The sequence below is a fragment of the Citrobacter sp. Cpo147 genome, assembly GCF_030332405.1.
GTDB classification, from domain to species: Bacteria; Pseudomonadota; Gammaproteobacteria; order Enterobacterales; family Enterobacteriaceae; genus Citrobacter; species Citrobacter portucalensis.
In genome coordinates, this window is the sequence record NZ_JAOWHX010000030.1 from 1 (window position 1) to 230,686 (window position 230,686).

The 230,686-nt window shown below is 51.3% G+C and carries 213 protein-coding genes and 4 pseudogenes (1 of these 217 cut by a window edge); 111 read left to right on the plus strand and 106 right to left on the minus strand.

Annotation, left to right across the window (positions count from 1 at the left end):
- Positions 1 to 73 precede the first annotated feature (73 nt).
- The 5 genes from tnpA to acnA all read left to right on the plus strand — a co-directional run bounded on the left by tnpA (position 74) and on the right by acnA (position 5,394).
- Positions 74 to 532, plus strand: a complete 459-nt coding sequence (tnpA, locus tag OGY06_RS02630; protein WP_057069660.1) for an IS200/IS605 family transposase — start codon at positions 74 to 76, stop codon at positions 530 to 532.
- Between the two features lie 263 nt (positions 533 to 795).
- Positions 796 to 1,770, plus strand: coding sequence for an HTH-type transcriptional regulator CysB (gene cysB, locus OGY06_RS02635; RefSeq protein ID WP_286604622.1), 975 nt, complete (start codon positions 796 to 798; stop codon positions 1,768 to 1,770).
- A gap of 314 nt (positions 1,771 to 2,084) precedes the next feature.
- Positions 2,085 to 2,225 (plus strand): YmiA family putative membrane protein, encoded by a 141-nt coding sequence (locus OGY06_RS02640; RefSeq protein ID WP_213732144.1) that lies wholly within the window; start codon positions 2,085 to 2,087, stop codon positions 2,223 to 2,225.
- 2 nt (positions 2,226 to 2,227) lie between these two features.
- The gene (locus OGY06_RS02645; protein ID WP_200921536.1) at positions 2,228 to 2,410 is read left to right on the plus strand and encodes a YciX family protein; all 183 of its coding nucleotides are present in this window, start codon (positions 2,228 to 2,230) and stop codon (positions 2,408 to 2,410) included.
- A gap of 308 nt (positions 2,411 to 2,718) precedes the next feature.
- Positions 2,719 to 5,394 carry an aconitate hydratase AcnA gene (acnA, locus tag OGY06_RS02650; RefSeq protein ID WP_286604625.1) on the plus strand — a complete coding sequence of 892 codons (2,676 nt, stop codon included), beginning with the start codon at positions 2,719 to 2,721 and terminating at the stop codon, positions 5,392 to 5,394.
- A 49-nt stretch (positions 5,395 to 5,443) separates the two neighbouring features.
- Here acnA and ribA read toward each other — a convergent pair whose 3' ends face one another.
- Positions 5,444 to 6,034, minus strand: coding sequence for a GTP cyclohydrolase II (gene ribA, locus OGY06_RS02655; RefSeq protein ID WP_003020601.1), 591 nt, complete (start codon positions 6,032 to 6,034; stop codon positions 5,444 to 5,446).
- Between the two features lie 201 nt (positions 6,035 to 6,235).
- Between ribA and pgpB the strand changes: the two genes are divergently transcribed.
- The 5 genes from pgpB to yciH all read left to right on the plus strand — a co-directional run bounded on the left by pgpB (position 6,236) and on the right by yciH (position 9,888).
- Positions 6,236 to 7,000: a phosphatidylglycerophosphatase B gene (gene pgpB, locus OGY06_RS02660; protein ID WP_003833318.1), complete on the plus strand. Its 765-nt coding sequence runs from the start codon at positions 6,236 to 6,238 to the stop codon at positions 6,998 to 7,000.
- Positions 7,001 to 7,149: 149 nt separating this feature from the next.
- Positions 7,150 to 7,458, plus strand: a complete 309-nt coding sequence (locus OGY06_RS02665) for a LapA family protein (RefSeq protein WP_003020595.1) — start codon at positions 7,150 to 7,152, stop codon at positions 7,456 to 7,458.
- Between the two features lie 6 nt (positions 7,459 to 7,464).
- Entirely contained in the window at positions 7,465 to 8,634 is a 1,170-nt protein-coding gene (gene lapB, locus OGY06_RS02670; protein WP_003833317.1) for a lipopolysaccharide assembly protein LapB, read from the plus strand.
- A gap of 189 nt (positions 8,635 to 8,823) precedes the next feature.
- A complete protein-coding gene (gene pyrF / locus OGY06_RS02675) occupies positions 8,824 to 9,561 on the plus strand; it encodes an orotidine-5'-phosphate decarboxylase (protein WP_003833316.1) in 738 nt (245 codons plus the stop codon).
- On the plus strand, positions 9,562 to 9,888 hold the full coding sequence (gene yciH, locus OGY06_RS02680; protein WP_003833315.1) for a stress response translation initiation inhibitor YciH: 327 nt from the start codon (positions 9,562 to 9,564) through the stop codon (positions 9,886 to 9,888).
- Between the two features lie 91 nt (positions 9,889 to 9,979).
- Here yciH and osmB read toward each other — a convergent pair whose 3' ends face one another.
- The 7 genes from osmB to fabI form a co-directional block, all read right to left on the minus strand.
- The gene (gene osmB, locus OGY06_RS02685) at positions 9,980 to 10,198 is read right to left on the minus strand and encodes an osmotically-inducible lipoprotein OsmB (protein ID WP_003020583.1); all 219 of its coding nucleotides are present in this window, start codon (positions 10,196 to 10,198) and stop codon (positions 9,980 to 9,982) included.
- Between the two features lie 268 nt (positions 10,199 to 10,466).
- Entirely contained in the window at positions 10,467 to 11,219 is a 753-nt protein-coding gene (yciT, locus tag OGY06_RS02690; protein WP_003020580.1) for a DNA-binding transcriptional regulator YciT, read from the minus strand.
- Between the two features lie 95 nt (positions 11,220 to 11,314).
- Complete coding sequence (locus OGY06_RS02695) at positions 11,315 to 11,497, minus strand: YciZ family protein (RefSeq protein WP_003833313.1); 183 nt, start codon at positions 11,495 to 11,497, stop codon at positions 11,315 to 11,317.
- 182 nt (positions 11,498 to 11,679) lie between these two features.
- Positions 11,680 to 13,671, minus strand: coding sequence for a cyclic di-GMP phosphodiesterase (gene pdeR / locus OGY06_RS02700; RefSeq protein WP_063940813.1), 1,992 nt, complete (start codon positions 13,669 to 13,671; stop codon positions 11,680 to 11,682).
- A 265-nt stretch (positions 13,672 to 13,936) separates the two neighbouring features.
- Entirely contained in the window at positions 13,937 to 15,871 is a 1,935-nt protein-coding gene (locus OGY06_RS02705) for an exoribonuclease II (protein ID WP_126957501.1), read from the minus strand.
- Positions 15,872 to 15,960: 89 nt separating this feature from the next.
- On the minus strand, positions 15,961 to 17,106 hold the full coding sequence (locus tag OGY06_RS02710; RefSeq protein WP_286604627.1) for a carboxymuconolactone decarboxylase family protein: 1,146 nt from the start codon (positions 17,104 to 17,106) through the stop codon (positions 15,961 to 15,963).
- A gap of 213 nt (positions 17,107 to 17,319) precedes the next feature.
- Entirely contained in the window at positions 17,320 to 18,108 is a 789-nt protein-coding gene (gene fabI, locus OGY06_RS02715) for an enoyl-ACP reductase FabI (protein WP_020996373.1), read from the minus strand.
- A gap of 442 nt (positions 18,109 to 18,550) precedes the next feature.
- Between fabI and OGY06_RS02720 the strand changes: the two genes are divergently transcribed.
- On the plus strand, positions 18,551 to 19,243 hold the full coding sequence (locus tag OGY06_RS02720; protein WP_003833297.1) for an EAL domain-containing protein: 693 nt from the start codon (positions 18,551 to 18,553) through the stop codon (positions 19,241 to 19,243).
- A 38-nt stretch (positions 19,244 to 19,281) separates the two neighbouring features.
- Here the strand turns inward: OGY06_RS02720 and sapF are convergent, their stop codons facing one another.
- From sapF to sapA, 5 genes are read right to left on the minus strand one after another with little or no spacing between them, the layout of a single operon-like run.
- A complete protein-coding gene (gene sapF, locus OGY06_RS02725; RefSeq protein ID WP_003020558.1) occupies positions 19,282 to 20,088 on the minus strand; it encodes a peptide ABC transporter ATP-binding protein SapF in 807 nt (268 codons plus the stop codon).
- 1 nt (position 20,089) lies between these two features.
- Entirely contained in the window at positions 20,090 to 21,082 is a 993-nt protein-coding gene (sapD, locus tag OGY06_RS02730; RefSeq protein WP_003020556.1) for a peptide ABC transporter ATP-binding protein SapD, read from the minus strand.
- Positions 21,082 to 21,972, minus strand: coding sequence for a peptide ABC transporter permease SapC (gene sapC, locus OGY06_RS02735; RefSeq protein WP_003833291.1), 891 nt, complete (start codon positions 21,970 to 21,972; stop codon positions 21,082 to 21,084). Before sapC ends, sapD begins: the two co-directional genes overlap by 1 nt.
- A complete protein-coding gene (sapB, locus tag OGY06_RS02740) occupies positions 21,959 to 22,924 on the minus strand; it encodes a peptide ABC transporter permease SapB (protein WP_003020545.1) in 966 nt (321 codons plus the stop codon). Before sapB ends, sapC begins: the two co-directional genes overlap by 14 nt.
- On the minus strand, positions 22,921 to 24,564 hold the full coding sequence (gene sapA, locus OGY06_RS02745; RefSeq protein ID WP_286604630.1) for an ABC transporter substrate-binding protein SapA: 1,644 nt from the start codon (positions 24,562 to 24,564) through the stop codon (positions 22,921 to 22,923). Before sapA ends, sapB begins: the two co-directional genes overlap by 4 nt.
- A gap of 533 nt (positions 24,565 to 25,097) precedes the next feature.
- On the opposite strand from sapA, the gene OGY06_RS02750 reads away from it, so the two are divergent.
- The gene (locus tag OGY06_RS02750) at positions 25,098 to 25,550 is read left to right on the plus strand and encodes an SgcJ/EcaC family oxidoreductase (RefSeq protein ID WP_063940811.1); all 453 of its coding nucleotides are present in this window, start codon (positions 25,098 to 25,100) and stop codon (positions 25,548 to 25,550) included.
- Between the two features lie 41 nt (positions 25,551 to 25,591).
- Here OGY06_RS02750 and OGY06_RS02755 read toward each other — a convergent pair whose 3' ends face one another.
- Both OGY06_RS02755 and pspF read right to left on the minus strand, forming a co-directional pair.
- Positions 25,592 to 26,236 carry a quinolone resistance pentapeptide repeat protein QnrB9 gene (locus tag OGY06_RS02755; RefSeq protein WP_004201260.1) on the minus strand — a complete coding sequence of 215 codons (645 nt, stop codon included), beginning with the start codon at positions 26,234 to 26,236 and terminating at the stop codon, positions 25,592 to 25,594.
- Positions 26,237 to 26,330: 94 nt separating this feature from the next.
- Positions 26,331 to 27,320: a phage shock protein operon transcriptional activator gene (gene pspF / locus OGY06_RS02760; protein ID WP_161495982.1), complete on the minus strand. Its 990-nt coding sequence runs from the start codon at positions 27,318 to 27,320 to the stop codon at positions 26,331 to 26,333.
- A gap of 155 nt (positions 27,321 to 27,475) precedes the next feature.
- Between pspF and pspA the strand changes: the two genes are divergently transcribed.
- The 8 genes from pspA to tyrR all read left to right on the plus strand — a co-directional run bounded on the left by pspA (position 27,476) and on the right by tyrR (position 34,075).
- Positions 27,476 to 28,144 (plus strand): phage shock protein PspA, encoded by a 669-nt coding sequence (gene pspA, locus OGY06_RS02765; protein WP_063940810.1) that lies wholly within the window; start codon positions 27,476 to 27,478, stop codon positions 28,142 to 28,144.
- 54 nt (positions 28,145 to 28,198) lie between these two features.
- Entirely contained in the window at positions 28,199 to 28,423 is a 225-nt protein-coding gene (gene pspB / locus OGY06_RS02770) for an envelope stress response membrane protein PspB (protein WP_003020509.1), read from the plus strand.
- A complete protein-coding gene (gene pspC / locus OGY06_RS02775; RefSeq protein WP_003020497.1) occupies positions 28,423 to 28,782 on the plus strand; it encodes an envelope stress response membrane protein PspC in 360 nt (119 codons plus the stop codon). The genes pspB and pspC overlap by 1 nt, the downstream gene beginning before the upstream one ends.
- A gap of 8 nt (positions 28,783 to 28,790) precedes the next feature.
- Complete coding sequence (gene pspD / locus OGY06_RS02780) at positions 28,791 to 29,021, plus strand: phage shock protein PspD (protein ID WP_003833267.1); 231 nt, start codon at positions 28,791 to 28,793, stop codon at positions 29,019 to 29,021.
- 446 nt (positions 29,022 to 29,467) lie between these two features.
- The gene (gene pspE / locus OGY06_RS02785) at positions 29,468 to 29,785 is read left to right on the plus strand and encodes a thiosulfate sulfurtransferase PspE (protein ID WP_004201265.1); all 318 of its coding nucleotides are present in this window, start codon (positions 29,468 to 29,470) and stop codon (positions 29,783 to 29,785) included.
- Positions 29,786 to 29,927: 142 nt separating this feature from the next.
- Positions 29,928 to 31,325 (plus strand): YcjX family GTP-binding protein, encoded by a 1,398-nt coding sequence (locus OGY06_RS02790; protein WP_003833262.1) that lies wholly within the window; start codon positions 29,928 to 29,930, stop codon positions 31,323 to 31,325.
- Entirely contained in the window at positions 31,322 to 32,383 is a 1,062-nt protein-coding gene (locus OGY06_RS02795; RefSeq protein ID WP_286604633.1) for a YcjF family protein, read from the plus strand. Before OGY06_RS02790 ends, OGY06_RS02795 begins: the two co-directional genes overlap by 4 nt.
- 147 nt (positions 32,384 to 32,530) lie before the next feature.
- The gene (tyrR, locus tag OGY06_RS02800; RefSeq protein ID WP_003833259.1) at positions 32,531 to 34,075 is read left to right on the plus strand and encodes a transcriptional regulator TyrR; all 1,545 of its coding nucleotides are present in this window, start codon (positions 32,531 to 32,533) and stop codon (positions 34,073 to 34,075) included.
- A 53-nt stretch (positions 34,076 to 34,128) separates the two neighbouring features.
- On the opposite strand, the gene tpx is transcribed toward tyrR, so the two are convergent.
- Entirely contained in the window at positions 34,129 to 34,635 is a 507-nt protein-coding gene (gene tpx, locus OGY06_RS02805) for a thiol peroxidase (RefSeq protein ID WP_003020437.1), read from the minus strand.
- A gap of 115 nt (positions 34,636 to 34,750) precedes the next feature.
- Between tpx and ycjG the strand changes: the two genes are divergently transcribed.
- Complete coding sequence (gene ycjG, locus OGY06_RS02810; RefSeq protein WP_003833257.1) at positions 34,751 to 35,716, plus strand: L-Ala-D/L-Glu epimerase; 966 nt, start codon at positions 34,751 to 34,753, stop codon at positions 35,714 to 35,716.
- On the opposite strand, the gene mpaA is transcribed toward ycjG, so the two are convergent.
- Positions 35,691 to 36,419, minus strand: coding sequence for a murein tripeptide amidase MpaA (mpaA, locus tag OGY06_RS02815; RefSeq protein WP_003833255.1), 729 nt, complete (start codon positions 36,417 to 36,419; stop codon positions 35,691 to 35,693). The genes ycjG and mpaA overlap by 26 nt on opposite strands.
- A 184-nt stretch (positions 36,420 to 36,603) precedes the next feature.
- Here mpaA and mppA point away from each other — a divergent pair, with 184 nt between their 5' ends.
- Positions 36,604 to 38,217 (plus strand): murein tripeptide ABC transporter substrate-binding protein MppA, encoded by a 1,614-nt coding sequence (gene mppA, locus OGY06_RS02820; protein WP_003833254.1) that lies wholly within the window; start codon positions 36,604 to 36,606, stop codon positions 38,215 to 38,217.
- A 37-nt stretch (positions 38,218 to 38,254) separates the two neighbouring features.
- Here mppA and OGY06_RS02825 read toward each other — a convergent pair whose 3' ends face one another.
- Positions 38,255 to 38,818, minus strand: a complete 564-nt coding sequence (locus tag OGY06_RS02825) for a MarR family winged helix-turn-helix transcriptional regulator (RefSeq protein ID WP_003833252.1) — start codon at positions 38,816 to 38,818, stop codon at positions 38,255 to 38,257.
- Between the two features lie 114 nt (positions 38,819 to 38,932).
- Between OGY06_RS02825 and OGY06_RS02830 the strand changes: the two genes are divergently transcribed.
- Both OGY06_RS02830 and OGY06_RS02835 read left to right on the plus strand, forming a co-directional pair.
- Positions 38,933 to 39,163 (plus strand): glutaredoxin family protein, encoded by a 231-nt coding sequence (locus OGY06_RS02830; protein ID WP_008784905.1) that lies wholly within the window; start codon positions 38,933 to 38,935, stop codon positions 39,161 to 39,163.
- A gap of 66 nt (positions 39,164 to 39,229) precedes the next feature.
- Positions 39,230 to 39,514: a Rho-binding antiterminator gene (locus OGY06_RS02835; RefSeq protein WP_003833248.1), complete on the plus strand. Its 285-nt coding sequence runs from the start codon at positions 39,230 to 39,232 to the stop codon at positions 39,512 to 39,514.
- On the opposite strand, the gene OGY06_RS02840 is transcribed toward OGY06_RS02835, so the two are convergent.
- On the minus strand, positions 39,511 to 40,281 hold the full coding sequence (locus OGY06_RS02840) for a DeoR/GlpR family DNA-binding transcription regulator (protein ID WP_008784903.1): 771 nt from the start codon (positions 40,279 to 40,281) through the stop codon (positions 39,511 to 39,513). The genes OGY06_RS02835 and OGY06_RS02840 overlap by 4 nt on opposite strands.
- Positions 40,282 to 40,402: 121 nt before the next feature.
- Here OGY06_RS02840 and OGY06_RS02845 point away from each other — a divergent pair, with 121 nt between their 5' ends.
- The 4 genes and pseudogenes from OGY06_RS02845 to OGY06_RS02860 all read left to right on the plus strand — a co-directional run bounded on the left by OGY06_RS02845 (position 40,403) and on the right by OGY06_RS02860 (position 43,123).
- Complete coding sequence (locus OGY06_RS02845) at positions 40,403 to 40,786, plus strand: VOC family protein (RefSeq protein ID WP_008784902.1); 384 nt, start codon at positions 40,403 to 40,405, stop codon at positions 40,784 to 40,786.
- 172 nt (positions 40,787 to 40,958) lie between these two features.
- Positions 40,959 to 41,588: a carboxymuconolactone decarboxylase family protein gene (locus OGY06_RS02850; RefSeq protein WP_149335275.1), complete on the plus strand. Its 630-nt coding sequence runs from the start codon at positions 40,959 to 40,961 to the stop codon at positions 41,586 to 41,588.
- Between the two features lie 32 nt (positions 41,589 to 41,620).
- Positions 41,621 to 42,027, plus strand: a pseudogene (locus OGY06_RS02855) (cupin domain-containing protein).
- A gap of 43 nt (positions 42,028 to 42,070) precedes the next feature.
- Positions 42,071 to 43,123, plus strand: a complete 1,053-nt coding sequence (locus tag OGY06_RS02860) for an NAD(P)-dependent alcohol dehydrogenase (protein WP_149335277.1) — start codon at positions 42,071 to 42,073, stop codon at positions 43,121 to 43,123.
- A 38-nt stretch (positions 43,124 to 43,161) separates the two neighbouring features.
- Here the strand turns inward: OGY06_RS02860 and OGY06_RS02865 are convergent, their stop codons facing one another.
- On the minus strand, positions 43,162 to 44,193 hold the full coding sequence (locus OGY06_RS02865; RefSeq protein ID WP_063940805.1) for a mechanosensitive ion channel family protein: 1,032 nt from the start codon (positions 44,191 to 44,193) through the stop codon (positions 43,162 to 43,164).
- Between the two features lie 244 nt (positions 44,194 to 44,437).
- On the opposite strand from OGY06_RS02865, the gene OGY06_RS02870 reads away from it, so the two are divergent.
- Positions 44,438 to 44,698: a DUF2534 family protein gene (locus OGY06_RS02870; protein WP_003020403.1), complete on the plus strand. Its 261-nt coding sequence runs from the start codon at positions 44,438 to 44,440 to the stop codon at positions 44,696 to 44,698.
- Between the two features lie 48 nt (positions 44,699 to 44,746).
- Here the strand turns inward: OGY06_RS02870 and uspE are convergent, their stop codons facing one another.
- The 3 genes from uspE to ogt form a co-directional block, all read right to left on the minus strand.
- Entirely contained in the window at positions 44,747 to 45,697 is a 951-nt protein-coding gene (gene uspE / locus OGY06_RS02875) for a universal stress protein UspE (protein ID WP_003833229.1), read from the minus strand.
- Positions 45,698 to 45,848: 151 nt separating this feature from the next.
- A complete protein-coding gene (gene fnr, locus OGY06_RS02880) occupies positions 45,849 to 46,601 on the minus strand; it encodes a fumarate/nitrate reduction transcriptional regulator Fnr (protein ID WP_003020397.1) in 753 nt (250 codons plus the stop codon).
- A gap of 194 nt (positions 46,602 to 46,795) precedes the next feature.
- Positions 46,796 to 47,311 (minus strand): methylated-DNA--[protein]-cysteine S-methyltransferase, encoded by a 516-nt coding sequence (ogt, locus tag OGY06_RS02885; protein ID WP_057067381.1) that lies wholly within the window; start codon positions 47,309 to 47,311, stop codon positions 46,796 to 46,798.
- 225 nt (positions 47,312 to 47,536) lie between these two features.
- Here ogt and smrA point away from each other — a divergent pair, with 225 nt between their 5' ends.
- Entirely contained in the window at positions 47,537 to 48,100 is a 564-nt protein-coding gene (gene smrA, locus OGY06_RS02890) for a DNA endonuclease SmrA (RefSeq protein ID WP_003833225.1), read from the plus strand.
- Between the two features lie 12 nt (positions 48,101 to 48,112).
- Here smrA and OGY06_RS02895 read toward each other — a convergent pair whose 3' ends face one another.
- The gene (locus OGY06_RS02895; RefSeq protein WP_003833223.1) at positions 48,113 to 49,345 is read right to left on the minus strand and encodes a GGDEF domain-containing protein; all 1,233 of its coding nucleotides are present in this window, start codon (positions 49,343 to 49,345) and stop codon (positions 48,113 to 48,115) included.
- 67 nt (positions 49,346 to 49,412) lie between these two features.
- The gene (locus tag OGY06_RS02900; RefSeq protein ID WP_155848062.1) at positions 49,413 to 51,527 is read right to left on the minus strand and encodes a putative bifunctional diguanylate cyclase/phosphodiesterase; all 2,115 of its coding nucleotides are present in this window, start codon (positions 51,525 to 51,527) and stop codon (positions 49,413 to 49,415) included.
- Between the two features lie 411 nt (positions 51,528 to 51,938).
- Between OGY06_RS02900 and OGY06_RS02905 the strand changes: the two genes are divergently transcribed.
- From OGY06_RS02905 to dbpA, 4 genes are all read left to right on the plus strand, one after another.
- On the plus strand, positions 51,939 to 53,048 hold the full coding sequence (locus OGY06_RS02905) for a methyl-accepting chemotaxis protein (RefSeq protein WP_003833217.1): 1,110 nt from the start codon (positions 51,939 to 51,941) through the stop codon (positions 53,046 to 53,048).
- Between the two features lie 154 nt (positions 53,049 to 53,202).
- Complete coding sequence (gene zntB / locus OGY06_RS02910; RefSeq protein ID WP_003833215.1) at positions 53,203 to 54,186, plus strand: zinc transporter ZntB; 984 nt, start codon at positions 53,203 to 53,205, stop codon at positions 54,184 to 54,186.
- Positions 54,187 to 54,461: 275 nt separating this feature from the next.
- The gene (gene ynaL, locus OGY06_RS02915) at positions 54,462 to 54,629 is read left to right on the plus strand and encodes a proline-rich small protein YnaL (protein WP_003833213.1); all 168 of its coding nucleotides are present in this window, start codon (positions 54,462 to 54,464) and stop codon (positions 54,627 to 54,629) included.
- Between the two features lie 28 nt (positions 54,630 to 54,657).
- Complete coding sequence (gene dbpA, locus OGY06_RS02920; protein WP_003833211.1) at positions 54,658 to 56,031, plus strand: ATP-dependent RNA helicase DbpA; 1,374 nt, start codon at positions 54,658 to 54,660, stop codon at positions 56,029 to 56,031.
- A 78-nt stretch (positions 56,032 to 56,109) separates the two neighbouring features.
- Here the strand turns inward: dbpA and ttcA are convergent, their stop codons facing one another.
- The 5 genes from ttcA to nifJ all read right to left on the minus strand — a co-directional run bounded on the left by ttcA (position 56,110) and on the right by nifJ (position 63,136).
- Positions 56,110 to 57,045: a tRNA 2-thiocytidine(32) synthetase TtcA gene (gene ttcA, locus OGY06_RS02925; protein WP_003833209.1), complete on the minus strand. Its 936-nt coding sequence runs from the start codon at positions 57,043 to 57,045 to the stop codon at positions 56,110 to 56,112.
- A 197-nt stretch (positions 57,046 to 57,242) separates the two neighbouring features.
- On the minus strand, positions 57,243 to 57,677 hold the full coding sequence (gene uspF / locus OGY06_RS02930) for a universal stress protein UspF (protein ID WP_003833207.1): 435 nt from the start codon (positions 57,675 to 57,677) through the stop codon (positions 57,243 to 57,245).
- 81 nt (positions 57,678 to 57,758) lie between these two features.
- On the minus strand, positions 57,759 to 57,971 hold the full coding sequence (locus tag OGY06_RS02935; RefSeq protein WP_003833205.1) for a KTSC domain-containing protein: 213 nt from the start codon (positions 57,969 to 57,971) through the stop codon (positions 57,759 to 57,761).
- Positions 57,972 to 58,116: 145 nt separating this feature from the next.
- Positions 58,117 to 59,244, minus strand: a complete 1,128-nt coding sequence (gene ompC / locus OGY06_RS02940; RefSeq protein ID WP_003833203.1) for a porin OmpC — start codon at positions 59,242 to 59,244, stop codon at positions 58,117 to 58,119.
- A gap of 367 nt (positions 59,245 to 59,611) precedes the next feature.
- Positions 59,612 to 63,136 (minus strand): pyruvate:ferredoxin (flavodoxin) oxidoreductase, encoded by a 3,525-nt coding sequence (gene nifJ, locus OGY06_RS02945; RefSeq protein WP_003833201.1) that lies wholly within the window; start codon positions 63,134 to 63,136, stop codon positions 59,612 to 59,614.
- A gap of 274 nt (positions 63,137 to 63,410) precedes the next feature.
- Between nifJ and OGY06_RS02950 the strand changes: the two genes are divergently transcribed.
- A complete protein-coding gene (locus OGY06_RS02950) occupies positions 63,411 to 63,677 on the plus strand; it encodes a putative hemolysin (protein ID WP_003833199.1) in 267 nt (88 codons plus the stop codon).
- Between the two features lie 13 nt (positions 63,678 to 63,690).
- Here the strand turns inward: OGY06_RS02950 and hslJ are convergent, their stop codons facing one another.
- Both hslJ and OGY06_RS02960 read right to left on the minus strand, forming a co-directional pair.
- The gene (gene hslJ / locus OGY06_RS02955) at positions 63,691 to 64,110 is read right to left on the minus strand and encodes a heat shock protein HslJ (protein WP_003833197.1); all 420 of its coding nucleotides are present in this window, start codon (positions 64,108 to 64,110) and stop codon (positions 63,691 to 63,693) included.
- A 112-nt stretch (positions 64,111 to 64,222) separates the two neighbouring features.
- Positions 64,223 to 65,212: a 2-hydroxyacid dehydrogenase gene (locus OGY06_RS02960; protein ID WP_003833196.1), complete on the minus strand. Its 990-nt coding sequence runs from the start codon at positions 65,210 to 65,212 to the stop codon at positions 64,223 to 64,225.
- Positions 65,213 to 65,828: 616 nt separating this feature from the next.
- Between OGY06_RS02960 and OGY06_RS02965 the strand changes: the two genes are divergently transcribed.
- The 4 genes from OGY06_RS02965 to OGY06_RS02980 all read left to right on the plus strand — a co-directional run bounded on the left by OGY06_RS02965 (position 65,829) and on the right by OGY06_RS02980 (position 69,306).
- A complete protein-coding gene (locus OGY06_RS02965) occupies positions 65,829 to 68,468 on the plus strand; it encodes a YdbH family protein (RefSeq protein WP_286604639.1) in 2,640 nt (879 codons plus the stop codon).
- The gene (locus OGY06_RS02970) at positions 68,465 to 68,656 is read left to right on the plus strand and encodes a YnbE family lipoprotein (protein WP_003020350.1); all 192 of its coding nucleotides are present in this window, start codon (positions 68,465 to 68,467) and stop codon (positions 68,654 to 68,656) included. The genes OGY06_RS02965 and OGY06_RS02970 overlap by 4 nt, the downstream gene beginning before the upstream one ends.
- A 7-nt stretch (positions 68,657 to 68,663) precedes the next feature.
- Complete coding sequence (locus OGY06_RS02975; protein WP_148362672.1) at positions 68,664 to 68,987, plus strand: YdbL family probable chaperone protein; 324 nt, start codon at positions 68,664 to 68,666, stop codon at positions 68,985 to 68,987.
- A 127-nt stretch (positions 68,988 to 69,114) separates the two neighbouring features.
- Positions 69,115 to 69,306, plus strand: coding sequence for a hypothetical protein (locus OGY06_RS02980; protein WP_008784880.1), 192 nt, complete (start codon positions 69,115 to 69,117; stop codon positions 69,304 to 69,306).
- A gap of 43 nt (positions 69,307 to 69,349) precedes the next feature.
- Here OGY06_RS02980 and azoR read toward each other — a convergent pair whose 3' ends face one another.
- The gene (azoR, locus tag OGY06_RS02985; RefSeq protein ID WP_003020341.1) at positions 69,350 to 69,955 is read right to left on the minus strand and encodes an FMN-dependent NADH-azoreductase; all 606 of its coding nucleotides are present in this window, start codon (positions 69,953 to 69,955) and stop codon (positions 69,350 to 69,352) included.
- 202 nt (positions 69,956 to 70,157) lie between these two features.
- On the opposite strand from azoR, the gene hrpA reads away from it, so the two are divergent.
- The 3 genes from hrpA to aldA all read left to right on the plus strand — a co-directional run bounded on the left by hrpA (position 70,158) and on the right by aldA (position 76,576).
- On the plus strand, positions 70,158 to 74,060 hold the full coding sequence (gene hrpA, locus OGY06_RS02990) for an ATP-dependent RNA helicase HrpA (protein WP_286604641.1): 3,903 nt from the start codon (positions 70,158 to 70,160) through the stop codon (positions 74,058 to 74,060).
- Positions 74,061 to 74,145: 85 nt separating this feature from the next.
- Positions 74,146 to 74,937 (plus strand): YdcF family protein, encoded by a 792-nt coding sequence (locus OGY06_RS02995; protein WP_149335285.1) that lies wholly within the window; start codon positions 74,146 to 74,148, stop codon positions 74,935 to 74,937.
- A gap of 199 nt (positions 74,938 to 75,136) precedes the next feature.
- On the plus strand, positions 75,137 to 76,576 hold the full coding sequence (gene aldA, locus OGY06_RS03000) for an aldehyde dehydrogenase (RefSeq protein WP_149335286.1): 1,440 nt from the start codon (positions 75,137 to 75,139) through the stop codon (positions 76,574 to 76,576).
- 41 nt (positions 76,577 to 76,617) lie between these two features.
- On the opposite strand, the gene OGY06_RS03005 is transcribed toward aldA, so the two are convergent.
- Positions 76,618 to 77,544 carry an alpha/beta hydrolase gene (locus tag OGY06_RS03005; RefSeq protein ID WP_286604645.1) on the minus strand — a complete coding sequence of 309 codons (927 nt, stop codon included), beginning with the start codon at positions 77,542 to 77,544 and terminating at the stop codon, positions 76,618 to 76,620.
- Between the two features lie 126 nt (positions 77,545 to 77,670).
- The gene (gene gap / locus OGY06_RS03010) at positions 77,671 to 78,672 is read right to left on the minus strand and encodes a type I glyceraldehyde-3-phosphate dehydrogenase (protein WP_286604648.1); all 1,002 of its coding nucleotides are present in this window, start codon (positions 78,670 to 78,672) and stop codon (positions 77,671 to 77,673) included.
- A 189-nt stretch (positions 78,673 to 78,861) separates the two neighbouring features.
- Here gap and cybB point away from each other — a divergent pair, with 189 nt between their 5' ends.
- Positions 78,862 to 79,392 carry a cytochrome b561 gene (gene cybB, locus OGY06_RS03015; protein WP_003833183.1) on the plus strand — a complete coding sequence of 177 codons (531 nt, stop codon included), beginning with the start codon at positions 78,862 to 78,864 and terminating at the stop codon, positions 79,390 to 79,392.
- Between the two features lie 38 nt (positions 79,393 to 79,430).
- Here cybB and OGY06_RS03020 read toward each other — a convergent pair whose 3' ends face one another.
- A complete protein-coding gene (locus tag OGY06_RS03020; RefSeq protein ID WP_286604651.1) occupies positions 79,431 to 80,357 on the minus strand; it encodes a DMT family transporter in 927 nt (308 codons plus the stop codon).
- Between the two features lie 260 nt (positions 80,358 to 80,617).
- Here OGY06_RS03020 and OGY06_RS03025 point away from each other — a divergent pair, with 260 nt between their 5' ends.
- From OGY06_RS03025 to OGY06_RS03055, 7 genes are all read left to right on the plus strand, one after another.
- Positions 80,618 to 81,037 (plus strand): translesion error-prone DNA polymerase V autoproteolytic subunit, encoded by a 420-nt coding sequence (locus tag OGY06_RS03025; RefSeq protein WP_267391038.1) that lies wholly within the window; start codon positions 80,618 to 80,620, stop codon positions 81,035 to 81,037.
- A gap of 2 nt (positions 81,038 to 81,039) precedes the next feature.
- Complete coding sequence (locus OGY06_RS03030) at positions 81,040 to 82,308, plus strand: Y-family DNA polymerase (protein WP_003833181.1); 1,269 nt, start codon at positions 81,040 to 81,042, stop codon at positions 82,306 to 82,308.
- A 150-nt stretch (positions 82,309 to 82,458) separates the two neighbouring features.
- Positions 82,459 to 83,505 (plus strand): porin OmpA, encoded by a 1,047-nt coding sequence (gene ompA / locus OGY06_RS03035; RefSeq protein ID WP_286604656.1) that lies wholly within the window; start codon positions 82,459 to 82,461, stop codon positions 83,503 to 83,505.
- Between the two features lie 186 nt (positions 83,506 to 83,691).
- Positions 83,692 to 84,480, plus strand: coding sequence for a hypothetical protein (locus tag OGY06_RS03040; RefSeq protein WP_050542087.1), 789 nt, complete (start codon positions 83,692 to 83,694; stop codon positions 84,478 to 84,480).
- 94 nt (positions 84,481 to 84,574) lie between these two features.
- The gene (locus tag OGY06_RS03045) at positions 84,575 to 84,850 is read left to right on the plus strand and encodes a metal/formaldehyde-sensitive transcriptional repressor (protein WP_003833178.1); all 276 of its coding nucleotides are present in this window, start codon (positions 84,575 to 84,577) and stop codon (positions 84,848 to 84,850) included.
- A gap of 32 nt (positions 84,851 to 84,882) precedes the next feature.
- Positions 84,883 to 86,001, plus strand: a complete 1,119-nt coding sequence (locus tag OGY06_RS03050; protein WP_008784862.1) for an S-(hydroxymethyl)glutathione dehydrogenase/class III alcohol dehydrogenase — start codon at positions 84,883 to 84,885, stop codon at positions 85,999 to 86,001.
- 169 nt (positions 86,002 to 86,170) lie between these two features.
- Entirely contained in the window at positions 86,171 to 87,859 is a 1,689-nt protein-coding gene (locus OGY06_RS03055; protein ID WP_286604659.1) for a methyl-accepting chemotaxis protein, read from the plus strand.
- 40 nt (positions 87,860 to 87,899) lie between these two features.
- On the opposite strand, the gene pcaQ is transcribed toward OGY06_RS03055, so the two are convergent.
- A complete protein-coding gene (gene pcaQ / locus OGY06_RS03060) occupies positions 87,900 to 88,823 on the minus strand; it encodes a pca operon transcription factor PcaQ (RefSeq protein ID WP_149335293.1) in 924 nt (307 codons plus the stop codon).
- 231 nt (positions 88,824 to 89,054) lie between these two features.
- Between pcaQ and OGY06_RS03065 the strand changes: the two genes are divergently transcribed.
- From OGY06_RS03065 to OGY06_RS03080, 4 genes are all read left to right on the plus strand, one after another.
- On the plus strand, positions 89,055 to 89,957 hold the full coding sequence (locus OGY06_RS03065; RefSeq protein WP_003833173.1) for a manganese-dependent inorganic pyrophosphatase: 903 nt from the start codon (positions 89,055 to 89,057) through the stop codon (positions 89,955 to 89,957).
- Between the two features lie 120 nt (positions 89,958 to 90,077).
- Entirely contained in the window at positions 90,078 to 91,421 is a 1,344-nt protein-coding gene (hglS, locus tag OGY06_RS03070; protein ID WP_003833171.1) for a 2-oxoadipate dioxygenase/decarboxylase HglS, read from the plus strand.
- Between the two features lie 193 nt (positions 91,422 to 91,614).
- Entirely contained in the window at positions 91,615 to 93,270 is a 1,656-nt protein-coding gene (locus tag OGY06_RS03075) for a glucan biosynthesis protein D (protein WP_047411098.1), read from the plus strand.
- A 167-nt stretch (positions 93,271 to 93,437) separates the two neighbouring features.
- Entirely contained in the window at positions 93,438 to 93,662 is a 225-nt protein-coding gene (locus OGY06_RS03080) for an HP1242/YdcH family protein (protein WP_003833168.1), read from the plus strand.
- A 66-nt stretch (positions 93,663 to 93,728) separates the two neighbouring features.
- On the opposite strand, the gene alr is transcribed toward OGY06_RS03080, so the two are convergent.
- Positions 93,729 to 94,955, minus strand: a complete 1,227-nt coding sequence (gene alr, locus OGY06_RS03085; protein WP_003833167.1) for an alanine racemase — start codon at positions 94,953 to 94,955, stop codon at positions 93,729 to 93,731.
- A 218-nt stretch (positions 94,956 to 95,173) separates the two neighbouring features.
- Here alr and rimL point away from each other — a divergent pair, with 218 nt between their 5' ends.
- Complete coding sequence (rimL, locus tag OGY06_RS03090; RefSeq protein ID WP_148361937.1) at positions 95,174 to 95,719, plus strand: 50S ribosomal protein L7/L12-serine acetyltransferase; 546 nt, start codon at positions 95,174 to 95,176, stop codon at positions 95,717 to 95,719.
- Here the strand turns inward: rimL and ydcK are convergent.
- A complete protein-coding gene (ydcK, locus tag OGY06_RS03095) occupies positions 95,711 to 96,691 on the minus strand; it encodes a YdcK family protein (protein ID WP_048235315.1) in 981 nt (326 codons plus the stop codon). The two genes, rimL and ydcK, sit on opposite strands and share 9 nt — an antisense overlap.
- Before the next feature lie 113 nt (positions 96,692 to 96,804).
- Here ydcK and tehA point away from each other — a divergent pair, with 113 nt between their 5' ends.
- The 3 genes from tehA to OGY06_RS03110 all read left to right on the plus strand — a co-directional run bounded on the left by tehA (position 96,805) and on the right by OGY06_RS03110 (position 99,232).
- Positions 96,805 to 97,806, plus strand: a complete 1,002-nt coding sequence (gene tehA / locus OGY06_RS03100) for a dicarboxylate transporter/tellurite-resistance protein TehA (RefSeq protein WP_003833162.1) — start codon at positions 96,805 to 96,807, stop codon at positions 97,804 to 97,806.
- The gene (tehB, locus tag OGY06_RS03105) at positions 97,806 to 98,402 is read left to right on the plus strand and encodes a tellurite resistance methyltransferase TehB (protein ID WP_003833160.1); all 597 of its coding nucleotides are present in this window, start codon (positions 97,806 to 97,808) and stop codon (positions 98,400 to 98,402) included. The genes tehA and tehB overlap by 1 nt, the downstream gene beginning before the upstream one ends.
- A 155-nt stretch (positions 98,403 to 98,557) precedes the next feature.
- Positions 98,558 to 99,232, plus strand: a complete 675-nt coding sequence (locus OGY06_RS03110) for a DUF3313 domain-containing protein (RefSeq protein ID WP_003833157.1) — start codon at positions 98,558 to 98,560, stop codon at positions 99,230 to 99,232.
- Between the two features lie 37 nt (positions 99,233 to 99,269).
- On the opposite strand, the gene OGY06_RS03115 is transcribed toward OGY06_RS03110, so the two are convergent.
- Positions 99,270 to 100,178 carry a DMT family transporter gene (locus OGY06_RS03115; protein WP_003833155.1) on the minus strand — a complete coding sequence of 303 codons (909 nt, stop codon included), beginning with the start codon at positions 100,176 to 100,178 and terminating at the stop codon, positions 99,270 to 99,272.
- 184 nt (positions 100,179 to 100,362) lie between these two features.
- On the opposite strand from OGY06_RS03115, the gene OGY06_RS03120 reads away from it, so the two are divergent.
- On the plus strand, positions 100,363 to 101,232 hold the full coding sequence (locus OGY06_RS03120; RefSeq protein WP_003833154.1) for an AraC family transcriptional regulator: 870 nt from the start codon (positions 100,363 to 100,365) through the stop codon (positions 101,230 to 101,232).
- Here OGY06_RS03120 and OGY06_RS03125 read toward each other — a convergent pair.
- Entirely contained in the window at positions 101,215 to 102,381 is a 1,167-nt protein-coding gene (locus OGY06_RS03125; protein ID WP_193134029.1) for a benzoate/H(+) symporter BenE family transporter, read from the minus strand. The two genes, OGY06_RS03120 and OGY06_RS03125, sit on opposite strands and share 18 nt — an antisense overlap.
- A 105-nt stretch (positions 102,382 to 102,486) precedes the next feature.
- Between OGY06_RS03125 and OGY06_RS03130 the strand changes: the two genes are divergently transcribed.
- Both OGY06_RS03130 and rlhA read left to right on the plus strand, forming a co-directional pair.
- Entirely contained in the window at positions 102,487 to 103,023 is a 537-nt protein-coding gene (locus tag OGY06_RS03130) for a helix-turn-helix domain-containing protein (RefSeq protein WP_003833150.1), read from the plus strand.
- Positions 103,024 to 103,102: 79 nt separating this feature from the next.
- Positions 103,103 to 105,064, plus strand: a complete 1,962-nt coding sequence (gene rlhA / locus OGY06_RS03135; RefSeq protein ID WP_206159552.1) for a 23S rRNA 5-hydroxycytidine C2501 synthase — start codon at positions 103,103 to 103,105, stop codon at positions 105,062 to 105,064.
- Between the two features lie 3 nt (positions 105,065 to 105,067).
- On the opposite strand, the gene OGY06_RS03140 is transcribed toward rlhA, so the two are convergent.
- The 4 genes from OGY06_RS03140 to OGY06_RS03155 all read right to left on the minus strand — a co-directional run bounded on the left by OGY06_RS03140 (position 105,068) and on the right by OGY06_RS03155 (position 108,026).
- Positions 105,068 to 105,298 carry a DUF2554 family protein gene (locus OGY06_RS03140; RefSeq protein ID WP_003020233.1) on the minus strand — a complete coding sequence of 77 codons (231 nt, stop codon included), beginning with the start codon at positions 105,296 to 105,298 and terminating at the stop codon, positions 105,068 to 105,070.
- A gap of 189 nt (positions 105,299 to 105,487) precedes the next feature.
- On the minus strand, positions 105,488 to 105,613 hold the full coding sequence (locus tag OGY06_RS03145; RefSeq protein WP_003020230.1) for a DUF2474 domain-containing protein: 126 nt from the start codon (positions 105,611 to 105,613) through the stop codon (positions 105,488 to 105,490).
- A complete protein-coding gene (gene cydB / locus OGY06_RS03150; protein WP_149280980.1) occupies positions 105,613 to 106,623 on the minus strand; it encodes a cytochrome d ubiquinol oxidase subunit II in 1,011 nt (336 codons plus the stop codon). Before cydB ends, OGY06_RS03145 begins: the two co-directional genes overlap by 1 nt.
- On the minus strand, positions 106,623 to 108,026 hold the full coding sequence (locus OGY06_RS03155; RefSeq protein ID WP_003833142.1) for a cytochrome ubiquinol oxidase subunit I: 1,404 nt from the start codon (positions 108,024 to 108,026) through the stop codon (positions 106,623 to 106,625). Before OGY06_RS03155 ends, cydB begins: the two co-directional genes overlap by 1 nt.
- A gap of 310 nt (positions 108,027 to 108,336) precedes the next feature.
- Between OGY06_RS03155 and OGY06_RS03160 the strand changes: the two genes are divergently transcribed.
- The 6 genes from OGY06_RS03160 (at position 108,337) to patD (ending at position 115,442) form a co-directional block, all read left to right on the plus strand.
- Positions 108,337 to 109,746 carry an aminotransferase-like domain-containing protein gene (locus OGY06_RS03160; protein ID WP_126957591.1) on the plus strand — a complete coding sequence of 470 codons (1,410 nt, stop codon included), beginning with the start codon at positions 108,337 to 108,339 and terminating at the stop codon, positions 109,744 to 109,746.
- Positions 109,747 to 110,073: 327 nt separating this feature from the next.
- Positions 110,074 to 111,219, plus strand: a complete 1,146-nt coding sequence (ydcS, locus tag OGY06_RS03165; RefSeq protein ID WP_008784842.1) for a putative ABC transporter substrate-binding protein YdcS — start codon at positions 110,074 to 110,076, stop codon at positions 111,217 to 111,219.
- A 16-nt stretch (positions 111,220 to 111,235) separates the two neighbouring features.
- Positions 111,236 to 112,252: an ABC transporter ATP-binding protein gene (locus OGY06_RS03170; protein WP_063940776.1), complete on the plus strand. Its 1,017-nt coding sequence runs from the start codon at positions 111,236 to 111,238 to the stop codon at positions 112,250 to 112,252.
- Positions 112,253 to 113,197, plus strand: a complete 945-nt coding sequence (locus OGY06_RS03175) for an ABC transporter permease (protein ID WP_003833133.1) — start codon at positions 112,253 to 112,255, stop codon at positions 113,195 to 113,197. It begins immediately after the preceding gene.
- Positions 113,187 to 113,993, plus strand: coding sequence for an ABC transporter permease (locus OGY06_RS03180; RefSeq protein WP_003020204.1), 807 nt, complete (start codon positions 113,187 to 113,189; stop codon positions 113,991 to 113,993). The genes OGY06_RS03175 and OGY06_RS03180 overlap by 11 nt, the downstream gene beginning before the upstream one ends.
- 21 nt (positions 113,994 to 114,014) lie before the next feature.
- Positions 114,015 to 115,442, plus strand: coding sequence for an aminobutyraldehyde dehydrogenase (gene patD, locus OGY06_RS03185; RefSeq protein ID WP_191222568.1), 1,428 nt, complete (start codon positions 114,015 to 114,017; stop codon positions 115,440 to 115,442).
- Positions 115,443 to 115,635: 193 nt separating this feature from the next.
- Here the strand turns inward: patD and OGY06_RS03190 are convergent, their stop codons facing one another.
- Positions 115,636 to 116,763 (minus strand): multidrug effflux MFS transporter, encoded by a 1,128-nt coding sequence (locus tag OGY06_RS03190; RefSeq protein WP_191222569.1) that lies wholly within the window; start codon positions 116,761 to 116,763, stop codon positions 115,636 to 115,638.
- 101 nt (positions 116,764 to 116,864) lie between these two features.
- On the opposite strand from OGY06_RS03190, the gene OGY06_RS03195 reads away from it, so the two are divergent.
- The gene (locus OGY06_RS03195; protein ID WP_286604671.1) at positions 116,865 to 117,644 is read left to right on the plus strand and encodes an AraC family transcriptional regulator; all 780 of its coding nucleotides are present in this window, start codon (positions 116,865 to 116,867) and stop codon (positions 117,642 to 117,644) included.
- Between the two features lie 119 nt (positions 117,645 to 117,763).
- Here the strand turns inward: OGY06_RS03195 and yncL are convergent, their stop codons facing one another.
- Positions 117,764 to 117,859 (minus strand): stress response membrane protein YncL, encoded by a 96-nt coding sequence (yncL, locus tag OGY06_RS03200; protein ID WP_071524268.1) that lies wholly within the window; start codon positions 117,857 to 117,859, stop codon positions 117,764 to 117,766.
- Positions 117,860 to 118,051: 192 nt separating this feature from the next.
- Here yncL and OGY06_RS03205 point away from each other — a divergent pair, with 192 nt between their 5' ends.
- Positions 118,052 to 118,225, plus strand: a complete 174-nt coding sequence (locus OGY06_RS03205; protein ID WP_003020198.1) for a GhoT/OrtT family toxin — start codon at positions 118,052 to 118,054, stop codon at positions 118,223 to 118,225.
- Between the two features lie 19 nt (positions 118,226 to 118,244).
- Here the strand turns inward: OGY06_RS03205 and OGY06_RS03210 are convergent, their stop codons facing one another.
- The 3 genes from OGY06_RS03210 to OGY06_RS03220 are packed head-to-tail and all read right to left on the minus strand — an operon-like array spanning position 118,245 to position 124,697.
- Entirely contained in the window at positions 118,245 to 120,407 is a 2,163-nt protein-coding gene (locus OGY06_RS03210; RefSeq protein WP_286604673.1) for a virulence factor SrfC family protein, read from the minus strand.
- Positions 120,404 to 123,385: a virulence factor SrfB gene (locus tag OGY06_RS03215; protein WP_240389332.1), complete on the minus strand. Its 2,982-nt coding sequence runs from the start codon at positions 123,383 to 123,385 to the stop codon at positions 120,404 to 120,406. Before OGY06_RS03215 ends, OGY06_RS03210 begins: the two co-directional genes overlap by 4 nt.
- A 4-nt stretch (positions 123,386 to 123,389) precedes the next feature.
- Positions 123,390 to 124,697: an SrfA family protein gene (locus OGY06_RS03220; RefSeq protein WP_286604675.1), complete on the minus strand. Its 1,308-nt coding sequence runs from the start codon at positions 124,695 to 124,697 to the stop codon at positions 123,390 to 123,392.
- 282 nt (positions 124,698 to 124,979) lie between these two features.
- Here OGY06_RS03220 and OGY06_RS03225 point away from each other — a divergent pair, with 282 nt between their 5' ends.
- Positions 124,980 to 126,578, plus strand: coding sequence for an ABC transporter substrate-binding protein (locus tag OGY06_RS03225; protein WP_286604678.1), 1,599 nt, complete (start codon positions 124,980 to 124,982; stop codon positions 126,576 to 126,578).
- Positions 126,579 to 126,595: 17 nt separating this feature from the next.
- Entirely contained in the window at positions 126,596 to 126,829 is a 234-nt protein-coding gene (locus OGY06_RS03230) for a YdcY family protein (protein ID WP_286604680.1), read from the plus strand.
- Between the two features lie 64 nt (positions 126,830 to 126,893).
- Here the strand turns inward: OGY06_RS03230 and OGY06_RS03235 are convergent, their stop codons facing one another.
- Together OGY06_RS03235 and OGY06_RS03240 are read right to left on the minus strand one after the other, a co-directional pair.
- Positions 126,894 to 127,343: a DMT family transporter gene (locus tag OGY06_RS03235; protein WP_149335308.1), complete on the minus strand. Its 450-nt coding sequence runs from the start codon at positions 127,341 to 127,343 to the stop codon at positions 126,894 to 126,896.
- Positions 127,340 to 127,858 carry a GNAT family N-acetyltransferase gene (locus OGY06_RS03240; RefSeq protein ID WP_003833100.1) on the minus strand — a complete coding sequence of 173 codons (519 nt, stop codon included), beginning with the start codon at positions 127,856 to 127,858 and terminating at the stop codon, positions 127,340 to 127,342. The genes OGY06_RS03235 and OGY06_RS03240 overlap by 4 nt, the downstream gene beginning before the upstream one ends.
- Positions 127,859 to 127,895: 37 nt before the next feature.
- On the opposite strand from OGY06_RS03240, the gene OGY06_RS03245 reads away from it, so the two are divergent.
- From OGY06_RS03245 to OGY06_RS03260, 4 genes are all read left to right on the plus strand, one after another.
- Positions 127,896 to 128,471 (plus strand): helix-turn-helix domain-containing protein, encoded by a 576-nt coding sequence (locus tag OGY06_RS03245; RefSeq protein ID WP_003833097.1) that lies wholly within the window; start codon positions 127,896 to 127,898, stop codon positions 128,469 to 128,471.
- Between the two features lie 58 nt (positions 128,472 to 128,529).
- Positions 128,530 to 129,564 (plus strand): NADPH-dependent curcumin/dihydrocurcumin reductase, encoded by a 1,035-nt coding sequence (curA, locus tag OGY06_RS03250; protein ID WP_286604682.1) that lies wholly within the window; start codon positions 128,530 to 128,532, stop codon positions 129,562 to 129,564.
- A 252-nt stretch (positions 129,565 to 129,816) separates the two neighbouring features.
- A complete protein-coding gene (yncE, locus tag OGY06_RS03255; RefSeq protein ID WP_003833093.1) occupies positions 129,817 to 130,878 on the plus strand; it encodes a 7-bladed beta-propeller protein YncE in 1,062 nt (353 codons plus the stop codon).
- A gap of 137 nt (positions 130,879 to 131,015) precedes the next feature.
- Complete coding sequence (locus OGY06_RS03260; RefSeq protein ID WP_003833091.1) at positions 131,016 to 131,237, plus strand: YgdI/YgdR family lipoprotein; 222 nt, start codon at positions 131,016 to 131,018, stop codon at positions 131,235 to 131,237.
- Between the two features lie 41 nt (positions 131,238 to 131,278).
- Here OGY06_RS03260 and ansP read toward each other — a convergent pair whose 3' ends face one another.
- Positions 131,279 to 132,721, minus strand: a complete 1,443-nt coding sequence (gene ansP, locus OGY06_RS03265; RefSeq protein ID WP_003833088.1) for an L-asparagine permease — start codon at positions 132,719 to 132,721, stop codon at positions 131,279 to 131,281.
- 279 nt (positions 132,722 to 133,000) lie between these two features.
- Complete coding sequence (locus OGY06_RS03270) at positions 133,001 to 134,542, minus strand: methyl-accepting chemotaxis protein (RefSeq protein ID WP_003833086.1); 1,542 nt, start codon at positions 134,540 to 134,542, stop codon at positions 133,001 to 133,003.
- A gap of 515 nt (positions 134,543 to 135,057) precedes the next feature.
- Here OGY06_RS03270 and OGY06_RS03275 point away from each other — a divergent pair.
- From OGY06_RS03275 to OGY06_RS03300, 7 genes are read left to right on the plus strand one after another with little or no spacing between them, the layout of a single operon-like run.
- On the plus strand, positions 135,058 to 136,056 hold the full coding sequence (locus tag OGY06_RS03275) for an MsnO8 family LLM class oxidoreductase (RefSeq protein ID WP_286604685.1): 999 nt from the start codon (positions 135,058 to 135,060) through the stop codon (positions 136,054 to 136,056).
- A complete protein-coding gene (locus OGY06_RS03280; RefSeq protein WP_003833082.1) occupies positions 136,056 to 137,177 on the plus strand; it encodes an amidohydrolase in 1,122 nt (373 codons plus the stop codon). The genes OGY06_RS03275 and OGY06_RS03280 overlap by 1 nt, the downstream gene beginning before the upstream one ends.
- Before the next feature lie 25 nt (positions 137,178 to 137,202).
- Complete coding sequence (locus OGY06_RS23260; protein WP_003833079.1) at positions 137,203 to 138,516, plus strand: LLM class flavin-dependent oxidoreductase; 1,314 nt, start codon at positions 137,203 to 137,205, stop codon at positions 138,514 to 138,516.
- A 12-nt stretch (positions 138,517 to 138,528) separates the two neighbouring features.
- A complete protein-coding gene (locus OGY06_RS23265; RefSeq protein ID WP_003833078.1) occupies positions 138,529 to 139,461 on the plus strand; it encodes an ABC transporter substrate-binding protein in 933 nt (310 codons plus the stop codon).
- Positions 139,462 to 139,471: 10 nt separating this feature from the next.
- Positions 139,472 to 139,981: a GNAT family N-acetyltransferase gene (locus tag OGY06_RS03290; RefSeq protein ID WP_063940765.1), complete on the plus strand. Its 510-nt coding sequence runs from the start codon at positions 139,472 to 139,474 to the stop codon at positions 139,979 to 139,981.
- A 9-nt stretch (positions 139,982 to 139,990) separates the two neighbouring features.
- The gene (locus OGY06_RS03295) at positions 139,991 to 140,917 is read left to right on the plus strand and encodes an amino acid ABC transporter permease (RefSeq protein WP_003833074.1); all 927 of its coding nucleotides are present in this window, start codon (positions 139,991 to 139,993) and stop codon (positions 140,915 to 140,917) included.
- Positions 140,901 to 141,674, plus strand: a complete 774-nt coding sequence (locus tag OGY06_RS03300) for an amino acid ABC transporter ATP-binding protein (protein WP_003833073.1) — start codon at positions 140,901 to 140,903, stop codon at positions 141,672 to 141,674. Before OGY06_RS03295 ends, OGY06_RS03300 begins: the two co-directional genes overlap by 17 nt.
- A gap of 127 nt (positions 141,675 to 141,801) precedes the next feature.
- Here OGY06_RS03300 and OGY06_RS03305 read toward each other — a convergent pair whose 3' ends face one another.
- The 3 genes and pseudogenes from OGY06_RS03305 to OGY06_RS03315 all read right to left on the minus strand — a co-directional run bounded on the left by OGY06_RS03305 (position 141,802) and on the right by OGY06_RS03315 (position 143,088).
- Positions 141,802 to 142,233 carry a hypothetical protein gene (locus tag OGY06_RS03305; protein WP_286604689.1) on the minus strand — a complete coding sequence of 144 codons (432 nt, stop codon included), beginning with the start codon at positions 142,231 to 142,233 and terminating at the stop codon, positions 141,802 to 141,804.
- On the minus strand, positions 142,230 to 142,586 hold the full coding sequence (locus OGY06_RS03310; RefSeq protein ID WP_003833068.1) for a tlde1 domain-containing protein: 357 nt from the start codon (positions 142,584 to 142,586) through the stop codon (positions 142,230 to 142,232). Before OGY06_RS03310 ends, OGY06_RS03305 begins: the two co-directional genes overlap by 4 nt.
- An 11-nt stretch (positions 142,587 to 142,597) precedes the next feature.
- Positions 142,598 to 143,088: pseudogene (locus OGY06_RS03315) on the minus strand (Hcp family type VI secretion system effector).
- 253 nt (positions 143,089 to 143,341) lie between these two features.
- Between OGY06_RS03315 and OGY06_RS03320 the strand changes: the two are divergent.
- Complete coding sequence (locus tag OGY06_RS03320) at positions 143,342 to 143,959, plus strand: glutathione S-transferase family protein (protein ID WP_286586179.1); 618 nt, start codon at positions 143,342 to 143,344, stop codon at positions 143,957 to 143,959.
- Between the two features lie 69 nt (positions 143,960 to 144,028).
- Here the strand turns inward: OGY06_RS03320 and OGY06_RS03325 are convergent, their stop codons facing one another.
- Positions 144,029 to 145,339 (minus strand): MFS transporter, encoded by a 1,311-nt coding sequence (locus tag OGY06_RS03325; RefSeq protein WP_003833063.1) that lies wholly within the window; start codon positions 145,337 to 145,339, stop codon positions 144,029 to 144,031.
- 74 nt (positions 145,340 to 145,413) lie between these two features.
- Positions 145,414 to 146,610, minus strand: coding sequence for an L-talarate/galactarate dehydratase (locus tag OGY06_RS03330; protein ID WP_032943493.1), 1,197 nt, complete (start codon positions 146,608 to 146,610; stop codon positions 145,414 to 145,416).
- Positions 146,611 to 146,929: 319 nt separating this feature from the next.
- Here OGY06_RS03330 and OGY06_RS03335 point away from each other — a divergent pair, with 319 nt between their 5' ends.
- Both OGY06_RS03335 and pptA read left to right on the plus strand, forming a co-directional pair.
- Positions 146,930 to 147,934, plus strand: coding sequence for a LacI family DNA-binding transcriptional regulator (locus tag OGY06_RS03335; protein WP_286586181.1), 1,005 nt, complete (start codon positions 146,930 to 146,932; stop codon positions 147,932 to 147,934).
- A gap of 34 nt (positions 147,935 to 147,968) precedes the next feature.
- Positions 147,969 to 148,196 carry a tautomerase PptA gene (pptA, locus tag OGY06_RS03340; RefSeq protein ID WP_003833058.1) on the plus strand — a complete coding sequence of 76 codons (228 nt, stop codon included), beginning with the start codon at positions 147,969 to 147,971 and terminating at the stop codon, positions 148,194 to 148,196.
- 37 nt (positions 148,197 to 148,233) lie between these two features.
- Here the strand turns inward: pptA and OGY06_RS03345 are convergent, their stop codons facing one another.
- Positions 148,234 to 150,210, minus strand: coding sequence for an alkyl/aryl-sulfatase (locus tag OGY06_RS03345; RefSeq protein WP_003833056.1), 1,977 nt, complete (start codon positions 150,208 to 150,210; stop codon positions 148,234 to 148,236).
- A gap of 213 nt (positions 150,211 to 150,423) precedes the next feature.
- Complete coding sequence (locus tag OGY06_RS03350) at positions 150,424 to 150,996, minus strand: flavin reductase family protein (RefSeq protein ID WP_003833054.1); 573 nt, start codon at positions 150,994 to 150,996, stop codon at positions 150,424 to 150,426.
- Positions 150,997 to 151,153: 157 nt separating this feature from the next.
- Here OGY06_RS03350 and nhoA point away from each other — a divergent pair, with 157 nt between their 5' ends.
- Complete coding sequence (nhoA, locus tag OGY06_RS03355) at positions 151,154 to 151,999, plus strand: N-hydroxyarylamine O-acetyltransferase (RefSeq protein ID WP_003833052.1); 846 nt, start codon at positions 151,154 to 151,156, stop codon at positions 151,997 to 151,999.
- A gap of 59 nt (positions 152,000 to 152,058) precedes the next feature.
- On the opposite strand, the gene OGY06_RS03360 is transcribed toward nhoA, so the two are convergent.
- The 7 genes from OGY06_RS03360 to OGY06_RS03390 all read right to left on the minus strand — a co-directional run bounded on the left by OGY06_RS03360 (position 152,059) and on the right by OGY06_RS03390 (position 161,978).
- The gene (locus OGY06_RS03360) at positions 152,059 to 152,952 is read right to left on the minus strand and encodes a PhzF family isomerase (RefSeq protein ID WP_149280955.1); all 894 of its coding nucleotides are present in this window, start codon (positions 152,950 to 152,952) and stop codon (positions 152,059 to 152,061) included.
- A gap of 99 nt (positions 152,953 to 153,051) precedes the next feature.
- The gene (narI, locus tag OGY06_RS03365; protein WP_003833047.1) at positions 153,052 to 153,732 is read right to left on the minus strand and encodes a respiratory nitrate reductase subunit gamma; all 681 of its coding nucleotides are present in this window, start codon (positions 153,730 to 153,732) and stop codon (positions 153,052 to 153,054) included.
- The gene (gene narW, locus OGY06_RS03370; RefSeq protein ID WP_003833045.1) at positions 153,729 to 154,424 is read right to left on the minus strand and encodes a nitrate reductase molybdenum cofactor assembly chaperone; all 696 of its coding nucleotides are present in this window, start codon (positions 154,422 to 154,424) and stop codon (positions 153,729 to 153,731) included. The genes narI and narW overlap by 4 nt, the downstream gene beginning before the upstream one ends.
- Positions 154,424 to 155,968, minus strand: coding sequence for a nitrate reductase subunit beta (gene narH, locus OGY06_RS03375; protein ID WP_003833042.1), 1,545 nt, complete (start codon positions 155,966 to 155,968; stop codon positions 154,424 to 154,426). Before narH ends, narW begins: the two co-directional genes overlap by 1 nt.
- Positions 155,965 to 159,705: a nitrate reductase subunit alpha gene (locus OGY06_RS03380; RefSeq protein ID WP_003833040.1), complete on the minus strand. Its 3,741-nt coding sequence runs from the start codon at positions 159,703 to 159,705 to the stop codon at positions 155,965 to 155,967. Before OGY06_RS03380 ends, narH begins: the two co-directional genes overlap by 4 nt.
- 96 nt (positions 159,706 to 159,801) lie before the next feature.
- The gene (locus tag OGY06_RS03385; protein ID WP_286604692.1) at positions 159,802 to 161,187 is read right to left on the minus strand and encodes a NarK family nitrate/nitrite MFS transporter; all 1,386 of its coding nucleotides are present in this window, start codon (positions 161,185 to 161,187) and stop codon (positions 159,802 to 159,804) included.
- Positions 161,188 to 161,399: 212 nt separating this feature from the next.
- On the minus strand, positions 161,400 to 161,978 hold the full coding sequence (locus OGY06_RS03390) for a TetR family transcriptional regulator (RefSeq protein WP_003833036.1): 579 nt from the start codon (positions 161,976 to 161,978) through the stop codon (positions 161,400 to 161,402).
- A 117-nt stretch (positions 161,979 to 162,095) separates the two neighbouring features.
- Here OGY06_RS03390 and OGY06_RS03395 point away from each other — a divergent pair, with 117 nt between their 5' ends.
- Complete coding sequence (locus tag OGY06_RS03395) at positions 162,096 to 163,580, plus strand: MFS transporter (protein WP_003833034.1); 1,485 nt, start codon at positions 162,096 to 162,098, stop codon at positions 163,578 to 163,580.
- 3 nt (positions 163,581 to 163,583) lie between these two features.
- Here the strand turns inward: OGY06_RS03395 and OGY06_RS03400 are convergent, their stop codons facing one another.
- The 3 genes from OGY06_RS03400 to yddG form a co-directional block, all read right to left on the minus strand.
- Complete coding sequence (locus OGY06_RS03400; RefSeq protein ID WP_003833032.1) at positions 163,584 to 164,024, minus strand: GFA family protein; 441 nt, start codon at positions 164,022 to 164,024, stop codon at positions 163,584 to 163,586.
- 83 nt (positions 164,025 to 164,107) lie between these two features.
- Positions 164,108 to 165,202 carry a porin OmpD gene (gene ompD, locus OGY06_RS03405; protein ID WP_063941987.1) on the minus strand — a complete coding sequence of 365 codons (1,095 nt, stop codon included), beginning with the start codon at positions 165,200 to 165,202 and terminating at the stop codon, positions 164,108 to 164,110.
- Positions 165,203 to 165,662: 460 nt separating this feature from the next.
- Positions 165,663 to 166,544, minus strand: a complete 882-nt coding sequence (yddG, locus tag OGY06_RS03410; protein WP_063941986.1) for an aromatic amino acid efflux DMT transporter YddG — start codon at positions 166,542 to 166,544, stop codon at positions 165,663 to 165,665.
- 288 nt (positions 166,545 to 166,832) lie between these two features.
- Between yddG and fdnG the strand changes: the two genes are divergently transcribed.
- From fdnG to OGY06_RS03430, 4 genes and pseudogenes are all read left to right on the plus strand, one after another.
- On the plus strand, positions 166,833 to 169,880 hold the full coding sequence (gene fdnG / locus OGY06_RS03415) for a formate dehydrogenase-N subunit alpha (protein WP_154816735.1): 3,048 nt from the start codon (positions 166,833 to 166,835) through the stop codon (positions 169,878 to 169,880).
- A gap of 13 nt (positions 169,881 to 169,893) precedes the next feature.
- The gene (fdnH, locus tag OGY06_RS03420) at positions 169,894 to 170,778 is read left to right on the plus strand and encodes a formate dehydrogenase N subunit beta (protein ID WP_003833024.1); all 885 of its coding nucleotides are present in this window, start codon (positions 169,894 to 169,896) and stop codon (positions 170,776 to 170,778) included.
- Positions 170,771 to 171,427 (plus strand): formate dehydrogenase-N subunit gamma, encoded by a 657-nt coding sequence (gene fdnI, locus OGY06_RS03425; RefSeq protein WP_003020054.1) that lies wholly within the window; start codon positions 170,771 to 170,773, stop codon positions 171,425 to 171,427. Before fdnH ends, fdnI begins: the two co-directional genes overlap by 8 nt.
- A 129-nt stretch (positions 171,428 to 171,556) precedes the next feature.
- Positions 171,557 to 172,217 (plus strand): annotated as a pseudogene (locus tag OGY06_RS03430) (inorganic diphosphatase); the annotation flags it as partial.
- Positions 172,218 to 172,239: 22 nt separating this feature from the next.
- On the opposite strand, the gene OGY06_RS03435 reads toward OGY06_RS03430, so the two are convergent.
- The 3 genes from OGY06_RS03435 to sra form a co-directional block, all read right to left on the minus strand.
- Entirely contained in the window at positions 172,240 to 173,952 is a 1,713-nt protein-coding gene (locus tag OGY06_RS03435) for an ABC-F family ATP-binding cassette domain-containing protein (RefSeq protein WP_063941983.1), read from the minus strand.
- Positions 173,953 to 174,261: 309 nt separating this feature from the next.
- Positions 174,262 to 175,959: a malate dehydrogenase gene (gene maeA, locus OGY06_RS03440; protein ID WP_003833011.1), complete on the minus strand. Its 1,698-nt coding sequence runs from the start codon at positions 175,957 to 175,959 to the stop codon at positions 174,262 to 174,264.
- 179 nt (positions 175,960 to 176,138) lie between these two features.
- Positions 176,139 to 176,279 carry a stationary-phase-induced ribosome-associated protein gene (gene sra, locus OGY06_RS03445; protein ID WP_286604695.1) on the minus strand — a complete coding sequence of 47 codons (141 nt, stop codon included), beginning with the start codon at positions 176,277 to 176,279 and terminating at the stop codon, positions 176,139 to 176,141.
- A gap of 227 nt (positions 176,280 to 176,506) precedes the next feature.
- Here sra and osmC point away from each other — a divergent pair, with 227 nt between their 5' ends.
- Positions 176,507 to 176,938, plus strand: coding sequence for a peroxiredoxin OsmC (osmC, locus tag OGY06_RS03450; protein WP_003833007.1), 432 nt, complete (start codon positions 176,507 to 176,509; stop codon positions 176,936 to 176,938).
- Positions 176,939 to 177,022: 84 nt separating this feature from the next.
- On the opposite strand, the gene OGY06_RS03455 is transcribed toward osmC, so the two are convergent.
- From OGY06_RS03455 to OGY06_RS03480, 6 genes are read right to left on the minus strand one after another with little or no spacing between them, the layout of a single operon-like run.
- Positions 177,023 to 177,793 (minus strand): 3-hydroxybutyrate dehydrogenase, encoded by a 771-nt coding sequence (locus OGY06_RS03455; RefSeq protein ID WP_191221483.1) that lies wholly within the window; start codon positions 177,791 to 177,793, stop codon positions 177,023 to 177,025.
- 11 nt (positions 177,794 to 177,804) lie between these two features.
- Entirely contained in the window at positions 177,805 to 179,199 is a 1,395-nt protein-coding gene (locus OGY06_RS03460) for a GntP family permease (protein WP_197970154.1), read from the minus strand.
- A 37-nt stretch (positions 179,200 to 179,236) separates the two neighbouring features.
- The gene (locus OGY06_RS03465; protein WP_164562780.1) at positions 179,237 to 180,160 is read right to left on the minus strand and encodes a 3-hydroxyacyl-CoA dehydrogenase family protein; all 924 of its coding nucleotides are present in this window, start codon (positions 180,158 to 180,160) and stop codon (positions 179,237 to 179,239) included.
- Entirely contained in the window at positions 180,150 to 181,355 is a 1,206-nt protein-coding gene (locus tag OGY06_RS03470) for an acetyl-CoA C-acetyltransferase (RefSeq protein ID WP_286604700.1), read from the minus strand. The genes OGY06_RS03465 and OGY06_RS03470 overlap by 11 nt, the downstream gene beginning before the upstream one ends.
- Positions 181,356 to 181,365: 10 nt before the next feature.
- A complete protein-coding gene (locus OGY06_RS03475; protein ID WP_003832997.1) occupies positions 181,366 to 182,022 on the minus strand; it encodes a CoA transferase subunit B in 657 nt (218 codons plus the stop codon).
- Between the two features lie 2 nt (positions 182,023 to 182,024).
- Entirely contained in the window at positions 182,025 to 182,732 is a 708-nt protein-coding gene (locus OGY06_RS03480; protein WP_003020020.1) for a CoA transferase subunit A, read from the minus strand.
- Positions 182,733 to 182,874: 142 nt separating this feature from the next.
- On the opposite strand from OGY06_RS03480, the gene OGY06_RS03485 reads away from it, so the two are divergent.
- On the plus strand, positions 182,875 to 183,765 hold the full coding sequence (locus OGY06_RS03485; RefSeq protein WP_003020016.1) for a LysR family transcriptional regulator: 891 nt from the start codon (positions 182,875 to 182,877) through the stop codon (positions 183,763 to 183,765).
- 19 nt (positions 183,766 to 183,784) lie between these two features.
- On the opposite strand, the gene OGY06_RS03490 is transcribed toward OGY06_RS03485, so the two are convergent.
- Genes OGY06_RS03490 through OGY06_RS03520 form a run of 7 tightly spaced genes read right to left on the minus strand, consistent with a single transcriptional unit; the run spans position 183,785 to position 190,702 of the window.
- Positions 183,785 to 184,720, minus strand: coding sequence for an ABC transporter ATP-binding protein (locus OGY06_RS03490; RefSeq protein WP_286604703.1), 936 nt, complete (start codon positions 184,718 to 184,720; stop codon positions 183,785 to 183,787).
- The gene (locus OGY06_RS03495; RefSeq protein WP_003832994.1) at positions 184,713 to 185,699 is read right to left on the minus strand and encodes an ABC transporter ATP-binding protein; all 987 of its coding nucleotides are present in this window, start codon (positions 185,697 to 185,699) and stop codon (positions 184,713 to 184,715) included. The genes OGY06_RS03490 and OGY06_RS03495 overlap by 8 nt, the downstream gene beginning before the upstream one ends.
- Positions 185,696 to 186,592, minus strand: coding sequence for a D,D-dipeptide ABC transporter permease (gene ddpC / locus OGY06_RS03500; RefSeq protein WP_003832993.1), 897 nt, complete (start codon positions 186,590 to 186,592; stop codon positions 185,696 to 185,698). The genes OGY06_RS03495 and ddpC overlap by 4 nt, the downstream gene beginning before the upstream one ends.
- A complete protein-coding gene (locus tag OGY06_RS03505; protein WP_003020008.1) occupies positions 186,589 to 187,611 on the minus strand; it encodes an ABC transporter permease in 1,023 nt (340 codons plus the stop codon). The genes ddpC and OGY06_RS03505 overlap by 4 nt, the downstream gene beginning before the upstream one ends.
- Positions 187,612 to 187,655: 44 nt before the next feature.
- Positions 187,656 to 189,218, minus strand: a complete 1,563-nt coding sequence (locus tag OGY06_RS03510; RefSeq protein ID WP_164562783.1) for an ABC transporter substrate-binding protein — start codon at positions 189,216 to 189,218, stop codon at positions 187,656 to 187,658.
- A 15-nt stretch (positions 189,219 to 189,233) separates the two neighbouring features.
- The gene (ddpX, locus tag OGY06_RS03515; RefSeq protein WP_197384983.1) at positions 189,234 to 189,821 is read right to left on the minus strand and encodes a D-alanyl-D-alanine dipeptidase; all 588 of its coding nucleotides are present in this window, start codon (positions 189,819 to 189,821) and stop codon (positions 189,234 to 189,236) included.
- Between the two features lie 14 nt (positions 189,822 to 189,835).
- Positions 189,836 to 190,702, minus strand: coding sequence for a MurR/RpiR family transcriptional regulator (locus OGY06_RS03520; protein WP_286604707.1), 867 nt, complete (start codon positions 190,700 to 190,702; stop codon positions 189,836 to 189,838).
- Between the two features lie 401 nt (positions 190,703 to 191,103).
- Here OGY06_RS03520 and hdeB point away from each other — a divergent pair, with 401 nt between their 5' ends.
- From hdeB to OGY06_RS03540, 4 genes are all read left to right on the plus strand, one after another.
- Positions 191,104 to 191,433 carry an acid-activated periplasmic chaperone HdeB gene (hdeB, locus tag OGY06_RS03525; RefSeq protein ID WP_003019999.1) on the plus strand — a complete coding sequence of 110 codons (330 nt, stop codon included), beginning with the start codon at positions 191,104 to 191,106 and terminating at the stop codon, positions 191,431 to 191,433.
- 155 nt (positions 191,434 to 191,588) lie between these two features.
- On the plus strand, positions 191,589 to 193,532 hold the full coding sequence (locus OGY06_RS03530) for a methyl-accepting chemotaxis protein (RefSeq protein WP_286604709.1): 1,944 nt from the start codon (positions 191,589 to 191,591) through the stop codon (positions 193,530 to 193,532).
- A gap of 179 nt (positions 193,533 to 193,711) precedes the next feature.
- A complete protein-coding gene (locus OGY06_RS03535; protein WP_003832988.1) occupies positions 193,712 to 194,026 on the plus strand; it encodes a helix-turn-helix domain-containing protein in 315 nt (104 codons plus the stop codon).
- On the plus strand, positions 194,019 to 195,290 hold the full coding sequence (locus OGY06_RS03540; protein ID WP_286604711.1) for a type II toxin-antitoxin system HipA family toxin: 1,272 nt from the start codon (positions 194,019 to 194,021) through the stop codon (positions 195,288 to 195,290). Before OGY06_RS03535 ends, OGY06_RS03540 begins: the two co-directional genes overlap by 8 nt.
- 96 nt (positions 195,291 to 195,386) lie before the next feature.
- Here the strand turns inward: OGY06_RS03540 and OGY06_RS03545 are convergent, their stop codons facing one another.
- The 5 genes from OGY06_RS03545 to OGY06_RS03565 form a co-directional block, all read right to left on the minus strand.
- Positions 195,387 to 196,754 carry a glycoside hydrolase family 10-like protein gene (locus OGY06_RS03545; protein ID WP_003832985.1) on the minus strand — a complete coding sequence of 456 codons (1,368 nt, stop codon included), beginning with the start codon at positions 196,752 to 196,754 and terminating at the stop codon, positions 195,387 to 195,389.
- 12 nt (positions 196,755 to 196,766) lie between these two features.
- Positions 196,767 to 197,054 carry a VF530 family protein gene (locus OGY06_RS03550; protein WP_032943454.1) on the minus strand — a complete coding sequence of 96 codons (288 nt, stop codon included), beginning with the start codon at positions 197,052 to 197,054 and terminating at the stop codon, positions 196,767 to 196,769.
- 134 nt (positions 197,055 to 197,188) lie between these two features.
- On the minus strand, positions 197,189 to 198,517 hold the full coding sequence (locus OGY06_RS03555; RefSeq protein WP_185879291.1) for an HlyD family type I secretion periplasmic adaptor subunit: 1,329 nt from the start codon (positions 198,515 to 198,517) through the stop codon (positions 197,189 to 197,191).
- Complete coding sequence (locus OGY06_RS03560; protein WP_057067763.1) at positions 198,517 to 200,256, minus strand: type I secretion system permease/ATPase; 1,740 nt, start codon at positions 200,254 to 200,256, stop codon at positions 198,517 to 198,519. Before OGY06_RS03560 ends, OGY06_RS03555 begins: the two co-directional genes overlap by 1 nt.
- Positions 200,257 to 200,266: 10 nt before the next feature.
- Positions 200,267 to 205,600, minus strand: coding sequence for a peroxidase family protein (locus OGY06_RS03565; RefSeq protein WP_286604713.1), 5,334 nt, complete (start codon positions 205,598 to 205,600; stop codon positions 200,267 to 200,269).
- Between the two features lie 632 nt (positions 205,601 to 206,232).
- Between OGY06_RS03565 and OGY06_RS03570 the strand changes: the two genes are divergently transcribed.
- The gene (locus OGY06_RS03570; RefSeq protein WP_063941973.1) at positions 206,233 to 207,420 is read left to right on the plus strand and encodes an OmpP1/FadL family transporter; all 1,188 of its coding nucleotides are present in this window, start codon (positions 206,233 to 206,235) and stop codon (positions 207,418 to 207,420) included.
- Between the two features lie 237 nt (positions 207,421 to 207,657).
- Entirely contained in the window at positions 207,658 to 208,287 is a 630-nt protein-coding gene (locus tag OGY06_RS03575; RefSeq protein ID WP_003832974.1) for a winged helix-turn-helix transcriptional regulator, read from the plus strand.
- 116 nt (positions 208,288 to 208,403) lie between these two features.
- Here OGY06_RS03575 and OGY06_RS03580 read toward each other — a convergent pair whose 3' ends face one another.
- Positions 208,404 to 208,790, minus strand: coding sequence for a KPN_03583 family lipoprotein (locus tag OGY06_RS03580; protein WP_286604715.1), 387 nt, complete (start codon positions 208,788 to 208,790; stop codon positions 208,404 to 208,406).
- Between the two features lie 254 nt (positions 208,791 to 209,044).
- On the opposite strand from OGY06_RS03580, the gene OGY06_RS03585 reads away from it, so the two are divergent.
- Positions 209,045 to 211,027, plus strand: coding sequence for an alkyl/aryl-sulfatase (locus OGY06_RS03585; protein ID WP_149335332.1), 1,983 nt, complete (start codon positions 209,045 to 209,047; stop codon positions 211,025 to 211,027).
- Positions 211,028 to 211,113: 86 nt separating this feature from the next.
- Positions 211,114 to 211,338: pseudogene (locus OGY06_RS03590) on the plus strand (GNAT family N-acetyltransferase); the annotation flags it as partial.
- Between the two features lie 250 nt (positions 211,339 to 211,588).
- Here the strand turns inward: OGY06_RS03590 and OGY06_RS23270 are convergent.
- Positions 211,589 to 211,816, minus strand: coding sequence for a hypothetical protein (locus OGY06_RS23270; RefSeq protein WP_502545573.1), 228 nt, complete (start codon positions 211,814 to 211,816; stop codon positions 211,589 to 211,591).
- A gap of 435 nt (positions 211,817 to 212,251) precedes the next feature.
- Here OGY06_RS23270 and OGY06_RS03600 point away from each other — a divergent pair, with 435 nt between their 5' ends.
- Together OGY06_RS03600 and OGY06_RS03605 are read left to right on the plus strand one after the other, a co-directional pair.
- Positions 212,252 to 212,629 (plus strand): hypothetical protein, encoded by a 378-nt coding sequence (locus tag OGY06_RS03600; RefSeq protein WP_003832962.1) that lies wholly within the window; start codon positions 212,252 to 212,254, stop codon positions 212,627 to 212,629.
- Between the two features lie 52 nt (positions 212,630 to 212,681).
- Positions 212,682 to 213,518, plus strand: coding sequence for a DMT family transporter (locus tag OGY06_RS03605; protein ID WP_003832960.1), 837 nt, complete (start codon positions 212,682 to 212,684; stop codon positions 213,516 to 213,518).
- 9 nt (positions 213,519 to 213,527) lie between these two features.
- On the opposite strand, the gene OGY06_RS03610 is transcribed toward OGY06_RS03605, so the two are convergent.
- Positions 213,528 to 214,049, minus strand: coding sequence for a GNAT family N-acetyltransferase (locus OGY06_RS03610; protein WP_191222609.1), 522 nt, complete (start codon positions 214,047 to 214,049; stop codon positions 213,528 to 213,530).
- A gap of 110 nt (positions 214,050 to 214,159) precedes the next feature.
- Here OGY06_RS03610 and tam point away from each other — a divergent pair, with 110 nt between their 5' ends.
- Together tam and OGY06_RS03620 are read left to right on the plus strand one after the other, a co-directional pair.
- Positions 214,160 to 214,918 (plus strand): trans-aconitate 2-methyltransferase, encoded by a 759-nt coding sequence (gene tam, locus OGY06_RS03615; protein ID WP_003832955.1) that lies wholly within the window; start codon positions 214,160 to 214,162, stop codon positions 214,916 to 214,918.
- A gap of 131 nt (positions 214,919 to 215,049) precedes the next feature.
- On the plus strand, positions 215,050 to 215,427 hold the full coding sequence (locus OGY06_RS03620; protein WP_003832953.1) for a GFA family protein: 378 nt from the start codon (positions 215,050 to 215,052) through the stop codon (positions 215,425 to 215,427).
- On the opposite strand, the gene OGY06_RS03625 is transcribed toward OGY06_RS03620, so the two are convergent.
- The 7 genes from OGY06_RS03625 to sad all read right to left on the minus strand — a co-directional run bounded on the left by OGY06_RS03625 (position 215,424) and on the right by sad (position 223,137).
- A complete protein-coding gene (locus OGY06_RS03625; RefSeq protein WP_286604717.1) occupies positions 215,424 to 216,338 on the minus strand; it encodes a bestrophin family protein in 915 nt (304 codons plus the stop codon). The two genes, OGY06_RS03620 and OGY06_RS03625, sit on opposite strands and share 4 nt — an antisense overlap.
- A 215-nt stretch (positions 216,339 to 216,553) precedes the next feature.
- Positions 216,554 to 218,005 (minus strand): tagaturonate reductase, encoded by a 1,452-nt coding sequence (locus OGY06_RS03630; RefSeq protein WP_286604718.1) that lies wholly within the window; start codon positions 218,003 to 218,005, stop codon positions 216,554 to 216,556.
- A gap of 106 nt (positions 218,006 to 218,111) precedes the next feature.
- The gene (locus tag OGY06_RS03635) at positions 218,112 to 218,639 is read right to left on the minus strand and encodes a GNAT family N-acetyltransferase (RefSeq protein ID WP_003832948.1); all 528 of its coding nucleotides are present in this window, start codon (positions 218,637 to 218,639) and stop codon (positions 218,112 to 218,114) included.
- An 80-nt stretch (positions 218,640 to 218,719) separates the two neighbouring features.
- Positions 218,720 to 219,079 (minus strand): DUF4186 domain-containing protein, encoded by a 360-nt coding sequence (locus OGY06_RS03640; protein WP_063941589.1) that lies wholly within the window; start codon positions 219,077 to 219,079, stop codon positions 218,720 to 218,722.
- Complete coding sequence (gene glsB / locus OGY06_RS03645) at positions 219,079 to 220,005, minus strand: glutaminase B (protein ID WP_003832944.1); 927 nt, start codon at positions 220,003 to 220,005, stop codon at positions 219,079 to 219,081. Before glsB ends, OGY06_RS03640 begins: the two co-directional genes overlap by 1 nt.
- Before the next feature lie 62 nt (positions 220,006 to 220,067).
- Positions 220,068 to 221,645, minus strand: coding sequence for a methyl-accepting chemotaxis protein (locus tag OGY06_RS03650; protein WP_164562790.1), 1,578 nt, complete (start codon positions 221,643 to 221,645; stop codon positions 220,068 to 220,070).
- 103 nt (positions 221,646 to 221,748) lie between these two features.
- A complete protein-coding gene (gene sad, locus OGY06_RS03655) occupies positions 221,749 to 223,137 on the minus strand; it encodes a succinate-semialdehyde dehydrogenase (RefSeq protein WP_286604719.1) in 1,389 nt (462 codons plus the stop codon).
- Positions 223,138 to 223,239: 102 nt separating this feature from the next.
- Here sad and ptrR point away from each other — a divergent pair, with 102 nt between their 5' ends.
- Positions 223,240 to 224,115, plus strand: coding sequence for a putrescine utilization regulator PtrR (ptrR, locus tag OGY06_RS03660; RefSeq protein WP_003032431.1), 876 nt, complete (start codon positions 223,240 to 223,242; stop codon positions 224,113 to 224,115).
- Positions 224,116 to 224,337: 222 nt separating this feature from the next.
- On the plus strand, positions 224,338 to 225,534 hold the full coding sequence (locus OGY06_RS03665) for a sugar transporter (protein WP_126957167.1): 1,197 nt from the start codon (positions 224,338 to 224,340) through the stop codon (positions 225,532 to 225,534).
- Positions 225,535 to 225,577: 43 nt separating this feature from the next.
- Here OGY06_RS03665 and OGY06_RS03670 read toward each other — a convergent pair whose 3' ends face one another.
- Positions 225,578 to 226,243 (minus strand): MarC family NAAT transporter, encoded by a 666-nt coding sequence (locus OGY06_RS03670; protein ID WP_063941584.1) that lies wholly within the window; start codon positions 226,241 to 226,243, stop codon positions 225,578 to 225,580.
- A gap of 257 nt (positions 226,244 to 226,500) precedes the next feature.
- On the opposite strand from OGY06_RS03670, the gene marR reads away from it, so the two are divergent.
- From marR to marB, 3 genes are read left to right on the plus strand one after another with little or no spacing between them, the layout of a single operon-like run.
- Entirely contained in the window at positions 226,501 to 226,935 is a 435-nt protein-coding gene (gene marR / locus OGY06_RS03675) for a multiple antibiotic resistance transcriptional regulator MarR (protein ID WP_003832935.1), read from the plus strand.
- Positions 226,936 to 226,953: 18 nt separating this feature from the next.
- The gene (marA, locus tag OGY06_RS03680) at positions 226,954 to 227,337 is read left to right on the plus strand and encodes an MDR efflux pump AcrAB transcriptional activator MarA (RefSeq protein WP_003032424.1); all 384 of its coding nucleotides are present in this window, start codon (positions 226,954 to 226,956) and stop codon (positions 227,335 to 227,337) included.
- A 30-nt stretch (positions 227,338 to 227,367) separates the two neighbouring features.
- Positions 227,368 to 227,586, plus strand: a complete 219-nt coding sequence (marB, locus tag OGY06_RS03685) for a multiple antibiotic resistance protein MarB (RefSeq protein ID WP_003832934.1) — start codon at positions 227,368 to 227,370, stop codon at positions 227,584 to 227,586.
- 30 nt (positions 227,587 to 227,616) lie between these two features.
- On the opposite strand, the gene eamA is transcribed toward marB, so the two are convergent.
- Positions 227,617 to 228,516, minus strand: coding sequence for an O-acetylserine/cysteine exporter (gene eamA / locus OGY06_RS03690; RefSeq protein WP_126957165.1), 900 nt, complete (start codon positions 228,514 to 228,516; stop codon positions 227,617 to 227,619).
- Positions 228,517 to 228,714: 198 nt separating this feature from the next.
- Here eamA and ydeE point away from each other — a divergent pair, with 198 nt between their 5' ends.
- Entirely contained in the window at positions 228,715 to 229,902 is a 1,188-nt protein-coding gene (gene ydeE, locus OGY06_RS03695) for an efflux MFS transporter YdeE (protein WP_003832932.1), read from the plus strand.
- 40 nt (positions 229,903 to 229,942) lie between these two features.
- Here the strand turns inward: ydeE and urtE are convergent, their stop codons facing one another.
- Both urtE and urtD read right to left on the minus strand, forming a co-directional pair.
- On the minus strand, positions 229,943 to 230,641 hold the full coding sequence (gene urtE / locus OGY06_RS03700; protein ID WP_003832931.1) for an urea ABC transporter ATP-binding subunit UrtE: 699 nt from the start codon (positions 230,639 to 230,641) through the stop codon (positions 229,943 to 229,945).
- A 9-nt stretch (positions 230,642 to 230,650) separates the two neighbouring features.
- Positions 230,651 to 230,686 carry the 3' portion of an urea ABC transporter ATP-binding protein UrtD gene (gene urtD, locus OGY06_RS03705; RefSeq protein WP_200920435.1) on the minus strand. The gene runs 762 nt beyond the window's last position, so the window shows 36 of its 798 coding nt (coding positions 763-798); its start codon lies beyond the right edge, outside the window — the gene reads right to left on this strand; it ends in the stop codon at positions 230,651 to 230,653.

Genomic DNA, 230,686 nt, shown 5'->3' on the forward strand with positions numbered 1-230,686 from the left:
CCTTTTGATTTGTTAAAACACCTTGCGGTCTGGCAACTGCAAGGGTTAAACAAGAAATCAAAAGGGGGTCCCAATGGGGGACGAAAAGAGCTTAGCGCACACCCGATGGAACTGTAAATATCACATAGTTTTTGCGCCCAAATACCGAAGACAAGCATTCTACGGGGAGAAACGTAGGGCGATAGGCAGCATATTAAGAAAGCTGTGTGAGTGGAAAAACGTGCGGATCCTGGAAGCGGAATGCTGTGCAGATCATATCCATATGCTTGTGGAAATCCCGCCCAAAATGAGCGTATCCGGTTTTATGGGTTATCTGAAAGGTAAAAGCAGTCTGATGTTGTATGAGCAGTTTGGTGATATGAAGTTTAAATACAGGAACAGGGAGTTCTGGTGTCGTGGGTATTACGTAGATACGGTGGGTAAGAACACAGCAAGGATACAGGAATACATAAAGCACCAGCTTGCAGAGGATAAAATGGGCGAGCAGTTATCGATCCCTTATCCGGGTAGCCCGTTTACGGGCCGTAAGTAACGAAGTCTGATGCAAATGTCAGATCGTATGCGCCTGTTAGGGCGCGGCTGGTAACAGAGCCTTATAGGCGCATCAGAAAAACCTCCGGCTATGCCGGAGGATATTTATTTATGGCATATTATTTTTTGTCATACCTATACAGCGTACATATAAATGATATAGTGGTTATAGTTAACAAGCTTTTTATTATTAAATCGTATTAGCAGCGCCCACGAGCCTGCACAGAAACGATGATTTGATGGCGCAAATCGGGATGGCATAACATGAAATTACAGCAGCTTCGCTACATCGTTGAGGTGGTGAACCACAACCTTAATGTCTCCTCAACGGCAGAAGGGCTCTATACCTCCCAGCCCGGTATCAGTAAGCAAGTTCGTATGCTGGAAGATGAACTTGGCATCCAGATTTTCGCCCGTAGCGGTAAGCATCTGACCCAGGTTACGCCAGCGGGGCAGGAAGTTATCCGTATTGCGCGCGAAGTACTGTCTAAGGTAGATGCTATTAAGTCCGTTGCTGGCGAACATACCTGGCCGGACAAAGGCTCGCTGTATATTGCCACCACGCACACCCAGGCACGTTACGCATTGCCGAACGTGATTAAAGGTTTTATTGAGCGATATCCTCGAGTTTCATTGCATATGCACCAGGGATCGCCAACGCAAATTGCCGAAGCCGTCTCGAAAGGGAATGCGGATTTTGCTATTGCGACGGAAGCCTTGCACCTGTATGACGACCTGGTGATGCTACCTTGCTATCACTGGAACCGTTCGATTGTCGTCACGCCGGACCATCCGTTGGCGGGCAAATCCTCGGTTTCTATTGAGGAACTGGCGCAGTATCCGCTTGTCACCTACACCTTTGGATTTACCGGACGTTCGGAGCTGGACACCGCGTTTAACCGTGCGGGTCTGGAGCCGCGTATTGTCTTTACCGCGACCGATGCTGATGTCATTAAAACCTATGTTCGTCTGGGGCTCGGCGTGGGTGTGATTGCCAGTATGGCGGTTGATCCTGTTTCCGATCCTGACCTGGTACGTGTGGATGAGCATGATATTTTCAGCCATAGCACCACCAAAATTGGTTTTCGTCGTAGCACCTTCTTACGCAGTTACATGTATGATTTCATTCAACGTTTCGCGCCGCATCTGACGCGTGATGTGGTGGACACGGCGGTGGCGCTGCGTTCCAACGATGATATTGAAGCCATGTTTAAAGATATTAAATTGCCTGAGAAATAATAACGGCTGTAACCTCGTCGGTATCCATAAGCATAAAGCGATACCGACGCAGCGTTTGTATTTAATCATTATTTCTCCCCACATATATTAACCATATATTATTTATGGAAAAAGTTCTCTAAAGTAGTTTCAAATTAGTCAGCTTGCCAAAAATCACTCTCAAATATTCATAATTGATCAAACAATTGATTTATTTATCAGAGCGAGTCCGAAAATTAACTGGCTTTTTATCGCCTTTTTTATTAGGATTCCTCCTATCTGATGATTAATTGTACCAATTGTTTGGTGCCTAAATGATAAGTGATTTCGATAGTATGAGGTTAGCGATGCCTTCAGGAAACCAGCCTGCACGCCGGGATCCCGCGATGAAACGTAAAGCCTGGTTCGCCGTGTTTCTTGGCTCTGCGATATTCTGGATTATTGTCGCACTCGTGGCCTGGAACGTGTGGGGGTAAGTATGTCCGCGCCGAAGCAGCACTCTACTATGACGCCAGCGTCTCATGAACATGAACATGAACATGAACACGAGAGCAAAACCGTCGCCGAGAAGGGGCCGAAGATACCCGAATCCTGGAAACTTTCTCCTGAACAACGGGCGTTTATTGATCTGTTAACGGGTGATGATGAACAGAAACAATAGTTCGTACGTATTTTATAATAATAACGATTACCTCGTGACCTTAAATATCGAATCGTTTATCCCATGTATTCACCATCAGCCACCTAATCAACGTATTATCGATTGCGCTATTGCCTGCTGAATATCCATCCTATTAATCTACACGGCTAGACCTTCCTCCCTACCATTGACCTCACTTCGCGCTTTTGTATCGCGCGCTACTTTTATCAATTTGAGTTGTTATCAAAGCGTTACATTTTGTTTGTGTTATCTTTAATACTAACCCTGAGGAAATCAGGGGATCCAACCCTGTCATTTAAGGAGGAGCTATGTCGTCGACCCTACGAGAAGCCAGTAAGGACACATTGCAGGTTAAAGATAAAACCTACCGCTACTACAGTTTACCTCTGGCCGCTAAATCACTGGGTGATATCACCCGACTACCCAAATCGCTGAAAGTGTTGCTGGAAAACCTGCTTCGTTGGCAGGATGGTAATTCCGTAACCGAAGATGATATTCATGCGCTCGCGCATTGGCTGAAGACTGCCCATGCCGATCGTGAAATTGCCTATCGACCCGCTCGTGTTCTGATGCAGGATTTTACCGGCGTGCCGGCGGTGGTCGATCTGGCCGCCATGCGCGAAGCGGTGAAACGTCTGGGCGGAGATACAGCAAAAGTGAATCCGCTTTCGCCAGTGGACCTTGTCATTGACCACTCGGTAACGGTGGACCGTTTTGGTGATGATGATGCTTTCGAAGAAAACGTTCGCCTGGAAATGGAACGTAACCATGAGCGTTATGTGTTCCTGAAATGGGGACAGCAGGCATTTAGTCGCTTCAGCGTTGTGCCACCGGGAACGGGGATTTGCCACCAGGTTAACCTTGAATACTTGGGCAAAGCCGTCTGGAGCGAGTTACAGGACGGTGAGTGGGTGGCTTACCCTGACACGTTGGTCGGAACCGATTCCCATACGACAATGATTAATGGTCTCGGTGTGCTGGGATGGGGCGTTGGAGGCATTGAAGCTGAAGCAGCAATGCTGGGTCAACCGGTCTCTATGCTTATCCCGGATGTTGTGGGCTTCAAACTGGTGGGCAAACTGCGGGAAGGCATCACCGCTACTGACCTGGTTTTAACCGTCACCCAGATGCTGCGTAAGCACGGCGTGGTCGGTAAATTCGTTGAATTCTACGGTGATGGGCTGGACACCTTACCGCTGGCCGATCGGGCAACCATTGCGAACATGTCACCGGAATACGGCGCAACCTGCGGTTTCTTCCCGATCGATAGCATCACTCTTGAATATATGCGTCTAAGTGGGCGCAGTGAGGAGCAGGTTGAGCTGGTCAGCGCCTATGCCAAAGCGCAGGGAATGTGGCGTAATCCTGGGGATGAACCCGTATTTACCAGTTCACTGGAGCTGGATATGGGCAGTGTAGAAGCTAGTCTTGCCGGACCGAAGCGTCCGCAGGATCGGGTAGCACTGGCTGATGTCCCGAAAGCGTTTTCGGCGAGTAATGAACTCGAAGTGAATAGTTCGCTGAAAGATCGCCAGCCAGTGGACTATGCAATGAACGGACACCAGTACCAGCTGCCGGACGGTGCTGTGGTTATTGCGGCGATAACTTCCTGTACCAACACCTCTAACCCAAGCGTATTGATGGCGGCGGGGCTGCTGGCGAAAAAAGCAGTGACGCTTGGTCTGAAACGTCAGCCATGGGTGAAAGCCTCGCTGGCGCCAGGATCGAAGGTGGTGTCTGATTATCTGGCGCAGGCAGGGTTCACGCCGTACCTTGATGAGCTGGGATTTAACCTTGTGGGTTATGGCTGTACGACCTGTATTGGTAACTCGGGCCCGTTACCCGATCCTATCGAGACAGCTATCAAAAAAGGCGACCTCACCGTTGGCGCTGTGCTTTCCGGCAACCGAAACTTTGAGGGGCGTATCCATCCGCTCGTGAAGACCAACTGGTTGGCGTCTCCGCCGCTGGTGGTGGCCTATGCGCTGGCGGGGAATATGAATATCAATCTGACGAAAGATCCGTTAGGGCATGACAGAAAGGGCGATCCCGTATATCTGAAAGATATCTGGCCGACGGCTCAGGAAATTGCACGTGCCGTGGAGCAGGTTTCTACCGCCATGTTCCATAAAGAATACGCTGAAGTCTTTGAAGGCACGCCGGAATGGAAAGCTATCCAGGTAGATCGGGCTGATACCTATGGCTGGCAGTCTGACTCAACCTATATCCGCTTGTCGCCGTTCTTCGATGGTATGCAGGCGACGCCGGATCCGGTCCAGGACATTCATGGTGCGCGTATCCTTGCAATGCTTGGAGATTCCGTCACCACCGACCATATTTCTCCTGCCGGCAGTATCAAGCCGGATAGCCCGGCAGGTCGTTATCTGCAAAGCCACGGCGTGGAGCGTACAGATTTTAACTCCTACGGTTCACGGCGCGGGAATCATGAAGTAATGATGCGCGGTACCTTTGCCAATATTCGTATTCGCAATGAGATGGTGCCCGGCGTTGAAGGTGGGATGACGCGTCATTTGCCGGGAACTGAGGTAGTGGCTATCTATGATGCGGCTATGCAATATCAACAGGAGAATATCCCCCTGGCGGTTATTGCCGGGAAAGAGTATGGCTCTGGCTCCAGTCGCGACTGGGCGGCAAAAGGCCCGCGCTTACTGGGGGTTCGCGTGGTTATCGCAGAGTCCTTTGAGCGAATTCACCGTTCTAACCTGATTGGTATGGGGATTTTGCCGCTGGAATTCCCACAGGGCGTCACGCGTAAAACGCTGGGACTAACCGGTGAGGAAGCGATCGATATTACGGATCTGCAAAACATCAAACCGGGTGCAACAGTGCCGGTGAGTATGGTTCGCTCGGATGGACGTAAAGAGGTGGTTTTATGCCGCTGCCGTATCGATACCGCGACGGAGCTAACGTACTACCAAAACGATGGCATTCTGCACTACGTGATTCGTAATATGTTGAGCTAGAATGTAAAAAGCCTGCGAGAGCAGGCTTTTTTATCGGCGGTAACAACTATTACTTGCCCAGCAAATGTCCCATCTTGGCGGCTTTGGTGTCCAGGTAATGTTCATTGTTCGGGTTACGACCCACAATCAACGGCACGCGTTCAACAATATTGATTCCCGCTTCGGTCAGAATTTCCACTTTTTTCGGGTTATTGGTCAGCAAACGAACTTCGTCCACACCAAGCAGCTTGAACATATCCGCACACAGCGTGAAATCACGCTCATCTGCCGCAAAGCCCAACTGATGATTAGCTTCAACGGTATCATAACCCTGGTCCTGCAACGCGTAGGCGCGGATTTTATTGAGCAGACCGATATTGCGTCCTTCCTGACGATGATAAAGCAGGATACCGCGCCCTTCTTCAGCAATATGGGTGAGAGCCGCTTCGAGCTGGAAGCCGCAATCGCAACGCAGGCTAAACAATGCATCGCCAGTCAGACATTCGGAGTGGACACGCGCCAGGACAGGCGTTTGGCCTGTGATATCGCCAAAAACCAGTGCGACGTGATCGTGTCCGGTTGCCAGTTCTTCAAATCCCACCATCAGGAAATCACCCCAGGGGGTTGGCAGTTTGGCTTCTGCCACACGTTTAAGCTGCATGTAATTCTCCAGATTATGCTGGCACTGTCGTGCCGTCGCCTGTTGGCTTCTGTTCTATATTGCACTATTTTGCCATAAGGCAACGATGTTCACCTAATCGCGACAACGGATTCGCTTTTGGAATGGCACAAAATTGTCAATTTCCCCGGCATGCGCTTTTTTCAGTTATGATTGTGAGACTTATCGACGAAAGGAGAGGCAATGCTGTCAATTGCAAAGCGCACTGCGGTCGGGGCCGGACTGCTACTTATTATGCCGGTTGCCGTATGGGTATCGGGCTGGAGCTGGCAGCCGGGACATAACGTTTGGTGGCTAAAATCTCTGTACTGGATAACGGAAACGGTGACGCAGCCGTGGGGTATTATCACTCACGTTGTTCTCTGTGCATGGTTTCTGTGGTGTCTGCGTTTTCGTCTGAAAGCTGCGGTAATGCTGTTTGCGATCCTGGCTGCGGCAATTTTAGTCGGTCAGGGCGTAAAGTCCTGGGTTAAAGACAGGGTGCAGGAACCTCGGCCCTTTGTCGTGTGGCTGGAAAAAACGCACCATATCCCTGTTGATGAGTTCTACACTTTAAAACGTAAAGATCGTGGTCACTTAGTTAAAGAGCAATTGGCCGAACAACAGGATATTCCGACGTTTCTACGTAAGCACTGGCAAAAAGAAACAGGGTTTGCCTTTCCGTCAGGGCATACGATGTTTGCCGCCAGTTGGGCTTTACTGGCCGTAGGGCTGTTATGGCCACGCCGACGTACGCTGACGATTGTGTTTTTACTTATCTGGGCTACGGGTGTTATGGGCAGTCGCTTGCTATTAGGCATGCACTGGCCCCGTGATTTGGTCGTTGCAACGCTGATTTCATGGTTGCTGGTAACACTGGCGACATGGCTTGCGCAGCGGGTATGCGGACCATTAACGCCGCCTGTGCAGGAGGAAAAAGAAATCGCTCAGCGTGAACAAGAAAGTTAGCCATGATTGATTTTTCGAATTTTGCCCTTAAATCAGAAAGGGGAAAGCGCTTTTCCGTTTCGCACTCGTTGTGAAAATGGTAATTTAAAGGGCTCAACGCGGTAAGTTGTACACGATTTATTCGCTCAAACCACATAACGGGAAGTAATGTGAAATATTTACTCATTTTCTTACTGGTGTTGGCGATTTTTGTTATTTCGGTGACATTAGGTGCGCAAAACGATCAACAGGTTACGTTTAATTACCTGCTGGCTCAGGGTGAGTATCGTATCTCTACGCTGCTTGCTGTATTGTTTGCCGCAGGTTTTGCGATTGGTTGGTTAATTTGCGGCCTTTTCTGGCTGAAGGTTCGTGTGTCTCTTGCGCGCGCCGAACGTAAAATCAAACGACTGGAAAACCAGCTTACGCCTGCGACCGACGTTGCGGTTTCTGCCGATTCGTCGGTTGTGAAGGAATAATTATTTATGTTGGAGTTGTTGTTTCTGCTTTTGCCTGTAGCCGCTGCCTATGGGTGGTATATGGGTCGCAGAAGTGCGCAACAAACCAAGCAGGATGAAGCTAACCGTCTTTCCCGTGACTATGTCGCCGGGGTTAACTTCCTCCTGAGCAACCAACAAGACAAAGCGGTGGATCTGTTCCTCGATATGCTAAAAGAGGATACGGGCACCGTTGAGGCTCATCTCACCCTCGGAAACCTGTTTCGCTCGCGCGGTGAAGTCGACCGCGCAATCCGCATCCATCAAACGTTAATGGAAAGTGCTTCGCTGACCTACGAGCAGCGTTTGTTGGCCGTGCAACAGCTGGGGCGCGACTACATGGCCGCAGGTCTGTACGACCGCGCGGAAGACATGTTTAATCAGCTTACCGATGAAACAGATTTTCGCGTCGGTGCATTACAGCAACTGCTGCAAATTTATCAGGCGACCAGCGAATGGCAGAAAGCGATTGATGTCGCAGAACGCCTGGTGAAGCTCGGTAAAGATAAACAGCGTATTGAGATAGCTCACTTCTACTGCGAACTGGCCTTACAGCAGATGGGGAGCGACGATATGGATCGCGCCATGACGCTGTTGAAAAAAGGGGCTGCGGCAGACAAAAACAGTGCCCGTGTTTCCATCATGATGGGCCGTGTGTACATGGTGAAAGGCGATTACGCGAAGGCCGTCGAATGTCTACAACGCGTGATTTCTCAGGATAAAGAACTGGTCAGCGAAACGCTGGAAATGCTGCAAAGCTGCTACCAGCATCTGGGGAAAAACGATGAGTGGGCCGAGTTTTTACGTCGGGCTGTTGAGGAGAATACTGGCGCCGCCGCCGAGCTGATGCTGGCCGATATTCTTGAAGCGCGTGAGGGGACTGATACCGCTCAGGTTTATATTACCCGCCAGCTACAACGCCATCCTACGATGCGCGTGTTCCACAAGTTGATGGATTACCATCTTAACGAAGCAGAAGAAGGGCGCGCGAAAGAGAGCCTGATGGTTCTGCGCGATATGGTCGGGGAGCAGGTGCGCAGCAAGCCTCGGTATCGTTGCCAGAAGTGCGGATTTACCGCATATACACTGTACTGGCACTGCCCATCCTGTCGCTCATGGTCAACCATTAAGCCTATTCGCGGACTTGATGGGCTGTAATTTTTAAAAAACCTCACTTTAGTTACAACATACTAATGATCTATAACAGATCCTTCCTCAACCTCCGTTGCCAAATTTGCCCGGCAGAAATGTAATCGCGCCTGTTAATTTTCTATTGCCGCAGGTAGAATGCACGCCGTTTACCCATTTTGCGCCGCCGATGGCGCCCATCCTCAGGAAGGTCTGGTCATGACGTTTACTGCTTCATCTTCTTCTCGTGCTGTTACTGATTCTCCTGTCGTTGTCGCTCTCGATTATTCCAATCGTGATAAAGCATTAGCTTTTGTCGACAGAATTGATCCTCGTGATTGCCGTTTGAAAGTGGGCAAAGAGATGTTCACGCTTTTTGGACCTCAGTTGGTTCGCGATTTACAACAGCGTGGCTTTGACGTTTTTCTTGATTTGAAATTTCATGATATTCCCAATACTACCGCGCATGCCGTTGCGGCGGCGGCTGAGCTTGGCGTGTGGATGGTTAACGTTCATGCTTCAGGTGGGGCGCGTATGATGACCGCCGCACGTGAAGCCCTGGTGCCTTTTGGCAAGGATGCGCCGCTGCTGATTGCAGTAACAGTTCTGACCAGTATGGAAGCCAGCGATCTTGCCGACCTTGGCGTGACGTTGTCACCTGCGGAGCATGCGGAAAGGCTGGCGCGCTTAACCCAACATTGTGGTTTGGATGGCGTCGTATGCTCCGCGCAGGAAGCAGTGCGATTCAAGCAGGCATTTGGCCAGGCATTTAAACTGGTAACGCCCGGTATTCGTCCTGAAGGCAGCGAGGCAGGCGACCAGCGTCGTATTATGACGCCGGAACAGGCACAGTCAGCTGGCGTCGATTATATGGTTATTGGTCGTCCGGTCACACAGTCGGCAGATCCGGCTCAGACGCTGAAGATGATCAATGCCTCCCTGAAACGAGGTGCGTAAATGAACGACTCAAATTCTCGTCTGGTCTACTCAACTGACACCGGGCGTATTGATGAACCAAAAGCCGTCCCAGAGCGTCCCAAAGGCGATGGCATTGTTCGCATCCAACGACAGACCAGTGGCCGCAAAGGTAAGGGTGTGTGCCTGATTACTGGAATAGATCAGGACGATGCTGAACTGACCAAATTAGCTGCGGAACTGAAGAAAAAATGTGGTTGCGGCGGGGCAGTGAAGGATGGCGTGATTGAGATACAGGGTGATAAACGCGACCTGATTAAATCGCTGCTGGAAGCCAAAGGAATGAAAGTTAAATTGGCTGGCGGTTAATAAAAAAAGCCACGGAATTTTTCCGTGGCTTTTTAATAATACAGACCTGAAAAAGTAAACGTATTATTATATCGAGCCGTTTAACCGTAAATTATTTACCCACCTGGTGGCCAATAATACCACCTACTGCAGCACCACCCAGCGTTCCCAGCGTGCTGCCGTCAGTCAGGACCGCACCACCGATTGCACCAGCACCAGCACCAATTGCGGTGTTACGGTCACGTTTGGACCAGTTAGAGCAGGCACTCAGCGACATTGCCAGAGTAATCGCCAAAATGGCAGCGGTCATTTTTTTGCTCGTTACTAACATAATACTTTCTCCTGAATTATTGATTCACGGAATCCAGTGTTCTTTAAGAATAGCGCTAAATTTAGGCTAACGAAGATATTTCCGTGAAACCGTTTAGCGAAGGCATGACAAACACTATCCTGAGATTGGAGGTTCGTTCCTGTTATATCGCTAACATTAATTTTACGACTTAATCCTGTTAACGACAGGTAAAAAGTCTTAATTGGACTGTCAGATAACTCTCAGAGAGGAGATGATTTGCCGACTAACAAATCATCTGCTGAAGATTTTATGCGTGCGCATCAATGATATTGACGGTTAAACCCGAGTGCTCAAGCTGCATTTGTACGCTGGCGCTGAGTCTGGAATCCGTGACTACGCGGCTGAATCGCTCTAATGGACCCAGCGTGTAAGGGTGAATGGCTTCGAATTTTGAGCTGTCAGTAAGCACAATAACTTCTGCACCTTTTTCCAGCACCGCGTTAACCACATCAGAACGCATCATGTCGCGTCCGGTGAAGCCGGTGTCAGCCTGCCAGCCATCAATGCCGATAAAGGCCTTGCTGAAGTGTACCTGCTGGATAAACTGGCGAGTTAAGGGCCCCACCATGCTTTCGCTTTTTTTCTGATAGATGCCGCCAAGGAGAATCACTTCGCAGGGGGTTTCTTTCAGCAGATGGGCTATATAGCTGCTGACGGTAATGATGGTGACATCTTTTTGCTCCGCCAGCGTTCTGGCCAAGAGCGCATTGCTGCTGCCGTTTTCAATGAATACGGACTCGCCTGGGCTTACCAGCGATGCGGCGAATTCGGCCAGCTCACGCTTCAGCGTAAAATTAGTCATCATGCGCGTTTCCACATCATCGCTGTTCAATGAAACAGCAAAACCGTGCGCACGGCGTAAATAACTCTGTTTTTCCAGTGTGTTCAGATCCTGTCGAATCGTCACTTCTGAGACACCGGTGATTTTTGCCAGTTCGGCAACGCTCATCTGACCTTTATCAGTCACCATCTGCAAAATAGATTGTTGTCGGGAATTCATAATATTAATTTTATTGCGATATCGTATCGGAAATTAAACGGAAACTGCCTCATATGCAGTTTGCTGATAGCAGCGACATTAAAGGGTTAATGTCATCAGATCTCCCAGGGAGCCTTGTGCTTTTTGGGCAAAGACTCGGCATCTTCTTTGGCCGTGTCTAGCAGCTCAGCCTTCAGAATTTCGAGATTGTGGATGGCTGAGTGGTAATCACCTGCAACGAGGATATCCAGCACGGTATCAATGCGTTCGGCCAGACGCTGAGCGTCGATATCAGACATGGTTATCATCCTAATGGCAATAGAGTTTGAATTTCATGATGCAGAATTTCATGGCAAAAGAGAAGGGAAAAATAGTATTAACTTCAATGATAGAAGAATATTATATATTCTGTGATTACATGCAGATAGGATCGTTAGGTAATGTCCATTTATGGCTATTTTCAACGTTTGATCCCACTGCATTAGCGTGTTTTTTTATTCAGGTGCCGTCGATACCAACGTTCAAATGCAACTGCTGGCATTGGTTTGGCAAACAAAAAACCCTGACGCTCGTTGACACCATTTTTGGTTAAAAACGCATCCTCTTTCGCGCTTTCAACACCTTCGGCGATGACCTGCAGATTGAGTGCCTGTGCGACCGCAACAATGGCACGTACCAGCGACTGCGAAATAGGTTGTTTGTGTACATCCCTGACAAAGGTTTGATCCAGTTTAATTGCATCAAGCGGGAAGCGTGCCAGTTGAGACAGTGACGAATATCCGGTACCAAAATCATCCAAATGGATTTGTGCCCCCAACTGGCTAAACTGCTGAATGACGGACAGTGCCAACTGCTCATTTTCAATCAAACTGCTTTCCGTTAACTCGACATCAATGGGGCAATATTCAAAGTCGAGTTCATGAAGCACCTGTTTGAGATCGGTAAATAGCGTCTGATCGGCGAGTTGGCGGGCAGAAACGTTTACCGCCACGCGCAGATTGATTCCCTTGGCGCGCCATTTTGCAACCTGACGCACAACGTCCAGAATAACCCAGCGCCCCAGCGGAACAATAAGCCCTGATTCTTCGGCGTAGGAGATAAATTCCAGTGGTGGAATGAGGCCGCGTTCCGGAGACTGCCAGCGTACCAGCGCCTCCAGGCTGCGCACTTCGCCTCGCCAGGTTATCTTTGGCTGATAATGGATAACCAGTTGATCGTTTTCCAGCGCCTTGCGCAGGTTAGTATCCAGCCACAGGTATTCAAAAACCCGCTGATTCATTTCCGGAGAGAAAACACAAAACTGTCCGCGGCCGCCTTCTTTCGCGGTGTACATGGCCGTATCGGCGTTACGAATGACGCTTTCGCAGTCCTGACCATGCTGTGGAGCGAGGGAAATACCAATAGAGCAGCCTGTATAGACTTCAATCAGGCCAATGCGAAAGGGTTGACGCAGGCGTGTCAGAATGCGCGATGCGGTAGCCTCCAGTGTGCTCTGGGATGTTTCGGTGGCAAGGACGATAAATTCATCACCGCCAAACCGAGCCAATAGCTGGTTGTCGTCAAGGCAACTGAGGATTGCAAGCGACACACTCTGTAATAGCTGATCGCCAAACATATGCCCGTAGGCATCGTTCACCTTTTTGAAGTTATCAAGATCGAGATATACAATCCCAACCTGAGTATCACCTGCGTTCTCAATCGCGTCGCTTATCAGCTCATGAATGGCGTTACGGTTCGGTAATCCGGTGATGGAGTCGGTATTAGCCAACATCCGCAGGCGTTCCTGCGCGCGGCGTTCTTCAGTGATATCGGTGCCGGAACAGATCAGAAATATTTCGTTCTTGCCGCTACCGTTATGTACAAACTTATTGCGAAAAAGAAACAGGCGCTGACCTTTGCAGGTCTTCACCCAACGTTCGACCTCATATGAGTTGCCTTCGCGAAAAAAGACCTCGATGTTACGTCTGGAGGCTGCGGCTTCACGTCGACTCATAAACAGTGTGAATACGCTTTGGCCAATGACTTCACGTTCTCTGAGTCCGGTGTACTCTTCGCACAAACGGTTAAAACGCTGAATGTTGCCCATGCGGTCAAGAATGACAATAACGGAATTGGCTTCTGAAACCACCTGTTCGGCAAAAGAGAGACCTTGAGCCAGGTCGCGTGCGACGGAAGGGGTGTCATCCCAGGCTGATGCGCTACCGGCCCATTCGCGCTTATTGATTTTCCGCCCGACCAAATGTACCGGAATATCGTCATCTTCAATGGGTAACGTCATCAACAGGCTTGACGTAATTACGGTCATCTCGCGAATGCGGTCGGCCTGTTCGGGTGATAATTCGATGGTCTGCTCAGCTTCTGCTGTTTCATCAATAGAGAAATGCAGGATGTTGCAATCCTCTGACAAACGCCAGTAGGGGTTATGAGTGCCCACATAGCTATACAACGTAACCAGCTCCCGGACGTCTTTCATGATGTGTACTATCCCGTTTAAAGCGCATAAAGCCTCAAAAGTAAGGGTAGCCATGATTCATTCAGGGTGATTATGGCTGAACGTATTGTTTTATTTATATATTTATATGTAATCCAGAATCCATAAAAAGCAAAGCCAGCGGAACTGAAAAATAGTAAAAAAAAATTTTGACTGGATGAGAGAAGTGTAGTGTGTGGTTGAAATTTGGTCGGTAAAAAAAGAAAACGACCTTTCAAAAAAGAGAAAGGTCGTTGGATTTGTCAGTTTACGCTGCTGGACGCACGATAACGCTACGGGTTTCCATGCGAACTTCGGCGATAGTTACGTCAATCACATCAGTGACTTTGTAAACCACTTCACCTTTGATTTGTACGGTACCACTTTCCTGGCTGCAGACCAGTTCGTCACGCACGGCGTGCAGGAAGGGGGCAGGAATAAAGGCAACAGCGCCATTATCAACCAAACGTACGCGCATGCCGCCGCGGCTGACGTCGATGATCTCGGCCGCAAAGCGGGTGTCGGTTCCGGCTTTATCACTCAGGAAACGGGCGTATAGCCAGTCACCCACATCACGCTCAGCCATCCGGTTCAGGCGACGACGTTCTGCCATCTGCACGGTGGTATCATCCTGAGGTCGGGCGACGGTTTCGCCTTTGATGACGGCCTTAAGCAGACGGTGGTTGATCATATCGCCATACTTACGGATTGGGGAAGTCCAGGTGGCATATGCCTCCAGACCCAACCCAAAGTGTGGACCTGGCTCAATACTAATTTCAGCGTAAGACTGGAAGCGACGAATTCGGCTGTCGAGGAAACCGGATGGCTGTGCATCCAGTTCGCGGCGCAGTTTGCAGAAACCTTCCAGTGTCAGTACTTCTTCGGCATCGACGTGCATACCGTGGGTTTTCAGCAGCGCGGCCAGAGCGTCGGCGTTGGCCGGGTCGAATCCCATATGGACGTTATAAATACCGAAGCCCAGCTTGTCGCGAAGCACACGGGCGGCGCAAATATTTGCCGCAATCATGGATTCTTCCACGATACGGTTTGCGATGCGGCGTGGCTCAGCGACGATGTCCAGTACTTCACCTTTTTCACCGAGAACGAAACGGTAATCCGGGCGATCTTTAAAGACCAGCGCGTGGTTATGACGCCACTCTCCTCGGCTCAGGCAAATACGATGCAGCAGACGGATTTGTTCCGCAATCGCGTCGTTTTCTGGTTGCCACTCGCCTGTACCTTCCAGCCAGTCGGAAACATTGTCATAGGCCAGCTTCGCTTTAGACTCGATGGTTGCGGCGAAGAAGGTGATGTTGTCTTCAATCGTGCCATCGGCAGTAATGCTCATACGACAAGCTAAAACCGGGCGCACTTCGTTCGCGCGCAGAGAGCAGAGATCGTCAGACAATTCACGTGGTAACATCGGGATATTGAACCCCGGTAAATAATTGGTGAACGCGCGAATTTTTGCCGTTTTATCCAGCTTGCTGCCTTCTGCAATCCAGGCTGTTGGGTCGGCAATGGCGACGGTTAATTGTAGTGTGCCGTCAGCTTGTTCTTCAGCATACAACGCATCGTCCATATCTTCGGTGCTGGCGCTGTCGATGGTGACGAAATTGAGGGCGGTTAAATCTTCACGAACCAGGCCTTCGTCCAGCATTTCGGTTGCTACACCGTCTGGGGCTTCTTTTTCCAGATTATGGCGTGCCAGTGTGACCCACCACGGGACAAAGTGGTCATCAGCAAAAGTGATAAATTGGGTTAACTCGGCGTAGAAGGTGCGATCGCCTTTCAGCGGATGGCGGCGCATTTCTGCAACAGCCCAGTCGCCTTCTTTAAATTCATGTTCAACGCCGCGGGCTGCACGACAAGGAATAGCATCTTTCAGTAACGGATGATCCGGCACAATGGACAGACGGTCATTTTTGCCCTGAACTTTACCCACGAAGCGCGTCAGGAAGGGTTCGATCAGTTCTTCCGGCTCAGCAGACTCACGATCTTTTTCTGTATGGATAACCGCAACAATACGGTCGCCATGCATCACTTTTTTCATCTGCGGCGGTGGAATGAAATAGCTTTTTTGTGCATCGACTTCCAGGAAGCCAAAGCCTTTTTCCGTGGCTTTTACCACCCCTTCAGCACGTGGCGTCTGGGAATGTAGTTGCTGTTTAAGCTGCGCTAGCAGCGGGTTGTCCTGAAGCATAATTGTCTATTTTCGTGGCTAAAAGAGCGGCTGACAGTTTTACGCGATTCTGCCAGTGGCAGCAAGCGCTCTTTCAGTAAGTGGATCGGTTAATCAGTGTCGCCCAGCGCGATTTTCAAGCGATTCAACCATCCGCACAATCCACTCCAGGCTAGCAGGTTAATGGCCTGCTCTGAAGAGATTCCCTGATCGAACAAAGGCGTTAACAGTGCGGTGCTAAAGCGGTCGGGCGCCCGGGTCAGCCATTGTACCGCCTGTAGGGTAACGCGCTCAACCGGATGTCGTTGTTCCCAACGTTGTAATTCACGTTCATCCTGGCGAAGAACGGTAATGGCCTCGGTTAATTCATGAGCTGAATACGCATGTTCATTAAAACAGGCCACGCTGCCATTAATCCGTGAAGTCATCAGCGTCGCCAATGAAAATGCCTGTACCGGTATCCCGCTACGTTGCGTGCTGGAAATGAGCGACCCGAGTAAATCCAAAATGACGGGGGAATGTATCAGTAATGGCAGTAACGCTTGCAGTTCCTCGGGATAACGTCTGTCTACCGACTCATCATGATTAAGATGTTTTTCTATCGGGAATGGCGCAGCGTGCCAGGTTGTGTTTGTTGCATTAAATGGCGCAGCGTGAGCGAATTGTTGTATATCGAGACCCGGAATTCGGCGCACCGGATGTCCACACCAGGCCTGAAACAGGGCCACGATACGGGCCTGAAAACCGACGAATCCGATAATTTGATTCATCAGAATGCTATCGCTGGTGGTTAGCCCGACAGCATCCAGATGCTGGCGATCGCGCGCGCCTATCACGGCAGGAGAGCTGGCAAGTTGACGAGCATATTGGGTGATTTGCGCCAGTCGATGGTTACTTTCCCGCGAGGAGTCCGGCCCAGGAAGCGGTGTTAGACGCGCGGCATAGTGATTACATAATCGCTGGACGCCATATACCTGAGCGACGGTTAACGCCGTACTCATCCGTTCATAGGCGCTGAATGTGTGCATCTGACTCAGGTTTACGTGGGTCGGGAAGAGAATCTGTGCAAGTTTACGGGCAGGGATTAACCAGGATTGAAAAGGTAAAAGGGCGTCATCAGATATCGCCAGATCCAGTAAAAAGCAGTCGTCGACATGAGCTGCTTCCGGCACCAGCGGCAGAACATATTGTGGATACATGCTGGATTGCGTCTCATGATACCAGTGGCTTTTGCCTTCAATTCGGCGTTGTTCCATGGGCGGTCCTTGGTCTAAAAAGTGGCGACCCGGACACGTCGTCATACCACTCGCCGGATCGTTTGCGCTGCAATATCCTGACGTAAGCAGAAGGGGGGATGAAAGATTGTTACGTGATAATAAATATCAGAAAAGCATATATGGGACAGGGTAGAGGGGAATTAAAAACGAGCATCATGGGCGACAGCGGGCCGCCCAGAGAACAGTGGAAGATTATTTCAGTTCTAGTTCATTCATTGCAGCGATGCTGAAACCACCGTCAACGTGTACGACTTCACCAGAGATACCGGCAGAAAGATCGGAACACAGGAATGCCGCAGAGTTGCCCACATCTTCAATGGTAACAGTGCGGCGAATCGGCGTAACAGCTTCGCAATGGGCCAGCATTTTACGGAAATCTTTGATACCGGAAGCGGCGAGGGTGCGGATTGGACCTGCGGAAATTGCATTTACGCGTACGCCTTCAGGCCCCATTGCGTTAGCCATATAACGGACGTTTGCTTCCAATGAGGCTTTCGCCAGGCCCATCACGTTATAGTTAGGGATTGCACGCTCTGCGCCCAGATAGGACAACGTCAGTAGCGCAGAGCCAGGGTTTAGCATGGAACGACATGCTTTTGCCATCGCAACAAAGCTATAAGCGCTAATGTCATGCGCAATTTTAAATCCTTCGCGGGTAACTGCGTTCACATAATCGCCATCCAGTTGGTCAGCAGGTGCGAAGCCGATGGAGTGTACGAAACCGTCGAATTTCGGCCAGGCTTTGCTCAGTTCAGCAAACATGGCGTCAATGCTGGCATCTTCAGCCACATCACACTGCAAAACAATGTTGGAGCCTAATTGCGCTGCAAATTCTTCCACACGACCTTTCAGCTTGTCGTTCTGGTAGGTGAACGCCAGTTCGGCACCTTCGCGATGCATCGCCTGAGCGATTCCCCATGCGATAGACAATTTACTGGCAAGGCCTGTCACCAGAATGCGCTTACCTGATAAAAAACCCATGGCTTTAATCCTTTTGGCTAACACTTATATTATATCAATCAATGAGTTATGATTGACGTATTAAACACACTCGAAATTGGCCTGAAATTATATCCCACGCTTTTTCCCTGGAGAATGGTTATCCGCCTCACGTGACCTGTCACGTCATTACATGTGAGGAGTATATCATCCCCCTCCGCTTGTGCTTCGTTCAGGCATCTAACGTCGGTGAATCAGAGAAAATACGAGGTTTCAAAGGCATTGAAATGGTATTATTTCATTGCTAGCTGATGTTAATAAACATAGCAAGGTAGGAACTTTCTTAAAACAATAAATGTGACAATATTCAGCTTGTTATGATATATTGTTTTTATCGATCAATATCGAATCATTGATCGATATTATTGATTGATTGTGATTAGAAGTGCATTATCAGGATGTTATGATCAATTGGAGTGGTCTTATGCACTATCATTTCATCGCGGAACCGATGAGAGACACAACAGATAAATTACTGGGTGTGGAGATTAACGCCCGGTTTACTTCAGATACGGTTCACCCGTTGCATCCAGATTTCATCATTTCAGCGTGGGATAGCGAACAAAAGCGTAATTTCATGCTCGAGCAAATTCGATTAATTGCCGAAAAGCGTGACTGGTTTGAGCACAACAGCCTTATTTGCACCCTGAACCTCATTGACGAAATGGCACTGCTGGCGATTGGTGATCCAGCCATCAAGTCGGCCTTACATGCTCTACCATTTATTGCACTGGAACTTTCAGAACGTTTTCTGTCGAATACCATGTGCCTGAATAATCTGCTGATTAATTCACTTCGCGACGGCCCAAACGCATTGTGGTTGGGCGATCTTGGCTCCGGCAGCGTAGGGGCCAGTCCGCTGGTTTGCGGTCATTTTGACGTTGTGAAACTGGATCGCGGTTTCTTCCTGGAACAGGTAGAAAAACCGATGTTCCCGGTGCTAATCAAAAATATCAGGGAATATTGCGACCGTGTTGTGGTGAAGGGAGTAGAAACAGTACGACTTATCGACGAGGCCAGTACCGCAGGTGTCTGGGCAATGCAAGGTGGTGCCCTTTACCCGTCAGTCGCGTTTACCGAAGTTGATACGCTGCTCTTACCCACATTGTGTCACTGATGGCAGAATGCCCCCCGGTTGAGGAGGGCAGCCGTTTGTTAACGATCTTTTCGCCAGGCATCAGCGGTAAGCGCTTCGCCGAAATGACCTGCAATCAGGCGGCGGGTAAGCTCATGAAGAGGGGACGCCAGAACATCCGCTGTACTGCCGCGTTCTACCACTTCGCCCTGATGCATGACTAATACCTGATCGCTGATGTGCTTCATCATGCCAATATGTTGGGTCACATAGATATACGAAATCCCCTGTTTTTCCTGCAATTCCAGCATCAGATTGATGAGCTGCGAACGCATCGACATGTCCAGAGAGGCCAGGGCTTCGTCGGCGATAATGACTTTGGGGCGTAAAATGAGCGCGCGGGCAAGGCCCAGACGCTGTTTTTGCCCTGGGGCCAACATATGTGGGTAATAACTTACGTGATCGGGCAGCAATCCGACCATGCGCATGGTCTCCACGATCTGTTTACGACGCTGCTCAGGCTCGAGGTCGGTATTCAGACGTAGCGGAAAATCGAGGATCTGCGAGATACGTTGCCGAGGATTAAGCGATGTTGACGGATCCTGGAAAATCATACGGATCCGCTGACTACGAAATGAATAATCGCCATATTTTAACGGATGATCGTCAATCAGCAGCTCACCGCTGGTGGGTTCAATCATACCCGCCAACATTTTTGCCAGCGTAGATTTCCCCGAGCCGTTTTCACCAATGACGGCGAGCGTCTGACGTTCGCGCAGGGTGAAACTCAGGGGCTTAACGGCCTCAACGGTCTGGCGGCGAAATAAACCTGTCCGGTAGCGAAAGGTTTTGCTTAGATTACGAACTTCGAGCAGGGTTTCTACCATCTCACTCTCTCTCCATGTTCAGCGGGAAATGACAGGCGTAGAGATGATTCTTTGCTCCGGTCAGTCTTGGGGTTTCAATACATTCGCGTTGTGCATAAGGGCAGCGTGGCCCCAGACGACAGCCGATGGGTAATTGTTCCAGCAATGGAATAGCTCCTGGCATGGTATTCAGGCGGCTTTTGTGCGGCATTGCGCTACCAAAATCAGGAATAGCGCGAATCAACGCTTGAGTATAAGGATGATGTGGAATGGTGACCAAATCTTTACTTGGCGCGGTTTCGACCGTTTGTCCGCAGTACATCACGTTGATTTTGTCAGCCCACTGGCTGAGCATTTGCAGGTCATGGCTTATCAACAAAATGGTGGTATTGCTGTTTTGATTCAGACGGGTTAGCAGACGGAAAATTTGCGCCTGGGTGGTTGGCTCCATCGCGTTCGTTGGTTCATCGGCAATCAGCAAACGCGGCTGATTCGCTAATGCAATAGCGATCATGACCTTCTGGCATTCGCCATCGGTCAGCTCATATGGGAAGCTGCGCATGGCATCTTTATGGTCTTTTATCCCGACGCGGTGCAAGAGTTCAATCGCACGGCGTTTGCGCCAACCGATGCGCTGCCACCAGCGACCTTTGTAGGTCCATGCCGGAATATTTTGCATCAGTTGACGTCCGATACGCTCGGACGGATCGAGACATGACTGCGGCTCCTGAAAGATCATGGAGACGTTATGACCGACCAGTTTGCGTCGTTCACGCGCGGAAAGGCGTAGCAGATCGATATCATCAAAACGCATACGGTCTGCGGTTACGCGCCAGTTATCTTTAGCGACACCGCAAATGGCCTTAGCGATCAGACTCTTGCCGGATCCAGATTCGCCGACGAGCCCGCGGATTTCACCCTCATTCAATGTCATGCTGACACGATCAACAGCCTTTACCCAGTCGTCACCGGTCCTGAATTCAATGGTTAGGTTGCGGATATCCAGTAATGGCATTACTCCACCCCCGCAATAATTGCGCGGCGCACGCCGTCACCCAGTAGGTTAACCAGCAACACGCTTATCATAATTGCCGCGCCTGGCAGCATCACCGTCCAAGGTGCGACATAAATCAGCTCCAGCGCGTCGCCGAGCATGGCTCCCCATTCCGGGGACGGCAGCTGTGCGCCAAGGTCGAGAAAACCCAGCGCGGCGATATCCAGAATCGCCATCGACAGTGCGCGGGTGATTTCAGTAATAAGGCCAGCGGTGATATTGGGCAGAACGGCGAACCACAGAATATTCAGTGTAGTTGCACCGTCCAGGCGAGCGGCAATGACGTACTCTTTCTCCAGCTCGTCATGCACCATGCTGTAAACGGAGCGCACCATGCGCGGCAGCAGCGCCAGCCAGACGGCAAACATGGCGTGTGTCAGATGCGGCCCGGCAAAGGCCACCACAATAATCGCCAGCAGCAGAGAAGGGATCGACAGTAGGGTGTCCAGAATGTGGTTCAGCACCGCAGAGCGCAATCCGTGCGTCGCACCGGCAACTACGCCCAATACCAGGCCACACAGCGTGGCGGCAAGAGTAACGACAAACGCGCCGCCAACGGTCGGGGCCGCGCCGCTGAGCAGACGACTTAAAACGTCACGTCCCAGATCGTCAGTCCCGAGGAAGAATGAGACTTCGCCATAGCGCGACCATGACGGCGGTAAAAGCTGATAGCCGAGAAATTGCTGATCGATACCGTAAGGGGCAAACCAACCACCAAAAATACACAGAATAGCCAGTCCCGCACAGCCGTACAGGCCGATCATCGCAGTCGCATCACCATAGAAATTGCGCCATGCGGTGCGCAACGTACCCGGCGGGCGTTTTTCGCTATAGACGCTATCGTAAGGCATACCATTCCTTATGTTTCAGAGGGTTAGCCATAGCACCCAAAATATCAGAGATGACGTTAACGATGATAACCAGGGAACCAATCACCATCACGCCCGCTGAAATCGCCGCGTAATCCTGCTGGCGAATCGCGTTAATCAGCCAACGGCCAAGACCTGGCCAGCTAAAGACCATCTCGGTGATCATCGCCAGCGTCAGCATGGTGGAAAACTGTAAGCCCAGACGCGGGATCACCGGCGGAAGAGCGTTGTGCAGGACGTGACGACGCAGAATCGTTAATCGTGACAAACCGCGTGTGGCCGCCGCTTTGACGTAGTTCTGGTCAAAGACCTCAATGGTGCTGATACGCATCAGGCGGATGACTTCGGTGGTGGGCGCAACGGAGAGCGTCAGCACCGGGAGCACCATATGACGGATAGCGCTGACCAGCATTTCATCGCGCCAGGGCGAGTCGGAGATCCACGCATCAATAATGGCAAAACCGGTAACAGGTTTCACCTCGTAGAGAAGATCAAAACGCCCGGAAACGGGTAACCAGCCGAGGGTCAGTGAGAAGAGCAATGTTAGCAGCAGCGCCAGCCAAAAAACGGGGATAGAAAACCCCATCAGAGCCAATGCGCTGATGCAGCGGTCCTGCCATTTGTTCCGCGTGATACCGGCCAGCATACCAACGGGGATCCCAACCATTAGTGCAAAACCAAAGGCAAGAATGCACAGTTCCATTGTGGCCGGGAACACCTCTTTCAGCTGCTCTGAGATCAACTGACCGTTAATACTGGATACGCCGAAATCCCAGTGAATGAGACCATTGAACCAGAATACCCAGGCGTTCCACAGCGATGCACCCTGTAACGGCGCATGAGGCGTAAAGTAGCTCAGACTGAAGCCAATAAAGGTCAGGAAGAACAGGGTTACCAGTAGCAATAAAAATCGACGCAAGGTGAAGATAATCATGGTTTTTTCACCTCATCTTTCTTTTCCCTGGACACGCCGGCAAAAGAGGCATTACCGAATGGACTGAGCACCAATCCTCTGATGTCGTAGCGATAAGCCTGTAGACGCAGTGAAGAGGCCAACGGCAGAATAGGTAACTCTTGTGCAAGAATATTTTGCGCTTCGTCATAGGCATCTATTCGCGATGAAAGCTGCTGCGAAGAGAGGGCCTTGCGCAGAATGCTGTCAAACTGCGGATTACACCAGTGGGCAAAGTTGGTCTGCGAATTGATGGCGGCACAGCTGAGCAACGGCCGGAAAAAACTGTCAGGATCGTTACTGTCCGTCGCCCAGCCGGATAACGTCAGATCATGGTTCATATCCATTAATCTCGCCTCCTGAAAACGACCTTCTACCGGGATGATCTTCACTTTCACACCCACCTGAGCCATATCTGCCTGAATCAACTCGGCGGTTTTCAGCGGACTGGGGTTCCAGGCCTGAGAGCTGGTAGGGACCCAAAGTTGTAATGTCAGATTCTCCAGCCCCAGCGCTTTTAGCTGCTCGCGCGATTTTGCCGGGTTGTATTCTGTAATTTTAGCTTCGTTATCATAAGCCCACGAGGCGCGAGGCAAAATAGATGCCGCGGTTTCTGCCGTCCCGTAGTAGATAGACTGCATTAAGCGCTGGTTGTTAATGGCCAGCGCCAGCGCATGCCGCACGGCAGGGTTATTCAACGGCGGTTTATTGGTGTTGAACGCCAGATAGGCAATGTTCATCCCCGGGCGCAGCGTCAGGCGCAGGCGAGGGTCATCACGCAATATGCTGAGCTGGCTGGCGGCAGGCCAGGCCAGGACGTCGCACTCGCCAGTGAGTAATTTCGATAAGCGTCCGGTTCCACCAGAGCCGAGATCCACTACGACCTGCGGCATCAGGGGGGTACCACGCCAGAATTTTTCATGTCGCTGCAACCGAATATATTGGCCGGCACGATTCTCCGAAAGCTGGTACGGGCCTGTGCCGACGGGTTGTCTGTCGAGCAACTCCTGGCGATCCTGTTTTGCCAGATTAGCGGCATATTCGGCCGACATTACGGAGGCATAGTGTGTGGCAAGGTGCCACATAAAGGAGGCATCCGGTTGCGTTAAGCGGAATTCAACGGTGTTGTTGTCCAGTTTGCGCACGCTTTGGACGTTATCGGCAAACTGCAGGCTGTCGAAGTAGGGGAAACTGCTACCGTTCACATTGTGCCACGGATGGTGGCGATCAAAGATGCGCTCGAAGGTAAACACCACATCGTCCGCATTTAGTTTGCGGGTGGGGGTGAACCAGGCAGTCTTCTGAAACTGAACGTCACGACGCAGATGGAAACGGTAGGTTGCGCCGTTATCCAGCACTTCCCAGCTTTCAGCCAGCTCAGGCACCAGCCGATAGGTGTAGGGATCTACATCAAGCAGTCGGTCATACAATTGGGCCGCTAACGTGTCGACGATGAGACCGCTGCTCGTTTTTTGTGGGTTGAACGTATTGACCTGCCCGCTGACGCAATAGACAAACCCGCTGTCACGGATATCAGCGTGCGGAGCTTGCTCAGGCGCAGCAGCAGCCTGACCACTCAGAAATCCAGCCATCACGATCAGAGATGATAAAACCAGGCGCATAATTTTAATGGATTATATAAAGAGGCTATCTTACTAATACTTAATGACATTTGCCATTACCGTTTGTTTTTGGGAGTAACAGGCTCGATAAGCGCGAGTTCAACACCGCGACATGGTCAAAATTCATACCTGCTATCTACTTTGAATCTACTCTGTTAACTATCTTAGCATTTTCATGGCCCATCTGACTTGCTATAAACGTGGGGGCGTCCTGTCGTTGTTTACTGATTGATATCAGTGTGTACTCGGAAGATGGAGTATGGCATCGATAACGAAGTGTGGAGCGAGCATTTAGAGTGTCACTATCAATGCTGAACTATAATCATTCAGGAAGTAGTACACGTTATGTGAGTTGTAATAGCTAAAGTATCTATAATTATTTCAATATGTTAATTCCATTTTTTCTTCATGGCATCTTAATCTTCTCACCCATTTATGGTGATGATTTCCATTGGTTATTAAATGCATTTTGGCTTTGATCCTGGTTATGAACAGTTTTCTGTTGCCATATAACCTCTAATGGAATGAATTGTATGAATAAATTACTGAGCCTTGTTGTTTCACTTGCCCTATTGCCTGGAGCCGTTTTTGCTGCGTCGACTCCAGACTGTGTGAAGGTGAATAAAGCGCAAATCGAAGCGCTATTTGATAAGTGGAACGAGTCATTGAAAACAGGTAACGCGCAGACGGTATCTGAAAATTATCTTAGCGATGCGGTATTGCTGCCTACTGTATCCAATAAAGCGCGTTTAACGGACGCTGAGCGTGTTGATTATTTCGAGCATTTTCTTGCGAAAAAGCCGACCGGGAAAATTGACATGCGTACCATTCGCCTGGGGTGTAATAAGGCGATAGACACCGGTACCTACACATTTACCTTCGCGGACAAATCAACGGTTTCAGCCCGCTACACATTCACTTATACATGGGACGGTAAAGAGTGGAAAATTTCCACACACCACTCTTCAGCGATGCCTGAGGGGTAAAAAGCAGTGCAGGGGGCGGAATATTCACCGCTCCCTGAAGACTAGCCAATAATCGCGATGCCAAGACGTTCCATGAGCAACGATGCCTGGTAGTTGTCCAACTTAACGCCTTGTAAATCAACGCCCCGAATATCTAAGTCACCCAACTCCGAATTGGTCAGATCGCAATGTGTGAAGTTTGCTGCTCGCCAGTCGAAAGTCGAAAACTCGCCGCCGGAGAGATCTGAACCACTGAACGTCGCGCCCAGTACCTGGGCACCCATCCAACGGTTTTCCCACAGCTCACACTTTTCCAGCACGACTTTCGAAAAATTGGCGTAGCTTAGATTTGTGTTAGTGATATATGCGCTGCAAAACCAGGTGCGTGTAGTGATCATATTCATAAAGCTTGCGCCGCGGAAATCTGCGCCTTGTGCGCGGCAGTGGCGAATTTCAATGCCCAGCGCACTGGCATTGCGAAAATCCGCCATGGATAAATCACAGCTTTTAAAAATGGCATCTTTCAGCATTGCACGACTAAAATTGCACCCTTTCTGGCTTTCACGATCATAGAACTGACAGCCGATAAATTCAGTACCACTTAGGTCGGCACCTGAAAAATCACAGTTAAAAAATGTACTATTTTCAATTTTCTCACCGGTGAAACGGTTTCTGTCAATTTTTTCGCCAACGAGTGCCAGAGCCATATTTGTACCTGTTTTTTTATACAGTAATGGCGTCATGGTAAACCCTGATGAGGTTATGCGTCAAATCCGCCAATATGACATCTGCAAATGTGCTTTAAATCTGGTGTTTTTTCAGCAAAGCGCGAAGCTGATGGTAAGTCAGACCCAGTAATTCAGCGGCTTTTTTCTGGTTAAATTTTGCCTGCTGTAAGCTGGTTTGTAGAAAGTCTTTCTCTTGCTGCTGCTGGAATTCACGCAGATCCAGCGGTAACCCTACAGACATCGGTTTAGTTTCCGGCGCCTGCGGCTGCGTAGTGTGGCGGCGGAAGGGGTCAATGATTATCTCATCCAGCGGGTAATCACTGGTTCCATGCCGGTAAACGGATCGCTCCACGACGTTTTTCAGTTCACGAATATTGCCCGGCCAACGGTAGTGGAGAAGCGTTTCTCTGGCCTCGGCACTAAAACCCGGAAACAGAGGTAACCCGATCTCGCGGCACATCTGAATGGCAAAATGTTCGGCCATTAACATAATGTCACTTTGACGCTCGCGTAACGGTGGGAGTTGCACCACGTCAAAGGCCAGGCGATCCAGCAGGTCCGCGCGGAAAGTGCCTTCGCTAACCATGCGAGGTAAGTCGGCATTGGTTGCACAAACAAGTCGTACGTTAACCTGTAATGGTTGGCTACCACCTACGCGCTCAAGCTCGCCATATTCGATAACGCGCAGCAATTTTTCCTGTACCAACATCGGGGCAGTTGCCAGTTCATCGAGAAACAGCGTACCGCCGTCGGCGCGTTCGAAACGTCCCGGATGGCGTTTTTGCGCGCCGGTAAAGGCACCCGCTTCGTGACCAAACAGTTCGGAATCAAGCAAATTTTCGTTTAGCGCCGCGCAGTTAAGCGAAATAAACGGGCCTTGCCAGCGGGTGGAGAGGTAGTGCAGGCGGTTGGCAATAAGTTCTTTCCCGGTCCCGCGCTCACCTATAACCAGTACAGGTTTATCCAGCGGTGCCAGATGAGAAACCTGCTCCAGCACTTCAATAAAGCTGTTCGCTTCACCCAGAAGATTATCTTTGTATCCAGCCATGATGAAATTCACCATTTGTTAGTGTTATTCACCAATTTACGCTAATTAGCCTGGCAGGTAAAATTATATAATTACAATAAAATCAATTATATAAAAAGTTGGCACGCCAAGTGCATTACGAAAACAGCAGGGCATAGCCCGATATCAGAACAGTAAGTGAGGATTACATTATGGGTATTTTTTCTCGTTTTGCCGACATCGTGAACGCCAACATTAATGCGTTGCTGGAAAAGGCCGAAGATCCGCAGAAACTGGTGCGGTTAATGATCCAGGAAATGGAAGACACGCTGGTTGAGGTACGTTCTAACTCAGCGCGTGCGCTGGCAGAAAAGAAACAATTATCTCGCCGTATCGAACAGGCCAGTGCCCAACAGGCAGAGTGGCAGGAAAAAGCAGAACTTGCGCTGCGTAAAGAGAAAGAAGATTTGGCGCGTTCTGCGTTAATTGAAAAGCAGAAACTGACCGATTTAATTGACTCTCTGGAGCATGAGGTGACGCTGGTTGACGATACGCTGGCGCGTATGAAAAAAGAGATCGGTGAACTGGAAAATAAACTCAGTGAAACCCGTGCTCGTCAGCAGGCGTTGATGCTGCGTCATCAGGCAGCGAGTTCTTCGCGTGATGTTCGTCGTCAACTGGACAGCGGTAAACTCGATGAAGCGATGGCGCGCTTTGAATCTTTCGAGCGTCGTATCGATCAGATGGAAGCCGAGGCTGAAAGCCATAACTTCGGTAAACAGAAGTCTCTGGATCAGCAATTTGCTGACCTGAAAGCAGATGATGAAATCAGCGAGCAGCTGGCGCAACTTAAAGCCAAAATGCAGCAAGACAAGCAATAATAACATCTGGCGGCGCCCGAACGCGTCGCCGCTCATCACCTGTAAGGAGTACTTATGAGCGCGCTATTTCTGGCCATCCCGTTAACCATCTTTGTGTTGTTCGTTTTACCGATTTGGCTCTGGCTGCACTACAGCAACCGTTCCAGTCGTGGCGAACTGTCGCAAAGTGAACAGCAACGTCTGGTCGAACTCAACGATGACGCACAGCGGATGCGCGAGCGCATTCAGGCGCTGGAAGACATCCTTGATGCTGAACACCCAAACTGGAGGGACCGCTAATGGGAGGCGTTAACCTGAACAAAAAACTGTGGCGTATTCCGCAGCAGGGCATGGTGAAGGGGGTTTGCGCTGGGATTGCGCATTATCTCGATGTGCCTGTGAAACTGGTACGGATCCTGGTGGTGTTGTCAGTCTTTTTTGGCCTGGCCTTTTTCACCTTCGTCGCTTACATCGTGCTGACCTTTGTGTTGGATCCGATGCCGGACAATGTGGTTTCCGGCGAGCAGCAGCCATCAAGCGGTGAGCTGTTGGATGCCGTCGATCGCGAGCTGGCGGCTAGTGAAAAGCGTTTACGTGAAATGGAGCGTTATGTGACGTCCGATACTTTTTCCTTACGTAGTCGCTTCCGTCAATTGTGAGGACAGAAATGAACAATCGCTGGCAACGTGCCGGGCAAAGGGTTAAGCCGGGCTTTAAAATAGCAGGTAAGCTGGTGCTTCTGACCGCGCTGCGCTACGGCCCGGCGGGTGTAGCAGGGTGGGCGGTGAAGTCCGTCGCCCGACGCCCGCTAAAAATGCTGCTGGCGTTGGTTCTGGAACCGGTGTTGAGTCGGGCTGCGGCAAAATTGTCGAAACGTTATTCAGGTAATCAACCCTGATATTTGAATCAGCAAAAGCAAGCAACAATTAATCAACATTCCCTCAGTTAATTTGCGGCAGCTCACAAATATAATTTTGGGGCTGTCAAAATTCTTTTGGGTCGTTACCACGGGTATTGAAGGTGAACTAAAAAATCTATTTCGCAGGGCATTAATACCCAGGTTTTATATCAGGAAGTCGGTCAGCAATATTTGTGTTTCTATAGTGATATTCTGTAATCCTTTCTCACCTGCAATCAGATTAAATAATAAATTACAGATTTGCTCACCTAATTGTTGGGAAGGAACGTCAAATGCGGGTAGAAAAATCAACAGGCTAACTGCAGCATGGGTAACCTGAGTGACAATCGTCCGCGCCTGCAGACGGTGATAATGCGGTCGCAATATTTTCTTAAGAACTGGCGTATAGTGTAGAGGTAAATCCAACTATCAGTCAGGAAGATATTATGTTGAAAAAAGGTGTATTAGCGTTGGCTCTGGTCATCGGCATGCCGGTTTATGCTGCGGAACATTGGATCGATGTTCGCATTCCTGAACAGTATCAACAGCAGCATATTCAGGGGGCCGTCAATATTCCGTTAAAAGAGATGAAGGCACGTATTGCAGCTGAAGTTCCTGATAAGAACGACACTGTGAAGCTGTACTGCAACTCCGGGCGTCAATCGGGACAAGCGAAGGATATGTTGACTGAAATGGGCTATACGCAGGTGACGAATGAAGGTGGCATCAACCAGATCTCGCTTCCTAAAGTAGAGAATAAATAAGCCGTACGCAGTTCTTCTGCTCTTGGCGGTAAGAATAATGCCGCCAGGAACCGCCCAGGTAGTTGATAAGTAAGAATTGACCCCTATCTTTACTTCCTGTTTGTTATAATTTCTTCGGTTCCTTCAGCAAAACGGGATGGCGATGAAGCGACTTAAAAATGAACTCAATTCGCTGGTTAATCGCGGCGTAGACCGGCATTTACGCCTGGCTGTCACCGGACTTAGCCGCAGCGGTAAGACGGCGTTTATCACCGCGATGGTAAATCAGTTACTCAATATTCATGCCGGTGCGCGTCTGCCGTTGCTCAGCTGCGTGCGCGAAGAGCGTTTGCTCGGCGTGAAACGGGTTCCTCAACGCGATTTTGGCATTCCGCGCTTTACCTATGATGAGGGACTGGCTCAGCTGTACGGCTCTCCGCCGACCTGGCCGACCCCTACGCGCGGCGTGAGTGAAATACGTCTGGCGCTACGCTATAAATCCAATGACTCTTTACTGCGCCACTTTAAAGACACCTCCACGCTGTACCTGGAGATCGTCGATTATCCGGGGGAGTGGCTGCTCGATTTACCGATGCTTGCCCAGGATTATCTGAGCTGGTCGCGGCAAATGACCGGATTATTGCAGGGGCAGCGGGGCGAATGGTCGGCAAAATGGCGGCAGTTATGCCAGGGGCTGGATCCGTTGGCGCCTGCTGATGAAAACCGTCTGGCGGAAATTGCTGCCGCCTGGACGGAGTATCTGCATCAGTGTAAACAGCAGGGCCTACATTTTATTCAACCGGGCCGTTTTGTCCTGCCCGGGGATATGGCGGGCGCGCCTGCGCTGCAATTCTTCCCGTGGCCGGATGTCGATGCCTGGGGGGAATCAAAGCTGGCGCAGGCTGACAAACACACCAACGCGGGCATGTTGCGCGAAAGATTCAATTATTACTGCGAAAAGGTCGTCAAAGGGTTTTATAAGAATCACTTCCTGCGCTTTGACCGCCAGATTGTGCTGGTCGATTGCCTGCAGCCGCTCAACAGCGGGCCACAGGCGTTCAACGACATGCGCCTGGCGCTTACTCAGTTGATGCAAAGCTTCCATTACGGGCAGCGTACGCTGTTTCGTCGGCTATTTTCTCCAGTGATCGACAAGCTGCTGTTTGCCGCCACCAAAGCCGACCACGTCACGGTGGATCAGCACGCCAATATGGTGTCGTTATTGCAGCAGCTGATCCAGGACGCATGGCAAAACGCTGCTTTCGAAGGTATCAGCATGGATTGTCTGGGGCTGGCATCGGTGCAGGCAACCACCAGCGGCTTGATCGATGTGAAAGGTGAAAAGATCCCGGCGTTGCGTGGTAATCGTCTGAGCGATGGCGAACCGCTGACAGTCTATCCGGGGGAAGTGCCCGCGCGTTTACCTGGGCAGGCATTTTGGGACAGCCAGGGCTTTCAGTTTGAGGCGTTTCGCCCGCAGGTTATGGATGTCGATAAACCCTTACCACATATCCGCCTCGATGCCGCGCTGGAGTTTTTAATAGGAGATAAATTGCGATGAGCGAGCCGTTAAAACCGCGTATCGATTTCTCAGGTCCGCTGGACGTGGAACAAAACACGGCGTTTAAAGCACAACAAATGTTCAACGAAACGGAGGCGCAGACTTTTTCTCCGGCGAAAGTGGATGAACCCCTGGAAGACGAAGGTCAGGCGGAGGCCGTCATTGATGCGGCCTTACGCCCCAAACGCAGTCTGTGGCGCAAGATGGTGATGGGCGGGCTGGCGCTGTTTGGCGTGAGCGTTGTTGCTCAGGGTGTGCAGTGGACCATGAACGCCTGGCAGACTCAGGACTGGGTCGCGCTGGGAGGATGTGCCGCAGGCGCATTGATTATCGGCGCAGGTGTCGGATCGGTGGCGACCGAGTGGCGCAGATTGTGGCGATTGCGTCAGCGCGCGCACGAACGTGATGAAGCGCGAGACTTGCTCCACAGCCATGGAACCGGAAAAGGTCGTGCATTTTGTGAAAAACTGGCGCAGCAGGCGGGTATCGATCAGTCGCATCCAGCATTGCAGCGTTGGTATGCCTCAATTCATGAAACGCAGAACGATCGCGAGGTGGTCAGTCTGTATGCCCATCTTGTGCAGCCGGTACTGGATGAGCAAGCCCGGCGTGAGATTAGCCGTTCTGCGGCAGAGTCCACGCTGATGATTGCCGTCAGCCCATTGGCGCTGGTGGATATGGCGTTTATCGCCTGGCGAAATCTACGGCTGATTAATCGCATTGCATCGCTGTATGGCATTGAACTTGGTTATTACAGCCGTCTGCGTCTGTTCCGCCTGGTGCTGCTGAATATCGCTTTTGCCGGGGCCAGTGAGCTGGTGCGGGAAGTAGGGATGGACTGGATGTCGCAGGATTTAGCCGCCCGCTTATCAACGCGTGCCGCACAGGGCATTGGCGCGGGGTTGTTAACGGCGCGTCTGGGCATTAAAGCTATGGAACTTTGCCGACCGCTGCCGTGGATCGATGATGATAAGCCACGACTGGGCGATTTTCGCCGTCAACTGATTGGTCAGGTGAAAGAGACCTTACAAAAAAACAAATCTCCGCGCGAAAGTTAGCTAAAAAACAGGCGCCGATCGTATAACTTTACGCCCCGGCGCCCAATTTTCCAGCGCGCTGTCAATATTTGTTGACAGAGTTCTTCCTGCGAACCAAATACTGTCTTATCATTTACTACATAATCCCTTGTCCTGATGAAGGTTCCTATGCGTTTGGAAGTCTTTTGTGAAGACCGTCTTGGTCTGACCCGCGAATTGCTCGATTTACTGGTGCTGAGAAGCATTGATTTACGCGGCATCGAAATTGACCCCATCGGGCGGATTTACCTTAATTTTGCGGAGCTGGAGTTCACCAACTTCAGCAGCCTGATGGCTGAAATTCGCCGTATTTCAGGGGTTACGGATGTGCGTACCGTGCCATGGATGCCTTCCGAACGTGAACATCTGGCACTAAGTGCGCTGCTTGAAGCGTTGCCAGAGCCGGTCCTTTCTCTTGATATGAAAAGCAAAGTCGAGATGGCGAACCCTGCGAGCTGTCAACTTTTTGCGCACACCCAGGAGCGGATGCGCAACCATACCGCAGCCCAGTTAATCAATGGGTTTAACTTCCAGCGCTGGCTGGAAAGCAATCCGCAGGATTCCCATAGCGAACATGTCGTGATTAACGGGCAGAATTTCCTGATGGAAATTACGCCCGTCCATTTGCAGGGCGAAAATCAGGAGCAGATGTTGACCGGCGCGGTGGTGATGTTGCGCTCCACCATCCGAATGGGACGTCAGCTGCAAAATATGACAACGCAGGATCTCAGTGCGTTTAGCCAGATTATTGCCGTCAGCACCAAAATGAAACACGTCGTAGAACAAGCGCGCAAGCTGGCGACGCTGAGCGCGCCGCTACTGATTACTGGTAATACCGGCACCGGCAAAGATCTCTTTGCTCATGCCTGCCATCTGGCAAGCCCGCGTGCGTCGAAACCGTATCTGGCGCTGAACTGTGCGTCAATCCCTGAAGATGCGGTTGAAAGCGAGCTGTTTGGCCATGCGCCGGAAGGTAAAAAAGGGTTCTTTGAGCAGGCGAATGGCGGTTCGGTTCTGTTAGATGAAATTGGCGAAATGTCGCCGCGTATGCAGACCAAATTGCTGCGTTTTCTCAATGACGGTACGTTCCGTCGCGTGGGAGAAGATCACGAAGTTCATGTTGATGTCCGTGTGATTTGCGCCACGCAAAAGAACCTTGTGGAGCTGGTGCAGAAAGGACTTTTCCGTGAAGACCTCTATTATCGTCTGAATGTACTGACGTTAAACCTGCCGCCGCTGCGCGATTGCCCACAGGATATTATGCCGCTCACCGAACTGTTCGTGGCGCGTTTTGCCGATGAGCAGGGCGTGCCGCGTCCGAAGCTGTCCGCCGATCTCAGCACGGTGTTAACCCGTTACGGTTGGCCGGGCAACGTGCGTCAGCTTAAAAACGCTATCTACCGGGCGCTGACCCAGCTTGAAGGCTATGAACTGCGGCCACAGGATATTTTGCTGCCGGATTATGATGCGGCAACGGTTGCGGTCGGAGAAGAGGTAATGGAAGGGTCGCTGGATGAAATTACCAGCCGCTTTGAACGCTCCGTGCTGACGCAGCTGTATATGAATTATCCCAGCACGCGCAAGCTGGCCAAGCGCCTCGGCGTTTCGCATACCGCGATTGCCAATAAATTGCGCGAGTACGGCCTGAGCCAACAGAAAAAAAGCGAAGAGTAATGCCGTAAATGAAAATGCCTCCATGTGGAGGCATTTTTGTATGCAAACGCAGCTTACGCTTTCAGTACGTCCAGCGCCGCTGTGTAGTCTGGTTCGTTGGTGATTTCATTGACCAGTTGACTGAAGACGACGTTGTCATTTTCATCGATAACAACTACGGCACGTGCGGCCAGACCTTTCAGCGGGCCTTCAGCGATTTCAACACCGTAGTTTTTCAGGAATTCTGCGTTGCGCAGGGTGGACAGCGTGATAACGTTGCTCAGACCTTCCGCGCCGCAAAAACGAGAGTGGGCGAATGGCAGGTCGGCCGAAATACACAGTACGACGGTATTGTCGATTTCTGTCGCCAGTTGGTTAAACTTACGTACCGATGCCGCGCAAACGCCAGTATCGATGCTTGGGAAAATATTCAGCACTTTGCGCTTGCCTGCAAACTGGCCCAGCGTAACGTCAGACAGGTCTTTAGCCACAAGGGTAAAAGCCTGAGCTTTGCTTCCAGCCTGAGGAATGGAGCCGGCAACTGCAACCGGGTTGCCCTGGAAATGAACGGTTTGTGACATGGTTATCTTCCTGTTTACATATAGTTAACGTCGAGGCTAGTTTATGCCATCAACAGTTAACACGGCAAACGCTATTTGCGGATATCCGCTTCAGGGACTGCATTAAGGAAAACAAATGAGAACAGTTAAGGTATATGAGGAAGCCTGGCCGCTGCACACTCCCTTTGTCATCGCCCGTGGGAGCAGGACCGAAGCGCATGTGGTTGTCGTCGAATTGACAGAAAATGGCGTCACAGGTATTGGCGAGTGCACACCGTACCCGCGCTACGGTGAAAGCGATGCCTCTGTCCTGGCGCAAATTATGAGCATTGCGCCACAACTGGAAAACGGACTGACGCGTGAAGAGCTGCAAAAGCTGCTGCCAGCAGGGGCTGCGCGAAATGCCGTAGATTGTGCGTTGTGGGATCTGAGTGCGCGTCAACAGCAGACGTCGCTGGCGGAATTGGTGGGAAGTGAACTGGCGGAAGTGGTGACGACGGCGCAAACCGTGGTGATTGGCTCGCCGGAACAAATGGCCGCGAGCGCGGCTGCGCTGTGGGGAAATGGTGCGAGACTGCTGAAAGTTAAACTGGATGCTCGCTTGATTAGTGAGCGGATGGTTGCCATTCGTGCGGCTGTTCCTGACGCCACGATTATTGTCGACGCCAACGAATCCTGGCGGGCAGAAGGCCTTGCGGCACGCTGTCAGCTGTTGGCTGATCTAGGGGTGGAGATGCTGGAGCAGCCGCTGCCGGCTCAGGATGATGCCGCGCTGGAGAATTTTGTGCATCCGCTGCCCATCTGCGCAGATGAAAGTTGCCACACTCGCAGTAGCCTGAAAGCGCTGCACGGACGCTATGAAATGGTCAATATCAAACTGGACAAAACAGGCGGTCTGACGGAAGCACTGGCGCTGGCAACGGAAGCCCGCGAGCAGGGATTTGCGCTGATGCTGGGCTGCATGCTGTGTACCTCCCGGGCGATCGGTGCGGCGTTGCCGCTTACGCCGCAGGTTAACTTTGCCGATCTTGATGGCCCGACCTGGCTGGCCAGCGATGCGGAGCCAGCCCTGCATTTTACGACCGGGCAGCTCCATCTCTAGGGTGCCAGCGCAGCAGATTGGACATGGCCAGCAGGTATTTTTCGCTCGCTTCATCCGATGAAATGGGCGGAAATTCGGCGGTTATGCAGTGTAAATTCAGGTCTGCGCACCAGCTCCCAAAAGAGCCGGGCGTTTCATAACCTACGCTGGTGACCAGAGGCAATTCAAACGACTGTGCCAGCCACGAACCCAGCTCGCTGCTTCTGGGATCTTCAATACAGGCCAGTGGATCGTGGAAAGAGACTACCCAGGCGGGATGAATTCGGTGAATAAGCTGACACAACGCCTGGGTTTCTGGTTCCGAACCCGGACTTTCGCCGGTCAACAACACCACATCACGCTCTTCTGCACTACTGTTCCAGCGATACACCGTTTCGCCCGCTCTCCAGTTTGCGGCGGGAAAATTACGGTTCAGATCGACGCCGTTCGCATTTGCGCGCAGCCCAAGCTGGCAACCGTCAGGGTTTACGGCCAGCACCACATGGTGGCGACGCAGGGAAGGGTTAAGCGTACGCAATGCGCAGGAAAGGGTAACGACCGAGGAGTTTTCGTCGCCGTGCGTTCCCGCCAGTATCAGGCCGCTTTCACGATCGGCTGCCAGTGCAGGAAACCAGATTAGCGGTGCGCCTAACAAGGAGCGTCCGTAATGTTCGGTTCCAGGTGGGAATGCGCCGCGCTCGGCACGGGGACGGGTAACGGTCATAGTCATCTCTGAATGCTTGGATTGTTACTCGCAGTGTTGTGCAAAATGTATGGATAATCAAATCGTTTTCACACACTTATCTTTTCAGGTGTAATATCACTTTCTTGTCGGAAGTTAATTGCATTTCCTGCTGGCGATACAAATAATTACACATTCACTTAGTAGCCGGAATTGAGGGTACCTTATGCAGCATTCTGTTTCAGTAACCTGTTGTGCGTTGTTGGTTAGCAGCATTTCTTTATCCTGGGCTGCTGATGTTCCCAGCGGAACGGTACTGGCAGAGAAACAAGAACTGGTGCGTCATATAAAAGACGAACCGGCGTCGCTTGATCCGGCAAAAGCCGTTGGGCTGCCTGAAATACAGGTGATTCGTGATCTATTTGAAGGGCTGGTCAACCAGAATGAGAAGGGTGAGATCGTGCCTGGCGTCGCTACCCAGTGGAAGAGTAACGATAACCGCATCTGGACGTTTACGCTGCGCGACAATGCGCGATGGGCGGATGGTACGCCAGTAACGGCGCAGGATTTTGTCTATAGCTGGCAGCGTCTGGTTGATCCAAAAACGCTGTCGCCGTTTGCCTGGTTTGCTGCGCTGGCGGGTATTAATAATGCTCAGGCTATTATCGATGGCAAAGCCACACCTGATAAACTTGGCGTTAGTGCTGTCGATGCACGGACATTGAAAGTTCAACTGGATAAACCGCTGCCCTGGTTTGCCAATCTGACGGCGAGTTTTGCATTCTATCCGGTACAAAAAGCCAACGTTGAGAGCGGCAAAGAGTGGACCAAACCAGGCAATCTGATTGGTAACGGCGCCTATGTGCTCAAAGATCGCGTCGTAAACGAAAAACTGGAAGTGGTGCCGAACACGCATTATTGGGACAACGCCAAAACAGTGCTGCAAAAAGTCACCTTCCTGCCGATCAACCAGGAATCAGCTGCGACCAAGCGCTATCTTGCTGGTGATATTGATATTACCGAGTCCTTCCCGAAAAATATGTACCAGAAACTGTTGAAGGATATCCCGGGTCAGGTTTACACCCCGCCGCAGCTTGGTACTTATTATTATGCCTTCAATACCCAGAAGGGACCGACTGCCGACTCACGCGTGCGCCTGGCACTCAGCATGACTATCGATCGTCGTCTGATGGCGGAGAAAGTTTTGGGTACCGGTGAGAAACCAGCGTGGCATTTTACGCCGGATGTAACGGCAGGATTTGTGCCGGAACCTTCACCGTTTGAGCAAATGAGTCAGGAAGAGCTGAACGCGCAGGCGAAAACGCTGCTGCGCGCGGCGGGCTATGGCCCGCAGAAACCGCTTAAACTGACGCTGCTGTACAACACCTCAGAAAATCATCAGAAGATTGCTATCGCAGTGGCTTCTATGTGGAAGAAGAACCTCGGTGTTGACGTAAAACTGCAGAACCAGGAATGGAAAACGTATATCGACAGCCGTAATACCGGTAATTTTGATGTGATCCGCGCCTCGTGGGTGGGTGACTACAATGAGCCTTCTACGTTCTTGTCGCTATTAACATCGACCCATACGGGCAATATCTCCCGCTTTAATGATCCGGCGTACGACAAAGTGTTGACCCAGGCAACTCTGGAGAATACAGAGAAAGCGCGCAATGCCGATTATAACGCCGCGGAGAAAATTCTGATGGAACAGGCACCTATTGCGCCGATTTATCAGTATACCAACGGGCGTTTAATTAAACCGTGGTTGAAAGGATATCCGATTACTAACCCTGAAGATGTGGCCTATAGCCGCACAATGTATATCGTTAAGCACTAACAGAGATAATGGCTGGTGTGATTTTGCATCAGCCATTTTATGTTTCCGGCGGCTGATGCTCCCGGCAAATCAGCAATGAATCTTCTTCACTCAATCTCTCTTTCGTCAGATTACAAAATCCCTGACCATCAATTTTTTGGTGGAACCGACAGCTATGGCAAAGACCAAAGCCAGGCACATTGTTGGTCCTCTGGATCCCACGTAACAGTTCTAACAGCAGCTCTCTGAGCACGATCGCCCGTTCACCCATTGCCGATTCACCCTCCACTAAAAACGTGGGGGGCAGCAGGGCTTCAAGTAAGGTATTGGCCGACTCACTTAAGTGTAGATGGACGCTACGTTTATCACGGTCATCCGGCTTGCGAACAATCAACCCTTTGTTTTCCAAAAGCTTCAGCGATTGCGACACGGTACCTTTGGTGAGACCAAGGTAGTCTGTCACGCCAAGCGGCGTATTGGAATAACGGTTGCAACGGGCCAGATACATTAACGCGCTAAGTTGTACTGGCTGGAGATCCGCCAGTAAAGGGTGCTGGCGAAACCACATCCTTGTCAGGCTGGACAGCCGGTCAAGTACGTCGAAAAGTGACATGTCGGGCATAACAAATCCTCCTCGGCATATAGTATCGATTAAAAACTATATTGACAAAGGATAAAAGCAGCGTAGCATGAATTATAGTGTCGAATCGATACTATAATTCAAAGGAGATGTATCATGACTAAAGCTCGTTTCTATCATGCAGGTTGCCCGGTTTGTGTTTCCGCAGAACAGACACTTCTGCAGCATTTGTCTGCGGATGTTGAAATCGATGTGGTTCATCTGGGAGAGCAACCTGATCGGGTTGCTGAGGCTGAAGTGGCTGGCGTGAAATCTGTTCCGGCGCTGGTGATTGACGGCAATGTGCTGCATATTAATTTCGGCGCTCCCATTGAAGCGTTGAAATAGCTGGAAAGTTCGGGAAGTTGCGTTGGCGATTTCCCGAATATACAAGACGTTGGGGAAGATAGCGTGATGAAAACGACCGAAGAGTATCACCCGATAGATTGCGATCTTCATGATTATCTGGAAATCGCCTGCATGTACCACTATTGGTTGCACATTGAACTAACAGATGGCACATGTTTTGATGCTAAAGCGCTGACGACGTGTACCACAGTGGAAAAAGAAGAATTTCTGGTAGTGGAGCAATCTGAAAATCAGCAAAAAATCCGTCTGGATTATCTGTCAGCGATCACCGCGCTGACGCCAGGAGCGACGTTTAGCACAGTAAATTTTCAGCGAGCCTACCGCGGTTAGACGGTATAAATTCGAATGTCATGTGCCTGGAACGCTGTGGCGTACTCTTTGCTGATGTTGTCCTCTACAACAATCACATCGATATTGCTGCTTTCGGTCACGACATATCGGGCGACGGCTGGGATTTTTTCAGCCGTTAGCGCGACGATGGTTTCATTACATTGTTTTATCACCGCTTTTTTGAACTCACAATCCGCATAATCAAATCCCGTTAAGCCGGATTCAGGCGACATCGCGCAGCCGCCAATAAATCCCTGATCGAATAAAATGTCCTGCACTTGTGCGATGGCGGAAGCTCCCACGCACCCACCTGAAGATCTCTGCACCACGCCACCCAGCATAATGACTTCAAACAGCGGTTTTTTTAGCAAAACGGCGGCAATCTCCGGCGAATTTGTCACCACGGTTAACGCCAGTTCGGCGGGCAGAGCTTCTGCCATTGCGAGATTGGTGCTACCCGTGTCGATAAAAATACAGCTTCCAGATTTGACCAGCCTGGCACATCTCTGCGCGATGTTGCTCTTTTTGGCTACATTAATACTCTTGCGCACGTCGATGTCTTCGGATTCAGGGAGTGTAATGACCGCGCCACCATAAACTTTTTTACACACGCCATCTTTGCTCAATTCATGCAAATCACGACGAATTGTGTGTTCAGAAACGCCTAATCGGTTAGCGAGTTCAGAACAAATGACCCTGCCGTTTTCTTGCAGGATCTGAAAGATAAGCGCCTGACGCTGTTCCGGGAATGCGGCGTAATCGAGCATAGATACTCCAGGTGAAATAAACATCGAGCAATAGAGTGCATGATCGTGCATTATGATTAACGATGTCAACATCCCTTACAGGGGGCCGTACTATTCTGGATACAATGGGAAGAGGTTCGCTATGAAGATTGCGCATATGGCGTTATGGACACAGGATCTCGAGCAGCAAGCTCGCTTCTGGGTATCGTTTTTTGACGGCAAGATCAACGAGAAATACCGCAGTAAAACCAATCCTGGGTTTGAATCTTATTTTGTCAAAATTGGCGAGGAAATTGCGATTGAGTTAATGACCAAACCGGGTCTTATCGGGCAGCAACCTGACAATAATCGTTGCGGATGGGTACACCTCGCCATTTCTGTTGGCGGCAATGAAAATGTTGATGCCATTGCAATGCAAGCGCAGGAACAGGGGATATTAGTCTCAGGTCCGCGTACTACTGGCGATGGTTATTACGAAGCGGTGATAAAAGATCCTGACGGCAATTTAATCGAGATTGTGGCGTAAGTCTTCAATCAGCTACCTGCAAATAAAGAGTACCTGCTACTGATTATTGATGAGCACAGCTCATAAGTTTGTCCTTCTTTTCCTCTCTAATCACCGACACGTCGAGTCTCTATAATTTTACTGTTTTCAGCCCCCGGTGGTGCAATGTTGCCACCGTTTTGGAGAGTCGAATATGCAATACCAACTGGATGCCAGACAACAGGCAGTCATCCCCATTGCGGCATTCACTGCCACAGGACAGATGGAAAAGTTGGACGTCGCGCTCAACGCCGGACTGGATGCGGGACTCACGCTCAGTGAAGTAAAAGAGATCCTGCTACAGCTCCACGCATACTGCGGTTTCCCTCGCAGCCTGAACGGTCTGTCCTGCTTTATGTCGGTGGTGAAAAGTCGAAGCGAGAAAGGGCTTTCAGACGACGAAGGTAGAACGGCCACGCCGCCACCTGCAGACTGGAACAGTGTTCAGGCTGGGAGCCTAACTCAGACACAACTGGTTGGACAGCCTGTAAGCGGTCCGCTGTTTGACTTTGCTCCCGCTATTGATGTCTGGCTTAAAACGCATCTGTTTGGCGATATTTTTCAGCGAGATGTACTCGACTGGCAGGACCGTGAATGGGCGACCGTTTCGGCGCTGGCCGTTCTGGGCGGCGTTAACAGCCAGCTGAAAAGCCATTTTGCGATATGCCTTAACATCGGGATCCTCCCTGAGCAACTCAGTGAGTTTATTACGATACTCGAACAGCACTGTGGAGCCGGGATTGGGGAAAATGCCCGTACGGTTCTTGATGAATGTCTGGCATGAACACCGCGGACATTATCCATACTGGAGTGACTATGAACGAACAATTTGATGGTAACAGCGTCTTTCCGCGTGGAGAGAAAATGAAGCGTATGCGAAGTATTTCACTGGCGACAGCTATCTGACCATGCTCTCCATGGAAGGCGTGGTAATTGGCAATGTCGCATTTGAACCGGGTTGTCGTAACTTCTGGCATGTTCATCATGAGGGCGGACAGATATTGCTGGTGACCGGTGGCAGAGGTTGGTATCAGGAGTGGAATAAACCGGCACGTGAGCTGAAAACCGGTGATGTCGTGCACATTCCGGCGGGAATGAAACACTGGCACGGTGCTGCGCGTGATAGTTGGTTTACTCATATCGCTGTGGAAATCCCGGCCCCTGGCGCGTCGAACGAATGGCTGGAACCGGTTAGCGATGCTGAGTACAACCTGCTGCCCTGAACTATGCTGGTTCTGGTAACACCTAATCCCTGAGGAGATCTCAATGGTCATGAATGTGAAGGGTTATGCTGCTCTGGCGGTGAAAGAAGATTTAGTCCCCCATAATTTTGTTCGTCGCGATCCGCGTGAAGATGATGTGGTTATCGATATTTTATACAGCGGTGTATGCCACTCGGATATTCACAACGCCTACAACGATTGGGGCGGTGCTAAATATCCGATGGTACCAGGGCATGAGATCATTGGCCGCGTGGTGCATGTTGGTAAGTCGGTAACAAAATTCAAAGTGGGCGATCTCGCAGGGGTCGGCTGCATGGTTGATTCGTGCCAACACTGTAGCGCCTGCGAGCAGGGGCTAGAGCAGTATTGCGAAGAAGGTAACACGCTAACGTATAACGATATCGACCGTCATGACGGTCTGCCTACTTTCGGCGGCTATTCTGACAAAATTGTCGTTACCGAAAAGTTTGTGGTGAAGGTCCCTGAAGGGATCGATTTACTCGGTGCGGCGCCGCTGCTTTGCGCCGGGATCACAACATGGTCGCCTCTGCGCCACTGGCAGGTAGGCGAGGGCAGTAAAGTCGCGGTTGTCGGTCTGGGGGGACTCGGGCATATGGCAATAAAACTTGCAAATGCGCTGGGCGCGGAAGTTACGCTGTTTACGCGTTCACCGGGCAAAGAAGCTGATGCCAGACGTTTGGGGGCCAGTCACGTTGTGCTTTCCACTGACAGTGAACAGATGAAAGCGACAGCGAATCAGTTTGATCTGATTATCGATACTGTGCCCTACGTTCATGACCTGAACCCTTATATCCCAACCCTGGCGCTAAGCGGTACGCTGGTGTTGGTTGGTTATCTTGGTGCGTTGGATCCATTTCTGAATACGGTTCCCCTGATCCTTGGGCGTAGATCCGTGGCGGGTTCAGTTATCGGCGGTATTGCCGAAACGCAGGAGATGATGGATTTTTGCGGTCAGCATGGTATTACCGCCGATGTCGAGGTGATCGATATTCAGGATATTAATCGTGCCTGGCAGCGGATGTTGAAAAGCGATGTGAAATACCGCTTTGTAATTGATATTGCCTCATTGAAATAAGTACAAAAAAGACGCGAATTTCCGCGTCTTTTCTTTTGTTAGTGTGTCGATGGCGATGTTTCAGGATTATCCATATACAGCGTCTGGCTGGGGAACGCAAAGTCGGCGCCGTTTGCCTGGACTATCGTGATAATCTTTAAATAAACGTCTTGCTGTACCGCGAGCCATTCCTTCCAGACGGTGGTTTTCGTGAAGCAATACACCATGATATTCAACGATGAATCGGCAAATTCATTAAAATAGACCAACAGAGTTTGTTTCTGGTCTATTCCTGGATGGCTTTGCAGCATTTCTCTAACCGACTCAACAACGGCACCGACTTTATCGGCATCCTCATATCGTAACCCGATCACCGTTTTAATTCGCCGGTTGGTCATGCGCCCTGGGTTTTCTACGCTGATGGAGGAGAAAATCGAGTTTGGCACATACAGTGGACGATGGTCGAAGGTGTTTATTTTAGTCATTCGCCAGCCAATTTCTGCCACCGTGCCTTCAATATTGCGGTCCGGGGAGCGGATCCAATCGCCTATGCTAAACGGTCTGTCGAAATAGAGCATAATGCCTGAGAAAAAGTTGCTCAGAATATCTTTCCCCGCCATACCCACTGCGATACCACCAATACCGCCAAAGGTTAACAGGCCGGATAAGCTCATACCGAAGTGTTCGCCATACAGTAAAATGATGGCAACCACGATGGTAATCTTGATGATACGCGACAGGATCCTCGCGCTGGTGATATCTCTGCCTTTATTAATCTGCGTCTTTTCAAACTGATTAATCACCAGAAAAAGTTTGATGGTCAGGATCAACGCAATCAACGAGGTGCAGATAAAGTCGACCACGCTGGGGGAGATAAATTTCAGGCTGTAACTTTCGATAACGTTATTAGCAATGCTGCCAAACGTCCCAATGATAATGGCATAGACAAAAAATTGTGCGGCATGAAATATGAATCCTTTGCAGCGACGCTCTCCACGATGATACCAGACGCTCATCAGGACCAGCGCGGCACAGCAGCTAAGAATTACCGTCAAATTAAACGCATTATTCATAAACAGTTCAGCGATCATGATTCTTCCTGGCAACTCCGTGTTAGCTAAATATCATCTGACATCCTAATCCCCAGATATTTTACCCAGTTAAGGAGGTCAGATCATTAATCAAAAGGAGAGATAAATAATGCAATCAGCGCTATTTTCAGCGAAATAACGCTGACGTCAACTCTGTATGCGGTTTATGTAGCAGACAGTCAGTTGATGTCATGGTATTGTTAGCGCAAAGTAACAAGGTTTTCATCTGCAAAAGGACAGTACTATGATCATGGCTAAGCTGAAAACAGCGAAGGGACGGAAGTTTCTGTTGTGCCTGCTTGGAGTGTTTATTATCGCAGCGTCGGTCGTGACGCGAGCGACGATCGGTGGCGTTATTGAACAGTATGACATTCCGCTATCCGACTGGACCGCTTCAATGTACGCCATTCAATCTGCAATGATTTGTGTCTACAGCATGGTGTTTACGATTCTGTTGGCTATCCCGCTTGGTATCTATTTCCTCGGCGGTGAGGAGCAACACTAGGCGTTTAAAATGCCGGATGATATCGCCATCCGGCATTTCATTGTGTGGTTAATCGTCTTCTTCGTCGTCCAGTTCAACTGGTGTCTGATATTCATCCGGCTTGATGACCAGCAGGTCACAGCGTAGATGATCGATAACCTGTTCCGCGGTATTACCAAGAAACGCAGCAGAAATACCGGTACGTCCGACGGTCCCCAATACCACAATACCCGCCTGCAAGTGCTCGGCTAAATCAGGAATGACCTCTTCAGGTAAGCCTTTTTCAACGTGCGTCACTTTCTCATCAATACTGAATTTCTGGCGTAGCGCCTTCATGGCCAGCAGGTGCTGTCCACGAATTGCGTCGTTATAAACGCTGGGATCAAATTCAGGCAGTTCAATCGCGATGTTGATTGGTGTTACAGGGTAGGCGCCAACCAGATGCACTTCGGTATGGTTAACCTGTTCTGCAAGCTGTAGCGTCTCCTTGACCAGTTTTTCATTGAGCGCGTTGTGATAAGCCTCTTCACTGGCGAGGTTTACGGCAACCAGTGCTTTACCCCCTTCAGGCCATGGCTGGTCTTTCACCATCCATACCGGACTTGGACATTTACGCAATAAATGCCAGTCGGTTGGCGTAAATATTACGGCTTCGAGGCGGTCGTGTTGGTGCGCCATCTTGAGGACCAGATCATGCCTGGCACTGATGACTTCCTGGATGATGGCTTCAAAGGGTCGGTTATGCCAGACCACTTTAATCTCCAAAGGGATCCCTGCTTCGATGTAGTATTTCGCTTGTTCACGTATCCATGCAGTTCGCTGGCTGATGACCCCCTGACGCATTGCCGTACGCTCATCAGGCGACAGCAGGGTAGTCATCTCATAGGAAAAGTCATAGATCGGCAAAAAGGCTTTAATTTTGCCACCAATCCGTTGATGCAAATAAACAGCTCGCCGTAATGCTGGTTGATCGTCCTGGTTAGGGTCGATGACGACCAGCATATTTTTATACATAGCCATACAGGGTCTCCTTACAACTGTCATCGCAGTTTGTAACTAAAAGAGTAACCCAATAATGTAGATTGAAACAGGGAATAACCTCCTGCCAGATCAATAAATCGGGAAAATTTAGCGATTTGACAGAAGGATAACTGAGAGGCTTGCGGAAAGATTACGCAACGTTACGCGTGTGGCCGGCAAGAACTGCCAGCGCGTCGCTGTTCTCAATAGTGATATATTTGCCTTTCACCGCCAGCATGCCGCTTTTCTGGAAACGACCCAGCAGGCGGCTGATGGTTTCAACCGTCAGACCGAGGTAGTTACCGATGTCGCCACGGGTCATGGTCAGGCGAAATTCACGAGGCGAGAACCCACGCTGGGCGAAGCGACGAGACAGATTGTAGATAAAGGCCGCCAGGCGCTCTTCAGCGTTTTTCTTCGACAGCAACAGGATCATATCCTGATCGCCTTTGATTTCGCCACTCATCAGACGCATCATCTGCTGACGCAGGTTCGGCATCTTACCGGACAGGTCATCAAGGGTTTCGAAAGGAATTTCGCATACCATTGAGGTTTCCAACGCCTGAGCAAAGCTCGGGTGATGACCGCTGCCAATGGCGTCAAAACCTACCAGGTCACCCGCCAGATGGAAACCGGTAATTTGCTCATCGCCTTGTTCGGTAATGGTGTAGCTTTTTATCGTTCCGGAGCGGATAGCATAGAGTGATTTAAGCTCATCACCTGCTTTAAAGAGCGTCTGCCCTTTTTGGATAGGCTTTTTGCGCTCGATGATGTTATCGAGCTGGTCAAGCTCATGCTCGTTAAGTGTGAACGGGATGCAAAGCTGGCTGATGCTGCAATCCTGGCAATGGATAGCACAACCGCCAGACTGAATGCGCCGTATAATTCGCTTTTCCGGGATCATAGGTCTGCTCAAGCCGTAATTGATATTTGTCAATTTTAACATCTTTTTGGTGAGCACGTAAGCCTGAGCTACTCCCAATAGAGAATAATTCAGGCATAACTGGAGCGAATGTTTGTATCTGCTTGATTAACCACACTTAATTTGGGGTCGCATTATGCGGAAGTGTGATGAATAAGGCATTAATTGCCTGGAATCTAGAGTAGCAAATAACCTTCGTGGCGCAATAACCACTCTTTTCGTTGTACGCCGCCGGCATATCCGGTCATGGTGCCGTTACGTCCAATGACGCGATGACAGGGAACCACAATGCTTACTGGATTGGAGCCATTAGCTGCGCCGACGGCTCTTGCAGCGCCGGGGCGTCCCAACTGTTCGGCCAACTGACCATAATGCATGACCTGCCCGCAGGGGATAGTGCGTAATGCTTGCCAGACTTCACGCTGGAAAGGCGTCCCAGCGGTTGCCGTTTCCAGCGTGTCAATGATGCTGAGGTTTCCGGCAAAATACTCAGAGAGTTTGTCGCTTAATCCACCAGGATTTTTGGCGGCAATGCGCTGATAACCTTCTGTACGGTAATGAATATCAAGCAATTGTTCCATGCGATCGCTGTGCTGATCCCATTCCACTGCGCGCAGGCGAAATTGCTCATCACAAATAACCCACAGCGGGCCCAGCGGCGTGTCTATGGTGTCTTCCAGTAAGTTAAGCATCCGTTTCTCTCATTACAGCATTCAAGCGAGGCTACACATTATCACGCCTGTGACCGTCGCAGCTATACCCCTAAAAACGGATATCAACTTGCCGTGAGTAGATCGGTTCAGCGCGGTGGATCCGGCTAATTATTGGAAATAACCGTAAACCGTTACCGGTATAGTTGTCGGTATAATAGTGCGCGGTTATGATAATGCTCGTCGCAATATGCTGGAGGATGAAACATGAACCTTGATGATGCATCGCTGTTTCTTGACGCAATGGGGGATGTTCAACCGCTGAAAAACCATGCCGATGTGCACTGGCAGCCCATGCGCAATCTTCGCACTCCGGCGCGTGTCGATACGCTTCAACTGGATAATTTTCTCTCGACGGGATTTCTCGATATTGTCCCGTTGAATGTGCCGCTCGAGTTTCGTCGCGAAGGTTTACAGAACGGCGTGACCGACAAGCTGCGAAACGGAAAATACCCGCAGCAGGCGAGTCTCAATCTTATTCGCCAACCTGTTGAAACATGTCGCCAGATGCTCTTTAGCTTTATTCTGCAGGCGCAGCAGGAAGGGTTGCGTAACGTGTTGGTGATACACGGCAAGGGACGTGACGATAACTCCCATGCCAATATTGTTCGCAGCTACGTGGCGCGCTGGTTGACGGAATTTGACGATGTGCAAGCATACTGCGCCGCACTGCCGCATCACGGCGGCAGCGGGGCATGTTATGTGGCATTGCGTAAAACCGCACAGGCAAAACAAGACAACTGGGAGCGTCACGCTAAACGTAGTCGCTGAACGACGTAAACATCAGGCGGCCAGCACTCTGTTCCTGCCTTCGTTCTTGGCTTTGTACAACGCGTCGTCAACGCGTTTGAATAACTCATCGATGCTTTCATTTGTTTCGTGCCGAGCTACGCCAATGCTGACGGTAAAGCGGGGAAGGCCAGGGAGAGTCACTTTGGCCACCGTCGCCCGTATCACTTCTGCGAGATTGAGGGCAGTGTCCAACGAGGTTCGCGGCAGCAGCAGCACAAATTCTTCACCTCCCCAGCGAAAAATCAGATCGTCCTTTCTCGCACAGGATTCCAGTGTGCGTGCCAGAGCGCAAAGTACCTCATCACCTTTTAAATGACCAAAAAGATCGTTAATGCTTTTAAAGCGATCGGTGTCGATCAACAGCAGGCTGTAATCCTGTGTCAGTGACATCGCGTGGGTCTGTTCCGGCTCGGTTACCTGATAAAAATGTCGGCGGTTAAGCAATCCCGTTAAGGCGTCACGCAGGGCCGCACGCTCAAGCTCCTGTTCCAGCCGCTTTTGCTCGGTAATATCATGAATAATGCACAACATGAGCTTATTACCGTAGATTTCGATTGGACCGGCGTAGGTTTGTACGTGACGGGAGGTGCCGTCTGCCAGTTTATGTACAAAATGCAAAGGCTTATGGCCACCGGGAAGATGGGCGATTTCATGCATCACCGGGAGTATATGACGGCCCAGCGTATTGATTTCCCATGTATGTTTCTGGCACATCGTATCATGGCTATAGCCATAAAAATTTAGCGCGCTGAGATTTGCATCGACGATCAGCCCATCACGGGACGGATCGATAAGCAACATTGGTGCCGAGTTGGTCTGGAAAAAACGCGCGTAAAATCCCTGTTTTTTTCGCTGATAATTCGCTGAACGGCTCGCTTTCAGACCTTGCGAAGTCGGTGTTTCAATGCCTTCGAAAAGAATGACGTCACCTGATTCCGGCAGAGAGCGGATGGACAGGCGACATGCCATTGCGACGGCCTCACCTTCGCGGCAAACCGTAAGGATTTCCACAATGTCGTGATGATTTCTCAAATCGCTGAGATACATGGTTAAATCATTCTGGGCATGAGTTGAAAATATACCCTTGCGGAGTAGAGAAAAGCAGGGGGCCTGCATCAGTTCCCGCGCAACGGTATTTGCGAACACCAGTTCTTCGGTATGCGGCGAAACAATCCACACCGGCAGGGTTAATAAATCCAGTGAATGCAGCTCGGTTGTGCTCATCGATAATCCCGTTATCTTTATCTGCTGTGTTGCCCGTTTAATGGCATCTGTTTTTTATATTACAGTCTCATAATGTTATCGATTGTTGAGGAGATAAAGACTGTACGATTCGCTGCTGCTTAATGTTGCTTTCCGTTGGAATCAATTCATGGATCTGATGCGCAGGCAACGGTTTTGCAAACAAGAAACCTTGCAGCACGCCACATCCCATCTGGGTCAGGAGTATTTCCTGCTCCTGGGTCTCTATTCCTTCAGCCACCACTTGCATATTCATGGAGTGGGCTATGTCAATAATAGTAGACACAATCTTTGTATTTTTGCTGTTCTCGTTGATATCTTTAACAAATACTCTGTCAATTTTTAATTCCCGTGCCGGAAGAGACTTTAACATCAATATATTTGAATAACCGGTACCGAAATCATCAATAGAAACGGTGATCCCTAAAGCTGAAAATGCATTCAAGACTTCAGCGCTACGTTTTAAATTTTTAAGCGCTGTACTTTCAGTCAGTTCCAGCGTGAGATATGCAGGTGATAGTTGATATTGTGCAAGGGCGCTGCAAACCACATCAACGATATCATGTTGTTCAAACTGGGAAGGGGAAAGATTAACGGCGAGGGTCCATTCCGCATAGCCCTGTAACTTCCATTGATGTAACTGCTGGCATGCCTGCTGGATAACCCATTTCCCGACCGGAATGATAAGACCTGTTTCTTCCAGCGCAGGCAGAAACTCTGCGGGTAACAGCATGCCGCGTTCCGGGTGATGCCAGCGTAATAACGCTTCAAAACCGGTCAGGGAATGATCTCCGGCGGTGTATTTGGGTTGGTACCAAAGCTCAAATTGATCGTGTTCCAGTGCTTGTGACAGTTCCTGTAAAAATGTCGGCGGTGTATCGGCGATAGCTTCCATTTCCGGGCTATAAATAGCCCAACCGTTTCTGCCAGCCTGTTTGACATGATACATCGCCATATCAGCCTTTACTTTTAACTCATGCAATGTGGAACCATGTTCAGGATAAATACTGCTTCCCGCACTTAACGAAACCCGAATGGTGTACCCAAACAGCGTGAAAGGATCGCCAATCGCAGCCGCAATCCGGGTCAGCAGAGCGGTGATAGCCTCTTTATTACAGTCAGGAACCAGAAGAATAAACTCATCTCCCCCCAGCCTCGCCAGCGTCATGGTGTCATCAAGGCAGCTGTAGATTCGCTGCGTACTGGCGATCAGCAACTGATCGCCGATGTGATGTCCCCAGGTATCGTTAACGACTTTGAAGCGATCGAGGTCGATGAATACCAGAGCAAATTGATGCTGATGCAGTTTGGAATGTTGTAGACAGGCCTGTAAGCAGGCATCTATCTGTGTGCGATTGGCAAGTCCGGTCAGTGCGTCGAAGTGGACCTGATGCTCAAGCTGGCAGTTAAGTTGATGTAAGTTGTCTGCCAGCCGGGAGGTACGCAGTTGCGAATCCACCATCGACACCACCAGCATGATACCCAAAATAACCAGCGTGACGGCGCAGACCCAGACAGAGAGTTCCAGTGTGCTGAGCCCATTGTGTACAGTGTGTCCAAAATGGGTGAATGTTGCCGCTCCCATCCCGGTGTAATGCATAGAGGCAATCGCCAGCGCCATAATAAGGGCGGCGACAAGCCGATTGAACAGGGCTCGACGGGTATTTTGGCGCAAATGAAACGCCAGCCATAAACCCACACCAGATGCAACGATGGCAATCATCACTGAGAGCAGTATCAGCGAATGACTCCATAGGATGGCAACATGCTCAATGATGGCATACATGCCAACGTAGTGCATGGTGACGACACCTGCGCTTAATATTCCTGTGGCTACGACTAATCGTTTTGTTGAAAGCGTATTACCGGAAATGGCGATATTAATGGCGAGAGTTGCAGAAATGAGCGCAATAAAGAAAGAAAATGCCGTGAGCGAAAAATGGTAATTGATCGGCATACTCATTTTCATGGCCAGCATACCGATAAAATGCATTGACCAAATACCCATCCCTAGCGTAGCCCCGCCAGACAGGCGCCAGAAGGTTGATTCACGTCGATTGGAGATTGCCACTTTGCCCGCACTATCGAGAGCAATAAAAGAGGCAATAAACGCGACAACAAAGGAAATCCCAATCAATACAGGGTCCCACGACACGTTCAACATCATACTACCTATCGAAAAAAAGCCGTGGTAATAAATCTAGCAGGTTTTGTCCAGTTAACATGATAAAACCGGGAATGTTCTTATGTTTTTATACTGGTATTAGAGGAAACAGGAAGATAGTGAAAATAACGAGCCATTACTTATATAAACATTCACCAAATTTATAGTTCTGTGTGTTTTATGCTCTCCATGTGCTTGTCATCACAATAACCTGATGACTGGCGCCATCACAGCCATTTGATGGAATAAAACACTGAACTAACAGGAATACAAGGTGTGATTTCTTGCCTTAAGTAAAAGGATTGCAGGCTCTCATTGAAAGTTCAGCTTTCGTCGCAGAGCAATGGCATTCTGCATTGCAGGTGCTATAAAAAATAATATCTACATAATTTCTTAGTGCACAGGACTAAAATGTTAAATGATATTAGCGTCAGAACCTTTATTATTTTATTTCTGCTTATTTCGGCAGTCGCTCTAAATATTGTTGAGATAATTTTCTCGGCCACGCCGGAAATTATAATTGGTACAAATGTGGTAAGCCTTATTTCTGTATTTTGCTTATGGTGGTATATGACGAAATACCTGGTCATGCCGATCAATACGGTAAAAAGGAGCATTGAGGAAGTGACGTCTGGGAATCTGGCGATCAGTATTCCAGAGTTTGGTAATAATTGTGCGGGTAGACTAATACCGGGCATCAATAGCTTATCGAGTAATATTTCAACACTCGTTAATGAGATCAGAACATCCTCACAAACGGCGATGGCGCTCTCTGAACAGCTTGCGGAACGCAGCGCCGAGCTTTCAGTGAAAACGGAACAACAATCTGGAGCATTGATGCAGACGGCTGCTAATATGGATGAAATAGCCGTTAATACGCGAAATAATGCTGACAACACGCAAATCGCCAGCGTCCAGGCAACAGTTGCCACGCAATGCGCCATTCAGGGTGGCGAATTAATGGTGCAGGTTGCGACAAATATGCGTTCAATCACCGAATGTGCACAGCAGATGACGGAAATTATTACGCTAATTGATGGTATCGCATTCCAGACAAATATTCTGGCATTGAATGCTGCCGTGGAAGCGGCGAGGGCCGGTGAACATGGCAAAGGTTTTTCCGTGGTGGCCGGTGAGGTCAGAATGCTTGCACACCGTAGCGCGGATGCTGCTAAGAATATTAAGCAGCTGATTGCGCAAACCCATCAAAATGTTCAGCAAGGTGCAGCTATTGTGCGTGAAGCAGAAAAAAATATGCATGATATTGTCGGTGGTGCCGGTCAATTAAACCAACTGATGGGCGAGATATTAACCACTACACAGGAGCAGGAGAAAGGAATTATCAGAATTTCTCATGCACTGGCCGAACTGGAGAATGTAACCCAAAGTAATGCCATTATGGTTGATGAGCTTTCTGATTCTTCGGGTATCCTGAAAAACCAGGTGATTGATCTCCAGTCGCGAACACATAAATTTCGCTTAAGCAACTCTCTTGAGTCAGCGAGATGGCAGCGGGCTTAACCGGGTATTTCGAAGCAAGCGTCGCATTCGTCGGCGCTTTTTGTATTATCAGATATTTTTATGAATCATTTCAGCACAATGGGACAATGAGATATTGCTTAACATATTCTGACAGCTAGACTAACGAAAAAGGCTGAATGTTTGTGGAGGCGCTGTGGAAGCCATTAAGGGAACGGATGTTAATGTGCCGGATGCCGTGTTTGCCTGGCTGCTGGATGGTCGAGGTGGAGTAAAACCGCTGAGCGATAATGATGTAATTGATAGTCAGCATCCCTGCTGGCTACACCTTAATTACACTCATCCTGAAAGTGCCCAATGGTTGGCGACAACACCTCTTCTTCCCAACAATGTGCGTGATGCGCTGGCAGGCGAAAGTACACGCCCACGCGTCAGTAGAGTCGGGGAAGGTACGCTGATTACACTGCGCTGCATTAACGGCAGCACCGACGAGCGTCCTGACCAACTTGTGGCGATGCGCTTATATATGGATGAACGTCTGATTGTCTCAACCCGCCAGCGCAAAGTGCTGGCACTGGATGATGTGGTCAGCGATCTCCAGGAAGGGACAGGACCGGCTGATTGTGGCAGTTGGCTGGTGGATGTTTGTGATGCGCTCACCGACCATGCCAGCGAATTTATCGAACAACTGCACGACAAAATTATCGATCTGGAAGATAACTTGCTCGATCAACAAATTCCCCCACGCGGCTTCCTGGCATTGCTGCGCAAACAGTTGATTGTAATGCGACGTTATATGGCTCCTCAGAGAGATGTTTATGCGCGTCTGGCGAGTGAACGTTTACCCTGGATGACCGACGACCATCGGAGACGGATGCAGGATATCGCTGACAGGCTGGGGAGAGGGCTGGATGAAATAGACGCCTGTATTGCCCGGACCGGTATTATGGCGGATGAAATTGCGCAGGTGATGCAGGAGTCTCTGGCTCGCCGAACGTATACAATGTCATTGATGGCAATGGTTTTTCTTCCCAGCACATTTTTAACTGGGCTTTTCGGCGTCAACCTCGGCGGTATCCCCGGCGGTGGTTGGCAGTTTGGTTTCTCACTCTTTTGTATTCTGTTAGTGGTCCTGATTGGTGGTGTTACTTTATGGTTGCATCGTAGTAAATGGTTGTAACAACAACGTTTTTTAGTGGCTTTTGCGCATGAAAACGTCCTGATTTTTGAGCGAAGTCAATAAACCATCTACCTATTCGGGGCAATATCTCTCTCGCAGGTGAATGCAACGTCAAGCGATGGGCGTTGCGCTCCATATTGTCTTACTTCCTTTTTTGAATTACTGCATAGCACAATTGATTCGTACGACGCCGACTTAGATTAGTCGGCTTTTTTTTGCCTGCAGGAAATCAGCGTCTACCCTAAAAGAGTCAACCTGAATGACTGGAGGGGTATATGACCTGTCTGATTGCAACGTCGCACACTGATTCGCTACCGACCGATCCGGTTCCCATTCCCGATCCCATACCTCGTCCGCAGCCGATGCCGGATCCGCCGCCGGATGAAGAACCGATTAAATTGTCGCATCACGGGCACAGATCTGCGAGGATACGCGCCTGCTGAATGTGAGTTTTTACCGCGAGATTAAATTGTGACCGCTTTTTCAACCCTGAATGTTTTACCTGCTGCTCAACTCGAGAATCTTAACGAGCTGGGCTATCTTGAAATGACGCCTGTTCAGGCTGCTGCGTTACCGGCAATCCTGGCGGGTAAAGATGTTCGCGTGCAGGCTAAAACCGGCAGTGGCAAAACGGCTGCTTTTGGTCTTGGGCTATTACAGCATATTGATGCCGCGCTGTTTCAGACGCAGTCTCTGGTGCTGTGCCCAACGCGCGAGCTTGCCGACCAGGTGGCGGGTGAACTGCGTCGTTTAGCGCGCTTCCTGCCAAACACCAAGATCTTAACGCTGTGCGGTGGGCAACCTTTTGGCGCACAGCGTGACTCCCTGCAACATGCACCACATATTATTGTTGCCACACCGGGTCGTTTACTTGACCACCTGCAAAAAAGCACCGTTTCTCTGGATGCCCTGAATACGCTGGTTATGGATGAAGCCGACCGCATGCTGGATATGGGCTTTAGCGATGCGATTAATGATGTCATTCGCTTTGCGCCTGCGTCACGTCAGACTTTGCTGTTTTCCGCAACCTGGCCGGAAGCCATTGCCGCTATCAGTGGCCGGGTACAGCAAAATCCATTAACGATTGAAATTGATACGGTCGATGCGTTACCGGCGATTGAACAGCAGTTTTTCGAAACCTCCAGCCACGGAAAAATTCCACTGCTGCAAAAGCTACTCAGCCAGCATCAACCCGCATCGTGCGTGGTTTTTTGTAACACCAAAAAAGATTGTCAGGCCGTTTGCGATGCACTGAATGCGGCAGGGCAAAGCGCACTGTCATTACATGGCGACCTGGAACAGCGCGATCGCGATCAGACGCTGGTTCGTTTTGCCAACGGTAGCGCGCGCGTGCTGGTCGCAACCGATGTGGCCGCACGTGGCCTGGATATCAAATCACTTGAGCTGGTAGTTAACTTCGAACTGGCGTGGGATCCGGAAGTACATGTCCATCGTATCGGACGTACCGCGCGTGCCGGCAACAGCGGTCTGGCGATTAGCTTCTGTGCGCCGGAAGAAGCGCAGCGTGCCAATATTCTTTCTGAAATGCTGCAACTGAAGCTGAACTGGCTAACTGCGCCAGCTAATGGCTCAGTCCTGCCGCTGGAAGCAGAGATGGCGACGTTATGCATTGATGGCGGTAAAAAAGCGAAAATGCGTCCTGGCGATGTTCTGGGGGCTCTGACCGGCGACATTGGCCTGGATGGCGCCGATATCGGCAAAATTGCCGTTCACCCGGCACACGTTTATGTCGCCGTTCGCCAGACTGTAGCGCACAAGGCGTGGAAACAATTACAAAACGGTAAGATTAAAGGCAAGACTTGCCGGGTTAGGTTATTGAAATAACTGCCCGTTGGGGCGCCTGATGGCGCTCCGCTTATCAGGCCTACAGGCGCTTATGCACGTTGTAGGCCTGACAGACGCTTACTTCACTTCCACCACGTTCAGGCGTAATTCATCCAGTTGAGCATCATCTTCTTCTGGCTGCCAGCCCGCAGGTTGCAGCGGGATCTCTTCACGATCGAACGCTAAATCACCGCCGTCCACAACCTCTGAACCGTGCTTAATGCCTTTAAAATCGAACAGATTGATATCGCTCAGATGTGAAGGTACAACGTTCTGCATTGCGCTGAACATGGTTTCAATGCGGCCTGGATAGCGTTTGTCCCAGTCACGCAGCATGTCAGCAATGACCTGGCGCTGTAGGTTAGGCTGTGAGCCGCACAGGTTGCACGGAATAATTGGGAAACCTTTCGCTTCGGAGAAACGCTCGATATCTTTCTCACGGCAGTAAGCCAGTGGGCGGATCACGATATGCTTACCGTCATCACTCATCAGCTTCGGTGGCATGCCTTTCATTTTCCCGCCGTAGAACATGTTTAAAAACAGCGTTTGCAGGATGTCGTCGCGATGGTGGCCGAGCGCAATCTTGGTGGCTCCTAATTCGGTTGCCGTACGGTACAGAATGCCGCGACGCAGGCGAGAACAGAGTGAGCATGTCGTTTTGCCTTCAGGGATTTTATCTTTGACGATCCCGTAAGTGTTTTCTTCGACAATCTTGTACTCAACGCCCAGCTGTTCCAGATACTCCGGCAGAATGTGCTCCGGGAAGCCGGGTTGTTTCTGATCGAGGTTAACCGCAACTAAGGAAAAACTGATCGGGGCGCTTTGCTGCAAATTACGCAGGATCTCCAGCATGGTATAGCTGTCTTTCCCGCCGGAAAGGCACACCATAATGCGATCGCCGTCTTCGATCATATTGAAGTCGGCAATGGCTTCGCCGACGTTACGACGCAGACGTTTTTGCAATTTGTTCAGGTTGTATTGTTCTTTCTTACTAATATCTTGATTTTGCGACATTTAATAGAGGCTCAATTCATAGTGTGGCATCAGAAGAGTATGCATCACGCCGGATCGTCCGGCAAAAGAAGTCTGATATAAAAACTGTGGCGTGTATGGTACGGATAAGCGGGAAAAATGTCAGCACATTTAGGACAGGAATCAAGGGTAAAAGAGGTAGAAACAAAAAGCCCGCAACGATGTGCGGGCCAGACAGCTTAGCGGACTACCAGTACCGAACACTCCGCATGACGCACCACGGCTGCAGCGTTAGAGCCCAGCAGGTAGGTGGTGATGTCAGGTCGGTGTGAGGCAATAATGACCATATCGGCCGGTAATTTTTTTGCGATCTCAAGAATCTTGTCTTTCGGCGCACCTTCTGCGACATGAACGTGCACTCGGTCCGTTGGGATATTGAACTTCTTGATAATCTCTTCCAGTTGAGATTTCGCTTCGGCTTTCAGATCGTCCATGGCCGGTAACTCTGCCGAGTAGGCCAGTCCCAGGGAAGCGTAATAGGGCAATGACGGAATGACGGTCAAAAAATGAACCTGCGCATCGTCAATCTTTGCTTCTGCTTCAACATGGGCAATAACGCGTTGAGTTAATTCTGAGTCTGAAATATCGATGGGTACAAGAATCGTTCTGTTCATAAAACCTCCTGTTTAAGTATCCAAGTAAAGCTTACCGCGTAATGGCACTTTATGTACAATGACAACGATCACATTTTGGCATCACTTTATTTTGATTTCAGGAAATTTGCCTTTTATTACCCCATCGTAAAATCGGCCTTTAGAGACCACGATCAGGAAATCACGAAAGATACGGGCAGGGACCTGCTGATATTGCAGCGTAGCCAACTGGTGAAAGCGAATTTCTAGCGTGCAAGAGGATTCGTCATAGCCGACGGATGCAATACGGGATGATTTTACAGGATGATGATTCATTGCAGGTATCCTCTACTACAGGTCTTAATGCAAGATATCATCTATCAGAGAAGTGTTTTAACGCAATAGATATAATGTTTTGATCTGGATAAAACAGAATTATTAGAACGTAAAGAGAGCCCGCCGTTGCCAGCGGGCTGACGGATTAGAACTGGTAAACCATACCCAGTGCTACAGTGTCATCGGTAGATATGTCGTTCTGGGTGTAGAAGTTTTTATCTTCATCCAGCAGGTTGATTTTGTAATCAACATAGGTAGAGAAGTTTTTGTTGAAGTAGTACGTAGCGCCTACGGACGCATATTTCACCAGATCCTGGTCGCCGTCAGATCCATTTACGCCCAGATCTTTACCTTTAGACATCAGGAAAGAAACTTCCGGACGCAGGCCGAAATCGAACTGGTATTGCGCAGTAACTTCAAAGTTCTGAGTTTTGTTGGCAACCGTATCCTTATAACCGTCTGAACCGCCATACGGGGTCATATTACGGGTTTCGGAGTACATGGTTGCGAGGTAGATGTTGTTGGCGTCGTATTTCACACCAGCAGTCCACGCGTCAGCTTTATCGCCACCAGCGGTAGAATGGTTCACCTGCTCGTTGGTACGGTCAGAAGAAGTATATGCCGCACCGAAGCTCACGCCCATACCCAGATCGTAGGTAGAGGAGATACCGAAGCCGTCACCGTTGGAGTTCTTCACATTACGGTCACCGCTATTATTGGTGCCTTCCTGCCCGTTTTGGCTTTCGTTCGCGCCCTGGTACTGCAGCGCAACGTTCAGACCGTCAACCAGACCAAAGAAGTCGGTGTTACGGTATGTTGCAACACCGTTTGCACGACCGGTCATGAAGTTGTCTGCTTTGGTGTAAGAGTCGCCACCGAATTCTGGCAGCATATCGGTCCAGCCTTCAACGTCGTACATTACGCCGTAGTTACGGCCGTAGTCGAATGAACCGTAGTCGCCGACTTTAATACCTGCGAATGCCAGACGAGTCCAGGAGTCGCCTTTATCACCTTCGGTGCCGTTGGCCTGAACCTGATATTCCCACTGGCCATAACCGGTGATCATATCGTTAACCTGTGTTTCGCCTTTGAAGCCCATACGCATATAAGTCTGATCGCCATCGCTGTTAGCGTCGTCAGAGAAATAATGCAAACCGTCTACTTTACCGTAGAGATCTAATTTGTTGCCGTCTTTATTATAAACTTCAGCAGCGTGAGCAGCGCCTGCAGCCAGCAGGGCAGGAATTACGAGCGCCAGTACTTTTCTGTTCATTGAAATAATCCTTTAGTTTTTTTATTAACCTGTGACTACCCATGTAGGGAGTAAAAGCATGCTAAAGGAGAAGTTCCGTAAAGAGATAAATATGAATTGTTACGCCTTAAGTAAAACCTTAAACAAATAATTCTACGGAAATAGTGATAGTCGACATGAATGAGTTGATGAAAATATATATAAAATAAAAATTATACAATTGAATTTTGTTGGGCTATTCTGCGCGTGTTATATGCCTTTATTGTCACGTTTTATTTTTCGTTGGTATATTGATGGCAATTATTAATTAGCCAGCGAATAAATTGACAAGCCCGAACAACTGTTCGGGCTTTTTTTTTGGTTCCGGGCTAATACTGAGAAAAACGTATTATTCGGTACCGCTCTTTTCCGCTTTGCCTGCCAGTTGGGCCAGGAAGTCGTAGCGTTTTTGTAGATCAGCTGCGGCGTCTTTCCACAGCTGTTCTGCAACTTCTGGCTGTTGGGCATTCAGGCGGCGGAAGCGCTGCTCGTTAAGCAATGTTTCGGCCAGCGCGTCTGACGGTGGGCGAGAGTCCAGTGCCAGCGGCAGTTTACCTTCGTCTGCGCGACGTGGGTCAAAGCGGTATAGCGGCCAGAATCCGGTCGCCGTCAGCTGACGCATCTGATCGTGGCTTAATGCGAGGTCATAACCATGTTCTTCGCAAGGACTATAGGCGATAATCAGCGACGGACCCGGATAGGCTTCCGCTTCCTGGATAGCTTTCACCGTCTGGTTCAACTGGGCGCCCAGGGAAATCTGTGCCACATAAACATGCCCGTACATCATCATGCTAACGCCAAGATCTTTGCGAGCCTTGCGCTTGCCATGCTCACCAAACTTGGTAACCGCCCCGAGCGGCGTGGCTTTCGATGCTTGTCCGCCCGTGTTGGAGTAACACTGAGTATCCAGCACCAGAATATTGACGTTCTCGGTGAGACTCAGGACGTGATCCAACCCGCCAAAACCAATATCGTAAGCCCAGCCGTCGCCGCCAATCAGCCAGATGGATTTCTCAACCAGCGCATCAGCATCGGTTAACAGTTGCTGTGCACCTTCGACATCTTTCAGATGCTGGCGCAGCGCTGCAACTTGTTCACGGCGTACTTCTGGCGTCGCTTCAGCATGCAGGGCGTCATTCAGTTCAGCCGGAATATTATCCGCAAACTGCTCCAGCAAACGCATGACGCGCACACGGTGTTGATCCACCGTCAGACGGAAGCCCAGACCAAACTCGGCGTTATCTTCGAACAGAGAGTTTGCCCATGCAGGTCCACGACCATTGGCATCGGTCGTATACGGTGTTGAGGGGAGGTTACCACCATAAATCGATGAACAGCCAGTCGCGTTGGCGATCAGCATGCGGTCACCGTACAGCTGCGTAAGCAGTTTGATATACGGCGTTTCACCACAACCAGAACAGGCGCCGGAATATTCAAACAGCGGAGTGATTAACTGCGAGGTACGGATATCAATGCGTTCAAGCTTGCTGCGGTCGATCTCCGGCAGATTGAGGAAGAAGTCATAGTTAACTTTTTCCTCTTCAACATGCTCAAGGCGCGACATCATATTGATGGCCTTGATTTCCGGGTTTTGGCGATCTTTCGCCGGGCAAACTTCGACGCATAGATTACACCCGGTGCAATCCTCTGGTGCAACCTGCAGGACATACTTCTGACCGCGCATATCGCGAGATTTCACATCCAAAGAATGCAGGCTGGCAGGAGCGTTTTCCATCGCTTCAGGTGAAACCACTTTGGCGCGGATTGCCGAGTGCGGGCAAGCGGCAACGCAGTGGTTACACTGAGTACACAGCTCTTCCTTCCAGATGGGGATCTCTTCGGCGATATTACGCTTTTCCCAACGCGTGGTGCCCATTGGCCAGGTGCCGTCTGGCGGCAGCGCGGATACGGGAAGGGCATCACCCAGACCGGCGAGCATTGCCGCGGTGACTGTTTTCACGAAATCAGGTGCGGCATCAGAAACCACCGGAGGGCGGTTTGCGCTGTGCGGATCAACTGGCTGGAGTGCTACTTCGGCGACGGATTCGCGCGCCAGGGCCAGAGCTTGCCAGTTACGTTCAACCAGGTCCTGTCCTTTACTGCTGTAACTTTTCGCAATCGCCCCCTGCAATTCAGCCAACGCGCTGTCGCCGGGTAAGATTTGCGTCAAATGGAAGAATGCCATTTGCATCACGGTGTTAATACGCGCTGCCAGACCGCATTCGCGGGCGATTTTGGCCGCATTAATCACGTAGAAACGGGCTTTCTTCTGATTTAGTACCGCCTGAACTTCCTGCGGCAAACGCGCCCAGACTTCATCCTCACTGTACGGGGTATTGAGCAGGAAGATACCGCCTGGTTTCAGGCGCTCGACCATCTGATACTTATCGATAAATTGCAGCTGGTGACAGCCAACGAAATCGGCTTGCGATACCAGATACGCTGATCGAATAGGCTGCTCGCTGACGCGCAGGTGAGAAACCGTCAGACCGCCTGCTTTTTTCGAGTCGTAGACGAAATAACCCTGCGCATACCATGGCGTAGAGTTACCAATAATCTTGATATTGTTTTTGGTGGCGGACACGCTACCGTCGCTGCCTAACCCATAAAACAGCGCTTCGAGCTTAGCCGTACCGGGCAGGGTGTTTTCTGGTAACGGTAGCGACAAGTTGGTGACATCATCATAGATACCGACAGTAAAGCGAGGTTTCGGCTTCGCGCTGCTCAGCTCATTAAAGACCGCCATCACGCAGTCTGGACCAAACTCTTTGGAAGAAAGGCCATAACGTCCGCCAATCACGCGCGGTAGCGTTTCTCGCTCGCCGCAGTTAAAGGCTTCCGCCAGCGCGGTCATCACATCCAGATACAACGGTTCTGCCTGTGCGCCGGGCTCTTTGGTGCGATCCAGGACGGCGATGCTGCGTACGGTTTCCGGCAGCGCGCGCAGTAAATGCTTGGCAGAGAATGGACGGAACAGGCGTACTTTCAGAACACCGACTTTCTCGCCACGCGCCAGCAGATCTTCAACGACTTCTTCACAGGTTCCAATTGCCGAACCCATTAAGATAATGACGCGCTCAGCCTGAGGATGGCCGTAATATTCAAATGGCTGGTACTGGCGACCTGTCGCTGCGGCGAAATCGTTCATCGCCTGTTCTACATGATCGTAAACCGCGTTGTACCACGGGTTTGTTGCCTCGCGTGACTGGAAATAGGTGTCTGGGTTCGCAGACGTACCGCGAATAACCGGATGCTCTGGATTAAGCGCCCGAGCGCGATGAGCATCGATTTCCGCCTGCGGCATCAGTCCAAGGATCGTGTCGTCGGCCAGTGGCACAATTTTATTGATTTCATGGGATGTACGGAAACCATCAAAGAAATGAATAAACGGAACCCGGCTTTTCAGGGTAGCTATTTGCGAAATCAGCGCAAAGTCCTGTGCCTCCTGAACGCTGCTGGCACACAGCATCGCACATCCTGTCTGGCGCACCGCCATCACGTCGGAATGATCGCCAAAAATCGATAATGCGTGAGTAGCAATTGTACGAGCCGCAACGTGCAGTACAAACGGGGTCAACTGACCGGCCAGTTTGTACAGCGTTGGGATCATCAGCAACAGGCCCTGCGATGAGGTAAACGACGTAGAGAGCGCACCGGTCTGCAACGCGCCATGAACGGTTGCGATCGCACCGCCTTCTGACTGCATTTCTACGACGCGAGGGGTATCCCCCCACACGTTCTTAAGCCCGTTCCCGGCCCAGGCATCCGCCTGTTCAGCCATCGTCGAACTGGGCGTAATCGGGTAGATGGCGATAACCTCGCTGGTACGAAATGCGACTGAAGCAACCGCACCATTACCGTCAATTGTGATCATACTGACACCCTTACATTGCGCAAAAAGAGGGACTCGCGTAACAGCGGCGAATCCTGTAGTTATCCTTCTATTTTAGCAAAAGCGCTAAAGACAGATTTTCGCTTTTGTGTCCCTGGAATAAACAGAATGAATGGTTTGATCAAAGGAGCAGGCAAAAAATTGCCAGAAAATGTAAACAGTGCGCATAAATGCGTATTTTGCCTCTCGACGGCGGTGTTTCCGCTGCCTATTATTTATGGCTGTGTCGTTTGGTTAATATTCAGAGGGGAGTAAGATGCGCGCAGCGTTTTGGGTAGGATGTGCCGCGTTATTATTATCGGCTTGTAGCAGCGAACCTGTTCAGCAGGCAACCGCCGCGCATGTCGCACCGGGCATGAAGGCAGCAATGTCCAGTTCTGGAGAAGCTAATTGCGCCATGATTGGCGGTTCGCTCTCTGTTGCTCGTCAACTGGATGGTTCAGCCATCGGGATGTGTGCGCTACCCAACGGCAAACGCTGTAGTGAGCAGTCGCTTGCCGCCGGAAGTTGTGGGAGCTACTAAGTCTCCGCGTTTCCTACATTAAATCCGCGAGTTTATACGTCAGCGTTTGTTCTGCTGTCGCCAGTGTTAACTGGTCAGCAGTTAGATCGACCTGTGCGCCTTGCTTAAACATTTCGCTGACGATCCCGTCGAGCGCGTTAAGCTGTGGATCGGCGCACATCATACGCGTCATCGCCATATCTTTTACCTTCAACTCACCGTCGGACAGCTTGCCCTGGCCGTGGAATTGATTACACATCTTGCCTGATACCGTCATGTTTTCGCCAAAACTTAACTCAGGTGGGTTGTTGGCGGTGGTGACGGCTTTACCATTCACGCTTTGCAAAACGAAGCGGTGATGCTGCAACTGTTCGCGATTGACGGAAACTTTTCCATTGCTCACACAGCCAGCCATCAGCATGCTGAGCGCAATCAACGTGACAACTTTCTTCATTAAATTTCTCTACGTTTGTGACGGGAATACATTCAATATAATAATGATACTGAATGTTTTATCATCGGTGATTGTCTGAAAATGCCCCCCTGACGTCAGGGGAGCTCAGAGATTAGAAGAGGGCGTTTGGACAGGTCTCGCCTTTGGATATTTGGGCCAGATTCTGTAGCGTAGTCTCAGAAATACTGGTCAACGCTTCAGCTGTCAGGAATGCCTGATGACCGGTAAACAGCACGTTATGGCAGGCTGACAGACGACGGAACACATCATCCTGAATGACGTCATTAGATTTATCTTCAAAGAACAGATCGCGTTCGTTCTCATACACGTCCATACCCAGAGAACCAATTTTCTGGTTTTTCAGCGCGTCGATAGCGGCTTGTGAGTCGATCAATGCACCACGACTGGTGTTAATGACCATCACGCCATTTTTCATTTGCTCAAAGGCTTCGTGATTGAGCAGATGATAATTCTCCGGTGTTAACGGGCAGTGCAGAGAGATGACATCGGACTCGGCAAACAGCGTTTTAAGATCGACATATTCAACGCCTAACTCCAGCGCAGCAGCGCTCGGGTAAGGATCGAACGCCAGCAGACGCATACCAAAACCTTTCAGGATCCGCAGTGCAGCGATACCGATTTTACCGGTACCGATCACCCCAGCGGTTTTGCCATACATAGTAAAACCGGTCAGCCCCTCAAGAGAGAAGTTGGCATCACGGGTACGCTGATAGGCGCGGTGAATACGGCGATTCAGCGTCATCATCATGCCAATCGCATGCTCAGCGACGGCCTCTGGTGAATAAGCTGGAACACGAACCACCTGCAGACCCAGCTCTTTTGCTGCGTCGAGATCGACGTTATTGAACCCGGCGCAGCGCAGCGCGATATATTTCACGCCATGCTTTTTCAGTTCTTCCAGAACGGGGCGGCTGCCATCGTCGTTGACGAAAATGCACACGGCTTCGCAGCCATGGGCGGTTTTGGCTGTTTTTTCCGTCAACAGAAAGTCAAAGAATTCAAGTTCAAAACCAAAAGCCTCGTTAACCTGCTGCAGATACTTCTTGTCGTACTGTTTTGTACTATAGATGGCGAGTTTCATAAGACTTTCTCCAGTGATTTTGACGTCACATTAATTCAATTCAAATTATTTTACAAAATCTAAAAAGTTATTGATAGTCATAGGCGTAATGAATAATTTCACCGTATCTGTTGTTAGTGTGGGCAGGTTACACAATTTCAACAACTGGATATTTTTCTATCCAACTCAACACCCGAATATCGCGGCAGGTAAAAAGCCAGCCGAATCACATCCGGACAGCTACGCTTATACAGGTAGCAATTATCGGGAGGGGTTATGCTGACTCACTCTGAAGCAAAACGATGGGCCACCCTAATGCTCAAGGCGGCATTATGCGATGGTATGAAACCTGATGAGATTTCCCGGCAGGTACATCTGGTCTGCGATCATCATGGTAGGGAGTGCCTCGAAGAACTCATTGAGGAAATTCTGATAGAAGCAGGTCGTATCGGACCTAAACATAGCGATGGACAACTGAGGCCTCATTGAGTCTGAATCTTAATATCCCCGACGGCACGTGTAACAGCGTGCCTGTAAATCGGTTATCTATCCTTAATGTGGGCATATCCAGTTAAACATGCCACAATACAGGCCTAAACCGGCTTAAATTTTTGCTAAATCAGGATATTAACTACCCATGAAGGGTAAATATAAAGCCGTTCTGGCACTCCTCTTATTATTGATTCTCGTGCCGCTGACGCTAGTGATGACGCTTGGCCTGTGGGTGCCTACGTTGGTGGGTATCTGGTTACCCGTTGGAACACGCATCGCGCTGGATGAAAGCCCGCGGCTGACACGGCATGGGTTGCATATACCTGAACTCCGCTATCTGGTTGAAGATTGCCCGCTAGCACGCATCACTCAGGCGGATCTGTCTCACCCCAGCCGCTGGGCGCTGAATGTCGGGACCATTGAGTTGGATTCAGCTTGCCTGGCCAAATTGCCGCAGGCAGAGCCATCGCCGGTAGCGCCTAAAACGCTGGCTGAATGGCAGTCAATGCTGCCCAATACCTGGATTAACATCGACAAACTTATCCTTTCTCCATGGCAGGAATGGCAGGGAAAACTGTCACTCTCGCTCACTCCCTCTACTCAACAGCTGCGTTACCAGGGTGAAAAAGTTAAATTTCAGGGGCGTTTGCACGGGCAAAACCTCACGGTAACGGAGCTGGATGTTGCGGCATTTGAAGGCCAGCCGCCAGTAAAACTGGTCGGTGAATTTACGATGCCACTGGTGCCCGATGGACTACCGGTAAGCGGTCATGCGGTTGCGACGTTAAGTTTGCCGCAAGAGCCTACGCTTGTGGACGCCGAACTGGAGTGGCAACAAAACAGCGGACAACTGATCGTGATGGCGCGGGATAATGCCGATCCGCTGCTTGACCTTCCGTGGGAAATAACACGCCAGCAACTGACCATCAGCGACGGACGCTGGAACTGGCCTTATCAGGGATTCCCGTTAAGTGGCCGGCTGGGCATGAAGGTTGAAAACTGGCAGGCCGGACTGGAAAACGCGGTGGTGAGTGGACGTCTGAACATTCTGACGCATGGCGATGCCGGTAAAGGAAACGCCGTATTAACGCTGGGGCCAGGTAAGCTTGGTATGGATAGTAGCGATATGCCGCTACAGTTGACCGGTGAAGCGAAACAGGGTGATCTGATCTTCTACGCGAAATTACCCGCCAGACTCACCGGAAGTCTGAACGATCCGCAATTGGCTTTCGAGCCAGGGGCGTTGCTGCGCTCACGTGGACGGGTGATTGATTCGCTGGATATTGACGAGATTCGCTGGCCGCTGGCAGGGGTTAAAGTTACGCAACGCGGTGTGGATGGGCGTCTGCAGGCTATTTTACGTGCGCATGAAAACCAGATGGGCGGTTTTGAATTGCATCTGGATGGTCTGGCAAATGATTTTCTTCCTGATGCCGGTCGTTGGCAGTGGCGATATTGGGGTGAAGGCAGCTTTACGCCGATGCATGCCCGTTGGGACGTGGCGGGTAAGGGAGAATGGCATGACAACACCCTGAAGTTATTTGATCTTTCCACCGGATTTGATCATCTGCAATACGGCACGATGAAGGTGGAAAACCCACGTCTGGTGATGGACGAACCGATAGTCTGGGTACGGGATGCAACCAAACCGACATTTAGCGGCGCACTGTCGCTGGACGCAGGGAGCACCACCTTCACCGGGGGAAGCGTGTTACCACCATCGACGCTGAAGTTCAGCGTCGATGGTAGCGATCCGACAATTTTCCAGTTCAAAGGCCAGCTTCACGCGGGGGCGATTGGGCCCGTACAGCTGAATGGTCGTTGGGACGGTATCCGCCTGCGCGGACAGGCCTGGTGGCCAAAACAATCGCTCACCGTATTCCAGCCTCTGGTCCCACCTGACTGGAAAATGAAGCTACGAGAAGGTGAGCTGTATGCGCAGGTCGCGTTTTCGGCAGCCCCGGAGCAGGGCTTTGAAGCGGGCGGTCATGGAGTGTTAAAAGGCGGTAGCGCCTGGATGCCCGACAACCAAATCAACGGTGTCGATTTTGTATTGCCTTTCCGGTTTAGTGAAGGTGCATGGCAGCTGGGTACGCGTGGACCTATTTCACTGCGTATTGCGGAAGTGGTCAATCAGGTGACGGTGAAGAATATCGCCGCCGATCTGCAGGGGGCGTACCCCTGGAGTGAAAACAACCCGTTACTGTTGAGCGATGTCAGCGCCGACCTGCTGGGGGGCAAAATCATCATGCAGCAACTGCGAATGCCGCAGCATGATCCGGCCTTATTGCGAGTGCAGAATATCTCTTCCAGCGAGCTTATCAGCGCGGTTAACCCCAAACAATTCGCCATGTCTGGCCCGGTCAGTGGCGCGTTGCCATTATGGCTGGATAACGAAAAATGGATCATTAAAGACGGCTGGTTGACTAATCCAGGGCCGATGACGTTGCGTATTGATAAGGACACTGCGGATGCGGTTGTCAAAGATAACATGGCTGCGGGGGCGGCCATTAACTGGCTGCGTTATATGGAAATAAGCCATTCGTGGACGAAAATAAATCTGGATAACCTCGGTGTCTTAACCATGCAGTCAACCGTGACTGGCAATAGTCGGGTGGATGGCAAAGTAGGTACGGTTAATTTGAATTATACCCACGAAGAAAACGTCTTTACGCTATGGCGCAGTTTGCGTTTTGGCGACAATTTACAGGCATGGCTTGAACAAAATGCAGCGCTGCCGGAAACCCATTGCCCGGAAGGCAAGGAATGTGAGGAAAAACAATGAAAACGATAGCTGCCATGCTGGGTCTGCTGGCTTCATCTCTGCTGGTAGGGTGCACTCCCAGAATCGAAGTGGCTGCGCCAAAAGAGCCCATCACCATTAATATGAACGTCAAAATCGAGCATGAGATCCATATCAAAGTTGATAAAGACGTCGAAAGTTTATTGAAATCGCGCAGCGATTTGTTCTGAGGTCATGATGAGAAAACAGTTTGCAGTGGCGCTGGTTGTCCTGAGTTTACTCAGTAGCAATGCGTGGGCATTGACCCTGAATGAAGCCAGAACTCAGGGACGAGTAGGGGAAACGCTCAATGGCTATCTGGTTGCATTGCAAACCGATGCCGAAACGCAGGCACTGGTGAGTGAGATTAATAAAGCGCGCCACGCCAGCTATCAGCAACTGGCAGAGAGCAATAATATTCCGCCAGATGAAGTGGCAAAAATGGCCGGGCAAAAGCTGGTTGCTCGCGCTAAACCGGGAGAGTATGTGCAGGGTATTAATGGTAAGTGGTTGAAAAAATAGTAAATCGCTTTTTCACACAGCCAGAGGGACACGACGCTGAATTATTCATCGACATCGCAATAGTTGCCACACGGCATAAAATGGATGCTGGTATAGTCCAACACCGGTCGCGTCGTGGGGTGAAATCATGTGGCTTCTCAAGTGGTACGTCTGGAATCGTTGGGTATTCAAGCTGTTAAGCCGGGATGTCGCGGAGCCTGAACAATTTTTGCTTCATTGCTGGGAAGAGAATCTGGCGAAATGCAGGGATTATGCAACCATCTGGCGTGATATTAATCGCATTCACGGCAAACAGATACAGATGCAGGGAAAGAAGTAAGTGTCGGAGAAACCCTCCCACCGGATGGTGAGAGGGGGAATTATCAGGCAGCGACTACGCTGTCGATAGCGGCTTTCGCGTCGGATTGTGCTTTAGATGCCACTTCCGGACCGTAAGCAATACCTTCAGCAAAGACGACATTCACGTCGGTGATGCCGATAAAGCCCAGGAATACGTTCAGGTACGGCGTGATCAGGTCGGTTGGCGTATCTTTATGAATACCGCCACGGCTGGTCAGCACCACAGCGCGTTTACCCGTCACCAGACCTTCCGGGCCTTTCTCGGTATAACGGAAAGTCACACCAGCGCGGGCAATCAGGTCAAAGTAGTTTTTCAACTGCGTTGGGATGTTGAAGTTGTACATCGGCGCGGCGATAACAATCACATCATGCGCTTTCAGCTCAGCAATCAGCTCATCGGACAGCGCCAGCGCTTCCTGCTGACGCGGCGTCAGCGGTGTATCGCTCGGGCGCATCGCTCCCACCAGTTCGCCATCCAGTACTGGTACAGGATTTGCAGCCAGGTCACGGACAGTGATTTCATCAGCAGAGTGCTTTTCACGCCACTGTTCAACAAAATAATCAGACAACTGACCAGACTGAGAGTACCCTGCCAGAATACTGGATTTAAGAACTAATACCTTGCTCATGGGTGTTTCCTTTTATGTGTTTGAAGGGGGGAGTGCCCCGTTGCTTGTTGACACTTTATTCACAATCCTGTCGCAGTGATAGCGCAATATATCGAATCCTATGTTCGAAATTATTGAACAACACATGAAAAGCGCCGATGTGGTACTCTATACCCATCATCTAAAAGAGATTTAACCCGGCAGAGCACTGCCTTTTAACGCTATGACAGAACAACAAAAATTAACCTTCAACATGTTGCAGCAACAGCTGGATTCACTGATGCTGCGTGACAGACAGCGTTTTGCCCGCCGCCTGCACGGTGTGAAGAAGGTTAAAAATCCTGATGCACAACAGGCCATTTACCAGGAGATGGCGAAAGAGATTGAACAGGCAGCCGGTAAAGTTGTGCTGCGTGAAGCGGCGCGTCCGGAAATCAGCTATCCGGAAAACCTGCCCGTCAGCCAGAAAAAACAGGATATTCTGGAAGCAATTCGCGACCATCAGGTGGTGATTGTTGCCGGTGAGACCGGTTCGGGGAAAACCACCCAGTTACCCAAAATCTGTATGGAGCTGGGGCGCGGGGTAAAAGGGCTGATAGGCCATACCCAGCCGCGTCGTCTGGCGGCGCGTACTGTGGCGAACCGTATTGCGGAAGAACTGCAAACCGAGCCGGGCGGCTGTATCGGTTATAAGGTTCGTTTCAGCGATCATGTCAGTGATAACACCATGGTCAAGCTGATGACGGACGGTATCCTGCTGGCGGAAATCCAACAGGATCGGCTGCTAATGCAGTACGACACCATCATCATCGATGAAGCGCATGAACGCAGTCTGAATATCGACTTTCTGCTCGGCTATCTGAAAGAACTTCTACCGCGTCGCCCGGATCTAAAAATTATCATCACGTCGGCGACCATCGATCCTGAACGTTTTTCAAAGCATTTCAATAACGCGCCGATTATCGAAGTCTCCGGCCGAACGTATCCGGTGGAAGTGCGCTATCGCCCGATTGTTGAAGATGCAGATGACACTGAGCGTGACCAACTGCAGGCAATTTTTGATGCCGTAGATGAACTGGGACGTGAAGGGCCAGGCGACATTCTGATATTCATGAGCGGAGAGCGCGAAATCCGCGACACCGCCGATGCCCTGAATAAGCTGGATTTACGCCACACCGAAGTGCTGCCGTTGTATGCGCGTCTCTCCAATAGCGAGCAGAACCGCGTGTTCCAGTCGCACAGCGGTCGCCGTATCGTGCTGGCGACCAACGTGGCGGAAACGTCGCTGACCGTACCGGGCATCAAGTATGTGATTGACCCGGGCACTGCGCGTATTAGTCGTTACAGTTACCGCACCAAAGTCCAGCGCTTACCAATAGAACCGGTGTCACAGGCTTCCGCTAACCAGCGTAAAGGCCGCTGCGGTCGTGTTTCGGAAGGGATCTGTATTCGTCTGTATTCCGAAGACGATTTCCTGTCGCGTCCGGAGTTTACCGACCCGGAGATCCTGCGTACCAACCTGGCATCCGTTATTTTGCAGATGACCGCGTTGGGGCTGGGCGATATCGCCGCGTTCCCGTTTGTTGAAGCGCCGGATAAGCGCAATATTCAGGACGGTGTACGTCTGCTCGAAGAGCTGGGGGCGATAACCACCGACGAACAGGCAACCGCTTACAAGTTAACGCCGTTGGGCCGTCAACTGTCGCAACTGCCAGTGGACCCACGGCTGGCGCGCATGGTGCTGGAAGCGCAAAAACATGGCTGTGTGCGTGAGGCGATGATCATTACCTCGGCGCTGTCCATTCAGGATCCGCGCGAGCGTCCGATGGACAAGCAGCAGGCTTCCGACGAGAAACATCGCCGCTTCCACGACAAAGAGTCTGATTTTCTTGCATTTGTGAATCTGTGGAACTATCTCGGCGAGCAGCAAAAAGCACTGTCGTCAAACCAGTTTCGTCGCCAGTGCAAAGTCGATTTCCTGAACTACCTGCGCGTGCGCGAGTGGCAGGATATCTACACGCAACTGCGCCAGGTGGTGAAAGAGTTGGGTATTCCGGTTAACAGTGAACCTGCTGAATATCGGGAGATCCACGTCGCGTTGCTGACCGGTTTACTGTCGCACATCGGGATGAAAGATACCGATAAACAGGAGTTTACCGGGGCGCGTAACGCTCGCTTCTCGATCTTTCCGGGGTCGGGTTTATTCAAAAAACCGCCGAAGTGGACGATGGTGGCAGAGCTGGTAGAAACCAGCCGCCTGTGGGGACGTATTGCCGCGCGTATCGATCCTGAATGGGTGGAACCGGTAGCCCAGCATCTGATCAAACGTTCATACAGTGAACCTCACTGGGAGCGCGCGCAGGGTGCTGTGATGGCGACAGAAAAAGTCACTGTCTACGGCTTACCGATTGTTGCAGCCCGTAAGGTGAATTACAGCCAGATCGATCCCACGTTGTCGCGTGAACTGTTCATTCGTCATGCGCTGGTGGAAGGCGACTGGCAAACGCGCCATGCGTTTTTCCGTGACAATCTGAAGTTACGGGCTGAAGTGGAAGAGTTAGAACACAAATCACGCCGTCGCGACATTCTGGTCGATGATGAGACGCTGTTTGAGTTTTACGACCAGCGCATCAGCCATGACGTAGTTTCTGCTCGTCACTTTGATAGCTGGTGGAAAAAGGTCAGCCGTGAAACACCGGATCTGCTCAACTTTGAAAAGAGCATGCTTATCAAAGAGGGCGCGGAAAAAATCAGTAAGCTGGATTATCCGAACTTCTGGCATCAGGGTAACCTTAAGCTGCGCCTGAGCTACCAGTTCGAACCTGGAGCCGATGCGGACGGTGTGACCGTACATATTCCACTCCCGCTGCTTAATCAGATCGACGAGAGCGGTTTTGAATGGCAAATTCCGGGGCTACGCCGCGAACTGGTGATTGCCCTGATTAAGTCGTTGCCAAAACCGGTACGACGCAACTTTGTGCCCGCGCCGAACTATGCGGAAGCGTTTTTAGGCCGCGTCACACCGCTGGAACTGCCGCTGCTGGACGCGCTGGAGCGTGAACTGCGCCGCATGACCGGCGTTACCGTTGACCGTGAAGACTGGCACTGGGATCAGGTGCCAGATCACTTAAAAATCACCTTCCGGGTGGTAGATGATAAAAATAAGAAACTGCAGGAAGGACGTTCGCTACAGGGCCTGAAAGATGCGCTGAAGGGCAAAGTTCAGGAAACATTGTCCGCGGTGGCCGATGACGGCATCGAACAGAGTGGGTTGCACATCTGGAGCTTCGGTCAGCTTCCGGAAAGTTACGAACAAAAACGCGGTAACTATAAGGTGAAAGCGTGGCCGGCGCTGGTCGATGAGCGTGACAGCGTTGCCATCAAACTGTTTGATAATCCGCTGGAACAACAGCAGGCGATGTGGTGCGGTTTACGCCGCCTGTTGCTGCTGAATATTCCTTCGCCAATCAAATATTTGCACGAGAAGCTGCCCAATAAAGCCAAGCTGGGGCTGTACTTTAACCCATACGGTAAAGTTCTGGATTTGATTGACGACTGTATCTCCTGCGGTGTGGATCAGTTAATTGACGCCAACGGTGGTCCGGTGTGGACCGAAGAAGGCTTCGCGGCGTTGCATGAAAAAGTGCGGGCTGAACTGAACGATACGGTGGTGGAGATTGCGAAGCAGGTCGAACAGATCCTGACCGCAGTGTTTAATATCAACAAACGTCTGAAAGGGCGCGTGGATATGACCATGGCGCTGGGTCTTGCGGATATCAAATCGCAAATGGGCGGCCTGGTGTATCGCGGGTTTGTTACCGGCAATGGTTTCAAACGTCTGGGCGATACGTTGCGTTATTTGCAGGCTATTGAAAAACGTCTGGAAAAACTGGCTATCGACCCGCACCGTGACCGTGCACAGATGCTGAAAGTGGACAGTGTGCAGCAGGCCTGGCAGCAGTGGTTCAATAAACTGCCTCCCGCGCGCCGTCAAGATGCCGATGTCAAAGAGATCCGCTGGATGATAGAAGAGCTGCGCGTCAGCTATTTTGCCCAGCAGCTTGGTACACCGTATCCGATCTCCGATAAACGTATTCTGCAGGCGATGGAGCAGATTTCGGGATAAATCGGTGCAGGGCCGTAGGCCGGATAAGGCGTAGTCGCCATCCGGCATCTGTACCCGGTAAAGATAAACACCAGGAGTCATCAATATGAGTCAGTTTCCGACACTTTCCGCAACCACTCTTGCGGCTATCAATACCGTAGGGCGATGGCTGGCGCAGAATGATTTTACGGGGAATATCTCCGTTCAGTCAGATTGCGTGATTCTGGCAGGGAACGCGGTTATTCCGACCATCGACGCTGCTTGTCGGATCGCGAAAGAGCAACAGGTTCCCTTGCTGATTAGCGGTGGTATCGGTCATTCCACGCGCTTTCTGTATGATGCGATTGCCCAGCATCCGCGTTATAACATCATTCGTACTGCCGGACGCGCGGAAGCGGCAATCCTTGCCGATATTGCTCACCAGTTCTGGCAAATTCCAGGTGAGAAAATTTGGGTGGAAGATCAGTCGACAAACTGCGGTGAAAATGCCCGATTTAGCTGTGCGTTACTGAATCAGGCGGCAGAAAGCATTCATACCGTCATTGTGGTGCAGGATCCCACTATGCAACGCCGCACAATGGCCACGTTTCAGCGCGTAACCCGCGATGAGCAACATGCGCCGCGCTGGTTGAGTTTCCCTGGTTTCATTCCTGAACTGGCCCAACAGCACAACGGCGTGGATTTTGTGCCCGCGGCAGAAGGTCTGTGGTCGGTAGACCGCTATCTTTCTCTCATTACCGGTGAACTTCCGCGACTGCGGGATGATGCTGCCGGGTATGGGCCCTGTGGACACGATTTTATCGTACATGTTGATATTCCCCAGGACGTTGAGCAAGCCTGGCAGCAGCTAAAAAATGATACCGCGCTGACCGACTTACTGGAGAGCCGTTCTCTGTAATTTTTGCTGCCCGTTTGTCGGCGTTTTATGGCAAACGGGCAGAAAGCCCATCCGTTTTTTCTCTTCATCATCACTTTTCCAGATGCTTTTATGAAGCAGTTCACAGAACCGCCACTCCAGCGATAATGCGTCATGCATGATTGATATTAATTAACAATAGTTTTACTTGTTAAAAACAAATCAATCACAGGAGAGCCGCATGTCAGTACCCGTACAACATCCTATGTATATCGATGGGCAGTTTGTGACCTGGCACGATGACGCCTGGATTGATGTCGTCAATCCGGCCACGGAAGAGATTATCTCGCGTATTCCCGATGGGCGTGCCGAAGATGCGCGTAAAGCGATCGATGCTGCGGATCGCGCTCAGCCGCAATGGGAAGCGTTGCCTGCCATTGAACGGGCAAACTGGTTACGCAAAATTTCTGCAGGTATCCGCCAGCGAGCCGATGAAATCAGCGCGTTGATTGTGGCGGAAGGTGGAAAAATTCAACAACTGGCTGACGTTGAAGTCGCGTTTACCGCCGACTATATCGATTACATGGCGGAGTGGGCGCGTCGTTATGAAGGCGAGATCCTGCAAAGCGATCGCCCGGGTGAGAATATCCTGCTGTTTAAGCGTGCACTGGGCGTGACGACGGGCATTCTACCGTGGAACTTCCCGTTTTTCCTGATTGCCCGCAAACTGGCTCCCGCCTTGCTGACGGGGAATACCATCGTCATTAAGCCGAGTGAATTCACACCGAATAACGCCATCGCCTTTGCCAAAATTGTTGATGACATTGGTTTACCGCGCGGAGTCTTTAACCTGGTGCTGGGACGCGGTGAAACGGTCGGTCAGGAGCTGGCCGGAAACCCGAAGGTCGCCATGGTGAGCATGACCGGTAGCGTCGGCGCAGGTGAGAAAATTATGGCCGCAGCGGCCAAAAACATCACCAAAGTTTGTCTGGAGTTGGGTGGTAAAGCTCCAGCTATCGTGATGGACGATGCTGACCTTGAGCTGGCAGTGAAGGCCATTGTTGACTCACGGGTGATTAATACCGGACAGGTATGCAACTGTGCCGAGCGCGTATACGTTCAGAAAGGTATCTATGACCAGTTCGTTAATCGTCTGGGTGAGGCGATGAAAGCCGTGCTGTTTGGCAATCCGGCCGAGCGCAATGACATTGCGATGGGGCCACTGATTAATGCCGCTGCGCTGGAGCGTGTAGAGCAAAAAGTCGAGCGAGCGGTGCAGGAAGGCGCCCGTGTGGTGCTGGGCGGTAAAGCCGTTGCCGGCAAAGGTTATTACTATCCGCCGACGTTACTGTTAGACGTGCGCCAGGATATGGCGATTATGCACGAGGAGACGTTTGGTCCGGTGCTGCCGGTGGTTGCATTTGATACGCTGGAACAGGCGCTGACAATGGCCAATGACAGCGACTACGGACTGACCTCATCGATCTATACGCAGAATCTGAATACGGCAATGAAGGCGATTAAGGGGCTGAAGTTTGGCGAAACCTATATTAATCGCGAAAACTTCGAGGCGATGCAGGGCTTCCACGCTGGCTGGCGCAAGTCCGGGATTGGCGGGGCAGATGGTAAACACGGTCTGAATGAATACCTGCAAACACAGGTAGTGTATTTGCAGTCTTAAGTTTTTCGCCGGGTGAGCCTGTGCGCCACCCGGCGCAATTCTCACACTTTGGTGGCGATCCAGTTCATCATCATTTCCGGCCAGATGGCCAGCGGTAACCCTTGCGCATCGCGAATACCAAATCCGTGCTTACCGCGTTCAAACAGATGCATTTCGACCGGAACTCCCTGCTCACGTAGCGCATTAAAGAAGACCAGGCTGTTTTCCACTTTCACCGCCGGATCGTCAATGGCGTGTAGCAGAAACGTCGCCGGCGTTGTGCTATCCACGCGTTCTTCCAGAGAATAGTGGCGCAGATCTTCCTTTTCGGGCGTAGCGCCAACCAGCTCAAGACGAGAGCCCGGGTGACCGATGTCTTCGCGCAGGGTGACAACCGGGTACACCAGTGCCATGAACGCAGGACGCGTTGGTTGCTCGTCTATGCTATCAATCGGTGTATAAACCGGTTCGGCAAACCGGGTTCCCAGACTGGCGGCCACGTGACCACCGGAAGAGAAGCCCAACACACCGATACGATCAGGGTTAATTTTCCATTCATGGGCGTTGGCGCGAATGTAGCGCATGGCGCGCTGGGCATCGGCCAGCGGCGCGTTTGCACCTTCCTCATGGCCATCACCCGGCATGCGGTAGGTCATCACAAACAGGGTATAACCGCGAGCGTTAAAGAATGGTGCCAGTACGCTGCCTTCTTTATCCATCACCACGCGACGGTAAGAACCTCCCGGTGTAACAAGGATCCCTACGCCGTTAGGTTTTTCGGGGGCATAAACGGTAATTTCCGGGGCGCGAATACCGGTGACAGCACGATCATACTGAGATGTTCCTGTATGTCGGGGTTCAGGCGTAAACACCGCATCGCTGTTTTTTGCTCCGGGGGCTTCACTCTGCGGCCAGAATGAGACGGTGGTTGCGTGGGCAACGGCTTGCTCCATCATGTTTTCTAACGTTTCACGACTCAGTGCTTCCATTACTATGCTCCCTCAGTGGCAAAGGTTAGCTATAGCACAGTCAGTGAATCGAAAACGGGGAGAGACTCACAACGTATTGAATTCGCGGGAAATGAAAGAGGGCGGAGGCAGGCCTCCGCCAGAACATTAGAGCTTGATAAATTTATCCAGCGTACGAATAAGCTGGGTGACAAAACCGTATTCGTTATCGTACCAGGCGACGGTTTTTACCAGTTGCAGATCGCCCACTTCGGTAATCTCGGTTTGTGTTGCATCAAATACCGAACCGAAATGCGAGCCAATGACATCTGATGAGACAATCTCCTCATCGGTATAACCAAATGACTCATTATTTTGCGTGGCTTTTTTCAGCGCGTTGTTGACCTCTTCAGCAGTGACTTTTTTCCCCAATATCGATACCAGTTCCGTGACAGATCCTGTTTTCACCGGAACACGCTGGGCATGGCCTTTTAATTTTCCGCTCAACGCCGGAATAACCAGACCAATGGCCTTGGCGGCACCTGTGGTATGGGGAATGATATTTTCTGCCGCAGCCCGTGAGGCGCGCAGATCTTTCCCGCGTGGACCATCAACCAGCGACTGCGTTCCTGTGTAGGCGTGGATGGTGGTCATAGTGCCAAGCTGAATACTGAAGCTGTCGTGCAGCGCTTTCGCCATCGGTGCCAGGCAGTTGGTGGTGCACGACGCGACCGAGATAATCCGATCGTTCGCATCCATTGTGTCGTCGTTGACGTTAAAGACGATGGTTTTCATATCGCCAGCCGGGGCGGATATTAGTACTTTTTTGGCCCCTGCATCCAGGTGCGCGTTGGCTTTTTCTGTCGAGGTATAAAAACCGGTGCATTCGATGATTATCTCAGCGCCAGTGGTTTTCCATGGGATATTTTTGGCCTCTTTTTCTGCGTAAACCGCGATTTTTTTACCGTCGACAACCAGCGCGTCTTCGGTAAAGTCGATGCTCCAGGGAAACGGGCCGTAGTTTGAATCGTGCTTTAACAGATAGGCGAGGATTTTGGGCGAGGTGAGGTCATTAATGGCCACAACCTCCACGTTGCTTTTGACTTCCAGTAGCCGACGCAATACCAGACGACCGATACGACCAAAACCGTTAATGCCAATTTTACTCATGGTTTTCTCCTGTCAGGATGAGGCGGTACGACATATTTTCCCTACCAGGCTTAGTCCAGACAGGCATCCTCGGCAATAGCGGTTCTTGCGGTTAAGCGTAAGCGACTGAAAATGGGTGAACAAAAGTTAATGAATTTTTAACAAAAGCCCGTTATGTTGACGCATTATTGTTTTTATTCAGGAAGTGTTATGGGGAATAAGTATTCTGGCCTGCAAATCGGTATTCACTGGCTGGTCTTTTTGTTAGTTATTGTGGCCTATAGCGCCATGGAGTTTCGCGGATTTTTCCCGCGCAGCTATCGCCCCTTGTTCAACATGGTGCACGTCTCCTGCGGTATCACTATTTTAACGCTGATGGTGGCGCGTTTGCTGGTCAGGCTGAAATACCCGGCTCCGCCGATTGTGCCGAAACCGAAGCCAATGATGACCGGCATGGCGCATCTGGGGCATCTGGTTATCTATCTGTTGTTTATTGTCCTGCCGATTATTGGGCTGGTGATGATGTACAACCGGGGTAACCCGTGGATTGCATTCGGCATCGTTATGCCGCATGCGGCAGAGGCCAACTTTGATTTAGTGGATATGCTGAAGTCCTGGCACGTGACGCTGGCAAACCTGGGCTATTTTGTTATTGCCCTGCATGCCGTTGCGGCCCTGATGCATCACTATTTCTGGAAGGATAATACGCTGCTGCGCATGATGCCGCGCAAACGCTCCTGAGGTAACGCCCCGCAAATGCGGGGCATTTTTTTAGCCGATTAATTTTCGCAGGGTGGTGCTTTTCGTACGCTTTGAACCTGGGAGACGCGTTTTTTCAGGCTGACGATAGCTAGCGCAACAACAATCAGCACAATACCGCAGCCTTCAACAACACCAGGCTCTTCACCCAGCAACCACCAGGAAAACAGAACGCCACAGACAGGTACCGCCAGCGTACTTAAGCTGGCAATACTGGCTGGTAAGTTACGCAACACAAACAGCCATAAACTCCATGCCAGCGCCGTCGCCAGCACGGCGCTATAAGCTAATGCCCAGAAAACGACAGGTTGCCAGTCTGGAGCTTGCTGTGGAACCAGCCAGGCCACTAGGCTCATCACCAGCGCGGCATACAGCATCTGCCATGCGGTCAACCCTAACAGATCGATATTCGGATGGCGGGTATACATTCGCTTGGCGACAATCGCGCTGGCCCCCCAACTGATCCCAGAAAGGATCGCCAGTAGCGCGCTTTGCATTGAGGCAAAGTTCAGTTGCCATGGCTGTAAAACCAGCAATAATCCCGCAGCTGCCACGGCAATGGCGAAATACTGTAAACGCCGCATGCGTTCACCGAGGAAAATGGCGGCCATAATCACCACCCAGAATGGCATGGTATAACTCAGTATGGCTACTTTACCTGCGCCGCCGCTGACTAGCGCCCATTGTGATAACCCAACCATGCCGCATGTTTGTAGTAAGGCGATCGCTAACGTATAGCCGAAAGGTGTCGGGCGCATTCCTCGGCCACGCAGTAACAGAACGATGAATAACAATAATGCGCCAAAAGAACAGCGTAGTGCGGTGAAGTCGAACGCGCCGATGTAGTGCGTGACCTGTTTCATCGCGATCCAGCTGTAGCTCCAGATGAGCGTTAAGGTGATGAGGCCGCCAATGGCCAGCGGATGACTTTTCCCTGCGGTGGTCATAATGTGTCCGTTTTAATGATTTTAGTACGCCACTATACGCGCTTTAAGGGCGCCGTAGTCGTTATCATTCCGGCTGAGTACATGTTGCGAAAATTTGTACTTTCTTCTGTGGAATAAAACCGAAAATTATTTTTCCAGATAGCATAAACGCTTACCGGCAAGATGATTAAACAACGCTCAGTTCGCCACGTCTGTCACTTGATCACTGTCCTCATTAAAACTACTGTATATAAATACAGTTATATGAGAGGCAGATTATTATGTTGTTTTTCCAGCCAGTTGAACACCCCGAAATCAAACACTTCCCGCTATTTAGCGATCTCGTGCCCTGCGGTTTTCCTTCTCCGGCGCAGGATTACGTTGAGAAACGTATCGATCTTAACGACCTGTTGGTGCAGCATCCCAGCGCAACCTATTTTGTTAAATCGTCTGGCGACTCCATGATGGAGGCAGGGATCGGTGCAGGCGACTTGCTGGTAGTCGACAGTGCCAGAAAAGCGGCCCACGGAGACATTGTGATTGCTGCTATTGAAGGCGAATTCACCGTTAAGCGCCTGCAATTGCATCCGGTGGTGATGTTGAAGCCAGAGAACAGCGCCTACGCACCGATCATGATCGGCAGCGAGGACACGCTGGATATATTTGGCGTGGTGACATTTATCATTAAATCCGCGGGCTGATTATGTTTGCGCTGGTGGATGTTAATTCGTTTTATGCCAGTTGTGAATCGGCATTCCGACCGGACCTGAAAGGTAAACCCGTTGTTGTTCTTTCAAATAACGATGGTTGTGTCATTGCCAGTAGCGCGGAAGCGAAGGCGCTTGGCGTCAATATGGGAGCACCATACTTCAAACAGAAAGATCTGTTCAGGCGCTGCGGCGTGTTCTGCTTTAGTTCGAACTACGAGCTGTATGCGGATATGAGCAGCAGGGTAATGTCGATTCTGGAGGAGCTGTCTCCGCGCGTGGAAATGTACAGTATCGATGAAGCCTTTTGTGATTTAACCGGCGTGCGAAACTGCAGGGATCTTACAGATTTTGGTCGTGAAATCAGAGAAACCATTTTACAGAAAACACGCCTCACGGTTGGGGTCGGTATCGCCCAGACCAAAACCCTGGCCAAGCTGGCGAACCATGCTGCCAAAAAGTGGCAGGAACAGACTGGCGGGGTGGTGGATCTCTCGAATATTGAGCGTCAGCGTAAGCTGATGGCTGCGCTCCCGGTTGATGAAGTCTGGGGTGTCGGACGCCGTATCAGTAAAAAACTGGACGCCATGGGTATTAAAACAGTATGCGACCTGGCGGATACCGATATTCGCTTTATCCGCAAACATTTCAACGTCGTGCTTGAGCGCACTGTGCGGGAATTGCGCGGTGAACCTTGCCTGGCGTTGGAAGAGTTTGCGCCAGTTAAGCAGGAGATCATTTGTTCAAGATCGTTTGGTGAAAAACTCACGGATTACAATGCGATGAGAGAGGCTATTTGTACCTATGCTGCACGTGCTGCGGAAAAATTACGCAGAGAGCACCAGTTCTGCCGGTTTATCTCTACGTTTATCAAAACCAGCCCATTTTCCCTGAATGAACCGTATTACGGTAACAGCGCATCGATAAAACTGCTGACACCAACCCAGGATAGTCGGGAAATTATAAGGGCGGCCACACGTAGCCTGGACGCAATATGGCGAGAGGGACAACGTTATCAAAAAGCAGGGGTCATGCTGGGCGATTTTTTTAGCTCAGGCGTTGCACAGTTGAATCTTTTTGATGACAACGTTCCACGGCATAACAGCGATAAGCTGATGGCCGTTCTGGATACACTCAATGCTGAAAAGGGTAAAGGAACACTCTATTTTGCCGGACAAGGTATACAACAACCGTGGGCAATGAAGCGAGATATGCTTTCACCGCGTTATACAACGAGATATAGCGATTTACTGCGGGTGGGATAGCCATTGTTATCGTAAATAAGCGTCCAGAGCGATTCTAAAACTGTCCAGAAATAAATAAAAAAACGATTATCAGCCTTCATTAAAAATCTTATTGTAGCGCCGACTAACAGATAACTAACTGACAAACGGCAAGTCTATAATAGGAAATTTATGAAAAAGACGCTTATTACACTCATTATTGCAAATGCGCTGACCGCGACTACGGCATTTGCCGCCGCGGATGCGGGAACCTGGTATGCTGGTGGGAAATTTGGTTGGTCACATTACTTTGATACCAGCGCAAGCCAGCAAACGGGGGCCAATGGTAATAAATATGGTGATGTTGGTTTTGATAGCGATAACGTCGGTGGCGGGGTATTTACAGGCTACCAGATTACTCCATGGCTGGCAGTTGAAGGCGGCTATGATTATTTAGGTAATATGCAATTCAACGGTAAAAATGGTTCTTCTGGTTCTCAAATGAAAAGCCAGGGTCTGCAATTGTCGCTGAAAGCAAGTTATGGTTTGACTGATGATTGGGATCTCTACGGTCGTGCAGGGGCAATGGGATATCGCGCGGAGTCAGATATTAAAGGCAATAACCGCTTTGATACCGGTGTGCGTCCGGTTGTGGCTGTCGGTACGGAATATGCCTTTAACAAGAACTGGGCTGGTCGCGTGGAATACCAATGGGTGAGCAACGTGGGTAATGAAAACCAGATTGGCGTATCGAGTGATGTTAGTTCCGTTACCGCTGGGTTGTCATATCGCTTTGGCCAGCATGACGACGCGGAGGTTACGCCTGCTCCGGCAGTTGCCGCCACTCCTGCGCCTGAACCTCAGCGTTTTAACTTAAAATCTGATGTGATGTTTGGTTATGATTCAGCAGCACTAACCTCAGAAGGGAAAGCGGCGATTGCGCAGCTATACCGAAACCCCGGTCTGCAACCGGCCAAAGACAAAGCGACCGTTGTTATTGGCTATAGCGATCGCACCGGAGCCGCAGATTATAACCAGCAACTGTCAGCCCAGCGCGCTCAGGCTGTTGCCGATGAATTAGTCGCGTTAGGCATGCCGGCTGCAAATATTACTGCACAAGGATATGGTTCGAGTGATTCTGTCACGGGATCCAGTTGTGATGGGCAGACCGGACAGCAGCTGATTAATTGTCTTGCTCCAGATCGCCATGTCGTTGTTGAGATCACTGATAAGCACTAAATCGGTGTACAAAAAGCCCTCCTCATTATCGAATGGGGAGGGCTTTTTTATTCGCACAGTGAACTATCATTAACTGTGACAATTTAAAGATGTTAGAGCGTAATCATGTTCATAGAATCGTTAGTTTCGAGAGCTAAAGGTAAATTATGGCGTTATTTTCTGCCACGGTTTACTCTGAAAAATCATGTGGATGATCAAGTATATAATTACTATGGTGTTTATTTTTCGGATGTAAAACAAGAAAAATATCAGCTTGTGAGTCTAAGAGGCAAAAATGTTGTGCTTGAAAAATGGCATGCTGAGCAGCACGCCTATATGGAGAAAATAAACCTTCCACTCAATGATATTGAAAAAATGAATGTTGAGATTATTCATTGGAGAAAGCAAGGTCCGTTAAGGTTTAATTCGATTTTTCTTTTTGCAATAAATTATTTTACGCGTATTGCTTATGTAAAAAATGCTCTGACGAGAGCAAAAAGCAATCTCTTTTCTTCATTCGCCAGTAACAAGGCGTTGAGTGGACTTGATCGTATAATGTTGCTACAGATGCTGGTGAACGAATATGTACATCAATCGCCAGAGAAAACTCACACTGGAGTAACATGTGATGAGGTTATTGATCTATTGTACGGGACGCTTTGGTATAAACATATCAAGAATGAAGATTTCAGGAGGAAGGTCTTTCTGCTGCTCCAGTCACTTGTAATTACAGAGGATGTCAGATTTAGTGATGAAAAATATTATATTCAGGGCAAGGCTATTTCAACAATTGTTTCATGGGAATCTGAAGATAAACGGGAAAAGCAGCAGATCAGGATCCAGAAAAATATTAGTCGTTTGATGCTTGTGATTACCGCGTCCACATTGATGATCACCCTGGCGATACTGGCTCAGGCAGGCCTTATTAATCTACATAATCTTTGGGTGCATCTGACACAGTTAAAACCAATCAGGGTGTTGTTCAAACTAATATAATAAAAATCAATGCGTTAACATAATCAGTAATCATATATTTTACAGCCAAATAACAAATCTGATAGTATACCCCCCTATAGTATTTGGAGGGCGTATGCCGCATTCACCTGAAGACAAGAAACGCATTCTCACCCGTGTACGCCGTATTCGCGGTCAGGTTGATGCGCTTGAGCGCGCACTGGAGTCCGGCGAACCGTGTCTGGCTATCCTGCAGCAAATTGCCGCCGTGCGCGGTGCATCCAATGGCCTGATGGGCGAAATGGTTGAGATCCATCTGAAAGACGAGCTGGTCAGCGGGGAAACTACGCCAGATCAGCGTGCCGTGCGCATGGCTGAAATCGGCCATCTTCTGCGTGCTTATCTAAAATAACACCATCACCTCGCAATAATGGGAAGAGACAAATGAAATCACGTGCAGCAGTTGCATTCGGCCCCGGCCAACCGTTAAAAATTGTCGAAATCGACGTCGCACCGCCAAAGAAAGGTGAAGTGCTGGTTAAAATTACCCATACCGGCGTGTGCCACACCGACGCCTTTACGCTCTCTGGCGACGATCCGGAAGGCGTATTCCCGGCGGTACTTGGCCATGAAGGTGGTGGCATTGTGGTTGAAGTAGGCGAAGGCGTTACCAGTCTGAAACCGGGCGATCATGTGATCCCGCTGTACACCGCAGAGTGCGGCGAGTGTAAGTTCTGTAAATCGGGTAAAACCAACTTGTGCCAGGCCGTACGTGCGACCCAGGGCAAAGGTCTGATGCCGGATGGCACAACGCGCTTCTCGTATAACGGTGAGCCGATTTATCACTATATGGGCACCAGCACCTTCAGCGAATACACTGTTTGCGCGGAGATCTCTCTGGCGAAGGTTAACCCGCAGGCCCCGCTGGACAAAGTGTGTCTGCTGGGTTGTGGCGTGACCACCGGTATCGGAGCAGTCCATAACACCGCAAAAGTGAAAGAAGGCGACACCGTAGCCGTATTTGGTCTGGGCGGTATTGGTCTGGCGGTCATTCAGGGCGCGGTGCAGGCGAAAGCCGGGCGTATTCTGGCCGTTGATACCAATCCGGAAAAATTTAAGTTGGCAGGTGAGATGGGCGCGACCGACTTCATCAACCCGAAGGATTACGACAAACCGATTCAGGATGTGATCGTCGAACTGACTGACGGCGGTGTGGATTTTAGCTTTGAATGTATCGGTAATGTTAACGTGATGCGCGCAGCGCTGGAATGTTGCCATAAAGGATGGGGCGAAAGCATCATCATTGGCGTGGCGGGAGCAGGACAAGAGATCAAAACGCGTCCGTTCCAGCTGGTTACCGGGCGTGTCTGGCGCGGTTCCGCGTTTGGCGGCGTGAAAGGGCGCACTCAGCTTCCAGGCATGGTTGAAGAAGCAATGAGCGGGAAAATTCAGTTGGATCCGTTTATCACCCACCGTTTACCGCTGGAGCAGATTAACGAAGCGTTCGATTTAATGCATCAGGGTAAGTCCATCCGTACCGTTATCCACTTTGGCGATAACTGATTCATTGGCCAGCGGATTTAACCGCTGGCACTTTCCTGAATTTTTTAGAATTATGTTGTGAAAGTGTGACGAATCCGGCGCTTTTCACGGTAAGTAAACTTCCCGGATTGCCGATGACTATCTAACGGGCGTGTTTTCACGCATAAACCCTACAAGAGAGTCGACGGTCATGGACAACACTACATCGATGCAAGCCCAGCATCAACTGGGCTTTCTGCATCAAATCCGGCTGGTTCCGCTGTTTTCCTCCATTCTCGGTGGCATTCTCCTGCTGTTCGCCCTAAGTTCTGGGCTGGCAAGCTATTTTCTTATGCAGGCCGATCGCGATCAGCGCGACGTGACCGATGAGATTCAGGTCAGGATGGGGTTATCTAACAGCTCTAACCACTTACGCACCGCACGTATCAATATGATCCACGCCGGCGCGGCGAGCCGTATCGCCGAAATGGATGACATGAAGGCCAATATTGCCGAGGCCGAAAAACGGATCAAGCAGTCGCAGGACGGTTTTAACGCGTATATGTCGCGTGCGGTAAAAACGTCTGCTGATGAAGCGCTAGATGCTGAACTGAGCGCCAGCTTCAAAGCCTATACCGACGGCTTACAGCCCATGCTGAAGTACGCTAAAAACGGCATGTTTGAAGCGATCATCAACCATGAAAATGAACAGGCCCGACCGCTGGACTCTGCTTACAATAAGGTATTGTTAAAAGCGATCGACATTCGTACCGCAAGGGCGAACCAGTTAAGCGAACAGGCGCATCAGCGTACACAACTCGGCATGGCTTTTATGCTGGGTGCATTCGTTCTTGCGCTGGCGCTGACCGTAATGACGTTCATTGTTCTGCGCCGCACGGTCATTCATCCTCTGTTACGCGCGGCCAAGCGTATTGAGCAAATTTCCGCGGGCGATCTGACGATGCAAGATGAACCGACCGGGCGTAGCGAAATTGGTCGCCTGAGCCGTCACCTACAGGCAATGCAACGATCGTTGGGGAAAACGGTGGGCACGGTACGTCAGGGCGCGGAAGAAATCTACCGCGGTACCAGTGAGATTTCGGCGGGTAATACCGATCTGTCTTCACGTACTGAACAACAGGCTGCGGCGATTGAACAAACGGCAGCCAGCATGGAAGAGCTGACGGCCACGGTGAAGCAAAACGCCGACAATGCGCATCACGCAAGCAAGCTGGCGGAAGATGCGTCCGGCAAGGCCAGTCGGGGCGGTCAGATGGTTTCTGGCGTGGTGAAAACCATGGGCAATATCTCAACGAGCTCGAAGAAAATCTCCGAAATCACAGCCGTGATTAATAGCATTGCTTTCCAGACCAATATCCTGGCGCTGAACGCGGCGGTAGAGGCAGCGCGGGCAGGAGAGCAGGGGCGTGGATTTGCCGTGGTCGCCAGTGAGGTCCGTACGCTGGCAAGCCGCAGCGCTCAGGCGGCAAAAGAGATTGAAGGATTGATCAGCGAATCGGTCCGACTGATTGACCAGGGCTCCGGAGAAGTCGTCGCGGCGGGCAATACGATGACGGATATTGTCGATGCGGTAAAACGCGTCACCGACATTATGTTAGAAATTGCGGCGGCTTCTGATGAGCAGAGCCGGGGCATCGTACAGGTGAGCCAGGCGATATCAGAAATGGATAAGGTTACGCAGCAAAATGCCTCGCTGGTTGAAGAAGCATCGGCTGCGGCGGCGTCTCTGGAAGAGCAGGCTGCACGCTTAACGGAAGCCGTTGGCACGTTTCGTTTAAGAGGAATAAGCGCGATTAAACGCGCTTTCGTGACCACTACGCCTGACCCTTCACGTCCGCAGACGGCAACGGCCAGTGGCGATAACTGGGAAACGTTTTAACAATAAATTAAGGGACCTGATGGTCCCTTAATTTTTGGTATCAAAACGGTACGGTTTTGCGTATTGCGGCGATAAGGATCTGCGCGGCCTGAGAGAGTTGCACATCGACACGGGTAAGAATACCGATGGGTTCGCCCGCCCCGTGGGTAGGTATCGGCAACGACACCAGCGTCGCCTGGCGTAAATCTTCTCTAACCGCGCCTGAAGGGACAAACCACACATAGTCGTAATCAACCGTCAGCTGGCGGGAAAGCGATGCTGACAGTGTTTCAATGCAGCCTGGCGGCATTTTACAACCCTGACTTTGCAACAATGCTTCTGCGTGCTGGCGAGGTGCGGTTCCTTTTGGCGAAACCACCACCGGCCACTCCATTACCCGACTTAACGTGATGGTTTCCTGCAACAGCGGATGGTTAGGGCGCACGACCAGTTTAAGTGATTCCAGAAACAACAATTCATAATTCAGACCGACCATCAATTCTGGATCGGCCATGCGACCAATGCCAAGGTCGATTTCCCCGGATTTTAAACCTGCCAGAATCATCGGATTGCTCATGGTGGCGACCTGTAGCGTGGTCTCCATTTGCTGCTTGTGGAAAGGACCAATTACCGCAGGCAGAATGCCCAGTGCCGCGGTGGGTAAGGCCCCGATCCGTACTACATCACTCTGCGACTCTTCGCGCTGATTTAACGCTTGTCCGGCGGTGTTGAGCGCATCCAGCACTCTTACCGCGTGGGTAAGAAACTGTTCTCCGGGCAGCGTTAACTGCGCGCCAAGGCGGCCACGCTCAAAGAGCCGGGTCCCGGTCAGTTGCTCCAGTTCATTTAGCGTTTTGGAGAGAGCCGGTTGGCTCAGGTTAAGGGTCTCAGCCGCGCGCCCCAACGTTCCCTGCTGTGCAACGGCGACAAAAGTATGAAGGTGGCGCAAGCGAATGCGCTGATTGAACAGAACATTTTTTTCCATAAGCGATGTTAAAAACAGAGTCGTATCGGTGACAAGTAAAGTTGTTTGTTTTTGATAACCTGATAGCAAAATATTATTAACATTTATCATGTTTTACTTACAACTGATTTATTTTGCTTATGTTTTGTACAGCATTGCTGGGGAGTGGGATCATGGAAGGGAGTGTGCCCAGTCGTTATACTTTGGTGATTGTTTACTTTTGAACGATTTCTCTTCACAAGGCACTGATGAATGATACATGTAATAGGGCACCTTAATCCCGATAGTGATGCCATCTGCACCGCCGCAATGACGGCGCGTTGGCTTAGTTTACGTGGCCAGCAGGCGACGGCATGGCGTTTGGGCGAGCCTAACCGCGAAACGCAGTTTATCTTTGAGCATGCGGGGCTGACGATGCCTGAACGGTTGGCGTTTGAACTGACCGATCGTGATGTCTGGCTGGTCGATTTCACCGAGCCTACCCAGGGGCCGGAATCGTTGACCGAAAGTAACGTGGTGGGAATTATCGATCATCACCGACTCGGTGGGTTAGTCACCCGTCTGCCACCGGAAGTGTGGGTGAAGCCCGTCGGCAGTAGCGCAACCCTGCTGTGGCAACTGATGACGGAGGATGAACGCAACCAGTTATCTTCCTCTGAGGCTGTTATACTGCTCGGTGCTGTATTGAGTGACACTGTCACGCTGCGTTCACCAACGACCACCTCTGACGATCGTCAGGCGGTTGATGCGCTGGCCCAAAAAACCGGAGTGGATCTTGACGCTTTCAGCCGCGACCTGCTGTCAGCCAAAACAAGCGTTGAAGGGATGAGCGCCCGCGAACTTCTGCAGAAAGACATTAAAACCTTCACCATCCATGGACATTCAGTCTGTGTAGCGCAGCTTGAACTGTATGCGCTGCAACAGGTGGATGCGGTGCTGGACGATCTCCGACAGGAAATGGCGAGCTATGCAGAAGAAAAGAATGCTGCGTTAGTCGTGCTGATGCTCACTGACATCAATCTGGGTGACACCAGCCTGTGGTTTGCTGGATCAGAACTTTCAGACATCCCGCAGCCTTGCAAGGTAGAAGGTATGCTTAGCCGTAAAAAACAGATGCTGCCCTGGCTGGAAAGTCATTTGAAACCACGCCAGTAGGTACTGTTCATCTTTTGTATGGGTGGGAAGTTTACGCGGGGTCACACTTTGTAAATTCTTCCCACCGGAGTCAGCGGCGTTTTCTACACTCCAGGTAATATTCACTGGAGGCATGACATTATGGCGAACACCATCACGGCAGATGAGATTCGGGAACAATTTTCGCAGGCAATGTCAGCAATGTACCAGCAGGAAGTCCCGCAGTACGGCACGTTGCTGGAACTTGTCGCTGATGTGAATCTGGCGGTACTGGAAAATAATCCGACGCTGCATGAAAAACTGGCGAATGCGGATGAACTGGCCCGGCTAAACGTTGAGCGTCATGGCGCCATTCGAGTGGGTACCGCGCAGGAGCTTTCTACGCTGCGCCGGATGTTTGCCGTTATGGGCATGTATCCGGTGAGTTATTACGATCTCTCCCAGGCGGGCGTCCCAGTACATTCCACAGCCTTCCGTCCCATCGACGATGCCTCGCTATCGCGCAACCCGTTTCGGGTATTCACCTCGTTATTACGGCTCGAACTAATCGAAAACGCCGCGCTGCGGCAAAAAGCCGCTGAGATCCTCGCGAAACGCGATATTTTCACTCGCCGTTGCCACGAGCTGCTGGATGAATTTGATGCGCAGGGCAGTTTTACAACTGAACAGGCGCAAGAGTTTGTGCATGAAGCGCTGGAAACATTCCGCTGGCATCAGCACGCCACGGTCGATGAAGAGACCTATCACGCATTACATAACGAACATCGGCTGATTGCTGATGTAGTGTGCTTCCCCGGTTGTCATATCAACCATCTGACACCGCGAACGCTGGATATTGACCGGGTGCAGTCGATGATGCCGGAATGCGGCATTGAGCCCAAAATACTGATTGAAGGGCCGCCGCGCCGCGAGGTGCCCATTTTATTGCGTCAGACCAGTTTCAAAGCGCTGGAAGAACCGGTGTTGTTTGCCGGTGAAATGCGCGGCACTCACACGGCACGTTTTGGTGAAATCGAACAGCGCGGCGTGGCCCTGACGCCGAAAGGTAGAGCGTTGTACGACGAATTGCTGAATAAAGCGGGAACGGGGAAAGACAATCTGACGCACCAGCTACATCTTCAGGAGGTGTTCAAAGCCTTCCCGGACAGCGAATTCCTGCTGCGCCAGCAGGGGCTAGCCTGGTTCCGCTATCGTCTGACGCCATCGGGTGAAGCGCATCGGCAGGCGATTCGCCCGGATGACGATCCGCAGCCGCTTATTGAACGGGGCTGGCTGGTTGCGCAACCCATCACCTACGAAGATTTTTTACCGGTGAGCGCCGCAGGAATTTTCCAGTCCAATTTGGGTAATGAAACACAAGCTCGCAGCCACGGAAATTCCAGCCGCGACGCGTTTGAACAGGCGCTGGGTTGCGCGGTTTATGATGAGTTTGCGCTGTATCAGGAGGCTCAAGAGCGAAGTAAACGTCGGTGTGGTTTACTTTAATGGAATTTACATGGGATTCGGTCTGTTCCCATCGACATAAAATATTTTCGATTTTGTACAGATAATCGGCGACCAACAATTGGATTATTAATGAATTTTGTCTAGAGTGAGCGGTCAGAAATGTGCACTCTCTTGCCGCTGATTTTGACCGGCGCGGGACCATTTACACGACCAGAAGGACTCACTTTCAGGCATGAATCGCAGACGATTTATTAAAGGTTCAATGGCAATGGCCGCCGTGTGCGGAACCAGTGGTATTGCATCACTCTTTTCCCGCGCCGCCTTTGCGGCAGAGTCTGACATTGCAGACGGAAAAACCGTACGTTTTGATTTTTCCGTTCTGCAATCGATGGCCCATGACTTAGCACAGAAACCCTGGGGCGGCGCACCGCGCGCGTTACCGGATACGCTGGCAAAACTGACGCCGCAGGCCTACAACAGCATTCAATATGACGCAGAGCAGTCTCTGTGGAACAACGTTGAAAATCGTCAGCTTGATGCGCAGTTCTTCCACGTGGGAATGGGCTTCCGTCGTCGTGTACGCATGTTCTCGGTTGATGGTAGTACGCATATGGCGCGTGAAATTCACTTCCGTCCGGAACTGTTTAAATACAACGACGCGGGTGTGGATACCAAACAATTGGAAGGGCAGACTGACCTCGGATTCGCTGGATTCCGCGTGTTTAAAGCGCCAGAACTGGCCCGCCGCGATGTCGTTTCTTTCCTGGGCGCCAGCTATTTCCGCGCCGTGGATGACACCTATCAGTACGGTTTATCGGCCCGTGGTCTGGCGGTAGATACCTACACCGACAGTAAAGAAGAGTTTCCTGATTTCACCTCTTTCTGGTTCGAAACGGTTAAACCGGGCGCAACCTCTTTTACCGTGTATGCGCTTCTCGACAGCCCAAGCGTAACCGGCGCATTCAAGTTCGTGATCCACTGTGAGAAAACGCAGGTGATTATGGATGTACAAAACCACATCTATGCGCGCAAAGACATCAAGCAGCTCGGCATTGCGCCGATGACCAGCATGTTCAGCTGCGGCAACAATGAGCGTCGGATGTGCGACACTATTCACCCGCAAATCCATGACTCAGATCGTCTGGCGATGTGGCGGGGCAATGGCGAGTGGATCTGCCGTCCGCTGAATAACCCGCAAAAGCTGCAGTTCAACGCCTATACCGATAACAACCCGAAAGGGTTTGGCTTGCTGCAACTCGATCGCGACTTCTCCCATTATCAGGACATCATGGGCTGGTATAACAAGCGCCCAAGTCTGTGGGTCGAACCGCGCAACCAGTGGGGCAAGGGGACCATCGGTTTGATGGAGATCCCGACGACCGGCGAAACGCTGGATAACGTTGTCTGCTTCTGGCAGCCGGACAAGAAGATCAAAGCCGGCGATGAGCTGGAATTCAAATATCGCCTGTACTGGAGCGCTCAACCGCCGGTGCGTTCACCGCTGGCTCGCGTGATGGCGACCCGGACAGGTATGGGCGGCTTCCCGGAAGGATGGGCACCGGGCGAGCATTACCCGGAAAAATGGGCGCGTCGTTTTGCCGTTGACTTCGTTGGTGGCGATCTAAAAGCGGCTGCGCCGAAAGGCATTGAACCGGTGATTACGCTCTCCAGCGGTGAAGCGAAACAGATTGAGATCCTCTACGTGGAGCCTATCGACGGTTATCGCATTCAGTTTGACTGGTATCCGACTTCTGACTCAACCGATCCGGTAGATATGCGTATGTTCCTGCGTTGTCAGGGTGACGCCATCAGCGAAACCTGGCTGTATCAGTACTTCCCGCCAGCGCCGGATAAACGTCAGTACGTTGACGACCGCGAGATGCGTTAATCACGCCCTTTACGGCTCTCCTGATGGGGAGCCGTATCTGCATTCATCCTCGTAACGACTCTGTACACTATTTACTCGATCCTGTTCGCATTTTTCTGTATAGCAAATGGGTACTCTGTGGGTGTGTATTTCTTATACACGTTCTTGTCCACTAACAGGGAGAAAGTATGTTTCCAGAATACAGAGACCTTATTTCCCGACTGAAATCCGAGAACCCTCGCTTTCTGTCCTTATTCGAAAAACACAACAGCCTTGATCATGAGATCTCCAGACTGGAAGGTTCGGATGGTCGGGGGTATAGTTTGGACATTGTTCGTCTTAAGAAACAGAAACTCCACCTGAAGGAAGATCTGCTCAAAATATTGCAAAAAGAGAGTGTCAGTGAGAGCTAAGTAGAACGGCGCTTGCTGTGTAAAAGGGCTTCCTGCGAGAAACGGAAGCCCTTCCTGTTTTAGGTGTTAATCGACCATCACGCGTTTGTTCGTCGCCCCCCAGAGGATCGACATTTCAGTGAACAACGCGCCGCTAATTTCTTCGACTTCTTCTGCACTAACCTGCGCATTTCCCTGTTTACCGAACAGCACCACTTCATCACCGGATGCAACCTGCGGCAAATCGGTTACATCGACGATCACGGTATTCATGGATGTTTTACCCAGTACCGGAACCCGCTGGCCGCGGATCAGCACGTGCCCCGCATTACTGAACACACGGCGATAACCATCGGCATAACCTGTCGGGATATTGGCCAGAACGGAATCACGTTTAAGGGTATAGGTTCTGTCATACCCGACGGTGTTTCCTTTGGGGTAATGGTTTACCGACGCGATGGCAGATTTAAACGTCATGACGCGTTTGTATTCGGTGCTGGCGATGGTATCGCCATAGAAAATACCGCCAACACGCACCATGTCGAGCCAGGATTCTGGAACGGTCAGGGTAGCGAACGTATTCGCGACATGCAGGGTGACATCTTCGCGCTTAAGCCCGGTAATTTTCAATACCTGGGCTGATTGCGTATTGAAACGGGCCAGATCGCGTTTTACCACTGCCGCATCTTCTTCCGGGAAATGCGACATGATGCCGACAATTTTCAGGCCGGGTAATGCGGAAATAGCGCGTGCTTCTTCCAGACCTGCGGCGGTACTGACTTCCAGACCGTTACGCGACATACCGCCAGAGTTCAGCGCCAGATGGATACGAATAGTTTTACCTTTCTCCTGAGCGATTGCACTTAGACGCTTAGCCATATCCAGATTACCGATAAGCTCTTCGGTATCGAAATCCGCCGCCTGGCGCATCTCTTTTTCCGTCGCGTTACGCACGCGCATGAGCTGCGATGTATAGCCTGACTGGCGAACGGTACTGATTTCCTCGTTACTGGCGATGCCAATACATTGCACGCCGTTTTGCATCATCACCGGCGTTACCAGTGAGAGATCGTGGCCGTACGCGTCGCCTTTAAGAATGGCGCACATCCGGGTTTTATCTCCCAGCAGTTGCTGAACTTTATGGATGTTATATTCCAGCGCGCTGCGGGAAATTTCCAGCGTGGTATTATCCACAACCTGTTGCTTATTGACCGCAAAGGGAACGGGGCCTGCTTGCGTGGTGGAAACAGGTTGGTGACAGGCGGTAATCAGTAAAAGCGGAATAAGTGCTAAACGACCCAAAGGTGCTGCCATGCTTGCTCCTTAGCAATAGAATGAAAGTGTTATTGTCATCATTACGGTCTATCCATGAGGGGATACCCGGATCACCAGAGTAACGGGTTCCACGCCAGAGATTCTTTCTAAGTGATTGCTGTTACAGCATAAAAATAAGACATCCTCGGTGCTAAACAGAGTAATATCGGCTACTGCCAGTCAGAAATGCCCCGTTTACGATCGCAAAGGAGATAAACATGTCAGAAATAATTATCGTTAGTGACGCGCTGGAACTGCGGGCGGTAGAAGAACAACACGTCACCCCTCTGCATCAGTTGGTGCTTAAAAATAAAACCTGGCTCCAACAGTCACTGAACTGGCCGCAGTTTGTCGAATCTGAGGACGACACGCGCAAAAACGTGCAGGGGAATATGATGTTGCATCAGCGCGGCTACGCCAAAATGTTCCTTATTTTCGAACAAGGGGAGGTGGCTGGCGTTATCTCGTTTAACCAGATAGAGCCGCTGAACAAAGCCGCTTATATTGGTTACTGGCTGGACGAAGAGCACCAGGGCAAAGGCATTCTGTCTCAGGCGCTACAGGCAATGATTCGTCATTATGCGCAGCGCCAGGAGATTCGCCGTTTCGTGATTAAATGTCGTGTAGATAACGTCAGGAGCAACCAGGTTGCACTGCGCAATGGCTTCCGACTGGAAGGATGTATGCAACAGGCGGAATTCCTTAATGGCGATTACCATGACGTGAATCTCTACGCCCGCATCATTGATGGTTCTTCAGAATAAACCGGCGATAGGGGTGCGCGTGATACGTTGTTCGCCGTTGATCACTTTTGGCCCGCGCAGATGAATCGCATCGCCATCAAAGGCTTCAACTTGGGCCTGATCGGTTATCTCAATATGATGCTCGATCAGCACTTCACCCAGAATACAGGCATAGCCTTCAATAAGGATGTGACCGTCAAGCTGTAGCGGTCCGCCACGTAATTGCGCATGCCCCCCAACCAGCACGTGGTGTTTCAGCACGCAGTTACCTTCAACCACCGCGTGTTCCGCCACCTGCGAGCTGTAGCGCAGGGTAGGAATGGCGTCTTCATCCGTTCCGGCGATGACGCGTGCATGCCCATAGACTTTGGCGCAATCGCAGATCCAGACATTATTCTCTTCGTTGCCTTCTATCCGTGCAAAATCAAAAACTTCAGCCCGATGTTCTATAAAAGCATAATTGATCATCGCATCGCCATAGATTTGCGCCTGATGGACCACGCGTGAATTGCTGACTGCCGCCCGCTCGTAAATTTGCAGGAGCTGGTCGCTTTCACGGGTTAACCCTCTGGCCGCAATGATTTCAGAGTCACACACAATGCGTGCATCACCGCAGATGAGGCACTCACCGCGAACAACAGAATCCTGAATGGTGACGTTGTCACGTATTTGCGCGTTATGGCTGATTTCTGCTCGGTCAATCCAGACGGCATCACCAATCTGCGCGCCATCTCTGACCACGCTTGCCTGTGTAATACGGGCGTCTCCGGTTATCGTCGCGCCGGAAAACGCGAGCGCATTCTCATCGTATATCCAGCAATTACCGCTTTGCGACAGAACGCTTTCATCATCAATCCAGCCACCGAGCGTACCGGATCTAACATCATTAAAATCAATGAGTGCGATGATTTGGCGTAGTAATACACTTTTTTTATTGCCATTATCCAGGTAACTAAAGGAGCGAGATTCATCGCTTAGACGGTATTTGGTCATAGCTCATTTCCATGTTGCGCACCTTAGTTAAACGTAGCAAAGTTTTCTGCACTGGCTAAACCGGCAGATATTCCATAAAATGCATTTCAAATATACTTTAAAAAATAAACAAAATGAGTAAGAACAAACAGAGTGAACGGGTCCTCAATCTTCCGGCTGGTTATTTTGGCATGGTACTGGGTACCATCGGGATGGGATTTGCGTGGCGCTACGCCAGCCAGGTGTGGCCGGTGAGCCACTGGATTGGTGATGGCTTAGTGATCCTCGCAATGGTCATTTGGGGATTGCTGACGCTGGCATTTGTGAATCGCTTACTACGTTTTCCGCACAGCGTACTGGCGGAAATTCGTCATCCGGTGATGAGCAGTTTTGTCAGTCTGTTTCCAGCAACAACGATGCTGGTCGCGATTGGTTTTGTACCTTGGTATCGACCGCTGGCGCTAGGATTGTTCAGCATTGGCGTGGTGATACAGCTGGCGTACGCCGCCTGGCAAACGGCAGGGCTGTGGCGCGGCGAGCATCCGGAAGAGGCCACCACGCCGGGTCTGTATCTGCCGACCGTTGCCAATAACTTTATCAGCGCCATGGCCTGTGGTGCACTTGGGTTCAACGATGCCGGGTTGGTGTTTTTGGGCGCCGGGGTATTTTCCTGGCTTAGCCTGGAGCCGGTGATTCTGCAGCGTTTACGTAGCTGCGGTGAACTACCGACGGTTTTACGTACTTCACTTGGTATACAGTTGGCACCCGCGCTGGTCGCCTGTAGCGCCTGGCTTAGCGTCAACGGCGGCGAGGGGGATACGTTAGCTAAAATGCTATTTGGTTATGGTCTGCTGCAACTTCTGTTCATGCTACGCCTTATGCCGTGGTATTTGTCACAGCCATTTAATGCGTCTTTCTGGAGCTTCTCGTTTGGCGTGTCTGCGTTGGCGACAACGGGATTGCATCTTGGACACGGCAGTGAATCAGGATTTTTTCATACTCTGTCTATCCCACTGTTTATTTTTACCAATTTTATCATTGCATTATTACTGATACGTACGTTTGCATTGCTGATGCAGGGGAAACTGCTCATCCGCACGGAGCGTGCTGCATTACTGAAATCTGAGGATAAATAATGACCCTTTGCGACGAAAACTACTTTACTGAAAAATATGATTTAACCCGTACGCATTCCGATGTCGTTGAAGCGGCAAAAGTGGTTGCACCAGGTAAAACGTTAGATCTGGGCTGCGGTAACGGCCGAAACAGCCTGTACCTGGCGGCAAACGGCTATGACGTTACCGCATGGGATAAAAACCCAATGAGCATCGCTAACCTTGAGCGCATCAAAGCGGCTGAGGGGCTGACCAACCTCAACGCGAAGGTCGCTGACCTTAATGCGTTACGTTTTGAGGGTGAATACGATTTTATTCTTTCTACCGTTGTACTGATGTTCCTTGAAGCTAAAACGATCCCTGGCCTTATTGAGAATATGCAACGTTGTACTAAACCGGGTGGATATAACTTAATCGTCGCAGCGATGGATACTGATGATTTTCCGTGCACAGTAGGTTTTCCGTTCGCGTTTAAAACCGGAGAATTACGCAACTATTACAGTGGGTGGGATCTGCTGAAATATAACGAAGACGTAGGTGAACTTCATCGTACAGATGAAAACGGTAATCGAATTAAACTGCGCTTTGCCACCATGCTGGCACGCAAAACTTCCTGAACCTCCCGTTTGGGTTAACTCTTTCTGCGTTCAGCATTTTTTGTGCTGAGCGCAGAGATAAAATTGTGCGGTGCTTACCATTTTTAGTACATCCAAAATGAAACTGTTTTGCTATCCTTTTTAGGCATCATTGCGAAAACTAAAGGGATCGTTTCATGCGTACTCAAACTTTATTTAAAGTTGCAGTGCTTACTGGCTTGTTGGCATTATCCGGCTGTGCGTCAAAAGTGACCGAGCCGGATAAATATTCTGGGTTTTTAAAAAATTACTCTGATCTGAAGGAAACAAAATCAGCATCGGGACAAACGGTACTCCGTTGGGTTGACCCGAGCTACAACGAATCCAAATATGACAACATTGTTTATAACCCGGTAACGTATTATCCGGTTCCTAAACCTACTACGCAGGTAGGGCAGCAGGTTCTTGATCAATTACTGACCTATACCAATACGAAGTTGAAAACGGCGATCGGTCAGCGTAAACCTCTGGTTACAACCCCAGGGCCACGTAGTCTGATTTTCCGCGGGGCGATTACCGGTGTAGCGACCAGCAAAGAAGGACTGCAGTTCTATGAAGTGGTCCCGGTTGCACTGCTCGTTGCAGGAACGCAAATGGCGACGGGTCACCGTACCATGGATACCAACCTCTATTTCGAGGGTGAGTTGATTGATGCAGCGACCAATAAACCGGTGATTAAAGTTGTACGTAAGGGTGAAGGTAAAGACCTGAACAACGAAAGCACGCCGATGGCGTTCGAAACGTTGAAGAAAGTTGTTGATGACATGGCGACCGATGCCTCCATGTTTGATGTGAACAAAAAACCACAATAAAAATGATGAACGCACCATCTCAGGATGGTGCGTTTTTTTATGCCACACGACGACGATAGAGTATTTTACCCATCAATGCTTCCGGTCGGGCAAACATCACCAGATTTCCCAGTAAGATCAACACCAATCCGGCAATCGCATTAACTTGCCAGATGTATCCTTCATACAATGTTGACAACGTCAGCGCCACCAGCGGGAACAGCAGCGTGCTGTATGCCGCCTTACTGGGACCAATGCGACCTACCAGCGTGAAATAAGCGCCAAAGGCAATCACTGAGCCGAAAATAGCCAGATATAACAGCGCGCTAAGATAGCTGAATGTCCACTGTGGCGTGAAGTTGTCGCCGCGCACCAGCGCAATGGCCGCGATCAGCAATGTGCCGTACAGCATGGCCCAGCTGTTGGTCGTTAACACTTCTAACCCTTTTTTCTGGTGACGCAGACTGATCATATTGCCCAGTGAGAAGCCGAAGGTTCCCAGAGCGCTCAAACCGATGCCCAGTAACAGTGAATGATTAAACCCGCTGTTGAGCAAATCCTGCCAAAACAGAGTCACGATGCCCGTCAGTCCCAGACCCGCTGCAATATAGAAGCGCAGCGGTGGTTTTTGCCCAAAAAAGATGAAGCTATTAACTGCATTGAACAGGACGGCCATCGAGAAAATCACCGACTCCAGGCCGGTATTAATCCACGCCGCAGCCGTATAAAAACACCAGAAGTTAAAGCAAAAAACGCATCCGCCCTGTAACAGACAAAACAGATGATCGCGGCCAGACAGTTTGCGTAATTTACCGCTTAGCAACAGGATCACTATCATCACCGAGCTGGCAACTGCGAAGCGCCAAAAGATAGAAACCGGTGCAGAAACCGGACCTTGCTGCAAATAAATCGCAATCCATGTCGTTCCCCAAATAACCACCACCAGGCAGTACAACAGTGCGTTCATACAACTCTCTCTTTTTGTCGTCAGACTTACACTGTGTCACGACGGAATGCAGGAGACTTTCATCGGCTTGCGGTGTACTTGCAAAATCTTGCGCTTTTTTTAGCGTAATAGTGAAAAGGCAGCTGTTAACGATATGTAGCTGATATAGACTGAAAGCCTGCTAACTTATTTTGAATGTGATGGTATGTCTCAGCCCTACGGTGCCTTTGAAAACTTGCGCAAACATAATGCCGTGCTGCATGAATCGGTTGCGTTACATTCAGGGATCCAACTGGCGGCCTGGTCGAACAAGCGCGATACCATCACCCAATATTGCGATCACCATACGCTCAGTTTATACATCGCAGATGGTTACGAGAGTTACCACAAGACGGCGGGAGGATGGAAGAATGGCGGGGGACCAGACCGTTTTTGCCTGATGCCGAAAGAGAGTGAGTCCAGTTGGGATATTCGTGACGATCTTTCCTTTGTGCATCTCTATTGTACGGACGCGCATTTGCGAGAAGTGGGTGAAAAAGTTTGGGACAAAAGCCCCTATAGTTTCACGCTGGACGAGCATACGTTTGGCAGTGACCCGGGGATCACGGCGGTTTACCGTCAGTTTTTGCTTGGTAACGACTGGCAGCAACCGGCCAATCACCTCACGCTTAGCGCGGCATCTTCACTACTGTTAACGCATCTGATCCAGCATTACAGCAATGTGCAATGGCGACTTCCCGTTGTCACTGGAGGGCTTGCGCCTGCCACATTGCGCAACGTGCTGGCCTATATTGAAGCACATCTGGCGTATCCCATAACGTTGAGCGATCTGGCAAGCGAGGCAGCGCTAAGTGAATTCCATTTTGCCAGAATGTTTCGCCAGTCGATGAATATGGCGCCTCATCAGTACGTCATGCAACGCCGTATGGCGCTGGCGCAGCAACTGGTCTGTTATTCATCACGCAGCCTGTCGGATATTGCAATGGCCTGTGGGTTCAGTTCGGCGAGCCATTTCAGTAACCGGTTTAAACAAGTGACGGGTAAAACGCCAACGCAGCTACGCGCGGCGAAATAATGTCAACACTGAGTAGCAAATACCGCCGACGACCAGCCCCCAGAATGCAGACCCAACGCTAAATACCGTCAGACCACTGGCCGTAACCAGAAAAGTCACGATGGCCGCATCGCGTTCTGCTTCATTATGTAAGGCTTGAAATAAACTACCGCTAATCGTGCCGAGTAATGCCAGACCAGCAAGCATCTGGATCCAGCTTACGGGGAGGGCTGCCATCAGTCCTGTGACCGAACCGCCAAACACTCCAGCCAGAATGTAAAAGACACCCGCTGCCGCTGCGGCAAGCCAGCGTCGATTTGCATCTGGATGGGCTTCGGGGCTTTGGCAAATTGCGGCGGTTATGGCGGCGATGCAGATGGAATAGACGCCAAACGGCGAAAATAGCAGTGCCAGCAGACCCGTAAAAACAATCAGGGGTGAAACGGGTAACGAATATCCAGATGCTTTCATGGTCGCAATACCTGGGGCATTTTGTGAAGCCATAGTAACCAGAAACAGCGGTAGCGCAATGCTGATACTGTGGGCTAATGAAAAGTGTGGGGCAATAAACGCTGGCAACACCGGTGACAGATTAACACCATCGGTGACAATGTCACCTTTAACCAGGGCGATAGCTATGCCTACCAACATTGCGGCGATTACGGCATACCGTGGGGCAATCACTTTTAGTACTAACCACGCCAGCAGCATGCTGCCGCACAAGATAAGCTCACTGTTCAGGCTATTGAACGCCTGCAAACCAAAACGCAGCAAGATCCCGGCCAGCATGGCTGATGCCAGCGAGTGGGGAATAATTTTCATCAGGCGAGCAAACAGCCCGGTTATACCGCACAGCACAATAAACGCATTAGCTACGATAAAAACACCGATAGCATCCTGAATCGATACCCCTTGCAGGCCCGTCACCAGCAGCGCGGCACCAGGCGTTGACCATGCGGTGAGTACAGGGGCGCGATACCATAATGTCAGCGCCAGCGTACTGACCCCCATTGCTAGCCCAAGTGCGGTCATCCAGCCTGCGATTTGTCCGGTCGTCGCACCTGCGGCGAGCGCCGCTTGCCAGATAATGGCCGCTGAACTGGCGTAGCCGACCAGGACCGCCACAAAACCCGACAAAACTGTAGGCAGGGGGATGGAAAATGTGCGCATAGCAACTCCGCGTGCGTTATAACGGTCAGTTACTGTAGCACTGTGCGTTATAGCGTACAAGTGCTAAGCTGTAGCCCCGAGAAAGGAGAGCGACGAAGGAGAAAAATGGACAACTTAACCCACTATCTGGCCACAACGCTCAAGACGCTACGTCACCAGCGTGAATGGAGCCTTTCGCGTCTGGCGGAGGAAACTGGCGTCTCAAAAGCGATGCTGGGGCAGATTGAGCGCAACGAATCCAGTCCAACGGTGGCAACATTGTGGAAAATTGCCACTGGACTGAACGTCCCGTTTTCAACGTTTATTTCACCACCAGAGTCAGACGGCACGCTAACATTCGATCCCCAGCAGCAGGCGATGGTCGTCACGCCGTTGTTCCCGTGGGATCCGCAACTGTGCTTCGATCATTTTTCGATACTGCTGGCACCCGGCGCGCTCAGTGAATCTACTCCGCATGAAACGGGCGTAATTGAGCACGTGGTGGTGATTAGTGGTCTGCTGGATATGTGTATTGAGGGGCAGTGGCGCACCTTTAAATCCGGTGAGGGTGTCCGTTTCGCCGGAGATACGGCACATAGCTACCGTAACAGTAGCGAGCAAACGGTGCACTTTCATTCGCTGATCCATTACCCGCGCAGTTAATCGGGAAAACTATTCCGAAACGCCGCGCTTGTGACTACAATAACCGCCATTTTTACCGCTTGTGGATGGTAACAACTGTATGCGCCAGCAGCCTCATCACCTTGAATTGTTAAGCCCGGCTCGGGATACCGCCATTGCGCGCGAAGCTATTTTGCACGGCGCAGACGCCGTTTACATTGGTGGACCAGGTTTTGGCGCGCGTCATAACGCCAGTAATAGCCTGAAAGATATTGCCGAATTAGTGCCTTTTGCCCATCGTTACGGGGCAAAAATCTTTGTGACGCTAAATACGATCTTGCATGATGATGAGCTGGAGTCCGCACAACGATTAATTACCGATCTGTATCAGACCGGCGTTGATGCTCTGATCGTGCAGGATATGGGGATTCTTGAACTGGATATTCCTCCCATTGAACTGCACGCCAGCACCCAGTGCGATATTCGCAGCGTTGAGAAGGCTAAGTTTCTATCTGATGTGGGATTCACCCAGATTGTGCTGGCGCGCGAACTGAGCCTTGAGCAGATTAACGCTATCCATCAGGCTACCGATGCGACCATTGAGTTTTTCATTCACGGTGCGCTGTGCGTTGCCTATTCAGGACAGTGTTATATTTCACATGCGCAAACCGGGCGCAGCGCTAACCGCGGCGACTGTTCCCAGGCTTGCCGTCTGCCGTATACCCTGAAAGACGATCAGGGGCGCGTGGTGTCCTATGAAAAACATCTGCTGTCGATGAAAGATAACGATCAGACCGCCAACCTGGGTGCGTTGATTGACGCAGGTGTGCGTTCCTTCAAAATTGAAGGGCGCTATAAGGACATGAGTTATGTGAAGAATATTACCGCGCATTATCGCCAGATGCTCGACGCCATCATTGAAGAACGCGGCGATCTGGCCCGTTCATCAGCGGGACGTACCGAACATTTCTTTATCCCATCCACAGAGAAAACCTTCCATCGCGGCAGCACCGATTATTTTGTGAATGCCCGTAAAGGGGATATCGGCGCATTCGACTCGCCAAAGTTTATCGGTTTGCCGGTCGGCGAAGTCCTGAAGGTGGCGAAAGATCATCTCGATGTTGAGGTGACTGAACCGCTGGCAAACGGGGATGGCCTGAACGTGTTAATCAAACGCGAGGTTGTTGGATTCCGCGCCAACACCGTGGAAAAAACGGGGAACAATCGTTATCGGGTATGGCCGAATGAAATGCCCGCCGACCTGCACAAAGTGCGTCCGCATCATCCGCTGAATCGCAACCTCGATCATAACTGGCAGCAAGCGTTAACAAAAACTTCCAGCGAACGCCGTGTTGCGATCGATATTGAGCTCGGCGGCTGGCAGGAGCAGTTGATTCTGACGCTCACCAGTGAAGAGGGCGTGAGTATCACCCATACGTTGGACGGCCAGTTTGAGGAAGCGAACAATGCGGAAAAAGCGTTGAGTAACCTACAGGACGGACTGGCAAAACTTGGTCAGACGATGTACTACGTCCGTAATATTCAGGTGAATCTGCCGGGCGCGCTGTTTGTGCCAAACGGTCAACTAAATCAGTTCCGGCGTGAAGCCGTTGATATGCTGGATGCAGCACGCCTGCAAAGCTATCAGCGCGGTAGCCGCAAACCGGTATCTCAGCCAGCGCCGGTTTATCCACAAACGCACTTGAGTTTCCTGGCTAACGTCTACAACCAAAAAGCGCGTGAGTTTTATCACCGTTATGGCGTTCAGTTGATTGATGCAGCCTATGAAGCTCATGAAGAAAAGGGCGAAGTGCCGGTGATGATCACCAAACATTGCCTGCGTTTCGCCTTTAACCTGTGCCCGAAACAGGCGAAAGGTAACATCAAAAGCTGGAAAGCAACACCGATGCAACTGGTTAACGGCGATGAAGTCCTGACGCTGAAATTTGATTGCCGACCGTGCGAAATGCACGTGATCGGCAAGATGAAACATCACATTCTGAAGATGCCGTTGCCCGGCAGCGTCGTGGCTTCGGTCAGTCCAGAAGAACTGATGAAGACACTGCCGAAGCGCAAAGGTTAATCGTTAGCTCAGATGTGTATCGGGTTTGCGTGATTTTTGCCAGTGATGGTGTTCACGAAGATCGGCGGCGGATTCTTCCGCCGTCACTCGCAACTCATCGCTGTCGGCCGTGTGTCGTAGTAAATGATCGGCATCCTGCACCTGAAGATATTCATGTCCCTGATTAGTAGCGAAAAGTTGACCGGAAAAAAGCGCGCTGGCCAGCAATAACACCGTTAACCCTTTCTTAAACATCATGCACCCTCTGGTACGTTAGCTGCGGAATTGGCGATAATTTCGCCAGGTGACTATTCAATATTTTAATCGGGTTAATGACAATCTCTGTTTTGCCATTTCGATGTTTTTTACATATTTGTTTAGCCAGTGTTGGGATTTGTTACAACCGGGCAATACAGTGCAGCCCGGTTGTTTGCAAGGAGAGTATCAGGACTTAAATCCGGCAGCTGTCATCAGGAGACGAAAGAACATACCAACGGCGGCCAGGGCCAGCACGCTGCCCCCCCAGAGGATCACCAGCCACATCAGGCGTTTCCAGATTGTTTGTTGCATCAATGATACCCCTCACCATGTTGAACTTTGCCGCGGAAAACGTAGTAGCTCCAGAAGGTGTACACCAGGATTATCGGGATAATCAGCAGTGCGCCAACCAACATAAAGCCCTGACTTTGTGCCGGAGCCGCTGCCTGCCAGAGCGTAATAGACGGTGGAATGATATGTGGCCAGATACTGATCCCCAGCCCGCTAAACCCGAGAAAAATCAGCCCCAGTGTCAATACAAAAGGCAGCGTATGGCAGTTATGTTGCCCCAGCGAACGCCACAGCCAGAGACTGATAAGCGCAACCAGCAGCGGAACCGGCATCAGAAACCACAGGTTGGGCAGGCTAAACCAACGCTCGGCAATCGCGCTATGTGCCAGTGGTGTCCACAGGCTGATAATGGCAATCACAACCAACATTGCCAGCAGCAGTTTTTTGGCCACACTGCGCATTTTATGCTGCAACGGATTTTCGCTTTTCATCACCAGCCATGTCGCCCCCAGCAGGGCGTAAGCCACGACCAGACCAATGCCGCAGAACAACGTGAACGGGGTCAACCAGTCGAAAGGACCGCCGCTGTAGCTGCGTCCGGTAACGGAAAATCCGTTGAGTACGGCACCCACCACGACACCTTGCGTGAATGTCGCGAGGATTGAACCGCCGAGAAAGGCTTTATCCCAGAATGGTCGGTGCGCAGGTGTGGCTTTGAAGCGAAACTCGAACGCGACGCCGCGAAAAATCAGGCCGATTAGCATCAGGGTCAACGGGATCGTCAGCGCATCGACAATCACCGCATAGGCCAGGGGGAAAGCGCCGAATAATCCGGCTCCGCCCAACACCAGCCAGGTTTCATTGCCGTCCCATACCGGGGCGACGCTGTTGACCATCACATCGCGATCGTCAGCGTCCTGAATCGCTGGGAATAAAATGCCAATCCCGAGATCAAAACCGTCCATCACGATATACATCAGCGTGGCGAAGACGATAATCACAAACCAGATAACTGATAAATCGATACCCATTAGCGGTGTGCCTCCGGTTGAGAATCGAGGACGGCGGCTGAAAGCGGCCGTGCAGGTGTGCCTGTCGGCGGAATGGTCGGGTCATCTTCCTGTGGCCCTTTACGGATCAGGCGGATCATATAGCTGTAACCCACGCCAAACACTGAGCTGTACACCACAAAGAAAGACAGCAGGCTGATGCTCATATGTAAATCGCCATGTGCAGAAACCGCATCCGCCGTACGTTGCAGACCGTAAACCACCCACGGTTGACGGCCAACTTCAGTGGTCACCCAACCGGCAAGGATGGCAATCAGACCGGAAGGACCCATCCACAAGGCAAAGCGCAGGAAAGGGCGCGAGGTAAATAAACGCTGCTTATAGCGCAGCCACAGGGCAAAAGTACCCAGCAGGATCATCAGCATGCCTAGCCCGGCCATTATGCGAAACGACCAGAACACCATGGTGGAGTTGGGCCTGTCTTCTTTAGGAAACTCTTTTAGGGCCGGGACCTGTTTGTCCAGACTATGGGTCAGGATCAGACTGCCCAGCGCCGGGATTTCCAGCCCATAGCGGGTGCGTTCCTGCTCCATATCCGGCCAGCCGAACAACAGCAGCGGAGTCGGTTCACCGGGGCGATTTTCCCAGTGTCCTTCAATCGCAGCAATTTTTGCCGGCTGATGCTTCAGCGTATTCAAACCGTGCATATCGCCAATCAAGGCCTGCAGTGGAGCGACGATTAATGTCATCCACAGCGCCATCGAAAACATCGCTCGAATTGCTGGTGTGTTATTCCCGCGCAGCAAATGCCATGCCCCAGAGGCGGCAACAAACAACGCGCTGCTCAGGAAGGCGGCAACCGACATATGCAGCAGACGATAGGGGAATGAAGGATTGAAAATAACGGCGAACCAGTCGACGGGAACGACCTGGCCGTTAACTATTTCATAGCCTTGCGGTGTCTGCATCCAGCTGTTGGAGGCGAGGATCCAGAAGGTTGAAATAATGGTACCCAGTGCGACCATGCAGGTGGCAAAGAAATGAAGCCCTGGACCAACCCGATTCCAGCCAAACAACATCACCCCAAGGAAACCAGCTTCGAGGAAGAAGGCGGTTAATACTTCATAGGTCAGTAACGGTCCAGTGATACTCCCGGCGAACTCGGAAAAACCACTCCAGTTGGTGCCGAACTGATAAGCCATCACCAGCCCGGAAACGACACCCATACCAAAATTTACGGCGAATATTTTCGACCAAAAATGGTAAAGCGATCGCCAGGTGGGGTTTTTCGTTTTTAGCCATAGCCCTTCAAGCACAGCCAGATAACTGGCGAGTCCGATAGTAATAGCCGGAAAGATGATGTGAAAGGATACCGTAAACGCGAACTGGATCCTTGCCAGGTGAAACGCGTCAAGACCGAACATGCTTAACTCCGCAGGCAAAATTGATTTAGCGCAATTCTAAGTCTGAGGAGCAATGGAAGGCAGAAACAGAACAGTTCTTTTTAACCATAACAGTTGCAGCGCTGTTATAAGTTGCACTCGCTGATATGAAATCTGGAAGCTTGATTCCTGTTATTGAATAGCGTTCTCTTCTTGAAATACGCGCCTTAGGCAAAGAACTGTCATTAACGATGTTGTAAAACTGTTAACTATAACAGTTATAAATAACACCCTGATTATGTAAACTGATATATACAGTGGTTGTCACCGACACCGGTAATCAGGACGAAAAATGAAAAAGTACCAGCGACTGGCAGAGCAAATTCGCGATCAAATTGCGTCTGGCGTATGGCAGCCAGGCGATCGCTTGCCATCTTTGCGTGAGCAGGTGGTCAGCAGCGGAATGAGTTTTATGACTGTCGGACACGCATACCAGTTGCTGGAAAGCCAGGGGCGGATTATCGCCCGACCGCAATCGGGTTATTATGTCGCCGCGCGCCCGGAACGTGAACTGGCAGCGCCGCAGGTGCAGGTCATGCGCGATGAAGCGGTGGATATCAATACCTACATTTTTGATATGTTGCAGGCCAGCCGGGATGCGTCAGTGATGCCCTTTGCCTCCGCATTCCCCGACCCGCGGCTGTTTCCACTTCAGCAGTTGAATCGCTCGTTGGCGCAGGTGAGTAAAACTGCCACCGCCATGAGCGTGATTGAAAACCTGCCGCCGGGGAATGCTGAGCTGCGTCATGCCATTGCCCGTCGCTATGCTCAACAGGGGATGACCATTTCACCTGACGAAATCGTCATCACCACCGGCGCGCTGGAAGCCCTTAATCTGAGCCTGCAAGCGGTCACTGAACCGGGTGACTGGGTGATTGTCGAAAACCCCTGTTTTTACGGGGCGTTGCAGGCCCTGGAACGATTACGTCTGAAGGCGTTGTCGGTGGCCACCGACGTTAAAGAGGGGATCGATCTTGCTGCGTTGGAGCAGGCGTTGCAGGAGTACCCGGTAAAAGCCTGCTGGCTAATGACCAACAGCCAAAACCCACTGGGTTTTACGCTCAGCGCAGAGAAAAAGGCGCGTCTGGTCGCCTTGCTGGAAAAATACCACGTAATGTTGATTGAAGATGATGTTTACAGCGAGTTGTACTTTGGCCGCGAAAAACCGTTGCCTGCCAAAGCCTGGGATCGCGCCGACAGTGTTCTGCATTGTTCGTCTTTCTCGAAGTGCCTGGTGCCAGGATTTCGTATTGGCTGGGTAGCAGCAGGGAAACATGCCCGGCGTATTCAGCGACTCCAGCTAATGAGCACCTTATCTACCAGTTCACCCATGCAGCTTGCCCTTGTTGATTATCTTTCAACCCGGCGCTATGACGCGCATCTGCGGCGCTTGCGTCGGCAACTGGCGGAACGTAAACAACAGGCCTGGCAAACGCTGCTGCGTCATCTTCCGGCGGAAGTCAAAATTCACCACAACGACAGCGGTTATTTTCTGTGGCTGGAGCTGCCGGAACCGCTTGATGCCGGTGTGCTCAGTACCCATGCGCTGGCACACCACATCAGTATTGCGCCGGGGAAAATGTTCTCGACCTCGGGAAGCTGGACATGTTTTTTTCGTTTTAATACTGCATGGCACTGGGGAGATCGCGAAGAGCAGGCCGTAAAACAGCTTGGTAAATTAATTCGTGAAATGATGAAATAAACCATAACGCGCTATTCAATATAAATGAATAGCGTGTTCTTATTTTCGAAATAGTGAATGCCGAACCACGGTATTATTTATATCGGGTGCGTCCATACAAAATATCAATAGTTAATGCTATTGCCACCTCTGCGTCTAACTCCTTGTCTATACTCCAGAAGATTACCCCCTGGTCAAAGTCTGTAGCGTAATGAGCGTTAGCTCACAACCTGATTAAATTTCCTTGCGCCAGCAGGAACGCTTACAACACCCCGACTATTTTTAGAAAAGGACATATATTTACGGCAAGGCTGCCGCTCAATATTTTTTAGACAGGAGTAAGACGTTATGAGCAAGCAGTTTGCCCTCAGTAGCCTGTGCGCACTCAGTATGACGCTGATGACTGCGCAGGCAGCCGAACCCCCCACATCATTAGATAAACCGGAAGGCCGCCTGGATATTATTGCCTGGCCGGGTTATATCGAACGTGGGCAAACCGATAAACAATATGACTGGGTCTCACAGTTTGAGAAAGATACCGGCTGCGCGGTTAATGTCAAAACGGCAGCCACATCTGATGAAATGGTCAGCCTGATGGCAAAAGGCGGCTACGACCTGGTTACCGCTTCTGGTGATGCCTCACTGCGCCTGATTATGGGAAAACGCGTTCAGCCAATTAATACCGCGCTGATCCCTAACTGGAAAACCATCGATCCACGCGTGGTAAAAGGCGAATGGTTTAACGTTGGCGGAAAAGTTTATGGCACACCGTACCAGTGGGGACCAAACCTGCTGATGTATAACACCAAAATTTTCCCAACGCCGCCGGATAGCTGGAGCGTGGTGTTTGTTGAGCAAAAACTTGAGGATGGGAAAAGCAATAAAGGGCGCGTTCAGGCCTACGATGGCCCGATCTATATTGCCGATGCCGCGTTATTCGTTAAAGCCACTCAGCCGCAGTTGGGTATTACCGATCCCTATCAGCTCACTGAAAAACAGTATCAGGCGGTGATCAAAGTCCTGAGCGATCAGCACGCGCTGATCCATCGCTATTGGCACGATACCACCGTGCAAATGAGCGATTTCAAAAACGAAGGCGTGGTAGCGTCAAGCGCCTGGCCTTATCAGGCTAACGCCTTGAAAGGCGAAGGTCAGCCAATTGCCACGGTCTTCCCAAAAGAAGGGGTTACCGGATGGGCTGATACCACCATGCTGCACAGTGAAGCGAAACACCCGGTTTGTGCTTACAAATGGATGAACTGGTCATTAACCCCGAAAGTACAGGGCGACGTAGCGGCCTGGTTTGGTTCTCTGCCAGTAGTGCCTGAAGGTTGTAAAGCCAGCCCGTTACTGGGTGAAAAAGGCTGTGAAACCAACGGCTATAGTTATTTCGACAAAATTGCCTTCTGGAAAACGCCGATTGCCGAAGGTGGAAAATTCGTTCCTTACAGTCGCTGGACGCAGGATTACATCGCCATTATGGGCGGTCGTTAATTCCGCTGGGGGTTTTATGACGTACGCAGTGGAGTTTCATAACGTCTCGCGTTTGTATGGGGATGTTCGAGCAGTTGATGGGGTAAGTATTGCGATTAACGACGGTGAGTTTTTCTCTATGCTGGGGCCATCCGGCTCCGGCAAGACCACCTGTCTGCGCCTGATTGCTGGGTTTGAACAACTGTCAGGCGGCGCAATCACTATTTTTGGTAAACAGGCCAGCGAATTGCCGCCCTGGGAGCGGGATGTAAATACGGTATTTCAGGATTACGCGTTATTCCCGCACATGTCGATTCTCGACAACGTCGCTTACGGGCTGATGGTCAAAGGCATCGATAAAAAACAGCGCCACGCCAAAGCGCGAGAGGCGTTGGATAAAGTTGCGCTCGGTTTTGTTTATGAACGCAAACCGTCGCAACTTTCCGGTGGTCAGCGGCAGCGCGTGGCGATTGCCCGGGCGCTGGTCAATGAGCCGCGCGTCCTGCTGTTGGATGAACCGCTCGGGGCATTGGATCTCAAACTGCGTGAGCAGATGCAGCTGGAGCTGAAGAAATTACAGCAATCCCTTGGTATCACCTTCATTTTCGTCACTCACGATCAGGGGGAAGCCCTGTCGATGTCCGATCGTGTGGCGGTGTTTAATAACGGTCGCATCGAACAGGTGGATTCTCCGCGCGAACTGTACATGCGTCCGCGGACACCGTTTGTGGCAAGTTTCGTCGGAACGTCCAATGTCTTTGATGCCACGATGTCAGCGAACGTTTGCGGGCTACAGGGGATGTTCTCCCTGCGTCCGGAACACATTCGCTTGAATGATACCGGAGGAGAAGTTCAGGCCAGGGGTGTTATCCAGGCGGTGCAGTACCAGGGCGCGGCGACGCGGTTTGAGCTAAAACTGGCCGGTGGTGAAAAGTTGCTAGTTAGCCAGGCGAACCTGACGGGCGAAATGCTACCGTCAACGTTGTCGCCAGGTCAGCAGGTGATGGCATCCTGGTCACGCGACGTGATGGTACCGCTGGTTGAGGAGAGGTGAATGGCTATGAACGTCTTACATTCGCCTCCACAGTCGACCAACCTGAATCGGATCTCAGGTTACTTCTGGCGTAATCCGGGGCTGGGGCTGTTTTTGCTGCTCCTCGGACCGCTGATGTGGTTTGGCATCGTCTACTTTGGCTCATTACTGACGTTGTTGTGGCAAGGTTTTTATACCTTCGACGATTTCACCATGTCGGTCACACCAGACCTGACGCTGGCGAATTTGCAGGCGCTGTTTAATCCCGCTAACTACGACATTATTTTGCGCACTCTGACGATGGCGGTAGCGGTCACCATCGCCAGCGCGATTCTGGCGTTTCCGATGGCGTGGTATATGGCTCGCTATACCAGCGGCAAAATGAAGGCTTTTTTTTACATTGCCGTAATGTTGCCAATGTGGGCCAGCTACATCGTTAAAGCCTATGCGTGGACGCTGCTGTTGGCTAAAGACGGCGTGGCGCAGTGGTTTTTAACCCACCTTGGGCTGGAGCCGTTGCTGCTTTCGTTCCTGACATTACCTGCGGTAGGCGGCAATACGCTGTCGACTTCAGGGTTAGGGCGTTTCCTGGTGTTCGTCTATATCTGGCTGCCGTTTATGATCCTGCCGGTACAGGCCGCGCTGGAGAGACTTCCGCCGTCGCTGTTACAGGCTTCTGCTGATTTGGGCGCGCGTCCGCGTCAAACCTTCCGCTATGTGGTGCTTCCATTGGCGATACCGGGCATTGCAGCTGGTTCGATCTTTACCTTCTCTCTGACGTTGGGCGACTTTATTGTGCCACAACTGGTGGGACCGCCGGGCTATTTCATCGGCAACATGGTGTATTCACAACAAGGGGCGATCGGCAATATGCCGATGGCGGCGGCATTTACTCTGGTGCCGATTGTGTTAATCGCACTGTATCTGGCGTTCGTGAAGCGTCTGGGAGCTTTCGATGCACTCTGAACGCGCACCCTGGCTACTCAAACTGGCGGCATGGGGCGGGGTTATTTTCCTGCACTTTCCCATCCTCATCATCGCCACCTATGCTTTTAATACTGAGGAGGCTGCTTTTAGTTTTCCACCCCAGGGATTAACGCTGAAGTGGTTTAGCGTTGCTGCGCAGCGTAGCGATATCCTGGAGTCTGTGACGTTGTCACTTAAGATCGCTGCGTTGTCCACAGCTATTGCCCTTGTTCTGGGGACGCTGGCCGCGGCCGCGCTGTGGCGTAGGGACTTTTTTGGCAAAAGTGCAATATCGCTGTTGCTACTGTTGCCGATCGCGCTGCCGGGCATTATTACCGGCCTTGCGCTGTTGACGGCGTTTAAAACCATCAACCTGGAACCGGGTTTTCTCACGATCGTGGTGGGCCATGCGACGTTTTGCGTGGTGGTGGTGTTTAACAACGTTGTGGCGCGTTTTCGCCGTACCTCATGGAGTCTGGTCGAAGCGTCTATGGATCTTGGCGCCAATGGCTGGCAAACCTTTCGTTATGTCGTGCTGCCAAATCTGGCATCGGCACTTCTGGCGGGGGGGATGCTGGCGTTTGCCTTGTCGTTTGATGAAATCATCGTGACAACGTTCACCGCCGGACATGAAAGAACACTTCCTCTGTGGCTGCTCAATCAATTGGGCCGTCCACGGGATGTGCCGGTCACCAACGTTGTGGCATTGCTGGTAATGCTGGTGACAACACTGCCAATTTTAGGGGCCTGGTGGCTAACGCGTGAAGGCGACACTCTCGCCGGAAACGGTAAATAAACGACGATATGGGAAATTGCTATGCAACATCAATTACTGATTAATGGCGAGCTGGTCAACGGTGAAGGTGAAAAGCAGCCAGTCTATAACCCTGCCACTGGTGAACTCATTCTGGAGATTGCTGAGGCGTCAGCCATGCAGGTTGATGCCGCTGTACGTGCAGCAGACGCCGCGTTTGCCAGCTGGGGGCAAACCACGCCGAAAGTCCGCTCTGAACTGCTGCTGAAACTGGCGGATGCTATTGCTGATAACGCGCAAACCTTCGCTGAGCTGGAATCACTTAACTGCGGTAAACCGCTGCACTGTGTTCTCAACGATGAAATTCCCGCTATTGTCGATGTTTTCCGCTTCTTCGCCGGTGCGGCGCGTACCCTGCAAGGACAGGCGGCCGGTGAATATCTGGAAGGGCATACCTCGATGATTCGCCGTGATCCACTGGGCGTGGTGGCCTCTATTGCGCCGTGGAACTATCCGCTGATGATGGCGGCGTGGAAGCTGGCTCCAGCGTTGGCGGCGGGAAACTGCGTGGTGATTAAACCGTCAGAGATTACCCCGCTGACGGCGCTTAAATTGGCCGAATTCGCCAAAGACATTTATCCGGCTGGCGTGATTAACGTGCTGTTTGGTCGCGGTAAAACGGTGGGCGATCCGCTGACCGGCCATGAAAAAGTGCGCATGGTTTCGCTGACCGGCTCCATTGCAACCGGCGAACACATTATTCAGCACACCGCGCCGTCAATTAAGCGTACGCATATGGAACTGGGCGGAAAAGCTCCGGTGATCATTTTTGATGATGCCGATCTGGATGCAGTGGTGAGCGGCGTGCGGACCTTTGGTTATTACAACGCCGGGCAAGACTGTACCGCCGCTTGCCGAATTTATGCCCAGAAAGGCATTTATGATGCACTGGTCGAAAAACTTGGCGCCGCCGTTGCCAGCCTGAAAATCGGTCCGCCGAATGATGAATCGACCGAGCTGGGACCGGTGAGCTCGCAGGCACATCTCGATCGCGTGACTAAAGCGGTCGATGAGGCTAAAGCGTTGGGCCATATTAAGGTCATCACCGGCGGTAAAAAAGTGGATGGTTCAGGCTACTATTTTGCCCCGACGCTGCTTGCTGGGGCGAAGCAGGACGATGCCATCGTACAGCGGGAAGTTTTCGGTCCGGTGGTCAGCGTGACCGTATTTGATGATGAAGATCAGGTGCTGGCATGGGCCAACGATTCGAAATACGGCCTGGCATCCTCCGTCTGGACCCGGGATGTTGGGCGAGCGCATCGCTTTAGCGCTCGCCTGCAATATGGTTGCACTTGGGTCAATACCCATTTCACGCTGGTTAGCGAGATGCCGCACGGTGGGCAAAAACAGTCCGGCTATGGAAAGGATATGTCGGTTTATGGGCTGGAGGATTACACGGTTATTCGCCATGTTATGATCAAGCATGAGTAATATCTTAAGCGCGATCGGCGAATGGGGCACGGATAGCTAAATATTGGCATACGTGTGTCTATACTATTCGCGCCACTGGCCTCGTCGCCATCGGACGGCGGTAAGTTGGAAATATCCGCGAGGTCAGGCTAATTGATACAACAAAGCCCCAGCATATAGCCGGGGCTTTGTGCTTTCAGGATCGCCATCGGGTTTATCTACGGCCCAGACTGCAAAGCCAGGCGAGTAGGGCACAGACGCTCAGAACCAGCCCCAGTTGCTGCACCATGCCTGCTAAACCCAGCATCATCCCAAGTAACAGGTAATAGCTTAATCCGAACAAAGCACCGGCGGCACCGGCCTGTTCACGGTAGTGACGCAGCGCCTGACTCAGCACATTGGGAATGGCGATACCATAGGCAATCACCACGCCGAACACCGGAATCAGGATCCACGCGGAGTGCTGTAAACACCACGCGACGAGACCTGACAACGCTGCCAGCACACAGGCATAACGTACCAGTCGCTCCGGCGTCAGACCAGTCGTTAACAGTCTTCGGTTCAGCAGGCTACCTGACAGAGAAGCAAACGCAAGTAGTAATCCCGTCCAGCCAAAGGCTCTGGAGCTCCATCCTAATTGCCCAAAAAGAAACGGCGCCAGGCTGTAATAGCTAAACAGCATGGTGTTCAGTAGGGCAACCAGCAAGGCGTTTTTCCGCAACTCATTGTCCCGCATCATGCGGGAGAACAATCCGGCAAGCTTCGGGCTGAGCGTATGTTCGGGCCGGGTTTCTGGCAGCATGGTCGCTGTCAGTATTAGCAGTAGCAGCGCCAACAGCACAAGGGCAACAAAGACACCGGTATGGCCATACAGACTTACTAACCAACCTCCGCTTAGCAGGCCAAAAACTGGACTCAATGCCAGCGCAGCACCCATTACAGAAAATATGCGGGATAGCGCAGTTGATTCATAACAGTCCCTTAGCATGGTCTGTACCACGACCGACCCGGCAGCCGCACCGATGGCGGAGATCATCCGCGCCATCAGCAAAACGCTGAAGTCGGTGGCAACAACAGCTGCTGCGCAACCTGTTCCATAGCAGATAAGTCCTGCCAGCATCGCCCAACGTCGTCCGATGCAGTCGCTTAGCCACCCCCACATCGCTACGCCGACGGCGAAAGCAACAAAATAAACGGAGAGCGTTTGAGCCGCGCGCTCACTGCTTACGTGAAAAGAGATAGCGATACCCGGCAATGCCGGGCTGTAAATGGTTTCCACCAGTTGTGGAAACATAATCAGTAGTGTAAGAAGCCACAGCGGTGGGCGACGAAGTGTGTTCATAGCAATATCCAGACAGACAGAAAACAGGCGGGCATTATTGCTGAAAGGAATATGTCGTATTACCATTATCAGGACTTTAAATATCAAATATCAGACAGATAATGAAAATTGCCCCCGATGATGCTTTTGATGCGGATAGCTTTGATAAACCGGTAATCGGTATTGCTGCCGATATGGGCGTACATGATTCCGGGCGGCACAGTCATCTTCGTCATCAGCTACTTTTTTCGGCTGCGGGAAGTATTACGATTGAACTGGAGCAGGCCCTGTGTCTGCTACCGCCACGTCGTGCGGTTTGGATCCCGGCAGGCACGGTACATCGCGCCATAATGCGTGGTGTGATGGCTTATCGCTCTTTGTATTTTTCAACCACATTGCCGTTATCTGAGTTACCGCTGCAGATAGTCGAAGTTAATCCGCTTTTTTTTGAAGTGATAGAACGTATGGCATTCTGGTCATGGGAAATGCCTGCCGCTCAGCAGTCCAGCCTTATTACCGTTTTTTGTGAGGAAATGCGTGCCGCCCGCAGTGAAAACTGGACATTGCAGTATCCCTCAGATCCGCGGCTTAACGTGTGGCTCAAGGGATTACGCATGGGTGAATTGCCACCACGACTGAATCAATTGTCCCGACAGGTTGGGGCATGCGAGAGGACGATCAGTCGAATATTTATCAGGGATACCGGGATGAATTATCAGGACTGGCGGCAGCAATTTAGGTTGTTAAAAGCCATGGAAATGTTGGCTGATGGATGCCATATCAGCCAGGTCGCGCAATATCTGGAGTTTGTCAGCGACAGTGCTTTTATTGCTTTCTTCCATCAACATACCGGCACAACACCTGGCCGCTATTCGGGCAATATAATGCCGCAGAAGGATTAGGGGTATTACATATTAAGGATAATTTACCCAGTGATAGCAGAGTGGGAAGATCGTTTACTGATGGCAGAGAGAAGATCCTCTCTGCCAGCGGACGCTGCAATTAATCAAGAAGAGTTACATCAAGCAAACCAGCCGAACCTTGCGGATATCAGACTGAAAAGTCCTACAGCAGCAAATATATTTATCAGCACCACAGTTTTACTGGAAACATTCATTTTTGCCACCTTTCGTTTTAACCCTTATGGGTATAGTACGGCTTATAACTATCCGCAATAGTACGAATTCTGAACATAATGAAAATGGGTTGTTTTACAGCCGTTTTTCTTAAATTAATTAATAAAACTTGATGTGAGTCATGAAAAAGAGCATATTGCGCGCGATTTTCCCTTCCGGCCAGGATGCCTTAAATGTCCCTATACCAAAAAATGTTAGTTTTTTATGCGGTGATGGCCGTCATCACGGCAATCATCACCTGGTTTCTTTCCCGCGATAAAAAGCGGATCCGCTTTCTTAGCGCGGTATTAGTCGGGGCGACCTGGCCGATGAGTTTTCCCGTTGCGCTGATGTTTTCTCTTTTCTGATGACGGCATATACGCCGTTTCAGGAGAAAAGCAGGGCATCTAATCGTTTTTTGTCGGTTTCAGTGACATCCTGTGGATGCTGATATCCCACATTCTCATTCGCGCGGGTGTACAAGGCAACCAGCCAGTCGTAAACGTAACGGCTTGCACCATGCGAGGGTTGTTCATCCAGCTTCGTCAGCCGTAGCATCGGCGATTGCTTCGGCGCGCTAAAAATAGCCGATCCTTTTTGGATCCTGCTGGCAGGGCGCTGTTCCTCAGCAACGTCGGCAAATCCAAGCCAGGTAATAAAATCACCAATATCGGCGTGTAGCTGCGCGGCACAGACGTTTTCTCGCTGCATAATGCGCTGTAAGCGTTGTGGCATCTCCAGGCGATAGCTGGTGGTGACGAGAATGTCGGCAACCTGCCTTAACGTACGGGGATCGAGTCGTAAACGACGGGCATTATTTTCATCGCGACACCACTGGCGCATGTGGTTAATCCACATTTTGTGTGCCTGATATCCGGTCTCCTGGCTTTCCGGCGAGTGCAGTGTGTCACGCACCTCGGCAAACAGGTCAATCTCTTCATTAAATAAACCGCTTACCTGCTCCTCGCGCGGTTGCTGAATACGCAGCAGCGACTCAAAAATGCGCATCGGCGGGAGCAAACCATCCAGCAGTTCGCCATGTTTTGCCGCTTGCGCCTGTAACTGGCGGATCACCGACTCGTGGCTATCCGATTCAGCTTGAGCGGGATTAATCCAGCTTATCAGAGTTTCGCGGATGCGCTGTTGATGCTGCTCGCATAGAGAAGTCAACCTGGCCTGGCGCTGCTGCGGTGAGGTTGCCTGAGTCAGCCATTCGACAAGACGTTGTAAGCTATGTTTATCCAGCGCCTGCAACGTACCCCAATGCAGCCCGGGCTTGCCCATCAATTGCTGCACGGATTCATCAAGGTTTTGCTGGGTACTAAAACGCGCATCCTGCGGGGTAATGGCCCAAACCACGCCCGGTAATGCGGCATCATGAACAGGTTGGGTATCGTTGACCCAGCCCAACAGCTTGCGGGTGATGGCGGGCGTCTGGGCCCGTGTAGAGACCGCGTTGCAGATTAAGAGCACATCCGGTTGCAGGTGCTGGCGATAATGTTCCAGCATCCAGCCTAATTTTGCCTGCCACAGTGGATGAGGATGAGCATCCGGGGCGAGGGGAATATCGAGCAGATCGACATTCTCCAGCACCGCGTCTTCAACCGTCAGGACCAGCTCGCGCGTGAGTAGCGCCAGTGACGACAAAGAAAGGCTGACCGCATTGAGCAACTGATGATTTTCAATCGGATGAACCACCACATCGCTTTGCGTCTCATTATTGCCGGTCAATGCCACCTGGGTCAGGAAACTTTCGGCAGGTAAACCAAAATGATCAACCAGCAGGCTCAGCGGGGCCGCTAATTCTTGCGCGTGTCCGGTTTGTTGCAACGAGTGGGCCAGCGCCAACCACTGCTGCGTCAGCTCTGGTTGTTCTCCCCACAGTAACGCCCAGGCGTTTGCCCGGGTAGTCAGGTCCAGTGCGGGCAGCAACGTGGCAAACTGATACCATAGTGCATCGTCAATTTGCTGCTGGTTTGCCGGTACGCAGGAGCGCCAGAAACGACCGATTGCAGCAACATCATGTGCGGTAATGCCCGGCACCGGGTGACGCTGACGCAGCGTTTGCCATTTTTCCAGGCGCGCCTCAATAATCGATTTCTCGACCTGTCGGTTGTCCGGGAGCGCGCTGAACTGGGCGATAAATAGCTGTACCAGTTCGGCTTCACTGAGTAACCGCAGACGCAACGGCCATTCGCTATCATGCGGATTTTCATCGCGCGTAAAGCGGATCGCCATATTGGTTGGTGCGTGGCCCGGATTAATATGCGAGAAATAATCAAAGCTGCGATCCGGGGTAACAATATTCACTTTGCCAGTGGCATTGCAGCACAATGCCGCCAGCAGATGTGCTTTTGCCGATTGTGAGTGTCCATATAACCCTATACATCCTTGCGATGAAAAGGTCGTCTTCAGCGCAGATTCACTCACTGCGGCTAGCGTAAGCTGTGCCAGCAGGGCATCCGCTTCATCATCAAGACGCGCTGCACGTTGACGGGTATCTACCACCCACTCGATGGCGGCCTGCGCGGTATTTAACATCTTACTCATTTCAGGTACACGCTCCCGCTATCAATCCAGTAATGGCTTCCGCTATGGCGACGGTCTGCCAGCGTATTCAGTTTTAACGTTAAGGCATTGGCGGCAACGGGGGTGCCATCCTGTAACCAGGCATCACTCAGGATGAAGAATTCCGGGCCACTTTCTTTGCTGCCGCCGCGTAGCTGCAGCCGAACATTCAACACGCCATCTCCGGCGATAGTTTTTGCCAGTTCGGCAGAGTTTATGCTGAGCGTATACAGCGGCGTGGCAGGCCAGCGGCTGTTTGCCAGTTGCCGGAATCCTAACGTCACGTTGCCACGTAACGGGAAATGCAACCGGGCATCCAGCTTCGCCCCAGGTTTATCCAGATCAATATCGTGATACCAGATGTTCTCATCACGCAGGGTATTGACCGTATTATCCAGCACACCGAGAAAGCGTACGGTCGAGTAAGCGCCGATATCGGCAGCTTTAAAGTTAAAGCGTGGCAAACGCAAATCCAGCGCCAGGCTGCACAGCATAGCGCCTACAGCAGCGGTGGATTTAGGGTTACCAATTCGCCCCTGTTGGCTGAACGGATACCACTCATGCACGCGGTAGTTATCCATCCAGATCATACGGTTAACCGGGACAGGTTGCAGATGGCGGATCAACGCCTGTACACCCGGTAAACAGGCGGGCCTGCCGGTCACTAATAAGATATCGCAGCGATAATGTGAAATAGCCTCACAAACCGCGTGCAGCGGGGAAGTCAGGGTAAATTGCCCCGCCAATAGTGCTTCTTGTAACTGCCTGAACTGTACCTGTAACGGCACGCTCAGAACATCAAACGCAGGCGACCCTGCTGGTAACGCATGGTCGATAGCTTGTTGGATGTAGTTCATCACGTTGCGCGTGGGTTGTTGACTCAGGAGTTCCCCAAAGGTGGCATGTAGCCCGGCGACCGGGTCGTTAATATCGCTTTGTTCCCAGGCAGAGAGGACCGCATGACCGAGCGGCATAAAGAGCTGTAACGCCGTTTGTTGACGCAGAATTGCCTGAGTATCGATGCGCCCGGAATCGCCAAACAGCGTGGCCAGCAATGCGGCGGCGTCGGTCACGCCAGCCTGTTGTAAGCGGGTTTGCAGCGCAGGCAACACGCAGCGCTGAATCACGTCCAGCAGCATGTCATCGCCCGCAACTTTAAAACCTTCACGGAACAGCAGATGCGGGGTAATTTTGACATTCGCGCCAACGCCGTCATCAAGCTGGTAATGAACGACGGCCATATCCGTTGTCCCGCCGCCAATGTCGATCGATGCTACGCGCAGCGCACGGCCTTTAGTCTCACCAGGCTCCGGCAAACGGTCCGGGCGGGCAAGGGAGTTAAAGAACGATTCGGTGTGGCCATCGTAGTGTGAGATAGCCTCGTTATACAGCCACACCAGTTGCCCGCAGCTGGCTTCATCCCATTCCATCTGAATTTCAGGTACGGGAACCACACTTTTTTCCTGCTGCTTACGGGTGGTGAAGTCTTCATCCTGCGGGTGCCAGCCCATCGCTTTCCAGACCAGGGCAATAGCTTCAAACATGCGCAGGCGGAAAATCTCGCGCTCCTGTTTGGGCATCGCCGACGGTAGGGTCAGGATCAGCGTCCGCAACTGACGCGGAGACGCCGGGAATCCGAGGCGCAAACGCGTCGCTACGCTGTTAATTTGCCCCAGCGCCTGGGCCAGTATTTCGCACAACATATGCGTCATCAGCGTGCTGCGGCTGTATTGTGGTGAGAACACTGGCAGACGATCGTCCTGCGGCAGGCTGAACAGCGGTTGCCCGTCATCGTTCATCAGGTTCATCAGCGGGAAGGCGGTAGCCAGCGGTTCGCGCTGGGGTTTGCCATTCATCTGGCTAAAGCGCCAGTCATGTAACACCGGCGTTTCATCCCACAGATAGCGGCGCGGGCTTGAGATCCCACTGTTGCCCTCGGTGCCCATACGCTGCATCGCCAGCTTACGGGCTTCATCACCCACACGCACAATCGACGGCCAGATAAAGGCGTCATCACGCCCACTCTCAACGGAAAAATGCTGCTTACCAAAGCGCGCTTCGGAAAACTCCAGCCGACTGGTGAATAGCGGATCGTTGAGGAACTGCGGCTCGCTTAACGAACGGACCTGCAATTCAGCGGTCTGACGCAGCCCGTCATTGGCATCCCCGTGATCTTCAATCAGGACACCACAGGTATGGGTATTACCGATATCCAAAATAAGATCGACGGGAATGGCGGGTGTGCTAAGGGTGTGCGTAACCAGTTTCACTTCCGGGACAGAAAGCTGCTCACCTAACAGGGTCAGCACATTCAGCCAGTGCGCCTGGTATTCAAAGTTACGCAGCGCCTGCTGGATCTCTTGTTCTGAGCGGTTCTCATGTTGGGTGACATGGTGCATAAAAGATTCGCGCAACCAGCCGTCAATCCAGGTCTGGTCAAGGAAATCAGCAATTTCGTTGTCATGCCAGGCCAGCGCAAACCGTGTACCGTTAAGCAGATCATTTTCGTTGGGGGTTAACGCCGCTGGGGCATTTTCAGTAAGCTGGCTGTCCAGCGCTACGGTAACACGGTGGGTGTTGCCCGCGCTGTCCGGCTGCGCCAGCTTTCGCACCTGCACGCGTGCCCAGTTATCCGGACCTTCAACAAACGTACGCGGCGGGTTAAAGCGCAGAAACGGCAGCGGCAGCCAGACGCCGTCGAGCACGTCCAGCGAATAATGTAACGTCTGGGTACTTTCCGGCTTCACCACTTCGGGTTGTGCGCCGGTGCTGCCCGGTAGGGTATAGCGTCCTGACGTCAGATCGAAGTCCAGTCGCAGTAGCGGACCGTTTGCCGTTTTGCGCACAAAGCGTCCATGGTGCGCAGATTCCTGCGGCGTGAGGCCGAAATCCAGAAATTGTACACCGCTATTGGCGATGAGCGTCACGCTCTGTTTGTAATCACACAGATTCACCAACATAAAATCAGGCACCTATCTTTTTGATCGTCAGAGGGATTTCCGCGTGATCGTCATAACGCGCGGTACAGGCGGCGACGTCGTTGGTTCCCGCTTTACAGGTAATTTCAGGCATCGGATAACGTGACCCGTCGGTACAACGGGCATTGCCGCGACTCTTAATCATTAATTCACCCGACTGGTGCAAACCGGAGAAAATCTCGGCACGACAAACAATATTGTCACCATGAACCACGCGTGCAGTGCCTTTATTGGCCTGGATCTGATAGCGCAGGGACGGCGCTTTGCCGCTCACCGGATCTTTAACATCGACCATGACGCGCCAGTTACCGTTGAGAAAACGTGTCGTTCCTGCCTTCATCTGGTTGGCATCCATCACCAGTGCATCTTTTGGAATTGCGGCAATCACCACCGGTCCTTCGGCAGGTTTCTCTTTCTTCACAGCGGGAGTCACTTCAGCACGATGCAGGGGCAGTGCAGATATCAGTGCTGGCAGCGGTGCCATATCAACCTTAGCGACTTCAACAGCGGCGACTGCGGGTCCGGGCTGGGCGGTCTGTTGCTTCCACAGCAGCGGCCCAACGATGGCTGCAATAATCACTGCGGCAACGGGCAGGCTCCACAGCGGCAGGCGGCGTATGGGCTTCTCCTGTAACGGGGGCGCAGTAACTTCAGGTTCGTTAACAATGACCGGGGGTTGAGGTTCAGGTTCAGTCGGTTTTGGCAGATCAACGACCGGCGTCAGTAAGGGGACATCGGCCTCGGCAAAGGTAATTTCCGGTGCGATTTCTGCTTCCTGTTCCGGCTCTGCTACGGTAACCACAGGAGGAACATCGGCAATGCGCAGGCAGTCGAGGACATCGTCGCGGGGATTTTCATTCAAATTGACGAAGCCCCAGAACGTAATAACGGGTTTGCCATCAACCAGAAATACGTGGTTTTCACCGGGAAACTGGACGGCTTTTTCGAGCAGCGAGCCAAATAGCTGTAGCGAGGTTTTCCCCGATTGCAGACTTTTACGGCTCAGGGTCGCCGCATTTTCCAGCGTGCTTCCCAGATAGCGCAGCGCACGAAAACGTGCCTCTTCATCAGCGGCTTTCCACGCCACGGCTTTCCCTTCTATCGGGGAATACCAGTCAACCCGATCGCCGCTGTCGTTAATTTGTGGGATCGCCAGACAATCCACCATCGCCTGCTGTTTACGCAGACGAAGCGTTTCACGAATTTGCAATGCTGAATCAAACACGGCCTGACCACCGCCGCCCACGGCCTGATAGTCATCCAAATTGCCGCTGCGCAAGAGAGTTTTTGCCACGTTGTTACCCCTTAGACTTCTTCACGTATCTACTTTACGTTTTATAAAAGCGAGCAAACGGCGAAAGAGAGGCAAAAAGGGGCTAATTTTCATGGCATAGAGTGCCGGGAAAAATCTTGACGTTTTGAAAAAGACTTAAGGGAAATTAATTCGCTTAGGGTGATGAATTATTCAGCGAAATACACCGGATTAGAATAACCTGATAGTGATTTGTTATTGGTCAGTTTTTGTCAGCTATGCTCTGATATCTCGGTTAATAATAAAATAAGAAGGCTTATAACCATGATTGCAAGGAAAACGTTACTCGCGCTGGCTCTCAGCACCGTCTTACCGTCAGGCGCTGCGTTCGCGGCCAATACTGACACCATCATCTATTGCTCTGAAGCATCGCCGGAGTCATTTAACCCGCAAATTGCCAGTTCCGGTCCCTCATTTGTGGCCAGTTCACAAGTGCTCTACAACCGACTCATCAACTTTGATCCGGTAAAGAATACCCCGATACCGTCTCTGGCAACGGACTGGACGATTTCCCCGGACGGTAAGACTTACACGTTTACCCTGCGTCAGGGCGTGAAATTCAACAGTAATAAATTCTTTAAACCGACCCGCGACTTCAACGCTGATGACGTGATTTTCTCGGTATTACGGCAGAAAGATGCCGATCATCCGTATCACAAGGTTTCTCAGGGAAGCTACGAATACTTTAACGATGTCGGTCTGGATAAACTGATTAAAGAAGTGAAGAAGGTTGATGATTTTCACGTTCAGTTTGTCCTCAATGAACCTAACGCCGCGTTTCTTGCCGACTGGGGTATGGATTTTGCCTCCATCCTTTCTGCGGAATATGCCGACGCGATGCTGAAAAAAGGCACCCCGGAAAACGTCGATAACTGGCCGATTGGCACCGGGCCTTACGTGTTGCAGCAGTACAAGCAGGACTCGCAAATCCGCTATCTTGCCAACCCTAACTACTGGGATGGCGCCGTTCCAACGAAGCACCTGATCTTCTCCATCACGCCAAACGTCCAGACGCGGCTGGCAAAACTGCAAACCAATGAGTGCCAGATAATCCCGGCGCCAGCCCCCGTACAGTTTGACGAGATTAAAAAGAATAAAGATTTGACGCTGCATTCGGTTGAAGCGCTGAACGTCGGATATCTGGCGTTTAATACCGAGAAAAAACCGTTTGATAACGTACTGGTGCGTCAGGCGCTAAACTACGCGACCGATAAAAAGGCCATTATTAACGCCGTCTTTTTAGGTTCCGGTACGGTGGCAAAATCGCCGATTCCGCCGAATATGATGGGCTTCAATAAAGATCTGCAGGATTACACTTACGACCCGCAAAAGGCGAAAGATCTGCTGAAGCAGGCGGGGCTGGAAAACGGCTTTGAAGCGACGCTGTGGTCAATGCCGGTTCAGCGCCCTTACAACCCGAACTCCCGACGGATTGCCGAGATGATCCAGAGCGACTGGGCAAAGGTTGGCGTGAAGGCGAAAATTGTGTCGTACGAGTGGGGGGAATATCTCTCCGGAATGCGTAAAGGTGAGCATGACACCGCGTTGTTTGGCTGGATGTCAGACAACGGCGATCCGGATAACTTCGCCGATGTGCTGCTGGGCTGCGACAGCATAAAAACCGGATCTAACGCCGCGCGCTGGTGCGATAAAGAGTATAATTCGCTGGTTCAAAAGGCGAAGTTGGTGAGTAAACCGGAAGAGCGCGCCGCGCTTTACCAACAATCGCAAGAGATTTTCTACCAGCAGGCTCCGTGGATAGCCCTGGCAAACGGTAAAACGTTCTACGCTACGCGCAGCAACGTCAGCGGATACAGCGTCAGTCTGATGGGCAGTGATTTTTCAAAAGCAAAATTAAATTAATGAGTTAAGGAGAGGTTATGTCGCATCTGGATGAGGTCAGCGCACGTGTTGATGCCGCCATTGAAGAGAGCGTCATTACGCATATGAATGAATTGCTGATTGAGCTCAGCGATGATGTCGCGTTGAGCCGGGAAGACTGCTATACCCAGCAACAGCGTTTGCGTACGGCTATCGCACATCATGGTCGTCAACATAAAGAGGATATGGAAGCCCGTCGCGAACAGTTGACCAAAGGCGGCACAATCCTCTGATATTTCCCTTATCCGGCCTGCAGACACGCTCTGTAGGTCTGATAAGCGAAGCGCCATCAGGCAATTAAAACGAACGTCTCGCCACCAGCCACGCCCCGATGACCAACAGCACCGCGCCACAGACCGGACCTACCAGCGCCCGCAGCGGCACGCCGTGACTACGTAGAATATCCAGCATCAGCCCGCCGATTAACTGGCTAGCCACCAGCACCGCGATAGTGGTAGCGGCCCCCACATTTTGGTACCCATTGATGCTGGCAAAAACAAAGAACGATCCCAGCAATCCGGGGATGAGCGTCCACCAGCGCACGCTGGATACCAGTTCTCCAAATCCCGCAGCTCCTTGCTTAAACCACAGTATGCTGACAAACAGCACGATCCCGACCAGCGAGTTAAGCAACATGGCGATGAGGATCGTCGAGGACGTCTGGGTGATGCGTACCATCAAGGTATTTTGCACCACCAGACCAATACCCGCGGCAATCAGAAAGGAGAGGGTCAGCGTCTGGTTCATCTACGGGCATCCGGATCGCGGCGATCGTCTAACTGTAACTGCATGAAGGTCAGATCCAGCCACCGCCCAAATTTGGTGCCAACCTGCGGCATTTGCGCGGTGGTTTTAAAACCCAGCAAGCCGTGCAGATGCAGTGATGCCTGATTCTGAGATTCAATACCTGCCACCATCACATGCTTGCCGCATGCGCGGGCTTCGTCTATCAGTCTGCTGAGCAGTGCCCGTCCTAGCCCTTTTCCCTGATGTTCAGGATGAACATACACCGAATGTTCAACGGTATGACGGAAGCCATCAAAGTTACGCCAGTCGCCAAAGGAGGCGTATCCCGTAACCACGCCATTCTCTTCACTCACCAGCACCGGATACCCCATCAATTGTCGGGCTTCATACCAGGAAATACGGTTTTCGGCATCGACCGTTTGATCGTTCCAGATAGCCGCCGTATGCAGTACCGCATGGTTGTAGATTTCTGCAATGGCGGCGCAGTCTTCCTTGCTGGCAAATCGAATTGACATGTTGAACCTCAGGGGTTGTTCACTATAGTATTACAATATGAATACTATTGAAGACAGCATAAATCAACGGATCAGTGCAAGAATTCGCATCGAGCGGGAATCTCGCGGTTGGTCACTCACGGAACTTGCCGAGCGCGCGGGTGTGTCGCGGGCGATGATCCATAAAATAGAACGCGGCGAGAGTAGTCCAACGGCTACGCTGCTGGGTAGGCTTTCCGGTGCGTTTGGCATCAGCATGTCTACCCTGATTGCGCGGGCTGAAATGCAGGAGGGCAAGCTGCTGCGCTTCGTCGATCAGCCCGTCTGGCACGACCCGCAAAGTCACTATCTGCGCCGCCATGTTTCACCGCGCAGCGATCTGCCTATCGATCTGGTACAGATCGAATTACCCGCCGGTAGTGATATCCCGATGCCAGCCTCTTCCTATGTGCAGGCCAGACAACTTATCTGGTTACAGCAGGGTGAATTAGTCTTTGTCGAAGGGGACGTACGCCATGAAATGCAGGCAGGTGATTGCCTGGAACTTGGCCCGCCGAATGACTGTCGGTTTATCAATGAAACCGCGCAACCCTGCGTTTACCTGGTTGTGCGGTTAAACCACGTCGTCAGCTAAATAGCAGGCACAGACTGCTACTATTGATGGATTCATGCCAAAAGCAGAGGAGCACATCATGGGTCAACAGACTAATCGTAACCGTCGCTGGGTACTGGCTTCACGCCCGCATGGCGCGCCAGTCCCGGAGAACTTCCGTCTTGAAGAAGATGAGGTGGCAACGCCAGGTGAAGGCCAGATTTTGCTGCGCACCGTTTATCTTTCCCTCGATCCCTACATGCGTGGCCGTATGAGCGATGAGCCATCTTACTCACCACCAGTAGAGATTGGTGGTGTTATGGTGGGGGGGACCATAAGTCGCGTGGTGTCATCCCACCATCCGGACTACCAGCCAGGCGAATGGGTATTGAGCTACAGCGGTTGGCAGGACTATGACATCTCCGACGGTAACGGGCTGGTGAAGCTTGGCGATCATCCCGAACATCCCTCCTGGGCGCTGGGTGTTATGGGTATGCCGGGGTTTACCGCTTATATGGGCCTGCTGGATATCGGTCAGCCGAAAGCGGGAGAAACGCTGGTGGTAGCCGCCGCAACCGGGCCGGTTGGCGCAACGGTCGGGCAGATCGGTAAGCTTAAAGGTTGTCGGGTGATCGGTGTGGCGGGTGGGGCAGAGAAATGCCGACATGCCACCGAGGTATTGGGCTTTGATGTCTGTCTCGATCACCACACACAAGATTTTGCACAACAACTGGCAAAAGCCTGCCCGCAGGGTATTGATATTTATTACGAAAACGTCGGTGGAAAAGTATTTGATGCCGTTCTGCCATTGCTCAATACCTCAGCGCGCATCCCGCTTTGTGGCCTGGTCAGCGGTTATAACGCCACGTCGCTTCCGGCCGGACCTGACAGATTACCGCTGTTAATGGCAACGATGCTGAAAAAGCGTATCCGCATGCAGGGTTTTATCATTGGTCAGGATTATGGACACCGTATTCATGAGTTTCAGCGGGAGATGGGGCGCTGGGTTAAAGAGGGCAAAATCCACTACCGCGAGCAGGTGACCGAAGGTCTGGAAAATGCGCCACAAACCTTTATCGGTCTGCTGACCGGCAAAAACTTCGGCAAGGTAGTTATTCGTCTTGCTGAGGATTGATGCGTAAAGGTGGAAGACGGTGAATGCCTGTAACCAGGCCTGCTTCGTACAAAATGTAGGCCTGGTAAAATGCCAATGTCGTTATCTGGTATTCATGGAGAAAATAAGAAGGTTACTACCCGAAAGCGAATAAACACTCCACATTGAGATAAATAATGATTACTATTCTCATTCTTAAAAAGGCAAAACCATGATTTTGCTCATTGAAGCTATGTGAAGCAGTAACAAACGAATTTATCAAAGGGAGTCGTCATGTCTTTACGTCATCTGTTTTCGCCGCGTCTGCGTGGTTCTTTACTGTTAGGTTCACTGCTCGTTGCATCATCTTTTACTACGCAGGCTGCAGAAGAACTGCTGCGCAAAGCCGTCGGCAAAGGCGCCTATGAAATGGCGTACAGCCAGCAAGAGAACGCGCTGTGGCTGGCGACCTCACAAAGCCGCAAACTGGATACCGGCGGGGTGGTTTATCGTCTTGACCCGGTCACCCTCGAAGTGACCCAGGTGATTCATAACGATCTCAAACCATTTGGTGCCACCATCAACAATGCCACGCAAACGCTGTGGTTCGGCAACACGGTAAACAGCGCGGTTACGGCGATGGATGCCAAAACCGGTGCGGTGAAAGGACGCCTGGTGCTGGATGCGCGTAAACGTTCTGAAGACGTTCGCCCGCTGCAGCCGCGTGAGCTGGTCGCCGATGATGCCACCAACACGGTATACATTAGCGGTATTGGTAAAGAGAGCGTGATTTGGGTGGTGGACGGTGAGACGATCAAGCTGAAGGACACCATCCAGAATACCGGCAAAATGAGCACCGCTCTGGCTGTCGACAGCAAGGCTAAACGCCTGTACACCGCCAATGCCGACGGTGAATTCATTACCATTGACACCGCCACTAACAAAATTCTCAGCCGCAAAAAACTGCTGGATGATGGGAAAGAGCATTTCTTTATCAACCTGAGCCTGGACACAGCGGGCAACCGCGCATTTGTCACCGACTCTAAAGCGGCGGAAGTGCTGGTCATCGACACCCGTAATGGCAACGTACTGGCAAAAGTCGCCGCGCCGGAATCTCTTGCTGTGCTGTTCAACCCAACGCGTAATGAAGCCTACGTGACTCATCGCCAGGCCGGTAAAGTGAGTGTGATCGACGCGAAAAGCTATAAAGTCGTCAAAACATTCGAGACCCCAACGTTCCCGAATAGCCTGGCGCTCTCCGCCGACGGTAAAACCCTGTACGTCAGCGTGAAACAGAAATCTACCCGCGAGCAGGAAGCTACCCAGCCGGACGATGTTATTCGTATTGCGCTGTAAAAAATCCGGAGGGGGAAACCCCTCCTGTCATTTCTCTAAACCCCACGATACGCCTCGTTACACCCCGCCAGTAGCCCGACCCACTTCAGGGACTTACACTACGCCCTCAACGGCTAACTGAATAACACGGGAATACCATGAAAAAGCCATTTATCTGTCTGTGTGCAGGCGTAATGCTGTTTACCCTGGCAGGATGCACCACCGATTACGTCATGACGACCAAAAGCGGACAAACCATTACCACCCAGGGCAAGCCAAAACTGGATAAAGATACGGGAATGACCAGCTATACCGATCAGGATGGAAATGCGCGGGAAATTAACAGCAGCGATGTAGCGCAGTTGATTGAAGCGAACTAAAAAAGAAGGCCTGAAGGGTTAACCTGTCAGGCCTTCAGCCATTATGGCGCGGTGCGGTGGATTTCCGCGACGCGTTTACGCACACCGAACCAGCCTGCAACCAGCAGGATGGCAATCAACGGTAATGACGCGATGGTGTAGGTGCCGTTTGGATAGTCAAACGCCATCAGCACCAGCACACTCAGCAGGAACAGTAGGGTCAGCCACGAGGTAAACGGAGCGCCCGGCAGTTTAAAGCTGACGTCTGCCGTTTTACCTTCTTTTATGGCCCGGCGCAGACGCATCTGACAGACCATGATAAAGCCCCACGACGCAATAATGCCCAACGACGCGAAGTTCAACACGATCTCAAACACCTGTGACGGCACCAGATAGTTCAGAAATACCCCGACGACATAGACGACCAGCGTGGCGAGGATCCCAGCCCAGGGTACCTGTTGACGGCTCATTTTAGCCATGAATTTCGGTGCCGATCCGCCCATCGACATGGAACGTAAAATACGTCCGGTGCAGTACAGTCCAGAGTTAAGGCTTGAAAGCGCCGCGGTGAGCACCACAATATTCATGATACTGCCGATATACGGCACGCCCAGTTTGGAGAAGAAGGTAACAAACGGGCTTTGCCCCGCCTGATAGGCATTCCATGGCAGTAACAGAACCAGCAGCACCACAGAACCGACATAGAACAGACCAATACGCCAGATAACGCTATTGATCGCTTTTGGCACCATGGTTTGCGGATCTTTGCACTCACCAGCGGCAGTGCCCACCAGTTCAATAGAGGCAAATGCGAAAACCACCCCCTGAACCAGTACCAGCGCCGGCAGCAGGCCATGTGGGAAGAATCCACCGTTGTCGGTGATCAGGTGAAAACCGGTGGCGTTACCATCCAGCGGCTTTCCAGTGCCTAAAAAGACGGTACCCACCACCAGGAAAATCACAATCGCCAGCACTTTGACCAGTGCAAACCAAAACTCCATCTCCGCGAACCACTTCACGCCGATCATGTTCATGGTGCCGACAATAGCCAGCGCGCCGAGGGCGAACACCCACTGCGGTACATCCCCAAATGCGCCCCAGTAATGCATATACAACGCCACCGCGGTGATATCGACAATGCCGGTCATCGCCCAGTTGATGAAGTACATCCAGCCAGCCACATAGGCGGCTTTCTCACCTAAAAATTCACGAGCGTAGGAGACAAAGCTGCCGCTGGAAGGGCGATGTAAAACCAGTTCACCAAGCGCGCGCAGTATAAAGAACGAAAAAATACCGCACACCAGATAAACCAGCGCTAAAGCGGGACCCGCCATCTGCAAGCGTGCGCCAGCCCCTAAAAACAACCCGGTACCAATTGCGCCGCCAATGGCGATCATTTGTACCTGTCGATTACCCATCGCTTTGTGATACCCCTCTTCGTGGGCATTCAACCAGCGTCGTTTCGCCGCATGTTGTTCCGCGGCTTGCGTGTTGTTTGTGTTCATTACTTTTCCTGTTGACCTGACAAAAATACAAAATCCTTTTTGCCGCACCAGCTGCGGCGAAAACAGCCTTACCCTTCATTGTGTTATGGGGGAAAACTGCCGGCCGAGCATCCTACATTCAATTGTTCGGTTCCGCAAAGCCCCGATAACAAGAATTCAGCATTTTGTACAGCCAGCACTGGCGCGGTGTGGCCTCGATTCAGCCAATAAAAGAGAAGGGTGTAAATACGTGGAAAGGTGTGCGCTTATCGAGACATTCATCCGATAAGCGCCGTAAGGTTATGCTGATACGCCAAAGACCTGAACGGCCTGCTGTAAGCGCGATGAACGTTGAGTCAGATCGGCGGTAGCATCGGTGACACGCTCCACCATCTCGGCGTTATTGTGTGTCATGGTGCCAACGCGTGAAATCGAATCGTTAATCAGATCCAGCGCCTGGGTTTGCTCACGCGTCGCCAGACTAATATCTTTGATCATCATCGACATCTGCAGGACATCGCCAATCATCCCAGTGAGATGCGTTTCCGTTTGCTCCACCATTTTGACGCCGCTATTGACGTTGGCGACGTTCTTCTCAATCAGTTGTTTGATCTCTTTTGCTGCAGACGCCGAGTGTTGCGCCAGATTACGGACCTCTGCCGCCACAACGGCAAATCCACGCCCGGACTCCCCGGCTCGCGCGGCCTCAACCGCGGCATTGAGCGCCAGAATATTAGTCTGGAAAGCAATACTGTCGATAACGCCGATGATGTCGACTATCTGCCCGTTGTCACGCGATATCGCCTGCATCATGGCAATAGTTTGTTTCATAATATCGCCGCCTTCTGCCGCATTGGCGCTGGTTTTATCGGCCATGGTCATAGTATGAGCCGCAGTCTCAGCAGTTTGCTGTACGGCGCTACCAATTTCTTCAATGGCGGCAGCGGTTTGTTGCAGGTCGGCAGAGGTTTCTTCTGAACGCTTGTGCAGCGCCGTACCTTCTTTTGATACCCGCTGACTGATGGCGCGAATACCGGATATTTGCGTACTGACATCATCGACCAGGGAATTCAGATTAAGCCCGGACTGATTAACCAGACGCATCAGCATTCCGATCTCATCCACCCGATTTAAATGACAGTTATCAGGTTTTCTCCCGGAGACCACTTTCTTCATTTGCGTCAGTAGCGTATTAACTGGCTGACAAATTTGATACTTAAGGTAAATAGCAAGCATCAGAAATAAGAACAGCAACCCTCCCGCCTGAATAAATGGATTAACAGGAGCGAAGAGAAATAGAACAGCGAGCAGGGCGATTACCCCTAAAGAATAATTGACGCGCTGGCTAATGCTCAGCCATTTAAACATTGATGCCCATGACAATATTCCGCGACGAATGACAATGCCTTTAAAAAGTCGAAATCCTTTAAGCTGCTGATTATTAATTTTATGATATAAGCTTTCGCTTTGAGTTATTTCATCGCGCGAAGGAACGGTACGCACCGAGATGTAGCCGGTGAGTTTTTCATTGTGCCAGACCGGCGTAACGTTGGCGCGAACCCAGTAATGGTCGCCATTCTGCCGGCGATTTTTCACCATCCCCGTCCAGCTGTCTCCCTGCTGTAGCGTGTACCACATATCGGCGAACGCCGCGGGAGGCATATCGGGATGGCGAATAATATTATGCGGTTCGCCCATTAACTGGTGTTCGTTAAATCCGCTGGCATCAATAAACGCGGAGTTGGCGTAGGTAATATGACTTTCTTTATCCGTCGTAGAAAGCAGCGTCGCTTTATCGTTAAGTGCGTGCTCAATTTGTGTAACGGGCATGTTACTTTTCATAGAGGTCCCATGGTGCTATGTATAATCCATACAAAAATCCCCGCAATAAAATCGGGGGATATTAAAATCTGTTTTAAACCGTTTTAATAAGAAACGTTGCATTCTCTACTAATCATCAATTCTGTGGAAGTAGTTAAAATAAAAATTCCTATGTAAATCATTCATCCTGTGTCATAAAAGTGAAACAATTAATACAAGCGCATAACGTGACAAGTCGTTTAAACTGACTTAACGTAAATCGCGTTAAAAAACCTTTTCGTAAAAAGAAAACTGGCATGAAATGATTTTGATGCTATTACCGTGATGCCAACGACCCTATTATATTTTGTAGGCTATTAATTGCGGGTGTTTTTCTGTTTAGCGTTACAACCAGTACTGGGCGATCCAAATTTTAACCCTGGCAGCGACAGGGGCTGTTATCTACTTTTTAGCTGAGTAAATGTGAATTAAATGTTTCAGTATGGCTATTTGATAAATTAATAATAAAGACATGTTAACAAACATAGGCTCGTAACATGTCATATCGCCTGAGTATTCTGGATAAAAGCCCCATCGGGGAAGGTGAAACTGCCGCGACCGCGCTTTCCCGGACGTTGCGCCTGGCGCAACAGGCAGAAGAGTGGGGGTACCATCGTTTCTGGATCGCGGAACACCATAATACGCCACAGCTGGCCAGCCCATCGCCGGAGCTGGTGATCGCCTGGGTCCTCGGGCAAACCCAGCATATCCGCGTAGGTTCCGGCGGCGTGATGCTGCAACATTACAGCCCGTACAAAGTGGCGGAAAACTTCAATCTTCTGGCATCGCTGGCTCCTGGACGTGTCGATCTCGGCGTAGGGAAAGCCCCTGGCGGCTTACCGCTGTCGACCCAGGCGTTACAGCATGGGCTGCATCAGGAAGAAAAAGGCAGTTTTGCCGACCAGCTTTCTTTGCTTAACGATTGGCTGGCGCTGAGCGGAACGGAAAGCGGGGAGACGGTATTCCCGACGCCAATTCCACCGATACCACCGGAAAAGTTTGTTCTGGGAGCCAGTGTGCAAAGCGCGCAGTTAGCAGCGCAATCCGACTGGAATTTCATCTTCGCAGCGCACCTCAATGGTGACAAAGCGTTATTGCATGACGTTTTGTCCTTCTGGCAGACCCACAGTGCACGCCCGACGATAGTCGCCGTGCAGGTGATTGTGGCTGACAGTTACGGCACCGCTGCGCAACTGGCGGAAAACGTACAACTCTGGGGCGTGGAGCTGGAAGATGGTCAACGTGTCACGGTAGCCAGCGAAGAACAGGCGCTGGCGTTTGCCGCTCAGTCTGGCAGCCCACCACGCAAAATCGCGCGTCGTGAGCAGGCGTTGCTACACGGCACCGCTCAGGAGGTGATGGCAAAGCTGAATGCTCTGCATACGCAATTTGGCATTGACGAATTCATTATCGACACGCCAGTGGCGCAAGGGCATGCGCGTCTGACATCGCTGCGTTTGTTGGCGCAAGCTCATAATGCCGTGGAGGTGCTCTGATGACTCTCGGCTCAACGCTTATCGACTGGCGTCGTGAACTACATCAGTATCCGGAGCTTTCTCTACAGGAGGAAGCAACCACGGCGCGCATTCACGCCTGGTTGCACGCTGCGGACGTCGACATTCTGCCATTCGAGCTGAAAACCGGTCTGGTCGCGGAAATTGGTCAGGGGGAAGATGTCATCGCGCTGCGGGCGGATATCGACGCGCTACCGATAGAAGAAAGCGCCGACGTTCCGTTTCGCTCCCTCACGCCGGGCGTGATGCATGCCTGCGGGCATGACGTCCATACCAGCGTCATGCTTGGTGCAGCACTGCTGCTAAAACAACAGGAAACAACCTTACCGGGGCGAGTACGTATTTTGTTTCAGCCAGCTGAAGAGAGTTTCGGCGGCGCAAAAACGTTGATCCGCGCCGGTGCTCTGCAAAACGTAGCGGCTATTTTCGGTATGCACAATGAGCCGGGTTTGCCGGTGGGCGAATTTGCCACACGCGGCGGCGCATTTTATGCCAATGTTGATCGCTTCGTGCTGCGCATAAATGGCAAGGGCGCACATGCAGCGCGTCCTCATGAAGGTAAGGATGCCATCCTGCTTGCCAGCCAACTGGTAACAGTGCTGCAAAGCGTTGCCAGCCGCGACGTTAACACGCTGGATTCGGTGGTGCTCAGCGTGACCCGTATTCAGGGAGGAAACACATGGAACGTTCTGCCGGAGTCCGTTGAGCTGGAAGGGACACTCAGAACGCACCGAAACCAGGTACAGCAGCAGGTTAAGGCTCGGGTTAATGACATCGCCGCCGGATTTGCCCACGCCTTTGGCGCACAAATCGACGTAACCTGGCATGCGGGACCAACCGCGTTGGTAAATGATGATCGTTGGGCCGATATTGCCACCGCGGTGGCGAAACAGTCAGGCTATACCACCCACCATGCCGACCTGCATATGGGCGGGGAGGATTTTGCTGTCTACCTGCAAAATACGCCTGGCGCATTTGTCAGTATTGGCAGCGCCAGTGAATACGGATTACATCACCCGGGATTCAATCCGGACGAGCGTTTAATTGAACCTGCCGCGCATTACTTTACGCAGTTAGCAAAAACGGCATTCGCACACCTTTAAGTTTACCTGTTGGGTAGGGGTTATTATGGCTGAAAATCGACAACTACGGCTCGGCACTATTCTGCATGGCGCATCGGGAAATATGTCCGCATGGCGCCATCCAGCGGCTCAGGCTGATGCCAGTATTAATTTTGATTTTGTCAAAGAGACGGCGCTTATTGCGGAAAAAGGGAAGCTGGATTTTATTTTTGTCGCCGATGGTCTGTATATTAATGAAAAATCAATCCCGCATTTTTTAAATCGTTTTGAGCCGCTGACAGTATTATCCGCTTTGGCCAGCATCACTCAGAATCTGGGGCTGGTTGGCACAGTGTCCACATCATACAGCGAGCCGTTTACGACCGCACGGCAGTTCGCTAGTCTGGACCATCTCAGCCAGGGGCGCGCCGGGTGGAACGTGGTTACGTCTCCTCTGGAAGGATCGGCAAAAAACTATTCTCGCGCTCAGCATCCAGAGCATGCCCAGCGTTATCGTATTGCCGATGAATATTTACAGGTAGTGAAAGGGCTGTGGGATTCCTGGGAAGACGATGCTTTTACCCGTAATAAAACAAGTGGGGAATTTTTTAATCCGCAAAAACTGCATACGCTTAACCATCATGGAGATTATTTCCAGGTCGCCGGACCGTTAAATATTGGGCGTACGCCACAAGGCCGTCCGATTATATTTCAGGCGGGAGCTTCAGCAGATGGCAAGAAATTAGCGGCGCAGCATGCTGATGCCATTTTTACCCATCAGGAGTCGCTGGCAGAGGCTAAAGCGTTCTATCAGGAAGTAAAAAGCCAGCTGGAAGTGGCCGGACGACATCCCGATCAACTGCATATATTCCAGGGCGTCAGCGTTATTGTTGGCGACAGCGCAGAGGACGTTGAGCAGCAGTATCAGACTACCGCTGCGCTGGTCTCCGTTACTGACGCGCTGAACTATCTTGGCCGCTACTTTGAACATCATGATTTTGCCCAATATCCGCTGGACGCACCGTTCCCGGATCTGGGCTCTCTCGGACAAAACAGCTTTCGCAGTACGACTGATGAGATCAAGCGCAACGCACGCGAGCGTGGTTTAACACTTCGTCAGGTTGCTCTGGAAGCGGCAAGTCCTCGTCCGCGTTTCAGCGGCACGCCACAACAGGTTGCCGACGGACTGCAGCAGTGGTTCGACGAAAAAGCCGCAGACGGTTTTATCATCCAGGGTGGCACGCCGGATACCTTTCCGCGGTTTGTCGAACAGGTTGTCCCCGAGCTTCAGGCGCGCGGTCTGTTCCGCCATGAATATCCCGGTACGACCCTGCGCGCAAGCCTGGGATTAGCGACACCTGCAAATCAATTCACACAATAAGAGAAAAACGCTATGCAGAAAAAATCACTATTCCTCGCGCTGTCACTGGCTTTCAGCGCTACCGTCTGGGCAAATGAGGTGACGATTAACGGCACGGGCGTAAGCCTGGAAGCGAATAAAGCGCCGATTAATACGGTAAAAAATCCGCAGGCGATTGCGCAGTTACCCGCAAACCTGCACCTGGCCGTACCGGGTAAATTCACCGTGGCGATTGCCGGGCTCAGCCAGCCGCCGCTGACCGTCTTTGCCGATGACAATAAAACGCTGATCGGCAGCGAGGCGGATATCGCGCGTCTGGTGGCTGACAGTTTGGGGCTGGAACTCAACGTTGTACCTACATCATGGGAAGACTGGCCGCTGGGCGTCACTTCCGGCAAATACGATGCCGCGATCAGCAATATTACCGTCACCAAAGCACGCAAAGAAAAATTCGATTTCGCGACGTATCGGAAGGACTCTCTTGGCTTTTATGTCAAAACCGGTAGCAAGCTGAAGAAAATCGAGCAGGCGGAAGATATCGCAGGACTACGCATTATCGTCGGTTCGGGGACTAACCAGGAAGCGATTCTGTTGGCCTGGAACGATGAGAACGTGAAGAAAGGGTTACAGCCGTTTACGCCGGTGTATACCAAAGATGATGCCGCGCAAACCCTGGCCCTACAGTCAGGCCGCGCCGATGCCTACTTCGGTCCTAATGTAATCGGCGCGTGGAAAGCTGCACTCAACGGTAAAACGCGATTAGTGGGTAGCGTTGATGGCGGTTGGCCAAAAGCGGCACATATCGCTGTGACGCTGAAAAAAGACAGCGGTCTGGTTCTGCCGGTACAAACCGCCCTCAACGGCGTGATTGGCAACGGCGACTATGACAAGGTTCTGAATCGCTGGGGAGAAGGGGTGGAACGCATTCCACAATCTGAAATCAACCCGGCCGGTTTAGGCGACTAAGGAGGTCATCGTGAGCGATCAATTTCGCGTGCTCTCACCGGAAGCCAGCGAGCTGCAGCCCATTTTGAACGGTCTGTTCGGTGAATATGCCGCCCGCTATGGCGATTACTTTTCTCGCGACGCTGAAGTGGAACTGACCGAATGGTATATGGCGCCGCAGGGACTTTTTGTGGTACTGGAGCGCCGGGGCGAAATTATCGCCACCGGAGCTTACAAACCTTACGACAAGGACACCGCCGAGATTAAGCGTATCTGGACAAAAAGCAGCCTGCGTCAGCAGGGGCTGGCGGCGCGCGTGGTGCAGGAACTGGAACGTAGAGCGCTGCTCGCAGGCTACAGCCGGATTTATCTGACCACGGGATTTCGCCAGCCGGAGGCCGTCAGACTTTATTTAAGCCAGGGCTACGATCCGCAATTTGATACGACGCGCGATCCCGAAGAGTACAGCCTGCCGCCGTTTGATGGACGGCTGCGCTTTACCAAACTGCTGACTATTGCCGGTCAGGCCAGAATCGCCTGAGGAGAGAAAATGAAAACGACAGATAGCATTAGAGTCGTACCGGCACGTTATCCCATGCGTACCGTAGGCGCGGTCATTGCCTTATTTGCCCTTGCGGTAATTCTCCAGTCCGTGGCGTTTAATCCGCGCTGGGAATGGAGCGTGTTTGCCCGCTGGTTCTTTGATCCGGTTATCTTGTCCGGCCTCGGGCAAACGCTGTTACTGACGCTGATCGGGACGCTGTTGAGTATTCTCATCGGCGGTCTGCTGGCGTTGGCGCGGCTTTCATCTTCCTGGCTGTTGAACGGTCTGGCATGGGGATACATCTGGCTGTTTCGTTCGTTACCGCTGATTGTAGTGCTGATCGTTTTGTACAACTTCTCCTATCTGTACGACACGTTGACGATTGGTATTCCGTTCACTCCCATTCAGTGGGGAAGTTTTGAGACCATCAATGTACTCGGTCAGTTTTCCACTGCGGTGGTTGGCCTGACGCTGGTACAAAGCGCCTATACCGCTGAAATTATTCGGGGTGGATTTTTAGGGGTCGATCACGGTCAGTACGAGGCAGCGGCAGCACTGGGCTTACCGGCAGGGCGACGTACGCTGCGGATCATTCTGCCGCAGGCGCTGCGTACCATTTTGCCTGCTGGATTCAATGAAATCATCAGCCTGGCGAAAGGGACGGCGATGGTATATGTGCTGGCAATGCCGGAGCTGTTCTACACCATCCAGATGATCTATAACCGCACGCAGGAAGTGATCCCGCTGCTGATGGTGGGTGCGGTGTGGTATCTGGTGATCACCAGCGTCCTGTCGTTAATTCAGCACCTGGTTGAACGTGCATTGGCACGCAGCGAACGACGTTCAGCGATCAACACAACCCGGGTGAGGCGTGCGGAAAAACGCAGTCGTCAACGTCCACAGCAGGAGGCCATCCATGTCCCACTCGCCTGAAGGCCATATTTCTATTACCGGCGTTAGCAAATACTTTGGTCGCCACAAAGCGCTGGATAATGTGTCGCTGGAGATCCCTCCCGGTACGGTAACGGTTATTCTTGGCCCGTCCGGTTCAGGGAAATCCACACTCTTACGAACCATCAACCATCTGGAACGCGTCGATGAGGGGTTTATTCAAATCGATGGCGATTACATTGGCTATCGTCGGCAGGGAGACAAACTGTATGAGCTGAAAGAGGCGGAAATTTTGCGCCAGCGCGTTAACGTCGGCTATGTGTTCCAGAACTTTAATCTGTTCCCGCACTTAACGGTTCTGGAGAATCTGATTGAAGCGCCCATTGCGCACGGACTGGCAACGCGTAAAGCCGCCACCGAGCGGGCATTAACACTGCTTGATGCGGTAGGGTTACGGAATAAAGCCGATGCCTGGTCGCGTCACTTATCCGGCGGTCAGCAGCAGCGTATCGCTATTGCCCGTGCGCTGGCGCTAAATCCGCGCGTCATGCTGTTTGATGAGCCTACATCTGCACTGGATCCTGAACTGGTCGGTGAAGTACTGGATGTCATTAAAGCGCTGGCGAAGTCGGGAACCACGCTGGTTGTGGTAACGCATGAGATTGGCTTCGCCCGAGAAGTCGCAGATCAGGTGGTGTTTATGGTCGATGGCAAAATCGTCGAGCAGGGCAGCAGCGAGCAGGTGCTGAATCATCCATGCCACACGCGCACTCAGCAGTTTTTGTCGAAAGTGCTTTGAGATACATTGCGGCACAATGCTGTGCCGCACAGAGGTTATACAGTGACGACGATTTTGCCTACCTAAAAATCAAAAGTAAGCGGAAGAAAAAACGGCCATGTGATGACCAATGATCGGGTTGGCTATCTTACTTAACCTTGCGGGCGTTGTCTGTCTTCAGTTCGTCATAAGAGGCTTCAAGAATCCAGAGGCATTTTGCCCCAGCAGCCGTGCTCAGTAGTGCCTGACGCGTCCGCTGGTAAAATGCGTCCACCTTGTCCGGGGTTTCCGTCGGCGGGGTGCATACGATATCGGAGCCAATCATGTGGGGCCAGTGTCCGGCGTCGAGAACGTCTAACGCCCTCAGTGCGCCGGTGGTGTTTGCTGTCAGTGCCGCCGCGAGCGAATCCTCAAGTATCTGAGCCTGTTTAACGTCGGCAACTGCTGCTAGTGCCGGAACCTGCTCAAGCCATCGAACCTCACCAGCAGCAATGCCTCGGAATGCGTCCGGCCAGTCAGTGGCTCCTGCCATCGCAGGGAGTGACAGCGCTGCCAACAGTAGAATGGACAGGCGCTTCATCGAACGACCTCAAGGTCGCCACCATCGCGGAGTATCAGTCGTCGGGTGGTCAAGGAGAGGATAATACAACCCTCCGAGGCAAAGCCCGCTGGACCGTGCTTGCGCTCGCCGTGAATGCGGAATTCTGAACGTCCGAAAGTCTCCCCGGAGGTCTGCTCCAGAATGATGGTCACAGGTCCTTTAGAGGTTGAATGGCCCGCTATTTTATACGTTCCACGCGGAAGCGGCCCAAGTCCTTTAACCTGCTGGCGGTCCGGGTTGTTTTTATTGGTAAGTGAACCGGAGTAGCCGCTCTCTATCAGTTTACCGTCTTTATACATGTTGCCGGTCGACTGCTCATACTTCCATCCCATAGTATTTCTCCTTATGCGGTCGCGCGTTCGTTCCAGCTATCTGAGTGCATGATGTTACCGTCGGCATAACGCCAAGTGATTTTTTCGTACAACAGCTCGACCAGCTCAATGTGATTATGTTTCTCATAGCACGGGTCTTTGATGTCCAGCATCATCGGGCAGACGCTGACAATCGTCACGCCTTCCATCAGGGTGGAAAAGTATTCAACCTCCTGACCGGCATTATTAATACGGTAAAATTTCACCTCGGCGGATTTGAGTTTCTGGCCAGAGCTAACGGCCTTGTAGAGATACGGGCTAGAGGAGTCGATCTCCTTGTCGAACGAAGGGGAGAATGGACGCGGAGACTGGTTGCCTTGCCATTGTGTTTATCGGTGGGCTGCATGACGCCATGATTCAGGCCAATAATTTCGATACTTCCTTCACGGCCATGAATGTCGACAGAGCCTTTGATATCAGCGCCGCCGTCGTCTTTTAGCCACAAATACGTGGGAATTGCCATTTGTTTAAAACTCCATTTAAGAAAATTCTATTTAAAGTCCTGTAGTGTTAATCAATTACGCGCCGCACCCACGCTATCGCCTATAAAATCACCCGTCAATCTTGTGCGATGAGGATACAAAGCGATCTAAATTTTCTTTGATACAAATAAAAAAAGGCCGGAATAGTCCGCTCCCTATTTCTGAAAAGTTGGTCCAGAATTGATCACCTCCCCACATGCTCTACACTTAGGGTTTTAACTTTGGGGTTGCAGCATGATTAAGGTCTATGGGGTGCCGGGCTGGGGATCGGCCATCAGTGAAGTGATGCTCACACTGGCGGATATCCCTTACAGCTTTATTGATGTGGACGGTTTTGACTGCGATGGCCCTGCACGAGAGTTGCTTAAAACAATGAATCCACTGTGTCAGGTGCCCACGCTGGTACTGGAAAATGGCAGCGTGATGACGGAAACGGCGGCGATCGCGCTGATGATCCTCGATCGTCGCTCCGAACTTTCACCACCCGTTGGACACGCCGAACGCCAGCAGTTTCAGCGTCTGCTGATATGGTTGGTGGCAAATGTCTATCCCACGTTTACCTATGCCGATTATCCTGATCGATGGGTACCGGACGCCCCGGCTCAGTTGAAAAAGAACTGTATCGAGTACCGTAAATCCCTCTATATGTGGCTGAACAACCAGCTAAGCGCCGAGCCGTACGCATTTGGGGATCAGCTAACACTGCTGGACATTTACATTGCCGTTATGCGCACCTGGGGACCAGGGCATGAGTGGTTTCAGGACAACACGCCGAATATTAGCGCCATCGCCGATGCGGTTTGTCAGCATCCGAGACTGCGTACTGTACTGAAAAGCAATAAGATTATTTGAATAAAAAAACGCTGTTCCGCAGGAGTGCAAATCCCGGAACAGCGGGCGAACTATCGCCATAAGTTTAAATTACGCGACAGAAGGGGTCAGCGTAATACGATCCAATGGACCCACGATAAACAGATAAGAAATCAGGCCAATCAGCCCCATCGAACCGACGTACAGAATGGCGTAATCAAAAGACTGGGTATTCGCCAGAATGACGCCAATTACCAGTGGCGTGATGATACTGGCCATATTGCCGCACATATTGAATACGCCGCCTGCAATACCGAGCACTTCTTTTGGCGAGGTATCGCTAAGTACGCACCATCCCAGATTGCCAAAGCCTTTGGCGAAAAACGCCAGACTCATCGCCGCGATCACCACAAATTCTGACGAAGTGTAGTTGGCGATAACGATGACGCAGGAAAGTAACATCCCGCAGATAACCGGCAGCTTACGGGCAATCGTCAGGCTGTAGCCGCGTTTTAAAAGCCAGTCGGAGAAAACGCCGCCTAATAATCCACCGATAAAACCGGCAATGGCAGGGATACTGGCGACAAACCCCACTTTGAGGATCGACATGCCTTTCGCCTGATACAGATAGGTAGGGAACCAGGTCAGGAAGAACCAGGTAATTGACGTTACGCAGAACTGTCCGATGTAAACGCCAATCATCATGCGGTTGACGCAGACGCTTTTAATTTGCGCAAAGGTAATCTTCTGTGGTTCTTTTTTATTACCCAGCGACGGTTCACCACCACCTTCCCGGATATAGTCAATTTCCTGCTGGTTCACCTTTGGATGATGCATGGGATCTCTGACTTTGACCAACCAGAAGATGCCAAGAAGAACGCCTATTGCCCCAATGTAATAAAACACAAAGTGCCAACTGAGATTATGCAAAATAATCGTCATTAACGGCGTAATAATCCCTAACGAGATATATTGCGCGGCCTGATAGACTGAGGTAACAAAGCCCCGTTCGTTATTAGGAAACCACTGCACGCTTAATCGGCTATTGGCCGGAAAGGCCGGAGCTTCAATCGCACCCATCAGTAATCGTAAGATAATCAATACGACAAGCGGGCTGGCGTACAGATAAATGGTACCCTGAAACATAGTCACCAGCGACCAGCCAATCAGTGCGCAGCCGTATACCAGACGCGAGCCATAGCGATCCAGCAGCCAGCCGCCGGGTAGTTGCATAATGACATAAGAAATACCGAAGGCAGAAAAGGCCAGCCCCATAGCTTCAGGATCAAAACCTAATTCTTTGCTCATAATCGGCGCCACGACGGATAACGTCGCGCGATCGGCATAATTAAATACGGTCGCAAGAAACAGAAATATCAGAATGCCGTAACGCACTTTTGTGCGCTTTATTATTGTGTTCATCACCCACTCCTTTCATAAGGTTGAGAGCGTTTTTGTAGGGGAGGAGGGCGGGTATTGCTTACCCGCCAAATACATTAAGGTCGTTTGCCAAACTCGCAGGTTAATTGCGTCCAGCGGCGCGCCTGCTCGCTAATGCTGAAGCCCAGACCGTGACGATCGGAAACCCACATCCGGCCATCACGCAGCTCAAGTTGTTCATTAAATAACGGGTTCAGCCATTCGAAATGCTCCAGCCATGGTTCGAGTGGATAAGCGGCGGACAGATGCAGGTGAACTTCCATAGCGAAGTGCGGAGCCAGTTTGCGACCATGTTTAGCCGCCAGGTCCATAATTTTCAGGAACGGTGAAATCCCTCCCACACGCGGTGCATCGGGCTGCACAAAATCGCTGGCATTGCCGAGGATCAGCTGTTCATGTTCGCGGAAGCTGGTCAGCATTTCACCGGTGGCAATCGGGGTATCAAGCGCGGCGGCCAGTTGGGCGTGGCCTTCAACATCGTAGGCGTCCAGCGGCTCTTCAATCCAGATTAGATTGAACTGCTCCATTTTGCGTCCCATACGGATGGCGGTTTCCCGATCCCACTGCTGATTGGCATCGACCATTAGCGGGAAGTCATCCCCCAGCGCTTCACGAACCGCGGTCAAGCGGCGAATATCCTCAGCGCAGTTTGGCTGACCAACCTTGAGTTTGATACCACCAATGCCATTTTCACGGGAAATAACCACGTTTTTTAGCACCTGATCCAGCGGAGTATGCAGGAATCCCCCGGAGGTGTTGTAGCACTGCACAGAGTCCCGATGTGCGCCAAGCAGTTTTGCCAGCGGCAATCCTGCACGCTTGGCTTTCATATCCCATAATGCGATATCAATAGGGGAGATGGCTTGTACCGCCATGCCGCTGCGTCCCACGGAAGCGCCAGCCCAGAGCAACTTGGTGTAGATCTTGTCAATATCGTTTGGATCTTCGCCTAACAGGTTATCGGCAATTTCTTTGGCATGCGCATAGATCCCCTGGCCGCCAGCCCGCTTGGAGTAACTAAATCCCACACCTTCAAACCCGTCGCGGCTGCGGATCTCGGCAATGATTATGGCGACTTCGGTTAGCGGTTTCTGGCGACCGGTGAGCACTTTGGCATCGCTCACGGGGGTTGCCAGCGGAAGGAAAGCCAGAGACAGTTTTACCCATTCAATACGGTCACCGGTTTCTGCTGCGGTTTTGGCGTTGGCCGATTTGGCATAGGTCACGGCATCGGAATTGGCACTTAAAGACATATTGTTCTCTCCTGGTGATAACAAATGATTGCGCTATCATTTTTAATGTTAGCGCAATCACTGCGCCAGCGAATTGACTGCGATTTGAACAATTGCTCACAAATACAGAGAGAAAAGGGTGGTAAATTATAAACGACGTCACATTCCAGTACTTTATGGAGAAATGCACAAACCGTTGTGATTGCGCTATCATTTTAATTAACGATAATTAACTAAGCTGCTGTTTTCTCAGCGTTATCGCCGAGAGTCGCTGGCAATAGCCCAAATCATGATGAATAATGCCAGCATAAATCAGCGATTTTTGACAAGGGCATCGACAGTGAAAAATCCCAAACCTCCGCGCGCCCCCACGCTGGAAGATGTTGCCCGTACCGCGGGATTGTCACCCATGACGGTGAGCAGGGCGTTGAATACCCCGCAGATGGTGCGCCCGAAAACGGTTGAAAAAGTGATGCAGGCGGTGCGCGCCACCGGCTATATTCCCAACGCACTGGCTGGGGGACTGGCATCACGTCGCAGCAAGCTTATCGCCGTGGTTATTCCGCAAATTAACAACAATATGTTTGTCGATACCATCCAGTCATTAAGTGATGAACTGGCAGAACGCGGATACCACATTTTGCTCTGCGTGTCGGGTTATACGCCGCAAACAGAGGCGGAGCTGGTGGCGACGCTGCTTTCTCGTCGCCCGGATGGCGTAGTACTTACCGGTATTCATCATACCGCCGAGCTGAAAAAGGTGATTCTTAATGCGGCCATCCCGGTCGTGGAAATCTGGGATTTAACCCCAACACCCATCGATATGCTGGTCGGCTTTTCGCATGAAAAGGTCGGGCAGGCGGTGGCAGACTATCTGTTGGAAAAAGGTTATCGACGTCCGGGGTTGTTATGGACAGCCGATCGCCGGGCAGGCCAGCGTAAACAAGGACTGTGCGATGCGTTGAGTCGTCATGGTATTGCGGCTGACGCACAGGTGGATGTCCCGCTTCCGGCCTCTCTGGCATTGGGGCGCGCAGGATTGACGCAGCTATTGGCGGATCGCGAGTTTGATGTCATTGTCTGTAGCTCAGATACGTTAGCTCAGGGGGCGATCATGGAAGCCGAGAGCCGCGGTATACGCGTGCCGCAAGAGTTAGCGGTAATCGGTTTTGGCGATCTGGATTTTGCTGCCAGCAACCGGCCCGCCATCACCACCGTCAGCGTCGACAGACGGGCCATCGGGCAACGCGCCGCCTCACTGCTTGCCGATCGTATCGAAAAAATTCCGCGTGAAGACGATATTATTGATGTCGGTTTTCATCTGGTAGAACGAGAGTCCGCATAAGTTACCTGCAATCCAAAACTATAAGGAATCTGCTATGCCGCACGTTGATATTAAATGTTTTCCTCGCGCTCTTACCGACGAACAAAAAACCGCCCTGGCGGCGGATATTTCCGAGGTTATTATTCGCCATTTGCAAAGCAAAGACAGTTCAGTCAGCGTGGCGCTCAATGAAGTTGAGCCAGAGGCGTGGCAGGGCGTGTGGGATACGGAAATTGCGCCGCAGATGGCGAGATTAATTAAAAAACCTGGCTACAGCATGTAAGAAAAAACGGGCGGATTTCCGCCCGTTTTCGTTGTGCTTATGGTGTAACGATGTTGAACCAGAATTCGAATTTATCCATATAGCCGAGCATGGCATCAAGCTTGGCGCCGTCACCGGTAATCTTCACATCACCACTGTCTTGTGCCTGTTTCAGCGTCACTTCTTTGAGGATGATTTTGTTCAGCGTATCGCGATTAAGCGTGACAGTGGCGTCGGCATCTTTCGCTTCGGCATTGGCGGTATGGTTCAGGACGCCATTCTCCAGTTCAAGCTTATATTTACCGCCATCACTGCCAAGATCGATGTTAAATACAGACTTCGCATCACCCGCTTTTTGTCCGTTAATATGCACTGCCAGATAATCGAAGAACATTTCCGGCGTCATAGCACGAACGGTATCCGGGCTGGCGGTATTCGGGGTTGGGCCTTTGACTACGCCGTTTCGCAGCTCTTGCGCCCCGGTCAGATAGAAGTTACGCCACGGGCCGGATTCAGCCTGATAACCCAGTTGCTCCAGCGCATCCGCTTCCAGATTACGCGCGGCCTGGTTATTTGGATCGGCAAATACGACTTTGCTTACCACCTGTGCCACCCAGCGGTAGTTGCCCTGGTCATAGTCGGCTTTTGCTTTCTGCAAAATGGCGTCCGCACCGCCCATGTAGTCGACAAATTTCTTCGCAGACTCTTCCGGCGGCAGCTCATCCAGCGTTGCCGGGTTGCCGTCAAACCAGCCGAGGTAGAGCACATAGGTCGCTTTTACGTCATGGCTCACGGAACCATAGTAACCGCGGTTAGCCCAGGTATGGGCCAGTGAGTCCGGCAGCTTAAAATTGGCGGCGATTTCATCGCGGGTCAGACCTTCGTTAGCCATGCGTAACGTCTGGTCGTTGATGTAACGATACAGATCGCGCTGGCTTTTCAGCAGGCTGACCACCTTGTCATTACCCCAGGTTGGCCAGTGGTGCTGCGCCATCAGCACTTCGGCTTTATCACCCCAGCGCACAATCGCTTCGTTGATGTATTTGGACCACGGCAGCGGCTCACGAATTTTGGCCCCGCGCAGGGAGTAGGTGTTGTGCAGGGTGTGGGTAACATCTTCCGCGGATTCAATCAGTTTCTTCTCTTCGATGTACCACAGCATCTCCGACGGTGCTTCGGAACCCGGGGCCAGCATGAAGTCATAGGTCAGGCCGTCGATGACCTCTTTTTGTCCATCTTTTTCAATGATATTTGTTGGCGCAATCAGGGTAACGGTTCCCGCGGAGGTCGTGGTTCCCAGTCCCGCGCCGACCTGGCCTTTGGCATCAGGTTTTAGCAGGTTGCCGTACATGTAGCTCGCGCGGCGGCTCATGACGTTACCGGCCATGATATTTTCAGCGACCGCGGCTTCCATAAAGCCGGCTGGCGCATAAATTTTCACTTTGCCCGCTTTAACGTCGGCTTCATCAACAACGCCGCGTACGCCGCCGTAATGGTCAACGTGGCTGTGGGTGTAAATCACTGCGACAACCGGTTTTTGACCGCGGTTTTTAAAGTAAAGATCCATCCCGACTTTGGCTGTTTCTGCCGAGACCAGCGGGTCAACAACGGTGATGCCTTCTTTACCTTCAATAATGGTCATGTTTGACAGATCGAGGTTACGAATCTGGTAAACGCCATCCGTTACTTCAAACAGCCCGCTGATGTTGATCAACTGAGACTGACGCCACAGGCTCGGGTTTACCGTATCCGGGGCTTTGTCGCCTTCTTTGATGAACGCATATTGCTGCGGATTCCAGATAACATTTCCCTGTTCGCCTTTGATCACGTCCTGCGGGAGTGGAGCGATAAAGCCTTTGTGGGCGTCGGTAAAGTCGGTGTTATCGGAGAAGGGCAGTTGGTTGTAAAGCGCGTTGTTGGCTTGTTGCGTGGCGGCAGTTGCGTCTTTAGGGGCTTCAGCGGCCATAACGGGAACAGAAAACGATGTGAGTAACCCAGCAAGTATAAAACTTTGTGCGATTCTATTAAGTTGCATCGTAAAACCTCTCTGACACTTCAAAAGTCCAGTTGGGGATGCTGCTTTGACGGATAGCGTTTTGATTAGGTATTTGCGTTAGTGCAAGATTAACTATAATTCACATGAATGATTCAGCAAGGAAGGGTGAGTAATTTATCTAACTGGTTTTTCAGAAGTTTTAAGAAAACAGTTGCGGATGACAGAGCAGAACTGCCATCCGTTAGCATACTATCATTCACCTGCGATAATGCGTTTCCCGCTGGAGATAAACGTTCCTGCCCCAAGGTGATGCAGAGTATTGAGCTTGCCATCATCAAACTGCCAGCGTCCTTCCACGAAGGCTCGCTCATCAGCGGCAGCGGAGACCACTTCCCCAAACAGAGTGTCATATTTTTCCTGTGCCGCCGTGGCTGGCAACAGGCGACACTCCATCCAGGCCAGACATTTCGCTTCTATCAGCGGTAAACCTAGCACTGGTCCTTGCACCACGGGAATGCCGTAACAGTTGAATTTATCTTCCACGCGACCGGAAACGCTGCCTACGGCCCAGGTCCAGTTGACGGCGGCGATACCCGGAATAACGATGCCGAATTTACCGCTACGTTCAATGAGATCCCGCGACCAGGCGGTCTTATCAACAACAATTGCTACCCGCGGCGGCTCAAATTCCACGGGCATTGACCACGCCGCAGCCATCACATTTCGCCGCTCGGTATGCTCATCCCGGCTGGTTATCAATATCGTTGGGCCATGATTGAGTAGCCGACTGGCATGTTTTAATTCGATCGGACGAAAATGGCTCATGGATGCTCCTTGGCTGAGAGATAACACACCACAATAAACATAGATATTAACGGTATTAGCGATTTTGTCGCCTCACAGGAATTAACAACGCACAAAATCGACAGCGTAAAACGAAAAATACGTTATAAGTACTGCATTAATCGAACAGGAACTCCGTATGACGCCTTTTTTAACCGCTTACTTTGCCCGTATTGGCTGGTCAGATTCGGCCAACGTCAACATTGAAACCTTGCAAGCGCTGCATTTACTGCATAACGCCGCGATTCCATTTGAAAACCTGGACGTATTACTGCCAAGAGAGATGCAGCTTGACGATTTGTCGCTGGAAGAGAAGCTGGTAACGGCGCGTCGTGGCGGTTATTGCTTTGAACAGAACGGCGTGTTTGAACGCGCGCTACGCGAAATCGGTTTTAACGTACGTGGCCTTCTCGGTCGCGTGGTACTGGCAAATCCGTCAAGCCTGCCGCCGCGCACGCATCGTCTGTTGCTGGTTGAATTGCAGGGAGAGCAGTGGATCGCCGACGTTGGTTTCGGCGGACAAACGCTGACGGCGCCGATTCGTCTGCAGGCTAACACTGAGCAGAAGACGCCACACGGCGAATATAGGCTGATTCAGGAAGGTGAAGATTGGATCCTCCAGTTCCGTCATCACGAACACTGGCAGTCAATGTATCGTTTCGATCTGGTCGTGCAGCATCAGAGCGATTATCTGATGGGCAACTTCTGGTCCGCACACTGGCCGCAATCACATTTTCGCCATCATCTGCTGATGTGCCGTCATCTGCCCGACGGCGGGAAATTAACGTTAACCAATTTTCACTTTACCCATTATCAGGATGGACATGCGGTAGAGCAGATTAATTTGCCTGACATCGCCAGTTTGTATGCGTTGTTGCAAGAACGATTTGGACTGGGTGTGGATGACGTGAAGCATGGGTTTACCGAAGATGAGTTAGCGACGGTAATGGCGGCGTTTGATACGCATCCGGAGGCGGGGAAATAGGGGCATCGGAAAGTCATGCCGGATGCGGCGTCATCGCCTTATCCGGCTTTCGGGAACAATTAAAAATCTATCGCCCATTCTGCGTGAAACAGGATCACCGCCGAACCGGTAATGGTGACTTTTTTCGGCTGGTTTTCACGGATAGTCACCGTCACATCAACAATCCCGTCGCGCCCGAGCGCACGGCCCTGATGCCCCTGAACACGTAACGTTTTCCCATCATGCGCCATCAGCCCATGGTGGACCAACCATGCGCCCATTGGACCGTTGGCATTGCCGGTAACCGGGTCTTCCACAATACCAATAGCAGGTGAAAACATGCGGCCATCAGTGGCGTTTTCGCCCTCGCGGATTTGAAAAGGGAAGAAACCGTTACAGCCAATTTGTTGGCTGATGGCGGTCAAAGCCGGTAAATCAGGGGAAAGGGCGTCGAGATCCACCTCAGGTTTCAGTGGAATCATCACTTTCGAATGCCCGGTCGTGGCAACCTGAATGGGTAAGCCTGCCAGCATATCGTCTTCGCTCAGGTGCAGCGCATCAAGAATCGCAGTACGAACAGCGCCCTCCAGCGGAGGTTCAAAACCCGGTTCACCTTGCTCAAGGCTAATGCGATAGTCGTTCCCGGTAGCGTCAATATCCACGCGATGACGTCCGGCCAGCGAGGTTTGCCAGACCGTGCAGTTACCCAGACTCAGCACCCTGGCCCGCACGTAATGCGCGGCGACGGTAGCATGCCCACAGATAGGAACTTCGACCGTCGGGGTGAAATAGCGGATGCGAACATCGCTGTCGTCACTGGTCAGCAGAAATGCGGTTTCTGAATGACGCAGCTCGCGAGCGATGAGCTGCATCTGCGCGTCGCTCAGTCCATCAGCATGTAAAACCACACCTGCTGAGTTGCCGCGAAAAGGGACCGGGGTAAAGGCATCGACGTGGTAAACCTGTGGTTTCATTAGCGTTCTCCCTGAAATGGAGAAGCATCATAACGCACAAAAAGCGGGATAGCGATGCAGGCCCGGTAAGCGTAAGCGCTACCGGGCATCAGAGTTCAATTATCGGCGGGAACGCACTATTTGGTAGCGACGGGTAAAGTACTCAAACGGCGCACTCCAGACGTGGACCAGGCGAGTGAACGGGAACAGCAGGAAGATAGTCATCCCAAGAACCAGATGCACACGGAAAATCAACGCCACGCCATCCAGATGCGCAGATGCGCCGCCCTGGAAAGTCACCACCGACTGCGCCCAACCGACCAGTTTCAGCATTTCACTGCCGTCTGGATGTTGCGCAGAGAACGGGATGGTGGTTAAGCCGAGGATACACTGAATCAACAGAACGCAGAGGATCAGAATATCGGCGGTGGAAGATGTCGCACGAATACGCGGGTTGGTCAGACGGCGCACCAGCAAACCTGCGCCACCAACCAGCGTCAGTACGCCACAAAGCCCACCGGCAATCATCGCCATCTGTTGTTTCACCGCAATCGGCAGGAACCAGGCATACATCCAGTGCGGCGTTAGCATGCCGAACAGGTGACCGAAAAAGATCCCCAGAATGCCGATGTGGAACAGGTTTGACCACAGCACCATGCCGCGTTTGTCCAGCATCTGGCTGGAAGAGGCGCGCCAGGTATATTGCCCGTAGTCATAGCGTAGCCAACTGCCGAGGATAAACACCGTACCGCACAGGTACGGGTAGATATCGTAAAAAAAGACGTTCAGGTACTGTATCATTTCGGGCCTCCCGCGCTGACGTCGACATACTGCGGCGCCACGTCCTGGCTAAAGCGTCGTTGATAGTTTTGTAACGGTGAACTGTCGCAGGCGGTGGCGTTATCCTCGATAAACTTCACCTGTTCCTCTTCCCACACCGCATCCAGCGCCTGACGGGTATCATCGCGGGTTTCAGCACCAACCTGCTTAGTGACGCTGTCACTCGAAAGAGGGCTTCCGGCAAGCAGCAGCAGGGCGTCAAACAGTTGATACCACGGCGTATCGCGCTGTTTTAAGCGCCCGCCCAGCAGAGCCAGAATCGGTGCAACGTTCTGCAGTCCTTCTTTGGCCTGGTCCTCCGGCAACACGCTCAAATACTCCAGATACAACGGCAGATGATCAGGCAGTTCGCGGCAGTCGAGCTGTAGCCCGACCTTTTCATACTGAGCCAGCAGATCAACCATCGCCTGACCCCGGTCACGGGACTCGGCGTGCACGTGCTCAAACAGCAGCAGAGAGGTGGCCCGGCCCCGGTCAAAGATTTCGCACCATTCCGCTTGTTTATCCAGCAGTGGCGCATTGAGCAATCCCTGGCTAAATTCGGTAAGCATGGGGGCATCGCTGGCCACAAGCGCCAGCGCGTCGTCTTTACACTCCCACAGCAGCTCGTCGGGATATTCCATCAGCAGGCCGATAACCTTCAGGATTTGCATTATTCACCCTCCGCTTTATCGCGCACTTCGGTGATGTCGATCGCATCAATACGGCTACTGTTAAACAGGTTGAATTTGGTATCTGAGCCATGGCAGCCGTCACCGAAGGTAAATCCGCAGCCGTTTTTCTCCGGGAAGGCATCGCGCGCCATTTCACGGTGGCTGGTCGGGATCACAAAGCGGTCCTCATAGTTGGCGATGGCCAGATAGCGATACATCTCCTCAACCTGCTCAACGGTCAAACCCACTTCCTCAATCGCGCGGGTGTCCGTCACACCTTCCACTGTTTGCGCACGCATATAGTGACGCATGGCCATCATACGTTTCAGCGCGCGCAGCACCGGACCGGTATCACCCGCACTGAGCATGTTAGCGAGGTACTGAACCGGAATTCGCAGCGACTCAACCGCCGGCAAAACGTTACCATTGTGCGGCAGTCCGCCCGCGTCGGCGACCGACTGAATCGGTGACAATGGCGGTACATACCAGACCATCGGCAGGGTGCGATATTCCGGGTGCAGCGGCAGCGCCAGTTTCCAGTCCATCGCCATTTTGTAGACTGGCGAACGTTGGGCCGCTTCGATGACGTTATGCGGAATACCTTGTTTTAACGCCTCTTCAATGACCGCCGGATCGTGCGGGTTGAGGAATACATCGCACTGACGCTCATAGAGATCGGTCTCATGCTCGGTGCTGGCCGCTTCTTCGATGCGGTCGGCGTCGTAGAGCAATACGCCGAGATAACGGATACGCCCAACGCAGGTTTCCGAACATACCGTCGGCTGGCCGGACTCAATACGCGGGTAGCAGAAAATGCACTTCTCAGACTTACCGCTCTTCCAGTTAAAGTAGATTTTTTTGTACGGACAGCCGCTGATGCACAAGCGCCAGCCGCGACATTTGTCCTGGTCGATCAGCACAATGCCGTCTTCTTCACGCTTATAGATAGCACCGCTTGGGCAGGTGGCGACACAGCTTGGGTTCAGGCAGTGCTCGCACAGGCGCGGTAAATACATCATGAAGGTGTTTTCGAACTGGCCGTACATCTCCTTTTGCATCTTCTCGAAGTTACGGTCGCGGGCACGTTTTGAAAATTCGCCGCCAAGCAGTTCTTCCCAGTTTGGACCCCAGATAATCTTGTCCATCCGCTTTCCATCAATCAGCGAACGCGGACGTGCGGTGGGCTGATTCTTGCTTTCCGGCGCGCTATGCAGATGCTGATAATCATAGGTAAACGGCTCATAGTAATCATCGATTTGCGGGATCACCGGGTTGGCGAAAATTTTGGTGATGACGCCCATCTTACCGCCCAGACGCGGTCTTATCTTGCCGTTAACATCGCGAACCCAGCCGCCTTGCCACTCTTCCTGATCTTCCCAGTTTTTTGGATACCCAATCCCCGGTTTAGTCTCGACGTTGTTAAACCACGCATATTCCATCCCTTCACGTCCGGTCCAGACGTTTTTACAGGTGACGGAGCAGGTGTGGCAGCCGATGCACTTATCCAGATTAAGAACCATGCCTACCTGTGAGCGTATTTTCATTTTTTCGCCTCCTGTACCTGATCGCGACCTTCATCATCCAGCCAGTTAATATTTTTCATTTTTCTAATCATGATGAACTCATCGCGGTTAGAGCCGACCGTACCGTAATAGTTGAAGCTGTATGCCAGCTGCGCATAGCCACCTATCATGTGCGTGGGTTTCGGGCAGACGCGGGTCACCGAGTTATGGATCCCGCCGCGCATCCCGGTCACCTCTGAGCCAGGGATATTCATGATTCGCTCCTGAGCGTGATACATCATGGTCATTCCCGGTGGCACGCGTTGACTCACCACTGCACGCGCGGTGAGCGCACCGTTGGCGTTGAAGGCTTCAATCCAGTCGTTATCCTCAATACCCAGCTCTTTGGCATCGGTTTCACTGATCCAGACAATCGGCCCGCCGCGCGACAGCGTCAGCATCAGCAGGTTTTCGCTATAGGTGGAGTGGATCCCCCATTTCTGGTGCGGCGTCAGGAAGTTGAGCGCTTTTTCCGGGAAGCCGTTAGGCGGAACCTCGCGCATTTCACTGACGCTGCGGGTATCGATAGGTGGACGATACGCCACCAGACTTTCACCAAACGCACGCATCCACGCATGATCCTGATACAGCTGCTGGCGACCGGACAGGGTACGCCATGGGATCAGCTCGTGGACGTTGGTATAGCCTGCGTTATAGGAAACATGTTCACTTTCCAACCCGGACCAGGTGGGGCTGGAGATGATTTTGCGCGGCTGCGCCTGGATATCGCGAAAACGGATCTTCTCGTCTTCTTTGTTCAACGCCAGATGCGTATGGTCGCGTCCGGTCATCGCCCCCAGCGCTTCCCAGGCTTTCACCGCCACCTGACCGTTTGTTTCCGGTGCCAGGGCAAGGATCACCTCAGAGGCATCCAGCGCGGTGTCAATCAGCGGGCGTCCTTTTGCCGGGCCTTCGCGCTTGGTGTAGTTCAGCTTGCCGAGGAAATCGACTTCCGCCTGGGTATTCCACGCAATGCCTTTCCCGCCATTACCGAGTTTGTCCATGAGCGGGCCAAGTGAAGTAAAGCGTTCGTAGGTGGCGGGGTAGTCACGCTCCACAACGGCGATATTCGGTGCCGTTTTGCCCGGGAGGAGATCGCATTCGCCTTTGCGCCAGTCCTGAATGTCAAACGGCTGCGCCAGCTCTGCCGGAGAGTCGTGTTGCAGCGGTTGCAACACGACATCCGTTTCTTGTCCAAGGTGTCCGACGCAAACCTCAGAAAATACTTTGGCGATGCCTTTATAAATTTCCCAGTCGCTCTTCGATTCCCATGCCGGGTCGACCGCCGCAGACAACGGGTGAATAAACGGATGCATATCCGAGGTATTCATATCGTCTTTTTCATACCAGGTAGCGGTTGGCAGAACGATATCGGAGAACAAACAGGTGCTGGACATACGGAAATCGAGCGTGACCAGCAGATCGAGCTTGCCCTCTATCGCCGCCGACTGCCATTCAACCTCTTCAGGTTTAATACCCTCGCTTGAACCGAGCGCTTCCCCCTGGATCCCGCTTTCGGTACCCAGCAAATATTTGAGCATGTATTCATGCCCTTTACCGGAGGAGCCGAGCAGGTTAGAGCGCCAGACGAAGAGGTTGCGCGGATGGTTTTTGCCGTTATCAGGCTGTTCGCAGGCAAAACGAATATCACCCGACTTCAGCGCCTGTGCGGTGTATTGCGCAGGAGATAGTCCTGCATGTTCGGCTTTTGCTTTAACGGTCAGAGGGTTGAGGTTAAGCTGCGGCGCAGACGGCAGCCAGCCCATTCGTTCAGCCCGCACGTTAAAGTCAATCAAATGTCCGCTAAACTTCGACGCATCGGCCAGCGGAGAGAGGAGTTCCTGCGCGGTGAGTTTTTCATAACGCCACTGGCTGGAGTGGTTGTAGAAAAACGAAGTGCTGTTCATCTGACGCGGCGGACGGTTCCAGTCCAGCGCAAAGGCCAGCGGCAACCAACCGGTTTGCGGACGCAGTTTCTCCTGACCCACATAGTGCGCCCAGCCGCCGCCGCTTTGTCCCACGCAACCACAGAACACCAGGATGTTAATCATGCCACGGTAGTTCATATCCATGTGATACCAGTGGTTGACGCCAGCCCCGAGAATGATCATCGAACGGCCATGCGTTTTGTGCGCAGTATCGGCAAACTCACGGGCGATCTGTTCGATATGACGGCGTGGCACACCGGTAATTTGCTCGCCCCAGGCCGGGGTGTAGGCTTTCACTTCGCTGTAATCTTGTGCGCTATGAACGTCATCCAGACCACGGTCGAGGCCATAATTCGCCAGCACCAGATCATAGACGCTCACTACCGGGTAACGGCTACCGTCAGCGAGGGTAAGATGTTTTACCGGCAGTTGACGGATCAGCACCGGTTCTTGTTTTACACTGCGAAAATGTGGGTTTTCGTTGCCGCCAAAATAGGGGAATGCGACGCCGGTCACTTCATCATGCAGACCGAGCAGCGAAAGAGAAAGTTCAGTTTCAGCGCCAGCCGCCAGTGGTTCCAGGTTCCATTTGCCTTTCTCCCCCCAGCGAAAACCGATAGATCCGTTCGGGACAACCAGTTCACCTGCGCTGTTAAAGGCTACCGTTTTCCACTCTGGATTGTTGCTTTCGCCCAGACCATCGACAAGGTCTGAAGCACGCATCATGCGTCCAGGCACGTAGCTGCCATCTTCCCGGGCATCCAGTAAAACCAGCATCGGCATGTCGGTATAGCGACGGCAGTAATTGAGGAAATAATCGCTGGGATTGTCGAGGTGGAACTCTTTCAGGATGACGTGGCCCATCGCCATTGCCAGCGCGCTGTCGGTCCCTTGTTTAGGTGCCAGCCACTGGTCGCATAGTTTAGCGACTTCCGAGTAGTCCGGCGTAATGGCAATCGTCTTGGTGCCTTTGTAGCGTACTTCTGTGAAAAAGTGCGCATCCGGGGTACGGGTCTGCGGCACGTTAGAGCCCCAGGCGATGATATAGCTGGAGTTATACCAGTCGGCGGATTCAGGAACGTCGGTCTGCTCGCCCCAGGTCATCGGTGACGCGGGCGGTAAGTCGCAGTACCAGTCATAGAAGCTCAGACAGGTTCCGCCGATTAGCGAGAGATAGCGTGTGCCGGCGGCATAGGAAACCATCGACATCGCAGGGATCGGGGAGAAGCCGACCACGCGATCCGGGCCGTAGGTTTTCACCGTCCAGACGTTGGCGGCAGCAATCAGCTGATTAAGCTCTTTCCAGTTGGAACGGATAAACCCACCGCGCCCGCGTACCTGCTTGTAGCTCTGGCATTTTTGCGGGTCGTTCATAATGGATTCCCAGGCCAGCACCGGATCGGGCTGGCGGGAGAGGGCGTCGCGCCACAATTCGATTAAGCGTTTACGCACCAGCGGATATTTCAGGCGGTTCGCGCTATAGAGATACCACGAGTAACTGGCGCCGCGTGGACAGCCACGGGGCTCATGATTTGGCAGGTCAGGACGGGTACGCGGGTAGTCGGTTTGCTGCGTTTCCCAGGTCACCAGCCCGTTTTTAACGTAGATCTTCCAGCTGCATGAGCCGGTACAGTTAACGCCGTGGGTAGAACGCACAATTTTGTCGAACTGCCAGCGCTGACGATAGCTGTCTTCCCAGTCCCGGTTGGTGTGCATTACTTGCCCATGCCCCTCGGCAAACGTATCGCCCTTTTGTTTAAAGTAGCGAAAGCGGTCTAACAGTTTACTCATGACATAACTCCTGCTTCGATAATATTGCCGACGGTGAATCGAACTCCAGGCCTGATCCGGCCTACCTAAATGTCCGATCCTGCGGTATCCATTTTGTTATTTTTTTTGTGATTTACGGCCATAGACCAACCAGGTCACCAGCACGCAGACGATGTAAAACACGAGGAATATTTTCATGGCACCCACAGGAGAGCCGGTCAATGCCAGCGATGAGCCAAACGCTTTAGGAATGAAGAAGCCCCCCACAGCGCCAATGGCGGAGATAAATCCCAGGGCGGCTGCGGTATCGGTTACCGCTTCCCGCTGAGCTTGCTCTTCAGTACCGCCATGCAGCTTCACCCGATAAATTGTGATTTTGCGAAAGATCACCGCAATCATCTGGAAGGTTGAACCGCTACCCAGACCCGCGGTCAGGAACAAGCCCATAAACACCAGGTAAAACGCGATAAAGCTACCTTCGCCCGAGCCGGGCAAAGTGAGAAACAGCAGGGCGCTGAACAGTGCCATAAAGATGAAGTTAATTAAGGTGACACGTACACCACCAAACTTGTCAGAGATAACACCGCCTGCCGATCGTGCAAGCGCGCCGATGAAGGGGCCGAAGAACGCCAGTTGCAGGATATTCACGTCGGGGAACTGGGTTTTCGCCAGCATGGCAAAGCCTGCCGAAAAACCGATAAATGAACCGAAGGTGGCGAGATACAGCAGACTTAATAACCACAGATGAAAACGCTTGAGGACCGGTAACTGGGAGGCAATTGAGGCCTTCGAGCTGGCAATGTCGTTCATTCCCATGCCCGCTGCCACGGTGGCTATCAGCAGTAACGGCACCCAAATCCATGCGGCATTGGCCAGCGACAATAACGAGCCATCAGCTTGTGGTACGCCCTGTATGCCCAAAAAGGTAAATATGGGCAGAAAGATCACCAGTGGCGCGATCAACTGCATCACGCTGACGCCGAGGTTGCCGAGACCACCGTTAACGCCTAATGCGCTACCTTGCTTCGCTTTGGGGAAGAAAAAGCTGATATTGCCCATGCTGGAGGCAAAGTTAGCGCCAGCAAAACCACACATCAGCGCAATGATAATAAATACACCGAACGGAGTAGTGGTATTTTGCACGGCAAATCCGAGCCAGAGACAGGGAATAACCAGAATAATCGTACTAAAAATGGTCCAACGACGCCCACCAAATATAGGTACCATAAAGGAGTAGGGAACGCGCAATATTGCACCAGAAAGAGAAGGCAGTGCCGTTAATAAAAACAGTTGGTCGGTGGTGAAATTAAAGCCAATTTTATTCAGATTTACGGCAACGGCGCTGAACAACATCCAGACGCAGAACGCAAGCAGCAGGCAACTTACTGATATCCAGAGATTTCTGCGCGCAATGTGCTTGCCTTTATTTTCCCAAAAGCCGGGGTTCTCTGGTTTCCAGTCCGTTAAAAGATAACGATTATTTTTCTCATTTGATGATGACATATTATTCTCCATGCACATGCCGTTCATGAAAAAGAAATAAACGCATGCAGCGCCGCGCGGCTTCTTTTTAGAAACTATTGAAAAGTTTTAGGAATATTGACTGAAAGAATAGATAAAAAAGTGCAATAACGCGGCGTGATAGGAGAATTACACGTTGCTTAAGTGTTACTAATTGTAAGCATAAAAGATGTATTGTTAATTCATCTATTACATCAAATAAATAACTCCTGCGTAATCATACGATCAAGATGACGATCGAATGCAGGATCGGCCATTTCCTCAATACCTAATATGTACATACCATCCAGGCCGCAGACTAATGCGATTAAACGCCATGCGACGTCGGCGGCATCAGGCGTGGATGAGAACTCACCGGCTTTCTGTCCTTGGGTAATAATGTTGGCGGTTTCTTCGTGCCACATTCGCATGGTCAACAGATAGGCGCTTTTAATTTCCGGATCTTTACCCGCAACAACCTGTGCTTCACGCCATAGCTTAATATAGGGTTCCAGACCACCATCTTCACTGCCTAGCATCGCATGCAGTCGCTCACGGAAACTGGCGTCTTCGCTGACCAGTTCGGCATCAAGTAGGGTGCGGATAAGGCGCACAAATGCCTGGGATTTGAGCTCACCGGCAGAGGCGAAATGGTGATGTAGCTGGCCCGTCGCGACGTGAGCTTCAGCAGCAATGCGTCGAACCGTCATGGCGGAAAATCCTTCTTCAAGTGCGACACGCATTGCCGCTTGCAGAATCACTTCCCGACGTTCATCCCGATTTAGATAGCTCATCATTCCTCCTGTATCCGTATAGATCGCAGTCTAACAAAAAGTTGGACATATGTTCAATTTTCCGTAGGATCGCTAAAGCTGGACATGTGTCCAGTTTTGGTTTCGTTAGGGAGTTTTATGTTTCGTCAGTGGTTAACGTTAGTCATTATTGTGCTGGTCTACATCCCTGTTGCGATTGATGCAACGGTGCTGCACGTTGCCGCGCCCACGCTGAGTATGACGCTGGGTGCCAGTGGTAACGAGCTGCTGTGGATCATTGATATTTATTCCCTGGTAATGGCCGGTATGGTATTGCCAATGGGCGCGCTGGGGGATCGCATCGGCTTTAAACGTCTGCTGCTGTTAGGCGGTGGATTATTTGGTCTCGCATCGCTGGCGGCCGCTTTTGCTCATAGCGCAAGCTGGCTGATTGCCACCCGGGCGGTATTGGCGATTGGCGCGGCGATGATTGTTCCGGCAACGCTGGCGGGTATTCGCGCCACGTTCTCTGAGCAACGGCATCGAAATATGGCGCTCGGCGTCTGGGCAGCGGTCGGTTCCGGCGGTGCGGCGTTTGGCCCACTGGTTGGCGGGATGCTGCTGGAGCACTTCTACTGGGGGTCCGTATTCTTAATTAATGTACCAATTGTCCTGGTGGTAATGGCCTTAACCGCACGCTTAGTGCCACGCCAGGCCGGACGTCGCGATCAATCGTTAAATTTTGGTCATGCGATCATGCTGATTGTTGCCATTCTGCTGTTGGTTTACAGCGCCAAAACCGCGCTGAAAGGGCATACGGCGACCGTAGCCATCGCCCTGACGCTGTTAACCGGCGCTTTACTGTTGTGGCAGTTTGTCCGTATCCAGCTTGCGGCAGCCCGCCCGATGATTGATATGCGTCTGTTCACGCACCGCATTATCTTAAGTGGCGTAGTGATGGCGATGACCGCGATGATAACGCTGGTGGGTTTTGAGTTGCTGATGGCACAGGAACTACAGTTTGTTCACGGTTTAACACCGTATCAGGCAGGGTTGTTCATGCTGCCGGTGATGCTGGCCAGTGGTTTCAGCGGACCGATTGCCGGTATGCTGGTTTCACGCCTGGGATTACGTTGTGTGGCAACGGCGGGCATGGCGCTGAGCGCCGTTAGTTTTTACGGCCTGGCGATGACGGATTTCAGTAGCCAACAGGTACAAGCCTGGATTTTGATGGCTTTGCTTGGTTTTAGCGCCGCCAGTGCGCTCCTGGCTTCAACAGCGGCTATCATGGCAGCAGCGCCGGCGGAAAAAGCCGCGGCCGCTGGCGCCATCGAGACAATGGCTTATGAACTGGGGGCAGGACTTGGGATCGCTATCTTTGGCTTACTGCTGAGCCGTAGCTTTTCTGCATCGATTCTGCCGCCAGCCGGACTTAATGCGCAGGAAATGGAACGTGCCTCATCGTCAATGGGGGAGGCGGTACAACTGGCGCACTCGCTCCCGCCGTCACTGAGTGAAGCATTGCTGACGGCTGCCAGAGAAGCGTTCACCTGGTCACATAGCGTGGCATTAAGCAGCGCCGGCAGCATGCTTATCGTATTAGCGATAGGAATGTGGTTCAGTCTGGCAAAGGTACAACGTTAATAACTAGTGAGCTAAATGACAGGGGTAATCCATCTCTTCGACTTCTTTCCCACTCAGTCGAGCGTATTGCCCCGTCAATCTCCAGAACGCAGGCTGTGTTTCCGTATAGATTTCTGCCGCTAATATCAGGCGGCGGCGATCTACCTCATTAAGTTCCAGAAGTGTCCACGGAATAAAGTAGCGATCGCTGTCCGTCAACGTAAACCACAGTGGGCATCCGCAGCCGGAACAGAAGAACCGTTCACCACGATTTGAAGAAGGGAAGTGCGAAGGTTCTGCCGATTCTGGCGACATCAGCGGGTGAGCGCTGGCTTCCAGATACATGGCGATGCCGCCTGACCATTTCTGACACAGCGTACAGTGGCAGGCATAGACATCCAGCATTTCGACGTCAACGGTAAAATGACTCTGTCCGCAAAGACAACGACCAGTGAATGTCTGCACGGCATACTCCTTATGACCGAGTCTACATTAAGAGAAAAAGCCAGCCCTGGAAGGACTGGCTTTGTATTCAGACTACAACAAAATTAGAACTGGTAGTTCAGACCAACAGCAACGATGTTGTCGGTGCTCACGCCGGCAGCGCGAGTGAAGTTGTTGTCATCCAGCAGGTTGATTTTATAATCAACGAAGGTAGACATGTTTTTGTTGAAGTAGTAGGTAGCACCCAGGTCTACGTATTCAACCAGATCCTGGTCGCCGTATACTGCAATGTCTTTACCTTTGGATTTCAGGTAAGCAACGGACGGACGCAGACCAAAGTCGAACTGGTACTGAGCAACAGCTTCAAAGTTCTGTGCTTTATTTGCAATACCGTTGATCTTCTTACCGTTAACAGTACCACCAAAGGTAGTCATGTTACGGGTTTCAGAGTAGGTAGTTGCCAGGTAGATGTTGTTCGCATCATATTTCAGGCCAGCAGCCCAAACTTCAGCGTTCTTACCGTCAGCTTTGAACAGACCATTGTGGTTGTTCTGGGAATCAGTACGGTCAGATTTCGCATAGGTAGCACCTACGCCGAAGCCTTCATACTCGTAAGTAGAAGACAGACCGAAACCGTCGCCATTAGCTTCTTTGTCGTTGTCACGGTCATTTTTGCCCTGGTACTGAGCAGCAAAGTTCAGACCTTCAACCAGACCGAAGAAGTCGGTGTTACGATAGGTTGCAACGCCGGTAGCACGCTGGGTCATGAATACGTCGGTCTGGGTCCAGGTATCACCACCAAACTCAGGCAGGACGTCGGTCCATGCGCCGATGTCGTAAGCTACGCCGTAGTTACGACCGTAGTCGAAAGAACCGTATTCAGCGAATTTCAGGCCAGCGAATGCCAGACGGGTTTTGTCTGCTTCGGAACCCTGGCTTTCGGAACGGTTGCCTTTGAATTCATATTCCCACTGACCAAAACCAACCAGTTGGTCGTTGATCTGAGTTTCGCCTTTGAAGCCCAGACGTGCGTAGGTTTTGTCGCCATCGCTGCTGGTGTCGTCAGAGAAGTAATGCTGAGCGTGAACTTTACCGTAGATATCCAGTTTGTTTGCGTCTTTGTTATATACCTCAGCTGCGTTTACCGCACCTGCCGCCAACAGGCTAGTCACTGCCACTGCAACTAATTTAAGTTTCATTCTAAATAATCCTTATAATTTTTTCTTGGTGTGTTTCCTAAACCATTGCTAAACGAAGGGGTTCGTCAATGGCAAACTATTTTTAAATGACGCAGTGGTATAAGTTCAATAATAAGTTTCATAATATTGCGAAATATTTGAGTTTGTGTGATCCAGATCTACATAATATAACTGATTGTATTAATCTTTATATGTGACAAATCTGAATGGGTATATTTACGTAGGGGACTATTGTGCCGTCTATGGTTTAAATGGCGTTAGTCACGCAGGTATAATATATACATACTGAGGAATATAGATAAGCATGCAATATTTTCGGGAGTTGATTAATCACCAATTATTTAACATTAAATTAAACAAAAATAAACATAAACCACAAGTAGAATGAACATTTATTATTCATTAATTTGATTACAGTGTAGCCGGGTTTTAGATTTGCGCGATAAAACCCGGATTTTTTTCAGGCGCGGCGTGTTGCCAACCAGCAAAGTAGCGAACCCGCACAAACCATCAATGCCCCCTGCCAGAAAGATAGCGACAACGGGGCGCTGAGTAACACAGCAGCCAGGGCGGAGGAGAGCACTGGGGTAAAATAGGAACCTACGGCCATGATGGTCACGTTGCCATGCAAAATGCCAATATTCCACGCCGCATAGGCAAATCCTAACGTTAATGCCGCTGAGAACATTTTAATAGTCACCGAAGTGCTGAAAATCATTTCTGGTTGCGGAGTCATAAAATAGTAAACCCACAAACTTGCGGCCGTCAGTAAAACGAATACCGTAATGCCGTTAAAGCCTTTTGCATATTTATTGGTCACCGTGCAATACGTTGCCCAGATAAATGCGCCCAAAAAGGCGAGGAAATAGCTCAGCGGACTGCTGGCAACGTTGTTTATAATTTCACCAGGATTAAGGCCGTTTTCACCACCCAATACCCAACAAACCCCGGTCAATGCGATAATTAATCCAGGGATCACCAGCCAGGTTGTTTTTTGACCATTAAATAAAATAGCAAACAATATCGTTAAACTCGGCCATAGATAATTGACCATACCGACTTCAATAGCCTGGTGACGAGTAGCCGCATAACCGAGAGCCAGCGCTAAACATATTTCATAGGTAACAAAAAGCACGCTACCCGCGATTAAATAACGCACAGGAATCTTTCTTATATTCGGAAAGCCGACGGTAAAAATCAGCAACAGGCCACTTAACGAAAAAATCATTGCTGCGCCGCCCGCAGGACCCAGTCCTTCACTTACCCCACGCATGAGTCCGACCATCGTACTCCAGAGCACAATGGCAATGAGCCCAATTAACGTTGCTTTTTGTTTTGTCATTCTGATTGTCTGTCCATGGTACTGGCAAAAATTTAAGCTGAAATTTATAGCACCTTTACACCGTAGCGAGCTAATTAATTGCTTTTCACATACTCCCTTATGGGTACAAAGGTTAAACAAAGTGCACTATTTAGTAGCGGAACCGTTTCGTTATTGATTTGACGCAAAAAAAATATGGATATAGCTGATAGTTTCGTCGCGAAGTTGTACATGTCATCTTTCAATTATGCCGCGCTGGCGCGATTTGAGAGATGTCCTGTACGAATCCCTGCAAAAAAGAGGAAAGCAATGGACGTCAGCCGCAGACAATTTTTTAAAATCTGCGCGGGCGGTATGGCGGGAACAACAGTAGCCGCTTTGGGTTTTGCACCCAAAATGGCACTGGCTCAGGCGCGAAACTATAAGCTGTTACGCGCCAAAGAGATCCGAAACACCTGCACATACTGTTCCGTAGGTTGCGGGCTATTAATGTATAGCCTGGGAGATGGAGCAAAAAACGCCAAAGAGTCGATTTACCATATTGAAGGGGATCCGGATCATCCGGTGAGCCGCGGGGCATTATGTCCTAAGGGCGCAGGATTACTGGATTACGTGCACAGTGAAAACCGTCTGCGTTACCCGGAATATCGCGCTCCTGGTTCCGATAAATGGCAGCGTATCAGCTGGGATGAAGCATTCACCCGTATCGCGAAGCTGATGAAAACTGACCGTGACGCCAACTTTATTGAGAAGAATGAGCAGGGCGTAACGGTAAACCGCTGGCTTTCAACCGGGATGTTGTGTGCCTCTGCGGCAAGTAATGAAACCGGCATGCTGACGCAAAAATTTGTGCGCTCACTCGGCATGCTGGCAGTAGACAACCAGGCGCGCGTCTGACACGGACCAACGGTAGCAAGTCTTGCTCCAACATTTGGTCGCGGTGCGATGACCAACCACTGGGTTGATATCAAAAACGCTAACGTCGTGATGGTGATGGGCGGTAACGCCGCTGAAGCACATCCAGTGGGATTCCGCTGGGCGATGGAAGCCAAAAACAACAATGATGCCACGCTGATTGTTGTTGACCCTCGTTTTACACGTACAGCATCGGTGGCGGATATCTATGCGCCAATTCGTTCCGGCACGGACATTACGTTCCTGTCCGGCGTCTTGCTGTACCTGATTGAAAATAACAAAATTAACGCTGAATACGTTAAGCATTACACCAACGCCAGCCTGCTGGTGCGGGATGACTATGCTTTTGAAGACGGTCTGTTCAGCGGGTATGACGCGAAAAAACGCCAATACGATAAATCGTCCTGGAACTACCAGTTCGATGAAAACGGCTACGCGAAACGCGATGAAACGTTAAGCCATCCTCGCTGTGTCTGGAACCTGCTAAAACAGCACGTTTCCCGCTACACGCCGGATGTGGTGGAAAACATTTGTGGTACGCCGAAAGAAGACTTCCTGAAAGTCTGCGAAGTGCTGGCTTCCACCAGCGCAGCCGATCGCACCACTACGTTCCTGTATGCGCTGGGCTGGACACAGCATACCGTAGGGGCGCAGAACATCCGTACCATGGCGATGATCCAGTTGCTGCTCGGCAACATGGGGATGGCAGGTGGCGGGGTTAACGCCTTACGTGGTCACTCCAACATTCAGGGATTAACCGACTTAGGTCTGCTCTCTACCAGTCTGCCAGGTTACCTGACGCTGCCGTCAGAGAAACAGGCGGATCTGCAAACCTATCTGGCCGCGAACACGCCAAAAGCGACGTTGGCCGAGCAGGTTAACTACTGGGGTAACTATCCGAAGTTCTTCGTCAGTCTAATGAAATCTTTCTACGGCAATGCGGCGCAGAAAGAGAACGACTGGGGCTTTGAGTGGCTGCCGAAGTGGGATCAGTCCTACGACGTCATCAAATACTTCAACATGATGGATAGCGGGAAAGTCACCGGCTACATCTGTCAGGGCTTTAACCCGGTTGCGTCCTTCCCGGACAAAAACAAAGTGGTGCAGAGTCTCAGCAAACTGAAGTATCTGGTGATTATCGATCCGCTGGTGACCGAAACCTCAACGTTCTGGCAAAACCACGGCGAGTCAAACGACGTTGATCCGGCATCGATTCAGACTGAAGTTTTCCGTTTGCCTTCTACCTGCTTTGCGGAAGAGGACGGTTCCATCGCCAACTCCGGCCGCTGGCTGCAGTGGCACTGGAAAGGTCAGGATGCCCCGGGCGAAGCCCGCAACGACGGCGAAATTCTGGCCGGTATTTACCATCGTCTGCGCGATATGTATCGCACTGAAGGCGGTAAAGCTGTAGAGCCCGTTCTGAAAATGAGCTGGAACTATAAGCAGCCGGACGAACCGCATTCCGAGGAAGTGGCAAAAGAGAACAACGGCTATGCGCTGGAAGATCTCTATGATGCCAACGGCGTGCTGGTTGCGAAAAAAGGTCAGTTGCTCAACAGCTTTGCGTTGCTGCGCGATGATGGTTCCACGTCATCGTCCTGCTGGATTTATACCGGTAGCTGGACCGAGCAGGGCAACCAGATGGCCAACCGCGATAACGCCGACCCGTCAGGTCTCGGTAATACGCTGGGCTGGGCCTGGGCATGGCCGCTGAACCGTCGCGTACTGTATAACCGCGCTTCGGCGGATCCGCAGGGTAAACCGTGGGATCCAAAACGCATGCTTATCCAGTGGAACGGTACGAAGTGGACGGGGAACGATATCCCGGACTTCAACACCGCGGCACCGGGCAGTGGCACCAATCCGTTTATCATGCAGCCGGAAGGGCTGGGGCGTCTGTTTGCTATCGATAAGATGGCGGAAGGTCCGTTCCCGGAACACTACGAGCCGATGGAAACGCCGCTGGGTACTAACCCGCTGCACCCGAATGTGATCTCCAACCCGGCAGCACGTCTGTACGAAGCGGATAAACTCCGTATGGGCACGAAACAGGACTTCCCGTACGTCGGGACGACCTATCGTCTGACCGAACATTTCCATACCTGGACCAAGCACGCATTACTGAATGCGATTGCCCAGCCAGAGCAGTTTGTGGAAATCAGCGAAACGCTAGCGGCAGCGAAAGGGATCAACAACGGCGATCACGTGAAAGTCAGCAGCAAACGTGGATTTATTCGCGCAGTTGCCGTGGTCACTCGTCGTCTGCGTACCCTGAACGTCAACGGTCAGCAGGTTGAAACGGTTGGGATCCCAATCCACTGGGGCTTTGAAGGAGTCGCGCGTAAAGGCTTTATCGCCAACACCCTGACGCCGAATGTCGGTGATGCAAACTCGCAAACGCCGGAATACAAAGCGTTTTTAGTTAACATCGAGAAGGCGTAAGGGAGGCGAACATATGTCTATGGAAACGCAGGACATCATCAAACGGTCCGCAACAAACTCCATCACGCCGCCGCCTCAGGCCCGTGATTACAAAGCAGAAGTCGCGAAGCTGATCGACGTTTCCACCTGTATAGGTTGTAAGGCCTGTCAGGTGGCATGCTCAGAGTGGAACGATATCCGCGATGAAGTTGGCCACTGCGTCGGGGTGTATGACAACCCCGCCGATCTCAGCGCCAAGTCCTGGACGGTGATGCGGTTTACCGAAACCGAACAGAACGGCAAGCTGGAGTGGTTGATTCGTAAAGACGGCTGTATGCACTGTGAAGATCCGGGCTGCCTGAAGGCGTGCCCGTCTGCCGGGGCCATCATCCAGTACGCCAACGGGATTGTCGATTTCCAGTCAGAGCACTGCATCGGCTGCGGCTACTGTATTGCCGGGTGTCCATTTAATATTCCGCGCCTCAATAAAGAGGATAACCGCGTGTATAAATGTACGCTGTGTGTGGACCGAGTCAGCGTCGGGCAGGAACCTGCCTGCGTGAAAACGTGTCCGACCGGGGCAATACATTTCGGCACCAAGCAGGAAATGCTGGAAATGGGCGAACAGCGTGTGGCAAAACTGAAAGCACGCGGTTTTGAACATGCCGGTCTTTACAACCCGGAAGGTGTGGGCGGCACGCACGTCATGTACGTTCTGCATCATGCCAACCAGCCTGAACTGTATCACGGTCTGCCAAAAGACCCGCAGATAGATACCTCTATCAATCTGTGGAAAGGGGCGCTGAAGCCGCTGGCCGCTGCCGGATTTATCGCCACCTTCGCCGGACTGATTTACCACTACATTGGTATTGGTCCGAATAAGGAAGTGGACGACGACGAGGAGGATCATCATGAGTAAGTCGAAAATGATTGTGCGCACGAAATTTATCGACCGCGCCTGTCACTGGACGGTGGTGATCTGCTTCTTCCTGGTAGCGCTGTCGGGGATTTCATTTTTCTTCCCGACTCTGCAATGGCTGACGCAAACCTTCGGTACGCCGCAGATGGGACGCATTTTGCATCCGTTCTTCGGCATACTGATCTTCGTGGCGCTGATGTTCATGTTTGTACGCTTTGTGCACCACAACATCCCGGATAAGAAAGATATTCCGTGGCTGAAAAACATTGTGGAAGTACTGAAAGGCAATGAACACAAAGTGGCGGATGTGGGCAAATACAACGCCGGGCAGAAAATGATGTTCTGGTCGATTATGAGCATGATTTTCGTGCTGCTGATTACCGGTATCATTATCTGGCGTCCGTACTTTGCGCAGTTCTTCCCGATGCAGGTCGTGCGCTATAGCCTGCTGATCCATGCGGCTGCGGGGATTATCCTGATGCACGCCATCCTCATCCATATGTATATGGCATTCTGGGTGAAAGGATCGATTAAAGGCATGGTTGAAGGGAAAGTGAGCCGTCGCTGGGCGAAGAAACATCACCCGCGTTGGTATCGCGAAGTTGAAAGACAAGAAGCGAAAAAAGAGAGCGAGGAGGGGGTTAACTAATCCCTGATGTTCCCTCTACGCAATGGCGCTACATCGGTAGCGCCATTTTTTTGCCAAAAAAACGTCATGTTTCTGTCATCTGCTGAACGTAAGGTGTTGTCTTTCCGATAATAGAAGAGTTAAAAGACAATGCATCTGGTGAAAAAATTACTCGCTGTCAGCGTGTTTCTTTGTGCTTCAGCTCAGGCGCAGAACATCCTCGAATTTCCTCAGCCGGAGAACAACCCGGAAGAGTTTTATGCCGTAACCGAAATCCCGGCAGGCGGAATGATTAAATATGAAACCGACGCCAAAACCGGTTTTATCGTTGCCGATCGCTTCCAGTCAATGCCGGTTGCCTATCCCGCCAACTACGGTTCACTCACCCAGTCTTTAGCCGGTGACGGCGACCCGCTGGATGTCATTTTTTATACCCGTGCGCCGCTTGCTCCGGGAACGTTGATTAAGCTGCGCGCTATTGGCGTACTGAAGATGATCGACGGCGGTGAAAAGGACGACAAAATTGTCGCTGTTCCGGCCAGTAAAATTGACCCCACTTATGACGACATCAAAGAGTTAAGCGATCTGCCCAAGGTTGAAGTTCAACGTCTGGAATCTTTCTTCCGCGTGTACAAAGATCTGCCGGAAGGGCGCAAGAAGGTCGAATTAAACGGTTTCAATGACGCCGCTACGGCAAAACAAGAGATCAAACAGGCCTGGGATGCCTGGAAAGAGAAAAAACCGCAGCAATAACGCATTGCCGGATGGCGCTTGCGCTTATCCGGCCTACATTTTTGTAGGCCCGGTAAGCGTCGCGCCACCGGGCGTTGCTATCAGAGTTTCGCCGTTATTTCCTCTATCTCCTTGCGCCATTGCGCCTGTAACAACGGTTTTTGATGTTTCGGCTTGCGGGCGAGATCGTCGGCCAGACGCTGCTCAAGATCGAGAAGTTGTTCCAGCAATCTATCGCTGTCACCGCTTATTTCAGTTTTCTCTACGACCGCCGTTTTGGGAACGGTTATCTCCGCGGACGTTTCCCGAATACGCGCATTGACCGCCTCCAGATCGTGCCATTCACTGAGTTCGCCATTGTCGATTAACCAGAACCGATTACAGCTTTGGCTGATAAGCTGCCGGTCGTGACTGACCAGCAACACGCCGCCGTTATAGCTTTGTAGCGTTTCTGCCAGCGCCTCTTTGCCTTCCATATCCAGATGGTTGGTCGGTTCATCAAGCATCAGCAGACTGTAGCGCGCAAGCGTCAGCCCAACAAACAGTAGCCGGGAGCGCTCACCGCCGCTTAATGTACTGACCCGCTGCGCATGACGAACCCACGGAAATCCCGCGCTAATCAGCGCCATCTTGCGAATCTCTGGCTGCGGGGCAAACGCTTCCAGCGCGTCAAACAATGAATCGTTATCGGCAAGCTGATGCAGCGTCTGGTCGTAATAACCCAGCGTAACGCGCGGGTGTAACACCAGTGAAGTTGATGCTATCTGTGCCTGAAACTGTTGCCAGATAAGCCTTAACAGCGATGATTTCCCGCAACCGTTACGCCCGACAATCGCCACGCGATCGCCGCTTTTTAACCGGATACCGGCAATGGAAAACAGTGTATCTGCACCAGGAACAGGGGCTACAGACAGATTGGTCATCTCCAGCAAACGATCTGCACGCAGGGCATCACCCTGCAATGTTAGTGTCCACTGACTTCCTGACGTCACTTCTGTTTGTACCTCTTTCAGGCGCTGTACCTGTTTTTCCATCTGCTTGGCCTTGCGGGAGAGATCTTCGTTGTCGTAGACCCGCCCCCAGGTTGCCAGCCGTTTGGCGCTGGCAGTCACCCGGTCTATTTCTTTTTGCTCAGCCTTGTGGCGCAGAGCATCGCTGACATCTCTTTCTGCCAGAGCCTGACGCGCTGCACTACAGGGTAGATCAAACGCATGGAGGGTGCGATCGCGTAAGATCCAGGTTCCGTGAGTCACCGCATCCAGCAGTTGCGGGTCGTGGGAGACCACCACAAAACTGCCAGACCAGTTCTGTAAGAACTGCTCAAGCCACAGTAATGTAGGCAAATCCAGGTGGTTACCCGGCTCATCCAGCAGCAGCAGGTCAGGATTACGCATCAGTGCCCGCGCTAATAGCAAGCGCGTGTGCTGGCCACCGCTCAACGTTTGCGCTGTAAGAGATAAATTCTCTGGCGTAAAACCCATTTCGGCAAGCAGTGCTTCAACTCGCCACTGCTGAGCTGCGCGTTCATGCTCGGGAAGTTGAGCGAGAACGGCTTCCTGCAGCGTAAGAGGCAGTATATCGTCAGGTAGATGTTGTTCTACACGCGCGAGATGGCAGTGATTCGCCTGCGCGATTGCCCCACTGGTGGGCGAGATCGTGCCATCGAGCAGTTTTAACAGCGTGCTTTTGCCGCAGCCGTTGTAACCGATAAGCCCGATGCGGTCGCCTTTTTTCAGGGTAAAGGAAAGATCGTCGAATAGCGTGCCGAATGCCGTATCAACGTGTAAGGATTGTGCGGTTAGTAATGTGCTCATTGTTGCTTACTCAAGAGTTACAGGCGCAAAAACGCCTCGTCAAACATCGCTGACGATAACCCGGTAAGCCCGAGAGAAGGGGATTTAGAAGTTAGCTTCGCTCAAGCAGAAGTTATCGCAGCACGATACCGATAACGCTTGAGCACTGGCGATCGCCAAAAGCATGTGAAACGATAAAACGTTCACAGTACAGCATAAGTATCCTCCTTTTGTTTTTCAGAATGTTAATCGGTGGTGAAAGTGTAATCGTAAGTTGCGCAAAAGCGCAAGTGTTGAACGCCCGGCAGCAGTTTGCCGCCGGGCAAAGCGTCAGATAGAGGTACGACGGTAGTCGCGATATTCTGCTTGCCAGAAATTATCGTCAATCGCCTGTTGCAGCGCTTCGGCGGAGGTTTTCACCGCCACACCTTGCTGCTGCGCCATTTTACCGACGGCAAAGGCAATGGCGCGAGAAACGGTCTGAATATCTTTCAGTTCCGGTAGCACCAGGCCTTCGCCGTTGAGCACCAACGGTGAATACTGTGCCAGCGTTTCACTCGCCGACATCAGCATTTCATCAGTGATGCGCGACGCGCCAGACGCAATCACACCCAGACCAATACCCGGGAAGATATAGGCGTTGTTACACTGGGCGATTGGGTAAATTTTATCTTTCCACAGTACCGGTGCGAACGGACTACCGGTCGCAACCAGCGCGTTACCTTCGGTCCAGGCGATAATATCCTGTGGCGTAGCTTCAACACGGGAAGTGGGGTTAGACAACGGCATGACGATCGGACGCGGACAATGCTTGTGCATTTCGCGGATGATCTCTTCGGTAAACAGGCCGGTTTGTCCGGAAACGCCGATCAGGATGTCAGGTTTAACGTTGCGGACCACGTCGAGCAACGACAGCACATCTTCTTGTGTATCCCAGTGCTGGAGATTTTCGCGTTTTTGCACCAGTTTGGTCTGGAAGGAGAGCAGGTTCGGCATTTTGTCTGTTAACAGGCCGAAGCGATCGACCATGAATACGCGTTGACGCGCCGCTTCTTCGCTTAAACCTTCACGCTGGATCTGCGCAATGATCTGCTCGGCAATCCCGCAACCGGCGGAACCCGCACCGAGGAAGACGATGTTCTGTTCGCTCAACTGGCTACCGGCCGCGCGGCTAGCCGCAATCAGCGTACCGACGGTAACCGCCGCGGTGCCCTGAATATCGTCGTTAAACGAGCAAATTTCATCACGATAACGGGTCAGCAGCGGCATGGCGTTTTTCTGGGCGAAATCTTCAAACTGCAACAGCACGTCCGGCCAGCGATGCTTCACGGCCTGGATGAATTCATCAACGAATTCGTAGTATTCATCATCAGTGATACGCGGATTGCGCCAGCCCATATACAGCGGATCGTTCAGCAGTTGCTGGTTGTTGGTCCCCACGTCCAGTACCACCGGAAGAGTATAGGCCGGGCTAATTCCGCCACATGCGGTATACAGCGACAGTTTACCGATTGGAATGCCCATCCCGCCGATCCCCTGATCGCCAAGACCTAAAATACGTTCGCCATCGGTGACAACGATGACCTTGATGTTGTGGTTAGGGACGTTTTGCAGGATATCGTCCATATTGTGGCGGTTCTGATAAGAGATAAACACGCCGCGCGCACGACGATAAATCTCAGAGAAACGCTCACAGGCCGCGCCGACCGTTGGGGTATAGATAACTGGCATCATCTCATCCAGGTGATTATGCACCAGTCGGTAAAACAGGGTTTCGTTGGTGTCCTGGATGTTGCGCAGGTAAATATGTTTGTCGATTTCGGTTTTGAATCCCTGATATTGGATCCAGGCGCGTTCAGCCTGTTCCTCAATCGTCTCGACCACTTCCGGCAGTAACCCCAGCAGGTTGAAGTTACGGCGTTCTTCCACACTGAAGGCGCTCCCTTTATTCAGTAAAGGGAATTCCAGCAGTACCGGGCCAGCGTAGGGGATGTAAAGGGAACGCAGTTTTTTGGTTTCGTTTTCCATGTCACTCACTCTTTTTTGAATAACCGTCCCTGGCGCTCTTTATGATCGTATGTAGCCTGTCCGCCAGGGAAACGGGCGAAGTATAAAGCATTGTGAATGGGTTAAGGGGTTTTATAAGCAAAAACACCACTGCGGTTGCAATGGTGTTTATCTCGTTACTCAGTCAGACGTGCGAAAGGCTACTTGCCGTCAGTGCGGCGCTTTCTTCCAGTAGGATTATTGACCACGTTGGTTTTGTCACCTTCGGTCTCGATTTTACGTTGATTTGAGATTTTGTGGTCCAGTCCGAGAATATGACGGGCCTGACGGTTCGATTTCATTCTAACTCCTTAATCCTGTTACTGGTTTCAAGGGCGAGCCCGTATGAGAACGGACGAAATACAACCTGATATAAAGCCGATGTTCAACATAACGGCTTTCTGGATGGTCGGTCATTTTATCTGAAAGGTCAATGCTTAAGCGGCAAATGAGAACTATCCCGTATGTAACATGCTTTTTCCCGGGCGTCCTATACTAGTAACTCCGACGACAACACAGGAGAGCGGTAATGACTATCCATAAGAAAGGTCAGGCACACTGGGAAGGCGACATTAAGCGCGGCAAAGGCACTGTGTCGACCGAAAGTGGCGTGTTGAATCAGCAACCGTATGGGTTTAATACACGGTTTGAAGGTGAGAAAGGCACCAATCCTGAAGAATTGATTGGCGCGGCCCATGCAGCCTGTTTCTCGATGGCGCTTTCGCTGATGCTGGGCGAAGCGGGGTTTACCCCAGATGCCATTGATACCACTGCCGATGTTTCTCTGGATAAAGTAGATGCCGGGTTTGCGATCACTAAAGTCGCGTTGCATAGCCAGGTGAGCGTGCCGGGGATAGACGCCGCCACGTTTGACGGCATCATCCAGAAAGCAAAAGCCGGATGCCCGGTATCGCAGGTACTGAACGCGGAAATTACGCTGGATTATCAGCTGAAGTCTTAATCGTGGCGTGCCGGATGCGACTGCGTCTTATCCGGCCTACGACTGTGCCGGATGTAAGTCAGTCTTATCCGGCACCTGATGATGTTATTGCGCTACCCAACCGCCATCCATATTCCACGCCACGCCACGCACCTGCGCCGCACCGTCTGAACACAGAAATAGTGCCAGCTCACCTAACTGTTCCGGCGTGACGAATTCGCGCGACGGCTGCTTTTCCGCCAGCAGGGCATCACGCGCGGCCTCAGGCTCTGCGCCTTCGGCAATACGCTTATCGATCTGTTGCTGAACCAGCGGCGTGAGCACCCAGCCGGGACACAGCGCATTGCAGGTTACCCCCGTCTGCGCGGTTTCCAGCGCAATGGTCTTGGTGAATCCCACCACACCGTGCTTCGCCGCTACGTAGGCAGATTTCTCTTTTGAAGCCACCAGGCCGTGAACAGAAGCGATATTAATGATGCGTCCCCAGTTTCGCGCGCGCATACCAGGAAGCGCCAGACGCGTGGTGTGAAAAACGGAAGAGAGATTAATAGCGATAATCGCGTTCCATTTATCAATCGGGAAGGTTTCCACCGGGGATACATGCTGGATCCCCGCATTGTTGACCAGAATATCAACACCGCCGAATTCGCTCTCGGCATAGCGCATCATATCGGCAATTTGCGCTTCATCGCTCAGATCCGCGCCATGATAGCCTGGCGTTTTGCCATATTGCGCAACAGCGTCTTTGGCGGCATCCACATCACCAAACCCGTTAAGGATCAGGGTAACGCCCGCTTGCGCCAGCACCTGTGCGATACCTAATCCGATACCGCTGGTCGAGCCGGTAACCAGGGCGATTTTTCCCGTTAAGTTCATGATGATTCTCCTTAAACAATTCCGGTGGTGTAGAAGACGCCGATGACAAACAGTACGGCCAGACTTTTAATGACGGTAATAGCGAAAATTCCGCCATACGCCTGACGATGGCTGAGACCGGTGATAGCCAATAAGGTAATGACCGCGCCGTTATGCGGCAGGGTGTCCATACCGCCGCTGGCCATAGACGCCACGCGGTGGAAGACTTCAAGTGGGATATTGGCAGCGTGAGCGGCTGCAATAAAGGTATCAGACATGGCAGCAAGGGCAATACTCATCCCGCCAGACGCCGAGCCGGTGATCCCGGCAAGCGTGGTGATGCTGATAGCCTCATTGAGCAGCGGGTCAGGAATAGCCGCCAGCGCTTTTGACAGCACGAGAAAACCAGGCAGGGCGGCAATCACTGCGCCAAAACCGTACTCTGACGCGGTATTCATCGCCGCAAGGATCGCGCCGCCAACCGCCGTTCTGCTGCCTTCCGCCAGGCGACCTTTAATGTTGTGGTAGCCGAAGAGCACCACCAGCAGGATCCCAGAAATCAGCGCCGCTTCCACTGCCCAGATAGCGGTGATTTTACCGACTTCGGTGGTAATCGGCTTGGCGAGACCCGGAAGCTCCAGTTGATGCGTTGCGCCATACCATTGCGGGATCCAGCGGGTGAACAACAGGTTAAATACCCCAACCAGGATCAGCGGAGAGATCGCGATGATCGGGTTCGGCAGATTAATGTTATCCGGCGTTTCCGGCTCGTTTAACAGTTCAGTGCCATAACCCTCATTCTTAGCCTGTGCTTTACGACGCTGACGTTCGAGATAAACCAGACCAACAACGATGATAAATACGGAACCTATCAAACCCAGCCACGGCGCGGCCCAGGCGTTGGTACCGAAGAAACTGGTCGGAATAATGTTCTGGATCTGCGGTGTGCCTGGCAGGGCATCCATGGTGAAGGAGAAGGCACCCAGCGCAACGGTTGCCGGGATCAGGCGTTTAGGAATATTGCTCTGACGGAACAGTTCGGCCGCGAACGGATACACTGCAAACGCCACTACGAACAGCGATACGCCGCCGTAGGTCAACAGCGCGCATACCAGCACAATCACCGGGATGGCATGACGACGACCAAGGATGTTGATAGCGGCGGCAACAATAGAACGTGAAAATCCAGATAACTCGATTAACTTGCCAAACACTGCCCCCAGCAGGAACACCGGAAAGTACAGCTTCACAAAACCGACCATTTTTTCCATAAACAGGCCGGTGAAGGCAGGGCCGACGGCGCTGGGTTCGGTAAGCAATACAGCACCTAATGCCGCGATGGGGGCAAACAGAATGACGCTGTATCCGCGATAGGCTGCCAGCATCAGCAGACCCAGCGCTGCCAGGGCGATTAATACACTCATCATGACTCCTTATTATTATATTGGGGTACAGAAAGAGACGTTATGGTTTCAGGGCAAAACGCAGCTGATGCTCTCTGCGTTGCTGGATGTACTCCTTGCGCGAATCATCCCAGCGATAAAATCCCTGACCGCTGCGTAAACCGGTATCACCGTTGGCAACCTTGTCAGCGACCAGCGACATCATGTCGCTGCCGGTTGCCAGTTCCGGAAGCAGATGCCGACAAATGTCCTGCACCGTAGAAAGCCCGGTCATATCAGCAGCCTCCAGCGGACCGACCATTGCATAGCGACGTCCGAGCGAGGCGCGCATCACCTGATCAACCACTTCTGCGCTGGCGATGCCGCTTTTAACGATATGTAGCGCTTCGCGTAGCAGGGCAAACTGTAGTCGGTTGCCGACAAACCCTGGGGCAGCGCGGTCGAGCACCACCGCCTCAAGTTGCATCGCGATCAGCATTTGTTGTAATTCATGGAGATATTTCGGCTTCGTTGCGGTGCCAGGTACAATTTCGACCAGCGGAATAAAATGAGGCGGGTGCCAGAAATGGGCTATCAGCAACCGTTCAGGATGGGCGAGCTTTTCCGCCAGTGCATCCGGCGGCAGGCCACTGGTATTACTGGCAATAACGGCCTCCGGCGCGATCAGCTCTTCCAGTTGGGCATACAGTGCGTGTTTGAGTTCGAGCCGCTCCGGGATCGCTTCAATCAGTAACCGGCATGCGGCAATATCCTGTAGCGAGGTCGTGCCGTGCAGGCGAGACACGACCGTCGTTTTTTCACCAATGGCAAATTGGTCGGTGGCTATCAGCTCATCCAGAATACCGCCGGCAACTCCGCTTATTTCTGCAATTCGGCTGCTATCGGTATCGTATAACCAGACATCGTGACCATAACGGGCGAAGTGGGTAGCAATGCCGACGCCCATTAAACCCGCCCCCAGGACGCAGATAGGTTTACTTTGCATGAGATACCTCCTGTGAACGCTCTACTGCCAGCGCCACACCTTGACCTCCGCCCACGCACAGCGTAGCCAGCCCTTTTGTGGCGTTGCTGCGAGCCATTTCGTGCAGCAGCGTTACCAGAATCCGGCAACCTGATGCGCCAATCGGGTGCCCTAGAGCAATTGCGCCGCCGTTCACGTTCACCCGGTTGCTGTCCCAGTTCAGGGATTCGCCAACCGCCAGCGCTTGTACGGCAAATGCTTCGTTGGCTTCGATAAGATCCACGTCATTCAGCGTCCAGCCAGCACGTTTCAGGCACTGGAGTGATGCTTCTACCGGCCCAATCCCCATAATGGCGGGATCGACGCCAGAAACCGCGTAGCCTGCCACCCGGGCAAGCACCGGCAAATTGAGTTCTGCGGCTTTGGCTGCGCTCATCAACATCACCGCGGCGGCACCATCATTGATGGATGAGGCATTTCCGGCGGTCACCGTACCGTTACCTGGACGAAATGCTGGTTTAAGTTGCGCCAGCTTGTCGGCCTGAGTATCCGGGCGAGGCTGTTCGTCACGATCCACCACACGTGGCGGTTTTTTGCCCTGCGGGACGCTAACCGGCGTGATTTCCGCGCTAAAACGACCCGCTTCAATGGCGGCGGCGGCTTTTTGCTGGGAGCGCAGGGCAAAAGCATCCTGCTGCTCACGGCTGATAACAAACTTATCCGCCAGATTTTCGGCAGTAATTCCCATGTGATAGTCGTTGAACGCATCCCACAGACCGTCATGCACCACGCTGTCTTTCATGCTGGCATGACCCAACCGCAGACCGGCCCGCGCCCCGTCGAGAAAATAGGGCGCATTACTCATGCTCTCCTGGCCTCCGGCAATCACGATTTGCGCATCGCCACAGCGAATCGCCTGTACCGCCTGATGCACCGCCTTCAGACCCGAACCACACACCAGATTAATGGTTAGCGCGGGCGTGGTGACTGGCAGACCTGCGCGTAACGCCGTTTGTCTGGCCGGATTCTGACCGCAGCCCGCGGCCAGAACCTGACCTAAGATCACCTCATCAATTTGCTCGGGTTCCACAGCCGTTTTTTCCAGCAGCGAACGGATCACCACTAAACCAAGCTCAACCGCGGAAAGTGGTGCCAGCGCGCCATGAAAACTGCCAATCGGGGTGCGCGTTGCCGCGACAATGACAACATCCTGCATGGTCAGCTCCTCAGCTAAATTGCATTTCTGGGACATTTTCGGGAACGATGAGCTTACCGGCGGTTCTGGCGACAATCTCATCCACGCTGATGCCCGGTGCACGTTCACGCAGAATGAATGCACCGTTTGCAATTTCCAGCAGAGCCAGGTCGGTAAGCACGCGTTTGATGCAGGCCACGCCGGTCAGCGGCAGGGTGCAGGCGGGAAGCAGTTTGGACTCACCACTTTTGGAAGCATGGGTCATTACCACAATGATATTTTCGGCTCCGGCAACCAGATCCATCGCGCCGCCCATGCCTTTCACCATTTTTCCGGGGATCATCCAAGAGGCGATATTGCCGTTAACATCGACTTCAAACGCACCGAGCACCGTCAGATCAACGTGGCCGCCGCGGATCATGGCGAAGGATTGCGCTGAGTCGAAAATCGCCGCGCCTTTGCGCGCCGTCACTGTCTGTTTCCCGGCGTTGATCATGTCGGCATCAATTTCGTCTTCTGTGGGAAACGGGCCCATACCCAGCAAACCGTTTTCTGATTGCAGCATCACGTCCATGCCATCAGGGATGTAATTTGCCACCAGCGTGGGAATACCGATCCCAAGGTTGACGTAATAACCGTCGCGCAGCTCGCGGGCGACGCGCATCGCCATTTGTTCACGCGTTAACATGGTCAGGCTCCTTTCTGGCGCAGGGTGCGTTGTTCAATACGTTTTTCAAACTGCCCCTGAATAATGCGGTTAACGAAAATTCCGGGAGTGTGAATCGCCGCAGGGTCCAGTTCTCCGGGAGGGACAATCTCTTCAACTTCCACGACGGTAATGCGCCCGGCGGCGGCCATCAGCGGATTAAAGTTCTGTGCGGTGTGGCGATAGATGACGTTGCCGTACCAGTCGGCTTTCCAGCCTTTAACCAATGCAAAATCGCCGGTTATCGCCTGCTCAAGAATGTAAGGGCGTCCGGCAAACTCGCGAACCTCTTTACCTTCCGCCACGGGAGTTCCATATCCGGTCGCGGTAAAAAATGCAGGGATCCCCGCGCCGCCCGCGCGCAACTGCTCTGCCAGCGTACCCTGCGGCGTCAGGATGGCTTCCAGTTCGCCGCTAAGCACCTGTTTCTCAAACAGGGCGTTTTCCCCTACATAGGATGCGACCACTTTGCGCACCTGACGCGTTTCCAGCAGCACGCCAAGACCAAAGCCATCCACACCACAGTTGTTAGACACAACGGTAAGTCCCTGAACCTCCCGACGGCGGACTTCGGTAATCAGGTTTTCAGGGATCCCACATAAACCAAAACCGCCCGCCAGCAGCGTCATGTTGTCGGTCAGTCCTTCCAGCGCCTCTTGATAAGTGGCAACACGTTTATCCAGTCCAGCCATACACTTGCCTCCCAAGTTGTCCTTGCCGACATCATTGGGGGTGAAAAATGATTTGTTAATTTTAAATTTGTGACTCACTCATTGGGTTTTTTTATCAATTTAATGTTAATTAAAGGTATTCAACAAGTTAAAGGAATGCGAAATGGGAATGAGCATCAAACAGTTACGCGCGTTTTTAGCGGTAGCTCACACTCTGAATTTTGCTCATGCCAGCGAAAGACTGAATATGTCGCAACCCGCGTTAAGCCTGGCGATTAAAGGACTGGAGGATTCGCTGGGTGGGGCGTTACTGTTAAGAACGACCCGCAAAGTGACCCTGACGCAGGAGGGAGAAACGCTGCTGAATATGGGGCGACAGCTGCTGGCGGACTGGGAGAATACGGAAGAAGCCATGCGCCAGCGCTTTACGCTGCAGCGCGGTAAAATATCGATCGCCGCCATGCCCTCATTTGCCGCTAACGTCCTGCCATCGGTACTGAAAACATTTCGTGATTCTTATTCCGGTATCAACGTAACGGTTCATGATGTGATCAATGAACACGTGATTGAAATGGTCAGTGAAGGGCGGGTCGAGATGGGCATAGCCTTCGAGCCGGACTATTCGGGACATCTGCATTTCACGCCGCTCGGTGTGGATCGTTTTATCGCGATTGTGCCGCCAACCTGTCGACTGGCAGACAGGGATCGTATTGCGTGGCGCGAACTGCTGACGCTGGATTTTATCACCCTGCAACGCCCGTCCGCCGTGCGGCTGATGCTGGAAGAACAACTGGTGCAAAGCGGACATACGCTGGAAGTGGCGCTGGAGAGCCACCAGTTGGTAACCGTTGGCCGCCTGGTGGCTAACGGTTTGGGCGGTAGCGCCGTACCTGCACTATGCCGCACGCAAATGACAGAGTTAGGCGCAACCTGTATCGATCTGGATACGCCGGTGATCCAGCGTCGGATCGGGGTTTTGCGTTCGGCGCATCATAAATTATCTACCGCTTCCGAGGTGCTGGTGGATTCACTGAAAAAGGCGTATCGCACCTGACTTTTCTCAACGGCTCTGGTCATGTAACCGCCCGCCAGCAGCGAACGTCACAGCCGGTATCACCCTTCAGCAATGCCTGTTTTTTCTCACAACCGTGGGTTGCCAATGGACATCTGTCACGGAAAAAGCAGCCCTGGGGCAACGTTCGGTTTCCCGGTAGCTCAGTCTTACGTAACACCAAATCTTCCGCCAGCGGTGCGCCCGTTTTAGGGACCGAGTCCAGCAATAATCGTGTGTACGGATGGGCGGTGTGAGTGAGAACCTGTTGGGCATCGCCCAGCTCAACAATTTGCCCGAGATACATCACCGCCACACGGTCGCTCATATGGCGGACCACCGACACGTTATGCGATATCAATACGTAGGTCAGGTTTCTACGCGCCTGTAGCGACACCAGCAGGTTGAGAATTTGCGCCTGCACGGAGATATCCAGTGCTGAAGTTGGCTCATCAAGGACGATAACATCCGGCTCTGACGATAGCGCCCGGGCAATAGCAATACGTTGGCGCTGTCCACCGGAAAACGCGTGCGGCAAGCGGTCGAGATATTCAGGACGAATCCCCACCTGCCGTGCCAAATCCTCGGCAAGCATGCGTCGTTCACGCTCCGGGCTCCGTTTTTGGATCCACACCGGTTCGGTAATTATCCGCCACACCGGTAAGCGCGGATCCAGCGATGAAAGAGGGTCCTGAAAGACCATTTGCATACCGTTATGCTGTTTTTCACCACGGCGAGAATAGCTTCCCTGGCTGGGTTTCAACATGCCCATCAGCAGTTGCGCCAGCGTACTTTTTCCACAGCCGGATTCGCCAACAATCCCCAGCGTTTCACCCTGGTGAATCTGTAAATCCAGACCGTTGAGCGCATGCACCCGTTCCGTAACCTTGCCAAGCCAGTTTTTACGCGCAGGAAAGTTGACATGAACATCCTGCAGCGCCAGTAAATAATCAGACATGTGTTGTCTCCAGTTGCGGATACCAGCAGGCAGATTGTTGATCCGCGCCTCCCTGACTACTTAACGCAGGCATCTCTTCACAACGAGGACCAGCGGCAAAGCAGCGTTCGCGAAACGCGCATCCGGCAGGTAAGCAGGTTAGGTTCGGCACGGTGCCGGGAATGGCGGGCAGCAATGCGCGCGGTTCGCCGTGTTCCGGTGCGCATTTCAGCAAGCCAATGGAATAGGGGTGCGTCGGACGTTGAATAACGGTTTGCGTCGGGCCACTCTCAATCACGCTCCCGGCATACATGACATACAACCGGTCGCATAACTGTGAAACCACCGCCATATCATGGCTGATAAATAACACCGCTGTTCCGCTGGCGCGCGCTTTTAACTTCAGCAAACGCAGCACCTGCAGTTGCACCGTGACGTCCAGAGCAGTGGTCGGTTCATCGGCAATGATAAGCTCCGGCTCGCACGAAAAGGCCAGCGCAATCATCACGCGTTGGCGCATACCGCCGGAAAGCTCAAACGGAAATCGTTTCATGACCTCCGGCGCGTCCGGGATTTGCATCTCTTCGAGTAGAGCAACAGCTTTCTGGCGGGCATCCGTTCGGCTTAACGCCTGATGATGGCGGATCACCTCCACCATTTGCTGGCCGATACGGCGGGTCGGATTCAGTGCCGTCATGGGCTCCTGAAAGATCATCGCGACGCGTGCGCCGCGCCATTGGCGCATTTGTTTCTCACTGGCGTTGAGCACATCTTCACCCAGCAGCGAAACGCGTCCCTGGTGAATACGATAGCTTCCCTCCGGTAGCAGACGCATGGTGAGCATGGCGGTCACGGACTTACCGGAACCGGATTCACCCACCACACCAACAATTTCTCCGCGGTTGATGTGCAGTGATACATGGTTCAGCGCATGCACGTCAGCTTTATAGCCGGGGAAACTCAGATGCAAATCTTCGATTTCCAGTACGGGTTGTGTCATGACTGTTTTCCTCCGGCTTTCGGATCCAGCAGATCGCGAATACCATCGCCAAAGAGATTAAAGCCCACGGCGGTAATCAGAATGGCGGCGCCGGGAAAAGCACAATACCACCACTGATCAAGCACGTAATTGCGGCCAATTGCGACCATCGCACCCCATTCAGCGCTGGGCTGCTGTGCGCCCAGACCGATAAACCCGAGCGTGGCGGCCATCAGGATCGCACTGCCGATATCCAGTGATGCCTGCACAATGAGCGGCGGCAGAGAATTGCGTAAAATGTGCCAGCTAATCAGATGCCAGCGTGAAGCGCCGTAGGTCCGGGCAGCCTGTACATAAGTAAACTGGCGCACCACTAACGTCTGGCCACGGGCGAGGCGTACATAGAAAGGGATACGGACGATTGCAATCGCCAGCATGGCGTTAAACAGGCTGGGGCCCAGCGCGGCGGCCAACGCCATCGTCAGCACCAGCGAAGGGATGGACAGCATAATGTCCATCATCCGCATAATTATCGCGTCGGCACGCCCGCCCATGACACCCGATAAGCAACCCAGCAGTGAGCCCAATCCCCCGGCGATACCCACTACCACCAGACCCGCAACGACAGATTGCTGACTTCCTACCAGGACGCGGCTGAACAGATCGCGACCGACTTCATCGGTTCCAAACCAGTGAGCGGCTGACGGGGGCAGCAGGCGCGCACTCAAATTGATGGCATTCGGATCGTGGGGTGTTATCCACGGCGACAGCACCATCAGCAGCAGTATCAATACGATAATGACCCCGCCAACCAGCGTCAGCGGGCTACTTTTCATCATCCAGAACAGTTTGGCCCAGTCCGTGCGGCGGCGTGCAGTCTGAGGGGCGGTCGGTGTTTCTTGAGTGAGCATCATTCAGCACCTCCACGTCCAATTCGAGGGTCTACCCACAGATAGAGTAAATCCACCACCAGGTTGACCAGCACATAGGCAAACGAGACCACCACCGCAAATCCCATTACTGCCGGGAAGTCGAGTGCCTGAATTGAGGTCACCACCCAGGCGCCCATGCCAGGCCAGGCAAAGACCGTTTCGGTCAATACCGCACCGTAGAGCAGATCGCCTAGCGCCAGGCCGAGGACGGTGATTGATGGGATAAGTGCGTTAGGCAATGCATAGCACAGCACGATGTACCAGCCCGGGAGCCCGCTGGCGCGGGCGGTGCGTATGTAATCTTCACTCAGTTGCTCCAGCATGGCGGAACGAATCTGACGGGCAACGATCCCAAGATGTACAAAAGCCAATGTCAGTGATGGCAAAATCAGGTGCTGAAGCGCATTGAAAAAGACTTCGCCGTTGCCTTCCAGCAGAGCATCAATCAGGTAGAAACCGGTGACGTGAGCAGGTGGATCCAGCCAGTCGTCTAAACGCCCACCGCCTGGTAAAATTTGCAGATGACCGTAAAACAGCACGATAACCCCCAGCCCCAGCCAGAATGCAGGCGTGGAGATACCGGTAATTGCCATTAGCCGAACAAGGTGATCAAGCCAGCGGTTACGCCAGACCGCAGATAAAATACCCAGCGGGATACCTATCACCAGCGCCAGCAACAAAGAACAGAAAGCCAATTCAAGGGTCGCGGGGAAGAAAATGCGCAGCTCATCCAGTACCGGACGCCCGGTGCGAATAGAGGTGCCTAAATCGCCGTGAAAAATATCGCTGACATAGCGAAAAAACTGGACATACAGCGGTTGATTCAGCCCCAACTGTTGGCGAATATTTTCGACAATTTCATCGCTGGCACGGTCACCCGCCAGCAGCCGCGCGGGGTCGCCAGGTATCAGGTGTGAAATAATAAAGGTGATTACGCAAACACCGATAACCACCAGAATAAGTCCCCAGCATCGCTGGCGTAAAATACTCCAGAACGTCATTAGCTTCCCCTTGCGGAGCCAGAGCGGCTCCGCATAAACGTGGCTTATTTACTCATGGTGGAGATATTGAAGACCTGTTCCAGCATGGGGTTGAATACAAATCCTTTGACGTCTTTGTTCATCGCCAGCTGATAGTTTTTCTGGAATAGATAGACGTAGGCTGCTTCATCAATCACGATGGTTTGCGCCTGCTGGTAGTCATTGGTTCTGGCAACCTGATCGGTCGTGGCCAGCGCGCTGCGCAGGAGTTTATCGACCTCAGCGTTTTCATAGAACGAACGGTTACCCGGCAAGCCTTTCTTATCTGACTCAAACCAGTAGTTCATAAACATGTACGGGTCGGCAAAATCCGGACTCCAGTTGCCAATGGCAATGTCGTAATCGCCTTTGCCCACGCGGTCGCGCATGGTTGCGTTTGCCAGTTTTTCCAGTTTCACCTTAATACCCAGCTTGCCAAGGCTTGCCTGGGTGGCGAGCGCGATAGGTTCCCAGTTAGGGTCATTATCGGAGTACAGGAAGCTCAGGCTTTCAGGTTTGGTGGCAACTTTGTCCCACGCGGCTTTGGCTTTGGCTTCATCGAAACTGTACTGCATGGCTTTATCGTCAAAACCCCACATGCCTTCAGGGATCGGGCCACGCATTTGCTTTCCGTTGCCGCTCAGGATCCCGTTGACCATGCCCTTATAATCGGTGGCCCACGAGATGGCGCGGCGTAAATCCACCTGATTAAGCGGGGCCTTACTGTTGTTGAGATACAGATAGGTCACGCGCAATGAGGGATAATCCGCCACGTTCACTTTGCCTTCCTGTTTTAAAGCGGCAAGCTGGTCAACAGGAAGCGCATCGGCAATGTCGATATCGCCACGTGACAGTTGCAGGCGACGGGAGGCGCTTTCACCAATGATTTTGACTGAGACACGCTTAAATGTCGGTTTCGCCCCGGCATAATGCGGATTCGGCACCAGTACCAGTTGTTGTCCCTTTTGCCAGCTCTTCAGCATAAAGGGACCAGAGCCTGCCGTGTTCTGCGCGAGGAATCCGCGGGCATCGTCTGCGGCATGCTCTTTTAAGATGGCCGGGTTAATGATTGAGGCACCGTCATTTGCCAGCGTATACAGAAACGGGGCAAACGGCTGGCTGAGGGTAAATTTCACCGTATTGTTATCAATGACGTCGACCTTCAGATCTTTTGGGAAAGCCTCCGCAGGTCCCTGACCAATTTTGAGCAAACGTTCAAAGGATTGCTTTACCGCATCTGCCGTTACCGGCGTTCCGTCGGCGAATTTGGCATCGTTTTTCAGGGTAAACGTCCACTCTTTCTGATCGTCAGAGGCTTTCCAGCCGCTGGCTAAATCACCTTCAACTTCCGTGGAGCCTTTGCCACCATCGGTTTTGTATTGAACCAACCGCTGGTAGGAGGGATAGGTGACTGTCCAGTCATTGTTATCGATGGTCACGGCGGGGTCGAGCGTCTGCGGATCGGCGGCTTTACCAATCACCAACATATCTTTGGGAACGGCAGCCTGTGCGGCGGGCAGGGCAAACGCTAACGCAACGGCTATCAGAGCGGGGCGGAAAAAGGCGTTTAACGCAGGTGTAGTCTTCATAACCAGGCTCCAGAATTAAAGTGGATGTTGTGTTGTTATTGGCGTGACAGTGTAACAATCTATTTGATCGTCAAGCAGCGGGTAACGGGCGGCATCAGGTAATTCAAAATGCCACCATTCGCTATTAATACCGACAAAACCGCTACCAAACATAATGGCATTGAGCAGCAGGCGGTTGCGCTGCGCGGCCGGAGGAACAGACGGATGCCAGGCATGGGAACGGTCGTGCATTTCATCAAAACCGGCCCCCATATCAAGGAGATGGCCGCGATCGTCCATCAACGTGACGTCAATGGCCGTACCCCGACTGTGATTGGAACCAATCGCGACATCGACAACATACTGCGGGTCGGGACAGGCATTCCACAGTATCGCCTGCGCCTGCTGGGGGCGATACGCGTCGTACACCACAAGCTGCAGGCCGGCCAGTTGCGCAATGCTGATACTTTTAGCCAGTGCGGTTACCGCCTCGGTGTGTAGCAGGCAACGCGCTTCCCGGTAGATAGGTGCGCCGGTAATGTTGTCGGCAGTGGCGTATTTAAGATCGATATGCAGCGACGGAAATATCACCGACAGATCGACCAGTTCTGGGTGTTCTGACATAGCACGTATCCTGTTTATTGTTCGAATTGACCAAATTGTTGTTGTAACTGGCGATTGGTTTGCAGGCGTCCTGCGAGGGCGTCACCCAGTTGTGCCACCACCGCAGAAAGTAATAAGTTGAACAGACAGCTCACAGGCGCCAGTGAGTCCCAGAAATGTCCGGTGTCGGTTTTTACCTGTAGTAAATCAATGGAATAATCCCTGGCCCATGGGCACCACATATCGGTAATTAGCGCCAGCGGAATGCAGCGCTCTGTGGCGACACGGCAATATTGTCGCGAAATAGCGGAGTAGGCGCGCATATCGGTAATAACCACGTAAGGCTGGCTGAATCCCGAGTTCAGCGACTCTACCCAACTGCCGGAAAGGCCTTCGGAGTAGCTGACTTTAGGTCGCAGGTATTCCAGGTGACTAAAAAAGGCGTTGGCGATCCCGCGGGTGGACTGGATCCCGAGGATGTACACGGCTTCCGCATGCGCCAGTTGCTGTGCAATGCGTAAAAACGTTTCGCCTTGTGCGAGCTGGTAGACGTGGGTAATAGCGTCGATCTCCAGCAACAGCGACTGATGCGCCCGATCCGGTAGGCTTTGTTGCTGGTGCCAGGAGTCCAGTCGTTCGTTCATTCCCCAGGGCTGATAGGGAACAACGGGAAGCTCACGCAGACTGGCTTTTGCATCCTCCAGGTTACGAAAGCCCAGTTTACGCAGATAACGTCCGACGGTAATGCCGCTGGTGCCGGTTGCTTTGGCGATGCCATCTGCGGTTTCAAATGGGATCTGCACAGCATGGGCTAACAGCCACCCGGCCACGCGCTTTTCGCTGGGCGTCAGCTGGCTAAAGGTTTGCTCTATGCGGGTAAATAACTCTGGTTTGGCTGTCATTACCTTCTCGCTGTTAGTTGCCTGTCAGATACCGTATTTCTGTTAGCGAATTAACAATGCAGGACGCGTGCCATGTGCGTAACAGCGGCACGTCGGCTGTTTTTGTTAAAAATAAACCGATATTCATTAACCAATGATCAACATTTGTGCAGCGTAGTTCAGTTTTGGTGCAACGGCAGAGGAAGAGGGGTATGAATCTGCTGATTTCGTCGGAACGATCACATTGTGGGCAACATTTACCCCTCAGACATAAGAATCAGTAATGGGAAATATAAATTTCAGCCATATCAATAACAGTAATCTTTATTCTTATGATGGTAGGGGTATTATTTTTCGCGAGCTACATTAACGGTGTTAAGCGCAAGTGTAGATATTATTTATATTATAAATGGAGTACTACAATGAATAAATTCTCCCTTTCTACAGCAGGTATTCTGGTCGCAGCGCTGTTAACCAGTGTCAGCGTCAATGCAGCAACAGATAACGCTAAAACTGAAGTGACTCCAAAAGGCATGAACTGCCAGGAGTTTATTGATTTAAACCCGCAAACTATGGCTCCAGTGGCCTTCTGGGTGCTCAATGAAGACGAAGACTTCAAAGGTGGTGACTACGTCGACTATAACGAAACCGTTACGACTGCAGTTCCTCTGACCGTTGAACTTTGCAAGAAACATCCGCAGAGTGAATTAAGTAAAATAAAAGACGAAATCAAAAAAGAATTATCCAAATAAGATTTAACTGTTATTAAAGCCCAGCCAAAGTGCTGGGTTTTGTTATTTGTGACACTGTCACTAATTTGTTTTGCAATACTTAAGAAAACTTTATAAAGATATAAACGCCTGTGCCGATACTGGATAAAAGTTAGCCTTTTGCAGAAGGAGTTTGTATGGCCTGGTATCCTACTCGTATTTCAACGCGTTTAACCATCGGCGGCATTCTGCTGCTTGCAGTAACGAGCCTTGTTATCGTGGTGATTATGCTCTGGCGCGGTCAGCCACGCGTCGTTGAAATCAACACCGCTCTGATCGAAGAAACAGGGCAAGGTTTAACCCGTCAGTTGAGTACCGTATTGTCCCGAATTGAAGGTGAGACCGTCAGCCTGTCGCGACTGGCTGAAGTGTTGCCTAACGATGAATCACTGTACCAAAGCGTTGTTCCGCATCTTATTGGTGAAGGTAAAGACTCGATTATTACCGGCGGCGGCATCTGGCCAGAACCAGACGCCTTCACCGCAGGTGTGGAGAAAAGAAGCTTTTTCTGGGCGCGTAATGCTGAAGGAAAGCTGGTGTATTCCAATGATTATAACGTCGAAGGATCGAGTGGATACCACAATGAAAGCTGGTATCAACTGGCCAAAGGCCATTCACAAAACAGCTGTTTATGGTCTGACGTTTACCAGGATGCCAGTTCAGGCGTCAACATGGTGACATGCAGCGTGCCTTATCAACAGGCGGGCAAGTTTGCCGGTGTCGCTACCACCGATATCCGTCTGGATAACGTCGCCACTTTTATGCAGCAGCAGGGAAACAGCACCGGTGGTTACGCGTTTGTGGTAGACAAGCAGGGACAAATTCTCTATTTCCCGCAGGCCGACCTGGCAAAATATAAAACCATTAACGATTTGGCGCAAAGCGCGCAGTGGCTTATCCCGGTGCAAAACGGTCTGAAATCCTTGCGCCCGGCGGATGGAGTGAAGACGATTACGCTTGCGAACGACAACGTGTTGAATACGCCATCCCGGGTAATGCTGTTCCCGATGGCGGATACCGGCTGGGTCGTGGGGCTGGTGACACCTGAATCACGCATCGTCGGTCTCGCCAAAGTGATGATGCAGGATGTTCTGGAAGTATTGATCCCTGTCATGACGCTGTTGCTGGTGGGATCATGGCTGGTGGTTCGCCGACTGATTTTGCGTCTCGATGATACTCGCCAGGCACTTGATGATATTGCGCAGGGCGAAGGCGATCTTACCCGTCGTCTGGATGTTCGTGGCAAAGACGAGATTTCAGCTATCGCCGAGGCGTTTAACCTGTTCGTCGATAAAATCTCGGCCATCCTGATCACCGTCAGAAGCAGTAGCACAGTGGTAGCGAATAACGCCGTTAGCCTGGCTGACAGTAATATGGAGCTTTCATCTCGCGTCACGCAGCAGGCCGCTGCGCTGGAAGAGAGTTCGGCGGCGATGGAACAGTTAAATGCGACCGTTCATCAAAACGCCAGTAATACACAACTGGCGGATGAGCTATCCGATAGCACCGCGCAAACGGCCAACCGCTGCGGCGATGTGATGCAGGGCGTGATCTCAACAATGGATAACGTCAGCGCCTCATCCGGCAGAATGGTGGAAATTGTCGCGGTCATCGACAGCATTGCATTCCAGACCAATATTCTCGCCCTGAATGCCGCGGTTGAAGCCGCCAGAGCGGGGGATGCTGGCAGAGGGTTTGCCGTCGTGGCCTCCGAAGTGCGCACGCTGGCTCAGCGCAGTGCCACCGCCGCCCAGGAAATTAAAACGTTGATTGATGAATCTGTTTCTCATGTAGGTAGCGGAAGTCAGCAAATCCACACTGCCGGCGAACGTCTGGGAGAACTGGTCAGCAATGTGCGTCAGGTGCGCCAGTTGATGGGGGAAATACGCGTTGCGGGTGAAGAACAACGTAAGGGCGTTTCCGAAGTTACGCTGGCCGTTACCGAGATGGACAGCACCGTTCAGCAAAACGCCTCATTAATTGATGATGCCGCAGCACGGACGCAGGCGCTGAAAGAGGAGGCGGAACAACTGGCAATGCTGGTTTCGTCATTCAGACTACCTGAGCCTTCCGTTGCCTGATAACGGCATCATTTCCGGGTGCAGACCTTGTGCCCGGATAACTCCAGTATAATGTCCCTTAAGCAAGATTTTCCGGTTTAACTCCTTTTTATTGTGTCTTATAAGACTTTGAATCATTTCCCACTTAACTCTATAATATTGGGTGTAAAGTCGTTTTTATCCCAATAAGAGCCAATATTATGGATTTAACGCTAAATACTGCAGCCGATATCGTCAAACTACTTTGCGACAGATTGCGTAAAGAACGACTCGCCCGGCAAATGACGCAGGCTGATGTTGCCGCGCGTTCAGGGGTCGGTGTGAATACCGTTTCAAATCTGGAAACAGGTAAGAATGTAGGATTTGAGAATCTGGTCAAAGTCGCAATGGTGTTAGGCTATGGCGATGCACTGGAGGGGTTATTCAAACCCAGGATTGATAGTCTGGATGATATTTTGCGTTACGAAAAGAGCGCAACGCGCCAGCGGATCAAAAGGAAAAAACCTGATGCCTGAACAAGTTGATGTCTTCTATGAAGGTTGGGGTGAAAAATGGCTGTGGGGAAAACTGGTGTCTTCCACAGCCCTGACCGGACGTCCGTTGATCGCCTTTGAATACAGTGAAGACGCCTTACGTAGGGGCCTGGAGCTGTCCCGTCTGATGTTACCGCTGAACGGTCCCCGTTTGCGCAGGGATTTCCCGGCCCATCAGTTGGGATTACCTGGACCGGTTTATGATTCGCTACCTGACGGCTGGGGCATGCTGTTGATGGACCGATTATTTAAACGCCGCGGACTCAACGCAGCACGCATAGGTCCATTAGAGCGTTTAACCTGGGTCGGCAACAACGCGATGGGCGCCATGACATTCCAGCCCGTTCAGTCAGATGTCGAGATGCTGTCAAAAGAGAATGTTCCTCTCGAACAACTGGCCGCTGAGGTTCAGGAAGTCCTGAGCGGCGAAGGCGGGGAATTTTTGCACAAACTGCTCCAGATGGGCGGTTCGCCACAAGGAGCAAGGCCTAAGGCGCTATTTTATCGTGACACTGTCACGTCTAAATTCACCACGGTGCCGCAACCCGGGAGCGAAAGCTGGCTGATTAAATTTCCCGCCAGGCATGAGCATGCTGAGGTATGTGCCATCGAAGCGGTTTATGCTGAATGCTTGCGCCAATGTGGGATCACCACGCCTGATACGGCGTATTTCAATCTGCCCGGCGGACAGGCGGCATTTGCCACTCGCCGTTTCGACCGTGACCAGTCGATACGTATTCCTATGCAGAGCCTGGCGGCACTTACCGGGGCAAATTACCAGATACCCGGCGCTTTAGACTACCGGGATTTTCTGCGCGCCACGCAGATTTGTACCAATGATGTCAGAGAAAAGGCAAAAGCGTTCGAACGCGTGGTTTTCAACGTGGCTTTTAACAACCGCGACGATCATCCGAAGAATTTTGCCTATTTAATGTCAGCCGATGGAAACTGGACTCTGGCTCCGGCTTACGATGTCACCTGGTGCGAAGGACCTGGCGGGTATCACCAAATGGACGTGCTGGGAGAGGCGCTGGATATCGAAAGAAAGCACCTTCAGTCGCTTGGCGTTCAGGAAGCTGAGTTATCTGCTGACCATGTGAACGGCATAATCGAAAAAGTCTGTCACTTTGCCACTGCATTGAGCGCTATCGCCAGGGACAAATACCCCGATCAGATAACGCTATCTACGCTGAATACGATACAGAAACAAATTAATGATAATGTCCGCCGGCTAATGTCCCGGTGACGCAGATACGGCCGCAACACTTCCCGGAAAATTAAAGCTGAGCGGGGCAAGGTTTCCCCGCTACATTTCCCCGCTAAACTGACGAGAGGACAACTATTAACGTCCCCAACGATTGCGAATATAGGTCACAGCTTCCTGCGTTTGCGGTTGATTAAGATAATCTTCGCGAAACAGGATCGTGCCGTTGATGTACGGTTCGGATTCGTTTAAATCGAGCTGCTTTTTCAGTTCCGGCACACCGCCTTTTACCGTCCAGTCTGGCTCTTTTCTCGATGGTTCACCGACTTTATACAGCGCTACACCAATGTAGAGGCGAGTGTTGGTTGATTTCACGACATCTGCCCACCATTTTGCTAGTACATCGTAACGCGCTGCGTCACGGGCAAAAGGCCAGTAGAGTTGCGGTGCAATGTAATCCAGCAAACCTAATTGCACCCAACGGCGGGTGTCTGCATACGACTCATCATACGCTGCCGCGCCGCGCGTGTCGGAGCCCGCTGGATCGTGCGAACGGTTGCGCCACACGCCCGCAGGACTAACGCCAAACTCGACTTCAGGCTTGAGTTTCTTGATGGTCCGCGATACCTGGGCAATCAACCGTTGCGTGTTATCGCGCCGCCAGTCAGCTTTGGAAGCGAACCCCTGACCGTATCTTCTGAAGGTCTGGCTGTCATTGAGCGCAGAGCCGGGAGACTCGGTATAGAAGTAATCATCAAACTGCACGCCGTCAACCGGGTAATTCTCAACCACTTCCGCCACGATGCTGGTGATCCAGTCGCGCACGTCGGGAATACCGGGGTCTAACACAAAACGCTCGCCCGCAGTGCGGATCCAGTCCCGATGCAGGACGTATACGCTGGACGGCGTCTGTGACAGCGTGCTGTTTAATTCAGTGACCGTCGAAGGTTTGGTGTTTACGGACACGCGATAGGGGTTAAGCCAGGCATGAACTTTCATTCCGCGCTTATGCGCTTCATCGAGCATAAACTTCAGCGGATCGTAACCCGGATCCTGGCCAATCGTACCGGTCAGGGTATCTGACCACGGTAGAATTTTTGACTTCCACAATGCGGTCCCATCGGGCTTAACCTGGAAAAAAACGGTGTTAATACCAAGCCGTTTCAGGTTGTCCAGCTTATCCGTCAGCGCTTTTTGCTGCAGGCTGATGCGTACGGCAGGCGAACTGATGTTCACGGATGAAATCGGCGGCCAGTCAAGACGTGAAACCGTCGCCAGCCAGATCCCGCGCACTGGCTCCTTGCTCTGCTGGGGTTTGCTCACCGGAGGTAGCGGAGTGGTCTTGTGACCGGGTGGTTGTGAAGAACAGCTGCCAAGTAACAACATACTGCCTACAAGTACAGCAAACCATTTCATGTTGGTCAGCGGTAGTCTGGCACGAGAACGGGCGAGAATCTTCGCCAGTTTTTTCTGATAATTTCCTGAAAAGAAACCGGATGCTGCCATCTGATTTTGCTCTTATTTCTTTTTATTGCGGCTGTTAGCCCAGGGATCGAAGGCCGGTTCGGGGGTGTTGTTTGAGGCCAGGTCATGCAGCGAATCAAGGTACAGCGCTTCAACTTCTGCCCGCGCCCACGGCGTACGGCGCAGAAACTTCAGACTGGATTTAACGCTCGGTTCATTTTTAAAGCAGTTGATATTAATGCGTTGCGCCAGTTCAGCCCAACCATAACGTTCAACCAGGGCATTGACCTGCATTTCAAGCGTTACGCCATGTAAAGGGTCTTTAGAAATATGAGCATTCATATGAAGTCCAGTTCAGTGGTTCCAGATTTTGTCAGTAGTGTGACGGGAAGAAGGTTACAAGAAAGCAAAGCTGCCAGCAACGGCAGAAAGCGGTATGGCGCGACAAGCCGTACGCCATACCGGCAATGGATGGCTCAATACTCTTTAAAAGCCAGTTCCAGACGGGCAATCAACGGTTTAAACAGGTAACTCATCAGGGTTCGTTCACCGGTCTTGATCGTCACGCTGGCGGGCATTCCCGCTTTAATTTTGTAATCGCCCAGCAAACGCGCGCCCTCTGCTGAAACCTGTACTTCCGCAAGGTAGTAAGGCTGCTGAGTGGCTTCATCAATTAAGCGGTCCGCCGAGATAGTCAGAACCCGGGCCGGAACCGACGGCAACAGGGCATGGTTAAGGGCAGGGAAAAGCACATCAACGGTTAAGCCGGGGACCAGTTTATCAATGGCATGCACGGGTATTTTGGCATCAATTTGCATCGGTTGTCCGGCAGCAACGATATCCATAAGATGTTCGCCGGGTTGAATGACGCCGCCCACGGTACTGACTTTAACATCCAGCACAATACCGTTAATCGGTGAGCGAATCTCGGTGTTATCCAGCTCGTGACGGGTGGACGCCAGTTCATCCTCCAGCATTGCCACTTCTTTTTGGTTTTCCGTCAGTTCAGACTCAACTTCACGTAAATATTGATGACGCACCTGGTAGGCTTTAATTTTTAATTCGTTTTGCTGCGATTTCAGTTTGGCAATGTTAAGAATATCTTCTGAAACGCTGCCAGATATTTCTGCTGCCTCGCGCTCCAGCACCAGTAATTGCGCTTTGGGATAATAGTTTTTTTCGCTCAGCGCGCGAATAGCCCCTAACTCCCGGTTAATCAGAGAAAACTGGTGGTCGCGATAGCCTTTTATTTTATTGAGATTATCCGTTTGTCCTACCAGACCATCGAGCGTTTCCTGAATCATCGACAGTTCATCCTGAATCGTTTTGCGACGGGTATCGAAAAGTTTAGCCTGCAGATTTCTGACTTCTGCCAGCCGTTTATTGCCAGATAATTGCTGCGTCAGCGTCGTATTAAAGACGATCGCATCCAGGCCATCGCGTTCTGCCAACAGGCGATCTTCGATACTTTTTGCAGAAATATACTGGGCATTTAACGCGCTGAAACGCATTTCAAGCTGCATTTTATCCAACCGGACGAGGACCTGATTTTTCTTCACCAGGTCGCCTTCTTTGATAAAGATATCCGTTACCCGACCGCCGCTCAGATGCTGAATGGTTTTGCGGTTACTCGATACGGTTACCGTACCATCGGCGACCACGCCCGCATCTAACGGCGCTTGCACTGCCCAGAGGATAAAACTACCGACACCAAGCACAATGACGATCACGCCCCGGATAATCGGCGACCAGATATTAGTATCAACGCCAGCAGAGGCCGCGTTCTCAGATTTCTTTTTCATCATCAGGCCTCACGTTGCTGTTCAGTCGTGGATGGAGAAGGCGTAGCCACTGGTTTCAGTACGTTGGCCTGACGCAAATGGGCAAAAACCTGATCGCGGGTACCAAACTCCTGTATAGCGCCATCGTTAAGCAGCAAAACCTTATTGACCACGCCGAGCAGCGTCGGGCGGTGTGAGATAATGACAGTGGTTTGTCCCTGGGTACGCAGGGTATTGATGGCTTTAACGAGTGCGAATTCGCCCGCGTCGTCAAGATTGGCATTCGGTTCATCAAGCACGATGAATGCAGGATTGTTATACACGGCGCGTGCCAGCCCGATGCGCTGCCGCTGCCCGCCGGAGAGCTGATATCCACCTGCGCCCAACAGCGTGTCATAACCTTGTGGCAAGCGCAGGATCATCTCATGAACGCCTGCCAGTAATGCGGCGGCGACGATAAGCTCACTGTCATTCTGCGCGAAGCGGGCAATGTTTTGCGCGATGGTACCGTCAAACAGTTCCACATCCTGCGGCAGATAGCCAATAGACGGGCCCAGCAGCGCTTTATCCCACTGACAAATATCTGCGCCGTCTAATCTGACTTTCCCTGATAGCGGTTTCCAGACGCCAACCAGAACCTTTGCCAGCGAGGTTTTCCCTGAGGCTGAGGGGCCGATAATCCCCAGAACTTCACCTTGCTCCAGCTGGAATGAGATATTACGCAGTAGCGGGGAAGGCTGGCCGGGGGCTGCGGCGAAGACGCTTTCGACGCTGATGTTGCCGTTAGGACGCGGCAGGGTCAGTACCTCTTTCGGTGCCGGATACTCCTTCAGCAAGGTTGAGAGCTGATGCCACGCGCTACGAAACTGCACGAACTGCTTCCAGCTGCCAATGACTTGTTCTACCGGATTGAGGACGCGGCCAAGAATGATCGAGGCGGCGATCATCAGGCCCGGAGTAATATGGCCGCCGATCACCAGTAAAGCCCCGGCGCCCAGCGCAATAGATTGCAGCAACACCCGCACAAAGCGGCTGAGACTGCTTAACCCGGCCGTTTTGTCGGCAATCTGCGTTTGTAGCGCCAGCACTTTGTTATGTTGCTCCTGCCAGTTGGACTTCAGGGTCGAAAGCATCCCCATCGCTTCAATGGCATCGGCGTTTTGCAGCTGTTTATTCAGTTTGCTGGCATTGTTAATGGTTAAGGCGTGCGCTTGCTGAATCGGGCGCTTGGTAGAGATTTCAGATACCAACGTCAGAATAAATAATAATGTTATTCCGCCGAGAGAAAGATATCCCAGCAGGGGATGGACCAAAAAGGCGATGAACAGATATATTGGCGTCCAGGGAATATCCAGTAAGGCGAACAGGCTATTCCCGGAAAGAAACTGACGAACCTGATCTAATTCGGCTAAAGATTGCGCTGGGTTGTTATCACCGGTAACCATCTTTCTTTTAAAGGCTGCGTTAAAAACCAACTGGCTTAGCTTTATATCCAGCCTGTTGCCAAGCCTGACCATAACCTGCGCGCGGGCAGATTCAATCATGGCAATAACGATGTACAAGCCGACAATCAATAAGGTCAACATTAACAGCGTGGTGGTATTTTTACTGACCAGCACACGGTCGTAAACCTGTAGCATATAAATTGCCGGCGCCAGCATAAGCATATTAATCACACAACTAAAAAACAACAGCATCAGAAAAGTGGGTTTCGTTCCCTTTAATGCATCATTCAGTTCTGTTGGCGTATGCTGGCGCGACATAGTCATCTCCTTATACGATCAATGAACTATTGCCATTGTTACTGGCAAGGGTAGTGGGCATTTCCAGATAAAAGTCACCAATATTCACGGTGTTCGAATTGACGCCCACCAATGTGATGGTATCTGTACCGATAGTCACAATGGTGTTGCCATTGTTTCCGGTGATAGACACGCTGCTGGCAAAATTACCCGCGTTGATACCTAACAAGACGAGATCAAGGAAGTCCTGCCCGCCGTTGGGGTTACTGTCAAAACCGGTAATTCGGTCCTGCCCAAAGTTGGCACCAAAGGCGAAGATATCGCTCCCGGCACCACCGTCCAGAATGTCGTTACCTTCCTGACCATTGAGAATATCGTCCCCGCTACCGCCGGAGAGGGTATCCGCGCCCGCACCGCCAATCATGACGTCGTTACCAACCCCGCCTTGCAGGTTATCAGCGCCATCTCCGCCATCGAGGAAGTCATTCCCGATACCACCAAACAACTGGTCGTTACCGCCCATACCGAACAGATAGTCGTTACCGGTCCCTCCCGTAATGGTGTTCGCAATGGCATTACCGGTACCGATAAAACTGCCGCTGCCGGTAAATACCAGTTCTTCCACGTTATCGGTGAGGTCGTAGCTGCTAAGGTTGGTTCGGACAACGTCCGTGCCCCCATTCACACCTTCGATAACTACATCACCGAAATCATCAACGATGTAGGTATCATCGCCCGTGCCGCCGGTCATACTGTCGGCACCAAGCCCGCCATCAAGCGTGTCATTACCAGCATCACCTTGCAGAATATCTTGCCCCGCCTGACCAGAGAGGTTGTCGTTTCCCGCACCGCCGATGAGCAGATCGTCACCTGCACCGCCGAGTAAGGTGTCATTACCGCCTTCACCGCGTAGGATATCGCTCCAGGCAGTGCCGACGAGGGTGTTAGCCCCGTTGGTACCCACAATCAGATCGCCCACGGGCTGGGTGGTGGTCGACGTCAGGACAACAGGGGAGTTGCCTTCATCGTCGACGACGGTAACGACCACCTGCAACGTTCTGCCAACCATAGCCTGACCCGGCGTATAGGTGGCGGAAGTCGCACCGTTAATGTTGACGAATCCGGTTGGCGAACTCATTCTCCATTGATAAGTGAAATTACCGCCGCTCAGACCATCGGCGTCAGCAATGCCTGAAACCACCGCGGTCAGCGTCAGGCTTTCAGTTGGGGTGAGGTCGTTAATTACCGGCACACCGGTCGTGGCCTGATTTCGCGGTAGGATCGCCTGAGTTTGTGCCGACACCAGGGTTTCAGCGTCACCCATGCGGTCGTTAAAACTGGCTACCACACGCAGCGGAGCACCCTGAATAGTGCCAGGCACTCTGAACTCAACACCGGTTGCCTGATCTCGCCATTGGCCGTTGACGAATGCCTGCCAGGTCATGGTGATGGCCACATCCGCCGCCAGGCCGTTACCATCCAGCAAGTTCGCCACGTTGACGCGCAGCAGGTCGCCCACCGAAGGGTTAGGATTGCTGATGGTCAGATCGCCCGTCGCTTGCTGCGCCGTCACCCACAGCTGCTTCCCATCGCCAAACTCCAGTTTTTCGATGTTCAACAGACGATCGATGCCATCATTCAGGTTCAGCGCGGCATCCGGCGTGGCGTGATCGACGCGCAGGCTACCGTCCGCCATACGGGTAAAGACATAGTTGCTGCTGACATCACGGTACACCGCGACGTCAGTTTCCGTGCCGTTACCTTCATGCAGGATTTCTCGCACAATCGACAGCTGATTCGGTTTCAGCGTGCCGGCCAGCATGTACGATTTCAGTTCGGCCATACCTTCGGCGCTGGTGAGTCCCGCCATACCTGTAACGGCAATACGCACGTTGAGCCATGCATCACCATCAATGATATCGTTACCGGCTTTACCCATAATGCGGTCGCTACCGCCACCGCCGAGTAAAATATCGCTACCATCATCAGGGTTCAGTAGTACCGCGTTCGGATTTGTAGAACGCTCTACGCCGAGAATAGCCTGTAAACCGGTGATCCGGTCCGCACCTTCCTGGGTCAGGTTGTTAGAGAGGGGAACGCCCTGAACAGGCGCAGTACCTATCGGCTGTTCTGTCCCGGTCAGGATATCGTCGTATTTCCAGCCCGACAGCCCTTCAACAAGATCAAAACGGTCGCGTAGAATAAACTCCTGCTGGTTGACGAAAATAGGGATCCCAAGGTCAGAGTTAGCGCCATTTGGGTCGCCTTTATGGATAGCCCAGTCGAAACCGGCCATGCCATTATTGCGCTGGATCCCCGCGCCCTGAATCATGATGTCGTCACCGGCTTCGCCATCGTAGTCGGTGTCGTTACCCTGACCGTTGAGGACATCGTGACCGATAATGGTACTGTTGAAGAACAACTCAGAGTTGTCACCCGCCAGCGTGTCAAACCCGTCGCCGCCTTCCAGCCAGTCATCGCCTTCGTTGCCCATCAGGAAATCACCACCCGAGCCGCCAAGCGCAAAGTCGTTATCCTGACCCGAGAAGACCTCCTGCGCATCTTCGCCGACCACCACGAAGTCGCTACCGCTGCCACCAAAGACCAGATCGTTTCCGTTACCGGAGAAGATAACGTCATGTCCGGCATCACCGTGCAGGAAGTCCGCATCACCAACAGGCGTACCGGTATCGGTAATAATGTCATCACCGTCACCACCATGGACCACGTCTGCTTCGTCGCCGCCGTCCAGTCGGTCATCTCCGCCATCACCCCACAGACTGTCGATCCCTTTACCGCCGATTAATGTATCATTGCCTGCCGTCCCTCCAAGCACCACATGCCCATCGCCGGTATATTTCAGATACCCGCCATCGGCAAAACTATCGCCGTCAACATCCACTCCTGGGTCGCGACGCACCAACAACGGCGAGAGCAGATCCTTCAGCGGATTACCCCATTTCGGGTCGATTTCCGTTTGCAGCACGCGATTCACTTCAAAAATATGGTCCGGTGTCTGGAACAGATTAGCGGGCAGGTGGGAGGATCCCTCATCACCAAGATCGCTGTTACGCATTACCAGCGCGGAAAACGAGTTGGCCTCCAGTTCATTGAGTAAGTTCAGTCCCTGAACGCGGCTCAGATAGTAGAAACGATCGCCGTCCTGAAGCATTTCCATTTGTGTTTCAAAGACGAAGTTGAAGGTTGAGCCGAGCATGCCGCCAAATTCATTTTTGCGCTCTGCCAGCCCGCCAATCCAGAAATCGACCATATTCAGGCCGGTCTCTTTGGTTGCCCACGCTCCGGTACTGTTAAAGAAATCCATCGCATCCGCAGGCGGGGCATTGTTAGCATCACCAAACAACAGGAAGTTTACCGCTGCACGCTTACCTTCAAGGCTGGTGGCATTGAGGATCAGCTCATGCTGACCATAGGCGGCCATAAAGTTAATGATTGAAGCGGGATTTTTCAGGTAGGTAGTAAAGTCAGCCCAACTGGTATAAGGCTTCAGTTGACTATCACCGCTTATTGCAAAAAACTGCTCGCGGGCCTGGTTCAGCGTCGGCATTGCGGTGTCACGGCCACGGGCTATATTAAGCGCGCCTAAATCGAGGGGCAGGCCGATGAGATTATTACGCAGCGCATCGGTAATAAATTCATCAATTTCGTTACCCACCTGACGCGTCATACCACGCACAATTGCGCCAATAGCCTGATCGTCCGTGACGGTGGCCCCGTTGATTTGATTAAATGCTACCGGATTCAGGAATGCTGAAATCAGGTCAATATCGCCGCTTTGCATATCAATGTCGGTGCGCGCCACGGTTTCTGTCAGCATTGAATGCCCGAAACGGTAAACCACATGCGCAAACTCGGCAAAGATCATCGGGTTTATATCCGCCGTGTTGGAGAAAACAAACGGATCGACGGCGGGTTGTACGGTACGGGCAAACTCCTCGAATACGAGGTGCTGATATTGCATTTCCGTGGAGAAACGACCTGCCTGGAATAGGAACTCACCGTTCCATACCAGCGTACTGGTATCGGCAGGTAATTCCGTGATTTGATGATTGGGCATCAACCACTGATTAATGAGGTCGATATCACCGGTTTCCAGCAGTGTTGTTTTATATTGCTCAACCAGACGGTTATGCTCGCTGTGAAAAACGGCGTGCACCGCGGTTAAACCTATATTTTCGTTCCCACGCCCGTCACCGGTAATAAAGTGACGATCGAGCAGTTCGTTATCATAGGTTCCTGCCGGTTGCGCTCCTTCGCCCCCAATCGCAGTGTCATCATCTGCCAGCAGACCCGCTTTTGGCGCGGCAGTATGCGCAATATCATCAAGAAACGCATGACCGGTGCGGAATGTTCCCTCAGGTAACAGACCGCCGTTGGCTTCAACCAGTCCCCCGGTGGTAACAATCTGTACCTTTCCATTTTCACTTAAAATCAAATTACCGTAGCGATCCGTTGCCAGCAGGGGAACATTAAACACATCCTGATCGGTGAGTTTAATGCCTAGCAGAGTTTCAGCCTGGTTTTTAACGTCGGCCCAGGTCGCCAGTCCACCGTTCGCACCGCCTAATAAATTCCCGGTAGGCTCAGGTTTCCCATCAATAATGACGTATTCGCGGATGAAAATCTGATGTGAAGGATGGGAGGTGTAGGTTTGGTTTTGGTCGATGAAGGGGGTCGTCAGGTTTACTGTCTCTCGGTTTTCATCCACCGTTGCCCGGGTTAATAGCATAAAGTTTGTCGACGACCCTTCCACATATAAAGGGTCATCCGGCTGTAGCGGAATGAAAACGATACCGTTGCCGCCTTTGGGAATCAAATCCAGACCGTGGTCAAAAAACTGGCCAAAGAAGGTCATCCAGCCGTTAAAAGCAGGGGAGAGACCGATATCGGGAGACTGGTTAGGAATGGATAACGTTTCTCCGTCTCCTGTAATAGTCCCCCCGCCGGGAGCATCTTTTAACGCGTTAAATACCTCCAGTGCGGCTGGGTTAGATGCCGTTTGATCGGAAATTAAGTTACTAATAATACGTGGGTCGGCATCAATAACGGTGCCACCAATTTGGATATAACTGGTCATTTGGTCCGCATCTTGCCAGTTTAACGCGGTTAATCTCGGCATTGTCTGGTCGGCAGAGCCATATAACTCCTGGCCTGGTAGAAGATTATTCCATGAACCATCTACCGTGCGAAGTCCATAAGGCAATAGCGGACTGGAAACTAATTCTCTAAGCAATTCAGCATTAACGCTACCATCCGGGTTAGTTGCCGCTTCGGATATTTTGATCTGCTTAAGAATAAAAGCAAGATCGTGCAGAGTGACAGTAAAGTCATATTGTGAGGCCATAAGTCATTACCCCTATCTTTACCTGTATTAGCTATCATCACTCTTTTCTTCCACTTACAAAAACTGACAGAAGAATGAGTCGTATAAGATACCTGATTGTTATTACATGATTAAAACTCCATATTTAAAAAATGAAGTATCTACGACTTGATTAGCATTATTCTCCTGAAATTTAGTTAGCACAGTAAGATATGCACCTCACTTATATATTAGGTTTGAGCGGTTGATGGTCTTCGTGCCCCATTGAAATTAAAGGTATATTCGAGACACGCAGTTTTGAGAAGACAAGGTCTCCTCAAGGCTGTAAAGGTTTTACTTTTTAAAACGCATATTACAGTTATGTGATGATCATAACTATGGTTTTTCCGTTGGCGACTTCACTCATACTTTATTATGAAAAGATTAAATTTTCATTTCTTTACATTAGAATTTATGTCCAATCTCTTCTTAAGAAGAATTCTCATTAAGTCGACTTTTAAGATGTCATTGTGTTGAATTATAAAATTTAATATTGGATGAAATTTAACACGACATCATTCCTGATGCCTGATTATGCTATTAGCATAAATCAATACAGTGTGATAGCTGACCCTACGTTTAGTAAAGAACGCCCCCTCCAAACAGGTAATGCAATGAAAAAAAATATAATTTTTCTCTCCGGGATGATTTTTTCGTCAGTCGGTCACGCCAGTGCGCTCTACTTCTATGAAGTCGGAACGGAGGATACCGCACTGGCTGGTGCAGGGCAGGCCGCTCGTGCTCAGGATGCCTCTACGCTGTTAACGAACCCTGCGGGGATGACCCGTTTACCTGACCATATGGTCAGCGGAGGATTACAGGCGATGGGCGGAGATATTCCCTATACGCTGAACAATACGACAGATGGAAGGCAAAGCCCCGGTAATGTAATGACGCTTTTCCCCAATGCCAGCATGTTTTATACGCAACGGCTGAGTGATACCGTTTCTGCCGGTTTGGGTTTGTACGGCAACTATGGGTTAGGTATCGACTTCGGCAACTGGGCAGGGGATCGGTTAATTAAACAAAGTACCATGGTTGCGATGACGCTGAGTCCCGCCGTTGCATGGAAACTAAGTGATAAGGTGTCGGTTGGCGCAGCTGCAGGGCTAAACTATGGTTTTCTGTCGCTAAGCAGAGATGTCGATGGCCACGATGAGAAACAAAGCGATCATGACTGGGCGATGAATTACCACCTTGGCTTATTAATGGATTTAACCGACAAAACGCGGGCGGGAGTAACCTGGACCAGCAAGACTGATTATCATTTCAATATTGACGGGACGGCACGTTTCCCCAATATACCTAATATTGGATATGATCTGCCGATCTCCACACAGGTCCGTGCTCCGCAGCAGGTGATGTTTAGTCTGGTTCACGATATCAACAGTCAATGGTCAGTGATGGGCGATCTTGGCTGGCAGGACTGGAGCCAGTTTGGCAGCCCGCAGATTACAATAAATGGTCAGCAAAGCGATCGTGATAATCGTCTGAAAGATACATGGCATACAGCGCTGGGCGTGCAATATCATCCCGATGAGCAGTGGCGCATTAATGCCGGTATTGCCTATGACAGTTCACCGTACAAATCGCAAAGTGATGTAGCGCTTTCGATGCCAACCGGCGATGAATGGCGACTTGCCACCGGTGCACAGTACCAGATTACGCCAGCCAGCAATATTGGCGTTGCCGTTGAGTATTTGCACATGCAGTCGTCAAACGTCAAATCTGATATCTTTGCAGGCCAGTATAAGAATCCGTGGCTATGGTTTGCCAGTGTCAACTACAGCTATCAATTCTAGCGCCGTTATTCCCGATTAACTATCTCACGCATTGTTAATAGTCACCATGGCGGATTATCTATCCGACAGTGTCTGGTAACCGTCTGCTGGTGGTCTTATCGCACACGCTCGTTTAAATAAAAATAAATTTCTACTTTTATTATTGAGCAATTTATGGTTTTAATATGAATCTGTACTACCTTCATGGAATATAGGTAAAAGCATATTGTTTTCAATCTAAATAATACAGGTTTGATTATGCAAATTTCACCTCCGGTACGCCCAGAACAAAGCATACAACGCTTAATGCAAGCACTTGAACCGATTGCAGAAAAGATGAAGGTTGTGCCGCGGCGGCGTATCATGTGGAAATACAAGAATAAGCCTCAACTCTACCTTTTTTTGCAAGGGGAGCTGTCTATTTTACGTTCTTCTGATGGTCTGTTAATCGTGACCGTCTATGAACCCCATTTGTTCGGTATTGCCGAAATGATCCAACCGGTACACGGCCATTTATTGCGCGCTGAAGCTGAGTCAACATTATTACGCGTCGATGCCGATAAAGCACGAGAACTCTTTCATCAACAAGGCTTGTGGGAAGATGCGGCGGCAGTGCTTTCATATCATACGGGCTATCTCTTTTATCGTGATGATTTAGTCGTACAGCAGCGTACTTATTCAGTGATACGTAACCACCTCGAAGAGATGATTTTGTTGCCGGAAGAGACGCGCACGCGAGTCTCTATTTTAGATTATATTCAGGATCGGACCCACTTATCGCGCAGCAGTGTTTTAAATGTTGTGTCTGCGTTAAAAAAAGGAGGGTATATTGATTTTGAACGCGGAGGGTATCTTACTTCCATCAATAAATTGCCTGAGCGATTTTAAATAAACCCACAAACAAGTTACAAATCGATTATCTAAATTTAATATTCTATTGTTGTGGTATGCCATATATCAATCGTAAGAAATCCTCCTCATCATTTTCTGAGGAGGATTTCTTGTTATTCAATAAGAGAGTTCACGGACTGATTAATGCTTAACAGTCCTGTTTGATTATGCTCCTTATAATAAAAATTGTTCATTTGCTGCATTTGTTCGAGCTTGGTTAAAGAAGCATAAACCTGGTATGCCTGGCTATGAACGTCAAACATCTCTCTTGGCTTAACCTCATGAAGATATTCATTTTTTAATGAACTCGCGACGTTTTCAATTTGCTGTTTATTACCCTGATATAAGGACAGGGATGCCGAGTCACTACTTGATTTTGACTCGGGTTGTGCCTGAACAACAGGGATCACCATTTTATTGATTTTAACAACTTTCTCTGGGGGAGAAGTATTACAGCCAGAAAGTATCCCAACGATGAGAAGTAGATAGAGAGTGCGCATATATAGTGTTCTAAAGACAATGGATGCCAGCTATTATCTTTTTATACAGTCAGGTGTCTACAGCTATTTTGTTTAAATAAAAACAAAAGGAAATTTAAAATTAAATGCCATTGCATTACATTGTTTCATAAGACCATGTTAGCCTACGAGCATTAGATCATAGAAACCTGATAAGTACAGTATTACGGAAGCTTCTCAACAATCAGAACTGCAGGATTTCTTTCTTCTGGATAATATATTATTAGCGAGGATTTATGAAACTTAATAAACTAGTAAGTTATCTGACTTTAGCTGGCGTGTGTTCAACATCATTAATATCACTACCTGTATTGGCACAGGAAGGAGCAAAAGATGCGACTGCTCAGACCAAAAGTGCGAATGACGCATTATATGGTCAATTGCCATTCACTGATAAAACCGATTTTATGAACGCACATAAAGGTTTTATTGCTCCGCTTCCCAGTGAATTGATTAAAGGGAAGCAGGGAAATGTTGTCTGGGACCCTCAGCAATATGCCTTTATCAAAGAGGGCGAAAAAGCCCCCGACACGGTTAATCCAAGCCTGTGGCGTCAGTCGCAGTTGATCAATATTGGCGGTTTGTTCCAGGTCACTGATGGCGTGTATCAAATCCGTAATCTTGATCTCTCGAATATGACAATTATGGAAGGGAAAGAGGGTATTACGGTCATTGATCCGCTGGTATCTGCAGAAACCGCGAAAGTGGGAATGGACCTTTATTATAAGAATCGCGGTAAAAGACCCGTTGTTGCCGTCATTTATACGCACAGCCATGTTGACCACTACGGTGGTGTCCGCGGCGTGATTGATGAAGCGGATGTGAAATCCGGTAAAGTGAAGGTATATGCACCGGCTGGTTTTATGAAGGAAGCTGTATCTGAAAATATTATGGCAGGTAACGCCATGAGTCGCCGAGCTAGTTACATGTATGGCAATCTGTTGAAACCGGATGCAAAAGGTCAGGTCGGTGCGGGTCTGGGGACGACAACCTCCGCCGGTACGGTCACGCTGATTGAACCCACAAACTATATTACCCACACCGGGCAGAAAGAAGTTATCGACGGTCTAACCTATGACTTCATGATGGCGCCGGGATCGGAAGCACCTTCTGAAATGCTGTGGTATGTAGAAGAGAAGGGAATGATCGAAGCTGCAGAGGATGTCACCCATACGCTGCATAACACTTATTCATTACGTGGCGCGAAGATCCGCGATCCGCTGGCATGGTCAAAATATATCAATGACGTTATTGGCCGCTGGGGGGGAAAGGCAAACATTATTATTGCTCAGCATCACTGGCCGACCTGGGGTAATGAAAATGTGGTGAAGTTAATGAAAAGTCAGCGTGATATGTACCGTTACATCAACGATCAGACGCTGCGCATGGCTAACCAGGGGCTGACCCGTGACGAAATCGCCGCTAACTTCAAACTGCCGTCTGGTCTGGAAAAATCATGGGCCAGCCGCGGATACTATGGTTCTGTCAGCCATGATGTGAAAGCAACGTATGTCTTTTACCTCGGCTGGTTCAACGGTAATCCGGCAACACTGAATGAATTACCGCCCGTTGATGCCGCGAAGAAATATGTCGATTACATGGGCGGCGCCGATGCAATCATGCAAAAAGCGAAAACTGATTACGCCCAGGGCAATTACCGTTGGGTGGCGCAAGTCACTAACAATATCGTCTTTGCTGATCCGAGCAATAGAGAAGCCCGTAATCTGGAAGCAGATGCCCTTGAGCAAATGGGTTATCAGGCTGAGTCCGGTCCATGGCGTAATTTTTATCTGACTGGTGCACAAGAATTACGCAACGGTGTGGTGAAAGGCGCGACACCAAATACCGCCAGCCCGGATACCGTTAAAGCCATGTCACCTGAGATGTTCTTTGATTATCTCGCGGTACATATTAACGGAGAAAAAGCGGCAAATGCGCAGGCAGTCTTCAACGTCGATTTAGGTGCTGACGGCGGTAAATACAAACTGGAACTGGAAAACGGTGTTCTTAACCATAGCGCCGATACACAGGCCAGCAATGCTGACGCCTCCATTACGCTTAACCGCGCAACGTTGAACAAAATCATTCTCAAGGAAGAATCGCTGAAACAGGCAGAAGAGAAGGGTGATGTACAAATTTCCGGCAATCATGCCAAGCTTGATGAGTTCCTCGGGTATTTAGATAGCTTTGATTTCTGGTTTAACATGGTAACGCCTTAACTGTAGAGACAAACCATGCCATAACCCGCCAGCACTGGCGGGTTTTTTATTTTTGTTTATCAGAGTATTGAGTTGAACGATGCTGTATAGCAGTTGCCAGATTGGCCGTAGATCTTTCTGTTCGTGGAAAAGGGTTAGGGGCCGATCTGCTTCACGATGCGGTACTGCGGTGTTACAAAGTGGCAGAAAATATTGGCGTGCGTGCCGTTATGGTACATGCGCTCACAGACGAAGCTAAACGTTTTTATCTTCACCACGGATTCAAAGCATCTCAACTGCAGGAACGAACTCTGTTCCTCAGGCTTTCATGATTGTAATGAGCAGAGGAGGTCAATGGCCAAACGTGGGCCACATGGAGTCTCAACTGAGTACGCAGCAATTGTATTTAACATAATATACATTATGCGTACTAACATAGATAAAGGCGGAATCTGCTGTTTTATGGTCATCCTTGTGCTGCTCAATAATGACGCCTCAAAACCCTTTCAAGCGCAGTTGCCTCAACAGCGCTAACAGTTTTGGATGATGGCTCTTTACTACAGCTGGTTATGCAGTACCGTTTTACGTTCCGCCACCGCCAAACGCGCTCATGGCCTGGGGAATAAACTGCCCATCAACCTGTCGTCCCTTGCCATGCAGAAACAGACCGAACAGGCCGCCGCCATAACCAACGGCCTCCTGAATATTGCTATGCAGTTCATTACGGGCATCTGCCAGTGATACATCCGGCAGCAGGCGCACCTGCAATTCATAGGAAATATACCAGTCCATCAGACTCAGCTGACGCACCAACGGCGGCTGTGAAAGATCAGCACATTAAAAAAGCGATCACAATCCTGTTCATATTCGTCACCGAAAACGCGAGAATTATCGTTATTATTCAAAAAGCCAACGCAAATTTGATTGCTTTTTTTAGCATAGACCAGCCTTTCACTTACGCAATGTTAGTGAGAATGAGATCTTCATTTGATATGAAAGATGACATTTCTCTGGAAAGGCTCTTATCTTCATCGTCGCTAATTTGAAATGCATATCTCTGACCAAAAGTACATAGTCTCAATTATTACGTCATGAGATTCTGTCTTTAGTAGCTTTCATTTAAAAGTATAAAGCCGCACATCTGTGATTTTTAAGCAATGGTATGTAATCGTTCGTTATATACTGAACCAGGTGACTTCACTTACTTTCAGAAATACGATAATAAAATTGAGTACATATCGGACAATGCGAAACAAAAAAAGCAAAACCATCCTACGCTTCGCGCTCTTGCTACTATTTACCTCTACGCTGTCGAGCTGCACATTAACCCGTGTTTCCGACAGCACACTCGCCAAAGAGGTCGATGAGCTGAATGTTATTGGTCTGAGCCTGGAGGCAGCAAGGCAAAGAGCAACTGAAAAAGGTTTTGTGTGCAGCGAATACGGAAACGTGAACACGGTTGTAACCGAACAGGGTGAGCATCGATGGCTACAAACTGAGTGCAGCAAGAAAAGTGCAGAGCTGTTCTGCCCGCAAATGCGTTTTGTCGTTCTTAATGTCGAGCCCAGCACGAACACAGTCGTTGATGTTGGCAACTATATTAATCAACACACCTGTTTTTGAAGGCAACACCTGCATATTGCGCTAAACCTCGTATTGACTAAAGGACGCTATCTTGCTCATCAGAATCATCATCGCAATGATCGCATTTGCTGGAAATTCAGTGCTTTGCCGACTCGCATTGAAGGGTATGCATGCTGATGCTATCTCATTCAGCAGCATCAGATTGATAAGTGGCGCAATTGCCCTTTTTTTATTTATCGCGATAACATCTGACAGCAGAAAATTTGAGTTCAAGTGGTTAAATGCCCTGCTCCTTTGCATCTATGTTTTTTCATTCTCCATTGCCTATGTTTCTCTTAGCACCGGCGCTGGTGCCCTGCTGCTCTTTGGTACCGTTCAGCTCGTCATGACGGTATGGGGAATAGCCCAGGGAGAGAAACTCGTAATTTTAAAAATAACAGGAATACTCGGAGCATTGGCTGGAATAGCGATTTTGCTATTTCCTGGTGTGGAGCGTCCTTCCTTTTATGCCGCAATAATGATGGTTATTGCTGGGTTAGCCTGGGCTTTCTACAGTATCACAGGGAAGAAAATCACGGATGCTGCTGCCTCAACCGGGGGGAATTTCATCCTGGCAATCCCGGTCGCATTGATTATTCCTCTGTTCTTCCGCTCTCATCTTCATATTGATATATATGGATTAGTTCTGGGCGTGCTTTCTGGTGCAATTACATCGGGAGGTGCATATCTGCTCTGGTATTCATTGCTCCCCTTACTCCGGTCCACAACGGCCAGTACTATTCAACTCAGCGTACCTTGTCTGGCCACTCTCGGTGGGATCATATTTTTGGGCGAAACGCTCACCGTCAGAATCCTTCTCGCAAGCGTCATTATTTTGGCTGGAATTGGCTTAGTTATTTTCTCTGATATGAGAAAAGGAGCAAAATAGACTGATTAATTATCGGCAAAGACGATACAGAACATGTTGTGCCAATCGATGATCTGGCGGCAACGCGGGATGCGTAAACTCTTCTGTTTTATTCATACCAATTCGTATCATCAGATCCTCTGACGGTTTATTCAGCACAGAAGTAAATGAAACGACTTCATTTAGCGCCAGTATGTCAAAAGCAAATGCAAGACTCGCTTGCGCGGCTTCTAACGCCAGACCCTGGTGCCAGTATGCTTTAGCAAGGCGCCAGCCTATTTCGGTGCAGGGTGAAAAATGAAATTTATCAGGTTGTGGATGCAACCCCACACAGCCCACAAACTGGTGTGTTTCTTTTAGCTCTACGGCCCAAAATCCCCAGCCGCGTTCTGCAATACCTTCACTAAATCTATCGGCCAGGTTATCGCTTTCAGCTTTCTCTAGCGGCGCGGGGAAAAAGCGCATCACGTCAGAATCGGCATTGAGTGCAGCAAAAGGGGCCCGGTCTTTAGCCTCCCATTGTCGTAATATCAACCTTGATGTTTCCAGCATATTCCTGCCCTTATCATTCATTTTCATATAATCTTCTAAAATAAGTGGCTCATCGGCAAGGTCTTATACCGTCCTTTTCCGACTTTTCCTCTCATACTGGAGATTTATACATGGCCGACTGGAACCCTTCGCTTTATCTGCAATATGCAACTGAACGTTCAAGACCCGCAGCAGAATTACTCAGCCGTGTGGCGTTAGAAAATGTCCGCTCAGTTGTTGATCTTGGTTGTGGTCCGGGAAACAGTACGGCATTGCTGCATCAGCGCTGGCCCACGGCAAAGACAACAGGTGTCGATTCTTCACCTGCTATGCTGAATGAAGCGCGCAACGCATTACCTGACTGCCATTTTCTCGAAGCGGATATTAGCCAGTTTAAGCCCGAGCATCCCGTAGATCTGCTTTATGCAAATGCGTCGTTACAGTGGGTGCCCGATCACTATGACTTATTCCCACATTTGGTCTCACAACTCGGTCACAACGGCGTTCTGGCCGTGCAAATGCCGGATAACTGGCTGGAGCCCACGCATGTACTGATGCGCGAAGTGGCTTATGAACAAGATTACCCCGACCGGGGGCGTGCTCCGCTTCCTGGCGTTCACGCCTACTATGATATTTTGACCGAAGCGGGTTGTGATGTGGATATCTGGCGTACAACGTATTATCACATTATGGATTCGCATCAGGCGATTATCGACTGGGTAAGCTCAACGGGACTCCGCCCCTGGCTGCAGGATTTGAGCGAAAGCGAGCAACGTCATTACCTGGCGCGCTATCATGAACTGCTCCAGGAACAATATCCGTTGCAGGAAAACGGCAATATTTTGCTGGCATTTCCGCGGTTGTTTATTGTTGCCAGACGCAATAGTTAAGCGTTTATCATCAGACAGATCACAGGACTGGGCTACCGAGTATGCGCGCCCTCGCCTTTTTATCATAAGGATCTAGTGGCTATGTCAGGCATCTGCTAGTGTCTTGCCACATGTTTCTGACAGGAGTTGTTATGTCTAAAGTCTACATTGGTGGGTGTCTGTGTGGCTCGATCCGTTTCACAGCCAGCAGTCCTAATAATTCCCATACCTGCTCCTGCGATATATGCCGGAAACATACTGGTGCCCCGACCGTCGTCTGGATTGAGTTTGATGCAGAAAATGTAGAATGGACGGGAAAAGCCGGAAAACCGACAACCTGGCGCTCATCTGAAACCACCAGTCGGGCTTTTTGCCCTCAGTGCGGGAGTTCCGTGGGCGCCATCGATGACGCTCCGGTCATTGCGCTTTTAGCCGGCGCTTTTGACGATCCTAATGATGAAGATCTGGCGCCGGAGTTTCATTCGTTTTCTGATATGCGGCCAGCATGGTGGGAAACAGAACGAAACTAAGTTAGTTGGTAATGTTTATCCGGCATATGTTTTGCTGGCACATTGGTTTCATCGTTCATTTGCAGTAAATCGATTTCGATTGCATTGCAAATCGCATCCAGCGGCAGGTCATTGTTCTCAGTACCAAACGGATCTTCAAGCTCTTCCGCAAGCGCATCGAGCGAGATAAAAGTATAGGAAATAAGCACTGAAATAAACGGCGTCATGTAGTGAAGATCCACCACTAACGCGAATGGCAGCATGATACAAAACAGATAAACAGTGCGATGAAGGATCAAAGTATAAGCAAACGGCACTGGCGTATTCGCAATTCGCTCACAACCTGCCAGTACTGCCGACATATCATTTAATCTGTTGTTTAAACTATGAAATAATATATCGGACAGCTGTCCATTACGTCTGCGAACGGCCAACCACTCGCCCATCAGCAACAAAATGCGGTTTGCCGGGGATTGTGCGGCAAATACCGTCTGCAGATCTTTCTCGCTGAGATATTTCGCCAACGGCTCTGCCTGTGGGTTTCGACGTAACGTCATGCGTAAACAGTGGGCAAATGCGATTTGCAGACGAACAAACTGCCCCAGTTCGGCGTCATCCGGTAAGGTGGTTTTCACCTCGCGAAGTAGTGATCGGGAAGCAATCATCAACTGCCCCCACAGGTGTCGGGCTTCGACATAACGTGAATAGCAGGCGTTATTGCGAAAACCTAAAAAGATAGCAATCGCCACGCCCAGAATACTGAACGGTGCCAGGGTAAATTTGATACCCAACATCGTATACCAGGGCAACATGATGATAACGGCGATGGAGAGCAGGAAGTTCAGCAGCAACCGTGAGAATATTTTAGATAATACGGAACCATGCCAGACGAATATCAGGCGCAGCCAGTGTTGTTGGGGACGAACGATCATGGTTATCTTCGGGAAAATGTGAAATCCGTCACATTAGACGCGATAGCGATCAATGTTGCAAGTTAATCGCAACATTATCCCAACAACTTTTGTTCTGCTTAAAATGAAGCCGCACCTAAGTCACAGACCGGGTTTATGATATAAACCACACAGTATGTTGTAACTAATGTATATCAAGAAAAAACCCGGCCTGAGCCGGGTTGTCGGTAGTCGTCTTAGCACAGTGGCTTAACGGCTTCACGCATACCTTTTGCCAAAATGGTATCCAGATCGGCAGAGACCTGTTCCACCAGTCCAGAAACCTGCGTCAGATCTTGTTCCCAGTGTTCTTTGACACCCAGTACAGATTTGACCAACGCTTCGGTACTTATCTGGCGATCGCGATGCTGGGACCACAGCTGTTGAAAACGCTCTATCCAGTGCGCATCATCCTGAACCGGATAAGACTCACCGTTGCGCTCTCCACGATAAAAAGCAATTAACGCGGCAAGCGCAAACGTCAAACGCGCCGGCAGCTTACCGCTGGCCTGTTGCCCTGCCAGCAGTTGCGGCAATATACGGGTGCGGAATTTGGTCATGCCATTCAGGGCAATCGACAGCAGCTGATGTTTAATGTACGGATTGCAGAATCGACCGGTTACCGAGCTGGCAAAAGAAGCTAACTCATCACGTGGTAAATCCAGTACCGGAATGATCTCTTCATAGATCGCTTTCTCCACGAAAGCACAAATCTCAGCGTCATTCATCGCCTCACCCACGGTGTCCAACCCTGCCTGCCAGGCAACAGGGACCAGCGCGGTGTGAGCACCGTTGAGAATCGCCACTTTGCGCTCTTTGTACGGTTTGATGTCATCCACGATCAGTACATTCAGCGGATACTTATCCAGACGTAGTTCTGCGGCTAATGACTTCGGCCCCTGAATGACAAACAGATAGAAATGTTCTGCGGTATCGAGGAAAGCATCATGATAGCCCAGTTCAGCTTCGAGCTTAGCTACCTCATCACGCGGATAGCCGGTAACAATACGGTCCACCAGCGTGGAGCAAAATGCATTGGCCTGATCCAGCCACTGAATAAACGCTTCCGGCAGCGCCCATTCCTGAGCGTAGCGCAGAACCAGTTCACGCAGCGCATCACCGTTATAATCAATCAGTTCGCAAGGGATGATAATCCAGCCTTTATCCAATGCGCCGTTAAAATAGCTGAAGCGTTCGAACAGCAGACGCGTCAGTTTAGCCGGATAACTAACCGCTGGCGCGTCGTCAAACTTATCGCCCGCGTGGTAACTGATACCTGCTTCCGTGGTGTTAGAGAACACAAAACGCATATCAGGATTATGCGCCAGCTTCAGGAACTCATCATATTCGCTATAGACGCTGATTTCACGGTTAACTGAACGAATTAGACGGGCATCACTGACGGCCTCGCCCTTCTCATTCAAACCACGAATGATAGTGGTATAGAGGCCATCCTGCGTACTCAGCGATGGCGGGAAGGAACTTTCGATAGGACGAACAATGACCACACCAGCGTTCAGATCGGTATGTTCGTTGAGCAGATCTACCTGCCAGTCTACAAAGGCGCGCAGGAAGTTTCCTTCACCAAACTGAATAATGCGTTCAGGATACTGAGCACCGGGGAAATCGCGACGATTTAGTGTTTGCACAATGGGTTCCCTTTATGATTAGTCATACAACCTGATTGAATTGGTCCAATAGGTTAGCAAACTTTAATACATTGAAACCCTGTTTTGATCAATCCCCGGCGACAAATTAGAGCGTTTTATAGAAAAGTGTGGTTCCGGTCAGCGTCCCATCGGGCATTTGAGCATAGTCAGGTATCACCCCTACCTTTTTCCACCCGCAATTGTGGTAGAACAACTCCGCACCACTGCCAGTCGCCGTATCAAGCACCAGCAGCGTTTTACCTTGTTGACGCGCGCAACTTTCCAGTTCGTTCATCAATTCACGGGCCAGGCCACCGCGTCGCACTGAGGGGTGAACCAGCAGTTTGGCGACATCAGCACGATGAGGTTGATTTTCGGGTTGATCGATAATGAGTTGGACGGTACCGACAAGCACCCCCTGCGCATTCTGCGTACCAAGAACGATCCGTTCTCCGCGAGAAACACTTTGCGCGACCTTCATCCAGAAAGGCTCTGATTTTTCGCGATTAAAGGGCAGCATAAAACTGATGGAGGCGCCGTCATTGACGCACTGTTCAAGAACATCGCTGAGCTCGTCGATTCGCGACAGAATCTGTGTCGCGCTCAGCACAAAGCAGGGTTTGCCGGAAGCCATGGTTTCTCCTTAAATTGACCCCTTCATACTGCTTTTAACAATTACACAACACAAGGGGGCATATCATAGGAAAATGTTATCTATGGCTTGTTCATTTGGAGTACTAACCAGTGGTAAATAACCGTGACAACGTAACGTTGCTGTTCATCGTTTAGCACTACACCCTGAGGTATATCATGCCATTTCGCCAGACACCCTCGACAGCACGTCGCCGTAGCATGTTGAGCGATAAATACCGGGTGACCACGCATAGGAGTCTGTTTACCATCATTGGCGGGAAACGCAGGTGCTAGTCGTTTAGCTATAAAATCCGCAGCATGTTGTTCGATAACTGGTGCCCCTTTATCCAGACAATACTGCCTTTCTTTCTGACCAAGACGAAACCGCGAGCGAAACGTTGATTTCGCCAGCCGGGCAAAAAGAGGATCGAGCGTTTTCATCAGTAGACCGAGCGCCCCAGCTGTTGTGTTAATTGTTCCAGCACGGCGATACCGGCCAGTGAATTTCCCGCCGGATCCAGTTCCGGACTCCAGACAGCAATCGCCATCTCGTGTGGCACGATCGCCACGATGCCGCCGCCGACGCCAGATTTCGCCGGAAGCCCAACCCGCCAGGCAAATTCCCCTGCGTTCTGATACATGCCGCTGGTCGCCATCAGCGCATTGATCTGCCGGGCCTGCATCGGTGTGACCACAGGCTCCGCAAGATGAAAGGCATGCCCTTGATTTGCCAAAAAGACAAAAGTCCGCGCCAGTTCCACACAGCTCATTTTCAGCGCGCAGTAGTGAAAATAGTTCTGCAAAACGGTGGGCACGTCATGGTGAAAATTGCCGAAGGATTTCATCAGCCATGCAATAGCGGCGTTACGCGCCGAGTGCTCAAACTCCGATCGCGCGACCGTAGCATCATAGGCGATATCCGAAACGCCGCTTAATGCCCGCACCACTTCCAGCATCCGTTGACGAGGTGCGCTTAGACGCCCTTGCAGCATATCGCAAACCACCAGCGCCCCGGCATTAATAAAGGGGTTGCGAGGGATACCCTGCTCCATTTCCAGCTGCACCAGGGAGTTAAATGGATGACCGGAAGGATCTTTGCCGACGCGCTGCCAGATCTCCTCTTCCTGATAGTGACGCATCGCCACGACCAGACTGAGCACCTTTGAAATTGACTGAATAGAAAAACGTTCTTGCGCATCTCCCGCCTGATAGTGCTGCCCATCAACGGTACAGATAGCAATACCCAGTTTTGAACCGTCGACGGAGGCTAATGCCGGAATGTAATCAGCGACTTTACCCTGACCAATCAGCGGACGAACCTGCTGCACAATGGTCTCTAAAATTGAATTGTCCATGGCCCTGGCCACAACATGCTCCTTGCTCGCAGGTATGAAAGGCCTGCGAGTATAACAGAGCTGAATACGCAACGTCAGGCCGGAAGGCGGAATCTGGCCACGGCCTGCATAAGCTGGTTAGATTCATGGTGAAGCTGTAAGGAAGAATCAGATGCAGCATTCACCAAATCACTGGTTTGTCGGGCTTCGCCGTTCAGGACATGGAGCTGACGGGTTAACTGGTGAATACTGTTCCCCTGATTTAACGTTGCAGTCGAAATATCGTTCAGTAACGCGCCGAGGTTTTCCACCAGTGCGATAACCTGCTGCAAATTCTTATCCAGTCCGTTAACCGCGTGAAAGCCCTCTTCAATGCCCTGTAACGAGTGTTTAATCAGTGTCTGAATGTTTTGCGTAGACTGACCGCTTTTTCGCGCCAGCAGCCCAACTTCTTTCGCAACCACGGCAAACCCGCGCCCTTGCTCCCCGGCATGTGCTGCCTCGATTGCGGCGTTGAGAGCCAGGATATTTGTCTGAAATGCAATGTTGTCGATAAGCGTTGTAATCCCTCGCATTTCAGACGAGCGAGTCACAATCGCCTGCATTGACGCATTTACCGTCGCCATCATTCGGTCTCCACCTGCCGCAATATCACGCGCCTGCACTGCGCGTTGATTCGCCAGTTCAGCAAAGCCACTGTTATCCTCAACATGCGTTTCCAGAACCGAAATATGCGATGTCACAGTGCTCAACTCTTCACTTTGTTTTGCCGACTGCTGGTATAGCTGTTTATTGTTCTGCGCAAGTTCGTTGATATTTCCTACCATTGCGGTGGTGGCATCATTCACCTGCCGTACCAGCGCGCAGAGCCCCTGCTGCATTGCAGCAATACGCGAACTTAATTGCGTCACTTCCCGATTAAACTGACTCACCTGCGGGGCTGGCCGGGAAAGATCACCCGCCGCTAAAATATCGATATGATCGATCAGCCGTCGCAGCGGCATAATCACCCAACGGAACATACTACGCCAGACCAGAAAGGCGATAACCACCAGTACCAGAGGAATAAACAAAAATAGATTCTGTAAACGCTCAAGACTGGTCAACAGCTGCTGACGCCCAGCTTCCGCATGTCGCCCACTGCCCTGCTGAAAGCGCGCGTAATTACCGTTAAAGTCTGTCTGAAAGGCCTGCACGGGTACGGCAAAAAACGCATCAATGGAACCTGACTGCATCAGCCCGTCCGCCTGCTCCTTAATACCGCTATAAAAACGCTGATAGCTCTCTGTTAGATCCGGATCCGACTGCGGCTTCATATCCCGCCAGGCATCCCATGCACTTTTTGACTGCGCCAGCGCCCGATACGCCTCTTCCATTAACGGACGCCAACTCCCGTCCGATCCGGTGGCGGCATCCTGCATAAAATAAATCCCCGCACGGTTAAGTAAATCGCTGGCAGATAATAACGCCACCCGCGCTTCATCAACCTTTGCCTGCTGCAAAAGCGCGAGTTGATTACGCCCTTCATTCTGCTGTGCGTCACTGACTGAGGCCGAGAGCATCAAGGAGGACACGACCTGCAAAACAGAGAACAGCGCAATAATGCAAAAAATGCCCGTTAACAGACCGAACTGACGGGGTATTAGACGATGGGAAATTTGCGTTATGTTCATATTACTCTTCTGTATCAAAGCGTTAGTCGCGAGTGTACGGAGAGTAAATGACAGAAAAATTGCAGAAATAAGACAGGTGCCCCCAGCGGAGGCACCCACACCATCAAAGGCGGTTTTTCCAGACGGTCTGCACGTTACAAAACTCATGCAGACCAAAGTGCGAAAGTTCGCGGCCAAAGCCACTTTTCTTCACACCACCAAACGCAACGCGGGCATCACTGGCGCTGTAACCATTGATAAATACGCCACCACACTCCAGGCGTGACGCCATCTTCTGCGCCAGCGCTTCATCCGCAGTAAACACCGTGGCGGATAAGCCGAAATCACTGTCATTCGCCAGCGCTAACGCATGTTCCGCATTCTTCGCCACGGTAATTGCCGCAACCGGACCAAACAGCTCCTGGCGGAACGCCGTCATCTCTGGAGTGACATCGCCCAGTACTGTCACGGCATAGTAATTGCCCTGACCCGCAATTTTTTCCCCGCCGAGCAGTAACCGTGCCCCTTCGGCAAGGGTGGCCTCTACCTGCTGGTGTAGCTCATCACGCAGATCAAATCGCGCCATCGGCCCCAGATCGTTTTCTTCGTTTAGCGGATCGCCCATTTTGAGCGCACTCGCAGCGGCCACAAAGCGTGAAGTAAATTCTGCCGCAATCCCTTCTTCGATAATAAAGCGCTTGGCTGCCGCACAAACCTGCCCTGTGTTCTGATAACGCCCAGCGACCGCCGCCTTAACGGCCAGATCGAGGTCAGCATCATTGAGGACAATAAACGGATCGGAGCCGCCCAGTTCAAGCACACATTTTTTCAGCGCGGCACCCGCCTGGGCGCCAATCGCCGCACCGGCAAGTACGCTTCCCGTTACCGTTATCGCCGCGATACGCGGGTCATTGATCATTTGACTGACCCCGGCGTTATCGGCATTCACCCAACCGTAAACCCCCGCGGGTACACCAGCATCAGCGAAAACCTGCGCAATAATTGCAGCGCAGCCGGTTACGTTAGGCGCATGCTTTAACAGATAGCCATTTCCGGCCAACAGAATCGGGACGGCACCTCGCATTACCTGCCAGAGCGGGAAGTTCCACGGCATGATCGCCAGAATGGTTCCTAGCGGACGATACTCAATCACCGCCTGGTTATTCTCCACCAGCGTGGGTTCCGGATTGAGCATCGCCGGTCCATACTCGGCGTACCAGTCACACAATGCAGCTGACTTGGCGACTTCAGCACGCGCCTGCTTAATGGGTTTACCCATTTCACGTGAGATACACTCCGCCATCTCTTCCGCACGATGGCGCAGAGCTTGCCCGATCTGGCGCAGCGTTTGCGCACGGTGCTCAACGGAAGTATGTTTCCATTCGTTATAGCCATTCGCGGCAAGGTTCAGCGCATGATCAATCTCTTCCGCGCTTGCCCACGGCGTCGCCGTCAGCCTTTCACCGCTGGCAGGGTCAAAGGAAATCGCATGTGTTGCTGCTGTGATAGTCATAAGTGCCTCTCTTTATCGCAGGGTATGGTTATATCATGAGCATATTTACTCTTTCTGAAAAATGAATAATATTAACCATACCATTCACGAATAGAGAATATTATGGATCTGACGCAGTTGGAAATGTTCAATGCCGTCGCGGAGACTGGCAGTATTACGCAGGCCGCCGCGAAGGTGCATCGCGTGCCATCCAATCTCACCACCCGTATACGTCAGCTTGAAGCCGACCTGGGTGTTGATCTGTTTATTCGTGAAAACCAGCGCCTGCGGCTTTCCCCATCCGGGCACAACTTTTTGCGCTACAGCCAGCGGATCCTGGCACTGGTTGAGGAAGCCAGGATGGTCGTCGCCGGGGATGAGCCGCAAGGACTCTTCTCTCTCGGCTCGCTTGAAAGTACAGCAGCAGTTCGCATCCCCGCCACGCTGGCTGAATATAACCAGCGTTACCCCAAAATTCAGTTCGCGCTGGCGACAGGTCCTTCAGGCACAATGCTGGACGGCGTGCTCGACGGTACATTGAACGCTGCCTTTGTCGATGGTCCAATTACCCATCCGGGACTTGAAGGAATGCCGGTCTACCGTGAAGAGATGATGATTGTCACGCCTAACGGTCATCCCCCCATTCAGCGGGCCAGCGACGTCAACGGTTGCAGTATTTACGCCTTTCGCGCCAACTGTTCCTATCGCCGCCATTTTGAAAGCTGGTTTCATGCCGATCGCGCCATGCCCGGCACCATTCATGAAATGGAGTCATATCACGGCATGCTGGCCTGCGTCATTGCCGGCGCGGGTATCGCACTGATCCCGCGTTCGATGCTGGAGAGCATGCCAGGGCATCATCAGGTCAACGCCTGGCCGCTAAGCGAGAACTGGCGCTGGCTGAATACATGGCTGGTCTGGCGCAGAGGTGCAATGACACGTCAGCTGGAAGCGTTTATTGAGGTGTTGAACCCTCAGTTATCACAGAGCCCGGAGTAACTGGCGCTCCTCAAAGAACATGAATACCTGTAAATCCGGGTGAAGTCATACGCCCGGAATTTCATTATTATTGAAATAGTTAAAAATACGAGGAATGTTCGGCAGCAAATTGTGGCGCCCTGCCAATGAAATGAGATCCGCATCACAAAATGATTGTATTTTCGCCAGCAAACGTTTTAAGATCGTGGCCTTACCTTTTCGCAGCTAATCCTCTTATTTGATATGACAACAGACACTGTTTCCCGCAAGGTCGCGTGGCTACGGGTAGTTACGCTTGCCATTGCCGGTTTTATTTTCAATACCACAGAGTTTGTCCCTGTCGGCTTGCTGTCCGACATCGCACAAAGCTTCAATATGCAGACTGCTCAGGTCGGGATCATGCTGACGATCTACGCCTGGGTTGTCGCCCTGATGTCGCTCCCTTTTATGTTACTTACCAGTCAGGTGGAGCGCCGAAAACTGCTGATCTGTCTGTTTGTTGTGTTTATCGCCAGTCATGTTCTCTCTTTCCTGGCATGGAATTTTACCGTGCTGGTAATTAGCCGTATTGGTATTGCCTTTGCGCACGCTATTTTCTGGTCGATCACCGCATCGCTGGCGATCCGCCTGGCTCCTGCCGGTAAACGTGCACAGGCTCTCAGCCTGATTGCCACCGGCACCGCGCTGGCGATGGTGCTTGGCCTGCCAATCGGACGTATCGTCGGTCAGTATTTTGGCTGGCGCACGACCTTCTTCGCCATCGGCATGGGGGCGTTAGTTACCCTGCTTTGCCTGATTAAGCTCCTGCCCAAACTACCCAGTGAGCACTCCGGCTCTTTAAAAAGCCTGCCGGTGTTATTCCATCGTCCGGCATTGATGAGTCTGTATCTACTGACGGTGATTGTGGTCACCGCACATTACACGGCCTACAGCTATATCGAGCCGTTTGTGCAGACCGTCGCGGGTCTGAGCGCAAACTTTGCTACCGTGCTGTTGCTGGTTCTGGGTGGCGCGGGAATTGTCGGTAGCGTCATTTTCGGTAAGCTGGGGAATCTGCATGCTTCCGTACTGATTAGCAGTGCCATTGCCCTGTTGACGGTATGCCTGGTGTTGTTACTTCCCGCTGCTGACAGCGAAATGCACCTTGCTATCCTGAGTATTTTCTGGGGCGTCGCCATCATGCTGATAGGTCTGGGCATGCAGGTGAAAGTGCTGGCGCTTGCTCCTGATGCGACTGACGTCGCAATGGCACTGTTCTCAGGCATCTTTAATATCGGTATTGGCGCTGGCGCGCTGGTAGGCAATCAGGTGAGTTTGCACTGGTCAATGTCTACGATTGGTTACGTCGGCGCAGTGCCTGCCGTGGTGGCGTTGATATGGTCGGTGATTATCTTTCGTAAATGGCCGGTATCGCTGGAAGAACAGCCTCAGCATTCGTAAAAAATGTGCCCGGTAGACATTACCGATTACCGGGCACAGTGTTCTAAGCGTAGGTTTTAATAATTTCCAGCACGCCGTTAATAATAAACTGCACGCCCATACACACCAGCAGGAAGCCCATCAGACGAGAAATCGCTTCGATACCACCTTTGCCGACCAGGCGCATGATCCCCCCGGAACTGCGCAAACAGCCCCACAGGATAATCCCAACAACCGCAAAAATAATCGGCGGCGCGATCATGATCACCCAGTCCGGAAATTCGGAGCCATGGCGCACGGTTGACGCGGAACTGATGATCATCGCAATCGTCCCCGGACCGGCAGTGCTTGGCATAGCCAGCGGTACAAAGGCGATATTGGCAGTCGGCTCGTCTTCCAGCTCTTCTGACTTGCTTCTCGCTTCCGGAGAATCATGTGCCTTCTGCTGCGGAAACAGCATCCGGAAGCCGATAAACGCAACGATTAACCCACCCGCAATACGGAGTCCGGGAATCGAAATCCCGAAGGTATTCATCACCAGTTGCCCGGCATAGTACGCCACCATCATGATGGCAAACACGTAAACAGATGCCATGAGTGACTGACGGTTACGCTCTGCGCTGTTCATGTTGCCCGCGAGGCCAAGGAACAACGCCACGGTGGTTAACGGGTTTGCCAACGGTAACAGGACTACCAGCCCCAGCCCTATTGCTTTAAACAAGTCCATCATAATGTCATCTTTCCTGTGCGTTAATCGTCAACGGCAAGTATACGGTGAAATCCAGAAGATAAGCCATTTTCGCGATGTAAGGATTCATTTTTCATCCGCACGTATAAACCATAATTATCAGATCGTTAAATTTCCACATTCCAGGTATTGAGTCTGATGATTTAGCAAAACGTGGCATTTGCGGATTCATTCGTTTGACTTATATTTGCCTAAGCAATAATATCAGCCGTGACTAACTACTTGCCAGGGCAATCATTGTGAAAAACACCAGTGATCTGTTTAACGAAATCATCCCACTGGGTCGTTTGATCTATATGGTTAATCAGAAAAAAGATCGTTTGTTAAACGACTATTTGTCACCGTTGGATATCACGGCATCGCAGTTCAAGGTGCTCTGCTCCATCCGTTGCGCGGTGTGCATCACCCCTGTCGAATTGAAAAAAGTGCTGTCTGTCGACCTTGGCGCCCTGACGCGGATGCTGGACAGACTGGCCTGTAAAGGCTGGATAGAAAGGCTTCCGAATCCACATGATAAGCGTGGCGTGCTGGTGAAACTCACCGAGCATGGCGCAGCAATTTGCGAGCAGTGTCATCAATTAGTAGGGCAAGACCTGCACCAGGAACTAACAAAAAACTTAACGGCGGATGAAGTAGCCACACTTGAGCACTTGCTTAAGAGAATCCTGCCGTAACCAGAAAGAGGTATGACGATGTCCAGACGCAATACTGACACAATCACTATTCATAGCATTTTGGACTGGATCGAAAATAACCTTGAATCGCCGCTCTCACTGGAAAAAGTGTCAGAGCGTTCAGGTTACTCCAAATGGCACCTGCAACGGATGTTTAAAAAAGAAACCGGTCATTCACTGGGTCAATACATTCGCAGCCGTAAAATGACTGAAATAGCGCAAAAACTAAAAGAAAGTAACGAACCTATTCTTTATCTGGCAGAGCGTTACGGTTTTGAGTCTCAGCAGACGCTGACCCGGACATTCAAAAACTATTTTGATGTTCCGCCGCATAAATACCGTATGACGAATATGCACGGCGAATCACGCTATTTGCTCCCACTTAATCAATGTAATTGCTAAACGCCAGTTAACGACGTAACCGAGGAAATCATGAAACTTCTGTCTTATGCAATGCTGGCCCTGCTGTTTGTTGTTTCGGGCCAGAGCATGGCGGAACAGACCGCGCAACCTGCCACCCAGAACAGTCGCGACGCGATGATTATGCCCCCTGCGCACGATCAGTCCCCGTTCGATTTTAATCATATGGGTGCAGGCAGCGACAAGTCCGACGAATTAGGTGTGCCTTATTACAATATGCGCAACCTGTAATTATATTGCCCCGCCACTGCGGGGCTTTTTTTAGCCCCTCACCGACGCAACCTTACGCAACCGAAAGCCAAACACATTGATATACAACCCAGCCATGATCAGTAGCGCACCGAGCAGTTGCAATCCGGTCAGCGTTTCATCCAGCAGCACAACCGCACTCGCCAGTCCAACGACCGGCACCAACAGCGACAGCGGCGCTACACGCCAGGTCTCATAGCGTCCGAGTAACGAACCCCAGATACCATAACCCACGATGGTCGCCACAAACGCCAGATAAACCAGTGACAGAATGGTGGTCATATCTATCGCCACCAGACTTTGGGTAATTTGCGCTGGACCATCGAGAATTAATGAAGCAAGGAAGAACGGAGCAATAGGGATTAACGCGCTCCATACCACCAACGACATAACGGCCGGGCGCGAGGTATGCTGCATGATTTTTTTGTTAAAGATATTGCCGCAGGCCCAGCTTAGCGCCGCCGCCAACGTCAGCATAAAACCGAGCATGCCAACATGCTGCCCGTTCAGACTGGCCTCAATCAGCACCAGCACGCCAAATACCGCCAGCGCAATGCCTACCAGCTGTTTACCCTGCAGACGTTCGCCAAAGGCGAATGCCCCCAGAATGATGGTGAAAAACGCCTGAGCCTGTAATACCAGAGAAGCTAACCCGGCAGGCATACCGAATTTGATAGCGCTAAAGAGAAACGCAAACTGCCCAAAACTGATGGTCAGCCCATAGCCGAGCAACAGCGAAAGTGGGATTTTCGGCCTGGCAACAAAGAGTATTGCCGGGAACGCCACCAGTAAAAAACGCAGCCCTGCCAGCATTAAAGGGGGCATATTATGCAGCCCCACTTTGATGACCACAAAGTTCAGTCCCCAAACCACAACGACCAGTAACGCCAATAACCCGTCTTTACGCGACATACCACCGCCCCTGCAAATATTAAATTTTTGTAAACAAGTTAAAGTAACGGAAATCGTTGTGCCGTAACAGATCATTATTTCAGGTAGGCCACGCAAGGCATTTTCGGACAACTTATTGAGTGTACATCACAGTTTTAGCATGCTATTTGTTTCTTATATCTAAAAAAAACATAACAACATGCATTGTCGGGCAGGAAAATGAATATCTCTCTGAGAAGGTCCACTCTCGCGTTACTCGCGTCATCTTTGTTATTAACAATTGGCCGTGGCGCCACTCTGCCATTCATGACGATTTACCTCAGTCGTCAGTATGGCCTGGGTGTCGATCTGATCGGTTATGCAATGACAGTAGCACTGACTATTGGCGTCGTTTTCAGTCTTGGATTCGGCATCCTGGCCGATAAATTTGAAAAAAAACGCTTTATGCTGCTGGCAATTTGTGGCTTTGCGTCCGGCTTTATTGCGATCCCACTGGTGCATAACGTGGTGGTCGTGGTTTTGCTCTTTGCTCTGATCAACTGTGCCTACTCCGTCTTCGCCACGGTGCTGAAGGCCTGGTTTGCCGATAATCTGTCTGCTACCAACAAGACTAAAATTTTCTCGCTTAACTATACCGTGCTGAATATTGGCTGGACCGTTGGTCCACCGCTGGGCACGCTGCTGGTGATGCAAAGCATTAACCTGCCATTCTGGCTGGCTGCCGCCTGTTCAGCATTGCCACTGGTGTTTATCCAGACCTGGGTAAAACGTTCAACAGCACCATCAGAAGGTTTAAACGCCGCGGTGTGGTCCCCTTCGGTACTCCTGCGCGACCGGGCATTATTCTGGTTTACGTTATCGGCCTTTCTGGCATCGTTTGTTGGCGGTGCTTTTGCGTCCTGTATTTCGCAATACGTTATGGTGGTCGCCGATGGCGATTTTGCCGAGAAAGTCGTGGCGGTGGTCCTGCCCGTGAACGCCGCCATCGTAGTATCACTGCAATACGCACTTGGCCGCAGGCTCACCGCCACGAATATCCGCCCGTTAATGACAATGGGTACAGTCTTCTTTGTCGTTGGCCTGATCGGTTTCGCCTTTTCCGGCAACAGTCTGTTGTTATGGGGAATTTCTGCTGCCTTTTTCACTATCGGCGAAGTCATTTACGCGCCGGGCGAATATATGCTTATCGACAACATCGCGCCAGCAGGCATGAAAGCCAGCTATTTTTCCGCCCAGTCGTTGGGCTGGCTTGGCGCAGCGGTTAACCCATTAGTCAGCGGCGTCATTTTAACCACATTGCCGCCATGGTCGCTGTTTGTAGCGCTGATAGTGGCGATCGTTCTTGCCTGGGCGCTAATGATAAAAGGCATGCGCGCCAAGCCCTGGGGGCAGACGGCGGTCTGCTGATGAGTATAACGACAGAGCCGAAGCCGCTCTGTCGCATACCTCAGATAGCAACCAGTCCCCGTACGCCCTCGGCCTCCATATTTTTACCGTCGCCGCGTTGAATAATGCTGCCCCGCGACATCAGCAGGTATTTGTCGGCTAGCTGCTGCGCAAAATCATAGAACTGCTCCACCAGCAAAATGGCCATATCACCCCGGTGCGCCAGTTGAGAAATAACCTGACTAATCTCTTTAATTACCGAAGGCTGAATCCCTTCGGTGGGCTCATCGAGGATCAACAGCTGTGGGCGACTTGCCAGCGCTCGCCCAATCGCCAGTTGCTGCTGTTGCCCGCCGGACAAATCTCCGCCTCGCCGATGCTTCATCTCCTGTAAAACCGGAAAGAGCGCGTAAATATCATCTGGCACATGCCGGGCCTCCGGTGCTGAAAAACGGGAAAGACCGAGCAGCAGATTCTCTTCTACCGTCAAACGCGGAAAAATATCACGCCCCTGTGGGACATATGCCACACCGGCCCTGACCCGCTGATGCGGCTTCCAGTGAGTGACATTTTTATCCTGCCAGAGCACGCTTCCGCTACGGGCCGGAATAATCCCCATCAGACACTTTAGTAGCGTTGTTTTCCCCACGCCGTTACGCCCCAGCAGGCATGTCACCTCGCCGATACGCGCTTCAAAGCTCACCCCGCGCAGAATATGGCTGCCACCATAATATTGATTCAGTTCTTTCACCTGCAGCATATGAACTCCTTAACGCCCGAGATAGACTTCAATAACCTGCTCGTT

Bases quoted from the DNA above. Each gene is read 5' to 3' on its own strand.
- tnpA (WP_057069660.1), top strand. From the start codon at position 74: ATGGGGGACGAAAAGAGCTTAGCGCACACCCGATGGAACTGTAAATAT.
- cysB (WP_286604622.1), top strand. From the start codon at position 796: ATGAAATTACAGCAGCTTCGCTACATCGTTGAGGTGGTGAACCACAAC.
- OGY06_RS02640 (WP_213732144.1), top strand. From the start codon at position 2,085: ATGAGGTTAGCGATGCCTTCAGGAAACCAGCCTGCACGCCGGGATCCC.
- OGY06_RS02645 (WP_200921536.1), top strand. From the start codon at position 2,228: ATGTCCGCGCCGAAGCAGCACTCTACTATGACGCCAGCGTCTCATGAA.
- acnA (WP_286604625.1), top strand. From the start codon at position 2,719: ATGTCGTCGACCCTACGAGAAGCCAGTAAGGACACATTGCAGGTTAAA.
- ribA (WP_003020601.1), bottom strand. From the start codon at position 6,034: ATGCAGCTTAAACGTGTGGCAGAAGCCAAACTGCCAACCCCCTGGGGT.
- pgpB (WP_003833318.1), top strand. From the start codon at position 6,236: ATGCTGTCAATTGCAAAGCGCACTGCGGTCGGGGCCGGACTGCTACTT.
- lapB (WP_003833317.1), top strand. From the start codon at position 7,465: ATGTTGGAGTTGTTGTTTCTGCTTTTGCCTGTAGCCGCTGCCTATGGG.
- pyrF (WP_003833316.1), top strand. From the start codon at position 8,824: ATGACGTTTACTGCTTCATCTTCTTCTCGTGCTGTTACTGATTCTCCT.
- yciH (WP_003833315.1), top strand. From the start codon at position 9,562: ATGAACGACTCAAATTCTCGTCTGGTCTACTCAACTGACACCGGGCGT.
- osmB (WP_003020583.1), bottom strand. From the start codon at position 10,198: ATGTTAGTAACGAGCAAAAAAATGACCGCTGCCATTTTGGCGATTACT.
- yciT (WP_003020580.1), bottom strand. From the start codon at position 11,219: ATGAATTCCCGACAACAATCTATTTTGCAGATGGTGACTGATAAAGGT.
- OGY06_RS02695 (WP_003833313.1), bottom strand. From the start codon at position 11,497: ATGTCTGATATCGACGCTCAGCGTCTGGCCGAACGCATTGATACCGTG.
- pdeR (WP_063940813.1), bottom strand. From the start codon at position 13,671: ATGAAAGACGTCCGGGAGCTGGTTACGTTGTATAGCTATGTGGGCACT.
- OGY06_RS02705 (WP_126957501.1), bottom strand. From the start codon at position 15,871: ATGCTTCAGGACAACCCGCTGCTAGCGCAGCTTAAACAGCAACTACAT.
- OGY06_RS02710 (WP_286604627.1), bottom strand. From the start codon at position 17,106: ATGGAACAACGCCGAATTGAAGGCAAAAGCCACTGGTATCATGAGACG.
- fabI (WP_020996373.1), bottom strand. From the start codon at position 18,108: ATGGGTTTTTTATCAGGTAAGCGCATTCTGGTGACAGGCCTTGCCAGT.
- OGY06_RS02720 (WP_003833297.1), top strand. From the start codon at position 18,551: ATGCACTATCATTTCATCGCGGAACCGATGAGAGACACAACAGATAAA.
- sapF (WP_003020558.1), bottom strand. From the start codon at position 20,088: ATGGTAGAAACCCTGCTCGAAGTTCGTAATCTAAGCAAAACCTTTCGC.
- sapD (WP_003020556.1), bottom strand. From the start codon at position 21,082: ATGCCATTACTGGATATCCGCAACCTAACCATTGAATTCAGGACCGGT.
- sapC (WP_003833291.1), bottom strand. From the start codon at position 21,972: ATGCCTTACGATAGCGTCTATAGCGAAAAACGCCCGCCGGGTACGTTG.
- sapB (WP_003020545.1), bottom strand. From the start codon at position 22,924: ATGATTATCTTCACCTTGCGTCGATTTTTATTGCTACTGGTAACCCTG.
- sapA (WP_286604630.1), bottom strand. From the start codon at position 24,564: ATGCGCCTGGTTTTATCATCTCTGATCGTGATGGCTGGATTTCTGAGT.
- OGY06_RS02750 (WP_063940811.1), top strand. From the start codon at position 25,098: ATGAATAAATTACTGAGCCTTGTTGTTTCACTTGCCCTATTGCCTGGA.
- OGY06_RS02755 (WP_004201260.1), bottom strand. From the start codon at position 26,236: ATGGCTCTGGCACTCGTTGGCGAAAAAATTGACAGAAACCGTTTCACC.
- pspF (WP_161495982.1), bottom strand. From the start codon at position 27,320: ATGGTGAATTTCATCATGGCTGGATACAAAGATAATCTTCTGGGTGAA.
- pspA (WP_063940810.1), top strand. From the start codon at position 27,476: ATGGGTATTTTTTCTCGTTTTGCCGACATCGTGAACGCCAACATTAAT.
- pspB (WP_003020509.1), top strand. From the start codon at position 28,199: ATGAGCGCGCTATTTCTGGCCATCCCGTTAACCATCTTTGTGTTGTTC.
- pspC (WP_003020497.1), top strand. From the start codon at position 28,423: ATGGGAGGCGTTAACCTGAACAAAAAACTGTGGCGTATTCCGCAGCAG.
- pspD (WP_003833267.1), top strand. From the start codon at position 28,791: ATGAACAATCGCTGGCAACGTGCCGGGCAAAGGGTTAAGCCGGGCTTT.
- pspE (WP_004201265.1), top strand. From the start codon at position 29,468: ATGTTGAAAAAAGGTGTATTAGCGTTGGCTCTGGTCATCGGCATGCCG.
- OGY06_RS02790 (WP_003833262.1), top strand. From the start codon at position 29,928: ATGAAGCGACTTAAAAATGAACTCAATTCGCTGGTTAATCGCGGCGTA.
- OGY06_RS02795 (WP_286604633.1), top strand. From the start codon at position 31,322: ATGAGCGAGCCGTTAAAACCGCGTATCGATTTCTCAGGTCCGCTGGAC.
- tyrR (WP_003833259.1), top strand. From the start codon at position 32,531: ATGCGTTTGGAAGTCTTTTGTGAAGACCGTCTTGGTCTGACCCGCGAA.
- tpx (WP_003020437.1), bottom strand. From the start codon at position 34,635: ATGTCACAAACCGTTCATTTCCAGGGCAACCCGGTTGCAGTTGCCGGC.
- ycjG (WP_003833257.1), top strand. From the start codon at position 34,751: ATGAGAACAGTTAAGGTATATGAGGAAGCCTGGCCGCTGCACACTCCC.
- mpaA (WP_003833255.1), bottom strand. From the start codon at position 36,419: ATGACCGTTACCCGTCCCCGTGCCGAGCGCGGCGCATTCCCACCTGGA.
- mppA (WP_003833254.1), top strand. From the start codon at position 36,604: ATGCAGCATTCTGTTTCAGTAACCTGTTGTGCGTTGTTGGTTAGCAGC.
- OGY06_RS02825 (WP_003833252.1), bottom strand. From the start codon at position 38,818: ATGCCCGACATGTCACTTTTCGACGTACTTGACCGGCTGTCCAGCCTG.
- OGY06_RS02830 (WP_008784905.1), top strand. From the start codon at position 38,933: ATGACTAAAGCTCGTTTCTATCATGCAGGTTGCCCGGTTTGTGTTTCC.
- OGY06_RS02835 (WP_003833248.1), top strand. From the start codon at position 39,230: ATGAAAACGACCGAAGAGTATCACCCGATAGATTGCGATCTTCATGAT.
- OGY06_RS02840 (WP_008784903.1), bottom strand. From the start codon at position 40,281: ATGCTCGATTACGCCGCATTCCCGGAACAGCGTCAGGCGCTTATCTTT.
- OGY06_RS02845 (WP_008784902.1), top strand. From the start codon at position 40,403: ATGAAGATTGCGCATATGGCGTTATGGACACAGGATCTCGAGCAGCAA.
- OGY06_RS02850 (WP_149335275.1), top strand. From the start codon at position 40,959: ATGCAATACCAACTGGATGCCAGACAACAGGCAGTCATCCCCATTGCG.
- OGY06_RS02860 (WP_149335277.1), top strand. From the start codon at position 42,071: ATGGTCATGAATGTGAAGGGTTATGCTGCTCTGGCGGTGAAAGAAGAT.
- OGY06_RS02865 (WP_063940805.1), bottom strand. From the start codon at position 44,193: ATGATCGCTGAACTGTTTATGAATAATGCGTTTAATTTGACGGTAATT.
- OGY06_RS02870 (WP_003020403.1), top strand. From the start codon at position 44,438: ATGATCATGGCTAAGCTGAAAACAGCGAAGGGACGGAAGTTTCTGTTG.
- uspE (WP_003833229.1), bottom strand. From the start codon at position 45,697: ATGGCTATGTATAAAAATATGCTGGTCGTCATCGACCCTAACCAGGAC.
- fnr (WP_003020397.1), bottom strand. From the start codon at position 46,601: ATGATCCCGGAAAAGCGAATTATACGGCGCATTCAGTCTGGCGGTTGT.
- ogt (WP_057067381.1), bottom strand. From the start codon at position 47,311: ATGCTTAACTTACTGGAAGACACCATAGACACGCCGCTGGGCCCGCTG.
- smrA (WP_003833225.1), top strand. From the start codon at position 47,537: ATGAACCTTGATGATGCATCGCTGTTTCTTGACGCAATGGGGGATGTT.
- OGY06_RS02895 (WP_003833223.1), bottom strand. From the start codon at position 49,345: ATGAGCACAACCGAGCTGCATTCACTGGATTTATTAACCCTGCCGGTG.
- OGY06_RS02900 (WP_155848062.1), bottom strand. From the start codon at position 51,527: ATGTTGAACGTGTCGTGGGACCCTGTATTGATTGGGATTTCCTTTGTT.
- OGY06_RS02905 (WP_003833217.1), top strand. From the start codon at position 51,939: ATGTTAAATGATATTAGCGTCAGAACCTTTATTATTTTATTTCTGCTT.
- ynaL (WP_003833213.1), top strand. From the start codon at position 54,462: ATGACCTGTCTGATTGCAACGTCGCACACTGATTCGCTACCGACCGAT.
- ttcA (WP_003833209.1), bottom strand. From the start codon at position 57,045: ATGTCGCAAAATCAAGATATTAGTAAGAAAGAACAATACAACCTGAAC.
- uspF (WP_003833207.1), bottom strand. From the start codon at position 57,677: ATGAACAGAACGATTCTTGTACCCATCGATATTTCAGACTCAGAATTA.
- OGY06_RS02935 (WP_003833205.1), bottom strand. From the start codon at position 57,971: ATGAATCATCATCCTGTAAAATCATCCCGTATTGCATCCGTCGGCTAT.
- ompC (WP_003833203.1), bottom strand. From the start codon at position 59,244: ATGAACAGAAAAGTACTGGCGCTCGTAATTCCTGCCCTGCTGGCTGCA.
- nifJ (WP_003833201.1), bottom strand. From the start codon at position 63,136: ATGATCACAATTGACGGTAATGGTGCGGTTGCTTCAGTCGCATTTCGT.
- OGY06_RS02950 (WP_003833199.1), top strand. From the start codon at position 63,411: ATGCGCGCAGCGTTTTGGGTAGGATGTGCCGCGTTATTATTATCGGCT.
- hslJ (WP_003833197.1), bottom strand. From the start codon at position 64,110: ATGAAGAAAGTTGTCACGTTGATTGCGCTCAGCATGCTGATGGCTGGC.
- OGY06_RS02960 (WP_003833196.1), bottom strand. From the start codon at position 65,212: ATGAAACTCGCCATCTATAGTACAAAACAGTACGACAAGAAGTATCTG.
- OGY06_RS02965 (WP_286604639.1), top strand. From the start codon at position 65,829: ATGAAGGGTAAATATAAAGCCGTTCTGGCACTCCTCTTATTATTGATT.
- OGY06_RS02970 (WP_003020350.1), top strand. From the start codon at position 68,465: ATGAAAACGATAGCTGCCATGCTGGGTCTGCTGGCTTCATCTCTGCTG.
- OGY06_RS02975 (WP_148362672.1), top strand. From the start codon at position 68,664: ATGAGAAAACAGTTTGCAGTGGCGCTGGTTGTCCTGAGTTTACTCAGT.
- OGY06_RS02980 (WP_008784880.1), top strand. From the start codon at position 69,115: ATGTGGCTTCTCAAGTGGTACGTCTGGAATCGTTGGGTATTCAAGCTG.
- azoR (WP_003020341.1), bottom strand. From the start codon at position 69,955: ATGAGCAAGGTATTAGTTCTTAAATCCAGTATTCTGGCAGGGTACTCT.
- hrpA (WP_286604641.1), top strand. From the start codon at position 70,158: ATGACAGAACAACAAAAATTAACCTTCAACATGTTGCAGCAACAGCTG.
- OGY06_RS02995 (WP_149335285.1), top strand. From the start codon at position 74,146: ATGAGTCAGTTTCCGACACTTTCCGCAACCACTCTTGCGGCTATCAAT.
- aldA (WP_149335286.1), top strand. From the start codon at position 75,137: ATGTCAGTACCCGTACAACATCCTATGTATATCGATGGGCAGTTTGTG.
- OGY06_RS03005 (WP_286604645.1), bottom strand. From the start codon at position 77,544: ATGGAAGCACTGAGTCGTGAAACGTTAGAAAACATGATGGAGCAAGCC.
- gap (WP_286604648.1), bottom strand. From the start codon at position 78,672: ATGAGTAAAATTGGCATTAACGGTTTTGGTCGTATCGGTCGTCTGGTA.
- cybB (WP_003833183.1), top strand. From the start codon at position 78,862: ATGGGGAATAAGTATTCTGGCCTGCAAATCGGTATTCACTGGCTGGTC.
- OGY06_RS03020 (WP_286604651.1), bottom strand. From the start codon at position 80,357: ATGACCACCGCAGGGAAAAGTCATCCGCTGGCCATTGGCGGCCTCATC.
- OGY06_RS03025 (WP_267391038.1), top strand. From the start codon at position 80,618: ATGTTGTTTTTCCAGCCAGTTGAACACCCCGAAATCAAACACTTCCCG.
- OGY06_RS03030 (WP_003833181.1), top strand. From the start codon at position 81,040: ATGTTTGCGCTGGTGGATGTTAATTCGTTTTATGCCAGTTGTGAATCG.
- ompA (WP_286604656.1), top strand. From the start codon at position 82,459: ATGAAAAAGACGCTTATTACACTCATTATTGCAAATGCGCTGACCGCG.
- OGY06_RS03045 (WP_003833178.1), top strand. From the start codon at position 84,575: ATGCCGCATTCACCTGAAGACAAGAAACGCATTCTCACCCGTGTACGC.
- OGY06_RS03050 (WP_008784862.1), top strand. From the start codon at position 84,883: ATGAAATCACGTGCAGCAGTTGCATTCGGCCCCGGCCAACCGTTAAAA.
- OGY06_RS03055 (WP_286604659.1), top strand. From the start codon at position 86,171: ATGGACAACACTACATCGATGCAAGCCCAGCATCAACTGGGCTTTCTG.
- pcaQ (WP_149335293.1), bottom strand. From the start codon at position 88,823: ATGGAAAAAAATGTTCTGTTCAATCAGCGCATTCGCTTGCGCCACCTT.
- OGY06_RS03065 (WP_003833173.1), top strand. From the start codon at position 89,055: ATGATACATGTAATAGGGCACCTTAATCCCGATAGTGATGCCATCTGC.
- hglS (WP_003833171.1), top strand. From the start codon at position 90,078: ATGGCGAACACCATCACGGCAGATGAGATTCGGGAACAATTTTCGCAG.
- OGY06_RS03075 (WP_047411098.1), top strand. From the start codon at position 91,615: ATGAATCGCAGACGATTTATTAAAGGTTCAATGGCAATGGCCGCCGTG.
- OGY06_RS03080 (WP_003833168.1), top strand. From the start codon at position 93,438: ATGTTTCCAGAATACAGAGACCTTATTTCCCGACTGAAATCCGAGAAC.
- alr (WP_003833167.1), bottom strand. From the start codon at position 94,955: ATGGCAGCACCTTTGGGTCGTTTAGCACTTATTCCGCTTTTACTGATT.
- rimL (WP_148361937.1), top strand. From the start codon at position 95,174: ATGTCAGAAATAATTATCGTTAGTGACGCGCTGGAACTGCGGGCGGTA.
- ydcK (WP_048235315.1), bottom strand. From the start codon at position 96,691: ATGACCAAATACCGTCTAAGCGATGAATCTCGCTCCTTTAGTTACCTG.
- tehA (WP_003833162.1), top strand. From the start codon at position 96,805: ATGAGTAAGAACAAACAGAGTGAACGGGTCCTCAATCTTCCGGCTGGT.
- tehB (WP_003833160.1), top strand. From the start codon at position 97,806: ATGACCCTTTGCGACGAAAACTACTTTACTGAAAAATATGATTTAACC.
- OGY06_RS03110 (WP_003833157.1), top strand. From the start codon at position 98,558: ATGCGTACTCAAACTTTATTTAAAGTTGCAGTGCTTACTGGCTTGTTG.
- OGY06_RS03115 (WP_003833155.1), bottom strand. From the start codon at position 100,178: ATGAACGCACTGTTGTACTGCCTGGTGGTGGTTATTTGGGGAACGACA.
- OGY06_RS03120 (WP_003833154.1), top strand. From the start codon at position 100,363: ATGTCTCAGCCCTACGGTGCCTTTGAAAACTTGCGCAAACATAATGCC.
- OGY06_RS03125 (WP_193134029.1), bottom strand. From the start codon at position 102,381: ATGCGCACATTTTCCATCCCCCTGCCTACAGTTTTGTCGGGTTTTGTG.
- OGY06_RS03130 (WP_003833150.1), top strand. From the start codon at position 102,487: ATGGACAACTTAACCCACTATCTGGCCACAACGCTCAAGACGCTACGT.
- rlhA (WP_206159552.1), top strand. From the start codon at position 103,103: ATGCGCCAGCAGCCTCATCACCTTGAATTGTTAAGCCCGGCTCGGGAT.
- OGY06_RS03140 (WP_003020233.1), bottom strand. From the start codon at position 105,298: ATGTTTAAGAAAGGGTTAACGGTGTTATTGCTGGCCAGCGCGCTTTTT.
- OGY06_RS03145 (WP_003020230.1), bottom strand. From the start codon at position 105,613: ATGCAACAAACAATCTGGAAACGCCTGATGTGGCTGGTGATCCTCTGG.
- cydB (WP_149280980.1), bottom strand. From the start codon at position 106,623: ATGGGTATCGATTTATCAGTTATCTGGTTTGTGATTATCGTCTTCGCC.
- OGY06_RS03155 (WP_003833142.1), bottom strand. From the start codon at position 108,026: ATGTTCGGTCTTGACGCGTTTCACCTGGCAAGGATCCAGTTCGCGTTT.
- OGY06_RS03160 (WP_126957591.1), top strand. From the start codon at position 108,337: ATGAAAAAGTACCAGCGACTGGCAGAGCAAATTCGCGATCAAATTGCG.
- ydcS (WP_008784842.1), top strand. From the start codon at position 110,074: ATGAGCAAGCAGTTTGCCCTCAGTAGCCTGTGCGCACTCAGTATGACG.
- OGY06_RS03170 (WP_063940776.1), top strand. From the start codon at position 111,236: ATGACGTACGCAGTGGAGTTTCATAACGTCTCGCGTTTGTATGGGGAT.
- OGY06_RS03175 (WP_003833133.1), top strand. From the start codon at position 112,253: ATGGCTATGAACGTCTTACATTCGCCTCCACAGTCGACCAACCTGAAT.
- OGY06_RS03180 (WP_003020204.1), top strand. From the start codon at position 113,187: ATGCACTCTGAACGCGCACCCTGGCTACTCAAACTGGCGGCATGGGGC.
- patD (WP_191222568.1), top strand. From the start codon at position 114,015: ATGCAACATCAATTACTGATTAATGGCGAGCTGGTCAACGGTGAAGGT.
- OGY06_RS03190 (WP_191222569.1), bottom strand. From the start codon at position 116,763: ATGAACACACTTCGTCGCCCACCGCTGTGGCTTCTTACACTACTGATT.
- OGY06_RS03195 (WP_286604671.1), top strand. From the start codon at position 116,865: ATGAAAATTGCCCCCGATGATGCTTTTGATGCGGATAGCTTTGATAAA.
- yncL (WP_071524268.1), bottom strand. From the start codon at position 117,859: ATGAATGTTTCCAGTAAAACTGTGGTGCTGATAAATATATTTGCTGCT.
- OGY06_RS03205 (WP_003020198.1), top strand. From the start codon at position 118,052: ATGTCCCTATACCAAAAAATGTTAGTTTTTTATGCGGTGATGGCCGTC.
- OGY06_RS03210 (WP_286604673.1), bottom strand. From the start codon at position 120,407: ATGAGTAAGATGTTAAATACCGCGCAGGCCGCCATCGAGTGGGTGGTA.
- OGY06_RS03215 (WP_240389332.1), bottom strand. From the start codon at position 123,385: ATGTTGGTGAATCTGTGTGATTACAAACAGAGCGTGACGCTCATCGCC.
- OGY06_RS03225 (WP_286604678.1), top strand. From the start codon at position 124,980: ATGATTGCAAGGAAAACGTTACTCGCGCTGGCTCTCAGCACCGTCTTA.
- OGY06_RS03230 (WP_286604680.1), top strand. From the start codon at position 126,596: ATGTCGCATCTGGATGAGGTCAGCGCACGTGTTGATGCCGCCATTGAA.
- OGY06_RS03235 (WP_149335308.1), bottom strand. From the start codon at position 127,343: ATGAACCAGACGCTGACCCTCTCCTTTCTGATTGCCGCGGGTATTGGT.
- OGY06_RS03240 (WP_003833100.1), bottom strand. From the start codon at position 127,858: ATGTCAATTCGATTTGCCAGCAAGGAAGACTGCGCCGCCATTGCAGAA.
- OGY06_RS03245 (WP_003833097.1), top strand. From the start codon at position 127,896: ATGAATACTATTGAAGACAGCATAAATCAACGGATCAGTGCAAGAATT.
- curA (WP_286604682.1), top strand. From the start codon at position 128,530: ATGGGTCAACAGACTAATCGTAACCGTCGCTGGGTACTGGCTTCACGC.
- yncE (WP_003833093.1), top strand. From the start codon at position 129,817: ATGTCTTTACGTCATCTGTTTTCGCCGCGTCTGCGTGGTTCTTTACTG.
- OGY06_RS03260 (WP_003833091.1), top strand. From the start codon at position 131,016: ATGAAAAAGCCATTTATCTGTCTGTGTGCAGGCGTAATGCTGTTTACC.
- ansP (WP_003833088.1), bottom strand. From the start codon at position 132,721: ATGAACACAAACAACACGCAAGCCGCGGAACAACATGCGGCGAAACGA.
- OGY06_RS03270 (WP_003833086.1), bottom strand. From the start codon at position 134,542: ATGAAAAGTAACATGCCCGTTACACAAATTGAGCACGCACTTAACGAT.
- OGY06_RS03275 (WP_286604685.1), top strand. From the start codon at position 135,058: ATGTCATATCGCCTGAGTATTCTGGATAAAAGCCCCATCGGGGAAGGT.
- OGY06_RS03280 (WP_003833082.1), top strand. From the start codon at position 136,056: ATGACTCTCGGCTCAACGCTTATCGACTGGCGTCGTGAACTACATCAG.
- OGY06_RS23260 (WP_003833079.1), top strand. From the start codon at position 137,203: ATGGCTGAAAATCGACAACTACGGCTCGGCACTATTCTGCATGGCGCA.
- OGY06_RS23265 (WP_003833078.1), top strand. From the start codon at position 138,529: ATGCAGAAAAAATCACTATTCCTCGCGCTGTCACTGGCTTTCAGCGCT.
- OGY06_RS03295 (WP_003833074.1), top strand. From the start codon at position 139,991: ATGAAAACGACAGATAGCATTAGAGTCGTACCGGCACGTTATCCCATG.
- OGY06_RS03300 (WP_003833073.1), top strand. From the start codon at position 140,901: ATGTCCCACTCGCCTGAAGGCCATATTTCTATTACCGGCGTTAGCAAA.
- OGY06_RS03305 (WP_286604689.1), bottom strand. From the start codon at position 142,233: ATGAAGCGCCTGTCCATTCTACTGTTGGCAGCGCTGTCACTCCCTGCG.
- OGY06_RS03310 (WP_003833068.1), bottom strand. From the start codon at position 142,586: ATGGGATGGAAGTATGAGCAGTCGACCGGCAACATGTATAAAGACGGT.
- OGY06_RS03320 (WP_286586179.1), top strand. From the start codon at position 143,342: ATGATTAAGGTCTATGGGGTGCCGGGCTGGGGATCGGCCATCAGTGAA.
- OGY06_RS03325 (WP_003833063.1), bottom strand. From the start codon at position 145,339: ATGAACACAATAATAAAGCGCACAAAAGTGCGTTACGGCATTCTGATA.
- OGY06_RS03330 (WP_032943493.1), bottom strand. From the start codon at position 146,610: ATGTCTTTAAGTGCCAATTCCGATGCCGTGACCTATGCCAAATCGGCC.
- pptA (WP_003833058.1), top strand. From the start codon at position 147,969: ATGCCGCACGTTGATATTAAATGTTTTCCTCGCGCTCTTACCGACGAA.
- OGY06_RS03345 (WP_003833056.1), bottom strand. From the start codon at position 150,210: ATGCAACTTAATAGAATCGCACAAAGTTTTATACTTGCTGGGTTACTC.
- OGY06_RS03350 (WP_003833054.1), bottom strand. From the start codon at position 150,996: ATGAGCCATTTTCGTCCGATCGAATTAAAACATGCCAGTCGGCTACTC.
- nhoA (WP_003833052.1), top strand. From the start codon at position 151,154: ATGACGCCTTTTTTAACCGCTTACTTTGCCCGTATTGGCTGGTCAGAT.
- OGY06_RS03360 (WP_149280955.1), bottom strand. From the start codon at position 152,952: ATGAAACCACAGGTTTACCACGTCGATGCCTTTACCCCGGTCCCTTTT.
- narI (WP_003833047.1), bottom strand. From the start codon at position 153,732: ATGATACAGTACCTGAACGTCTTTTTTTACGATATCTACCCGTACCTG.
- narW (WP_003833045.1), bottom strand. From the start codon at position 154,424: ATGCAAATCCTGAAGGTTATCGGCCTGCTGATGGAATATCCCGACGAG.
- narH (WP_003833042.1), bottom strand. From the start codon at position 155,968: ATGAAAATACGCTCACAGGTAGGCATGGTTCTTAATCTGGATAAGTGC.
- OGY06_RS03380 (WP_003833040.1), bottom strand. From the start codon at position 159,705: ATGAGTAAACTGTTAGACCGCTTTCGCTACTTTAAACAAAAGGGCGAT.
- OGY06_RS03385 (WP_286604692.1), bottom strand. From the start codon at position 161,187: ATGTCATCATCAAATGAGAAAAATAATCGTTATCTTTTAACGGACTGG.
- OGY06_RS03390 (WP_003833036.1), bottom strand. From the start codon at position 161,978: ATGAGCTATCTAAATCGGGATGAACGTCGGGAAGTGATTCTGCAAGCG.
- OGY06_RS03395 (WP_003833034.1), top strand. From the start codon at position 162,096: ATGTTTCGTCAGTGGTTAACGTTAGTCATTATTGTGCTGGTCTACATC.
- ompD (WP_063941987.1), bottom strand. From the start codon at position 165,202: ATGAAACTTAAATTAGTTGCAGTGGCAGTGACTAGCCTGTTGGCGGCA.
- yddG (WP_063941986.1), bottom strand. From the start codon at position 166,544: ATGACAAAACAAAAAGCAACGTTAATTGGGCTCATTGCCATTGTGCTC.
- fdnH (WP_003833024.1), top strand. From the start codon at position 169,894: ATGTCTATGGAAACGCAGGACATCATCAAACGGTCCGCAACAAACTCC.
- fdnI (WP_003020054.1), top strand. From the start codon at position 170,771: ATGAGTAAGTCGAAAATGATTGTGCGCACGAAATTTATCGACCGCGCC.
- OGY06_RS03435 (WP_063941983.1), bottom strand. From the start codon at position 173,952: ATGAGCACATTACTAACCGCACAATCCTTACACGTTGATACGGCATTC.
- maeA (WP_003833011.1), bottom strand. From the start codon at position 175,959: ATGGAAAACGAAACCAAAAAACTGCGTTCCCTTTACATCCCCTACGCT.
- sra (WP_286604695.1), bottom strand. From the start codon at position 176,279: ATGAAATCGAACCGTCAGGCCCGTCATATTCTCGGACTGGACCACAAA.
- osmC (WP_003833007.1), top strand. From the start codon at position 176,507: ATGACTATCCATAAGAAAGGTCAGGCACACTGGGAAGGCGACATTAAG.
- OGY06_RS03455 (WP_191221483.1), bottom strand. From the start codon at position 177,793: ATGAACTTAACGGGAAAAATCGCCCTGGTTACCGGCTCGACCAGCGGT.
- OGY06_RS03460 (WP_197970154.1), bottom strand. From the start codon at position 179,199: ATGATGAGTGTATTAATCGCCCTGGCAGCGCTGGGTCTGCTGATGCTG.
- OGY06_RS03465 (WP_164562780.1), bottom strand. From the start codon at position 180,160: ATGCAAAGTAAACCTATCTGCGTCCTGGGGGCGGGTTTAATGGGCGTC.
- OGY06_RS03470 (WP_286604700.1), bottom strand. From the start codon at position 181,355: ATGCAGGATGTTGTCATTGTCGCGGCAACGCGCACCCCGATTGGCAGT.
- OGY06_RS03475 (WP_003832997.1), bottom strand. From the start codon at position 182,022: ATGTTAACGCGTGAACAAATGGCGATGCGCGTCGCCCGCGAGCTGCGC.
- OGY06_RS03480 (WP_003020020.1), bottom strand. From the start codon at position 182,732: ATGGCTGGACTGGATAAACGTGTTGCCACTTATCAAGAGGCGCTGGAA.
- OGY06_RS03485 (WP_003020016.1), top strand. From the start codon at position 182,875: ATGGGAATGAGCATCAAACAGTTACGCGCGTTTTTAGCGGTAGCTCAC.
- OGY06_RS03490 (WP_286604703.1), bottom strand. From the start codon at position 184,720: ATGTCTGATTATTTACTGGCGCTGCAGGATGTTCATGTCAACTTTCCT.
- OGY06_RS03495 (WP_003832994.1), bottom strand. From the start codon at position 185,699: ATGACACAACCCGTACTGGAAATCGAAGATTTGCATCTGAGTTTCCCC.
- ddpC (WP_003832993.1), bottom strand. From the start codon at position 186,592: ATGATGCTCACTCAAGAAACACCGACCGCCCCTCAGACTGCACGCCGC.
- OGY06_RS03505 (WP_003020008.1), bottom strand. From the start codon at position 187,611: ATGACGTTCTGGAGTATTTTACGCCAGCGATGCTGGGGACTTATTCTG.
- OGY06_RS03510 (WP_164562783.1), bottom strand. From the start codon at position 189,218: ATGAAGACTACACCTGCGTTAAACGCCTTTTTCCGCCCCGCTCTGATA.
- ddpX (WP_197384983.1), bottom strand. From the start codon at position 189,821: ATGTCAGAACACCCAGAACTGGTCGATCTGTCGGTGATATTTCCGTCG.
- OGY06_RS03520 (WP_286604707.1), bottom strand. From the start codon at position 190,702: ATGACAGCCAAACCAGAGTTATTTACCCGCATAGAGCAAACCTTTAGC.
- hdeB (WP_003019999.1), top strand. From the start codon at position 191,104: ATGAATAAATTCTCCCTTTCTACAGCAGGTATTCTGGTCGCAGCGCTG.
- OGY06_RS03530 (WP_286604709.1), top strand. From the start codon at position 191,589: ATGGCCTGGTATCCTACTCGTATTTCAACGCGTTTAACCATCGGCGGC.
- OGY06_RS03535 (WP_003832988.1), top strand. From the start codon at position 193,712: ATGGATTTAACGCTAAATACTGCAGCCGATATCGTCAAACTACTTTGC.
- OGY06_RS03540 (WP_286604711.1), top strand. From the start codon at position 194,019: ATGCCTGAACAAGTTGATGTCTTCTATGAAGGTTGGGGTGAAAAATGG.
- OGY06_RS03545 (WP_003832985.1), bottom strand. From the start codon at position 196,754: ATGGCAGCATCCGGTTTCTTTTCAGGAAATTATCAGAAAAAACTGGCG.
- OGY06_RS03550 (WP_032943454.1), bottom strand. From the start codon at position 197,054: ATGAATGCTCATATTTCTAAAGACCCTTTACATGGCGTAACGCTTGAA.
- OGY06_RS03555 (WP_185879291.1), bottom strand. From the start codon at position 198,517: ATGATGAAAAAGAAATCTGAGAACGCGGCCTCTGCTGGCGTTGATACT.
- OGY06_RS03560 (WP_057067763.1), bottom strand. From the start codon at position 200,256: ATGTCGCGCCAGCATACGCCAACAGAACTGAATGATGCATTAAAGGGA.
- OGY06_RS03565 (WP_286604713.1), bottom strand. From the start codon at position 205,600: ATGGCCTCACAATATGACTTTACTGTCACTCTGCACGATCTTGCTTTT.
- OGY06_RS03570 (WP_063941973.1), top strand. From the start codon at position 206,233: ATGAAAAAAAATATAATTTTTCTCTCCGGGATGATTTTTTCGTCAGTC.
- OGY06_RS03575 (WP_003832974.1), top strand. From the start codon at position 207,658: ATGCAAATTTCACCTCCGGTACGCCCAGAACAAAGCATACAACGCTTA.
- OGY06_RS03580 (WP_286604715.1), bottom strand. From the start codon at position 208,790: ATGCGCACTCTCTATCTACTTCTCATCGTTGGGATACTTTCTGGCTGT.
- OGY06_RS03585 (WP_149335332.1), top strand. From the start codon at position 209,045: ATGAAACTTAATAAACTAGTAAGTTATCTGACTTTAGCTGGCGTGTGT.
- OGY06_RS03600 (WP_003832962.1), top strand. From the start codon at position 212,252: ATGCGAAACAAAAAAAGCAAAACCATCCTACGCTTCGCGCTCTTGCTA.
- OGY06_RS03610 (WP_191222609.1), bottom strand. From the start codon at position 214,049: ATGCTGGAAACATCAAGGTTGATATTACGACAATGGGAGGCTAAAGAC.
- tam (WP_003832955.1), top strand. From the start codon at position 214,160: ATGGCCGACTGGAACCCTTCGCTTTATCTGCAATATGCAACTGAACGT.
- OGY06_RS03620 (WP_003832953.1), top strand. From the start codon at position 215,050: ATGTCTAAAGTCTACATTGGTGGGTGTCTGTGTGGCTCGATCCGTTTC.
- OGY06_RS03625 (WP_286604717.1), bottom strand. From the start codon at position 216,338: ATGATCGTTCGTCCCCAACAACACTGGCTGCGCCTGATATTCGTCTGG.
- OGY06_RS03635 (WP_003832948.1), bottom strand. From the start codon at position 218,639: ATGGCTTCCGGCAAACCCTGCTTTGTGCTGAGCGCGACACAGATTCTG.
- OGY06_RS03640 (WP_063941589.1), bottom strand. From the start codon at position 219,079: ATGAAAACGCTCGATCCTCTTTTTGCCCGGCTGGCGAAATCAACGTTT.
- OGY06_RS03650 (WP_164562790.1), bottom strand. From the start codon at position 221,645: ATGAACATAACGCAAATTTCCCATCGTCTAATACCCCGTCAGTTCGGT.
- sad (WP_286604719.1), bottom strand. From the start codon at position 223,137: ATGACTATCACAGCAGCAACACATGCGATTTCCTTTGACCCTGCCAGC.
- ptrR (WP_003032431.1), top strand. From the start codon at position 223,240: ATGGATCTGACGCAGTTGGAAATGTTCAATGCCGTCGCGGAGACTGGC.
- OGY06_RS03665 (WP_126957167.1), top strand. From the start codon at position 224,338: ATGACAACAGACACTGTTTCCCGCAAGGTCGCGTGGCTACGGGTAGTT.
- OGY06_RS03670 (WP_063941584.1), bottom strand. From the start codon at position 226,243: ATGATGGACTTGTTTAAAGCAATAGGGCTGGGGCTGGTAGTCCTGTTA.
- marA (WP_003032424.1), top strand. From the start codon at position 226,954: ATGTCCAGACGCAATACTGACACAATCACTATTCATAGCATTTTGGAC.
- marB (WP_003832934.1), top strand. From the start codon at position 227,368: ATGAAACTTCTGTCTTATGCAATGCTGGCCCTGCTGTTTGTTGTTTCG.
- eamA (WP_126957165.1), bottom strand. From the start codon at position 228,516: ATGTCGCGTAAAGACGGGTTATTGGCGTTACTGGTCGTTGTGGTTTGG.
- ydeE (WP_003832932.1), top strand. From the start codon at position 228,715: ATGAATATCTCTCTGAGAAGGTCCACTCTCGCGTTACTCGCGTCATCT.
- urtE (WP_003832931.1), bottom strand. From the start codon at position 230,641: ATGCTGCAGGTGAAAGAACTGAATCAATATTATGGTGGCAGCCATATT.